Source organism: Paenibacillus sp. B1-35, from assembly GCF_050474385.1.
Classification (GTDB): Bacteria; Bacillota; Bacilli; order Paenibacillales; family Paenibacillaceae; genus Paenibacillus_B; species Paenibacillus_B alvei.
Genome location: NZ_JBCHVJ010000008.1, coordinates 115343 through 281977, shown reverse-complemented (window position 1 = coordinate 281977; position 166635 = coordinate 115343). Strand labels below are relative to the sequence as shown.

Annotated in this window: 144 protein-coding genes, 1 rRNA gene, 4 pseudogenes and 1 riboswitch (1 of these 150 running past the window's edge); of the genes and pseudogenes, 40 read left to right on the top strand and 109 right to left on the bottom strand. The window is 46.4% G+C overall.

Annotation, left to right across the window (positions count from 1 at the left end):
- Both ACQ5BJ_RS23830 and ACQ5BJ_RS23825 read right to left on the bottom strand, forming a co-directional pair.
- A 16S ribosomal RNA gene (locus ACQ5BJ_RS23830) occupies positions 1 to 82 on the bottom strand; the annotation flags it as partial.
- A gap of 377 nt (positions 83 to 459) precedes the next feature.
- Positions 460 to 1350, bottom strand: a complete 891-nt coding sequence (locus ACQ5BJ_RS23825; RefSeq protein ID WP_005551222.1) for a hypothetical protein — start codon at positions 1348 to 1350, stop codon at positions 460 to 462.
- 120 nt (positions 1351 to 1470) lie between these two features.
- Here ACQ5BJ_RS23825 and ACQ5BJ_RS23820 point away from each other — a divergent pair, with 120 nt between their 5' ends.
- Positions 1471 to 1869, top strand: a complete 399-nt coding sequence (locus ACQ5BJ_RS23820; RefSeq protein WP_005551223.1) for a DUF2614 family zinc ribbon-containing protein — start codon at positions 1471 to 1473, stop codon at positions 1867 to 1869.
- Positions 1870 to 2066: 197 nt separating this feature from the next.
- Here ACQ5BJ_RS23820 and ACQ5BJ_RS23815 read toward each other — a convergent pair whose 3' ends face one another.
- The 16 genes and pseudogenes from ACQ5BJ_RS23815 to ACQ5BJ_RS23740 form a co-directional block, all read right to left on the bottom strand.
- Positions 2067 to 3830, bottom strand: a complete 1764-nt coding sequence (locus tag ACQ5BJ_RS23815) for a glycosyl hydrolase family 18 protein (RefSeq protein ID WP_430112668.1) — start codon at positions 3828 to 3830, stop codon at positions 2067 to 2069.
- Between the two features lie 119 nt (positions 3831 to 3949).
- Complete coding sequence (gene perR / locus ACQ5BJ_RS23810) at positions 3950 to 4390, bottom strand: peroxide-responsive transcriptional repressor PerR (RefSeq protein ID WP_005551225.1); 441 nt, start codon at positions 4388 to 4390, stop codon at positions 3950 to 3952.
- A 146-nt stretch (positions 4391 to 4536) separates the two neighbouring features.
- Entirely contained in the window at positions 4537 to 5733 is a 1197-nt protein-coding gene (locus ACQ5BJ_RS23805) for a DUF4097 family beta strand repeat-containing protein (protein WP_268620041.1), read from the bottom strand.
- 26 nt (positions 5734 to 5759) lie between these two features.
- Positions 5760 to 6461 carry a DUF6677 family protein gene (locus ACQ5BJ_RS23800; protein WP_005551227.1) on the bottom strand — a complete coding sequence of 234 codons (702 nt, stop codon included), beginning with the start codon at positions 6459 to 6461 and terminating at the stop codon, positions 5760 to 5762.
- Between the two features lie 12 nt (positions 6462 to 6473).
- On the bottom strand, positions 6474 to 7064 hold the full coding sequence (locus ACQ5BJ_RS23795; protein WP_171415415.1) for an RNA polymerase sigma factor: 591 nt from the start codon (positions 7062 to 7064) through the stop codon (positions 6474 to 6476).
- A 418-nt stretch (positions 7065 to 7482) separates the two neighbouring features.
- Positions 7483 to 7950 (bottom strand): annotated as a pseudogene (locus ACQ5BJ_RS23790) (MgtC/SapB family protein); the annotation flags it as partial.
- A 7-nt stretch (positions 7951 to 7957) separates the two neighbouring features.
- Positions 7958 to 8416: a GNAT family N-acetyltransferase gene (locus ACQ5BJ_RS23785; RefSeq protein ID WP_157267304.1), complete on the bottom strand. Its 459-nt coding sequence runs from the start codon at positions 8414 to 8416 to the stop codon at positions 7958 to 7960.
- Positions 8417 to 8572: 156 nt separating this feature from the next.
- The gene (gene gatB / locus ACQ5BJ_RS23780) at positions 8573 to 10015 is read right to left on the bottom strand and encodes an Asp-tRNA(Asn)/Glu-tRNA(Gln) amidotransferase subunit GatB (RefSeq protein ID WP_005551233.1); all 1443 of its coding nucleotides are present in this window, start codon (positions 10013 to 10015) and stop codon (positions 8573 to 8575) included.
- A gap of 17 nt (positions 10016 to 10032) precedes the next feature.
- A complete protein-coding gene (gene gatA, locus ACQ5BJ_RS23775; RefSeq protein WP_157267316.1) occupies positions 10033 to 11472 on the bottom strand; it encodes an Asp-tRNA(Asn)/Glu-tRNA(Gln) amidotransferase subunit GatA in 1440 nt (479 codons plus the stop codon).
- A 39-nt stretch (positions 11473 to 11511) separates the two neighbouring features.
- Positions 11512 to 11799 carry an Asp-tRNA(Asn)/Glu-tRNA(Gln) amidotransferase subunit GatC gene (gatC, locus tag ACQ5BJ_RS23770; protein WP_005551236.1) on the bottom strand — a complete coding sequence of 96 codons (288 nt, stop codon included), beginning with the start codon at positions 11797 to 11799 and terminating at the stop codon, positions 11512 to 11514.
- Positions 11800 to 11970: 171 nt separating this feature from the next.
- Positions 11971 to 12351 (bottom strand): hypothetical protein, encoded by a 381-nt coding sequence (locus tag ACQ5BJ_RS23765; RefSeq protein ID WP_005551237.1) that lies wholly within the window; start codon positions 12349 to 12351, stop codon positions 11971 to 11973.
- A 151-nt stretch (positions 12352 to 12502) separates the two neighbouring features.
- Positions 12503 to 13732 (bottom strand): M24 family metallopeptidase, encoded by a 1230-nt coding sequence (locus tag ACQ5BJ_RS23760; protein ID WP_268620043.1) that lies wholly within the window; start codon positions 13730 to 13732, stop codon positions 12503 to 12505.
- Between the two features lie 325 nt (positions 13733 to 14057).
- Positions 14058 to 15734, bottom strand: a complete 1677-nt coding sequence (locus ACQ5BJ_RS23755) for a hydrogenase maturation protein (RefSeq protein WP_430112664.1) — start codon at positions 15732 to 15734, stop codon at positions 14058 to 14060.
- A 225-nt stretch (positions 15735 to 15959) separates the two neighbouring features.
- Entirely contained in the window at positions 15960 to 16583 is a 624-nt protein-coding gene (locus tag ACQ5BJ_RS23750) for an MBL fold metallo-hydrolase (protein ID WP_005551243.1), read from the bottom strand.
- 23 nt (positions 16584 to 16606) lie between these two features.
- Positions 16607 to 17173 (bottom strand): thioredoxin family protein, encoded by a 567-nt coding sequence (locus ACQ5BJ_RS23745; protein WP_171415407.1) that lies wholly within the window; start codon positions 17171 to 17173, stop codon positions 16607 to 16609.
- Positions 17170 to 17787 (bottom strand): DedA family protein, encoded by a 618-nt coding sequence (locus ACQ5BJ_RS23740; protein WP_268620044.1) that lies wholly within the window; start codon positions 17785 to 17787, stop codon positions 17170 to 17172. Before ACQ5BJ_RS23740 ends, ACQ5BJ_RS23745 begins: the two co-directional genes overlap by 4 nt.
- Positions 17788 to 18054: 267 nt before the next feature.
- Between ACQ5BJ_RS23740 and ACQ5BJ_RS23735 the strand changes: the two genes are divergently transcribed.
- The 3 genes from ACQ5BJ_RS23735 (at position 18055) to ACQ5BJ_RS23725 (ending at position 19992) form a co-directional block, all read left to right on the top strand.
- The gene (locus tag ACQ5BJ_RS23735; protein ID WP_005542771.1) at positions 18055 to 18513 is read left to right on the top strand and encodes a cupredoxin domain-containing protein; all 459 of its coding nucleotides are present in this window, start codon (positions 18055 to 18057) and stop codon (positions 18511 to 18513) included.
- Positions 18514 to 18586: 73 nt separating this feature from the next.
- Positions 18587 to 18898 carry a dehydrogenase gene (locus ACQ5BJ_RS23730; protein WP_430112661.1) on the top strand — a complete coding sequence of 104 codons (312 nt, stop codon included), beginning with the start codon at positions 18587 to 18589 and terminating at the stop codon, positions 18896 to 18898.
- Between the two features lie 140 nt (positions 18899 to 19038).
- On the top strand, positions 19039 to 19992 hold the full coding sequence (locus ACQ5BJ_RS23725; RefSeq protein ID WP_005542775.1) for a D-2-hydroxyacid dehydrogenase: 954 nt from the start codon (positions 19039 to 19041) through the stop codon (positions 19990 to 19992).
- A 547-nt stretch (positions 19993 to 20539) separates the two neighbouring features.
- On the opposite strand, the gene ACQ5BJ_RS23720 is transcribed toward ACQ5BJ_RS23725, so the two are convergent.
- The 9 genes from ACQ5BJ_RS23720 to yyaC form a co-directional block, all read right to left on the bottom strand.
- Positions 20540 to 22639 (bottom strand): O-antigen ligase family protein, encoded by a 2100-nt coding sequence (locus ACQ5BJ_RS23720; protein ID WP_430112658.1) that lies wholly within the window; start codon positions 22637 to 22639, stop codon positions 20540 to 20542.
- A 103-nt stretch (positions 22640 to 22742) separates the two neighbouring features.
- Positions 22743 to 24179 carry a hypothetical protein gene (locus ACQ5BJ_RS23715; RefSeq protein WP_430112656.1) on the bottom strand — a complete coding sequence of 479 codons (1437 nt, stop codon included), beginning with the start codon at positions 24177 to 24179 and terminating at the stop codon, positions 22743 to 22745.
- 72 nt (positions 24180 to 24251) lie between these two features.
- Positions 24252 to 24929 (bottom strand): PilZ domain-containing protein, encoded by a 678-nt coding sequence (locus ACQ5BJ_RS23710; protein ID WP_005542778.1) that lies wholly within the window; start codon positions 24927 to 24929, stop codon positions 24252 to 24254.
- 407 nt (positions 24930 to 25336) lie between these two features.
- Positions 25337 to 26539, bottom strand: coding sequence for a class I SAM-dependent methyltransferase (locus ACQ5BJ_RS23705; RefSeq protein WP_005542779.1), 1203 nt, complete (start codon positions 26537 to 26539; stop codon positions 25337 to 25339).
- 11 nt (positions 26540 to 26550) lie between these two features.
- Positions 26551 to 27318: a DUF6483 family protein gene (locus ACQ5BJ_RS23700; protein WP_268600085.1), complete on the bottom strand. Its 768-nt coding sequence runs from the start codon at positions 27316 to 27318 to the stop codon at positions 26551 to 26553.
- Between the two features lie 5 nt (positions 27319 to 27323).
- Positions 27324 to 27995, bottom strand: coding sequence for an SdpI family protein (locus tag ACQ5BJ_RS23695; RefSeq protein WP_268600084.1), 672 nt, complete (start codon positions 27993 to 27995; stop codon positions 27324 to 27326).
- Positions 27992 to 28276 carry an autorepressor SdpR family transcription factor gene (locus tag ACQ5BJ_RS23690; RefSeq protein ID WP_005542789.1) on the bottom strand — a complete coding sequence of 95 codons (285 nt, stop codon included), beginning with the start codon at positions 28274 to 28276 and terminating at the stop codon, positions 27992 to 27994. The genes ACQ5BJ_RS23695 and ACQ5BJ_RS23690 overlap by 4 nt, the downstream gene beginning before the upstream one ends.
- 152 nt (positions 28277 to 28428) lie before the next feature.
- Entirely contained in the window at positions 28429 to 29223 is a 795-nt protein-coding gene (locus tag ACQ5BJ_RS23685) for an alpha/beta fold hydrolase (protein WP_268620048.1), read from the bottom strand.
- A gap of 458 nt (positions 29224 to 29681) precedes the next feature.
- Positions 29682 to 30254 (bottom strand): spore protease YyaC, encoded by a 573-nt coding sequence (gene yyaC, locus ACQ5BJ_RS23680; protein ID WP_268600082.1) that lies wholly within the window; start codon positions 30252 to 30254, stop codon positions 29682 to 29684.
- Positions 30255 to 30472: 218 nt separating this feature from the next.
- Between yyaC and ACQ5BJ_RS23675 the strand changes: the two genes are divergently transcribed.
- A complete protein-coding gene (locus ACQ5BJ_RS23675) occupies positions 30473 to 30697 on the top strand; it encodes a DUF1128 family protein (protein ID WP_005542806.1) in 225 nt (74 codons plus the stop codon).
- 97 nt (positions 30698 to 30794) lie between these two features.
- Here the strand turns inward: ACQ5BJ_RS23675 and ACQ5BJ_RS23670 are convergent, their stop codons facing one another.
- Positions 30795 to 31496 carry a copper homeostasis protein CutC gene (locus ACQ5BJ_RS23670; RefSeq protein WP_268620049.1) on the bottom strand — a complete coding sequence of 234 codons (702 nt, stop codon included), beginning with the start codon at positions 31494 to 31496 and terminating at the stop codon, positions 30795 to 30797.
- A gap of 52 nt (positions 31497 to 31548) precedes the next feature.
- The gene (locus ACQ5BJ_RS23665; protein ID WP_268600080.1) at positions 31549 to 32556 is read right to left on the bottom strand and encodes an asparaginase; all 1008 of its coding nucleotides are present in this window, start codon (positions 32554 to 32556) and stop codon (positions 31549 to 31551) included.
- A gap of 154 nt (positions 32557 to 32710) precedes the next feature.
- Between ACQ5BJ_RS23665 and ACQ5BJ_RS23660 the strand changes: the two genes are divergently transcribed.
- Both ACQ5BJ_RS23660 and ACQ5BJ_RS23655 read left to right on the top strand, forming a co-directional pair.
- On the top strand, positions 32711 to 33388 hold the full coding sequence (locus tag ACQ5BJ_RS23660) for a phosphatase PAP2 family protein (RefSeq protein WP_430112652.1): 678 nt from the start codon (positions 32711 to 32713) through the stop codon (positions 33386 to 33388).
- Between the two features lie 92 nt (positions 33389 to 33480).
- Positions 33481 to 33867: a YtxH domain-containing protein gene (locus ACQ5BJ_RS23655; protein WP_268600079.1), complete on the top strand. Its 387-nt coding sequence runs from the start codon at positions 33481 to 33483 to the stop codon at positions 33865 to 33867.
- Positions 33868 to 33956: 89 nt separating this feature from the next.
- Here ACQ5BJ_RS23655 and ACQ5BJ_RS23650 read toward each other — a convergent pair whose 3' ends face one another.
- The 8 genes and pseudogenes from ACQ5BJ_RS23650 to ACQ5BJ_RS23615 all read right to left on the bottom strand — a co-directional run bounded on the left by ACQ5BJ_RS23650 (position 33957) and on the right by ACQ5BJ_RS23615 (position 43111).
- On the bottom strand, positions 33957 to 34727 hold the full coding sequence (locus ACQ5BJ_RS23650) for a sigma-70 family RNA polymerase sigma factor (RefSeq protein WP_163976704.1): 771 nt from the start codon (positions 34725 to 34727) through the stop codon (positions 33957 to 33959).
- Complete coding sequence (gene rsbW / locus ACQ5BJ_RS23645; RefSeq protein WP_005542814.1) at positions 34724 to 35182, bottom strand: anti-sigma B factor RsbW; 459 nt, start codon at positions 35180 to 35182, stop codon at positions 34724 to 34726. Before rsbW ends, ACQ5BJ_RS23650 begins: the two co-directional genes overlap by 4 nt.
- Positions 35183 to 35216: 34 nt before the next feature.
- Positions 35217 to 35537, bottom strand: coding sequence for an STAS domain-containing protein (locus ACQ5BJ_RS23640; protein ID WP_289354758.1), 321 nt, complete (start codon positions 35535 to 35537; stop codon positions 35217 to 35219).
- Positions 35538 to 35655: 118 nt separating this feature from the next.
- Positions 35656 to 36846: pseudogene (locus ACQ5BJ_RS23635) on the bottom strand (ATP-binding protein); the annotation flags it as partial.
- 11 nt (positions 36847 to 36857) lie between these two features.
- The gene (locus ACQ5BJ_RS23630) at positions 36858 to 37724 is read right to left on the bottom strand and encodes a CheR family methyltransferase (RefSeq protein ID WP_005542818.1); all 867 of its coding nucleotides are present in this window, start codon (positions 37722 to 37724) and stop codon (positions 36858 to 36860) included.
- 46 nt (positions 37725 to 37770) lie between these two features.
- A complete protein-coding gene (locus ACQ5BJ_RS23625; RefSeq protein WP_289354757.1) occupies positions 37771 to 41166 on the bottom strand; it encodes a response regulator in 3396 nt (1131 codons plus the stop codon).
- Between the two features lie 20 nt (positions 41167 to 41186).
- Positions 41187 to 42329 carry a fused response regulator/phosphatase gene (locus tag ACQ5BJ_RS23620; RefSeq protein WP_268600091.1) on the bottom strand — a complete coding sequence of 381 codons (1143 nt, stop codon included), beginning with the start codon at positions 42327 to 42329 and terminating at the stop codon, positions 41187 to 41189.
- 176 nt (positions 42330 to 42505) lie between these two features.
- Positions 42506 to 43111, bottom strand: coding sequence for a DUF948 domain-containing protein (locus ACQ5BJ_RS23615; protein ID WP_268600075.1), 606 nt, complete (start codon positions 43109 to 43111; stop codon positions 42506 to 42508).
- A 213-nt stretch (positions 43112 to 43324) separates the two neighbouring features.
- Between ACQ5BJ_RS23615 and ACQ5BJ_RS23610 the strand changes: the two genes are divergently transcribed.
- Positions 43325 to 43486 carry a DUF1328 family protein gene (locus ACQ5BJ_RS23610; protein ID WP_268620052.1) on the top strand — a complete coding sequence of 54 codons (162 nt, stop codon included), beginning with the start codon at positions 43325 to 43327 and terminating at the stop codon, positions 43484 to 43486.
- Positions 43487 to 43587: 101 nt separating this feature from the next.
- Here ACQ5BJ_RS23610 and ACQ5BJ_RS23605 read toward each other — a convergent pair whose 3' ends face one another.
- The 3 genes from ACQ5BJ_RS23605 to ACQ5BJ_RS23595 all read right to left on the bottom strand — a co-directional run bounded on the left by ACQ5BJ_RS23605 (position 43588) and on the right by ACQ5BJ_RS23595 (position 46228).
- Positions 43588 to 44991, bottom strand: coding sequence for an L-cystine transporter (locus tag ACQ5BJ_RS23605; RefSeq protein WP_268600073.1), 1404 nt, complete (start codon positions 44989 to 44991; stop codon positions 43588 to 43590).
- A gap of 73 nt (positions 44992 to 45064) precedes the next feature.
- Positions 45065 to 45520 carry a MarR family winged helix-turn-helix transcriptional regulator gene (locus ACQ5BJ_RS23600; RefSeq protein WP_241734665.1) on the bottom strand — a complete coding sequence of 152 codons (456 nt, stop codon included), beginning with the start codon at positions 45518 to 45520 and terminating at the stop codon, positions 45065 to 45067.
- Between the two features lie 129 nt (positions 45521 to 45649).
- Positions 45650 to 46228: a hypothetical protein gene (locus ACQ5BJ_RS23595; RefSeq protein WP_430112646.1), complete on the bottom strand. Its 579-nt coding sequence runs from the start codon at positions 46226 to 46228 to the stop codon at positions 45650 to 45652.
- Positions 46229 to 46460: 232 nt separating this feature from the next.
- On the opposite strand from ACQ5BJ_RS23595, the gene ACQ5BJ_RS23590 reads away from it, so the two are divergent.
- The 4 genes from ACQ5BJ_RS23590 to ACQ5BJ_RS23575 all read left to right on the top strand — a co-directional run bounded on the left by ACQ5BJ_RS23590 (position 46461) and on the right by ACQ5BJ_RS23575 (position 50701).
- A complete protein-coding gene (locus ACQ5BJ_RS23590; RefSeq protein WP_430112644.1) occupies positions 46461 to 47108 on the top strand; it encodes a hypothetical protein in 648 nt (215 codons plus the stop codon).
- 208 nt (positions 47109 to 47316) lie between these two features.
- Positions 47317 to 48714 carry an MFS transporter gene (locus tag ACQ5BJ_RS23585; protein WP_268600090.1) on the top strand — a complete coding sequence of 466 codons (1398 nt, stop codon included), beginning with the start codon at positions 47317 to 47319 and terminating at the stop codon, positions 48712 to 48714.
- Positions 48715 to 48885: 171 nt separating this feature from the next.
- On the top strand, positions 48886 to 50127 hold the full coding sequence (locus ACQ5BJ_RS23580) for a macrolide family glycosyltransferase (protein ID WP_430112642.1): 1242 nt from the start codon (positions 48886 to 48888) through the stop codon (positions 50125 to 50127).
- A gap of 148 nt (positions 50128 to 50275) precedes the next feature.
- A complete protein-coding gene (locus tag ACQ5BJ_RS23575) occupies positions 50276 to 50701 on the top strand; it encodes a MarR family winged helix-turn-helix transcriptional regulator (RefSeq protein WP_040734834.1) in 426 nt (141 codons plus the stop codon).
- A 96-nt stretch (positions 50702 to 50797) separates the two neighbouring features.
- On the opposite strand, the gene ACQ5BJ_RS23570 is transcribed toward ACQ5BJ_RS23575, so the two are convergent.
- The 5 genes from ACQ5BJ_RS23570 to ACQ5BJ_RS23550 form a co-directional block, all read right to left on the bottom strand.
- Entirely contained in the window at positions 50798 to 52216 is a 1419-nt protein-coding gene (locus ACQ5BJ_RS23570) for a hypothetical protein (RefSeq protein WP_430112639.1), read from the bottom strand.
- 62 nt (positions 52217 to 52278) lie between these two features.
- Positions 52279 to 52806 carry a GtrA family protein gene (locus ACQ5BJ_RS23565; RefSeq protein ID WP_373568833.1) on the bottom strand — a complete coding sequence of 176 codons (528 nt, stop codon included), beginning with the start codon at positions 52804 to 52806 and terminating at the stop codon, positions 52279 to 52281.
- Complete coding sequence (locus ACQ5BJ_RS23560; RefSeq protein WP_430112637.1) at positions 52794 to 53816, bottom strand: glycosyltransferase family 2 protein; 1023 nt, start codon at positions 53814 to 53816, stop codon at positions 52794 to 52796. Before ACQ5BJ_RS23560 ends, ACQ5BJ_RS23565 begins: the two co-directional genes overlap by 13 nt.
- 223 nt (positions 53817 to 54039) lie before the next feature.
- A complete protein-coding gene (locus ACQ5BJ_RS23555) occupies positions 54040 to 55140 on the bottom strand; it encodes a serine hydrolase domain-containing protein (RefSeq protein ID WP_430112634.1) in 1101 nt (366 codons plus the stop codon).
- 121 nt (positions 55141 to 55261) lie between these two features.
- The gene (locus ACQ5BJ_RS23550; protein ID WP_430112631.1) at positions 55262 to 56452 is read right to left on the bottom strand and encodes an anhydro-N-acetylmuramic acid kinase; all 1191 of its coding nucleotides are present in this window, start codon (positions 56450 to 56452) and stop codon (positions 55262 to 55264) included.
- Between the two features lie 376 nt (positions 56453 to 56828).
- On the opposite strand from ACQ5BJ_RS23550, the gene ACQ5BJ_RS23545 reads away from it, so the two are divergent.
- On the top strand, positions 56829 to 57266 hold the full coding sequence (locus ACQ5BJ_RS23545; RefSeq protein WP_005542840.1) for a hypothetical protein: 438 nt from the start codon (positions 56829 to 56831) through the stop codon (positions 57264 to 57266).
- 79 nt (positions 57267 to 57345) lie between these two features.
- Here ACQ5BJ_RS23545 and ACQ5BJ_RS23540 read toward each other — a convergent pair whose 3' ends face one another.
- The 7 genes and pseudogenes from ACQ5BJ_RS23540 to ACQ5BJ_RS23510 form a co-directional block, all read right to left on the bottom strand.
- Positions 57346 to 58533 (bottom strand): trans-sulfuration enzyme family protein, encoded by a 1188-nt coding sequence (locus ACQ5BJ_RS23540; RefSeq protein ID WP_430112628.1) that lies wholly within the window; start codon positions 58531 to 58533, stop codon positions 57346 to 57348.
- A gap of 127 nt (positions 58534 to 58660) precedes the next feature.
- The gene (locus ACQ5BJ_RS23535) at positions 58661 to 59338 is read right to left on the bottom strand and encodes a serine/threonine protein kinase (RefSeq protein ID WP_005542844.1); all 678 of its coding nucleotides are present in this window, start codon (positions 59336 to 59338) and stop codon (positions 58661 to 58663) included.
- 170 nt (positions 59339 to 59508) lie between these two features.
- The gene (locus tag ACQ5BJ_RS23530; RefSeq protein WP_005542846.1) at positions 59509 to 59781 is read right to left on the bottom strand and encodes a transcriptional repressor; all 273 of its coding nucleotides are present in this window, start codon (positions 59779 to 59781) and stop codon (positions 59509 to 59511) included.
- A gap of 48 nt (positions 59782 to 59829) precedes the next feature.
- Positions 59830 to 61299, bottom strand: coding sequence for a catalase (locus ACQ5BJ_RS23525; RefSeq protein ID WP_430112625.1), 1470 nt, complete (start codon positions 61297 to 61299; stop codon positions 59830 to 59832).
- A 296-nt stretch (positions 61300 to 61595) separates the two neighbouring features.
- Positions 61596 to 63446: pseudogene (locus ACQ5BJ_RS23520) on the bottom strand (ABC transporter ATP-binding protein).
- Positions 63439 to 65184 (bottom strand): ABC transporter ATP-binding protein, encoded by a 1746-nt coding sequence (locus ACQ5BJ_RS23515; protein ID WP_430112623.1) that lies wholly within the window; start codon positions 65182 to 65184, stop codon positions 63439 to 63441. Before ACQ5BJ_RS23515 ends, ACQ5BJ_RS23520 begins: the two are co-directional and overlap by 8 nt.
- A gap of 487 nt (positions 65185 to 65671) precedes the next feature.
- Positions 65672 to 66376 carry a class I SAM-dependent methyltransferase gene (locus tag ACQ5BJ_RS23510; protein ID WP_430112622.1) on the bottom strand — a complete coding sequence of 235 codons (705 nt, stop codon included), beginning with the start codon at positions 66374 to 66376 and terminating at the stop codon, positions 65672 to 65674.
- A 163-nt stretch (positions 66377 to 66539) separates the two neighbouring features.
- On the opposite strand from ACQ5BJ_RS23510, the gene ACQ5BJ_RS23505 reads away from it, so the two are divergent.
- Entirely contained in the window at positions 66540 to 67796 is a 1257-nt protein-coding gene (locus ACQ5BJ_RS23505; RefSeq protein ID WP_430112620.1) for a DUF438 domain-containing protein, read from the top strand.
- Between the two features lie 145 nt (positions 67797 to 67941).
- On the opposite strand, the gene ACQ5BJ_RS23500 is transcribed toward ACQ5BJ_RS23505, so the two are convergent.
- Positions 67942 to 68790: an EcsC family protein gene (locus tag ACQ5BJ_RS23500; protein ID WP_005542856.1), complete on the bottom strand. Its 849-nt coding sequence runs from the start codon at positions 68788 to 68790 to the stop codon at positions 67942 to 67944.
- Between the two features lie 335 nt (positions 68791 to 69125).
- On the opposite strand from ACQ5BJ_RS23500, the gene ACQ5BJ_RS23495 reads away from it, so the two are divergent.
- Together ACQ5BJ_RS23495 and ACQ5BJ_RS23490 are read left to right on the top strand one after the other, a co-directional pair.
- A complete protein-coding gene (locus ACQ5BJ_RS23495; RefSeq protein ID WP_005542857.1) occupies positions 69126 to 70064 on the top strand; it encodes a hypothetical protein in 939 nt (312 codons plus the stop codon).
- A gap of 68 nt (positions 70065 to 70132) precedes the next feature.
- Positions 70133 to 70375, top strand: coding sequence for an NHLP leader peptide family RiPP precursor (locus ACQ5BJ_RS23490; protein ID WP_163976750.1), 243 nt, complete (start codon positions 70133 to 70135; stop codon positions 70373 to 70375).
- Positions 70376 to 70456: 81 nt separating this feature from the next.
- On the opposite strand, the gene ACQ5BJ_RS23485 is transcribed toward ACQ5BJ_RS23490, so the two are convergent.
- Positions 70457 to 71527, bottom strand: a complete 1071-nt coding sequence (locus ACQ5BJ_RS23485) for a sensor histidine kinase (RefSeq protein WP_262866349.1) — start codon at positions 71525 to 71527, stop codon at positions 70457 to 70459.
- A 1258-nt stretch (positions 71528 to 72785) separates the two neighbouring features.
- Here ACQ5BJ_RS23485 and ACQ5BJ_RS23480 point away from each other — a divergent pair.
- Positions 72786 to 73391, top strand: coding sequence for a pentapeptide repeat-containing protein (locus ACQ5BJ_RS23480; RefSeq protein WP_005542863.1), 606 nt, complete (start codon positions 72786 to 72788; stop codon positions 73389 to 73391).
- A gap of 61 nt (positions 73392 to 73452) precedes the next feature.
- On the opposite strand, the gene ACQ5BJ_RS23475 is transcribed toward ACQ5BJ_RS23480, so the two are convergent.
- Entirely contained in the window at positions 73453 to 74592 is a 1140-nt protein-coding gene (locus tag ACQ5BJ_RS23475) for a phosphodiester glycosidase family protein (protein ID WP_268598272.1), read from the bottom strand.
- Between the two features lie 199 nt (positions 74593 to 74791).
- A complete protein-coding gene (locus tag ACQ5BJ_RS23470) occupies positions 74792 to 75547 on the bottom strand; it encodes an acyl-[acyl-carrier-protein] thioesterase (RefSeq protein ID WP_005542867.1) in 756 nt (251 codons plus the stop codon).
- A 359-nt stretch (positions 75548 to 75906) separates the two neighbouring features.
- On the opposite strand from ACQ5BJ_RS23470, the gene ACQ5BJ_RS23465 reads away from it, so the two are divergent.
- The 3 genes from ACQ5BJ_RS23465 (at position 75907) to ACQ5BJ_RS23455 (ending at position 79078) form a co-directional block, all read left to right on the top strand.
- The gene (locus ACQ5BJ_RS23465; RefSeq protein WP_430112695.1) at positions 75907 to 76614 is read left to right on the top strand and encodes a futalosine hydrolase; all 708 of its coding nucleotides are present in this window, start codon (positions 75907 to 75909) and stop codon (positions 76612 to 76614) included.
- 2 nt (positions 76615 to 76616) lie between these two features.
- Complete coding sequence (locus ACQ5BJ_RS23460; RefSeq protein ID WP_005542870.1) at positions 76617 to 77459, top strand: 1,4-dihydroxy-6-naphthoate synthase; 843 nt, start codon at positions 76617 to 76619, stop codon at positions 77457 to 77459.
- A 407-nt stretch (positions 77460 to 77866) separates the two neighbouring features.
- Entirely contained in the window at positions 77867 to 79078 is a 1212-nt protein-coding gene (locus ACQ5BJ_RS23455) for an MFS transporter (protein WP_005542872.1), read from the top strand.
- A gap of 352 nt (positions 79079 to 79430) precedes the next feature.
- Here the strand turns inward: ACQ5BJ_RS23455 and ACQ5BJ_RS23450 are convergent, their stop codons facing one another.
- From ACQ5BJ_RS23450 to ACQ5BJ_RS23405, 10 genes are all read right to left on the bottom strand, one after another.
- Positions 79431 to 80342, bottom strand: coding sequence for an ABC transporter permease (locus tag ACQ5BJ_RS23450; protein ID WP_430112615.1), 912 nt, complete (start codon positions 80340 to 80342; stop codon positions 79431 to 79433).
- A 4-nt stretch (positions 80343 to 80346) separates the two neighbouring features.
- A complete protein-coding gene (locus ACQ5BJ_RS23445; RefSeq protein ID WP_005542876.1) occupies positions 80347 to 81258 on the bottom strand; it encodes an ABC transporter permease in 912 nt (303 codons plus the stop codon).
- 212 nt (positions 81259 to 81470) lie between these two features.
- Positions 81471 to 82049, bottom strand: coding sequence for a class I SAM-dependent methyltransferase (locus ACQ5BJ_RS23440; protein WP_005542878.1), 579 nt, complete (start codon positions 82047 to 82049; stop codon positions 81471 to 81473).
- Positions 82050 to 82315: 266 nt separating this feature from the next.
- Positions 82316 to 83077 carry a restriction endonuclease gene (locus ACQ5BJ_RS23435; protein ID WP_005542879.1) on the bottom strand — a complete coding sequence of 254 codons (762 nt, stop codon included), beginning with the start codon at positions 83075 to 83077 and terminating at the stop codon, positions 82316 to 82318.
- Between the two features lie 270 nt (positions 83078 to 83347).
- Positions 83348 to 84223, bottom strand: a complete 876-nt coding sequence (locus ACQ5BJ_RS23430) for a radical SAM/SPASM domain-containing protein (RefSeq protein ID WP_005542881.1) — start codon at positions 84221 to 84223, stop codon at positions 83348 to 83350.
- Between the two features lie 305 nt (positions 84224 to 84528).
- Positions 84529 to 85167 carry a DUF1349 domain-containing protein gene (locus tag ACQ5BJ_RS23425; protein WP_289354740.1) on the bottom strand — a complete coding sequence of 213 codons (639 nt, stop codon included), beginning with the start codon at positions 85165 to 85167 and terminating at the stop codon, positions 84529 to 84531.
- 92 nt (positions 85168 to 85259) lie between these two features.
- The gene (locus tag ACQ5BJ_RS23420; RefSeq protein ID WP_430112611.1) at positions 85260 to 85724 is read right to left on the bottom strand and encodes an OsmC family protein; all 465 of its coding nucleotides are present in this window, start codon (positions 85722 to 85724) and stop codon (positions 85260 to 85262) included.
- Between the two features lie 153 nt (positions 85725 to 85877).
- Positions 85878 to 87401 (bottom strand): ABC-F family ATP-binding cassette domain-containing protein, encoded by a 1524-nt coding sequence (locus ACQ5BJ_RS23415; RefSeq protein ID WP_430112609.1) that lies wholly within the window; start codon positions 87399 to 87401, stop codon positions 85878 to 85880.
- A gap of 476 nt (positions 87402 to 87877) precedes the next feature.
- Positions 87878 to 88651: a DUF6612 family protein gene (locus ACQ5BJ_RS23410; protein WP_005542889.1), complete on the bottom strand. Its 774-nt coding sequence runs from the start codon at positions 88649 to 88651 to the stop codon at positions 87878 to 87880.
- Positions 88652 to 88819: 168 nt separating this feature from the next.
- Positions 88820 to 89680: a DUF6612 family protein gene (locus ACQ5BJ_RS23405; RefSeq protein WP_163976778.1), complete on the bottom strand. Its 861-nt coding sequence runs from the start codon at positions 89678 to 89680 to the stop codon at positions 88820 to 88822.
- A gap of 207 nt (positions 89681 to 89887) precedes the next feature.
- Between ACQ5BJ_RS23405 and ACQ5BJ_RS23400 the strand changes: the two genes are divergently transcribed.
- Positions 89888 to 90448, top strand: a complete 561-nt coding sequence (locus tag ACQ5BJ_RS23400; RefSeq protein WP_005542891.1) for a DUF1273 domain-containing protein — start codon at positions 89888 to 89890, stop codon at positions 90446 to 90448.
- A 170-nt stretch (positions 90449 to 90618) separates the two neighbouring features.
- On the opposite strand, the gene ACQ5BJ_RS23395 is transcribed toward ACQ5BJ_RS23400, so the two are convergent.
- The 12 genes from ACQ5BJ_RS23395 to ACQ5BJ_RS23340 form a co-directional block, all read right to left on the bottom strand.
- Positions 90619 to 91056 (bottom strand): SRPBCC family protein, encoded by a 438-nt coding sequence (locus ACQ5BJ_RS23395; protein WP_289354737.1) that lies wholly within the window; start codon positions 91054 to 91056, stop codon positions 90619 to 90621.
- 50 nt (positions 91057 to 91106) lie between these two features.
- On the bottom strand, positions 91107 to 91694 hold the full coding sequence (locus ACQ5BJ_RS23390; RefSeq protein WP_430112605.1) for a TetR/AcrR family transcriptional regulator: 588 nt from the start codon (positions 91692 to 91694) through the stop codon (positions 91107 to 91109).
- Positions 91695 to 92118: 424 nt separating this feature from the next.
- On the bottom strand, positions 92119 to 92547 hold the full coding sequence (locus ACQ5BJ_RS23385; RefSeq protein ID WP_430112603.1) for an NUDIX domain-containing protein: 429 nt from the start codon (positions 92545 to 92547) through the stop codon (positions 92119 to 92121).
- Positions 92548 to 92662: 115 nt separating this feature from the next.
- A complete protein-coding gene (locus ACQ5BJ_RS23380) occupies positions 92663 to 93262 on the bottom strand; it encodes a response regulator transcription factor (protein WP_005542897.1) in 600 nt (199 codons plus the stop codon).
- Positions 93259 to 94389, bottom strand: coding sequence for a sensor histidine kinase (locus tag ACQ5BJ_RS23375; RefSeq protein WP_430053917.1), 1131 nt, complete (start codon positions 94387 to 94389; stop codon positions 93259 to 93261). The genes ACQ5BJ_RS23380 and ACQ5BJ_RS23375 overlap by 4 nt, the downstream gene beginning before the upstream one ends.
- A 69-nt stretch (positions 94390 to 94458) precedes the next feature.
- Positions 94459 to 95520: a fatty acid desaturase gene (locus ACQ5BJ_RS23370; protein WP_430112600.1), complete on the bottom strand. Its 1062-nt coding sequence runs from the start codon at positions 95518 to 95520 to the stop codon at positions 94459 to 94461.
- A 234-nt stretch (positions 95521 to 95754) separates the two neighbouring features.
- Positions 95755 to 96576, bottom strand: coding sequence for an alpha/beta hydrolase (locus ACQ5BJ_RS23365; RefSeq protein ID WP_005542902.1), 822 nt, complete (start codon positions 96574 to 96576; stop codon positions 95755 to 95757).
- A gap of 78 nt (positions 96577 to 96654) precedes the next feature.
- On the bottom strand, positions 96655 to 97623 hold the full coding sequence (locus tag ACQ5BJ_RS23360; protein WP_157266613.1) for a FecCD family ABC transporter permease: 969 nt from the start codon (positions 97621 to 97623) through the stop codon (positions 96655 to 96657).
- Positions 97624 to 97669: 46 nt separating this feature from the next.
- On the bottom strand, positions 97670 to 98677 hold the full coding sequence (locus tag ACQ5BJ_RS23355) for a FecCD family ABC transporter permease (RefSeq protein WP_005542905.1): 1008 nt from the start codon (positions 98675 to 98677) through the stop codon (positions 97670 to 97672).
- Positions 98678 to 98715: 38 nt separating this feature from the next.
- Positions 98716 to 99741 (bottom strand): ABC transporter substrate-binding protein, encoded by a 1026-nt coding sequence (locus ACQ5BJ_RS23350; RefSeq protein ID WP_262866351.1) that lies wholly within the window; start codon positions 99739 to 99741, stop codon positions 98716 to 98718.
- Positions 99742 to 99843: 102 nt separating this feature from the next.
- Positions 99844 to 101487 (bottom strand): AraC family transcriptional regulator, encoded by a 1644-nt coding sequence (locus tag ACQ5BJ_RS23345; RefSeq protein ID WP_430112597.1) that lies wholly within the window; start codon positions 101485 to 101487, stop codon positions 99844 to 99846.
- 168 nt (positions 101488 to 101655) lie between these two features.
- Positions 101656 to 101949, bottom strand: a complete 294-nt coding sequence (locus ACQ5BJ_RS23340) for a hypothetical protein (RefSeq protein WP_005542909.1) — start codon at positions 101947 to 101949, stop codon at positions 101656 to 101658.
- 164 nt (positions 101950 to 102113) lie between these two features.
- On the opposite strand from ACQ5BJ_RS23340, the gene ACQ5BJ_RS23335 reads away from it, so the two are divergent.
- Entirely contained in the window at positions 102114 to 102500 is a 387-nt protein-coding gene (locus ACQ5BJ_RS23335) for a helix-turn-helix domain-containing protein (RefSeq protein ID WP_163976814.1), read from the top strand.
- A gap of 315 nt (positions 102501 to 102815) precedes the next feature.
- On the opposite strand, the gene ACQ5BJ_RS23330 is transcribed toward ACQ5BJ_RS23335, so the two are convergent.
- The 4 genes from ACQ5BJ_RS23330 to ACQ5BJ_RS23315 all read right to left on the bottom strand — a co-directional run bounded on the left by ACQ5BJ_RS23330 (position 102816) and on the right by ACQ5BJ_RS23315 (position 107602).
- The gene (locus tag ACQ5BJ_RS23330; RefSeq protein WP_430112595.1) at positions 102816 to 104444 is read right to left on the bottom strand and encodes an extracellular solute-binding protein; all 1629 of its coding nucleotides are present in this window, start codon (positions 104442 to 104444) and stop codon (positions 102816 to 102818) included.
- A gap of 56 nt (positions 104445 to 104500) precedes the next feature.
- On the bottom strand, positions 104501 to 105385 hold the full coding sequence (locus ACQ5BJ_RS23325) for a carbohydrate ABC transporter permease (RefSeq protein ID WP_430112692.1): 885 nt from the start codon (positions 105383 to 105385) through the stop codon (positions 104501 to 104503).
- A gap of 13 nt (positions 105386 to 105398) precedes the next feature.
- On the bottom strand, positions 105399 to 106304 hold the full coding sequence (locus tag ACQ5BJ_RS23320; RefSeq protein ID WP_430112690.1) for an ABC transporter permease: 906 nt from the start codon (positions 106302 to 106304) through the stop codon (positions 105399 to 105401).
- A gap of 119 nt (positions 106305 to 106423) precedes the next feature.
- A complete protein-coding gene (locus tag ACQ5BJ_RS23315) occupies positions 106424 to 107602 on the bottom strand; it encodes a Gfo/Idh/MocA family protein (protein WP_268620073.1) in 1179 nt (392 codons plus the stop codon).
- Positions 107603 to 108335: 733 nt separating this feature from the next.
- On the opposite strand from ACQ5BJ_RS23315, the gene ACQ5BJ_RS23310 reads away from it, so the two are divergent.
- Together ACQ5BJ_RS23310 and ACQ5BJ_RS23305 are read left to right on the top strand one after the other, a co-directional pair.
- The gene (locus ACQ5BJ_RS23310) at positions 108336 to 108731 is read left to right on the top strand and encodes a hypothetical protein (protein WP_005542919.1); all 396 of its coding nucleotides are present in this window, start codon (positions 108336 to 108338) and stop codon (positions 108729 to 108731) included.
- Between the two features lie 375 nt (positions 108732 to 109106).
- On the top strand, positions 109107 to 110015 hold the full coding sequence (locus ACQ5BJ_RS23305) for an NAD-dependent epimerase/dehydratase family protein (RefSeq protein ID WP_367668622.1): 909 nt from the start codon (positions 109107 to 109109) through the stop codon (positions 110013 to 110015).
- A 50-nt stretch (positions 110016 to 110065) separates the two neighbouring features.
- On the opposite strand, the gene ACQ5BJ_RS23300 is transcribed toward ACQ5BJ_RS23305, so the two are convergent.
- Positions 110066 to 111115, bottom strand: a complete 1050-nt coding sequence (locus ACQ5BJ_RS23300) for a LacI family DNA-binding transcriptional regulator (protein ID WP_005542922.1) — start codon at positions 111113 to 111115, stop codon at positions 110066 to 110068.
- Positions 111116 to 111388: 273 nt separating this feature from the next.
- On the opposite strand from ACQ5BJ_RS23300, the gene ACQ5BJ_RS23295 reads away from it, so the two are divergent.
- Positions 111389 to 112075: a glycosyltransferase family 2 protein gene (locus tag ACQ5BJ_RS23295; protein ID WP_005542925.1), complete on the top strand. Its 687-nt coding sequence runs from the start codon at positions 111389 to 111391 to the stop codon at positions 112073 to 112075.
- A 74-nt stretch (positions 112076 to 112149) separates the two neighbouring features.
- Positions 112150 to 112968, top strand: a complete 819-nt coding sequence (locus ACQ5BJ_RS23290; protein WP_430112591.1) for a WcbI family polysaccharide biosynthesis putative acetyltransferase — start codon at positions 112150 to 112152, stop codon at positions 112966 to 112968.
- A gap of 71 nt (positions 112969 to 113039) precedes the next feature.
- On the opposite strand, the gene ACQ5BJ_RS23285 is transcribed toward ACQ5BJ_RS23290, so the two are convergent.
- The 4 genes from ACQ5BJ_RS23285 to ACQ5BJ_RS23270 all read right to left on the bottom strand — a co-directional run bounded on the left by ACQ5BJ_RS23285 (position 113040) and on the right by ACQ5BJ_RS23270 (position 117203).
- The gene (locus ACQ5BJ_RS23285) at positions 113040 to 114107 is read right to left on the bottom strand and encodes a hypothetical protein (protein WP_268599328.1); all 1068 of its coding nucleotides are present in this window, start codon (positions 114105 to 114107) and stop codon (positions 113040 to 113042) included.
- Positions 114108 to 114205: 98 nt separating this feature from the next.
- Positions 114206 to 115198, bottom strand: coding sequence for a hypothetical protein (locus tag ACQ5BJ_RS23280; protein WP_268599329.1), 993 nt, complete (start codon positions 115196 to 115198; stop codon positions 114206 to 114208).
- A gap of 51 nt (positions 115199 to 115249) precedes the next feature.
- A complete protein-coding gene (locus tag ACQ5BJ_RS23275; protein WP_268599330.1) occupies positions 115250 to 116674 on the bottom strand; it encodes a DUF4179 domain-containing protein in 1425 nt (474 codons plus the stop codon).
- Complete coding sequence (locus tag ACQ5BJ_RS23270) at positions 116661 to 117203, bottom strand: sigma-70 family RNA polymerase sigma factor (RefSeq protein ID WP_430112588.1); 543 nt, start codon at positions 117201 to 117203, stop codon at positions 116661 to 116663. Before ACQ5BJ_RS23270 ends, ACQ5BJ_RS23275 begins: the two co-directional genes overlap by 14 nt.
- 216 nt (positions 117204 to 117419) lie before the next feature.
- Here ACQ5BJ_RS23270 and ACQ5BJ_RS23265 point away from each other — a divergent pair, with 216 nt between their 5' ends.
- Together ACQ5BJ_RS23265 and ACQ5BJ_RS23260 are read left to right on the top strand one after the other, a co-directional pair.
- Positions 117420 to 117989, top strand: a complete 570-nt coding sequence (locus ACQ5BJ_RS23265) for a TetR/AcrR family transcriptional regulator (RefSeq protein WP_268599331.1) — start codon at positions 117420 to 117422, stop codon at positions 117987 to 117989.
- Positions 117986 to 119071 carry a serine hydrolase domain-containing protein gene (locus ACQ5BJ_RS23260; protein ID WP_005542939.1) on the top strand — a complete coding sequence of 362 codons (1086 nt, stop codon included), beginning with the start codon at positions 117986 to 117988 and terminating at the stop codon, positions 119069 to 119071. Before ACQ5BJ_RS23265 ends, ACQ5BJ_RS23260 begins: the two co-directional genes overlap by 4 nt.
- An 86-nt stretch (positions 119072 to 119157) precedes the next feature.
- On the opposite strand, the gene htpG is transcribed toward ACQ5BJ_RS23260, so the two are convergent.
- Positions 119158 to 121035, bottom strand: a complete 1878-nt coding sequence (htpG, locus tag ACQ5BJ_RS23255) for a molecular chaperone HtpG (protein ID WP_005542941.1) — start codon at positions 121033 to 121035, stop codon at positions 119158 to 119160.
- A gap of 327 nt (positions 121036 to 121362) precedes the next feature.
- Here htpG and ACQ5BJ_RS23250 point away from each other — a divergent pair, with 327 nt between their 5' ends.
- From ACQ5BJ_RS23250 to ACQ5BJ_RS23240, 3 genes are all read left to right on the top strand, one after another.
- Positions 121363 to 122820 carry an esterase-like activity of phytase family protein gene (locus ACQ5BJ_RS23250; protein ID WP_430112585.1) on the top strand — a complete coding sequence of 486 codons (1458 nt, stop codon included), beginning with the start codon at positions 121363 to 121365 and terminating at the stop codon, positions 122818 to 122820.
- 175 nt (positions 122821 to 122995) lie between these two features.
- Positions 122996 to 125335 carry a S9 family peptidase gene (locus tag ACQ5BJ_RS23245; protein ID WP_268599333.1) on the top strand — a complete coding sequence of 780 codons (2340 nt, stop codon included), beginning with the start codon at positions 122996 to 122998 and terminating at the stop codon, positions 125333 to 125335.
- 180 nt (positions 125336 to 125515) lie between these two features.
- Positions 125516 to 127846, top strand: coding sequence for a S9 family peptidase (locus ACQ5BJ_RS23240; protein ID WP_268620077.1), 2331 nt, complete (start codon positions 125516 to 125518; stop codon positions 127844 to 127846).
- A 259-nt stretch (positions 127847 to 128105) separates the two neighbouring features.
- On the opposite strand, the gene ACQ5BJ_RS23235 is transcribed toward ACQ5BJ_RS23240, so the two are convergent.
- The 5 genes from ACQ5BJ_RS23235 to ACQ5BJ_RS23215 all read right to left on the bottom strand — a co-directional run bounded on the left by ACQ5BJ_RS23235 (position 128106) and on the right by ACQ5BJ_RS23215 (position 134633).
- Positions 128106 to 129056: a helix-turn-helix domain-containing protein gene (locus ACQ5BJ_RS23235; RefSeq protein ID WP_005542947.1), complete on the bottom strand. Its 951-nt coding sequence runs from the start codon at positions 129054 to 129056 to the stop codon at positions 128106 to 128108.
- Between the two features lie 202 nt (positions 129057 to 129258).
- Positions 129259 to 130674 carry an erythromycin esterase family protein gene (locus ACQ5BJ_RS23230; RefSeq protein WP_430112582.1) on the bottom strand — a complete coding sequence of 472 codons (1416 nt, stop codon included), beginning with the start codon at positions 130672 to 130674 and terminating at the stop codon, positions 129259 to 129261.
- Positions 130675 to 130782: 108 nt separating this feature from the next.
- The gene (locus ACQ5BJ_RS23225) at positions 130783 to 132273 is read right to left on the bottom strand and encodes a glycosyltransferase family 39 protein (protein ID WP_268620153.1); all 1491 of its coding nucleotides are present in this window, start codon (positions 132271 to 132273) and stop codon (positions 130783 to 130785) included.
- Between the two features lie 303 nt (positions 132274 to 132576).
- The gene (locus ACQ5BJ_RS23220) at positions 132577 to 133323 is read right to left on the bottom strand and encodes a hypothetical protein (protein ID WP_268620079.1); all 747 of its coding nucleotides are present in this window, start codon (positions 133321 to 133323) and stop codon (positions 132577 to 132579) included.
- On the bottom strand, positions 133320 to 134633 hold the full coding sequence (locus ACQ5BJ_RS23215) for an SPFH domain-containing protein (RefSeq protein ID WP_005542953.1): 1314 nt from the start codon (positions 134631 to 134633) through the stop codon (positions 133320 to 133322). The genes ACQ5BJ_RS23220 and ACQ5BJ_RS23215 overlap by 4 nt, the downstream gene beginning before the upstream one ends.
- Before the next feature lie 743 nt (positions 134634 to 135376).
- Here ACQ5BJ_RS23215 and ACQ5BJ_RS23210 point away from each other — a divergent pair.
- Positions 135377 to 137461 carry a glycosyl hydrolase family 18 protein gene (locus tag ACQ5BJ_RS23210; protein WP_430112579.1) on the top strand — a complete coding sequence of 695 codons (2085 nt, stop codon included), beginning with the start codon at positions 135377 to 135379 and terminating at the stop codon, positions 137459 to 137461.
- A 231-nt stretch (positions 137462 to 137692) separates the two neighbouring features.
- On the opposite strand, the gene ACQ5BJ_RS23205 is transcribed toward ACQ5BJ_RS23210, so the two are convergent.
- Positions 137693 to 140365 carry a CAP-associated domain-containing protein gene (locus ACQ5BJ_RS23205; protein ID WP_430112577.1) on the bottom strand — a complete coding sequence of 891 codons (2673 nt, stop codon included), beginning with the start codon at positions 140363 to 140365 and terminating at the stop codon, positions 137693 to 137695.
- A 128-nt stretch (positions 140366 to 140493) separates the two neighbouring features.
- Positions 140494 to 140583, bottom strand: a riboswitch (cyclic di-GMP riboswitch).
- 326 nt (positions 140584 to 140909) lie between these two features.
- On the opposite strand from ACQ5BJ_RS23205, the gene ACQ5BJ_RS23200 reads away from it, so the two are divergent.
- Positions 140910 to 141035, top strand: coding sequence for a hypothetical protein (locus tag ACQ5BJ_RS23200; RefSeq protein WP_262866354.1), 126 nt, complete (start codon positions 140910 to 140912; stop codon positions 141033 to 141035).
- A 72-nt stretch (positions 141036 to 141107) separates the two neighbouring features.
- A pseudogene (locus tag ACQ5BJ_RS23195) lies at positions 141108 to 141368 on the top strand (endonuclease V); the annotation flags it as partial.
- Between the two features lie 151 nt (positions 141369 to 141519).
- On the opposite strand, the gene ACQ5BJ_RS23190 reads toward ACQ5BJ_RS23195, so the two are convergent.
- Positions 141520 to 142431, bottom strand: coding sequence for a serine/threonine protein kinase (locus tag ACQ5BJ_RS23190; RefSeq protein ID WP_430112575.1), 912 nt, complete (start codon positions 142429 to 142431; stop codon positions 141520 to 141522).
- Positions 142432 to 142820: 389 nt separating this feature from the next.
- Between ACQ5BJ_RS23190 and ACQ5BJ_RS23185 the strand changes: the two genes are divergently transcribed.
- Positions 142821 to 143573: a class I SAM-dependent methyltransferase gene (locus ACQ5BJ_RS23185; RefSeq protein ID WP_430112573.1), complete on the top strand. Its 753-nt coding sequence runs from the start codon at positions 142821 to 142823 to the stop codon at positions 143571 to 143573.
- An 82-nt stretch (positions 143574 to 143655) separates the two neighbouring features.
- Here the strand turns inward: ACQ5BJ_RS23185 and ACQ5BJ_RS23180 are convergent, their stop codons facing one another.
- Positions 143656 to 144363, bottom strand: a complete 708-nt coding sequence (locus ACQ5BJ_RS23180) for a hypothetical protein (RefSeq protein WP_005542961.1) — start codon at positions 144361 to 144363, stop codon at positions 143656 to 143658.
- Between the two features lie 326 nt (positions 144364 to 144689).
- Here ACQ5BJ_RS23180 and ACQ5BJ_RS23175 point away from each other — a divergent pair, with 326 nt between their 5' ends.
- Together ACQ5BJ_RS23175 and ACQ5BJ_RS23170 are read left to right on the top strand one after the other, a co-directional pair.
- On the top strand, positions 144690 to 144923 hold the full coding sequence (locus ACQ5BJ_RS23175; protein ID WP_430112571.1) for a hypothetical protein: 234 nt from the start codon (positions 144690 to 144692) through the stop codon (positions 144921 to 144923).
- On the top strand, positions 144920 to 145384 hold the full coding sequence (locus ACQ5BJ_RS23170) for a hypothetical protein (protein WP_430112569.1): 465 nt from the start codon (positions 144920 to 144922) through the stop codon (positions 145382 to 145384). The genes ACQ5BJ_RS23175 and ACQ5BJ_RS23170 overlap by 4 nt, the downstream gene beginning before the upstream one ends.
- Before the next feature lie 298 nt (positions 145385 to 145682).
- Here ACQ5BJ_RS23170 and ACQ5BJ_RS23165 read toward each other — a convergent pair whose 3' ends face one another.
- The 8 genes from ACQ5BJ_RS23165 to ACQ5BJ_RS23130 form a co-directional block, all read right to left on the bottom strand.
- The gene (locus ACQ5BJ_RS23165) at positions 145683 to 147422 is read right to left on the bottom strand and encodes a response regulator transcription factor (protein WP_268620084.1); all 1740 of its coding nucleotides are present in this window, start codon (positions 147420 to 147422) and stop codon (positions 145683 to 145685) included.
- A 14-nt stretch (positions 147423 to 147436) separates the two neighbouring features.
- Complete coding sequence (locus ACQ5BJ_RS23160) at positions 147437 to 149167, bottom strand: sensor histidine kinase (RefSeq protein WP_289354714.1); 1731 nt, start codon at positions 149165 to 149167, stop codon at positions 147437 to 147439.
- 38 nt (positions 149168 to 149205) lie between these two features.
- The gene (locus ACQ5BJ_RS23155; protein WP_005542969.1) at positions 149206 to 150084 is read right to left on the bottom strand and encodes a carbohydrate ABC transporter permease; all 879 of its coding nucleotides are present in this window, start codon (positions 150082 to 150084) and stop codon (positions 149206 to 149208) included.
- 19 nt (positions 150085 to 150103) lie between these two features.
- On the bottom strand, positions 150104 to 151009 hold the full coding sequence (locus tag ACQ5BJ_RS23150) for an ABC transporter permease (protein WP_289354713.1): 906 nt from the start codon (positions 151007 to 151009) through the stop codon (positions 150104 to 150106).
- Between the two features lie 204 nt (positions 151010 to 151213).
- A complete protein-coding gene (locus ACQ5BJ_RS23145; RefSeq protein ID WP_430112566.1) occupies positions 151214 to 152893 on the bottom strand; it encodes an extracellular solute-binding protein in 1680 nt (559 codons plus the stop codon).
- Positions 152894 to 153033: 140 nt separating this feature from the next.
- On the bottom strand, positions 153034 to 153513 hold the full coding sequence (locus ACQ5BJ_RS23140) for a GNAT family N-acetyltransferase (RefSeq protein WP_005542974.1): 480 nt from the start codon (positions 153511 to 153513) through the stop codon (positions 153034 to 153036).
- A gap of 185 nt (positions 153514 to 153698) precedes the next feature.
- Complete coding sequence (locus tag ACQ5BJ_RS23135; RefSeq protein ID WP_005542975.1) at positions 153699 to 155081, bottom strand: S41 family peptidase; 1383 nt, start codon at positions 155079 to 155081, stop codon at positions 153699 to 153701.
- Between the two features lie 421 nt (positions 155082 to 155502).
- Positions 155503 to 157146 (bottom strand): glycoside hydrolase family 19 protein, encoded by a 1644-nt coding sequence (locus ACQ5BJ_RS23130; RefSeq protein ID WP_268620088.1) that lies wholly within the window; start codon positions 157144 to 157146, stop codon positions 155503 to 155505.
- A gap of 207 nt (positions 157147 to 157353) precedes the next feature.
- Between ACQ5BJ_RS23130 and ACQ5BJ_RS23125 the strand changes: the two genes are divergently transcribed.
- Positions 157354 to 158634, top strand: a complete 1281-nt coding sequence (locus ACQ5BJ_RS23125) for a hypothetical protein (protein ID WP_289354709.1) — start codon at positions 157354 to 157356, stop codon at positions 158632 to 158634.
- A 157-nt stretch (positions 158635 to 158791) separates the two neighbouring features.
- On the top strand, positions 158792 to 160186 hold the full coding sequence (locus ACQ5BJ_RS23120) for a tryptophanase (RefSeq protein ID WP_289354708.1): 1395 nt from the start codon (positions 158792 to 158794) through the stop codon (positions 160184 to 160186).
- A 240-nt stretch (positions 160187 to 160426) separates the two neighbouring features.
- Here the strand turns inward: ACQ5BJ_RS23120 and ACQ5BJ_RS23115 are convergent, their stop codons facing one another.
- The 5 genes from ACQ5BJ_RS23115 to ACQ5BJ_RS23095 all read right to left on the bottom strand — a co-directional run bounded on the left by ACQ5BJ_RS23115 (position 160427) and on the right by ACQ5BJ_RS23095 (position 165891).
- A complete protein-coding gene (locus tag ACQ5BJ_RS23115) occupies positions 160427 to 161812 on the bottom strand; it encodes an amino acid permease (RefSeq protein WP_430112563.1) in 1386 nt (461 codons plus the stop codon).
- 569 nt (positions 161813 to 162381) lie between these two features.
- Positions 162382 to 163236, bottom strand: coding sequence for a hypothetical protein (locus ACQ5BJ_RS23110; RefSeq protein ID WP_171415270.1), 855 nt, complete (start codon positions 163234 to 163236; stop codon positions 162382 to 162384).
- 119 nt (positions 163237 to 163355) lie between these two features.
- A complete protein-coding gene (locus tag ACQ5BJ_RS23105; RefSeq protein WP_430112687.1) occupies positions 163356 to 163952 on the bottom strand; it encodes a GNAT family N-acetyltransferase in 597 nt (198 codons plus the stop codon).
- 95 nt (positions 163953 to 164047) lie between these two features.
- Positions 164048 to 164929 carry a phosphotransferase family protein gene (locus ACQ5BJ_RS23100; RefSeq protein ID WP_289354707.1) on the bottom strand — a complete coding sequence of 294 codons (882 nt, stop codon included), beginning with the start codon at positions 164927 to 164929 and terminating at the stop codon, positions 164048 to 164050.
- Positions 164926 to 165891: an AraC family transcriptional regulator gene (locus ACQ5BJ_RS23095; protein ID WP_430112559.1), complete on the bottom strand. Its 966-nt coding sequence runs from the start codon at positions 165889 to 165891 to the stop codon at positions 164926 to 164928. Before ACQ5BJ_RS23095 ends, ACQ5BJ_RS23100 begins: the two co-directional genes overlap by 4 nt.
- A gap of 353 nt (positions 165892 to 166244) precedes the next feature.
- On the opposite strand from ACQ5BJ_RS23095, the gene ACQ5BJ_RS23090 reads away from it, so the two are divergent.
- Positions 166245 to 166635, top strand: the start of a protein-coding gene (locus tag ACQ5BJ_RS23090; RefSeq protein WP_268620094.1) for a helix-turn-helix domain-containing protein. The gene runs 965 nt beyond the window's last position; the window shows 391 of its 1356 coding nt (coding positions 1–391); it begins with the start codon at positions 166245 to 166247; the stop codon falls past the right edge of the window.

The window sequence follows — 166635 nt, the reverse complement described above, 5'->3', positions numbered from 1 at the left end:
CACTCCATCAAGTCCGCTCGACTTGCATGTATTAGGCACGCCGCCAGCGTTCGTCCTGAGCCAGGATCAAACTCTCCGTTAAAGTTAAGTTTGAACTGCTCATATCTTTTGACGAGGTATTGCTACCCCATTCACAAACGTTGCTCGTTGTTCAGTTTTCAAAGAACAATTTCAGTCTGTAACCAATCTCTTAGTTACTTTCTTTTTCTCACCGCTTTGTCAGCGGCGACTCTTATAATATATCATGTTTGCCTTTTGGAGTCAAGCACTTTTTTTAAATCTTTTTTTCAACCTTTCGAATGATTGCTTTGTTCAGCTTTCGTTCGAAGTGCTTCTCTCGAAGAGGCGAGTATTAATGTATCATACATCTCAGGCCGAAGTCAACACTTATTTCAAAAAAGTTAAAACGCTGCATGAACAGCCATGCAGCGACCTGTCTTAATCTCTATTGCATTGCTGTTAACCAACCCACTCATATGCACGCGTACTTCCTAGTTTGCCGTACGGACTGGCATGGTCAATCAATTGTTCCTTTACACAACCACGGTGTGCGAGCTTGCTTAATAGTGCAGGCATATATCCAGCCATCCACTTGAATTCGTGATGTTGCATAATATCTGATATAGGTACTGGCCCTTTCGCCTGCTTCAGCCAGTTCAATAACGGGGCACAGCATTCCGCACTCTTCGTTGCCAGTGAGAACTCACAGGCAAGCATGGCAAGCTCAATTCGTTGCGATACGGTTTCTGAGCTCGTCGTAAATTCCTCATACATTTTATAGACACCTAGATTTAATCTCTTTACTTGCTGCCAGAGTGCTTGTCTTGGCATTTCCCCTTGCTCCATAATCGCAAGTGAAGCCAAATGATAAAATGCAAAATCCACGCATCGATAGGCATCAAGCATATATTCCAGCTTGCGTAAATGCTTCGCTTGATTACATGCCTCCAGGAACAGCGCATATGTCTTCATATACTGCATTTGATTCGGCGTCTTCTCTTCCTGAATCAACTGCTCCTGCCATAATGCCAGCATCCCATCGCGATCCACTCGAATATTGCCACGCCCGAAAAATGGAAGCAGTGATCTTGCCTCATCCGAAACGCTCCATTCCTCCCACCTGTCTGGGTGAATGCATATCCAGCGCGCAACAGAGCTGTCGTCAGCCGACACTTCCATCGACTCATAAGGATGAGACGGACACTCTTCATCAACAACCAGCACATAGCGATCCCATTCAATATATTGGTGCATATCAGCATCCAATTGGTTGCGCTCCAATATATAAAGACCGCTAACTGTAGCTGCACCAATTAATTGATCAATGGAGTTATCCAATACATGTTTCATTCTCGACCCCACGCTTTTTTGGCTTTCTTTTACATCAAATGATAGTTTATAATTCTACATAGAAACTCTCTTTCCTTCTTCCTTCGAAAACATTTTCAATCTTGAAATGGAGAGGCTGCGATGAAACAACGTCTTTTTAAAACGAGTAAAATCAATGAATTTCGCTTGTGGGGACTTGTACTTACTTTAGCTGGAATGGGAATGATGGTGCTTGGTACATCCGGCATCCTCATGTGGGGCACACAAGGACGTGTCTTCGCTGGAGTGTTCATGGTTCTGGGAATGATTCTGCTTTTAGGAAGCGTTGCAATCTACTTTTGGGCCGGAATGCTGTCGACCAGTGCAGTAGTGCTAGAGTGCCCAGAGTGTGCAAGGCAAACCAAAATTCTTGGAAAAACTGATCGTTGCATGTTCTGCAGAACCATACTGACACTTGATCCTAATAAAGCTACTGCAGAAAGTGGAGCTGTAGAAAGCAACGCAGAGCAAGACAAGAAAAATGATATTACAATATCATAGCGATGGAAGCATGCTTGAAAAGAGATTTCCTGCAAGAAAACTCGTTGAACCCTACAACAGCATGAATATACATCTCTGATTTCACGAGCTCGCTCCTAGTGAGTGAACAAATCAATTTCTAGCAATAAGAAAGACCCTCTCTCTCTATTCAGAAAGATAGGGTCTTTTATTTCATTTCAATCATTGTAAAATTCTAATTATGAGTTCCGATATTTCAGTACATTCCATATTCCGTCATCCGCGAAGCTCCGGGCCCATACTGCTACTCCGCCAAGTTTGAGACGTTCCGCCAACTGAATCCGGGACTGAATGGAATGCTTGTCTTCAATCCATATTTTCTGAGTCAATCCTTCTTCCTCGTACTCGATGTAGTGTTGACCAGTGCTCTCTGAAAATAAAGGCTTTAACTTACGTTCCTGAATCAAATCTTGAACTTTTTGCATACCAACTGCTTTAGAGGATACCTTTACTTCTCCTCCTTCTGCCTTTTCCGTCCATATGCGTGTATACAACGGCATCCCGAGCACAAGCTTCTCCGAAGGCACATTGTCTTCGTCCATAATTCGCTTCATCGCATTTTCCACCCACGGCAAGGATGCGACAGAACCTGCCGTCGGACTGGTCGCCCAATGCTCATCATAGGCCATAACCATCATGAAATCGACTGAACGGGCAAGTTGTTCACGATCTAGAAATTGAGACCATCTGTCGCTCCCTGACTTGGCCGTTACATCAATGGATACAACAAGGCCTTTCGCATGCAAACGAGGAGTAAGCTCTCGGACAAACTGCGTTAATTTATCGCGATCTTCTACATTTACATTCTCATAGTCAATATTGATGCCATCTACACTGTATTTATCCGCCAACTTAACCAACTGCTCGATCGTTCGATTTCGCTTGTCAAAGGTCGCGAGCGAAGCAGTCGTTCGATCTGGATCAAAGCTGTTGCTATATAATGCCCATACCTGTTTGTCATTCTGATGGGCCCATTGTACAAGGCGAGGTTCTGCCTTTTCATCTACATTTCCCTCATTATCAGCCAAACTGAACCATGTCGGGCTAATAACATTCGTTCCAGGCATGGAAGGCAACTTAGCAGGATCCGGGTTGCGCGAATAAACAGCTTCCCAAGCCAAACTTACAGGCCGCTTCTCCTTCACGAACTTCGGTACGGGCGCCGGAGAAGCCAGCGGAACTGTGATCCTTTCCTTACGTTGAATCTCATCTTTCGCTGCGTAACCGATGTTGCCGCCTTCTGCCTCAACTCGGAGCCATTCCCCTTCCTCTTTCCAAATGGTTACCTTCGTTCCGCCCGCAAGTTTTTCTACAATCGCAGCTTGGTTATCCGGGCTTTGCCGCAAAACTATTTCCTTATCCTCCTGTTGCTGTGCAACGATACCAAGCTGAAGAGATTGACCCGGTGTACTAATCTGAACTGCACCATTTGTGTCGTATTGCTTAGCATTTAAACCGTATATGTCTTGTAAAGCGGTCATCGGAACATATATTTCACCGCCAATTCGTTCAGCGGCAGCCGACCATTTCTTTTCTTGACCATTCAAACTTCCAGTAGAACTTCCAAGCGGCAAAGAGGCAACATCCTTCGAACTTGTCATAATCACCGCATCGGAACTCTCCTCATATACAACAGGGAGCTTATCAGACAAAGCCTGAACGGGGATAAGCAGTTGCTTTCCTTTCCCCTTCGTTCCATATCCACTCCAAGTACCGTCCCATATTAATGGCTGTTCTACGCGAGACATTTCAGAATCAGCCATATTATAACCCGGGAGCCAATCCCTGATGCCATCCCAGCCCTTCCATATGCTTGCACCTAAAATAGCCAAGCCAATTATGATAAAGAGACAACCGCCTCCCCTACCTTTTTTGCGCTTCCTTCTGCCTCCTTGTGAAGCGCGGTAATGCGGGGCGCCTCTCCCCATCCCATTGTTTCTCATCTAAAGTCACTCCCACTCTAAGACTGCATACATGTATTCATTTCAAATAAAAAAGCGCGCTAGCATTAATTTGCCGCGCGCATTTACATTTGTGCATTATATTGAATATCGACCATCATTTATTGCTCCTTAGCCGATTCCGCACAGGATTGACATACACCATAAACTTCCATCCGATGTCCCCGTACGATAAACCCAGTTGCCTCCGAAGCCGATTTCTCCACCGATTCCATTAATTCTGGAATGGCGAAATCAACAATCTTGCCGCACCGCTCGCAAATGGCATGATAGTGATCCGTTACGTTGGCATCAAATCGGCTAGAACTGTCCCCATATGTCAATTCACGAACGAGCCCCGCTTCAATAAACAGCTTCAAGTTATTGTATACGGTAGCAACGCTCATACTCGGAAAATCCGGTTCGAGTGCTCGATATATTTCATCTGCTGTCGGATGATTCATCGCATCCATCAGGTAAGCCAATATCGCATGTCTCTGTGGCGTGATGCGTACTCCGGACATTTTCAGATGCCCTAATGCATGTTGAACCCGCGTTTTCATCTTGTCCACCGCCTTCTACGCTCACATTAGTTCTATACGGGTTACCCAATCAAATCGTAGATTGTAACGATTCTCAGAAAATAATTTCTATATGTCCATTGTACGTGGAAGTTTTTTATTTTGTCAATCCTTAATACGACGCGCTGTTACCGTTTTTGTATGCTTATGTCACCATTTGTGTCCAAATTTACTTGATACATGGCATTTCCTATTGTACCCTCTACTTTATTCTTTACAATTCGGAATGGCAAATCCGAATCCACATTGATGTCGCCAAAGCTATTTGTCGCGTGAATCGCAATATCTGCCCATTCTGGAATGCCGATGGTCGTATCACCTGCCATGTTCTGTAATTTCCAATTTCCACCGATATCCTGAGACTCGATAAGCATGTCTCCACTTAAGGTTTCAGCCTGTACGGCACCTGCCGATTCATGAATGTCAATGTCTCCAGATTTCGTTTCCGCCGTTGTCTTTCCACGAACGTCATATATGGTAATATCCCCATGCATAGTTGATGCTTTGGCATCTCCATGGATATTTTGTACAAACAGATTACCATTCATCGTCTCTCCCTGAACTGATCCTTCGATGTTAAGCAGCTTAACGTCTCCATTATTGCTTCTTGCCACCGATTCGGCCTTCATATCATGGATAGCAATGTCGCCGTTACTGGCTTTCACATCCGTCGACCATGCGAGATGAAGCGGAATGGTGATGATCATGTCAATCTTGATTCGTTGCTGTGAACCTGCGTATTTCGCGCCATCTGCCGATATTGTCACCATGTGATTTTCAGAATTATCCGTAATGTTCACTCCAGATTGATGAGCCAACGATTGTGCAGTATCTCTATCTACCCCGATCGCAATCGCGCTCAGCTCTACATCAATCTTCTGCACATTTCCTGTTTGAACCGTTACCGATCCGTTGTCATTGCGCACAACCAGCTTTGACACCGATTCAGGAATGAGGTGCTCGACTTTAGGAAGCTGGATTGCCATTCCCTTATCACCAGTCATCTCCTTCATCATCGAGAAGTCAAATTGGATGCTCCTTACCCAGTCGCGGAAAAGGGATGGTTGAGCAATCATAAATACGGATACTGCGACGAACACCGAAACAAATATGCCTAAAAAATCTAAACGGAGCCGTCTAGTATCTCCTTTTTTACTATGATACACGCCAGTCCATATATACTCGATGCCCCAAATAATAAATATCAAGGGCCACCATGTCAGTAACAATTGTAAGGTATGGAATCCAAACAACTGATCGCACAGCAACATAATTCCGACAGTGACAAGAAGCAATGATGCAGTTATTCTTCCTACCTTAACCACTGAAGACCATCTCCTCCTGTTGTCCGTCAGCGTCTCTTGCGTGATTCCTTAATAAGCAAAAAGATACCGCCGCCAATGAGGAGCGCAGCTCCCGCATAGGATCCCGCATACGTAAAGAACCATCGTAGCCAGACTGGATCAACGGTTAGCAGTAGCATTGCAACACCGCAAAACAAAAGAAGCAGCCCTAAGAGCGGCCCCTGTCGCACTGGCTCAAATCCCCCATACATCGCTTGATGATTTACTCGTTCCGTATACTGCAGCGCATCAAACAGATTGAAGAAGTAGATAACTGGGAGCATTAATCCAAGCAACACAACAAGCGGCACATTAACCTTAGCATCTATAGCTGTAAAGTATACAATCGCTACGATATCCAACGCCAGCATCATCATAATAAGCAGCCCGCGCTGCATTAATCCCAAGTAAAAGTGACCCGCTCCAGGGAAGATAAAGGATAGAAACAAGGAAACAAATTTACTTTTCTTCGGAGGCATCGTTCCATACATCGGATGCGGCGGGGGCGGTACAGGCGCTCCCGGGCCTGGGGAAAACCCACGATGATCCTCATGAGCGCGAGACATGCGGCCTCTACGTTCGAGCTGCTCCAGACGCTTACGAAGGAATTGTTCATCCTGTTCTTTATTTGTTGCTTGCTCCTTTGTCGTATACTCCCTGTCTATTTCTCTATTCAAATCATGAAACGGTTCGTCGTTTCGTTCAGCCACGTTATCCCCTCCTTACATAGCCCCTATTCCAGCACGTTCTTGCCATGCTCGCTTAAACAACATTTTAGCGCGATATAATCTTGTTTCAACCGTTCGAACCGGCATTTCCAACACCTGTGCAATTTCTGCATAGCTTCGCTGCCGCATATGGTACAGCTCCATCACCATGCGATACTTTTCAGGCAGTGCTCGAAGTGCGCGCCGCACTTCTTCACATCTTTCTTTCTTGATGATAAGTTCATCTGGCATGTCTGTAACGTCATGAAGTTGGATGGACGCAATATGATACGGTTCTAGTCGTTCTACATGGCTTTCCTTGCGTTTTTTGCGCAATATATCAATCATTTGATTCTTCGTAAGCCGATAAAGCCATGTCGTGAATTTCGAATCTCCACGGAATGAATGAATATGGCGATAAGCCTTCACGAATACATCTTGTGCGATGTCCTCTGCTAAATAGCGGTCTTGTACCGTCTGACAAATACACGTTATCACAAACGGACGGTATCTTTCCACTAAAATACGCATCGCTTCCTCATTACCTTGCTGTACTTGACTCACGATAAGTTCATCCGAAAATTGCGTTAACTTACGATACACCATAATCTCTTCCCTTCTCCACTCAGCAACATTCTTGCGTGAATTTGCTTTGCCGTACGAAATAAGCTTACGTTTATTGTACGTTGGAAAGAGAAATGAAAGAAACCTTCCCGAGTCTAGGAAGGTTTCACCGACTTTAGTCTAGGATGACTTTGGACTTATTCCATAGTAACCGTCCGGACACCGTTTATTCGTTCAAGCTGCCCAACAAATAAAAACATGTCAAACTGCTTCGGAATACCGAGAATAAGATGTAATTCTGCCCGCTTTCCTGTCATCGGATCATCGGGTTGGTTCAATAACCGTTAGAACGTCATCTTCTTCACGATAACATCATGTGATTCCATGAACACATGGAGCTCATGAAGAAACTCAGAAGTAGAGTCCGCATCCAGAGTCAAAACGCGAATACGCTTCCCACTGAAAAATCGCTGTTCCACCTTATTAAACCCAAACAAAATAACAATAACAAGGATCGTCGTTACCACAGCCGCGTATTGAAAGCCAGCACCTACAGCCAATCCAATCGCCGCAACAACCCATAACGAAGCAGCCGTTGTAAGGCCTGCGATTGACTTGCCTGTAAAAATAATCGTTCCTGCGCCAAGAAAACCAATCCTGTAATAACCGCAGTGGCAAGACGAGCAGGATCTACACGTACATTTCCTTCATATACGAAGCTTGAAAATCCATAAATAGACAACAGCATAATCAGTGCAGAACCAATACAAACCAAAATAGGTGTACGCAGCCCCGCCGGGTGATTCGCCTGTTCCCTTTCCAATCCAATCAAGCTACCGAGAAGCATCGCAAGCAGTAATCGGAGGGTCAACGAAAAGTCATCAATTACCCACGGACTCGTTGCAGGTATCTCCGCGAGCAATTCCATATGAACCCTACCCCTTTCTTTCCAAATGGCGAAGCCACACGCCTGGTGCAATTTCTTCGTCGCGCACATATTGAAAACCTTCGCGCTCATACAACGTCAATGCAGGTATATTGCGAACTCCTGTTGCAATTCGGTGCGTATGCACGTCCGGCATATGCAGCACATGGCTTAATAGACCAGCTCCAATACCTCTACGAAAATAGTCCGGTCGTACCATAAGCCTGCATATATCCATAACGACCGGTCCGATCATCTCAATAGATACGGCTCCAGCCAACTGCTGCCCCTCCCACCAGCCAAAAAATATTTCACTAGTTCTGCGCAGATCGTCTACCGTTTCTAACAAGGGCGGTATCTTGTCAAAACCGATCATATCCGCTTCTATTCGATATGCGGCCTGTTGCAGATTCCACAGTTGATCCAAGGTTGCATCATCACTCATTTGCAGCTGACGTATCACGAACATCCCCACCTTATCGGAATCACACATTACAATCCTTATGAAAATCATATAAAGCTACAAGAAAAGCGGAGATTCACTCCGCTTTTCTGCATTGCTCTGTATTTTCTAATGCTTTCCGCATTCCTTTTCTAAATTCGGTGCCAGATTCGATTGAATATCTTACAGCTCGCCCAAGCATTGAACCAGTAATTGATTTACAAGACCAGGGTTAGCCTTCCCCTTCGTTTCCTTCATGACTTGTCCCACGAGGAAGCCAATCGCCTTCTGCTTGCCCGCACGGTAATCCTCAACTGATTGCGGGTTGCTCGCAATTACTTGCTCAACGACAGTCTTAATTGCACCTTCATCGCTAATCTGTACAAGCCCCTTCTCTTCAACAATAGCTTGAGGAGCCTTTCCAGTCTCCAGCATCTCCTTGAAGACGGTCTTAGCGATTTTGGAACTGATCGTGCCCTTTTCAATCAAGCCGATCATTTCGCCCAAGCCCTGACCGGTAACTTTTGAAGCATCCGCTTCAAGGCCATTCGCGTTCAAGTACCCGAGTAGGTCGCCCATAATCCAGTTTGCTACTGCTTTCGCGTCCTTCGTATATTGAAGGCTCTCCTCGAACAAATCAGCCAGCTTCTTCGATGCCGTAATAACTTCTGCATCGTAGCTTGTTAAGCCATATTCGCTCGTATAACGAGCCTTGCGCGCATCCGGCAATTCCGGAATGGATTGACGTACACGTTCTCTCCACTCCTCATCGATAATAAGTGTGACCAGATCAGGATCCGGGAAGTAGCGATAATCGTGGGCTTCTTCCTTACTGCGCATCGTAAGTGTACGTCCCTGCGCTTCGTCCCAGCGGCGTGTCTCTTGTACCACTTTGCCGCCATCATCGAGGATATCCGCTTGACGCTCTTCTTCATATTCAAGACCGCGCTGAACGCCGCGGAAGGAGTTCATATTTTTCAGTTCCGCCTTGGTGCCCAGTTCTTTCTGACCAATCGGGCGTAAGCTGATGTTCGCATCGCAACGCAGAGAGCCTTCCTCCATCTTCACGTCAGATACGTCACAATATTGCATAATCGCCTTCAGCTTTTCTAAATATGCCTTCGCTTCTTCTGGTGAATGAAGCTCAGGTTCAGATACGATCTCTACGAGCGGTGTGCCTACACGGTTGAAATCAACGAGGGAAGCATAGCCGCCATCAACGTGAGTCAGCTTGCCTGCATCTTCTTCCAAGTGCAGTCGGTTAATGCCGATCCGCTTCGTTTCCCCGTTCACTTCAATATCTATCCAGCCATTTTGACCGATCGGTTGATCATATTGAGAAATTTGATATGCTTTCGGGGAGTCAGGATAGAAATAATTTTTCCGATCGAACTTGCTAATCGGCGCAATTTCGCAGTTCAACGCCATAGCAGCCTTCATTGCATATTCGACCGCTTGGCGGTTCAACACCGGCAATACACCGGGATGACCTAAGCAAATCGGACAAGTATGGGTATTAGGCGGAGCTCCGAATTCGGTGGAGCAGCCACAAAAGATTTTCGAGTTGGTGTGCAGCTCAACGTGCACTTCCAAGCCGATGACCGTTTCATATTTCGTACTTGGCATGTCGTAAGCCTCCTCAATTACAACTGCGGACGCAGCTTATGGAACTCCGTGCGTTGTTCGAACGCATGGGCCGCCCGAAGCACTGTAGCTTCGTCGAACGCCTTACCAATCAACTGCAAACCGACAGGCATTCCATCAGCAAGCCCACACGGGATACTAATTGCTGGAACGCCAGCCAAGCTGACCGGGATCGTCAATATATCATTCAAGTACATTGCTAGTGGATCATTAATTTGCTCACCGATGCGGAACGCCGTAGTCGGTGCTGTAGGTCCAAGCAAAATATCGAACTTGTTAAACGCTTCGTCAAAGTCGCGCTTAATCAAGGTGCGGACTTTTTGCGCCTTCAAGTAATAGGCATCATAATAGCCGGAGCTGAGTGCATAAGTGCCCAGCATAATGCGGCGCTTCACTTCCTGTCCGAATCCTTCACTGCGGGAACGATGGTATAGATCAAGCAGATTGTCAGGGTTGTCCGCGCGTACTCCATAGCGAACACCGTCAAAACGAGCCAGGTTGGACGAAGCCTCCGAGGAAGCAAGCAGGTAGTAAGTCGCCACCGCGTATTCGGTATGCGGCATCGATACTTCTTCCCAAGTTGCTCCCATATCCTCAAATACTTTCAAGGCAGCAAGTACCGCTTCCTTCACCTTCGGATCGACGCCTTGTCCAATATATTCAGAAGGCACTCCAATTCGCAGACCTGCCACATTTCCTGTCAACTGGCCCGCATAATCTGGGATATCTACCTCCGCTGAAGTCGAGTCCATCTTGTCATAGCCAGCAATCGCTTGGAGCACTAGGGCTGCATCTTCTACGTTTCTCGTAATTGGACCGATTTGATCCAATGAGGATGCGAAAGCAACCAAACCAAAGCGAGATACGAGGCCATATGTCGGCTTCAAGCCAACAACGCCACAATAGGATGCCGGCTGGCGAATCGAACCGCCTGTATCAGAACCTAATGAAAATGCAACTTGTCCCGCAGCTACGGAAGCGGCAGAACCACCGCTGGAACCGCCCGGAACACGTTCCAAATCCCAAGGGTTGCGTGTCGTACGATAAGCAGAATTCTCATTCGAACCGCCCATTGCAAATTCGTCCATGTTCAGCTTACCGATTGTAATTGCTCCCGCTTCCTTCAGCTTGCGGGATACTGTTCCGTCATACACGGGTACAAAGTTATCAAGGAACTTACTTGCACAGGTTGTGCGAATTCCCTCTGTTACGATATTGTCCTTCACCCCTGCAGGGATACCGGCCAAGAAGCCGAGCTCTTCCCCTGCTGCGATGCGCTTGTCGATTGCAGCCGCCTCGGTACGGGCACCTTCATTCATCGTAAGAAATGCTTGCACCTGCTCGTCCGTGCTGGCAATGCGTCGGAATGACGCGTCCACCAATTCAGAGACGGAGAGCTTGCGCTCCAATATTGCTTGTCTTGCTTCCGTTAATGACATCTCAAGTGGCGTCAATGCGGGCATCCTCCTTTATTTCGCTTATTCCAGAACGGCCGGTACTTTGAATTGTCCTTCTTCTTCCTCCGGCGCGTTAGCCATTACCTTTTCTATCGGCAGCGAAGGACGCGCTTCATCCTCACGCATGACATTCCGAATCGGCAGAACATGGGTCGTCGGTGTAACGTCATCCGTATTTAACTCATTTAATTTTTCTGCATATTTTAGAATCGCGTTCAGTTGTTCCGTGTAACGCTCTTTCTCTTCATTGCTCAAGTCGAGTCTTGCCAACTTAGCAACGTGCTCGACGTCTTTTGCGTGAATGCTCATCGGCAGCCAGTTCCTCCTTGCGCCATCATGGCCAAATTCATCCCCTTATTATAGCTTAGAAGCGTAATCAACTCAACGCGTCATTCTACATAAGGACGGTGTAATCTTCACTTCAATCCAAAATGCAAAAAAACACCGAAGCACCGGAATATCCGGTGATCGGTGTCTTCTTTAAATCCAAGCTCTTAAATTCACTTGGCGAATGAACTCTTCTTGTGACATTGCGCCGTCCTGTTCGCTCTCTTCACTCTCAGGTTCTGCGCCTCCGTTCATAATTCGACGGAATAACGATTCATTATGAGTCGCCAGTGCATAATCGATAAGTGCTTCCCGTTCGATGCGGTCCGCTTCCTGCTGCAGCAGCCGTTCCTCTTGATCGACGTCGGATGCTGGCACAAAAAAGTTGCGGTTTGCTCTCGGAACTCGGATGACATAGTCGAATGCGTTGTCTGCATTGCGGTCATAGGCAATAATATAGCCGTATTCCCCGATAGGCAAATGTTGTTCGAAACGGTCGGCAACAATGACTACTTTCTCTCCCAAAGGCAGCATTGTCCATGCCTCCCATCCGTTAGATGTAGTTTATATGGTACTAGAATTTATGGCTCCTGTAAATGTATACGTACGAGTATATCAATTGGTCACAAAAGCAGTCTCTATAATTACTTACGGCTATAGCTTCAAATCTGACCCTCGCTTGTGCCTATGCATACGAAGAAATGATCCGCAATCCTTCTTCAGCTGTCGTTAACGTTTCATATCCATCTGCAGTAATCAGGTATGTATTCTCAATTCCTACTACACCACGACCTGGAAAGGTGAATTTGGGCTCGATCGCGATAACCATTCCTTCTTGCAGCGGCTGCTTAAATCCGCGAGCAAGAACAGGCCATTCATCAATTTCCATGCCAATGCCATGTCCGAGAAATTTAACTTGATCCTCGCCATATCCCATAAAGTGATCTTGCAGCCCGAACGATTCCGCCATTGCAAGTGCGTCTACATACAGCGACTCGCACACCGTACCCGGCTTCAATCGCTTCTCCGTCGCACGCAATATCGCTTCCGACGCGTCGTATGCGCGCTGCAGTTCCTCCTCCAGTTGGCCCATGACGAGTGTGCGTGTCTGATCAATAACGTATCCGTCGATGCAGCACCCGATATCAACAAGAACAGGCTCATTCACTTCTATTGACTTCCGACTGGAACCTTGCGGACTCGCAGGCGTCAGCCCAAGCCCACCAGCTGGTCCATCGAAATAGGAAGGCTCTGCAGCTGCACTTCCCGAGGCCACCATCCCCGTAACAAGCTCCTGATTATAGCCATGCATCCGAATTAAACCAACATGCCCTTTAAGCCGGAATTCACGTTCAATATACGCAATGAGCTCCAGCTCTGTCATGCCTGGTCGAATATAATCTGCTGCGGCATCAAGCACTTGATGGGCCGCTGAGGCTGCCGTCCGAATGCGATCCAGCTCATAGGCGGATTTAAGCATTCTCAGCTCGCGGAACAGGGTAGAGCCATCCGTCCAACTCGTTCCAGGAATGACCGCCTTCAATCGTTCATACTGCTGAACAGGCAGCACATCGAACTCTGTTGCAATGACGACAGATCCTTCCCCTTGGAACAACGCTTCATAGTAAGATCGGATCGTCTCACCAAGCTGACGGAATGAACCAAGCGGAGCTGTGCGAATGATCGACTCCTTTTGCGCGCGCGGATAGCTGCGCTTCACGAAATAGACGGCTTCGCCGCATTTTGGCACAAGTACATAGCCGGTCTGCATCGAGCCTGTTAAGTAATATATATCCAGGTTGTGTGTAACTAAGTACAAATCGATCCCTGCAATCTCCATCTTGTGCTGAAGACGGGCAATTCGACCATGGTGCTCTGCTTTGATTATTTCATCCTTTGACTGTTCGGTATTCATAGGCTGTCTCCTCCCTATGTTACGTGATTATGCTTCACTTGCACAGATTGTGTTCCGTTTTGTGAAAAGGGACTGTCCAGAACCGTATGCAGACAGCCCATCGATGCTGTGTGCCTTCCTTCCTGAGCATACCATGAATAAGAAGAAGCTAGCAAAATTGAAACCTCTTCTTTTCAGCAAGCCAAAAAAGATAAAGAAAAAAAGCATTAAGCACCCTTGTATATCAGGAATACTTAACGCTTTTTTACTAGCCCATCAATACTTGTTTCTGCTTTTTAAACTTTGCAACAGAACCGAGAATGATAAACTGAATCACCTTTCTCTCTTAACTTAGAGTACAGTTTAATGTACTACTTGTACAAGGAATTTTATATACAAAATTATGTCGCGCGATATGATAGCTCTTATCTAGACCATAGAAATTATTCCACATATGCTTTAACTCTTCTTCTCGATATTGATTTAGTGCTTTGCTTGCTTCATCATTTTTTCTTTTTTCATTTTTTTTCGAAATAAACTGTTGAAAATCCAAAGAATTTGCTATTGTTTCCGCACGAAAAACGATTTGCTCTACAAACTCTACTGCAGTTTGACCAAATACATCATCTAATAACCCTATAGATTTTGCAGTTGCAGTACTAATTGGCAAGCATTTCTCTGTTAATTCGTACGCTTTCTTGTCCCCTACACGTTTTGGAAGAAGATATGTCCAATACTCTGATCCAAATAAACCACCCATTTTTTTATAATGAGGATTTAAAACCACACCATCTCGAGCATATATATAATCAGCTGCAAGTGCTAAAATTACTCCACCAGCTCCAGCGTTTCCTTGTAGAGCTGATATAACCAGTTTAGAGTTCATAGATATAATCTCCAAAATTAAATCATTCATAGCATTAATGTTTCTCCATGATTCATCCGCAGGGTTTTCACTGTGCTCAATCGTATTTAAATGAATACCATTTGACCAAAAATCATGTCCTCCCATTAATACAAGTACAGTTATCTCTCTTTTTTTTATATCAATCAACGTTTCTTGCAGACGTATACATTGTTCTGTACTCATCGCTCCATTATAGAAATTGAAATATAAATATCCCACTTTATTTTTTTCTTCATAAAAAATCTCTCTATATGAGTCTCCTGTATATATTTCAAAAGGCGTTAAAGAATACTCTGGTATATGATCTAACTTATTCTTTAACGCGAGTGCAGCAGGAATTTTAAAATATCCCTTAGGTTTCAAATGTGTGATCCAGATTGCTCCATCACCGGTAGCACGACAAATCGCCCCATCACGTTTTCCAATAATTTCACCCGGTGCTCCTCTGAGTTTACTTTCTTTGTGAGCCCCATACAAATAGTATTCTTCTTCAAAAATTGTATCAAGAACTCCCGGGTTACTGTCTGCTGCACAAATCTTTTTAAAAATCACTTCTGTAGAATCATTCCAATCAATCTTCCGATGTATTTGTTTCATTGTAATATGGAGCCGCCCTTTTACTTCTGAATTTTCATAATTAAGGGGGATAGGAGAAAATCGATTACTCTGAAATTTCTTTATTACATCTAATAAACATTTTACCCCTGCTTGTGTAACTTCGTGGCGATATAATGCACTCTTCGTTTTACTGCTCATCACAAAATTGTCTGTAGACCATATATCCCCTGCATCCATCTCATGATTTGCTTGTAGGAAAGTGACACCCCACTCCGGCAGATTATTAGTGATTGCCCAATCTAATGAAGAAGGGCCGCGATCTCCCACAATCCCTGGATGAACAATGATACACACGTAATTTTTCCAAATTTCTTCTGGAATTGCTGTTTTTAAAAACGGGCATATAATTAAATCTGGATTCTGATTTTGAACAGTTTTAATCATGTCACATTTAGTTGTTGTAATGTGAATTTCCACCTTGTAACCTCGATCTGTTAGTTCTACAAACATTCTTTGACTCATGCTATTATGAGCAGTTGTGATAAATAAAATTTTCATACCTGCTTATTCCCTTCGTATAATCTTCAATCTTTAAAAATGGAGTACTTGCAGACAGCCCATCGATGCTGCGTGCTTCCTTTCCTAAGTATACCATAAACAAGAAGAATATGGAAAAGATTGAAACCTCTTCTTTTCAGCAATCCAAAAAAAATAAAGAAAAAAGCATTAAGCACCCTTGTATATCAGGAATACTTAACGCTTTTTTACTAGTCCAGCCTCATATTAAGTAAACGGGTTATGGCTCTTCTCATAGCCAATTGTCGTTGTCGGGCCATGCCCTGGATAGACCGTTACTTCGTCACTCAGTGTGTACAGCTTTTTATGAATCGAATTCAACAATGTCTTCATACTGCCGTCTCTCAGATCCGTTCTCCCCACACTTTCGCGGAATAGAACGTCACCAGCGAACAAGTGCTTGTCATGGAGGAAGCTCACACTGCCTGGCGAATGCCCCGGCGTATGCATCACGTAGAAGGAATGACCGATAAGCTCCAGCGTATCCCCATCTTGCAGCAAATGTTCGGCTGGCTTCATAGACATTGGCGGCGTTACTTGCTGCCACATTGTCGAGCCATTAAGCTCTGGTGTTGTAAGCCATTCTGCTTCAAGCTCATGAATGTACACCGGGCATGGGTGTGCCTTGCGTACGAGATCCACACCGCCAATATGATCGAAATGCGCATGTGTGAGCAATATTGCCTTCACACTCAGCCCATCGAGCGCCTGCAGCAATCGATCTGGATTCATACCGGGATCAATAACGACCGCTTCCTTCGTCTCTGCGTTCGTCAACAGGTAAGCGTTCGTTTGGACAGGACCTAGGTTGAAACTTTGAATCGTAAACAATATCTTGTCAGCTCCTTGCTATATTAAAATCCTGACAGCAGTTCTCTCAACTCGCGCGTAATTCGGGCTTGATAGCCCGTTCCCTCGCCATATTGCTCCAGAATCCGCTGTCTGGCTATTTTTAAATTATCTTGATAATCTGGTGCTTCACGATCCGGATTCTCTTGCTTGAATCGAATCATGTGAGCCTGAACATCGCTTGGACGCGGTCCCCATTGACCAAGAACAAAACCGCCCGTATCTGCAAAAATAACGATTGGAACGGATCGTCCGCCCATTGTCAGGAATTGATCCATAATCTCGGGGAACCGCTCCATAATCAATACCTCAGTACTGATACCTGCTGCTTCCATAGCGCGGAATACAACAGGTACATTGCGAACTACATCGCCACACCAATCTGCCGCCAAGATAAGACAGCGGATATCATCACGATATTGGAGTGACTCGAAAAACTCCTTTTCCTCTTCACTTGACCAAGCAAACTGATCATACCAGGAAATGAAGGCTTCCTTGTTTTTTTGCATAGAGTCGATAAATGCTTGCGGTGAAATTCCTTGACCCAATATATTCGCTACATGTTTGCTCATTTCGGGTTCTCCTCTTTCCGCTTGGATTTCATATATTTTATAACAAAATATATCGTGAGACCGGCAAGTGCAATCAAAATAAATGGCTGTACATAAGGTGCCGCCTTCTCATTAATATGTTCCCACTGGTCTCCAAGCGCGTATCCCAAGTATACGAAAAGGATAGTCCACGGGATTACAGCCAGTGTTGTCAGGAACGTAAATCTTCCTACCGGCATCTTGGATATCCCTGCTGGTATGGAAATCGCGTGACGAACAACCGGTACGAAGCGTGCAGAAAAGATAACGCCTGTTCCGTACTTTTCGAACCACTCTTCTGACTTCTCGATATGATGCTTGCGGATCAGGATGTACTTCCCGAACTTCTCCAAAAAAGGACGTCCGCCATATCTGCCGATCGCATATACAATCAGCTGCGCCAGCACCCCGCCAATTGTACCGAAAATGACAGCGCCAATGAAGCTCACCTTACCAATCGAAACTAGATACCCACCGTAGGCTAACACGATTTCGCTCGGTATGACTTCAATCATGAGCCCCAGCATTATTCCCCATTCCCCTAGCTGCTGCACCCAGTGAAGCAGCGAACTTACCACATCATGTATCCATGCCATAGCTCGTCTCTCTCCTTTTTAATTCCCAGCTTATTCTATCATACGGTTCATCATGACTCCAATCGTCGACTTTGGCTTTTTCGATCTTGGTGTTCCTTTTACCCGGAACAAACCAAGTCATGCGCCAATCTAATCATGCATACACATAGACTAAGCTTAAGCTTGTACTCTCAATCATTTTCAATAGTCATAAATGCTCCCCCAATATAACTGCCCGAGCAAGCACTAATATGTGATACTCATTTAGTTAAAAGGAGGTTTCAAAAATTGACACGCTTTTGGATCGTTTCTCGCAAGCAATTGCGAATTGGTGCAATTGTATTCTCTGCCATACTGGTCGCCGCAGCGTTCTGGCGATATGAATCCGTTCGTTCGGAGCAGGCCGTAGAAGCCGATCCCCAATCGACCCGAATTGTTTACATGGTGACCGGAGAAGTGAAATCCAAGCTGGAAAATGGCAGTGAAATCGAAATGTACCAATTCATACCCGGAACGGTTCATGCTAAAGCCGGTGAGCGTGTAGAACTGCGCATACGAGGGGGTAACGGCATAAAACATGATTTCGAAATCGAAAGCATGAATCTAAAAGGAAGCATCGAGAAGGACAAGGAAACCGTAATCACCTTCACTGCAAAGGAAGGCGTCCATCGCATCGTCTGCCTAACCCATCCGGATATGAAGCATGAGGGCCCGATGGTAGGCTATATCGTAGTAGATTCCAAATAGCGTGTAACAAGGCACCTAGGTCGGAGACCTGCATATGATGAACATAAATATGCAGGAAAGGAGTCGTCATCGATTGAAAGCCCCGAAGGAGCGCCATGCAAGGCCTCTTCCTACCGCCAGAAGAATCCGCCGTGCCTGCAATAATGAATTGTATCGAACCATTAAGCGAATGAACGTCTGGATTCCCGAGGATCTTGTCCAGCAAGGAGAACAATTATATTACCGCAAGGTAATCGAGAATTTGATCTGGATTCATGAGAATGGAGCCAACCGCAAGAAGCTGTCCGATTGGTGGGACGAGAATGTATCCGCCGAGTTAGCTGCGCTGTGGAATGTGGAGCAGGCCAAATTATCCGCAAGCTTCCGGAAATCATTCGGAGGCTAGCTTTTTCTAATTTACCCAAACTGTCGGCTGCCCTCCGTGCAGCCTATTTCTATTGTCTTTGTTCCACCGGAGCTCTCGTAGACGTGCCAATTGGATTCAGTATATGATGATAAGAAATAGACGCTAAGGAGGACTTCATCTTGAGAAATATCGTATGTGCACTAGATTTGCCGCCTGAACTTCTGGAGCACGTTCGGATCACTGCACCAGGCTTCAATATCATTGCTGGACGAGCTAAAGAACTGGATCGTGACGTGTTCCGCCAAGCTGAGGTCATATTCGGATGGTCACCCGCCGTCAAGGAAGAATGTTTCTATGATGATTCCCCGCTTCGCTGGATTCAGCTATGGACTGCCGGGGCGGATTATGTACCGATGGACGCGCTTCGCAAACACGATATCACACTCACAACTGCTGGAGGCGTGCACCCGATTCCGATGATGGAGACGGTATTCGCTATGCTGCTTGGCTTTACACGTAATCTTCCGCAAGCGATTCGCAATCAAGCTCGCCATAACTGGGACACGAAAGGAAAGTTTACGGAGCTGCACGGCAAGACGATGGGGATTATCGGTGTCGGTCAAATCGGTACAGAGGTTGCACGAATCGCCCAAGCTTTCGGTATGCGTGTCCTAGGTGTCCGCCGCTCTATTCGGTCGACTGATCATGTAGATAGCCTGTATACAATTGAGCAGTTGAATGAAGTCCTGCCTGATTGCGACGTAGTTGTAAATATATTGCCGAAAACCTCACAGACGGTGAACTTGTATGATGAAGCTGCGTTTGCCGCCATGAAGCAAGGAGCGCTGTTCATTAACGTTGGCCGCGGGGCATCCGTGAAGACAAGCGCACTTACCGACGCTTTGAAAAATGGCCATCTTGCAGGTGCAGGCCTTGATGTGTTCGACATCGAACCGCTGCCGGAGGATCATCCATTATGGTCCATGGATAATGTTATCATCACCCCTCATATCGGGGGCAATACCGATCAACTGAAGGAACGTGCTGTAAGGCTGTTCCTTGAAAATTTGAAGGCCTATGTTGAACATGGACAGCCTGCCCGCAGTATTGTCGATTACGATAAGGAATACTAAGAATAAGTGAAATCAAGCTTCTCACGAACAAAGACCGATCCAAGAGCGGTAATGGCTCAAGGATCGGTCTTTGGGCTATGTTAGGGAGATTAGCCGATAACGGGAAATGCTTCGACACCTGCCGGTACGCTGCGCATTCGGAACAATATTCCTCATAGTCGAAGATTTGTATCCGAAGCCTGCATTCGTTAAGGTTTACATTTTGTTAAAAGCGAACGACTCCAAATCTGTCGAAGGGACTTGTTTCGAGCACCCTGCCGTTCACAAAGACACGGGCAAAAAATCCATTCGTTCTGAAAGGAACTCCATGAGACTGAACCTACAATACCGTGAAACAATGTAAAATCGGCCCAAGTATTCGCGTCCTGTTGACATACTTTACGCGCCTAGACAAGCGTGTTGTCGAGCGTTTTGGATCCTTCTGCGGCGGTTGGATTCACGGTAGCTTCTTCATCATCGTCTCCTCTTTCGTCCATGAGTTACTTCCCTAGTAACGTATGTTCGCAGAGAGGTGTGCGTGTGGGCATGTATGTCAGCCGCCTATAAACTACTGAATCATCCTGTATGAAGCAATGGAGCCATATGCACGCTTCGCTTCCTCTGTCAGCGCAAAGCGTTTATCGTTGGCAGGCTTGTGCATTCGCTGAACCAGCAGCACTTCCGATTCGTAGCGGCGATACAGTCTGCTCGCCGCGGTCGCATATAAAGCTGCTTGTTCGCGATTCGCATCGAGATGCGCCGCGAGAGCCAGCTTCTCAACCGCTTCGGTCTGCAGCGTGCGATCGAAGCGGTCGCTGCTTACCGCCGCCTCCCACCAAGCGGCGGCGTCATTAGCGCGGCCCAGGCGCATGCTTGCCAGGGCGAGCGCACGATAGAGCCCCTTGCCGTCGCGTTCATAGCGCAGCCCTTCCTCCAGAAGGGCAAGCGCTTCCCGCGGAGGCAAGGTGCGGCTCACGGCGATGCGAAGCGCCGTGTTCGCAGGCGCCCAGCGCAGCGCGGCCTCTTGCTGCGCATGCGCACGGGCTAGGCCGGCAGCGCCGGTGGCCCTGTCGGCAGCAGCGCTGGCTGCCGCGGCGAGCTGTTGTGCCACAAGGTGGCACGAGGCGAGCACAACTGCGGCTGCCAATGGCACGGCGAGCAGCAGTGCAACGAACTGCTTGCTGCGATTCGTGTCCGTATGCCGAGCCATAAAGCATAGTCTTACCGCTTTGCTGTTCATGTTCGCTGCGTCGTCATACATGCCAAGCGTTAGAAATGCAGCGAGCAGCAGTCCGACAAGCCCATAAGCCATGTCAAAATCAAGCAGACTATGTGCCAGCACCATTGCTGCTGCCATTCCCCACCCAGCATGCCGACGCCATACCATAATCCATGCTGCAATCAATAGACTGACGACAGCCAGAGTCCATACCAGCCCGACATCAAGCAGCATATCCAGGAGGCTGCTATGCACTTCCTTCCCCACATATGGCTGGCTCTGTATGCGGCTGAACTGCTGCCGCCATGCATCCCCCCCTGACCCGAACCATGGATGTTCCCTCCACAGCACTAGCGCATCTTTGTAGAACATCGTGCGTGCACCAGCAGTGGCATAATGATCCGTAATCCGGCTGCTTGCCCCTGTAGGCAGCAAGTAGCTACTGCATAGGAGCAACAGCAGCATGATCGCTGCAAATAATCCGCTTTGCAGCCAGCGAATCCGACTCCGATACAGCAACACCCCTCCAAACAACATAATCGAGGCAATCCAAGCAACCAATAGAGGAAGCGGCAGCCAGCCTTTTCCGCTTTGCCATATGGAAGCACTCCAGGAGGCAGCCGCGAATGACCATGCCCCAAACCAGAGAAATGTCAGCACATAGGCAATGCGATGCCCTTGCGCCCTCCATATTCCGACTGCCCATACTATACTGAACACGATCCAAGATCCTCTCGATTCACTAAGACCAAGGACGGCTAGATGAGGAACAAGCGGGACAGCTATGATCAGCCATTGCTTGAAAGAACGACGTGTCAGCCCGTTCACCGATGCTCGAGCTTGAAGCGCTATGTATGCCGTTTCGTTCAGATGATATAGTGCAAATGCCCCCGCAAGCACGCCAAGTGTATTCGGATATTGGACGATCCCGCCTAAACGAAATCCCAACGCCGATAATTCCGAATTTCCACTCACCATCACACCGGATTCATTCGGCACCCATCCGTACAGCATGCTAAGCGCGCTGATACTGATCAGAAATCCGACAAACAGCAATATACCTGTAATATTCCTTTTGGCCTGATTCCCCCCTCTGTTCAGTACAATGGCCAGCAGCACAATCCATGCCAACAACATGGCGTTTCGAATAAATTGCATCTGCGTGCCATATACGGTCGCAGGCCCTAGGGCCCAGTTTACGGAATATCCAATCATGAGGAGAAGCGGATACATGAGCGGAAGTGGAAGTGCCGCTTCCCAATTCGATTTCCATTTGACAAGCATGCCTGCCGATACCGCACATAGAAGGAGCGACAACACAAGCACATCGCGATCATAGAACAAGCCCTGCCGCCACAACGCAACAAGCAGTACAGCAAATAGGATTCCGATTCCTATATACAAGATAACTAAATTGCTGTCTCCGTCTCGTTGAAAGCCCGCCTTCATCAACACCCTCCCTCCTTTCTCGATTCTACCAATTCTATATCTATTATGATGGACAATCAAAAAGAAGGCCAACCCTATAGTTGACCTTCTGTCTATAACACTTCTAATTCGTCAGCAGTGCCATTACAATCTTGGCACGGACGAAATTATTATCACCCTTCGTGAACAGCCATTGCTGAGCGTCCACTATATTATAGTTCGATTCCCCTCTAGCAGCAGCCAGCTCCTTCAGTTCCCGAATGACCTTTTCTTTTCCTGTCAGTTCAATGGCATGTTCCAGCTTTACCGTGGATCCATCATATTGATAGAGACCGTATTTGCCCGCTTTAAGCTCCTTAGATTGACCACCTTGTTGATCAATAACGAACTTTAGGCTGCCCGCATTTGTAAGCTCCGCCTTCCGTGCGTCCCCCACAGTCACTTGCTGTTCAAGCTCTGCTTGCGTAGGGAGATATGTGGTGAATGGCGCCATATAATATTCCCCGTTATTAGCTGGCATCATTTCAACTTGGTTATCCACTTCAGGATATGTACCGGCAATCCCTACAGCAAGCGGCTTGCTGATATGTAGTGCAAGTTTGCCATGAACGGTGCCTCCCCGTTTATCATCAGCCTCTATGATGAGTTCGTCTTCTCCCTCTGCGGAAAGCATTGGGCTAATCAAGATCTGATCACCGCCCAGCAGACTAACTTGCACCTTGCCATTTTTAGACCGTATGGAATAGAATAGCTCATCATTATCCGGATCAGTAAATAGATGCTCTATTGAAATATTTGTCTCTACACCTTGCAAAAGCTGCAATGGAGCCTTGGGATCCGGTGTAAATGCAGGTTCTTGGTTCACTTTAAAATCTTTATAATAGGTCGCTGTTACGGACTCAGTACCGACCTTTGTTGTCAACTTGAATACCCATCTCTCATCCCCAGCCTTCATAGCTATAGCTGAAAATGGACTGCCCGGTTTACTTGTATCTTCACTTACTGGACTAAAGACACCGTTGTTAGACGCGTATTGAATCTGTCGATCGTTGGTTTGGCTCCAATCAGCATCAAATAAATCTCTAAAACTAATGATCTCAGCAGAATAAAGCTGCTTATAGCTATCTTTATAGTCATATTCATTAATAAATTTGACCGTTGGAATCTGGATCGGTATTGCCGGATCCGTTACCGTTACCGTAAATTTATGATAGATATCTTTCCCATTGGGCTGAGTCCATTTGTATTCGACTGTGGTTGTACCTGCCTTGTGAGGATGAATGACATACTGCTGCTGCGGCAAATCAACATCAACAAGCGCAATCCCGGGATCAATATTCGTAACTTGCTGATACGTAACTCCTACAACAGTTGCCGGAATGTCCCTTCTATCCTCTTTATCCTTCACCAATGGCTGGTACGGAATTTTTTGAATCACTTTATCCGGAAAACGATTATTTACCCTCGCCGCAGAAGTTACTGATGGAAAGGCGCTTACTAGGAGCGCGATGCCGATACACCAGGCTAATATAATTCGTAAATGACGAGAAGCAAGCTTCAAGCATCTCCATCTCCTTTCTCTCCTACCATTTCATATCTATGTACCTGAGAAAGTATACACTATTCTGGCACGTTATGGGCGAGCTATTTTTGAATTATTTGATTTACGATCAATATGAAGCTTGATCTGTTCCCGCATAATAAATGCACGCAGCGAACGGAACGCAGAATCACTGGTCACCTGCAACTTAGCGCCATAGAAAGTATCCTCTTCGCGCATCATCGTGCGAATAATTTTCAATCGGCAAGGCACAGCAAAGCCAAGCTGCAATTCAGCTTCTGCTTCGCTCCCCTCCTCTAATGGAAATGCTCCTGTCATATAAAATCCGACGCCATTCAGGCTAATATCTTCAATTTGAATCGGTATCGGCGTCGGCGTAATTGCTATCCCCTCTGTCGGTCGTGGCGGCAATACATATCCATGCTTCCGTACCTCAATCCGCGGATACAGGCGTTGATCTGTAAATTTACGCTGCTGATGCGGCGGATGAATAAGCAGCAAAGAGCCTTCATGCCGCGCTACCGCCTGGGTATGAAAATTGAAGATGCCCACCGCTGAATAAATGGTCACCTTCAGTGATTCTCCAAGTTCAAACCGCTCGAACTCAGGCAGTTCTACCTCCATGACATCACCTTCTAAATAAGACAATACTCCCGTAGCAATACAATTATCTCCCTCAAGCACTGTACGACTGTGCAAAAGCGACATTAGCAAGTACTCCGGAGTATCTGTGACATAAGCTCCCGTCATTGACTGTCAACCTCCTAGGTTTTTCGTTTGCAGTACAGCCTATTGTTCCGCTTTGTCCCCGCTCTGTTCGTCCATCCTGCTCATGCTGTTCGGATCGAGCGGACATAGGCGTCCTGCATATTCTATTGCGACAACGTAATCTGCCCTGATCGATTACCGATGTATTTCCCTATGACGGGCATTGACATGTTATGTTGCCTAATCCAATTCTCCTATTCCTCTATATCGTCCAATTTCAATGGAATTTGAAGAGAAACATGTTGTTAGTTGTCCCAGGAGACGCCTTAAGTACGCAAGTGTGAACCTGTCTTCCTTTCCCTTACACCACTGCCCGCTCCATGTAAAATGGAAATGAAAAAGAACCCTCTAGAAGACTAGAAGGTTCTTTGGATTTGAATGATCGATATTTACATCGTTCGCTGACAGCCTCGTACTGCGAGCAGATCTTCCAGCGCATGCTCTAAATAAGGATCTGCCTTTAAAAACTGTCTGAACGTCTCATATTCACGCCACATCTGTGGATCGGTCTTTGACTCTTGCCCATCAGATTCTTCTGTACGAACAGCACGAATAAGAATATTTTTTGGTGTATGCTCCATGTCTATGAACTCGAGCAGTTGCGTGCGGTAGCCAATACAATCAAGCAACTTAGCCCGCAGCCCATCTGTCGCGAGTGCACTGAACCGCTCCTTTAAAATACCGTGTCTTAACAAAGGCTCCAATACACTCTGCTCAACCTGACGGTTCAGTTCATGCTGACAGCAAGGCACGGATAGAATCACCCGCGCTCCCCAGCGGACGGCCTTGTTCAGCGCTGCATCTGTTGCCGTGTCGCATGCATGCAGTGTAACCACCATATCGACCTCATCGGTTCCTTCATATTGGGCAATATCACCCATCAGGAAGGATAGTCCTTCATAGCCTAGACGTCTTGCAAGCGCCTCGCACCGTTCAATAACGTCCCGCTTCAGATCCAATCCGACAATGTGAACGGGAAGCTTGGATTCTACATGCAAAAAATGATACAACGCGAATGTCAAATATGATTTACCACAGCCAAAATCAATAATGCGCACTGTGCGGTTACGCGGAAGATGCGGCAACACATCTGCCACCATTTCTAAGAAGCGATTAATCTGCCGGAACTTATCGTATTTCGCTGCGATAACATTGCCTTCCTTGCCCATAATGCCCAGTTCCACCAAGAAGGGAACCGGAACACCCTCATTCAGTACATATTGCTTCTTCCGGTTATGCGACACATCTACCTTGCGCACAACTGCAGCTTGCTTGCGAATCGTAACCTTGAATTTCTTGCTGATCAATACCTGGTAGTCGCCCTCTGTTGTCCGCAGCAGCCCCTGCTTGAATGTGGTCTCAAACAAAGACATCATCTTTACAGCCGCTTCTGTTAATGGTACATTATCGTGCGTTACCTTGTTAGCATAATGGTATTCGAATTGAATCTGAATTTGCCCGCGCAGCCGCACTGGTTTGACCAACACCTTGGTGTAACCTTCTTCCGGCTTGCGCCGCAGCTGGCTGAGCACCGCACTGCTCAATATTTGTTCCTGTACCACTCGTTCGACTAGCTTTGTTAATTGTTCCATTTTGTTAACCCCTACCGTTCCATATGCAATGCTGTAATCTTGCTAATATCCTCTATGCCAGTATGAATCTCCTCCCGGCTTAAACCGCCCTCTAGCAGCAATTCATCTGACATTGCATCCAGCCGTTCGTAAAATTGCAAGGCTTGTGCACAGCGATTTACTACCTGTTCTGGTTGATGCATCTCTGCACGACGCAGCCATATGAACAGAGAGTCCTCCGCGTCAGCCAAACGCCCTTCCCGTTCGAACCAGCGCCACATCTTTTCTCGCAGACGATCATCGATATGATAGCCCTTGATTGCCTGATAAATCGAATCCATCGCCTCCTGTACGGGAAGCAGCCTTCGATCACTGCCATGTGCAGTTGCCTCTATCAGCAGCTCGTAAGACTTCATCAATCTTCTTATATATAACGTCTCTTCCGTCCCAGCTTCCAACGTACTTTCTCCATACCGCGGCACTTCGGTAGCCCCATACGGCAATGCTGCTTCATTATTTCTGCTGCGTTCCCACTCCAGCTTAGCCCGCTCATACAGCACGATTGCCAAGGCTTGTATCTCATCCGCATGCAGGCGTTCTCCTGTCCGGAACAGCCGCATAATGTCCTCTGCCTGGAGCTTATCAGCAAGTTCTCCGCTCATACGGAAACGGCGCTGCAGCAATTCATCCCACTCGACAATCAGTTGTTCACGCTTTTTCTTCTCCCTAAGTCCAAGCGTTTGGCCAATCATGCGAGTCATCTCTTCAATTAATCGGAGCAAATAATCCCTTTGGTGCATGACAGTCACCTCGGTTGTGAATTAGATCGAAAGACAATATAGGAATAAATCGTCGGGACGAAAACCGATGTCGCTACTGCTAGTAAACCAATATATCCGTCCCAACGAACAGGCATCAGCCAGGCCCCTGTACATGCAAGTAAGCCTGATAAAAACCAGACCTTTCCTGCCAGCCGATGCGTACTGCGCCATACCTGCTCGTTGGCAAGCGTCCACGGTGTACGGATACCAAAAAAATAGTTGAAGCGAACGCGCCCAAGCATATTGCCAAGGAACATCCACAGCAATCCAAGCGCAGTCAAAATCAGGGATTGGACTGGAATATCGCTAACAAAATAATAGCCGATCATGATGCCAAATATGGCCTGCAGAAATACAGACAATGCCCACCCGAACCATATGTATGTCGATTCGAATTTCTTGTAATTGTGCTGCTGCGGATCTGCTCGTCGAAGTAGCGGCATAAGTACGGGGACAAGAATTAAGATGGCAGAGAAGATCGTAAACGCTATCGTCTTCTCCGTTGTGCCGTCAGGCTCGCCATGGAAGTTGAAATGGGATACGACCCTGTCCGGAAGCTTTGGATATGCCAACCACATCAATCCAGTTACGATCACATTGTACACTAACAATACAAGGAATGCCTTTCTCTCCGGATTTTGATTAGGCAGCTTCATTGGTCATCACTCCCTCTTTTATCCTGATATGAAATAATATCAAGAAACCAGCCAAGAGCCTCCTGCAATACGGTTGTGTTGAGCGAGTACCATATATGCTGGCCCCGCCGCTCATCGATAATGAGTTTAGCCTGCTTCAGCCCATTCAAATGATGAGACACGCTTGGCTTCGTCATACTGAAGTGTTCAGCGATATCGCCTGCCGTCATGTCCTTATCCTTCAGCAGGGTTATAATCTTCCGCCTCGTCGGATCCGCAAGTGCTTTAAACGCCTCATTCATGCCAAAGCCTCGCTTCATGTCAATATTTTCGTGAATGCAACATCCAAAAAGTAAGTCAAGTATAGCGAAAAAGGGCATCTTCCTCAAGTGAAGATGCCCTTAACGCCTTATCGCCCATTTATTCTGCATCTACTGGTACATTTTCCGATCGATTAACGAAATACCTTCGTCAAATACGTATGCAGCGCATCCGCTAGCGCCATCGGTGTCTCCATCATGCTCATATGGCCCGCCTTCTCCAGTGTGACTTGAGAGATATGTTCACCGCTGGCCGTAAATGCTTTCTCTTGCGTTACAACTTGATCATTCTCCCCTGCTAATAATAGTACAGGAATACGGGAAGCCTCCAGTACTGCAGTCCGGTCAGGGCGTTCTCTCATCGCCAGTGCTGCCCCAGCAGCCCCTTGCGGTGGAGTGCCATAACCAATTTCCTTCGCCTTGTTCACTTGTATCGCATACTCATCGAAATGCTGCGGTGCGAACAGCTTCGGAACCAGCCCATCTACAACAGGAACAATGCCTTGTGATTGCAATGTCTCAACAACAGACAAGCGGTTCTTCTTTCCTTCTTCGGTATCAGGCAAGCTAGTGGAATGAACGAGCCCAAATCCCTTTAATCGGTTGCTAAAGCGCTGAGCGAATGACAACGCAATATATCCGCCAAGGGAATGGCCAAGCAGCACAAATTCTGTAAGCTCAAGCTTATCGGCAAGTGCAAGCACATCATCTGCCATTTGCTCAATCGTATATGCACCTACTGGTGAATCTGACTTGCCATGCCCCCGCAAATCAGGTGCAATGACGCGATAGCTCGTCGCCAGCATCGGCATAAGTTCTTCCCAGTATTGCGAACTTCCGCAATAGCCGTGAAGCAAAATGACAGCAGGCCCTTCTCCTTGCTGCTCCACATTCATCGTAAAATTAGGATCTACCTGAATTCTTGCCATGTCTCATCCCTCTTTCATATAGGCGCACTCACTAAAAACGCAAATTTCCATTTTACGCAGAGCACACCGAATTATGCGCCTTTTATTACCATTACATAAAATTTTCAAAAAAGCTTGTCCAAAGCATTCTTTCATTCCAAAAACATCCATACATATATAGTATATTACACTACCCATATATACCCGAATCAGCAGCCAGTTCAAAGCATCGCTCATACCAGTAATCTGCGACTTCATACAGATGGGGGGTGAACGATATGCAAGGGTTCGAAATTTTCTTCGCCACGAGTGCATTTATTCTCGGGTTAGTTCAGCTCATTATCAAGCTGACGGACCGGGAAACCAAAAAATGATCCGTTCCCCTAGAACGGATCGGTACAGCATCTAAACATACATGCATATGAACCACATGATGGAGGCGGCGGGTGATCCGGCTCCATCTTTTTTTGCCCACGACATCATTTGTATGGAAGATGATTCGGATTTATGCTTGGCTGTGGAAGAAATGATTCGATGATCGCCCCCGCTACATCGTCTGCCATCTTCATAACGTGATGCAAGGATGTGGTCTGTAGGGTCCAGTATGGCTTCGGTCCGTTCACATTCACGACACAGGCTATGCTGTACTGCCCTACTGCCGGCATATCCGCACCTACCGATTCTGCTGGCTGCAGGGAGGAATACCTGACTAGATATTGTCCAACAGAACCCGGATGCCCCAGACAAGCGTCGATTGCAATCGTCACTTCCTCCTTACGCAAAGAAGAAATACGGAATTCCAGATTGGTGGCATCGCATGGCTCCTCCATGGTTCCAATCACCTTCAAGCCGCTTTGTGCAAGGCGCGATCCAACCAAGGGTCCGAGCGCATCACCTGTAGACCGATCTGTACCGATACAGATGAACACAACTTCCTCTCCTTGATGCTCGCTGGCAACCTGGCGCAGCCATTCACGAAGCCGTTCAATGGTGCAGCGAATTTTTTGCCCGCTCTGTTCATATACCTTATTCATCTTTCCATTGACTTGCATGGGCAAAAGCTCCTTCTGATCATTGTACTTAATGATTCATTCTACTGTATATTTCCACTGATGCCAAGCGGTGTGCGAACACAAGAAAAAAGCAAGCGCATCAAGAGAAACCGCATTGAAAAAAGCAAGAACATGCATTTTGTTTCCTCTTCTTTCGTGATACAATACGGACATGTTGAATAGGACGTTATCGAGCATAGCGTCTAAGGAGGAGAACCATGATTACCAATGAAAGAACGCAAGCCAATGTAGAGATGATGATTGATGTGATCAAGGATAAATTAAAGATGGCTACAGCAGCAGCCATGCAGTCCTCTGCGTTCTCCGTGGAGCAATATGATGACATTAAGGACATTTACGATATCATTATGAGCAAGCCTGCCTTCAGCATAAGTGAAGTTGAGGCGATTGTGTCCGAGCTTGGCAAATTGCGCCGCTCTTAATCCACTAACCTGATCGCACCACCGATTATCGGATGAATGTAAAAATAGCTCCCAGCTCGCACTGCTTAGCAGAGCGGATTGGGAGCTATTTCTTATTTTACACCGTTATCGTATTAAGAGACGATCGCAATGCACGCAAGCGCTCAGGATCGATTGGCGCTAAGGAATGACCGCCAATGCGTACATTCGAGCCGAAGTGAACCTGCTTCACTCCAGCCTTTCTTACAAAATCAACTACCGTCTCTGCTGTAAGGCCGCTTCCGGCCAATATTTCAAGCGATGAACCGGCTGCTTGGATCATTGCCTGGATACATGCAAGTCCTTGCAGCGCACTTGGCTCGCCACCGGAGGTCAGCACGGTTGTTACTTGCGGATAAGCCAGCAGCACATTCAAGGCTTGAAGCAGGTCGCTGGATTGGTCGATCGCACGATGGAAGGTCAGCGGTATCTCGCCGGCTGCATCCAATACCCGTTCTAGCAGTTCAGCGTCTACTTTGCCCTCTGGTGTCAATGCGCCAAACACGATGGCATTCGCTCCCGTCTTACGTATTAAGCGAATATCACGCAAAATCGTTGCTTGATCATCCTTATCATATACGAATGAGCGGCTGTGAGGTCGCACCATCACATTAACCGGAATGCTGACAGAGGCGACCGCCTCTTCAATAAGCCCAAGACTGGGGGTCAATCCCCCTTCTGAAAATGCAGTTATCAGCTCAATGCGATCCGCTCCATGCAGTGCTGCTTCCTTCACTTCTTGCACAGTTGTTCCGATAACCTCTAACAGTATGGAATTCATAAGCTCACCTCTTCTGCAATGTCATGCTGCAACCGATTGCGCGTCATCTCGATCACTTTAATGCTTGGAGCTGGAATACCGCCTTCTGCTCACCGACTATTCGACCGTTGTCGTTCAGAATTGTACCTGGGAACACTTGACGGATACGCTCTATCGTTGACTTTTCTTGATACCCGATCTGCTCAAGTATGGAACCGACAATAAGTGACCATTCCTCATCTGATCCATCCGCAACCTTGAACGCGAATCCTAATCCCTCATTGCGCAGTCCGAAAGCGAATATTCCTTTGAAGCCGCCTTTGGCAACGATATTCTTATCCTCCATAAGCAGCGAGTCAATTCGATTCGTACCGCCAACTAATAATGGATGCTCCTGCATCGCGTTTCGAATCCGCTCAGCAGCCGTACGAGTCGCTTTATCCGCAATGAGCTCAGGACAGGCCATCTTCATATATGCGGTTGCCAACCCTTGAAGTGGAAGTGCATATACGGGGAAGCCGCAGCCATCGGTACCTGCATGCATCTGTTCAGGAGCAATGCCAGCCATCTCACTAATTGTACGCGTAATTTCCTGCTGTGCCGGATGGCTTGGCTCCGCATACGTATTCAGATCCCAGCCCATCATATGGCTCCATGCAAGTACGCCAAAATGCTTCCCGGCACAATTATGGTACGCTCTTCGGCGCTCTCCGCCATTGCGCAAATACTGCTCTTTCACTTCTTCGTTCAGTGGATAAGAGGGGGAGCAAATCAGATGCTTCTCTTCAAGCCCTGCACATTGCATAATGTGCTCCATCGTATCAATATGAATGGATTCTCCCCGATGAGAAGCCGTCATGAGTGCCAAATCCCGAGACGCCAAACCATAATGCTCGAGTGTTCCGCTTCGCACAACAGGGATAGCCTGCAACGGCTTTCCTGCTGAACGCAGGAACATCGGTGTATGTATATCCCCAAGCGCATATTGAGGCTGCATTTGGCGATCAACACCACAAATTGCTCCGCGATGCTCACACTCCAACCAGCCGTTTCGTGTTTCCTCCACTAAACGTTCATTCATGGTCGTCTTCCTTTCATTCTTCCAGTTGCAACAAAGCATGGAAATATGTTATTGATATTACATATTTACCTTTTGTCCCTATTTCGTACATTAAGAAAGATTATCGGACATCTTGTAATGTAAACATACACCCAAAGGAGAAGTGTTGACAACTGTGAATCAACAATATCGAGGCATTACGCCAGAAGCAAAGCGCAAGTTTGCGCTAAATCTTCTTGGGGGAGCAGCCGCGACGCTTATCTTGGCTATCGTTTTCTTTTTTATAACTAGAAGTGTGCTTCTGAATCAAACGACTGATTTCGACCGTTACGTAACCGAAACGGTTCGCCAAGCAGCCTCCCCGACGTTAACTTTTATCGTTACCTGGATTACCCATATAGGCTCCAGCCGTGTCGTTGTGCCATTGGCTGGCATACTCATTATACTCCTTGCCTTTGTGTTCAAGCGCAGATGGGATGCCATGAGCCTGCTGACTGCCTCGCTCGGAGGCGCTTTAGTCAATGAAGGATTGAAGCTCTGCTTCCGGCGGGCAAGACCAGACTGGGAGCATTGGGTTGTTGAGCATGGGTACAGCTTCCCAAGCGGGCACTCCATGGTCAGTACCGCCTTTTTCGGCATGATTGGATATTTGATATGGGTGCATCTGAAAGAACAAGGAAAGCCTGCCGGATATGTTCTTGTGCTTACCGCTCTACTTATTATATGCATCGGGCTTAGCCGCATTTATCTAGGCGTTCATTATGTCACAGATGTGCTGGGCGGCTTCACGGCTGGTGCTATCTGGCTTCTATTCACGATCATGGCGATGCAATGGTTGAGGGATCGCAAATAAGGAATACGATAAGCGGCACCTCTGTTTCAAACTTCCCAAATATGTGTAATCCACTAGTAAGACAATGGACTACGCGTAAAGGAGAGGTTATCATGAGCCAAAATGCAGAATGCAACAACGCACAAACAAATTGCAGTACATTCGTAAAGGGGCTTCTAATCGGGAGCGCTATAGGTGCTGCTGCCGCTCTGCTTCTAGCACCGAAATCTGGACGTGAGCTACGCGCGGATATTGGAGATAAGGCACAGCAAGTAGGGGGTAAAACAAAAGAACTGGCAACAGATCTTGGATCCCGTACAGCCGAAACGGTAAAAAACGTCGGTTCAAAAGCAGGAGCCGTCGTGAGCAGCGTAAAAGAAGCATCTAAGGAATTCGCTGCAACAGTTAAGGAAGCAACAGCAGGCACTGCGGATCAATTGAAAGAAGCAACAGCAGATGTAGCTGAGGAAGTTGCAGAAGAACTGAAGAAGGAAGAATAGAAGGAAATCCTTCATTAAATGGAGTTCAAGAAATTGAATATCACACAAAATGAAGATGCTGTCTATATAGACAAGCATCTTCATCTATTCTACGAAGCGTCATTCGCAGTCAATATTTTTTTAAGCTTTTCCGTTGCACGACGCTGAATGCGAGATACGCTCATCTGAGAAATGCCAAGGCGATCCGCTGCGGTGCGTTGTGATAATCCTTCATTATAAATAAGTGCCAACACATTTTGTTCTTCCGGTTTGAGCTCTTTTATGGCTTCCATAAGATCCATCTTGCGTTCCACTGACTCGAAATCATCGGCCTCAGACCGAATCAGCTCCCCTAATGTAGCAGCACTCTCATCCTGAGATAGAGGCGTATCTAGGGAGACATAATGATAGCATTCGCGTCCTGCCAACACCTCGACAGTTTCCTCGACGGACAATTCCAGCTTCTCCGCAATCTCATTTACATTCGGCGATCGTTCGAGCTTCATCGTCAGTTCGTCAATGGTTTGCTGCACGAGCGCGCCTTTTTCCTTAATGCGGCGGGGTACTTGGATATACCATGATTTGTCACGCAAAAAATTCTTCATATGGCCGATCATGCTTTTCATTGCATAAGCTTCGAAAGGAACGCCTAATGAACTGTCAAACTGCTTCAATAAGCGTATTAATGCCATATTGCCAACTTGCATCAAGTCTTCATACAAATCTGGTCGGTTGCGCGATATCTTGCCAGCAGCCATTTTTACCATTGGATCATACTTCTGAATGAGGATAGTAGCGATCTCATTATCATTTGTTGCTTGGTATTCGTGGATAAGCCGGATTGCTTTATCGGATGAATGATGTTGAGGGGCAGCACTCATAGAAGTTCCCCGCTTTGTTGCAGCCGCTTCTTCATCTTCACTACGGTGCCATGACCATCGACACTTTTCACTTCAACCTCATCCATCAACGCCTGCATTAAATAGAATCCAAGTCCACCGGCCTGAATATCTTCGAGCTGCTTATCGTGCAAAGCTTCCAACCCATTGGTCTTGCTTGCTGCGTCAAAGCTCGCTCCCTCATCCTGCACGATGATCTCAATCTCATCCTCAGCAACCTCAAACAATACTTCAACGACTCCACCATGCGAATCATACGCATACAGCACCGCATTGTTACAAGCCTCCGAAATCGCTACCTTCATATCCTCAATATCTTCATAGGAAAATCCGATACGGCTTGCGATACCGTACAACGTTAATCGTGCCAACTCCACATATTCGGCCTGTGCCGGCAATGATAATTTAACGCGCTTCAGCTCTCTTGCGTGTTCCATAATTCTGATTCATTCCCTTTCATCGTTCATTTGTTTAGGCTTGCGGGGTCAGAAATTTCGAAATGCCAGTCATATCAAAAAGTTTTTGGACATGTGTCGGTACATTCGTAATACGGAAAGCAGACTTCTGCTCATGACGCATCTTCAAAATCGAGATCAAAATTCCAATCCCTGTACTATCTATATACGTCAATTCATTCAAATCTAATGTAAGCTCTGTCTTCGCATCGTTCACAATCGGTTCCATCGTGGAACGGAACTCCTTGGCTGCTGCCAAGTCCAAATCTCCACAAGGTTGAACAATTACTTGCCCCTCTTGCTGGATTATCTTCACTGCAAACTTCTTTCCGCTCATAACTTTCCTCTCCTAACACAGGTAAACTAGTAAAGTGTACTTTAATTGGTAAATAACCTTCATTCACTGAATCGAAACAAATGGGAAAAGAATGTGGCAATTACTCGCCACATTCCTTAAGCCATACGTCAAATGTAAATAATGCTCCCTCCGGAACCGGAGTAGCACGAATATCTCCATTCATCAGTTGCACGAGCGACTTGCATATCGCAAGCCCCAATCCACTTCCGCCATATTTGCGGTTCATAGACGAATCCAGCTGTGCAAATGGCTGGAACAGCCCTTCCATTTTATCTACCGGAATACCGATGCCCGTATCTCGCACATCGAATTGAACGTGGAACTGCTTCCCTTGTTCAGTCTGCTTCGTGTCGATAATAGACACATGGATACCGACATTTCCGTTATTTGTAAATTTAACCGCATTCCCTACGAGATTAATGAGAATTTGTCTTACACGCAGCATATCTCCATACAATAATGCAGGCACATCCTCATCCATCGAATAGGATAAGGTCAAATCTCTTTTATTCGCCTCGACCATGAACAGCTCGTACACTTCTGTAATGAGCGAGTTCGTATCAAACGGAAATTCTTCCAGCTCCAGCTTCCCCGATTCCATCTTGGTGAAATCGAGAATATTGTTAATGGTGCGGATGAGCGTATCAGCGCTCTTACGGATCAGTTCCGCATAGTTCAATTGATCGCTGTTCAGCTCTGTATCGAGCAACAGATCAACCATGCCGAGCACTCCATTCATCGGCGTGCGAATCTCATGGCTCATCATCGCTAAAAATTGCGTTCTGGCCAGCGCGGCACGTTCTGCAGCTTCCTTGGCTGCGGCCAGCTCACTATTCATCCGCTCCAGTTCTTTCGTCTTCTGATGAAGAAGCATTTTCTGCGCTTGCAGCCGTTTCTGTGCCTGAAATATGCCTACAAAGCTGTGAATCTTTGATTTCAAAATATGAGGAACGAACGGCTTCACCATATAATCAACCCCGCCGGCTGAATAACCAGCGAATAAATGCTCGGTTTCTTTATAATTAGCAGACACGAATATAATCGGGATATTTTTAGTCTTTTCTCGCGCCTTAATCCATTTTGCCGTCTCAATCCCATCCATGCCCGGCATTTGCACATCAAGCACAATAACGGCAAATTCCTCTTTCATCAAGTGGCGCAAAGCTTCCTCTCCAGAAGTAGCCTTGACCAAGCGATAGCTTTCCTCGGACAATACGGCTTCAAGCGCAAGTAAGTTCTCGTGCCTGTCATCAACGAGCAAAATATTGATTGGTTCCAAGGTGTTCACAATCGTGCCTCCTATCGTATTTTACGATAAATCTTCTCGTTACGATCAATCTCCTCGTATTGAGATTCTCTCCCTGTAAAATGCAAGGACTCCTTGCCTCCGACAATAAGCACACCTAGTGGCGCCAAGCTCTCATAGAAAAGATCATGAACCCGGTTGCGCAGCGGCTCATTAAAATAAATCATGACATTTCGGCATAAGATGACGTTAAATTCATTAAAGGATCGATCCGTTGCCAAGTTATGCTCCGCAAAAATGACATTTTTACGCAAGTACGGATGAATGACGACTCCCTCTCCAGAAGCTGTATAATATTCGGAGAAGGAGCTCGTTCCACCCGCATCCAAATAATTTTTCGTATACGTACGCATCTTGTCCATCGGGCAGACGCCTTCTTTGGCTTTCTGCAGCGATTGCGGATTCATATCGGTTGCATACAGCCTCGTCTTCTCATACAGCCCTTCCTCGTGCAGCAAAATCGCCATGGAGTAGACTTCCTCACCAGTTGAGCAGCCCGCATGCCATATCCGAATATATGGATAAGTACGCAGCATAGGGACGACCTGAGTACGAAAGGCCAAGAACATCGACGGATCGCGGAACATCTCTGTAACGGGGATCGACAAGCTGCGGACAAACCGCTGCAAGCAATCTCGGTTATAGAGCACTCGGCTCTGCAGCTCCGATATTGTTGCCACATTCTCGGCATGTACCTGATGCCAGATGCGCCGTTTGAGCGAAGGATATGCATAGTCCCGGAAATCGTAGCCGTAAACTCGAAAAACACCTTCAAGCAGCAATTCTATTTCAATGCGTTCTCGGTCCGCATCCTGGGGTCTTCTTCTCTCATCATGTAAACCGAGTCCGTTTCCGTTCATGTCTCATCCTTGCTCCTTCATTCATCGTCTCAACATTGATTCTCTGTTATTTATATAACCATACTCGCATCAATGAAAGCAGCTGCTCTGTTTGGAACGGCTTGCTGACATAATCAGACGCTCCTGCTTCAATGCACTTATTGCGATCTTCCTTCATAGCCTTTGCCGTCAGCGCAATGATCGGCAGCTTCTCAAACTGCGGCTGCTCGCGAATTCGCCGCATCGCTTCGTAGCCATCCATCTCCGGCATCATCATATCCATGAGAATAAGATCGAAATTCGTTTCCTTATCCAATGCTTCTAGCGCTTCACGACCATTTTCGGCGTACACGATGTTCATGTCATATTGTTCAAGCACACTGGATAGTGCAAATACATTGCGGACATCATCATCTACAAGCAGCACGCGCTTGCCTGACAGCAGCAAATCACTTGGCCCTCGGCTTTCCTCTTCAGCGCCTGACTGAGATTCCTCCGAGCGCTTCAAAAGAATCATCGTTTCCTGCAGCAGACGTTCAGGAGATTTCACATCTTTTATAATGATACTCTGCGCCCGCTTCTTTAGCTCCGTCTCTTCCTTTGCGTCCAACAGCTTGCCTGTATAGACGATAATTGGAATGCGGCGTAGACGAGAATGATTGCTAATCTTGTCCATTAATTCGAATCCCGTCATGTCAGGAAGCAGCAGATCGAGAACCATACCGTCGAACTTTTCTTCCCCTAGTACCTTGAGTGCTTCCGTTCCCGTCGAAACAGCCGTAACTGCTACATCTGCTCCTTCGATCAAAGCAATCAAGGATTGGCGCTGCGGCCCGTCATCTTCGACGATGAGCAGCTTCCTCTGTCCAAACGGCCACCCATGTCCTTCCTCTTCTTCACCAGCAGCAACTTCTTTAAGCAACGTTTCTTCCCATTCTGTAAGTGCAATTGCCTCATTAGTCATAGATGTTAATGGCATATGCGGCTTGCCAAGCTTACTATTCTCCAGTTCTGCATGCTCATGCTCCTTCTCTCCAGATAGAGAGGCTTGAGCTTCAGCAATTGCCTTTTCATACAGGGCAACCGAGGAATTGACCGGAATAGAAGACGGCTCAATTGCCTTCATAGGAAGGAAGAAAGTAAAGGTGCTTCCTTCATTCTCTTGGCTCACTAATTGCAGCTTGCCGCCTAGCAGCCTTGCCAGCTCGCGGCTGATGGACAGTCCGAGTCCTGCACCGCCATAGTTGCGGCTTGTTGTCCCATCCAGCTGCTGGAACGCTTCAAAGATCAATTCCTGCTTATTTCGCGGAATTCCAATTCCTGTATCTATCACATGTATAGCCAAATATGATTCTTGACTTTCCTGAAGTGAAGAAGGAAGTTGATCCGGTTTCGCCTTCGTGATTTGCAGGGTGACCGAGCCTTTCGTTGTGAACTTGAACGCATTGCCAAGCAAATTGCGAACGACCTGCTTCACCCGATGTCCATCTGTGACAAGGGAATCTGGCAAATCGGGTTCCATTTCTACATGGAACTTTAAGCCTTTTTGTGCCGCAATCGTCTCAAAGCTGTCGCGCATAAAGGATGCCAGTTCACTCAAGTAGATCTTTTCAAAATTCAATTGCATCTTTCCTGCATCTATCTTGGACAAATCCAGAATTTCATCGATCATCTTCAGCAAATCAGAGCCAGACATATTAATGGTGCGCGCATATTCGACCTGCTTCTGTTCCAAGTTGCCTTCCTTATTTTCCGCTAGCAGTTGGGACAGTACGAGCAGACTGTTCAGTGGAGTGCGCAGCTCATGGGACATATTAGCCAAAAACTCCGATTTATACTTCGACGCCAAGGCCAATTGCAGCGTCTGGCGCTCTAATATCGTCCGTGCACCCTCAAGCTCTTCATTCTTCTCTTGAGTTGCCAACATCTGCTCTTCCAGCGCACGCGTCTTGGCGATCAGTTCGGTATTAAAATGCTCCAGCTCCTCCTGCTGACGCTGAAGCATTTCCTCTGAACGCTTCAAGGCCTCGGTATGAGATTCCAAATGTTCATTCGAACGCTTCAATTCTTCTTGCTGTGTCAACAGCTCTTCAGACTGGGCCTGCAGTTCCTCAGTAAGCGCCTGTGATTCACGCAACAATTCTTCTACACGCAAGCGTCCTGAGATGGTATGCACGATTACGCCAAGCTTCTGTGCGAGCTGCTCGAGCAGTTGATGCTGAACAGGAGACATCTTGGTCAGCGATGCCATCTCCAGCACAGCAATTACTCGTTGTTCGAATGTTATTGGGAACAAGATCAGCTCAATCGCTTGAGATTGGCATACGCCTGATTCAATGCGAATGGAGCAATCCTTCATGTCGCTTATTATGATTGGCTTCTCATCAGCCACGCATTGCCCAAGCAAGCCTTGGCCAACAACCATTTTGTTCTGGGCCTTCAGCTCTTCTGTCGCCGCATACGTGCCGAACAATTCAAACTCATCCGGATGGTTTGCATCATTTCGAATGTACAAAGCTCCATACTGCGCACCAAGAGTAGGCACAAACTCACTGATGAACATCTGCCCTACTTGATTCAGAGTGGCTGCTCCGTTGAGCAACTCCGTAACGCGCGCAGCGTTGCCGTCAATCCATGCTTGCTCCTCTTGGGCCTTGCGATATAATTCCTCATTCTTCTTGCGCGCTTCCAAATCTTCAGCCATGCGCTTGAATACTTGAATGACTTCCCCGATCTCGTCGTTCGTATGCGGTTCAAGCTTGCGTACAATTCGAAGCCGGCCACGCGCTAGGCTGCGCATCATGATCGACATTGTGTTCAAGTTGCGTGTAACGCTAGGAATAACCCACATCATAATTGCAAATGAAAGAACAAGACCAGTAGCCATAATTCCTGCAGTCCAAGTAATCGATTGATCATAATGCTTTCTCGCATCCAGCACTTGATTGTCAATGCTCATTTCATGATAATTCGCGAGGTCATTCATGCTGTTTAGCAAATTTTGTTGATAGTCCAAGCCTTCGCTGTTGCGCAGCTTGTTGGCTTCCTCATAATTATTCTTATCAGCTAATCCCACTGTCTTCTGAACGTAATTATCGTACTTCACCCAATCGCGCTTCGCTTGATCGATAAGCCTCTGCTCTTGAGCCGTCGAATAGTCTTCTGTAAGCTCTTGAAATGCGGTAATGATGTTCTCATGATACATCTTCCCCTTTTTCATTAGCTCATGACCACTATTCACACCAACTGTCGGGTTTAGCATTTCTGTTACTAGTTCACGCGAAATGTTATTCATATTGTCACGGATCATAAAGGACAATTCTACTTTGCGGAAGCTTTTCGAATAGATTTCATCCAGATCCTGCTGCAAGCTGCTCATGCGATCATAAGACACCCAGCCAAGTCCGGATATGATAAGCATGAACAGAACGAAGCCAGCAATCAATTTCGTGCGTAACTTCACTGTCTGCTCCTCCTTCTATATCAATGAACGTCCACCCAAATCAGACACTTGTCATCTTCGCTGTCCTCTTCAGATCCATGGGCAAACAACTCATCCCACGCGCTTTTATCCAGCGTCTCCTCTTGACGGAGAATATTGGCGATGCGCTCCATCGCTTCCTCCACGCTGCCCCCTGCTGACTCCATCAGACCATCGGTATACATCGCAATTCGAGCACGCGAATGGCACTGTACCTCTTTGGTTTCTACCTCTAGATCCGGGAACATGCCTACCGGATATCCGGTAGATTCCAAAGATACAAGTTTACCGTCCTCCATCAATACAACGCCTGGCGGATGCCCTGCATTCGCATACTGAATGCAGCCCTTGTCCGTATCTACAACAACGTATAATGCAGTCATATAATAGAGCATTAAATTCCCGTTCATATGAAGCTGATGAAACTTCGTATTCAACCTCTTCAGTACAAGATCCGGCTGTTCAATCTGCATCACGGCATCCCGAAGGACAGATGCAATGAACATGCAAAGCAGGGCAGAGGATACACCATGGCCCATGACATCGATAATAATAATTCCGTATCTTCCCTTCCCTAATGGGAACCAGGCATATAGATCTCCGGCAAGCTCCTCAGAAGGCTGATACAGTGCATTGATCGCAATATGCTCATCCTGATAAGGCTCTGTCAGTACAGAGTTCTGCACCTTCGCTGCTAAGCTTAACTCATCGCGAATATGGCGATCCCGCTCCTTATGCCAATCCTTCTCCCGCTTCAGTCGAAGCGCCAACCGAATGCGAGCCAACAACTCTACCCGGTTGATCGGCTTCGTTACATAATCAACTGCACCTGCATCCAGCGCTTCAGCGAGCATATTAGAATCCCCAATCGCTGTTACGATAATGATCGGAATATCTCGAAGCTCGGAGTATTGCTGGATTGTGCGACAGGCTTCCAAGCCATCAATCTCCGGCATCATCATATCCAATAAAATAAGATCAATATCGGGTACATACATCGGTCCAAGCGGTCCATCCATTCCAAGCACTTCATACATTTCATGGGCTGACGAAGCCGTCTGCACTCCGTCGTAGCCGGCTTTACGAAGGATTTCCCGAATGAGCATGACATTCGTCGGATTGTCATCAACGACGAGAACGTTCATCATACTCTCCTCCCCTCATCGATTATGATATATAGTTCGTTTCTATTCGACATAGTCCCCCATAATTCCCAACTACCACTATACCGGAAAAAGTTAAATAAGATCATCTTTTTTGTTACTTGCTTGTGAAAAAAAGTGAAAGCCGGCTAACTATACTGTTAACCGGCTTGGCTGCGCTAACCGCGCTGTCTCCATAATTGCCACAGCTTCGTTCCGACATCAATCCATTCCTTCCAATCCTGCCGATGGGCAGCTGATGCATGAGCTTGACCCTGTCCCTGTGGCAGTTGTTCCCGCAATTGATTATCCTCAATTGTACAAGGTATCTCCTTCGTTGCTGCAGCAACCTCTGGCTGCCTCTGCGTCGCTGCCGGAGCTGGCGCTGATACAGATGTTGCCCGGTTCATCTTAGGTTCCCGTTTATCTATATCTGGCTTGCGTTCAAATCGGCCTGCTGCTCGGCGTACTCCCTTAACTAATCCGACCGAAACTTGCTTCGCAGCGATTGAGATTTCGTTCAATGCTTCACCTGCATGTTGAACGGAATCCATAACCGGCTCCATTTTCTTCAATTGCTCAGATAGATCCTGAGAGAGCTCATTTGCATTTTTGGCGACACCCTGCAAGTCTCCGCTCAATAAGCTCACGGTTTGCTGCACTTGTTCAAGCGTATCTGCAGCCCGCTCTAGGGAGCGCTTAGCTGACAACAACGTTTGAATCAAATAGAACACCAGCACTGCGAACGCTATTGCAGCAAGTAATGCACTAATCTCCAATATCATAGGTGAATACCGCCTTTCTCCGTGTTCCCAAGCATAACACATTTTTCCGCATAGCAATTATGAATTAATACCCTGAAGAAGGGGCTTTGAAACAGAATTAGCCAATTGTTTGGTAATCCTAAGCTGTGGTTAATCAACATGCAAACACGAAAATTAGGCATCTGAAATCATTATTTCGAAATCAAAATGATCACAATGAAGGAGGAACACCTTATGCTTAAATGGTCAGCCGTATTTTTGCTTATTGCCATCATCGCAGGTGTGTTTGGTTTTTTTGGTATCGTCGCAGCGGCAGCTTCTATAGCCAAAGCGCTGTTCTTTGTATTCCTTGTTCTCTTCGTTATCTCTCTAGTGACAGGAAAGCGTACATCCTAACTGTTATATATACGTTACATGCAACCAACTGAAAAGAAAGAAAAAAGGCTCGTCTGCATGACGGGCCTTTTTGGCTGCAATTCATTTCAATATGGCATTTTCTAAGACTCATCCTCGGTTGGGTGTTTATTTCCGCGCATGAAAGATTCTTTATCCCACTGTCCAAGCCAGCGCGAAGACAACACCCCTGCGAGCATTGAACCATTCACATTCAATGCCGTGCGTCCCATATCAATGAGCGGCTCTACAGAAATGAGCAGTCCCGCCAGACCGACGGGCAGGTTCATCGAGGACAACACAATAAGCGCTGCAAATGTAGCACCTCCGCCAACGCCAGCTACACCAAAGGAACTGATTGCAACAACAGCAATGAGCTGAAGAATGAATCCCGCGCTTAACGGGTTCATCCCTACGGTAGGTGCAATCATAACGGCAAGCATGGCGGGGTAAATGCCGGCACATCCATTCTGGCCCATTGAAGCGCCAAACGAGGCGCTAAAATTTGCAAAGCTCTCCGGTACCCCCAGCTTATCCCGCTGCGTATCCACATTGATCGGGATCGAACCAGCACTTGTTCGCGATGTAAATGCGAAAACTAACGCAGGCGTTGCCATCTTCAAATAACGGGCAGGCGAGATGCCCGACAATCCAAGCAGCAGAAGATGAATCAGGAACATGACAATGAGCGCTACATAGGAGGCTATCACGAACCGACCTAGCTTCCATATCTCCGCTGGTGCTGTCGTAGACACGACGCGGATCATAAGTGCCAGCACCCCATAGGGCGTCAATCTCAATACCAAAGTCACCATCCGCATAACAACGGCATGAAGCGCATCAATAATGGAGGTGAACATGCGCCCATGCTCTGGCTTTTTCCTTGCAACACCTAATGCCGCAATACCGACAAAAGCGGAGAAAATGACAACTGCAATCGTAGATGTTCTTCTTGCCTCCGTCATATCAAGAAAGGGATTCGTTGGTATAAATTCCAGTACCTGCTGCGGAATGGTCATGTCGCGCACTTCACCGACCTTCTCATTCAAATCCCGTCCGCGTTCGGTCTCTTGCTGCCCTGCCTCCATGTTCACGGCCGACAAGTCAAAAGCCAGTGCAGATCCGATGCCCACAGCAGCTGCCACAGCAGTTGTCGCAATGAGAATGCTAATAATCACTACACTCATCTTGCCTACACCGGTCTTCGTCGTCACATGCAAAATCGCGGATATGATCGATACGATAATAAGTGGAATGACGACCATATGCAGCAGACTCACATAGCCGCCACCCACAATGTAGATCCAATCATTGAGCACGTGCACGGTGTCATGCTCAACCCCGTATAGCTGCTGAAGTAGCGCTCCATACACAATGCCTATACCGAGTCCGGCAAATACCCGCTTTGTAAAGGATACATGTTTCTTCTGCATCCTATAAAGCAAGTAAAGAAGTCCGATTATTACAACAGCATGAACCATCAACCACCAACCGTTACTCACGGCCATTTCACTCCTTGGTCGCAGGAGGCGCGGACATTCTGATGTCCATGATTCCATCCAGCATCATGTGATGCTTTTATTACTCCCCAACTTCTGAGATTTCATCCAGATTGAGGTTCACTTGCTGGCAAATGTGCAGAAAATGCAGCAAATCTTCATCCGGTATCCCTTCAAAGTAACGGGCGAATACAAACTCACGTTGTATTTCCACTGCCTTGACCTTCTGCCGCCCTGCTTCCGTAAGCTCCAAATAATTGATACGGCGGTCAAGTTCATCGCGATTGCGCGCAACATAATCCATTTGAGTAAGTTTGTCGGTAATGCCCGTCACTGCGCCAGGTGTCAAACGAAGCTCCTTTGCAACATCGGTTACTTTCATCGAGCCATTCCGGAATAGTAAGTCCAGTACGGCAAATTGAGTCATATTTACATTCAAATTCTGCAGCTCCAAATGCCGTTCCCATTGCGTGCGCATCCCGCGCAGCATAGAGCGGAAGTTCATCTGAAGTTGGAGCAGCTGTTCACGATTAGGCAAACCGTCACATCCTCTTCTATCATCCGTATTCTTCAAGGTACAAGTCCTTGACGCGTACGTCACTTATATACTCCTGTCCAGCAAGGCCCGTAAACTCATTACTGCGTACGAAAAATGTACGGAGCAAAGTTACAGCTTCAATCCGAAGCGAAGCTTCCACCCATCTTCTAGGAATTTCACTTCCTTGACCTTAACCCATTCAGGGAGCTGTGAAGATAACGAGAATTCCATCGGTTTTAGCGAGAACCACGAGAGCGGAAGTGAAATGTTCTTCACGCGGGCATCAACGGGCACTGCACGAATGGATTGACCGCTGTCGCTCCATTCCAATTCATATTTAATCTTTACTTCAGCCTGCACATGAGAGATGGGCTCCATTTGAATGGTCGCTTCCATTTCTCGATTTGCAAGCCTTGTCTTCATCCCAGTAATGTTCCACTTTTCCTTCAACGAACGATAAGGCTCAGTTTCCTGCATATGCTGAGAGCCCCATCCATTAATTTCTTCCTCGCTAATTTGTATCGTAAGTGAACGATTGTGTACCATTTGCTCCAAACGATCAGCCAAGGACACTTCAACTTGAGGAGGCCAGCCTATCGCAGTAGAAGGCTGAATGTAAAAATACGCCGCTCCAGCAAGCAAAATAAACAATATGATGACCGTCAACAATCCACGGCACAGCCACTTCCACAATGTCTTCACCCTCATCATCCTTTCCAAATTATTGTTTCACTACCATGTAAACGGGTTACATACTGAACAAGGCAGGGAACATTCCTCATATCACTCCTATAATTCGACCTTCATGACCTCATCACGAAAATATACACCTAAGAAAAGGCTATACCATGCTGACTTATTCAGCAAGCCCAGCAATTGGAATGTTCATCTTAGTAGTAAACCATACCATTGTATAACCATGAGAGAGGAGAATTCAATAATGAAGAAATTAGTGGCAGTGATGGCTTTGACTTTGGCGTTCAGTACGGTTGCTGCAACAGGCGCATTTGCTGAGCAAGCAGCGAATACAACTGGTGCCGTGACGAAAGAAACTGTATTCGTAGACCTGGAACAAAACACTACGCTCTATGATTCAGTTGGCGGCAAAAAAGTAGGACTCTTAGGCCCCCAAGTGATTTATGTGGAGGCAGCATCGAAGGATGAAAACAATATTACCTGGTACCGGGTATTTACATGGATAGGCACAGTGTGGATGAAGGATCCGAATGCTTACAACAAGCTTGTTACACTAAGCTCCAATACACCGATATATAACAGTCCAAACGGCAAACAAGTCGGCAATCTTAGCGCACAAATCGCCCCAATCATTAATGAGCAAATCGATAATTCCGGATTGATTTGGTATCAGATTAATAGTTATAAAGGAAAAGCATGGGTAAGGAATCCAGAGCAAAGCCAGCTTGTGAAGCTGACCAAAGCGACAGCAATATACCAATCCCTTAACGGCAAAAAGGCAGGCGAATTAAAACCTCAGACGGTAACTGTACTTGCAGTTAAATTTGATAAAAAAGGACAGCGATGGGCCAACATTCCGACCTGGAAGGGCAATCTGTGGATGAAATGGTAATAACCTTTTCAAGCGAAAAGGATTGATTTACAGGTATTGACATAAATAATTGCCGTGCATATAATAGTCATAGCAACTAATAATGATAACGAAGAGGCATAACCATTGTATAGGATCCATACACGTCGGTTATGCCTCTCTTATCACTAAATAGTTGCTACGACCAATATCGTCAAAGCAATCTTTTTTCGGAAGGAGGTGTGTTGGTATCCCCCCCACTAACACTGGAATCTTTCAAGTCCCGTACCGTGCATTAACGATTGGCATCATACTTATTTTAACAACTGTCGCCTTCGAAGGCCTCGCCATTACGACAATTGCTCCCGCACTTGCACAAAGCCTGGAAGGCATCCATTTATACGGTTGGATATTCAGCACATTTTTATTGTTTCAAATTATCGGCTCAATGGTTGTAGGACAACAAATCGACAAACATGGTTTAATTGCATCCATTCTAATTTCGTTCTCTATCTTTGTAGCTGGCATCGTCATTGCCGCACTTTCCTTTCATATGTATATGCTTATAGCAGGAAGGGCCCTGCAAGGGTTCGGCGCCGGTGCGCTTGTCACCTGTGTGTACTACATTGTAACTGTCCGTTATCCTGACTCATTGCGCACCGCCATATTGGCTGCCTTCTCTGCCGCCTATGTGCTTCCCGCACTAATTGGACCCTACATTGCCGGCCTAATTGCCGTTTATGTATCGTGGCGATTCGTGTTTTGGCTTGTGCTCCCCTTTATTGCGATCGCACTTATCATGACGCTGCCTTCCTTCCGGAGCATAACGAAGTCAGGTAGCTCTCGTGCACAAGATAGACGCAAGGAAGCGTATTCCGTATTGCTCGCTGTCGGAACAGGGCTTCTACTGACGGGATTAGGTCGAATCGACGATTGGTTGGGCATTGCACTTACTGTGATTGGATTAGTCGTCATGGTATTACCGCTCCAAAAGTTGCTCCCGCATGGAACGTTTACTGTAGAACGCGGCTTACCCGCAATTATCGTATCAAGAGCCCTGTATATTTCCTGTTATTTCGCGACTGAAAGCTATGTGGTTCTCGGATTGACAAAGGTAAAAGGCATATCAGAAGCGAATGCAGGGCTACTCGTAGCGGCAGGAGCATTAAGCTGGTCAACCGCTGCATGGCTGCAAGCAAAACTGGACAGGCGCGACCAAGGAACTGGCCGAAAAAGGAGAATCACGCTCGGTTTATGTATTATGATCGTGGGAATTGGGCTCGTCATTACATCCATGCTGTTACCGGGCAGCAACATCGCGATGACACTGTTGTCGCAAATCATTACCGGTTTCGGTGTTGGGCTGGCTACTCCAACGATCGGTGCCATAGCCCTGCAGCAGGCAGAAGAAGGCAAGGAAGGCGAAGTGTCGGCCACACTCCAATTCGTTGATTCATTCAGCATAGCCGTAAACATTGGCATTTGTGGGGCAATTGTAGCCTTAAGCGAAAGTTTTCACTGGGGAATTTACGCAGGTGTCATGATTGCATTATCTTTGCAGATTTGCTTTGTCTTATTAAGTCTGATTGCCTCTTCCCGCATTGCGAAGAAGTCAGTCCGCATCGCTCAGTCATCAATCACCCCTTAAGGCTTGTTATTTGGATTTTAACGGAACCTCATTAGAAATAAAGCCGAAAGGTCGGCTCTGCGCCCAAAACTTGCTACTCCTGTGCTATGCTGACCTTTTCCAACCTGTACGCAATAGAGAAATGTCATGAGGAAACAATCTTATTCATATTCATTATCGGAGGTGGACGATTTGGCACGAGCATTAGTTGTTATTACCCCTGCTGAGGGGCATGTTAACCCATCATTAGGCTTGGTGCAGCAGCTTGTGAAACAAGGCGAGGAAGTCACTTATGTATGTACGGAAGAATACCGCGAGCGGATTGAGGCAACAGGTGCGAAAGTGTTGACTTATACGTATGCCATGGGATCCTTTGCCGAGGATCCTGTATTGAAGCCTATTATTTACAAACATCCTTATCAATTTATCCAGTTCATCCTGCGCGGCATGATCAAGCCGATCATCCCAGAGGTTCTTGCACTGACTGAGCAGAACACATATGACTATTTGATTTACGATTATTTATTGGGCTGGGGCGGGCAAATGATTGCCGAACGGCTTGGCATTCCAGCAGTATGCTCCATCACTTCATTCGTGTTCACAAAACCACTTGGCTCGGAACAAAAAATGACCGAGCAGGAGGAGCGAGAGATGCAGGCGATTTATGATTCCTCGATGGAAATCGCCAAGCAATTAGCTGACCGTTATCAATTGTCTGTCCCTGCAATTTCAGATATCTTTAAGGCTTATGGGGAGCTAAAGGTCGTGCATCTCAGCCGTGATTTGCAGCCGGACGCAGAGCAACTGGATGACAGCTATGTGTTCACTGGCTCGTCCATCGTACCTCGCATGGATGCACCAACTTTTACGTTGGATCGCAGCAAGCTTTCTTACACGCAGACGGTCTATATATCGCTAGGGAGCATTTTGAATAACAACCTTGAATTTTACAAGCTGTGTTTCGCAGCATTTCGAGATGAGCCAATTCAATTCATTTTATCATCCGGCAAAGAAACCAATATGGAGCCAATTGCTGACCTGATTCCAGATAATTTCATCATCAAACCGTATTTGCCTCAATTAGAGGTTCTGCAACAAGTAGATGCCTTTATTACACACGCTGGCATGAACAGCACCAGTGAAGCCCTATATTACAATGTTCCGCTCGTTATGATTCCATTAACATCCGATCAGCCTATGGTCGCTCAGCAAGTACAAAAGCGAGGCGCTGGTGTTATCGTCGATCATCAAAGTCTTACGCCGGAAGTGCTGCGAAATGCGCTATTGGAAGTATTAAATCACCCTACCTACAAGGAGAATGCCCGCTCCATCGGCAAATCTCTGCGCGAAGCAGGAGGGTATGAACGTGCCGCCGAGATGGTTATGAAGGTTGTCGGCAAAACGGCTTCACAGCCCCTGTCGACACAGAAGTAACCCGATTTGCATTGCAGCCGATCACCAACCAGTTTCATTGACACGTTATTTGTCCTTACCTATAATGGTCATAACAACTATAGGGGTTGTTCAAAGCAAGCGCTTTGAGCAATATAATAACGATGTGAATGAACCTGGGGGTCCACATTTGGAATTAGAAAAGTATATCGGAGTCATTGTTCATCGGGCGGATCTGAAGCTTAATAATTATTATCAGAAGGTCGTAAACCCTTTCGACATCACCGTAGACCAATGGGAAATCCTAGTGGTGTTGTGGGAACAGGAAGGAATTACACAGAAGGAACTTGCAGAGCGACTTCATAAAGACCAGACGAATGTAGCCCGCATGCTTTTCAAGCTAGAAAAGAAGGGCTTCATTTATCGGGTAACGCATGAATCGGATCGACGATCACTTCGTGTATTCTTAACCGTCAAAGGCCGAGAGATCAAAGAGGAAATACTAGCCCCATCAATCGAGGCTTATCGGAAAACAATCGAAGGATTGACGGAGGAAGAAGTAGAAACATTCCGCAGAATCTTAGCCGTCATGCACGACAATGTGAAGGATTTATAAGAAAGAGGCCGTCCCTATGTGGCGGCCTCTTTGTCATGAATCTTCCAAAACAGAAGACGGACACAGGTACAACCATTCCACCTGTTCTGCCATCTGTTACAATTCCGGTGAACGATCAAATATGCGGCGTACCTGAGATACTAGCCAAATGACCGTGAATACGATCATAATATCAAAGCTCACATTGAACAAAAACAAATGCTTGCCCAAATCCGCTTCTCCATCGCCGACTAGCGGCACCGCGACAGAAATGATAGCAACCAACGCTACAATGATCGTAACATCAAGTACATGCCGCTTATATTTATTGCGGATATATTCCTTTAATATAACGCCAAAGTAAAGCAAAAAGAAGATAAAGAAGAAGATGAAGTTCTTAGGAATCAAATTCTTTTTGCCCTCACTCCAAGTGCTGTAGGTGTACGCTATTGCACCGCGAGGCTGACCCAGTTCCTTCTCATAGCTCCCTAAGTAATAAGGACGAATGAATGTTGCCTGTGCAGATGCAGCCTCAAGCTTGTCGATGATTCGACTAGGATGGCGCAAATAGTAACCGACAATGTCCATATGTCCAAGCCTAGAGTATACATGCTCCGTCAGTTCAGGCGCATCCTGCTTGATCGGCACATCGGTCTGAAAATAATTTGTTCCAGCAAGTACGGCATATTTCTGAGGGATGCCCAACGCATCCAAGTCCTCTGAGACGTGAGGAGAATCCTTTAAGATACCGAAAAATATCGTCTGGTACAAATTAATCTGCTTCAATTCCTTCGGTGCGAAAACATAGATGAGCCCCGTCGTCGCGATCATGAAGGCGACCCCACCGGCAATTACCCGTTTCCAAGATTGGTCTGACCGCTTTCTATACAATCGAAGCCCGTACAAAGCGAATACCAATCCAACCGGTGCATTCTGAATTTTGGAAGCCGCCAGTATAAACGCACAAACAAACAACAGTACGAGCCAGGTAATCGAAGGTTGCTGCTGCCTTGCTAGAATGACGGAAATTGCTGTGGATAGCAGTAAAAACAGGAGTGAGACTGATTCTCCGAAAAAAGAATGAAAATAGGCAACATAGCCAATATCGAAAAAGACGAGCAGTACACACAGTGCTGCAGTTATCTGCAGCCAGCGCTTGCCAGCGCATGCGTAACGAATAATGACGAATAATGTACTTAGCAGCAGCAACGAATATACGATGCCCATTGCCTGCATCGGAAAATAAGATGAATTCAGCACTCTCCCAAGCAGACCTGCAATGAAGACAAACAGCACTTGCGAGGAGGCATAATTGATCGCAAATGAACCATACTCATATTTGGAATGGCTATATCCGAAATATTTGTCATCATAAGTAAATGTATCGGGCAGAGGCGATATTCCCCCACTGCGTACAATCCGGTCAAAGTCCCCGTTATCCGCGACTCCGATATATGGCGATGTAAACAGGATGCTGATTAAAATGATAGCTCCAATGAATACGGATCCCCAAGCTACCCAATCTTTTCGTCTCATGCAAAAATCACTCTCCTCATAAGAAAAACGGCACTTCCCCAAAGAGGAAGTGCATCATCCCATTATTGGCGTTCTGCTCTACGGTAATTGTCATAGTCTTCTCTGAGGTGTTCATCATTCGCTTGCCTCGAACGGGCAGTATTGTCTGATACAGATGATGATGCAGCGAAGGTAATTAGACGATGAAGAACGAACGAAGTCACTGTATATGCTCCCGCTTCACCTAGCACAATCAGCGATTGCTGCCATGACAGCGGCAATGAGCCAAATAATGACGTAACCAACGCTGAAAATGCAGGATGGAGCAGCACGTATGCTGCTGCATAGCACAAAAGGGAAATCACAAGGAAGCGTATGAAGCTGCGCAACTGCGCCCCCTCATACTGAAACGTAAAGCGCCGATTCAGGATGTAACTGCACAGCACCCCAATGGTATTCCCGACAAATGTCGCTTCGAAGTGAGCCCAGCCTGCTAGATGCATCAATGCGTAGATTAATCCCAAACCGATGCACGTATTGATCACGCCTACAATGGCGTAACGGCTGAACAGTCCAAGCCAGCCTGCTTGCTTCTGGCTCAATGGGACCACCCCTGTGCATCTGATTTGGCACCTGGCCAAGACGGCTTGACTTCGTCTTTCGACACGTTTTTGTCCGACAATACAGTCTCCACAATATATGGCGGTCTGCGTTTTACTTCATTATATATCTTCCCAATATATTCACCGATAACGCCCAACGCCAGCAATTGAATGCTGCCGATGAACCAGACCGAGAACATCAACGAAGCCCAGCCAGATACGGTATGACCCGTCAGTTTCGACACAAGTGTGTATCCTCCTGCAGCAATACTCGCTCCTAAGCTGATGAAACCGAGTGTCGTAACTAGCCGCATCGGCTTAATGCTGAACGACGTAATGCCATCCCAGGCAAATGACAGCATCTTGCGAAGCGGGTATTTGGATTCGCCGGCAACGCGCTCCATGCGGTCATAGGACACCGTGGTGGAACGAAATCCAATCAAGGGAACTATCCCCCGCAAGAACAAGTTCACTTCCTGGAATTCACCTAAATGCTCAACCGCACGTCGGCTCATCAATCGATAGTCCGCATGGTTATAGACCAAAGGAATCCCCATCTTATGCATCAGCTTATAGAAAGATTCAGCACTCCAGCGCTTGAACCAGGTGTCTGTCGCTCGGCTGTTGCGAACGCCATACACCACTTCATAGCCTTCATGGAACTTGAGAACAAACTCTCGAATCGCCCCTGTATCATCTTGAAGATCAGCATCAAGCGACACGATGCAGTCTGCATGCTCCTTCGCATACATCAACCCAGCAAGCAGCGCCTTTTGATGACCTGCATTGCGAGCAAGCTTCAATCCGCAGATGGCAGGATGAGCGGCGCGAGCCTTCTCGATCTGCTGCCACGTGCCGTCGCGGCTTCCGTCATCAACAAGCACAATTCGACTGTCGGCGGATACCAGCTTGTCCCGTTCAAGTCCTTCAAGCAGCTCTACCAGCACCGGTGTCGTAATCGGCAAGGCCTCCTCCTCGTTATAGCAAGGAATGACCATATAAAGAATTGGTAATGTCATCAAAATGCTCCTTTAATAATGAAAATGCGACATGTTTCCACAACACAGATGATTTCCATTATATCCTATTACATGCAAATATGCATAACCAAAAATAACAATTCGGCTCATCTATTATACCGAAAGACAAAAACGCCTGCTGTTCACTCATGGCGAATAACAAGCGTAAATGGATGGAAATCATGAAAAAGAAGTCACTATACCTCAATATAAAGCTGTAAAATCAGCTTTTTCTGTCTATTGCTTCAAAAACCGCTTCGTGAAATTGTTGGCGAAGCTCTACTACACTCTTCTCTCGGCCAAAGTGTACACGGTTTGTCAACAAGACAATGCTTGTATCCCATTCGGGATCAATCCATATACTTGTACCTGTGAAACCCGTATGACCAAAGCCGCGTAACGACCAGCCCTTCCCTGCAAAATCAGCAATATCGCCGCGCAGCACCCAGCCAAGCCCCCGCTTTGCACCCGGAATGGCAGTTGTCTGACAGCCAAGTGCATCTTGCATGATGCTGTCTGACAGCAATTGTGCCCCGTATCTATGCTCCGCTCTTCTTAGCCAGAGACTCGCATAGCGTGCAAGGTCACGCGCTGTGGTGAACAACCCCGCATTTCCCGCGATTCCGCCTAATGCAGCCGCGTTCTCATCGTGAACCCGTCCCCAGCAATACGCCCCCAGCCTCGCATCATATTCGGTTGCTGCAATCCGCAACCGCTTCTCTTGCGGCGGATTATAGCAGCTATCTGTCATGCCGAGCGGCTTTAACAGCATTTGTTCCACTGCATGAGCGAGCGACTGGCCGCATACATGCTCAATGATTCGCCCAAGGACAATATAACCGAGACAGCTGTATTGACACCCTTCACCCGGTCGATACTCCAATTTCATTCGATTAAGTGCTTGCGCGATTTTATCTTGTGACCATCCCTGTGAATACAAGTCTCGATGTGCAGGGAGTCCTGACGTGTGCGCAAGCAAATGGCGAATTGTAATCATTTCCTTTCCATAGTCATGGAATTCAGGGATATGTGAAGCTACAAGATCATCCAACCTAAGATCCCCAGCTTCTACCAGCATCAGTGTTAGCGGAAGCGTAGCTACGACCTTCGTCAAGGATGCGCAATCGTATAAAGTATCGATCGTAACGGGGAGCATATCGATATCTGTCACAATTGCATTTCCACTGGCATACTCGAACGAACGGCCACCACACCGAATATGCACTACTGCTCCAGGAATAAGTTCGTTCGTAATCGCATTATCAATAAGAGCGAACGCGTTATGCAATCGTATACTGTCCATCTCGACATGCTTCTCCAACATCGTCCATTCCCTCCACATTACAGTGATGAATCAAAGATCATAGAGTGCAAACGAAAAGCATGTATCTAGAAATAAGCCTCCGCTTCCATTTGAGTGTTGACACAGCTGTCATGATTGCATTTTACGGCATGGCCAGCTTGCCCATAACCGTCGGCCGTGCGGCTCCCGTAACACGAGGCAAATTATTCGGCAGCCCATGTATAAAATCATTTGCTAACAAAGCAAATGCGATTGCTTCTTTCGCATCTCCAGGCAAGCCCATTTCATCGGATGCCACAACCATCTGCTCTGGCAGCTCCTCTGCCAGCCACCGCATCAGCGTAGCATTTCGCGCTCCCCCTCCGCTTACAATGACATCGCGGACGGAATGATGAGGGAATACGAACTGTCGATATGCATCTGCGATCGTGCGTACTGTCAAAGCGGTGAACGTAGCTACAATGTCCTCTGCTTCTAGCCCACGCGCTCTCCCTTTTTCCAGCCATTCCAGAGCATAGTCCTCGCCGAACATTTCACGTCCAGTCGTTTTCATAGGAGGTTGATCATAGTAAGGATGAGTAAGCAGTTCATCCAGCAGTTCATGGTTCAATTGGCCGCGTGATGCCCATTCTCCATTGCGATCATAGGTCAGAGCACCGCCGGACAATTGATAAATCGCTTGATCTATTAACATATTGCCTGGGCCTGTATCAAAAGCAGACACCGAGTCCCGATCTCCACCAGCCGGAAGAATCGTACAATTGCCTATGCCGCCAATGTTCTGTGCAATTCTGCCCACCTTCGAATCCCGCAGCAATAAATAGTCCGCGTAAGGAGTTAATGGTGCTCCTTGTCCGCCAATCGCCATATCCGCCGGTCGATAATCTCCGATGACGGGAATTCCCGTATGCTTGGCAATGACCGATATATCCCCAATTTGCAAAGTAGAAGGAACTGCACAGCGATCTGCCAAATCCACCACAGGCTGGTGCCATATCGTCTGGCCATGGGAGCTGATAAAATCGATATCCTCCATAGCAACTCCAGCACTGCTTGCCGCCTCCTGTGCCGCCAATGCGAACAATTCTCCCATATATGCATTCATGATGCATATTTCTTCTGTGCTCGTTCCTCCTCTTGTACACAGTTTCTTCAGCCGCTCTCGAAGTTCATCGTCATATTCCTTGCAATGGAAAGCAAGCATATTCGCCTTAGACGATAGGCCAGCTCCCTCAATATGAACGATTGCCGCATCTACTCCATCTAGCGATGTACCTGACATTAGGCCGATGATAATATGCTCCGATTTCACAGCTAATGATCGTGTGCGCAATATGTTTCCTCCTTAGAACCTTTGTGATATCTATCTTTCATGCCTTCCATGTAAACGCATTCAAATACAGCAAGGATGCAGGTATCTTTCTTACGACGGTATGTCCTTCTCACATTCTATTTTTTATTATACCCTTCTGAAATATTATTTCAATTTATGATATAATTAAATAATTATTATTTTCTATTTGATAGCTTAAAAGGAAAATGGAAGCTTATTTTAAAGAATGATGGCAGCACGACTTTTACTTCCTTTCATTTTCAAATTACGCGAACTGGCCCTCGTAACAAAATTGACACATTGTATTTCTTTATCTGACAGATTATAATCTATCCAAATCAATCCAGAGATTTCATTCCACTAAGGAGCTGATTGTATGAACTTCCCTTCTCTTCAGGACATTGAGTCCCTTGAGAGAGACGAACAAATTGAAACCATTAAGAAGCTTCGTCTTACAAATCGTATTCATGAGATGGCAGAGGGCTTCGGGTTCAAAAGCTCTTCGATGTATTACAATTGGTTGAAAAAACTGCAAATCTATGAGGACCTGTGCGGGAAAAAGAGTGTCTTTAATCCAGTTGTGCCGCGTCCATCCAGTGACATGATGCATGCAGGCTCAAGTTATGCACTTCGAGATGAAATGGGCAGCTTTCCACAGTCATCTCAACAAATCGTTCTATCCCAGGACGAGATGAAATTCAAATATGAATTAACTGCTTCAGGATCACAGACTGCTGCCTTGCTTCGTAAAATTGCGGCCTATATTGAAGATGAAGAAAGCGATTTCAAAATCTCGCTATGTATTGAAAAATAATGAGCTGTAATCCAAACCAAAAGGGCTGCACAAATTTGATTTGTGCAGCCCTTTGCCATTCAAGCCAAATATGATGGTTCTACGACAGCCCCAACTGCTCGAAGGAACGATGCATATCCTCAATGAGCAAATTAGGATCCTCAAGCCCAGCATACAGCCGTACAAGCACAAGACTTTCGTTCTTTGAACCCGCTTGGGGACGAACGACCTGTACTAGGCTTTCATAACCACCCCAGCTTACGCCGATACGGAACATTTGCAGTCGATCCGCCCAATCCAGCACCTGCTCAAGCGGCAGATCCGTTTCGAATGAGAACAAGCTGCCATACCCGCTCATTTGCTGCTTTGCCAGTTCATGCTGCGGATAAGAAGCAAGTCCCGGATGATTGACTCGAGTAATATATGGATGCTCGTCCAAATAAGCAGCAATGGCCAGACCATTCTGCTGCAGTCGTTCCATACGCAGCGGAAGTGTCCGCAGCCCGCGCATGGCCATACATGCCGTTTGCGGCGTCATAATTCCCCCATACAATAGGAATTCTTGGCGGCCGATTTCTTTTAGTCGCTCTTGTGAGCCGATAATCGCTCCTGCCATAATGTCGCTGTGTCCACCTACATATTTGGTTAAGGAGTGGACAACCAGGTCGATACCCAAAGCAAGCGGATTTTGAAATATCGGAGTTGCCCATGTATTATCAATAATCGTTGTGGCTCCAATCCGCTTGGCCAGTTCAGCGCAGGCGCGCAGATGCTGCAATCTGATCGTCATGCTTGTCGGGCTTTCCAGGTACAACAGCGATGTATTTGGCCGAACCGCAGCTTCTATACACTCTATTGATTGCCCATCTACGAATGTCGTCTCGATCCCGAAGCGATGCAGGTAATTCCCAAGCATCTCACGAGTTGGCCCGTATACATGCTCCACACATATGACGTGATCGCCGCTCTTAACGGCCGACATGATTGCTGCGGAAATAGCCGCCATTCCAGAAGCAAAGCAGCGAGCGGCCTCTCCGCCTTCCAGCATAGCCAACCGCCGCTCCAATTCATTCACGCTAGGATTGTTGCCTCGCGAATACAGATGGTGCTCAAGTGGGGAATCCAACGCCTCATAGAATTCCTTATGACAAGAAAATGTAAACAAACTATTCTGATACATGGGCATCGTAACTGCGCCAAAATGCCGTTCGTCGTGGCAATCATGCACGACTAATGTTTGCTTGTCCCACTTCTTGTCTGAAGCCGGGCTTTGTTTCTCGGTTGACATAATCCTATCGTTCCTTTCACAGCAGTAATCACTTCAATTATCATACACGAACTGCGGCCTGCAACCTCCATCTATCCTATGCCGGTGTATAATCGTTGAGGTTTATCTCATGCTCTCATTTCCGCCTTTAATCCCTTGGATTTGTAGATACAGCCGCTCGTCTGCGATAGATCTGATAGCCTTTGCGCAGCAGCTCTAGCAGCCACTCTGGAACTGGAACTCCCCACTTCAGACCAAGCGGCTTATACAGTAGCTTGTAGGCACGCTTGAAATCTTTCCACATTCGATCCGGCTGCGGGATAAGAAAGTCAGACACGTCCACAACATAGCCTCTGCTGCCATCGTACATGACATTTTTCCCATGAATGTCCCTTGGTGTCAACCCCCTCATGGATGCATACATCAGCGCCTCATCAATATCGTCTAATACAGACTGCGGTATTGAAATTCCTTGCCGAAAGCAATGATACAGCGTCACCCCAGGAAGACGTTTCATTACCAAATAGCCTCTTCCCACGCAGTAGCATTCAGAATAGGCAGGGTGCTTGCCAAGCCGCCGATATACTTCAGCTTCGTCCTCCAGCCCTTTTCGACCTGTCGCATATACTTTTACGGCTAGATTGGCATATTGCTTGTGGCTAAATACGACAGCATAATTTCCTGCACCAATCACATCCCAGCCGGCCGGGATGTTGGACACTTGAACGGGATTATCTCCATTCAAGCTCCGAATATCTGCTTCAGGCAGCAGGACAAGTTCAATCTGCTCACACAGCGATTGAAGCTGTTCTGGATTCGGCTTCAATAGACATTTCTCCTAACCCTCGTTACAACATGTATAACCGATTCGTAGCGTTCACTACTCCCTTAATATACCATAATCATCCCATATCAGCTGCAATCATCGCCTGCTCATTTATAAAAAAAGAACACCTCTCCCTCTCGGAGAAGTGCTCTTATCATTCATCATTTTATTTACTTCGCAATACATTCATAGCGTTTCGAAGTATGGTCTTCATTCAATTCGCGCACGATACCGTTCTTCACAAAATATTTTAAGCTGCAATACACCGTAGAGAGCGAAATACGTCTTGTATTGGCACGCATCCCGATATAAATTTCAATCGCGGTAGCGGGGGATTCCGCTTGGTTCACGAACGATAAGACCGCTTCTCTCTGCTGTGTCAAATGTACGGATTCTCGCTTATTGTCAGGTTGTACGAATGAGTTCATCGAATGGCGATTCATATGGGTCCCTTCCCTTCTTATCGTTGTTTTTGTAATGTGAAATGCTTGTTATTGGTTCATATGCTGCATATGTGCACTTACATCAATTCCTAAACCTGCTGCAACCCGAGCACCATAGCCTGCGTCTGCCCGGAAGAAGTTGCACAATGCGCGCATTTGAACCTCCGGTCTCACCTGCTTTAGATCACTGACCAAATTCGCAATCAATCGTGTTTGCTCCTCTGGCGTCAGGCTGCGGTACTTATCGCCTGCTTGCCCGAAATCATTTGTCTTGCTAATCGTCCGTCTCATCGTCGTACCGTCAAGCAGCATTTCACTTTCTGCGTATTGTGCCCCAGCTTCAACATATGCACCTGGATGGCTGTTCGGTTCATAGTTAATCGGCGACGGATCCTGATTTACATTCATTGCACCGTCACGCTGGTGATTGCGAACCTGAGCAAATGGACAGTTCACCGGAATTTGCAAGTAGTTCGCGCCCAGACGATAGCGCTGTGTATCCGGATAGGAGAACAAGCGTCCTTGCAGCAGCTTATCTTCGGATGGCTCGATGCCCGGCACCAATACACTAGGAGAAAATGCAGACTGCTCAACGCTGGCGAAGAAGTTCGCCGGATTCTCATTCAAGGTCATTCGACCTATCTTTATCATCGGCACAAGTTCTTCTGGCCATACCTTCGTAGGATCAAGCGGATCGAAATCAAAATCATCGCTTTGTGCTGGATCGATCATTTGTACATGTAAATCCCACTCAGGAAATTCGCCTGCCTCAATCGATTCATACAAATCACGGGTAGCATGGTTGAAGTCCTTCGCTTGAATTTGCTCGGCCTCTTCTGCAGTCAAGCTGCGCACGCCTTGAAGCGACTTCCATGTATATTTTACATAGATAAATTTGCCATCGGCGTTCACCCATTTGAAGGCGTGCACGCTGAATCCGTCCATTTCACGATAATTCGCTGGAATACCCAAATCGGAGAACAGCCATGTCAACATGTTCGTTGATTCAGGTGACAGCGACATGAAATCCCAATAATGATCTGGAGTTTGGATATTGGTGTGCGGCGCTGGCTTCAAAGCGTGCACCATATCCGGGAACTTAAACGCATCGCGGATAAAGAATATAGGGAGGTTGTTGCCTACCAGGTCATAATTGCCTTCTGTCGTATAGAACTTTACGGCAAATCCGCGCGGGTCGCGAAGCGTCTCAGGTGACGTTCCTCCGTGAATAACTGTGGAGAAGCGTACGAATACCTTCGTTTCCACCGAAGGATCCTGCAAAAAGGCTGCCTTCGTATATTTAGCCATACTTTGATAAGGACGAAACACACCAAATGCGCCTGCACCGCGCGCATGTACGACTCGTTCAGGAATACGTTCTCTATCGAAATGCGCCAGCTTTTCAATCAGATGGTAGTCCTCCAGCAGCACTGGACCGTTTTGCCCTGCTGTTTTCGAATTTTGATTATTGGCTACGGGGGCGCCTTGGTTCGTTGTCAGTCTCGTCGGCTTGCTCAATACTATCGCCTCCACAGTATTTATTTTATCTTTTACATGATAATTATTATTATTAAGCGTGTTATTAATTTAGCACACTGCGGAGTTATTATCAATAATAATTATAATTTAATATTTATTTTTAGTTAAAACATCAGACCAATCCTGTATCCATTATGAGTCAACCCATCATAGGGAATTCGAATTATAGGGCTCAGAAATGTAGAGAGGAAAAGCCCCTTATTCCCTGCGCAAATCAACTATCAGATTACAGGAGATAAGGAGCTTCTGGTATTGAGTGATATATGCAGATGGTGTTAGGCTCTTCGTTGATTGGAACGAGAATGATGAATCAGTTCGGCATAGTATCCGTCCTGTGCTAACAGCGATTCATGTGTCCCCTGCTCTGTCACGCGGCCATGCCGCATCACGATAATACGATCCGCATGCTGAATTGTAGATAAGCGATGAGCAATAATGAGCGTTGTCCGTCCCTCGGATACAACTTGCAGTGCTTGTTGAATAAGCTGCTCTGTATGAGAATCCAGGTGCGCCGTCGCCTCATCCAAAATAAGAATGCGAGGCTGAAACACATGAATGCGCGCGAAGGAGATAAGCTGTCTCTCCCCTGCCGACAAACCACTTCCGCGTTCTGACAGCCTTGTATCATAACCCTTCTTCAAGCGTTTGATAAGACCGTCCGCGCCGACAGCCTTGCATGCCCAGACCACTTCTTCACGAGTTATCGTATTTTGAAATAATCGGACATTATCGAGGATTGAGCCGGAATAGAGAAACGGATCCTGCTGTACAAGTCCTACAATTTGATGCAGCGTATGTTGCGGCAGCTTGCGGATATCGACCCCGTCAATTTCCACGCTTCCCCGCTTGACATCATAAAATCGGGCTAGAAGGTTCACAAGTGAACTCTAACCTGCCCCCGTAGTACCCACGATGCCTATAAATTCGCCTGGTCTAATATGCAGATCCAGATCGTGCAGCACGTCTCGGTCATCGACATAGGCGAAGCGAATATGGTTGAAGTCAATCTTCCCTTGGACATCAGAGGCTGCCACTTTATGGGTATCTTCCGGTTTTGGATCGGTCACTTCCGGCTGCACACGGAAAATGCGCCATAAGCGATCCATAGATACGCTCGTCGACTGAAGCGTATTCCACTGCTGAGTAATATGGTTGATCGGCTGGAAAAATTGCCGAATGTAGTTGATAAAAGCATATAAAACACCGAATGCCAAAGAAGTATCCAATACCGCATAACCGCCAAGCCACACGATGAATGCAATGGATACGTTGCCCAATATATCGAAGGAGCGGTTGAACATGATGCTTGTTCGCACCTCGCGCAGGTTTTCACGCAAATACTTTCGATTCTGCTCAGTAAAGCGTTCCGTCTGCTCCTGTTCCTGATGAAATGTCTGAATCAGACTCATGCCTGACAGATTCTCCGCCAAGAAACCTATGAGTCTGGATAGTTCTCCGCGCGCGCGTTGATAGGCAGATCGCAAGGCCTTGCGAAAGGCGACCGCAATCGCAAAAATAATCGGAAATAAAATTAAGCTGTACAACGCAAGCTTCGCGTCAAGCGAGAACATAAAGGCCACAACCAATATAAGCGACAATCCATCCCTTACTGCACTTAGTAACACCTGGGTAAAGAACCGATTAATCGTTTCGGTGTCGCTCGACACGTTCGTCACAAGACTGCCCATCGAATGGCGATCGAAGAACGACATTGATTGCTTCGTAATATGCTCGAACAAGTCTTTCCGAAGCTGTCCGACAATCCCTTGCCCTACCTTCTGCAGCAGATTGGCCTGGATGTACGTGAACAATAAGCTGAGCAGCGCCAGCAGCAAATAACCGCCGCCAAGCATAAACAGCGTCTCCACTCCATGCTTGCCAGCTAGTACATGATCGTCAATTGCTATCTTTACAAGGTAAGGCTGCAGCAGATCCGCACCAATTGCGAAAAAGGTACATAAAAAAATCGCGAGAAACGTAAGGCGGTACGGCTTTGCATACGCAAGCATGGCGCGAAACGATTGCCTGCGATCGTCTGGAGATCTATCTGCAAGGCGTGGGCCGGAATTCTTAGGCTGGATCCGAGGGTTATTCCTACTGTTCTCATTCATTATCGGCTCAGGCATTTCTCATCCCCTCCTCTTGAATCATATAGAGCGAGGCATAGTAGCCGCCTGTCCGGACAAGCTCTTCATGCGTTCCGCGTTCCGCAATGCATCCATTTTCAAGCACAACTATTTCATCGGCGTGACGAACAGCACTAATGCGATGCGCAATAATGATAGTGGTCTTGCCCTTCCTTACTGCTCGCAAGTTGTTCAATATCGTCGTCTCTGTCACAACATCGACTGCACTTACACTATCGTCCAATATGAGAATGGGGGCATTCTTAATAATCCCCCGCGCTAGGCTTGTGCGCTGGCGCTGGCCCCCGGACAAGGTAAGACCCCGTTCACCAAGCTTCGTACGGAATTGATCCGGGAATCCCATAATATTGTCCCATACATCCGCATGCTTTGCTGCATCCTCAACGGCTTCGTCTGCTGCATTCCGGTCGTAGAAAGCAATATTATCGCGAATCGTGGTACTGAACAGGAATCCATCCTGCGGTACATAGGCAATTTGCGTCCGTAAGCTCTCCAGCGTTCCTTGGCAAATGTCCTTGCCCCCAATCCATATCGTCCCTTCCGGTGGATCGTACACGCGTAGCAGAAGCTTCACCAGTGTCGACTTGCCGCTTCCCGTCTTGCCGACAATCCCCAGCGTCTTCCCGGTCGGAACATGAATACTCACGTCAGATAAGGATGCGCCGGTACCCTCAGGATAAGTAAATGATAAATGTTTGATTTCAATTGCCGCTTTCTCTGCCGAAATAGGCATCGCATCATCCAGTTCGCGGATGTCCGGTTCTTCAGTTAGCAGTCGGTTCAAGCGGTCAAGCGAGGCTCTGGAGCGCAGCATCACATTAATTACGTTGCCGATTTGCTGGAGGGGCGTCATAATCATGCGCAAATATAGGGTCAATGTAACGAAGCTGCCAAGAGACAACTGTCCCTGAATGGACAGAATGCCTCCGTACGTGATCGCAATAACGAGCGAAAGTGCGCCTGCGAACGGAATGAGCGCCTGAAACAAAGAAGTCATACGAACAAGCCCCAATTGATTGTCACGAATTTCATCGACTGTAGCTCCAAAGCGTTCCTCTGCCACATGCTCCACTGCGAACGTCTTCGTCACCTTCATGCCTCTGAATTGCTCTTCTGCAGATTCGGTCATTGCCGCCAGTGATTCCTGCACCGCTCGCGAGCGAGTTCGAATGCGCGGCCCGAAATAGATGACGATCAGCGGTATCGTTAGCAGTGGAAGCACACATACGAATACCAAGTACAACGGAATACCGCTTATGCCCATCATGATGATGACAGACAAGAGCAGGATCGTAGCATTCGTTGTCTGGTTCACACCGTTGGCGATCGTTTCTCGGACTGAGGTCACGTCATTCATGAAGTAGCTTAACAGCTTGCCTACACCATGATTCGAATAATAGTGCTCGCTCAGCTTGGTGAATTGGACGAACAGCTTCTGCCTCGTATTGAATTCGAACTCGCGTCCAAGGCGGTGATTCACGTATTGTCCGATACCGAACAAGAGACCGTAGCCTATTGCCACTCCCAGCAGCCATAAGCTGTAATGAATCACCGCTTCCTTCGTCAGCCCCTTCATCTGCAAATCATCTGTGAACCGCCCTAGCAAGGTCGGGAATAGAGAATAAATGATATTGGCTAATGCCATGCAGCCCACAGCTGTCACATACAGCGGCAGATGAGCCCGGACATGACTAAGCAGCAGCGTCTTTCCCTTCATGGATAGCACCACATCCTGTCTCTTATTCTTTTGTTATTGTCGCTGCTTCACCATACAGCATCGGCTGACTCGTTATCAGCCGCATGCGGGTGCAGCGTGTCCATTGCATTTTTTGAAAGTTATTTTGTCACTGCATTTTCTTTATCGCACTGTGTATATCTGTACATAAATAGTAATGGAAATGTCCACCACACACAAACCATATTTTTACATACAGACATACAAGCAGCCATACTTTACTTTACAAAATATTCATCCCTTCCTTCTTAAATATAAGGTGTTCACCCCATCCAAATAGGCCGTACGGTTCATGAGTAGGTATAGAAGAAATGAAGTCGGCAAAAGTATTGCGTTAGAGATAATGCGGACAACGTTATTGCACAGGGAAACAGAAAAGCCGCTTGCCTCGATCTGAGGAAGCGGCTTGAAACTGCAAATAACGTCATCTACGTGCGACTTATGAAATTGTTCGGAAACAAGCTACAAGCTAATTATGGGCAGCTAAAATCAATGCCGAGGCATCTGATGCATAAGGCGCCTTTTCAAAATTACTGTAAGCTTCGATATGATCAAATCCGCATTGTTCAAGCATCTGCACTAGCTGATTGTACGTAACCGGGATCAAGGGGATGGAGCTGCTCACCGACTGACCATTAGCCGTCAACGTCGTCGTAAACAGCACCTTATCTTCAACAAGCTCGTAGCTTCTTTCAAAAGCAACATGCTCATTGCGAATGACCGGGAACGTAAAATTGCTTCCGGCAAGTACGTTATCATAGTTCACAACTTGAATGAGCAGTGTTCCGTGTGCCCGCAAACTCCTGTACGACTGCTGCAGAAATTGATGAATCTCCTTCCTGTCCTGAAGGTGTGCAAGCGTATTGCCCACACAGTATATGCCATCATAGTGATCGGTGAGCTGCTCCAACTCCAGCATAGAGGTTGAGATGGCCGTAAGCCGCCCGCATTGCTTCGCTTTCGCTCGGATGCGAGCACACATCGCCACCTCAGGTTCGGCCGCAGTAACGTTGTAGCCCGCTTCCGCAAGCGCGTAAGCAATATTGCCTGTGCCCGCTCCCATATCAAGCAGAGAGCTTCCTTCTGCATAATAGGATGAAATATATCGCAGCTGCTTTTCATTTGCCGGAAAGAGAACATCATAATACGGAGTTAAAGCGCGATAGAACGTCATGTGAAAGATCTCCTCTGTTAAGCCTTTATTAGCATATAATCGGATTTAACTATATCGTAAAAACTTGATGCAAAATGTGATCTCAATCAAATCATCCAGAGTCTTTCTTTGCTATCATAACCATGCATTGATAATGAATCTCAATTGCAAAGGAGAGCTTAAAATGAGTGAACTTATTAATAATCGCGAGAACCGTACCTTACATCATACAGAACGTCAACAGCTTCTTAAACAAATCATAAAGGATCTTCATAACGGACAATCAGAAGGTGCTGTGCGCGAACGATTCAAGCAAGCGATCGGCAATGTTACCGTACAAGAAATATCGCAGTTGGAAGAAGCCTTGATGAGGGAGGATGGCATTCCTGTTCAAGAGGTGCAGCGTCTTTGCTCTGTGCACGCTTCCGTCTTCGAAGGATCGATTGAGGATATCCATCGTTCGGATCGCGCCGAAGATCAACCAGGACATCCCGTTCATACGTTCAAGCTGGAAAATAAAGCGATCGATCAGCTCGTCAATTTCAAAATGAAACTTCATAGCGAACAATATGCCAAAAATGATACAGAGCAGAATCGATACAAGCTCTTAAATGACCTGAACTTGTTGTTAGACGTCGATAAACATTACAGCCGTAAAGAAAATCTGCTATTCCCTTATCTTGAGAAATATGGAATTTTCGGTCCAACAAAGGTAATGTGGGGCGTTAATGATCAGATTCGGGTTTCCATTAAAGAGGCGAAGCGTCAATTAATGGAGCACGCACCTAATCAGCAGGAAATCCTGAATCTGCTTCAGATCGTCATACATGAAGCGACTGCCATGATATCGAAGGAAGAGAATATTTTGTTCCCGATGGCATTGAACGCCTTAACGGAAGACGAATGGCTCAAAATCGCGCATGAGAGCGAAACGATCGGCTATTGCTTGGTAGAGCCTGCTGGAACGTGGATCCCAGCGCGCCATCACATTAAAGACTTCCCCGAACAGAATGATTCGACTGATGAGGAATCACTTGACGGTTACGTTCGCTTTGAGACTGGAATCTTGTCCGTCAAGCAACTGGAAATGATCATGAACCATCTTCCCGTCGATCTTACCTTCATCGATCAAGATGACGTGGTTCGGTTCTTCTCTCATGGCAAGGATCGAATCTTCGCGCGCACGAAAGCCGTAATCGGACGGACGGTTCAGAACTGCCATCCGCCACAGAGCGTCCATGTCGTGAATGAGCTGTTGGCGGACTTTAAGGCAGGCAAGAAAGATGTCGAAGATTTTTGGATACCATTCAAGGATAAGTTTGTATATATACGCTATTTCGCGGTTCGGGATGAATCGGGGCAATATATGGGGACATTGGAATTTACGCAAAATGTAAGCGAGATACGAGCATTAGAGGGACAAAAGCGCATCATGTCCTAGATAACTCTGTTCTCCAACACTGGCTCACCGGTTTACGCGAAATGTACCGTAGGCCGCACAATCAGCCCAACTGCTGCTTGCAAGCCGCTTTCCATTTCATTCAAGGGAGCGGCTTGAAGCAATAAGCACTGTCTGCAACTAACGCTTAGCAACTTGCATCCGGCACCTTCATGCGTTCCAGTACCGCCCGCTTGCGATATAGCATCTGCGCCGTCTCCGCCATGTCATGAATCATGGAGCGGTTCATGAACGAACCGAACACCATTCCGATGACCGGCACGGATTGGAACAGCTTCTTCCAGCCAAAATTATCAGTAAAGGACACCATCGTTTCCCGCCAGCCCTGTACTTCAGACAGGGAGTCACGAAGCCTATTCGGGTTGTCATAGTCGCCAATATCCTGCAGCACTGCCTGCTTGCCTACAATGTCCGACATCGTAAGCTGCATGCACTTTACAATAAAGAGCCTCTCTCTTGGATCATCCGGATCAAAGCCGTAGCATATCGCCGTCTCCTGAAGCACTTTCAAAGCAATCCCTAGAACCGCGGGGATATCAACCGCCAACGTAAATATGCCGCCAAATCCGGTCGTCGCTCCTTGCGCAAATGCTACTGTTTTATTGGATTCCTTTACCGAATCCGCAACAGCATTGCTCAGGGCCAGCGGCATCTGCCTCACACCTGACAAATCCAGAGGACTCCCCTGTGCAGTGAAGGCCGCGAACGAGTCAGGCTCTTCTTCTTTCCACTTGTTGCAGAGCTTCTGCAATATGCTTTTTTTCTGGACTAAATAGCTTCCGCCTGTATGGAGATAGCCCCCCAGCTCATCCAGCAATTCAGCCATTTTGTTTTGTATCCCTTTGGGAGTAAAGCGATCCAGCAGCGTGAACGGCAGCCGTCCTACTTTTTCAAAAATGGATAAATCCTTCTGCTCGCGTTCCCATACTTCAATCGCTTGCAGCATCTGTTCAAGTTCAAGTCTCGATTCTCCCATCGTTCTTTATCTCTCCGTCCCCGCATTAGAATAAACAATTATTTCTATACCATACGGAATGACTTCATGTAGGTTGCGTCTCCTTTTCTCCCAAATGCTCTGCAGTTCGCCAATACAATCGGAAACACAGCAGGGATATAGATGCCAGCGAAAAGTTGGAAGAGATTCATACCGAAGGGTCAGCAATTTTCTTGTCGTTTTGTCCAATCTTCCTCTATACTTGGTGGTAATTAAATAAATTTTTATATTTTCATATATTTATGTTCCTGCAACTTAATCTTTTATCTATCTTCATTGATGTCTTCATGTTCGTTCCATAGAAAGAAGGGATAACTATGCATTGGTATGAACCGTTCCAGTCTGAGATTGAACAAGTCTTTCATGAGGCCGAATGTATCATCGGAGCATTCCCAGCCCCTTTGAATGCGGCAGGATTACGTTATTTGGAGAAGTTCAACCCTGGCAATGATCGAAGCACGGACAATTATATATGTTATTGTCTGCCTTATTGGATGCAGGACATGACTGGACTCACGACAACGCATTGCCGCCGCTTGGCTCTGGCAGGAATATTCGTCATGCTCTATTACTTCATTCAGGATGATGTCATGGACAACGATTGCGGTAATCCAACCGAGCAGCTTGCCTTAGGAAATCTATGCTACATCGAGCTGCTTGACATCTATAGACAGCTATTCCCTCCCCAGTCCCCATTCTGGGACAGCTTCAGGCAGTACACATTAGAATGGGTCCATGGCGTCACAAGCGAGCGTATTCAGGATGTATTCATGACGAATCGCCTTAAGGTCGCTTATAAGGCTGCACCTGTCAAGCTGGCAAGCAGCGGAGCTCTATACTTAACAGACATGGAGGACAGGCTCCCGCAAGTATCCGAGGCCATTAATACTGCGCTTATCTGTTTGCAAATGAATGACGATTGGGCAGATTGGCAGACAGATCTGCAAGATGGAAGCTATAATTGCCTGCTGGCCTGGATTCGTTCTATAAATCAAATTCCGACAAATGAACCACTTACTGAGCAGTTCGTTCGACATGCCATTACCGTATCGGATGTCCTTTATTCCTTTGGTCAAGAAGCGTTGACACTGCAAGCCAAGCTGGATGCCATGCCGGAATCAGCCCCTCATATCATTGAATTCAGCCGCTCATTAGTAGAAAATCTGTTTGAAGAAGCCGACCGGATTCGACAACATCGGGAAGCTCTGATGATGGGCGGATTGTCATATTGGTTGTCGAATTCGGTAACAAAGTAGTAGTTTGCGGAATACGCAGAATGATACATTGGAAGCGCAAGATATCCCATTCTAAAGGAGGGGTACACATGGTTTCTGCGGATCAACTACTTAAAAACCAAATCATTCACAAAGCTTGGGAAGATCCCTCATTTAAGGAACGATTGCTGTCTAATCCGAAAGCAGCTATTAAAGAACTACTGGGCATTTCAATTCCTGACCATGTTGAATTGACGACTCAGGAAGAAACAAAAGATCACTTCATCCTCGTCATTCCTCCAAACCCGGCAGAAATACTTCCTACCGACAATGTTCGGCGTTTTTTCTGGTAATCCATTTTTCCTTCCTCGAAAATGGGCTTCCCTATCATTCTCATGACTTGTGGGATGCCCTTTCTCTCTAATTAATCTATTTTATGCCCCACTATGTAACGATAGAGGCGGCTCCTCAAATGCTGCGGGGAAGCGCACAACTGCTTCCGTCCCCTTCCATTTTTCGCTATAAAAATGAATACTTCCTTTCATAACTTCTATAATTCGGAAGGTAACCATTAGACCTAACCCTGTCCCCTTTGTCTTGTTTGAGAAGTAAGGTTCACCTAATCTAGCAATCTCCTGATTATCCATACCAATGCCAGTGTCCTTGACGCAAATGATAATATTCCCCTCTGCTGCATACCCCTCAATTCGAATTGCTCCTCCATCCTGCAGTGCTTCGATGCTATTCTTGATCAGATTGATAAAGACTTGCTTGAACTTAGAAGAGTTTCCGTAAATAAACAGATCTAGTTCTACGTCCAGATCTATGACTCCACCCTGCATATTTGCAAGCGGAGTCAGTATCCCTTCTATTTGCCTGAGCTCATCCCCAACATCCAGAATCACAACATCCTCCAGCTCCGGCTTCGCGAAAGTTAGAAAATCAGTTATTATTCCTGAAGCCCGATCAAGCTCAGTTAAGGCTAGCTTCACGTATTCCTTTTCCTTGTCATCGGAATGATTTCGCAGAAGTTGAAGGAATCCTCGGGTCACTTGGAGCGGATTACGTACTTCATGGGCTACAGAAGCCGCAAGTTCACTGATGATGTGCATCTTTTCGGAGTGCTGCAGCTTACCGTTGTACATTTCTAGCTCTTTGGAATACTCAATTACTTGTTCATGGTTGGCAACAATTCGTCTGCCCATAATCATAATAAAGGCAATAACAAAAGCCACAACGCCCCATTTCCAAATGGTAAGTTCATATTGACCAGATCGAACCAAAAACCAAACTAATTCTCCTAATGTCACTACAGCAAAAACAATAAAGCCAATCGCAAACAATATTGCATCCACATTTTTTCGAACAGCATATACAATCGATAGACCAACTAGCAAACACAACTGCAGGACAATAATAATGGCATACACAGTAACTGTAAGAAAATAAAAGACGCCGTAAAATTGATTGTTCATAGGGGATATGAAAATCACGCCCAAAAGCATAAGGATTCCATATCCTATTTGAAACTTTCGGATTTTAGAGGTTAGAGAATACGGTCCAGGACCGGTAATTTGTTCAAAATAATAGGTTAACGCAGGAAAGAGAAATTGCATGGCTATATCGAATAAGCGAACAGTATACCTTCCATATTCTCCGAAAAAAATATAAATAAATTTTGAATGCGTGATCATAATAATACCCGCACACAATATAACAATATTCAGAGACAACCAGCTCGGTAAGTCAATGTTGCGAAGACATAGGACACAGATGAACATCACGAGGGCGACAAATATCAAGGAGCTTCCTAGTAGGATATCAATAAGCCCTTGGCTCGCATAATCTTGTATAATGTCTTGATAATCGCCAATAATAACTGGTTTTTGAATCCCTATTCGTTCAACTGTTGAAAATGCGTGAATGTAGATGTGCTGCCCGCTTGAAGAGGGTTTTATCGGTACTAAGACCTGAAAAACATCAGATCCATAATCGCGTGCAGAATGGTATAGTCTTCTTCCTTCCTCCGAATATACATCTACACTAAATCCGTATAACATACTTATGTATAATCCGGGTTGCTCCCAATGGACAGAGGGAATTGATATTCGATACCAAGCAGATTGGTTTCCTTGGGGCTTCAACGGAATGTTAGTTTGAATATCAACAGGCTTCCATCCCTCTACTCTGCTTTTAATGTCCTTCCATGCGCTTTGCCGCTGCTCCCATATTACATCCCATTGGGTAAGCGTGATTTTTGAGGGTTCTGGTTGTGTGGATAATAGAGAAGGGAATGTTATTGCTCCAATAACCAATAGAATGAGGCCAATGAAAATACCTCGCGTGATCCAGTTTCTAAATCCCATTTCACACCTCTGCATGTATTCAAGGATCATTCCATATCCGATAAGGGCAATACTTCAACAAAAATATGTAAAATCCTTCTTATAATCTGGAAATCGAACCAATTCTGATACGCGTCTCCAAAAAATATAATGAAGTACAGGGATCTTGTTGAAAATGCCCGCTCATGCCACTTATGTGTCGATCAATGTGAGGGAGAAGACATAGTGATAGTATATACGAAACAATTGCGAGATGACTGTCGAAAAAAGAATGTCGAATGGATTTTTTCATAATCGTATCCTTTGTTGGGTTCGTTCCTAACAGATGCATTGCAAGCAGGCAGATTTCCTTGTTACGATGAATACATAAATAGATGATATACATCGTACGTAATGTAATCTACAAAGGAGTAACCCTATGACAACTTATATAGAAGAACATTATAACGGCAACGATTTCAGCTATGTGAATTGGAGCGAGTCTGAGCTTCGCAACTGCACGTTTACCTCCTGCCGTTTTCGAGGCGCTCAACTGGCCGGAGCATTGACAACAGGCTGCCAATTTATTGACTGTGACTTCACTGGAGCTATACTTAATGGCTCTATCCATACGCGAAGCGCGTTTACGAATTGCCGATTTACAGGAGTTAATTTATTCGCAGCAAAATTTGAAGAATGTAAAATGGTAGGGACTGATTTCACCAATGTATTATGGGACGGCATTACGATCAACGGAGGAGATTGGTCGTATACAAATTTGCGCCATGCGAATTTTACGAGGCAGGATTTGCGCAGTGTTCGTTTCATGGAAGCGGATCTAACAGAAAGCAAGCTGGAGAAAGCTGACCTGCGGGATGCCGACTTAACCCGCACAAATCTTACCAAAACTAAGCTTACAGGTGCAGATCTGCGAGGGGCTGATATGAGCGGAGTGAATTTCAAAGCGCTGGATCTTGCTAAAGTCCGAATTGATATGTTCCAAGCCGTTGCATTTGCTAAGGCATATGGAGCCAAGGTAGATTAGTATATAGTAACAGCCGTAATCTGCTAATATAGCAAATTGCGGCTGTCATTCATCATGCTTTTTATTTGAAAATAAGCAGCGCATTGCTAATGCTGCGCCCAGGGTATGTCATATATCTTCCATTGTAATAAAGGCCACTGGATGCCCCGCCATCCAAATTCATAGCCTGATAAGCGCCAGCCTGCTTCATCACTCTAGCAAGCTCTGGAATCGTAGCACTAGATGTAGTCAAGATAATTAGCTTGTAATCCTTCGTTAGACCAACCGCACTGCGTATACTGCTGTGCTTCAATATTTTAGGGTCTTTAAATCCCTCGCCTTTCAGATTGACGGTGATCTTGCCATCTGTAAGAAGACGCGGCCCTACCTGCAGCGCTCCTTGCACATCTCCTTCATTAAATCGCTCCAAGAACGATTCTCCCGGGATCATCTCTACCTGATTCCCCTTCGTAAACACAAGCACACTCCGTTTATCACCAGAGCCATTATGTATCATTCTTCCATTTCTAACTACATAGCCATACGGGACTCTCACCTTAGTCTTAGAGTAGGCATCAAAATAGCCCCCATTTATCGCAGCTACGGCATAATTACGCTGTGCCATATGCTTGAGGTTATCGACCGAGCCCTCTCCTCCGTAACCAACTCCTACGCCGAGACGAATACGAGGATGCAGCAGATTTATGGTCAGCATCGAGGCATACACCCGCTTGCTTCCAACCTTGAATGCTCGCTTACTCTTCTCAATCGATGATGCTTGGCTGCTCCGCTGCTTCGAAACGACAGGCAGGCGAACATGACTGTCTCCACTCCAAAAATGGACAACCGATCCGTTCTTGTCCCATTCCATGTTCAGACTCATCGCTTCGCTGACGATTCGTACCGGAACATAAGTCGTCCCCCCTGATCGGAAGGGGGCTGCATCCAGCTCCGTATCAACCCCATTGACATATGCCTGCGTCGTACCTAATGTCATCTCCAGATAATTATCGTCGCTTACCACCTCTATGCGCTTGCTCACAGGCTCCCATGTCACTTGATAATGAAGTTTATCGCTCAAATAGCGTATTGGAACGTAAGTGCGGTACGCCTTCGTATCCATAAGCCCATATGAACTCGCATCTGCATTAGCTTGCCCCTGCGGTATAACAACTGTAAAAGTTAAGGCTAGCCCTAGAACTGCTGTGATTATTTTTTTCAATTTTGGCACTCTCCCCAAGGTGTAAATCCAAATTCAGGAATATAGTATCATATCATCATTTTGATGACGGTGTCTTTTTTCGACAACAATATCAATTTGCCGACGTGATCTGAGGAATCTGACGATTGATGTCGTGGTCAATGAGAAGAGGAGCGCAACGTCAGCGCTCCCCAATATCCGGCACCATCTTATCCAGTAACTAACCTTCTCGATAAATAACTTCCGCATCGAACAGCGTACTGCCATCTGAAGCTTGTCCGCGAATAAAGCAGCGGCTATCTTCTGCATGCAGCGTTTCAGCAGTAGATCGATATATATCTACCTGATCCCCGAGAATGATTTCCTTATGGTACGTAATTCGAAAGCGCGACACACCTCGCTCCAATTCCTCTTGCGTCATCGCATCCAAGCATATATCAGCAAATCTGGCATTGTTCAAATGGCCGTTCATATCAATGCTGCTCTGTCTAACGTATAGCGTGTACGACAATTCAAGATGAGTCTCATCCGGTATCACGACTTTCTCCGGCATGTCTCCTACAGAATCCTTATCATTCACCGGAACGTCATAAGGAAACGCTGAGGCTCGCAAGATGCGCCGCTTGTTCAGATCGACAAGCGCCCATGTGGTGCGGGACTGTGCCACTAACTGCCGCTCTGCATCATACGCAACATAATCACGCAGCCATTGTACACCCTTGGCCCCCTTATGCCATGTATCCAATTGAAGCACATCACCGTACTTCGGCGTGCGCATCAGTTCAAGGTCAACTGTCAGCAACATCCATGCCATACCGCTGCTCACCAACTCATCCATCGATACTTGATGTGCTGCGAGGTGGGAATCCCCTGCCCGCTGCATCCATTCCATCAAGGTCGATAAGCGGCAATCCCGCTTATAATCACAGTTATCGGATGATACTTCATGCTGCTCACTCCAACGCCGAGTGTCCACTTGTACCCCCCACTCCTTCCGAACCAACGGCCGTCTACATCTGACTCGCCTATCGTTTTATTCCTTGTTTATCATAACCGATAATCACTTCGAATGGCGTTATTCATCTGACCAAACCTGTTATTTTTACCGACATTTCATCTCTTCATCAATCTCCGTATAATATGTTAGTATAAACATAATGTATGAATCAAGCTAAAAATCAAGCTGAGCTTGTACGAATTCAGCAAGTAATTCCGCTCTTTACAGAAATTCATGAACAAGATACTTTGAATGAAGTATATCAATTTTAAATAATCATGGATGCAATAAACGGCGAACGAAGCGTTTGTCTTGCATGGGTAAGGAGTAAACACATGATGAAGGAAATGAAAGCCGCCTCAACATGTACCGATGAGGCGATTGCACAAGATGCGGGCGGACGCGTACTTATTGTGACCTCAGTAGCGCCCGAACGGGATGCTGTATTGCGTGGTCTTCAACAGCATCCGCAATTTGACGTTATCATCGGCGGAGTAGGTGTCGCATCTGCCGCTGCTCGGACGGCACGGGCGCTGACGCTCGCGAATTCATCGCATTATCGGCTCGTCATATGCGCAGGTATCGGCGGAGGATTTCCAGAGCAAGCTGAAATTGGCTCATTAGTCGTCGCAAGCGACATCATTGCTGCCGATCTTGGCGCAGAGACGCCGGAGGGCTTCATCAGTCTGGACGAGCTTGGATTCGGCTCCACACGCATCCCTGTCGATGCTGAGCTTGTTGCTCGCGCAACGGCAGCACTGCAAGCAGCGAATCTGCCAGCACGCTCCGGCCCTGTGCTAACAGTTGCAACTGTCACAGGCTCGGCAGCAACAGCGGCACACATGGCAGTACGTATTCCCGGTGCTGCCGTTGAAGCGATGGAAGGCTATGGCGTAGCTACCGCAGCACATGAATTTGGCTTGCCGGTGCTGGAGCTTCGTTCCATATCGAACGCCGTCGGCCCGCGCGATCGTGCTGCTTGGCGTATTCAAGAAGCGCTGGAATCACTGGAAGCTGCCAGCGCTGTATTAACGGAGGTGCTGTAAACATGAAGATTGCCTATTCCCCTTGTCCAAATGATACATTTGTATTCCATGCCTGGGCGCATGGTCTTATACCGGGTGCCCCGGAATTAGAAGTCACGTATGCAGATATCGACATCACGAACCATCTCGCTGCTAGCGGCAATGGATTGGATGTACTCAAAATATCGTATGCTGCGCTGCCATGGGTGCTGTCCGAATATGCGCTTCTGCCTTGTGGCGGTGCGCTTGGCCGCGGCTGCGGGCCGCTTGTCCTAACGAAGGAAGGGACTTCGTCCCAAGCCAGCCCATCCAGCTTGTCCGGCCGCCGTGTAGCAGTTCCAAGTGAACGCTCCACAGCCTACTTGTTGTTCCGTCTATGGGCAGCGCAGAACGTGCCTGGCGGTGTTGGGGAAATTGTCGTGATGCCGTTCCATCAGATCATGCCTGCCGTTCGCGATGGCCACATTGATGCCGGACTCGTTATTCATGAAGCTCGGTTCACTTATCCATCCTACGGTCTTACCATGCTCGCCGACCTAGGCAACTGGTGGGAGGCTGATACAGGATTGCCGATTCCGCTCGGCGCCATAATCGCCCGCCGCACACTTGATGTGGATGCACTTGCTGGCTGGGCTCGCGCATCCGTCGAATATGCATGGGCACATCCGGAAGCATCGCGTGAATACGTGTTGGCTCATGCACAGGAGATGTCCCCAGAAGTAACAGATGCCCATATTAACCTGTACGTCAATGAATTTACGAGAGATTTAGGAGAAGACGGCTATGCCGCGGTCGAGGCTTTGCTTGGCCGCGCGGCGAAGGAAGGTCTTGTTCCTGCCTTCGATCTTGCAGCACTTCGCTTGTAGTCTGCCGTATGATTCGCGAACGCTAGAGGTGTACCAAAAAATAGAGCGCCCGCGAGGAACGAGGGCGCTCTATTTTTTTCGCAGTCTAGCTATCGTCATAGTGATGCCAGAGCCGACTCTCGAATTGGGTTGCAGCACACAAAATGAGTGATAACTGCTATAGAGAGTCATATGCACTGTCTCTATTGGGATCGCCCATTCTTACTAAGTTGCAGTCCATTCGACATTTCCCAGCATACGCTACAACGAGAAATAAGATGCAAATGCTGCCGACGTAAGCTTTTCATAGATGGGTCGTGTATAATAGTTTCGTGCTAAAGGAAGTAGGCAAATAGAAACGAGATTCTAGGAAAACACTCCGAAGGATTCGCTCTCTTGCTGAAAACAACTACAGGAGTGAAAGTCCAATGGAAACATGGAAGAAAAATTTATGGATTCTATGGTTTGGTACATTCATTGTTTCATCAAGCTTTTCCATGGTTGTCCCGTTCCTGCCGCTCTTTTTGATTCAGATTGGTGTAAAGGATCATATTGAGCTGTGGTCGGGTATCTTATTCAGCAGCGTATTTCTAGCTGGTGCCATCTCCTCTCCGTTCTGGGGGGCAATTGGTGATAAATACGGTCGCAAGCCGATGATCATCCGAGCCGGAATTGTGCTATTTGTGACGTACATCATGCTGGCCTTTGTTACAAATCAGCACCAGCTGCTGGTGATTCGCATCTTGCAAGGTCTACTGACAGGCTTTATCCCGGGATCAATTGCGCTCGTCGGTACGAGTACGCCGGAAAAGAAGGTCGGTTATGCCTTATCGATGATGGCGACCGCCACCGCGACCGGGACCATTATGGGCCCGCTCCTTGGCGGCATCCTATCGAAGCTATTCGACAGCCGACTGACATTCGCATGTGCAGGTGTCTTGTGCTTGATCGCAACACTGCTCGTAATTTTCTGGGTGAAAGAGGAGAACTTCGTTCCTACCAAGGATAGCGGCTCGATCGTCAATACCATTCGGATCGCATCTGTCAATCGTCCATTTATGATTGTACTTCTGCTGTCTCTGTTGACTCAATTCTCGGTCATGACGATTGAACCCGTTCTGCCTCTCTATATTGTGGAGATCGGACATTCGGCGAAGGACGCCTCCCTAGTTGCAGGATTTGTGTTCTCGCTTGTTGGTATTGCAAGTATTCTATTCGCAGCAAGATGGGGGAAGCTTGCCGACCGTATCGGCTTCCAGAAGGTTCTTCTGATCGGCCTGCTTGCGGGTGGTATCGGTACACTCGCTCAAATTCCGTTCCAAAATATATGGTGGTTCTCGATTATTCGCTTTACATATGGCATCTTCTTCTGTGCTGTGTTCCCAGCATTAAATGGACTCGTAGTGCGGACAACAGATAGTGATTTCCGCGGACGCGCTTTTAGTTTGAACCAGACCGCGAATCAATTTGGCGGAATGCTCGGCCCGCTCGTCGGGGGAGCAATTAGCGGTATCTTCTCGATTCATATGGTATTCTGGGTCACCGGTATACTGCTGCTCGCTACGATGGGTCTGGCCTTCTGGACGCAGCGCACCGCTCCCGTACCCGTAAGTGCTTCTGGTATCAACAAAAAGGGATAATGTTATAAAGCACTAATCACTGCAAAATTTTCATAGTAATCATAAGGGGCTATCGTCGCTGCAACATGGGTTGCGAGTGATGAGCCCCTTTTCCATTCCCCAATAGAAGGTTGAGATTCTCCTTACCGAGTTGGTTCTTAATTTCTCCAATAGGTCGATAATATTGTCCGCCTATCGCCTACATACGCTTACTTCATCAGCGTTCACAATGTTCATTTCATATCCGTCCGCAAACATAATTGTGATTTGTCATCTCCATTTCATTAAAAAAGATGCTCCCTCAATGAAGGGAACATCTTTTTGTTCGTCTTAATCTGGTTCGTTTACACAAGACTACTTACCCGGGTCACTTTTATAAATACGATCCCATTCTGCGGTTAAAATGACGTCTTAGGCCCTCTCCCAATAGATTGAAGGTAAGCACCGTCAGCAGGATCGCGAGCGCTGGGTAAAAGACAAAGGTAAATTTGCTTGCATAAATATCTCTGCGTGTCTCCGCCAGCAAAGACACCCAGTTCATGCTCGTATTCAGGAACTTCATAGTGAAGTAATTAACCTCCACCCAGTTATGCGTCAAGAAAATACTCAATACGCCTAATTGTCCAATAAGCAGCATAACCTTGCCTACATCAATACAGAAGTTTATGATGATTTCCGGAACGAGCGACGGCATATAATAATTGCGAACCATGCGCCATCTGCTTAATCCCAGCGACTCCCCTGCCTCCACGAACAGTTCATGCGAGATATGGTTCGCTTGCTGCTGCACGATATATGCTACCCGTCCAACTTCAAGCAGAGCCAAGATCGGAATCACCCACATGATGCGATTGCTCGAGTATTGAATGAAAGGCATACTAAGCAATAAAATAGCCGAGAAAATAACAGGCAAAAACGTAAAGATTTGATTGAAACTTGTCAGTATCCAATGGGCAATCCCCTTCTGCTTATAGGCAAACAGACCTAAAGGCACTGCTATCATATAGCGCAGCAGAGCGATGCAAAATACAATATAAATCGTTTCCTTCGTCCCCACGACAAGCTTGCTCAAGTTGTCGACACCATTCTTATCGGAGCCGAGCCAATTCAAATCCGAAGGTTGGAACGGAGGCAGCATGAGCTTGCCCTGCTCTGACCATCTATGTTTTTCAGGCGACAGCGACTTGTCTATGAACGGCAATTCCGGACCGAGGAACATGACAAAGAGAATGACGGCCAGCATCGCCCCACCGATCCATAGGGTATAGTTTTTCAATGAGGACACTCCTTTATCTCGATCTCGGTGTAACGGAACGCTTCGCAATGAAGGAAATCCACTGGACGAGCACAATCATAATCATGAAGCAGCAGGCGATTCCAATGATAACGCCCGGCTCATAATTCTCACCAGATCCAAAGCTTGTATCATAATCAATCGCTTGGAACAAACGGTAGGCTGCACCCGGATAACTCATTAAATATTCGACCATTAGTAAATTAGACAGCAAGTATCCGAACAAGGAAGGCAAGTGGGACAATATCGTCCCCAAGCTGTTGCGGCCCACATGCTTGTACAAAATCATTCGCTCCGCCACGCCCTTCGCTTTCGCGACCTGAATATACATCTGGCCTTCTTGTCCTGCAATGGCGGCACTCGTAATTCTAGCAATATACATAGCCGGATATATGGAAACAAGTACAGATGGAATAAGAAAAGCATACCACTCTTTTTGCTCAAAAAAATGAATAAACGGCATATACCGAATTACAAACCATTGAATAAGCAGTACAACCATAAAGTCAGGCACGGACTGAAACAGCCACGTCGTTCCGTTCCCAATCGCATTCCATTTTGATTTGGATAGCTTATAGTCTGCAAGCCCCTTCATGACACCAAGTATCGAGCTTAGTAAAAAGCCGATCACGATAATCGTCAAGCTTTTCCCGATCGCTGTCTGTACTACAGCACCTATGGGCTCCTCATAACGCGTTACTCCTAAGGTATGATCTACAAAGACACCGTGCAGGAAGCCTGTAATGTTGTCGGCATACTGCGACCAACTGAAATGATAGCTTGCCGACATCTTATAACCTTGCAGGCCAATATCGAGCTTGCGTGGAAATAACACGATAAGCACAACTACAAGTAATGCAAAAATGCTTAGGCATAGTGATTTCAACATATGCAGTACTAGATTCATAATTTCCTCCTGCGCACCCTCTCCAGATCCTTATGATAGTGATACCATATCATTCCTGCATTGTGAAGACTATGAAATACTGATTTGGATATTTAATCCATAAGGTGGATAGTTATTCGTCCCCCTACGCAAAAAAGCCGTCCATTCCCAATCCAAATTGAAAATGCACAGCCGTCGCGATTTTCTTTTTCTATGCTCCCGGATTACCGAATCTACGAATCTGCATCGCCCTTCTGACATACATATACAAAGGCTGGGGGGACATTCAAGAGTACAAAGTGGATGTTTTGAATATCGAAATAACGGGATAACTGCGGCTTCATCTGCTGGGAATATTGAAAGGCGATGAATAATCCCCCTGGCTTAAGTGAAGCATGAATTTGCCCAATGAGGTGTTCTCTTAGCTGCTGTGGGAAGTTGTAGAAGGGAAGGCCACTCAGCACGCAATCCAGCTGCTTTATGTTTTCTCGATCCAATACTTTGTCAAGCTCGCCAGCATCGGGATAACAAGCGTAGTCTGGAAAACTGTTCGTCAATCGGGCAAGTAGTATTGGATCTTTTTCAAATAAAAGAACTTTTGCCGCATCCGGCTTCACCGCATCAATGAATGTGGTAATTGCTCCTGTGCCCGCACCTAATTCAGCTACATGTTGTATCTCTTGCCATGCTACAGAGCCCAACATGCGCTGTGCAAGGAACTTAGAGCTAGGTATAATGCTCCCAATCTGTCGAGGTGATCGAATGAATGTTTTCAAAAATAAAAACTTTTCCTGAATGGTGTTCGTACTCATATGACTTCTCCCCTTCGTACTTCTTCCTGGATGTTCTTATCATATCCAACATGTCTTGGGATCATAGGGGAATTGTTCTGAAGAAGTAATAAATGAGTTCGTAAAGATTTCTGAATGGAATGGACAACTTCCATATCTATGCTTAATAGTAACACGGTAATTCTAAAAAACGTATAGAGGATATAAAAAAATCGCCCGCATCGAGTTGATCCGGGCAATCAGTAAGTTAGAAATGTATTCTGTTCCTGAAGCTTCCTAGCGTATCATCATATAGATTGCGTATGTCTGCATTTCGGATAGGTTGAGCATCCCCAAAATGCTTGTCCTTGCTTACTTTTTCTTCTCACCATTGGGGAGCCGCAAGTACAAGTCTTTGACGCAGTTGCTGCACTTTCCTTACTACCTTTCTTCCACTCTGCTTTTGCAGTTTCTATTTCCTGACGGCTTTTCTTCGAAGTTCTTTTGCCGGGATTCCACTTCCCCCATGAACGAAGCTTTTGTTCAATTAGTGCACCATGCCAATAATCCACTTTGAATTGCTCAGCTTCTTTCTTAGCTGGCCCAGTCAAATCTGAAGTCGTAACCAATAAGGACAGAATACAATCATGATTTCGCTTAGCTCCAACGAGTTCACGAACTGTCTGCACAGGAACCTTATGGTGACTTGCATAGCATTTCGCTTGAACAGCAGTCTTCTCTCCTCGTCGATCCGTAATCACAAGGTCCACGCCTCCGTCGCTTCCGCCGACCCCGACCTCTGTGACCCCATAGCCTTGATCTCGGAAATAAAGGGCCAACAGACGCTCAAACTCAACCCCAGTCAAATCCTCTAACTTACTTGATAAAATTGCTTCATCTTCTCGACAACGTGTTGAGGCTCTATTTATAGTCCCTCTCTTTGTCCGATTTTGGGACGCTCTCCCGTTCTTCTTCGGTGACTTCTTACCTTGAAGCGCAGCCATGATCGAGATCCCAAGCAAAATTGCGATTACAACAACCGCGATCAACATCCATTCATTGTTTCCCATGATAAATCTCTCTCCTGTTGTTCGTATATCAACATTTTACAACTTGGAAACATTTTGATAAACCCTTGAAATGTCTGCCTCCTACAGTTCCCCTCAATCAAGCAGCGAATAAAAAAATAAGCAATCCTTAAACAAGCAGCCAAAACCAAAGAAGCCCTTATCCACCTTGTACGGTTGGTAAGGGCTTCTTGCAATATTTGTAATGCTCGAACCAAAAAGAACTTTTCCTCTCCTCGATCCTCTATTCGTTTCGATCGCCAATCCATCGTCCTATGTGCCGAAGCGTTTGCGATATCCGCATTTGCGGCACAGCTCTTCCACAGCTTCTCTGCGAGAGAATCCATAGAACAGGTTGTTGGCTCGCTCACTTTCGACGATCTCTGAGAATGAGTCCTGATTCACGTTACCGAGGTTAATGACACCTTCCCCATCCAGGCAGCAAGGCACGACTGTACCATCGACCAATATCGCAGCTTGTGTGCGAAGCGCATGACAGAAGCCTTTGCCTTCATCTTCAGGAGCATTCAAGCTCGGCCATTCAAATTCATGGTCTTGATTCAAATAGACACGATCCGCAATTTTGACACCGCTGCCCGGAACGATCTTCTCTTCAATTCGGAAGTCCAAATTGAATTCTTTTTCGATAATTTCAAGCGTCTCGCGGTTGCGATTCCGCTCCATGTTTGTTTTATTATCTTGCGTCAAATTCCACAGCCGGAACGAGAAAATGACCTTATGCTCTTCAGCCTCACGCACGAACTCCAAAATATCGGCAAGATATTTGTCACGGTTCTCCGAGCCAATATGGCCATCGAAGCTGTGGAGCGAGAAGTTCATCTGGCGCAGCGCTGGCTTGCCAAGCAGCTTATGCTTGTTCTTGCGTATGAGCGTCCCATTTGTCGTAATATTGACCTTAAATCCCTTCTCATGGGCTGCGTCCAATATTTCATCAATCTTCGGATGGAGCAGGGGCTCCCCTTTGACATGCAAATAAATGTGCTTCGTATGCGGCTTAATCTCATCTAGAATATGATGGAATGCATCCAGCTTCATGAAGTTCGCCTTGCGCTCCGTCGGCGGGCAGAACGTACAAGCCAGGTTGCATACGCTGGTCAGCTCTATATATACTTTTTTGAACGTTTTCAAGATTGATCCCCATTCTATTGTAGTAGTTCCGAACTTTCCTCATCCTCTACTATGCACGAAAACGCCCCTGCATTCAACTTATTCCAAGCGGAACATTCAGGCATTAACACGAAAGAGCATAATGCAGTCTACTGGAAATCCACGACTGGAAAATCAGAGGGGATACCGTCATTAGATTCGAACATCACATTCTTTTCCTTTTCCTTTTCCTTTTCCTGTACAGAAAAAAAGACCCTTATCAGGAAGGGTCTCTCTGGATACCATTTCGCTTATAAACGTGAAAAACAGTCTCGTGCAAGAACAAGTTACGCATATACTTGCGTGCGATCATCAGAAAGTTCTTCAATCGTTATGTAATCAAAATGCGCCTCATATCCTTCGCCCTGCGGACTGCAGGCATAGATGCCCACTTGAATTGGTTTGGACTCCTGCTCGAACAAATGTGTCATGCGGAGCTGCTTCCAGGCAGAACCGTCAAGCGAGTAATCGACATAAAAATCATTGCTGATTCGTGAAATACGGAAATAAAGCGGAGCCTCGCCGTTATCGACTTCTTGGGTCGACCAATCCGAATAGCCGTGGTTAGTCACAACCGCGCCGAGCTTGTTGCTGGCATCCGGGATATACTCTACAGATGTTTTGAGCCAAGTGTCTGGCGAATAGCGAACCATTAATCCTGCCTGGTCATAACGGTGTACAGGATACGAGCAGACCTTCGTCGTCAATCTGAAGTTCCCTTCCAGCTCCCTATATAGAAAATGTCCATTATCGACCTGAAAGCCATAATGCGTCTTTTGCCAGTAGTCGGTTTCTTTGGCAGTACGAACAATGAGTCTTGCTGTTTCTTTATTGATTTCCCAATCCCGGGGCGGCGAGTACCACTTCAAACTGTTGTCCAATTGCCCATTGCTGAAATCTTCATTCAGCCGAATTGAATTGCTCATCTGAATTGCCTCCATGTCGTAGTCTCTCTTCATCATAGGAGGAATCAGCCGCATTGTACAGAGCAAAGCCCAAGGTTAAGGGAAACCATAATTTATGAAATGACCTGTGGAGTATCCTGCTCCAAAATAATGTCATTCAATACAAGACGAACAGGTGCGCTGATCGTATCTCCTACCGGACAGGTGCGCTCAATGAACTGCACGAATTGTTCGACTTGCTCATAGGAAGCACTGGTCTTGACATGAATGTTGTAGCGAATTTCGGAGTAGCCTCGGCGGACGTCCGACTTGTTCATAAAGCCGTCCGTATCCAAATCCCCCTCGAGCTCAACAAAAAATTGCTCCAAATCAATATTGAACTTGCGGGCGTATGCTCTCGCCACAATGGACTGGCAAGCGCCTAATGCACACAACACTACTTCTACCGGGTTCATTGCCGTGTCCGTACCGCCTAAAGATTTGGGCTCATCAATCGTTATCTCGAAATTTCTCGATCTGGCCTTTACAACCATACCCTTTTGCAAATGTGCAGTAGCAGTAAATGTCTCAAGTGGCATTCACACGACCTCGCCTTCCTAATTTTAACCAATATTATATCACGGTTATAAAATATGAATAGTATAATTTTGCATAACGCGATGAAAGGAAGAAAAGGAGACTGCAGCATTCTGCAATCTCCCCCTGTTGATCGAGCTGTAAACCAGCAGCCCTTATTTCAACGACCACACCTGTGTAACCCAATCTGCATAAAAGTCAGGCTCATGAGATACCAGCAGCACTGAACCGTTGTAGCTGCGAAGCGCCTCAATGAGCGCCTCCTTCGCCCGCACATCCAAGTGATTCGTAGGTTCATCCAGTACGAGTACGTTGCTATCTGTCAGCATCAATTCACATAACCGCACCTTAGCCTGTTCCCCACCGCTTAACGAACTGAGCGGCTGCCGAATATGCTCCTCCGTTAGCCCAGTCATCGCAAGCAGCTTGCGAATTTGCTGCTGCGTCAGATCAGTACGGAACGCACATAGTTGATCGAGGGCTGTATCATCGGATACGAACACTTCTTGAGCAAAATAGGCAACCTTTACTCGTTCCCCTTGGTGCACGGTACCGTGTAATGGTGATAATTCTCCAAGCAAGGTTTTGAGCAAAGTCGTCTTGCCGACGCCATTATGACCGATAATCGCGATCTTCTCCCCTCGCTTCATGGACAGATTCAAAGGCCTGCACAACGGCTTGGCATAACCAACCTGCAATCGCTCTGCCTTGATAATTGTCCCCTCTGGCTCCATATTAACTTGGAATTCAAATCGCGGCTTCAAGCCTGATATCGGGCGGTCAATCGGTTCCATACGCTCCAGCATCTTCTCCCGGCTCTTAGCCTGCTTCGCCTTGCGAATCTTATTTTTCTGGACAAAATCTTCGAGTCTGGCGATTTCCTTCTGTTGTCTACTGTACGCTTCGTGCTGCTGGAGTTTATTAAGCTCGTATACGCTGCGGAATGCCTCATAGTTGCCGACATAACGCTTAATGTTCTGGTGTTCGACATGGAAGATCGATGTGGCAATCTCATTCAAGAAGGAATTATCATGAGAGATAACTAAGAAGGCTTCCTTATACCCCTTCAAATAGCCCTTCAGCCAATCAATGTGCACCTCATCCAAATAGTTCGTCGGTTCATCCAGCAGGAGAACATGCGGCTCTTCCAGCAGCAATCTCCCTAGAAGCAGCTTTGTCCGCTGACCTCCGCTCAGCTTCTCGACATCTCGATCCAGACCAATATCAAGCAGCCCTAGGCCTGCGGCGATCTGTTCCAGCTTCACTTCAATATCGTAAAACCCTGAGTGCTCAAGACGATGCTGAAGCTCTCCGTACTTGGCAAGCCACATATCGAGATTTTCGGCATCCTCTGACATCTTGTGCGCAAGCTCCATTAAGCTCTGCTCCATGGCATACAAATGCCCGAATGCCCCCCGTAAATAACCTAACACTGTCGTGCCGGGCTGTAGGTCAATATGCTGCTGCAGATAGCCTACCTTTACATGAGGAAGCCATTCGACAGTGCCCTTATCGGGCAATAGCTCCCCAGATAGGATCCGCAGCAAGGTTGATTTTCCAGCTCCATTGCTGCCAACAACTCCAGCATGCTCGCCTGGTAGCAGGCGGAAACTAATATCGAGAAAAATTCGCTTATCCCCATGGTAATGGGTTACTTGTTCTACAGATAACATACTCATTTCATTCTCTCCTTTAACGTGTGCATAATCATGCTCAACGCCAAGCGAGAGAACAGCCTAATAAAGAGTTATTCAATTCGGTATGCAAAATAGGGCAAGGCGAACAAACGCCTTGCCCTATACAAATATCCCTATATAGATTCATCCAAAAAGCTTCAGGTTACGTCGCACTGCAGCTGTTCTGCATAGTGATCGTGCGCCTAAGCTTCTTAGAGACATACTTGTATATGAAAAAGGAATCGGTTCTTTATCTACTGTTCTTCGATTTGGCGTTAAGCTAAAAATGGGCAGACTTCTCCCGTCTTAAGCCAATTTCCGTTGAAGAACAGTTGACAATACCGCCATCCCCTTTCTAATCCTTATCCTCATAAAATGGTATTACGAGGAAAATGATACATGATCTACGCTAGTCCTGTCAAGAATATGCAAAAAACCGCTGAATCCGATGGATCCAGCGGTATGTATTCGTACGATGATTAAGCCGCGTTATCTACTACTTCCTTCGGCACCTTAATTTCGGCCACTTCATTGTGCTTAGAAATGGTGCTTGTCATTTTCATACTGATTGAAATCTTCTGTCCGTTCTCTTCCCCTTCGAGCACGAGTGTAAAGTCACTCTTCGTAGGGAAGAAATTATCCTTGTTCACACCATATGCCATCGTAAGCGTCTTGACGTTCATCTTGCCTAGCGCCTCTGCTGCTTCTGCGCCAGATGACTCGGACAACAACGTCTTCGCCAGCTCCTTGCCCTTATCGCCGGACACATCCGTAGTCATCATATACTCATTGCCTTCAAGAGTGATTTTCGCTTCCTTCTCCAGTGACTTGAATTTGTCCAAATTTTGCGTCAAGCTTGTTTGGCTTTTGATGTTCGCTTCCCATTGGCTCTTCAACTCATCTGGAACCTTGGCCCATTCGCCATTAACCTGAGAGTATACCCCTTCTTTGGCGAAATATTGTTTAATTGTTTGGTTTGTTTGGTCAGACACAATAGACGTATCTTGATAGAAGCCAAGCGGCTCCTTTGTGAAGTCGGTTTTGATTTTGATATCCGATTTTTGTTCCTGACTGCTATCGCCTTGAACTGCATTTACTTGCTCGACATGAACATCCAATGAATAGCTTTTCAATGTCTTATCTGCCTCAGTTGCCTTTTGAATCAACTCTTCCGCCGTAGGCGTTGATTTGCCGCAAGCGGTTAATCCTAGAACTACCACGATCCCAACTAGTACTGCCTTCCACTTTTTCAAAATCGTCTGCCTCCCAAAATAGAATCCTTTCTCATCTTAACGAATCTATAACAGCAGACAAAGTGAGCATAGCCCTAATCCGATACAGTAACTAGTAGGATAGGACTATTCATCAAATAAAAAACCGCCGAATCCATAGATTCGACGGTTTTGGATATGCACTTGCAATTATTTTACGCTGTCCAATACTTCTTTCGGCACCTTAATTTCGCCAATCTCATTATGCTTGGAGAACGTGCTGTTCATAACCATATGAATTTCAACTTTTTGGCCTTGCTCCTCTACGTCCATCGTCATATCAACATCAGATTTCGTAGGGAGATGCGTATCCTTGTTCACACCATATGTCATTTTAATGCTTTTAATATTCATTTGATCCAACATCGCTGCCATTTGCGGGTTGCTATTCGAACCAGATTGGCTCATTAACGACTTCGCCAGTTCCTTCATCCCGTCACCGGACAAATCTGCAGTCAAGATATAGTCATTTCCTGCTTCGGATACTTTCGTATCTTTCGCAATCGATTTGAATTGTTCCAAGGACTGCTCCGGGCTTGCCCCTTTTTCGGCACCTTCCAGTACTTGCGCCTTCATATCATCCGGCATCTTCGTCCATTGCCCGTTCATTTGCGAATAAATGCCATCCTTCGAAATATACTGAACAATCTTTTGCTCGCCTTGTCCCGTTACGGTCATTGTCATTTCTTGATACAGGTTGAACGGCTCTTTCGTTATGTCGCTTTTCAGCTTCATTTCTGTATTTTGCTCTTGCTTCTGCTCCCCTTGGCTAATCGTAAGATCCGTCTTAATTTGGGCTTCCATAGCGAAATTCTTGAGCGATTTGCTTGCATCAATTGATTTTTGAATAAGTTCATCGACAGATGGAAGCGAAGCTTCTTTTTTCTCCGTATCAGTTGTCGTCTGTGCTGTAGAAGAGCTGTTTGTTCCGGCAGCGTCTTTTTTATCTCCACAAGCCGTCATGCTTACTACTAATATTGCCCCCAATAATAGTGCAACCCATTTTTTCAAAATTTTTACCCCCTAAATGTTAGTACACTTACTCATATTAACCAATGCATACGTCTCTGCAACAGGGATTTTAGAACTAAAACATGTGTCAAAACCGTAGAGGAAACTAGATATTTAGACCTAGTTAACGTAAAATTTATTCATTTCTGGCTGTACAGTCTATAATCATCCTATACAGACATATACGTTCTTCGGAGGATTCATGCATTGAAAAATCTACTTGTCACCGGCTACCGAGCACATGAGCTTGGTATTTATAGCAACAAGCATCAAGGCATTCCTTATATACGCAAGGCTATTGAATCTCGGCTAATCCCCCTTCTGGAGGAAGGGCTGGAATGGGTCATTACTCCTGGACAATACGGAGTCGACTTATGGGCTTGCGAGACTGCCATTTCGCTGAAGAGTCAGTATCCTCAATTGAAGTGCTCAATCATAACGGCGTATGCCAACCCAGAAGCACAGTGGAGCGAGGAGAAGCAGGCCTATTTTGAAGAAATTATGCGCGGCATTGATTATTATGGAACGGTAAGCAATGCGCCCTATAGCGGCAAGTGGCAGTTCATTGCAAGGGATGACTTGCTCTTTCGCAAATCAGATGGCATTCTGCTCGTCTATGATGAGGATGCTGGGGAGGCAAGTCCGAAGTTCACGAAGGAGCGTGCCTTGAAGAAGCAGGAGGAAGAAGGCTATATCTATATCAGTATCGGAGCAGAAGAGATTCAGGCTATCGCCGATGAGGAAAGAAGCAATATGTTCTTCGAATGAGGAATATACGGAATGAAAGATCCTGAAAAAAGAAAAAAGAACCTGCTTATGCGATTGACGGGCGGGTTCTTCTGCTTGCGCAAAATTAGTTCAACCGATCCAGCATCTTGTACTTGTTGCCGCAAGGGTCTTTGAAATAAACCGCGTATTAGGTCGGACTGATCGGCATATTAGGATTGGGAAGTTTGCTCCCGAATTGCAGCCAATACGTCTTCCCAGTGCAGCTTCATCTGCTCACGCGTAACCGGGTGATCCAAATTTTCCTGGTGGAAACTGATCGTTGTTTTGTCTGGTTGATTGGACAGCAGCCGAATTTGCAGCGTGGACGGCTCCACCCACTCCTTCTTCGACCATCGTAAACGGAGCTGCTGGTACGGTTTGACGACCCGGAATTGGCCGGAAATGCCTTCTGCGGATCGAAAGGTCTCCCCCACGCTAAAGGACAGGGGCGATACGGTTCCAATCCATAGCTTCAAGCCTTCGGCAGAGGTTAGGTACGCCCATGCTCGTTCTGGCGAGATCAACAGCGTTCTTCGAACCCCTACCTGATAGCCCATCGAAGCCGTTAGACCGACAATCTTGTTCGATGTGGATCTTTTACTTATCATCGTATCCCTTCTCTCATTTTTATTGTCCGTACTTACAACGCACAAAACTATCAGGGACTCACCCCCCTAACGAACAACTCAATGCTCGACTCTATAAATGCCTGATGGGATACTTTCGTAATCGTCGTCGCCCCAAATAGCTGTGTCATAAATGCTCCGTAATTCATCCACATAAACGTGATCGCCTGCGTTTCTGCGTCTATCTGAATCATTCGATTTCTACTCTGCATGTCGGTAAAATATTGCGTCAGCAGTTCCAGCAATTTGCGCGGATGCTTCTGAGCCTTCTCACGGATTTCGATCAATTCGTCGTCCCTTAAGACGATGAGGAACAATTTGCGATTACGGTCCATGATCTCATGATACATCTGGCTAATCCCAAGCAGATCCTTCCTCAGATCCCAAGTCACTGTCTCGTTAAAGATCCGGGTCATTTCAACCGAATAATGATAACGGTCAACCGCATTCTCCAGCAAATTGAGTTTGCTCCCGAAATTGCGGAACAAGGTCATCTCACTGACGCCCGCTGCTGATGCGATTTCCTTGGTCGATACACCCTTGTAGCCTTTCTCAGCCATTAAGTCGATGGCAGCGAGCATCAGCCTGCTTTTGCTGTCCAAGGTCTGCTTGTCTTTCACATGATCACCTTCCTGGTACTCTTCGAACGATACAATAGATAGTTAGTGCTCACTAACATTTAATATGTTAATATTATCCTTATCTATCCTGAGTGTCAATGACCTTTTTTGCGGTATTGCATGCAAACAACCGATTGATGCCGTATAAATAAGAGCTGTTTATTTCCATGGGTTTTGTTCTACATGAGAAGAGTTCAGCTTTTTCAACAGTTTGATCGGTATTTGCGCTCTGCAGTATTTAAAATTTTTCTGCCCGTTAGCGTAACAATTGTTCCTCGATAAATAACAACAGTAACAGGATACAAGAATTCTGTTGCTGATAGCAGTTTTGTTCTGTTTTGTCGCTCCACCACATTATTTCCCGGAAAATGTTGCGCCCAACATATTTTCACTCGTTCCACTTAAACGAAACTAGATTCAAGTCTTATACTTTTCCTAGTAATCTATCTATTGCCGGCTTCGTGAAGCATGCCAATTGATCGGGCAGCTCGTTCAGGGAGAACCAGCGCATATCCCCGATTGCTCCGTCTGCCTCATTATTTCGCGCTTCGCCTCCCTGTACCGTCGTATCGAAGATAAGTGACACCCAGTGCTCTTCATTTTCGGGACGGATCGTTTCCGCTGTGCAAAGCAATTGGGTTACGGTAATGTCGAGGTTAACTTCCTCTTTCACCTCACGGATAACGCATGCCTCTAACGATTCGTACATATCCAACTTGCCTCCAGGAATGCTCCATGTCCCTTTTTCCGGATTCCGATTGCGCTTGACCAGCAGAATTTCGCCTTGGTGATTGCGAATTACCGCTCCTACACCTAATTTCGGAATTGCTGTTATCTGATTTGAAATCGTCATTATCAATCACCTCGTATCGAATATTCACTCATTAGACTGTTCAGATTCTGCTATGGTTTCATAAAAAAAGGAGTCGCACATTGAGCGCACTCCTCTATTGATATAGATATCCGGCTTACTTGAACCAGCCCTTCTCCTTAAAGCGCGTAATCGCCTCAATACGATTACCCACATTCAGCTTGTCGAGAATAACAGAAATATAGTTGCGCACGGTTCCTGTCGTGATATACAGCTCAGAGGCAATTTCCTTCGTGTTCTTTCCGTCTGCAATCAGGCTGAGCACTTCCTTCTCTCGTTCCGTCAGCGGATTTTCCTCTGCATAAGCCTCATCAACCAATTCCGAAGCATAGATGCGTCTGCCCGCCATAATATTGCGGATCGAGTCTGCCAGTTCCTCGCTCGGGCTGTCCTTGAGCAAATATCCATTCGCGCCAGCTTTTACAGCTCTCTCAAAATACCCCGGACGGGCAAAGGTTGTCAGAATGACGACCTTGCAATCGGAGCCCTTCAATTCCTCGGCCGCATCAAGCCCACTTTTTCCCGGCATCTCAATATCCATCAGGCAAATATCCGGATTGTGCTGATGAACGAGCTTCACAGCCTCATCTCCATTACTTGCTCGTCCGACAACACTCATATCCTCTTCCAAATCCAGCAGAGACGCTAGCGCTCCAAGCAGCATCCGCTGATCTTCCGCAATAACAATTCGTATCACGTCCCTACCTCCTTAAGCGGTTGTTTCGTTATGATCGGCACTTGAATAATAATGGTTGTCCCTTGATCACATACAATGTCCATACTTGCGTTAATAAACTCAAGCCTTTCCTTCATTCCCAGCAAGCCATTCCCTGTTGATTGAATGCTGCTGTCTATTCCGATCCCATTATCCTTTACCTTAACAGTATGCTCAGTCGGAGAGGTCTCAAGCTGAATCGAGCAGACCGTTGCATTGCTATGCTTCACGATGTTCGTTACGGCTTCCTTCAAGCACATACTGAGTACATTTTCATGCAAGAGAGAGATATTCGTAAACTTATCGCCTTCCAGCCTGAACTCAATTTGAGCTGCCTTCAAAATTTGCTGGATGCGGAACAGTTCATCCTCCAGACGCGTCCCCCGCATTTGCGTCACCAGTTCCCGCACTTCCTTCAATGCCGTTCTCGCGGTCTGCCGCACATCATTGATTTCCGCTTGTGCTCGCCCGGGATGTTTATGAATAAGCTTGCCTGCAAGGTCGCTCTTCAGCCCGATTAATGACAGCTTCTGACCGAGTGTATCATGCAAATCACGAGCAATGCGATGACGCTCCTGCAGCTTAACGAGCTCGGCAATCCGCTTGTTGGCATCCTCCAGCTCCCCCTGCAGCTTATCCCGCTTATTGCGGTTATAGGTTGTTACAGGCAGGAGGATGACTCCTATCATACTGACTAGGACAAACGGGAGCTGCGTAATAAGCACAGGGTTCTTCGTTACAAACCCATAATTAATTGTCACAATGGTACTTATAAGGTGAATCGTATACAGCGTAATAAACCCGATCTTATGTTGAATGTTCCCAATAAAAAACGCTAAGAACAGTGAAAAATAAACATACCCAAACAGCACGGTCATTGTAATCGAAATGATCACTTGGAAGGCAGTCCAAAAGTAAACCCACCAGCCTTTTGATACAAACGACAGCACATAACAGCCGAAGAACGCTAGGATCATAACGATTCCGATAACAACTTCATACGGTGAAGAGGCCCGAAAAATAAAATAAAAAGGAAGGATATAAAAGACCACCCATACATACGGGCTCAATCCCGTACTCCTGTGAAATATATGGTACCATTTCTGCATGGTTGTCCCCTCCTTCCCTTACGCCATATTTAATTGTATCTTACCATAAATGATGCCAGGCAGTGCTTATTATTCCCCTTGCATGCCTGCTCTTGGAGCCGGCTTGATAGAACTTCTAATGCGGCCTGATTTCTGCAGCAGCAACTGCTTGTGTTCCTTGAAGCTAACGAATACCTTTCTCTCTTCATCCCATAGTCGGAATCGGAACGATTTCAAGCTCGTACGCAAGGTGATCGTCGTTGCCTTCTGCAGCGGGATGGACGCATCATGCGCCTTCTCCAAATTGTAGTTCGGCACCTTCGGGCTCAGATGATGCACATGGTGGAAGCCGATGTTGCCGGTTATCCATTGAAGCAGCTTCGGCAGCTTGTAATAGGAGCTTCCTTCTACGGCCGCCTTCACATAGCTCCATTCATCCTCATGCTCGAAGTACGTCTCCTCGAATTGGTGCTGCACATAGAACAGCCAGATGCCGAGCATGCCCGACAAGAAGAAGATTGGCCCTTGGATCATTAGAAATGCCTGCCAACCAATGGCCCAACACAGCAATGTATATAACACTACAATTGCAATATTCGTAATGTACGTATTCACTCGCTCCTTACGCTTCGCACCTTTACTATTGAAGCGATACGCAATAAGGAAGATGGCAATCGGCCCGATGCAGAGCATAACCAGCGGATTGCGGTATACACGATACACAAAACGCGTCCACCAGGGAGCCTCCTCGTACTCCTCAACCGTCAGCACCCACATGTCGCCAATTCCCCGTTTATCTAGGTTGCTGCTTGTGGCATGATGGATAGAGTGACTGTGCTTCCATTGCTGGTACGGAACAAGGGTGATCACCCCTGTAATCGTCCCAAGTATATCGTTTGCCTTCCGGCTCTTAAAAAATGATTGATGACAGCAGTCATGAAATATAATGAATGTCCGAATGACAAAGCCGGACGCAATTACGACGAACACGAGCGATAACCAGTAAGATACCGCAAGGCTTGCATAGGCGGCATACCATAGAGCCAAAAGCGGCAAAATCGTATTGCATATTTGTCGAATGCTCGATCGCATATCGATCTGTTCATACGGCGCAACTTCCTTCTTCAAGCTAGTAAGCTTCGAATCGGCCATCGTGTCAGTTCCCCCTAAATTGTTAACGAACATAGGTGATATCGCGTAATTCCTTAACTTAATAACCTTAAGTATAAAGAATCCGACAAGCACGCAGTAGTCACAAACGTCAGTTGGAGGACATGATAAATGTCATATAGGACAGTGTGTCGCAGTTAGTCCAAATACTACTGTTTTCCAAAGCCAATGTTAGAACAAAACAGCCTGCTCTATGAGCAGACTGCTAGATCAACCTTATTTATGAAGCGCAAATCGAACCGCTCTACCAATCAAGCCGGGTAATACCGATAAATGTCCTTCACCGGGAAAAACGTGAAAATCAACGGATAAGCCGTTCTCCTCCAGCTTCTTCAAGCGCTGGTGCATCTCTTCCGCATTATGTAACATCCGGTTCGGATGCGAGGCCTCCTCTTCCCCGACGGTCATGAGCAGCCGCACAGGGGATGGATCAGACTCCACAGCACGGATCGACGTAAAGGTCTTCTCCGCCTCCAACACGCAGCGATTGCTCCACCAGATGGAGGGGCTGCCCGCAATATAAGTCTGGAACAGGTCAGGCTTCGTGAACATCGTATTCAGCGTGAACAAGCCCCCAAGCGAATGACCGAATAGCGCTTGCTTGGATCGATCTATCGGATAAGCCTCTTCTATTTTCGGCTTCAGTTCCTCCTCTATATAGCGAAGGAAGTTGTCGCCGCCGCCTGTAGGCGGCCATTCCTCCCCGCCCGGTCTTGGCGGCAAGGATGCGCGATCCGTTGGAGGCGTTAGTTCATAGAAGCGATCCGCAGGAAAGTCCCCTTCCGTCAAATAACCAATCCCCACAACAAGCAGCGGACCGAAGCCGCGAATGCCTCGCCCCTTCAACACGCGTGCCGACTCCGCGCAAAGAGGAAATAACGCGTTGCCATCGAGCACATACAGAACCGGGTATCCCTCCGAAGGAGCTTCGCCCTCGGGAACACTGACACTAATTCGGTAGTCTCGGTTCGTATGCGTAGACACCATATTATATACCGTAGAACGCGGCAGCGTAATCGGTTGTTCTGCTATTTTCATGCTGGTTCCTCCCCTATTGATGCGGAATGAATTCCGATGACTCTGTCGAGGCCAATATTATGCCTTTCTAGCATTGAGCTATTTCGGAGCTCGATACAGCAAATAAATAAAATACGGAACGCCGAGCAGCGCAACAACGATACCTGCCGGTAGTGAAATCGGCGCAAAAATCGTTCTGCCGATATAGTCCGAAACCACAACGATAACCATCCCGATAATCCCGCAAACGGGCAGCATACGATGATGGCTCACACCGACCAGCTTCCGCGCTATATGCGGTGCAATCAAGCCGACAAAGCCAATGCTGCCGGATACGGATACACAAGCACTGACAAGACCAATGCTGGCTATCAACAGCACATTCGTCTCCCGATTGACCGCCACGCCAAGACTCATCGCACTGTCGCGCTCGAATTGCAGCAAGTCTAATTTCCGTGACTTAAACCAGATGAAAGGGACGCAAATGATAAGCCATGGCAATGCGGCTACAACGTAATGCCAGTTTGCATTCCACACACTTCCTGACATCCACACCGTTGCCATCTCAAAGTCCTGCGGGTTCATCTTCAACGAAATGTACATGGACAAAGCGCCGAGACCTGATGCTACCGCAATACCGACAAGAATCAAGCGCTGCGGATCCAATCTGCCTCGATGCCATGAAAATGCAAAAATAAAGATGGCTGCCAGCAGTCCACCGATAAGTCCGAACAAAGGCATCGCCATCACAGCAAACCAATCTGTGCCGACGATTTTCCCTTGGAAGAAAAACATAAATAGTACGACTGCTGCACCGGCACCGGAGTTTATGCCCAAAATGCCTGGATCAGCAAGGCCGTTTCGCGTAATGCCTTGTATGACAGCGCCTGCTGTGCCCAAGCCGAGGCCCACTATAGCAGACAGCACAATGCGCGGCAATCTGAACTCGAAAATGACAAGATCATGATCCGGCTGCGGGTTAATACGCAGTAGCGTATCGACGACCTCTTTCACAGTCATGTCAAAGACACCGTTCGTCGTGCTAACATAGACAGCGGTTAAGAACATAGCAATTCCTACGCCAAATACAATCCACCAACGAAGCAATGAATCTCTATGCACGTTCTCCCCCTCCTTTTTTGCGAATGAGATAGAGGAAGAATGGAACACCGATTAAGGCTGTCACTACACCAACCGGAGTTTCGAATGGATAGTTGATGAATCTGCTGAGCACATCAGCGAGGCCAAGGAACAATGCCCCCAGCAAGCCTGCACAAGGCACCGTCCATCGGTAATCGAGTCCAACCAGCATGCGTGCAATATGGGGAACAATTAAGCCAACAAAGCCAATTTTACCTGCCAGCGCTACCGAAATACCGGTCAAAATGACGACTGAAGCGGTTGCAAGCAGCTTCACGAAAAATGTCTTCTGCCCTAAGCCAGCCGCAACATCCTCGCCGAGCGAAAGTGTCGTAATTGATCTGGTGACGGACATCGCTAAAATAAATCCAACAATGGCAAATGGAATAACAAGCTTAATTAATTGGGGATCCAATTGATGAAGCCTTGCATTATACCAGAAGCTGATGTTTTGTGAAATTTGAAAATAAACTGCAATCGCAGATGAAATGCTGCTGAGCAGCGTTCCAATAACCGTTCCGACAATCGCCATCTTCACTGGTGACAACCCTCCTGGAATCGTGGAGGCCAACCCCCACACGACGGCGACGCCAAACAATGAACCTAATAACGAAAAGAAAATCATTTCAATGGATGATGCAGAAGGAACCAAAATCGTGCACAACGTAATGACGAAGGCCGAACCATCAGATACCCCCATAATAGAAGGGGATGCAAGATAGTTTCTTGTCATCCCCTGCATCATGGCCCCTGATATGGCTAGAAACGCTCCGATCAAGAGCGCTCCTATTACCCTTGGCATGCGCGAGTGCATAATAATTTGATGATCTACATTGTCCGGATTGAAATGGAATACGGCATTCCATACGGTATTCGCATCAATGTTCTTAGCTCCATATAGCACGGATAATACGATGACCGCCACCATGGCAATTGGTGACAAGATCATAATTGCAATCGCCAATGCCTTCTTATTATGCATATCGTACCAACCTGTTGTTTATTATTTGAACAGCCGAATTATTGGGACAGCTTATCTACTGCTGCTTCAAGGAACAAGAATTTGCTAAGCGCCGTACCGCCTTGCGCAAGCGGATCTACAACATTGACGAACACTTTCCCATTCTTAACCGCATTAATGCTCTTCCAGATCGGATTGTTCTCCAATTCTTCCAGTGCTTTCGGTGTGTCCTTATTCTCATCTGGAGAAAACTGAACGAACAGATAGTCAGGATTGATTTCCGAGAATTTCTCAAGCGAAATCAATTCTTGCGCTTTCGCTGCTTTCACTTCTGCTGGAGCGGTAAAGCCCAAATCTTTATAAAGGGAAGCATTAAAGAATACGCCCTCAGGGTAAATCGCCAGATCTCCCTTACGTACGCGAACGGCCAAAACCTTCTTATCCTTCAGTTTATCGCCAAGCTTCGCCTTAGCCGCATCCAGATCGGCTTTATACTTGTTCAAAGCTTCTTCCGCTTCTTTTTCCTTGCCTGTCAATTCCGCCAAAAGCTTTAAATTAGCTTCCCAATTCGTCGAAACGTGGGATACCGGAACTGTAGTCGTAATTTTTTTGAACTTCTCGATAGCCTCTGGTTTGAATTTCGTAGAAGCAAGGATAATGTCAGGCTTCAGCTTTAAGATGCCTTCGTAGTCTGGCTCCATCTTCTCTCCAACCGATACCGCTTCCGTTGTCGCTTTCTTGAACAAGTCTGGGAACTGACCGCTCACACTGATTGCGCCAACTGGCTTCGCGTCAAGCACAACTGCATCTTCCATGGATTCCATAGAACCTGAAATCACAATGCGCAAATCCTTTTTAGCAGGAACTGTATATGTCTGATCCAAATATGTAATCGTTCTTGTTTCTCCGGACGGTGCAGCCTCTTTATCTTTATTTTCCGTGTTAGACGCTGGTGCAGTCGTTTCCGCAGCAGAGCCGCTCTTTGTGTCAGCTCCCTCTTGCGTCTTGCCGCCACCAGCACCGCACGCTGTCAAAGCTAGTGAAAGTGAAAGCAATAATAACCCCTTAGCCATCCATTTGTTCATTTATTTCTGAACTCCCTTCGAATTCTATCAATTGATAATGATTATCACTATTAAATGATAGAACGTTTGTCTCAAATCTCCAATGGATAATTTCCTGAATTGTTATGGACATTTTCCGGATAAAAGCTCGAGCATGGTTTCCATCATACGTTCCATTGCAATAGGTGAATACTCTACCCATGGATCCGTATGTATCATGTGCATGCGCTGATGGCGAACAGCCTCCAGCTGCTGCCATCGCCAGCTCTCTTGAAGCTGCTGCCACGAGGCCAATGTTTCACTCTCTTGGCAGACATTGACGAGCAGGCGATCCGGATTGATTTGGGCGAGCTGCTCCAATGACATTTCTACGTTATATATAGGCTCCTTCCATTGGAATGCGGGCTTCAACTGCAAGCTGCCGAACATGACCTCGGCAATTCCGCGATTGCAATATGCGAAAATTTGCTGCCTCAGAATTCTGACGAAGAGAAGCGACTCATTCCTCACACGCAACGGAAGCTGTTCCCTTATCCAATTCACTCTGCGGTCGTACCGTTTCAACCAATTTTCAGCATCACTGTCCTCCCCCAGCAGCTTCGCCGTATGCTTCAATTGATCGCGCCAATTCATTGCGCTAGGAATCGAGCAAATGTTGCCCATCTGCTCGAGCTGCTCCTGCTCTTCCCTAATCAGATCGTCCATTGTCACGATGATATCCGGCGACACTTCTTGAAGCTTTTCAATGTTGGCAGCCCAATGTTCGTTCACACGGTATGCACTGAGATGAACCGGAATGTCATAGCGATATTGATCATAATAGTATTTCGTCCATTTCGGGTGCAGCGGTGCGGCATACGGAATGATATTGAGTGCAAGGAGATAGCCTGCAACGCCCGTTCCGTACGCTGCAATTTTCCTTTTGCGGCTTCTCATATATACCGAAGGCGAGACTCCAACCACTTGCTTGAACTTGCGGCTGAAATAGAATTCATCCTGATAGCCGACCTGATGCGCAATATCGCGCAGCTTCACGCCGGATCGGTTGAGAAATTCCTTCGCCTTGTTCATCCGCAGCTCTGTCAAATAATCATGGGAGCTCATGCCATACGTCTTTTTGAACAGATCGACAAAGTATTTGGGACTTACACCTGCAATAGCACCGAGCTGCTCGATCGACAGGCTGTCGTTGTAATGAAGATCCATGTAAGCCTTCGCGCGTTCAATTGCTGGGCTGCTTTGCTCGCTCATCGCCAGCGGCGTATGGTTCAATAGCGTATACAGAAGCTCCTGAAAGGCGAATTGGGCGCGGAATCGCTCCTGTGCATGCACACTGCCATGCATGCGAACGACCGCATCACAATGCAGGGCAAGCTCCCCTACGGAGGATACTGCAATACTCTCGTGCTGCTCCAGCTCCTCCTCACGTCGAAGGGGCTGAAGCTGCGCTTCCCCCTCTACTTCTTTATACATATCAAAATAAAAGAGATAGGCCTCTATTCCATCTTCTGCGTCAGACCGCAGGCCAAATGTATGCTCGGGAACGAACCAATACGCACAATCGCGGGACAAGGAATACTCCCGGTTATCGAGCTGCAGGGTTCCATGCCCCTGAGTCGTAATGAAAAGCAGATGCGTGCTTGTCCATTGCTGGGCAGATTGATAGCCCTGGATCTGCTTGTAATATTCAGCCCCGCGAAGCCTGTATGTTGCTTCACTCCAGGTGATACGGCTGCCAGCCTGATTTACTTGCTTAATCGTTTTCATGCTGCCTCCTATTTATATAGAAGAAATCGGTGAGCTTGCACAGCTCTTCTAACCATCATAATGATAATGATTCTCATCGTCAACATTTGCTTTGCATGCCTGCAAATTAAATAGGCCCAACAGTTAAAACCGTTGGGCCTCATGGCAATCTTTATGCTAGTTCGTGTTCTAGCTATCGCTCTTGGTCAACTCCTCTTCTGACTTGTGCAAAAAGATGAGCATCTTTAGGCCATCCTGTACGCCCTTTGCATAAATCCATCCCATTTGCATGGAAGCAATCTCGTTCTGCACCTCTATCCACTCCTTGAGCAATCTTCGGCCATTGCGTTCCAGCTTGCGCTGTATCGCGCTTTCCAATTCATCTAGCTTATTCTGCAGCTGTATAATATCCGGCAGTCTATCGACTTGTGTTCTTAGAAGTTCCAATCGTTGATGCAAGGTATCCGTTACCCAATCCGACATGATTCTTCCTCCACCTCGATTACTAAACTAACTGCAATTATCCACTATACATCTAAATTTCCATATACTAGTTCCATTATAGTATAACATTTATTTTATTGTTATGTTATAGTGATATCTCATTTTCTTCTGTGATTCACTAACCTCTAACTGAGGTGACCATCATGTCAGATTTGCTTAAGCTTGTTGGCGAACAGCTAAGGATGATTCGAATCGCAAAGGGATTAAGTCAGGAGCAAGTTGCCGAAAGAACCGGGAAAGAAGGCATGGGCAAGTCACGCATATCCGATATTGAATCCGGTAAAGTCAATGTAACTCTGAAGACATTGGAATCCCTTATGCACGCGCTGGATATTGTACCTAGTGAACTGTTTGACTTTCAGAAGCTCAACGTCGCGGACGGCATCGAGGATAAACGAATGCTTCTTGATCTACATAGAATTACGCTCATGGAAAGATCAATTGATGAGGTTAAGTATGTGGTTCGGACTACGAAGGATTTCCTCAACACGATAGATGCACACAGCTCGAAAGGAAATAAGCGTTCCTAAGCACAGCAACCGATAATCACGGCCAAAACATCAAAATACGAAAAGCCCGCCATCTTAATCCAGCGGGTTTTTCGTATTGCAAAATGGCGAACGTCCCTGGAATATGGTGTGGCTGAGACACTTGCTAGATCGTCATTGCTCAATACCTTTCATGCGTTTCATTCGAAATCGAGTGACCCCATTATCCGAAATTTCATAGTAATGGCTTATGAAAACGGTGTCAATATTTTTTCTAAGCCCTTTCATGCATAAAAAAGTGACCCGCAATGCAGCACTTTTCCAAGTGTACACTGCGAGCCACATTATCGATTATAGTTATTTTCCGCCCTTATAACGCTCATAAGCAGCTTCATAAATTTCCAAGTAACGCTTCACGTTCATTTGCTCCAACTGCTTCACGTACGCATCCCACTGATCGGAGCCTGCTGCTCCAGAGGCGAACTTGTCGCGCATCTCGTCGATATATGTCTGAATGTCCGTCTGGATCGTCGTCAATTCTTCCTGTTCCTCTGGCGTGAAGTTGAAGGATGGCCACACATCCTCCATTTTCACCGAGAATGGCTCTGCATCCTGCGCATTTTTTATAGAAGAAGGATAGCCCTCTGCACCCTTGAAGAACTTCTGCTTCACGATGCCCGGATAGTAGCCGCCCGGCCACGTTAGGTATTGGCTGATGGCTTGATCCAGATTCAAACCATCCTTGTTGTTCTTAATCGCATCTAAATATTCATAGTCACCCTTGTCGTTCACCTGATAAGTAACGCCTTCAAAGCCCATGAAGAACATCTTCGCGCCTTCATCGCCATAGAAATGATCAATCCAGCGTATTGCGGCTTCTGGATTCTTCGCTTTGTCCGTCAAGACGAACATGCCGAGGTTGCCGAGCGGCGAACCGATATTCGTCAGCAGCTTCTCCCCGTTCACCCCTTGAATGACCGGCATCCCCACATAGCCGTCCTGATTGTACACGGCCTTCGGATCAACACCGTCCAAGAATCCATATAAGCCGGCGCTCGCTTTCGACGTAATGTCCGTATCCTTCATCGTGAAGGTTTCCTTATCCAGCAGTCCATCCTTGTACAGCTTAGCGACATATTGCATCAATTGCTTATATTCATCAGTTGACTGAACAAAGCGAAGCTTGCCCGTCGCCGGATCGAGATCTACATTCGGGTTGGCTATCCCATTCTTGCTCAAGCCGAAGGGACCGCGCAAAACGTTGATCATAATGCTGACGCCCCGAGATCCCCACGGAATCTCATCCTGCTTGCCGTTCTTGTTCGGATCCTTTTCCTTAAACGCTTTCAACACCTGAACCAATTCATCCAGATTCGTTGGCGCCTTCATCCCTACGTTATCGAGCCATTCTTGTTTCACCCACGGGGTGCCATAAAACAGCGATTTGAACTCCGGATCGAATATCGTTGGGAAGCCGTAAATGCTGCCATCCGGCATTGTAATCCCCTTTTTCACAATCGGGTACTGCTCCACTATCCTCTTGAAGTTCGGCGCATATTGATCAATGAGGTCGTTCAGTCTTAGAAATGTTCCTTGGCTACCGTATTTGATTAAATCCGTCTTCGGCAGTGCAGAGGCGAAAAACATCTCCGGATAATCGCCGCCCGCCAGCTTAATGTTACGCTTCTCCTTCAGACTGTCGACCTGCACTGTCTCCCACTCGATATGGATGTTGCTCATTTTCTCGTATTCCTGCCAGAGCATCAGCTTGCTCCAGTCGGCAGAAGCGAAGAACTTTCCGGCAAAGGCCGTCATCGTCATTTTGTCCTTCGCGATCGGCATGCCTTCCTTGTTCATCAGCGCCACACGCTCATCGCGATTGCCTTCGTTCGCTGCACCACCGCCGCCTCCGCCGCACGCCGTTACGAGCAATGAAAAGCTTAGCACCACACTAAGCGTCAATGTGAACCATTTTCTTGAACGCATCACATGTCCCCCTTGATTATTCAATATTAGAATATCGATGGCAGCGCCAGTGCGAGCTACCCCTTCAATGCGCCAATCATGATGCCCTTTACGAAGTATCGCTGCAAGAACGGATACAACATCAACATTGGCAAATTCGCTACGACGAGCACAGCGTACTTTAACCCTTCCACGCTCATCTTCATCCGTACCGCTGATTCAGAAGTCAGCTTCACGAACTCGCCGGAATCGCTTTGAATCAAAATTTCACGCAGGATAAGCTGCAAGGGGAATTTCTCCTTCGTCGCCAAGTAAATCAAGGCATTGAAGTACGAGTTCCAATGACCTACTGCATAGAAAAGCACCATAACAGCAATAATCGGCATGGACAGCGGCAGTACGATACGAAGCAGCGTTTGAATGTGGGTGCATCCATCAATCATCGCGGATTCCTGAAGCTCACCGGGAATCGACTGCTGGAAGAACGTGCGCATAATGATGATATTCCACACGGATACGGCATTCGGGATAATCATGACCCACAGCGTATCGAGCATGTTCAAGTTTTTAATCAATAAATAAGTAGGAATCAATCCGCCCCCAAAGAACATCGTGAATACGATAAGCCCGGTTACTAGTCCCCGCCCCGCCAGATCACGGCGAGATAATGGATATGCGGCACATATGGTCATCACGACATTAAGCGCCGTTCCGATAACCGTATATAGAACGGTGTTGCTGTAGCCGAGCAGAATGTCCTTGTTTTGAAAAATTTTCGCATAGGCATCAAGGTTGAAGCCCTTCGGAATGAGCCACATATCTCCGCGCAGCACGTGTTCCGGATTGCTGATAGAAGCACTCAATACGAATACGAGCGGGTATAAAACGATGAGAGTAAGCAAAGTAAGCAGCGTGTAATTGATTAGGTTAAATAGGCGGTCGCCAAACGAACGGTCAATCATCATCTGTCCCCCTTTACCATAGGCTCGTCTCGTTGACACGCCGCGCAATGTAGTTCACAAGAATCAAGAGCGCAAAATTGACAACGGAATTGAACAATCCAACGGCAGCAGAGAAGCTGTACTGCGCGTCCAGAATACCGGTGCGATACACATAGGTGGAGATGATATCTGAGCTGCTCATATTGAGTGAATTTTGCATGAGAAATACTTTCTCGAAGCCGACTGACATGATGCTGCCCAGATTCAAAATGAGCAGAATGATAATTGTCGGCGCTATCGTAGGCAGATTAATATGCCAGATGCGCTGTATACGCGTTGCACCATCAATGGTAGCTGCTTCATGCAGCTGGTGGTCGACACCGGAAAGCGCAGCCAAGTAGATAATGGAGCTCCACCCCATCGTCTGCCATACATCGGACAGCACATACAGCGTTTTGAACCAGCCCGGTGAGGTCATAAAGGTGATCGGCTCGCCGCCCATCGCCACAATCAGATGATTGATAATGCCTGTGCTCGGATTCAGAAAAATAAACAGCATACCCACAACGACGACAACCGACAAGAAGTGTGGGGCGTATGTGATGGTCTGTACGATTTTCTTGAACCGCTCGGCCTTCACTTCGTTCAGCATCAGCGCAAGCAGGATCGGGACTGGGAAGCTTATCGCCAAGGAATACAGACTGATGAGCACCGTGTTCGTCAGCAAGCGTTCGAAGTAGAAGCTGTTGAAGAAGCGTTCGAAATGCTTGATGCCCACCCACGGGCTGTCCCATATCCCCTTATTCGCCATGAAGTCCTTGAAGGCAATCTGAATGCCATACATCGGCAAGTAGTGAAAGATGATATAGTACAGCACGACCGGAAGCAGGAGCAGATACAGCTGCCAATTTTTCACCATTCCCTTGCGGATTCGCTCCATTCTGCTGTTGCGTCCAAGTGCAAGCTCACCGGAACGCTGCATTGCAAGATTTGTTGCCTTCATCGCCTCTTCCTCCTCGGTGCATCGTCCAAGTTCAAGCTATCCGGCTGCTTCATGGATTAGCCCTCCGATAGTATGGCGGCAGCGTCCAAATTCGGTACTGGCGAGACAGAGACAACACCGCCGCCTTGGCGAATGGATTGGGTTGCCGCACAACCTACAGCCACGCTCATACGGCCCGAAAGAGGAGTTGCTATCGGCTCCTTGCCATCCAGAATCATATCGACGAAGTCCTTGCAAATATTTGGATCCGCTCCGCCATGCGATCCCTTCGCCTCCTTAATCTGATACACGCGGTCTGCAAGCTCGCGCTCTGTATTGGATTTGCGCGTCCATACGTATACTTTGTCTTCCATCTCGTTATTTTCCATCCGGCCTTCCGTGCCGATAAAGGTATAGTTCCGCTGATAATCAGGTGTAAAGTGGCATTGTAAGTAGGAGGCCTTAATCCCGCCTTCCAGCTCCATAATGACCATGTTGTTGTCCTCTACATTCACCTCTTCACGGTATGCGCATTCGATCAGTCTCCCTGGACTCGCTTCCGTACACGTAGTCCGCTCGTCACAGGTTGGACAGGTTAAATCATTCGGCTTATCCCCGCCATAAAAGTCCAAGCTGCCAAATGCGCTCACTTTCGTCGCATAGCTCCCTGTAATCCAATGAATGATATCGATATCATGCGATCCCTTCTGGAGCAGCAATCCAGTACTGTTCTTGGAGTTCGCATGCCAATCGTGGAAATAGAAATACCCGCCCCAGCCTACAAAATGTCTTACCCATACGGCCTTGATCTCGCCAATTACACCAGAATCCACAATTTCCTTCATCGTGCGGTACATATTCATGTAGCGCATATTGAAGCCGACCATCAGATGCTTGCCGGATTCCTTCCATGCGTTCAAAATGTTGTCGCAGCCTTCCACCGTAATCGCCAGCGGCTTCTCGCAAAATACATGCTTGCCAGCCCTCAGCGCAGCTACCGCATGCTCCTCATGACAGAAATCAGGCGAGGTCACCGCGATCGCATCGATATCTTCGCGTGCAAGGAGTTCCCGATAGTCTGTCGTGACGAACGCTTCCGGGTTAACATCATCCTTGAATTCCTGAAGGCGCTCTGGATAAATATCAGCTGCCCCCACTACAATGGATCTCCCGTCCGGCTGATGCCAATATTTTGCGATAGTCCCTCTCCCTCGTGCACCAATCATGCCAATTCGAACTTGCTTCTCTGTCTTCATTTCCTCATTCTCCTCTCGATTACGCTTGCAAGCTTTGTCCATAAGCGGCCGCTTGCAGCAGCACATCGCCTTCTATAATAAAGCGCTTACAATACGCGATGCCGAAACGAAACTCTTTCTTCACTGCTAACATAGACTCATATAAGGGAAACGAAATACAAGCAAATAAAGCACGAATCGAATCGTTATGCTTTCTGTCGGCTTGATTATGAATGAGGTGAATTTGTAAGACGCTATTCATGTCATACAGCAATAATTGATGGGCGGATGCTCTCTTGCTTATTTTTTAACCTGTTGTGGATTCTTGGGCTTGCGGAAATAGTAATGAGGTTTGCCCAAGGTGTATTGGAATTTGGGCGGTTATCACTTTGCACAAATAACAAAGATATTTGGGGTGAAATTTGAAGTTTGGATAGGAATCAAAACTATATCCCAATTGGTAATTATTACACTTATAGACTTGTCGTCATTATATTATGCGCAACTTTATACCGTCAATAAGATTTTGGATAAAATTTCGAAAAGCCAAATTTAAATAAATTTGGGGCAAATTCAACGTTGCTCAACCATGCGCGTTAACGCGCGATTGTTTAGGATCTTTCTCGCTGCTGTTTACACTATAAGTAAAATTACCACCTGAAACAGTCATAACTCTCCACTAACACAAAAATGGTAAATACTATAAGATTTGTTTGAGAATACGAAGCACACAATTTCGAGGAGGGAAAACGATTTGAAGAAGACATTACTGGCTTTCTCTGTGATTGCCATGCTAAGCACATCATTCGTACTAACTTTCAACACGCCAACAGTTGGGGCCATCCCGGCAAAAGAATGCAAAGCATCTAACTTCGGCAAGGATACTGAACCTCGCAGACTGAAGGTGGACGACTGGGGTTCAACCATCTTCTATTGCGGCAATAGCCGCCATCCTGACGATCAGATTAATTTGGAGCGGGAGAATGGAGAAATCGATCATGAGTACGACACCTCCGTTGTTGATGATGTAAGCATCGATGGCTCTGTACTGGAATATAGAGCGGTCGGGCCAGGCACAACGAGGATTAGTGTATGGCTGCCTAAGGCGAAAAAATTTGCAAGTGTAAAGGTTACAGTTGAGGACGAATAACTCCTCCAACCATTGTCAGTTTTCTTTCTCAAAGTAAAATAGTAGATCACCTATGTAGTTTTACTAAATTGTACTACCTGTGAAACAAACGTTACCTTCAGAAAAGGTGGAGTTAGGGGGGTTATATTTGAACCCGAACTCGACCTTTTTTCTTCATTGTGCTGCAAATGTCTGCTTCCAAGTCCGTTGGAATATAAAGTAAATACATGTTATATTGAATGTACAAAGAAACTGATCTTTTCGTATTTGGTGGGTCGCACTTCCTTTTACTAAAGAACGGTTTCTTTTCTATATGACAAAAGAGGGAATACTCCAAGTCATTCTAGACTTCGAGCCCCCCTGTCACCTTATGAAACAATAAGGGAGGAGTTTGGCATGAGTAAAGTGTTGGTTTTAGGCGGAACTCGCTTCTTCGGAAAAAAGCTTGTTCACTTGCTTATTCAAGAAGGAGCTGATGTGACCGTAGCTACACGAGGACATACGGTCGATTCATTTGGCGACCAAGTGAAGCGGCTTCAGCTTGACCGAACCGATCCGGAGCAATTGCGCGCAGCCGTTGCCGATACCGAGTGGGATGTCGTATACGATAATATCTGCTATCATCCGCAGGAGGCATTCCAAGCTTGCGAGATATTCGTAGGCAAGGTCAAGCGATATATTTTTACGTCTACCTTATCCGTCTATCCCTTCGGCCAAACTGAAAAATATACAGAAGGAGCATTTTCCCCTTATACATACGCAATTCCAGCGGATGTACCTAAAGACATTGCATATGGAGAAGGCAAAAGACTTGCCGAGGCTGTTCTGTTCCAGAACGCCTCCTTCCCCGTATGCGCCGTTCGATTTCCCATTGTGCTCGGTATGGATGACTATACGAAGCGGCTCCATTTCCATATCGAGCATATTCAGCGAGGTCAGCCGATTGGACTTCCGAATCCGCAGGCCAGCATAAGCTTCATCACCTCAGACGAAGCTGCCCGCTTCCTATTCTGGCTAAAGAACCAGCATTTCGAGGGGCCGGTCAATGCCTGCTCGGACGGTGCCTTGTCCATTAGCGAGATCATCAGGCTCATTGAAGAAAAAGTCGCCAAGCAGGCAGTTATCGTGGATACCTCTGATTCCGAGCAGGATGCAGCCCTTGATGATGCACACCGTTCTCCCTTCGGTATACCAGACGATTGGGGAATGGACACAAGCAAGGCAGCCAAGCACGGATTCAAATTTGACTCGATTCACGATTGGTACCCTAAGCTTCTTGAACAAATCATCCATTCAAATGAGTGAGGTTGAGAAAGCAAGCGAAACCTCTCCACAACGGTAAGGAGCATTTCAAGCTAGGATGCTCCTTGACTATTCGTTGACTCGCGCACAACCAGTTCAAAGGGAAGCAGCATGCGAAACGGTGTTGGATAAGGAGCGGTAAGCCCATCCAACAGCGCCTTCGCTGCTGCGTACCCCATTTCATACTTCGGAATATGAATGGACGACAACGGCGGGGAGCTATATTTTGCAAATTCGATATCATCTACGCCGATAAATGCGATGTCGCTGGGAATAGACATGCCTTCCTCCGCCACTGCGCGCATCGCTGCAATCGCCATCATATCACTCGCACAGAACATTGCTGTGGGGCGATCCTCAAGCTTGACCAGTTGCTTCATTCCATCATAGCTGCGATCCGCATCCCATTCTGCATCGACGACCCAATTTGGATTCAGCTCACAGCCTGCTTCCTCCAGAGCAATTCGATACCCACGATACCTCTTCTCCCGCTCCAGTTGACCGAGAAGTCCCTTTCCGCCAATAAATCCGATTTTACGGTGACCATTCTGAATAAGGTGACCAACCGCAACTCTCGCCGCATTCATTCGGTCATAGGAAATGACCGGTACGGTAGGATCCGCTACGTCGATACCTACAATATTGGGCACTCTTTCCTTTAGCCACTTATATAGCGCAGGTTTCATTCCTTCCACACAAATGATTCCGCTAAGCTGATAAGACTGGAGTAAAGATTCAAATAGTACGGGGCTTTTTAGTTCGGCCTGGGTATGCAAAAATGCAAGTGAAGCTCCTGCCTCGAGCAGCTTAGCCTCTATTCCTTGTATGATTGGAGAAAAGTAAGGATGATTGTACTTGTTGTCGGGAAGTGAAAGGATGCAGCCAATCGCATGAGTGGACACTGGAGTTGAGTGGTTCCGCGTGCGGGTACGCGCTTTGGAATTGGCTGTGGATGTCGCATGATAATTGAGTGATTTGGCGGCTTGCCATATTTTCTGCTTCGTCTCTTCACTGATTCTCCTACTGTCATCGTGATTGATGACTCGTGATACGGTCGAAATCGATACGCCGACCTTCTCTGCAATATCTTTCAGTCTGACCATGCTTCCTCCCTGGCAGTATGACATTATCTTCTCGACATCATGTAAGCAGCCTTGTTGTAAATCACAGCATACCACAGGGATCATACACTTGAAAGCATGAAGTAAGCATATTATTGTGCTGCTCTCCATCTGAATAATCCGTCTTTATACTGTATATTTTTTTGCAAATAGGGACATTTTGTCCCTGACCAACGGCAATTGTTCTGCATTATATATACAAACATAAGATCATCCAATCCGCTATGTGTCGGAGCTTTGTGGAGGGACTTTCAGATGAATTATATTCTTGGCATTTTTTATGTCAACCGGCTCGATTTATTAGTTCAGGCACTTGCGAGCATTCAGCCTTGTTGGCCGCATACAGTCGTTATCGACAACTCCAGCAGCCGCGATCTCCGCCGGGAAACCTCCCTTTCTTCCATCGTGTCTATTTATGAGCCTCCTATCCCTTTTTCACATAGCCAATCCCAAAATATGCTGCAGAAATGGGGCGCAGAGAGGAACTGCGATGCCGTGCTGTATATGCATTCTGATGCAGAAGCACTTAAAGGGGTTCCAGAAGCATTATTATCGACAATTGCAGCTTGGCAGCAAGTAGGTTACAAATGGGGAATTGCCTTCACGAATCTGGATACACTCGCTGCTTTTCAGATGGAGGCGATAAAGACTGCCGGCCCGTGGGATACGCTGCTGCCGATGTACTTTTCCGATCAAGATTGGTATCGGAGAGTAGTATTGTCAGGCTACCCGATCATTCATACTGGGCTTCAAGTGACTCATCATAATACCGGGGCGTCAACGGTGAAGTCTGATCCGCTCCTATCCCACCTCCATCAAGTTACCTATCCCTTATATCAGCGATACTACGAAATCAAATGGGGCGGTTCATTGGGGCAAGAGACATACCAACTCCCTTTCAATCATTTTCCTCTTAATCCCGTAGATCACTATCTCCTGTAGCTTGATCCCGAATACGAACCGCAAGCATGGATTGACATTCTGCCTGCATAGGCAAGACAAAGGGGGTTCAGTCGATGAAAAAATGTATTGTATTCGGGAATTGCCACGTGTTTCCGATACGCAGGTATTTGATGTCTTCACACACATTCCGTTATAGTTATAAACTGCTTGAGATACTTCCTATTCAAGGTTGCAATCAAGAAATTGGCGTAGGCGATGATCTTCTGGGCGAATGCGATCTGTTCATTTACATGAGAACGAGCGACGCTTATGGTCCGTATTTGTCCAGCGAGTATTTGTTAAGCAAGCTCCCAGAGCGATGCGTAAAAATCAGCATAGGCAATGCCTACTTTAAGACCTATTACCCGCAATTTACTTTCGATAACAAGGATACCCTTTACGGATACGAGGATCAGAATGTTATCCGATTGTTAAAGAAAGGAGAAAGCAAAGAACGAATCGTCGCGCTGCTGTCTGATGAGCAATTTTATTCAGCCCAGCAATTGCACATAATCCATACTGACTTCATGAACAACCTCCGCCAACGGGAGATCGGCATCGATATTCCGCTTGCGAATTTCATCGAGCAGCATTATCAGAAGGAGCATCTGTTTTGCACGGTCTGCCATCCTCGATACCATATTATCCGTTACTTAGCGATGAACATTTTGCAGAGAATCGGAATTTCCCCGCTCGAAATTGCGAACGCCTTTTATGATGTCGATTTTATTGATTTGATTCATCCTATTTATCCAAGCGTCATCAAGCATTTGAACCTAAAATTTCTGCAGCCGGGTGCCCGTATCTATTCGCTGGGAGACGAGAAATTCTCCTTTCAGGAATATATTGCGCGGTACGTGGATATTCACAGCAAGGAGCTGCAACTGGTGTAGGGTTCGCATAATCTCGTCGGAAGAGACTCTGATCAGATGTAAAAAAATCAGAGAGCAACCAGCTCTCTGATTTATTCTGCTGAAAGAGCGCCTAAAGCCTCTGATTTCGCAACAAGTTCTCTGTTTAGTACGAAGACCTTTCCTTTTTCATTTATAGCTGCCAAAATGCTTGGACTGCCCTCTTTCAAAAACGTATAGTTGTTATCCTCTACCTTTACTTGGTATCCTGTCACGTCGATGCCGAATATTTTCTTAATCATCGGATTCATTGTTTTTATGGCTTCCGCAGCAGTATACTTTGGCTTGGCGAACTTCTTCTTCAACTCTTCCCTGGAGCTATAAACTGGTCTTTCTGCCCCCAAAGAAATATTCTGTACCTTACTCGTTTCCGCCTCAACCCTTACGTTTATTGACTGCTCGTTATTTTGAGTGAATAAATAAAGGTCAGCCCCTTCCCCTACAAAGCGTTGGACGGAATCGAACGCTATCTTCTTTCCGCCGGTTAATGCTCCTGCTGCCTGTTGAGCAGCTTGGACAGCCCTCTGATCAACCTTAGACTTCGGCACATTATAAATTGCCATCTGCACTTTGCCGCTTTTCGCGTCGATGGCAAGATGGTAAGGACCTAACGTACTGATTTCGCCGCTTGCTCCATGAATGTTCAATTTTGTAATATCGTCATACGAGAGACTCTTCTCTGTTTCTGTGATGGCTGCCTTGATCTTTGTCCGGATGCCCTCGTCCAAGGAAGAGAGTTGAGGATCGAGTCTGATTTGATAGATTTCGCCGGTTTGTGCTTTGATCGTAACCTCGGCAGCAAATATTTTCTCCTCTCCCTTTACGGGATACGTTACGGTTCGATAGGCTTTCGAATAAAGAGTAGGCTCTTTTTTCCCATCGATTTTATACGAATACCGAACGCCCTCAAAATCGATTTCTCCATTTACGAACGGCTTCAAAGCTTCCTTCGCCTTCTCCACCAACTCCTTGTCCAAATCCTTAACGGTCTGTGTGAATCCCGGCTCGCCTTGTTGTTTGGAGTTGGCCGCTGCTGCCGCAGCGGATGTCGGTGCCGGAATAGAGGCCATAAACAGCGCCGCCGCGGTTACGGATAAAAGAAATACGTTCCATCGTTTCATGAATAAATCCTCCTATATCAACTTCCTAAATTAGTTTCACCCAAAATTTTATTCGGCGCTTTACCTTGAGCCTATATCCGGAGCTTTTCCGGCTTCCATTAGTTCCTCTTGCCATTCTCAGGTAACAGACTGATGCCGAAGCAATTCCCTTTCAAGTCCACTCTTGCTTCTATCGCAGGACTGCCTTTTTTCGTAAAGGAAAATTTATTTCCGTATTTCGACTCCTGCTTCACCCCGTACCCACTCAAGCTTATATTGAATAAAGACTTTGATTTGGCTTCTACCGCAGCTTTCACCTTCTTGATGTCTAAATCCGCATATGCTTTGTCTTTGTCAGGAACATCTATTTTCTTTAAGAGAACATCATAGATTTTGCCCGTAACAGCACCGATCTCCAGACCTACCCACTGCTCTTCATTGCCGCCGTCAATTCGCCATACGTAGGAATTCTCTTTCATTTTCGGATCTTTGTTCACGAACTTGTGCAGTTGAGCTTTCGTTAATACTGGATTTCCGCCATTCGAAAACTTCTTCAAGGCTGCTTCTGCATTTTTCCGTATCGAAGCATCTATGTTCTTATAGGCGTAGTCAATATAAGCGGTATGATCCTGATCCGTCATGGACGCGGCAAAATCCTCACCCAGCATCGAAATACGGGTTTGACCCGAGGACTTATGTATATCTACCTGTTTCGGTGCATACTTCCGTTTATGATTCAATTCATTAAGCAAGCCCAACATCTTGTTCTGCTTGGTCTTATCTAATTGAGCGAAGGTGAGGCGCAGGTTCAAAAATATAATTTCCTTCGTGTTCTTGCTCATCATCATATTCCCTAAATTGTCTTTGAAAGTAATCGTCAAGTTCGATCCTTCCATGATCACATCGGCCTCAGCGATAGACAAGCCTGACAAATCACGAACCTCTTTTTTAATTTTCTCTTGGATTTCCTTACCCAAATCTTTTAGCTTTATCGTTTTTTGCTCACTTGCCTGTGTGACCTTCTTCGCCGCATAGGATTCCGTTGCCGGTAAGGCTGTCAGCACAAGCGCTGCTGCCGCCATGCACATCCATACTTTATTCCATGATTTCATTTGAAATTGCTCCCTTCGCATTGTCTGTTTGCGTTCAGCTATTTTGTGTACCTATTCCGTAACAGGGATTGTCATTTCCAAGTCCTTGATATAATCCACGAGTGGAATATCCTCCGTCACGAATGTCAGCTTCTGATCGGGCGATACTTGGTCAAATTCCGCGACAAAGCCATAATTCTCGGGATCGACCACCCGAATTTGCTTTTTGTTGAGCAAATGCCCTTGCTCGTCTTCCACATGTAAATAACGACCGTTACCAAACGGATTGTCGCCAACCTTGTTGTAATAGACAAATAATCTGTCGCCCTTCCATTTCATGCGCGTCACTTCCAAACTTCCGGCCGCTCCTTGGCTGAGAATCAGTGGCTTATCTTCGCTTGGCATCTCGGTAACCGTAGTTTTATTCTGAGACAATGGATTCTTGGAGATTCTTATGAAATATGGCTTTACCGTAATTGATTTCGGTAGATGTTGAAACGGTGCGAAATTGAAATCCAACGTGCTGTGCATAACCTCATTAATCAGCGTCCCCGTCCCTCCGCCTCCATTAACAAGTTCAAGCTCAATTCCACGATCATCTATAACGGCAACGTGAGACTCGATGTACATCAACGACTCCTCCTTCATGAAGTGTTGTGGATATGTATATTTCAATATCACTTGAGTTGAAGCTTCCGACATCACGATTTTGTCTACTTTCATCGTCGTCTCTCCGTACTTTTTTACCATGTCCGATGTGATGGTTCGCGAAGGGACTTTTTTCACAGGAAAGCTGAATTCAAATCGCTCCTGCTCCATTCCCTCCAAGAACACAAACAGCTTCAATTCAAACTCATCGGGCAGGTTCCAGTTAGGCCTAAAATTAATGACACTGTTTACCGTCTTGCCGTCTTCCGACAGGATGCGATCCCGTAAACTGCTCGCAAAATGATCGAGTTCTCCGTCAATCGCCAGCTTTACTTGTTCAATTTTTCGCCCTGGCGCCGGCTGAACAAAGCCCACGGATAATCTCGTCCCATCGTAGATGACCTTGGATACTTTCAGCGTTTCTCCGTTAAGCGTCATGCTTTGATTGACATTTTCGACGAGCCCCTTTTCATCCGCTGCCTGCAATCCTAAATCTCCAGCAATCGTGAACACGGTATTCAGAAGCGGAATCTTCTTCAATGTCTGCGCCATCACCGGCGATACGAATCCAGAGCCGATAATGCCCATGCCGATAAAAGACACCGCTGCCGTAATGATGGCGACTTGGCGCATGCGTCTCTTTTTTCGGCTTGCAGCATTCGATCGCAGTGCTTGAACGGACTGCTCTACACTCTGCTTTACAACATCAGGCACAGCGTCCTTCTTAGCTGCAAGCTCTCGAAGCTTCGCATAGGTAGCGTCGTATTGCTGCCGCACCACACCTGGGACCTCACGAGGCTTATTGGCAGCCGCCTGCTTGAGCACATGCTCCATATCAACATGTTTCATAGTCGCCCTTCCTTTCAAAAGGATTGTCCATCACCTTCGCCAACGTTGCACGGGCCCAATGCAAGCGCGACTTAATCGTTCCTTCCGACGTATCAAGCAGCTCCGCTATATCTTTCACAGACATGTCCTCAAAATAATGCAGCGAAATAACGATACGATGATTATCCTCCAACCGATCAATCTCCGCGATCAGATCCAAATACTCGATATGCTCATCATCCGCAGCAGTTGCCGACTTCATTGGAAGATCAGCCATAACGACAACCCGCTTCTGCTTGTTGACTAATTGGTGACATTCATTCATCAAAATACGAAACATCCATGTCTGGAAGTAAGCAGGCTCTCGCAAGGTATGTATCGCGCGAAACGCCTTGAATATCGCCTCTTGAATCACGTCGGCGCAATCCTCATCCCGCTTCAAGATGGAACGTGCTACCCGATATAAACTGCGCTCCATCCCAGTAATAAGCCGAATAAATGCTTCGCAATCTCCCTGCTGTGCCAGCCTTACTTCGTCTACCGTTAGCACATTTATAATCCTCCTCTAGATTTGAATAAGCTTATTCTATTTCGTTAGATTGGCTATGAAGGAAGTTGGTTCCATCTACACGATATTTAATTTTGGAATCTCATATTTTTCTGAGTAATGGAAAATTCACCTGCCACATATATACTGAATATATAAATATCAATTGATATGTATCAGACGATATTTCATTGGATACCCACTGGGGAGGAACGAGCTATGCCGCCTAAGACTAAATTTTCGCGGGATACGATCATTGATGCCGCCTTCAACATTGCCATGCGAGAAGGAATTTACAGCATTACAATCCGCAAGGTCGCGGAATATCTGGGAAGCTCAATTGCGCCTATTTATGTCAACTTCACAGATGTCGGAGAGCTCATTCAAGAGGTCGTAAAGCGTATTTTTGCTTTCAGCGACGAATATCTTCTCAGTCAGGATACGGGACAGCCTTTCCACGACATTGGTGTTGCCACTCTCCGCTTCGCTCGCGAATACCCGCTGCTGTTCCGCGATATGGTCATGAGACCGAACCCCTATTTGCAGCATGAGCCTAACGAAATGAATGGATTTATCGACAGAATGAAAACCGATCCGGAGCTTACCGATTTCACAGATGAAGAGCTTATACCTATCCTGCTTAAAATGCGAATATTCACGTTAGGTCTGTCCGTCATGACCGCAAATGGCCTGCTGCCGGAAGGCTTCAACGACATTGAGGTCATGGACAGTACATCCGCCGATATCATCGCTGCCGCCCGCATGCGGCAGAAAGGGGAACGAATATGAATCGTCAGGAAGCAATGAAACAAATTGAGCGGCAGTTTAGAGGCGTTATACAACGCAATCGCAAGCTTCACAATGCCTATTTCCTCGTGCATTGCGAGCCCTTGGGCATTCATTTGAACATTGCGGAAGGCAAGACACGAGACCAGTCAGCCCTTCCACAGCAACGCTATTATATTGCCAGCATAAGCAAGCTGTTTACCTCAGTACTTATCGCGATGCTCGCAGAAGAAGGCAAGCTCTCCTACGAAGACCCTATCCATCGTTACCTTCCCCCTGATCTGATGCACAAGCTGCATATTTACAAGGGAACTGATTACTCCAATCAAATCCAAATCAAGCATCTGCTCAGTCATACCTCCGGATTACATGATTACTTCGAGGATCGACCTAAGCAAGGCCCACGAATGCTCGATCTGTTCACCTCGGAGCCTTCGCGCCAATGGACGCCGCAAGAGGTCATCCAATGGTCCAAGGAGCATTTAAAGTCGCATTTCCCTCCCGGTCAGGGAATTCATTATTCGGACACCGGATACCACTTATTAGGCCTACTCATTGAAAGCATTACATCCACTCCGCTCCATGAGGCGTTTCGGCATTACCTCTTTGAACCGCTGCAGCTCCATCATACGCATATGGCTTTTTATTCAATGCCGGCTGAAGAAGATCCTTACCCCATAGCCGACTTATACGCCGATCAGACCGTTATCACCGATTACAAAAGCATCAGTATGGAGTACGCAGGCGGTGCCTTGATTTCGACCTCCGATAATTTGCTGACATTTATGAAGGCCCTTACGGGCGGAAAACTGATATCCGCGGACAGCTTCCAGCGGATGCAAGTATGGACGAAGTTCAGACCGGGTGTGGACTATGGCTACGGCATTGTCCGTTTTCGGACTGTCCCACTCTTTCTCCCTGCAAAGTATAATGTGTGGGGCGCATGGGGCTATTCCGGAACCTTTATGTTCTACCACCCTGCTCTTGATGCCTATCTGATTGGCAGCTTAAATCAACTGCGATCCACCGCCAAGGCAGTTCGCATCATGTTCAAAGCCATCGACGTCCTTCTGAGATGCAAATAACAAACGCAAAAACCCGCTGCCAGCGTTAAGGCCGACAGCGGGTTATCATCCATCATGTTTCATTGTTATCGAAGAAGACCTCTTCGTTACACCATAATTTTGCACATATCGTTCGTGAATTCTACCGGATCCTGCAGCGGCAAGCCTTCAATCAAGAGCGCTTGGCTGTACAGCAGGTTCGTATACAGACTCAGCTTCTCTTGATCGGATGCATGAGCGTTCTTCAGGGATTGGAATACCTCATGGTTGACGTTGATTTCGAGCACCTTGTCGGCTTTCACCGCTTGGTTGTTCGGCATTGCGTTCAACACTTTTTCCATCTCGATGGAGACTTCCCCTTCCGCAGACAGGCATACTGGATGGGACTTCAAGCGCTTGGAAGCTTTAACGCTCTTCACCTTGTCCTTCAAGATGTCCTTCATCGCCTCGAACAGTTCCTTGTTCTCGTCTTGTTCGTCAGCAGACTTGTCATCGCCATCGGACTCGATACCGAGATCGCCGCTCGATACGTTCTTGAATTCTTTCTCCTTGTACTTCATGAGCATCTTAATTGCGAACTCATCAATGTCGTCTGTGAAGTACAGAATCTCATAGCCCTTATCCAACACAAGCTCAGTTTGCGGCAGCTTCTCGATGCGTTCGATTGATTCGCCAACTGCGTAGTAAATGTATTTCTGATCTTCTGGCATTCTTGCTACGTACTCATCAAGCGATACCAGCTTCTTCTCCTTGGAGGAGTAGAACATGATCAGGTCTTGCAGCACATCCTTGTTCATGCCATACTCGCTGTACACACCATACTTTAACTGTCTGCCGAACGATTGGAAGAACTGTTCATACTTCTCTCTTTCGTCCTTCATTAAGGATTGCAACTGGCTCTTGATCTTGTTCTTGATGTTCTTCGCGATCAAGCTCAATTGACGATCATGCTGGAGCATTTCGCGCGAGATGTTCAAGGACAAATCTTCGGAGTCGACCATCCCTTTCACGAAGCTGAAATAGTCAGGAAGCAGCTCCGCACATTTGTTCATAATCAAGACACCGTTTGAGTATAGCTCCAGCCCTTTTTCATACTCCTTCGTGTAATAGTCGAATGGTGTATTTTCTGGAATGTACAAGATCGCGTTATATACAACAGCGCCGTCTGCGCTGATATGAATGTGCTTGAGCGGCTTGTCGAAGCCGTAGCGTTTCTCATTATAAAAATTCTCATAGTCCTCTGTCGTCAGTTCGTTCTTGTTTTTGCGCCAGATTGGAACCATGCTGTTGATCGTTTCTTCTTCCTGATACTCCTCAAGCTCCTTGTCATCGTCTTCCTTCGGACGATGCTTCTTCACGTCCATCTTAATCGGATAACGGATGAAGTCCGAATATTTCTTAATGATCGATCTCAGACGATATTCTTCCAAATATTCGTCGTACTGATCTTCCTCCGTGTTAGGCTTGATTTTCAAAATGATGACGGTACCCGGCTCATCCTTTTCGCTCGGCGTAATCGTGTATCCGTCCACGCCCTTCGATTCCCATTTAAACGCCTCATCGCTGCCGAACGCCTTACTAATAACGGTTACGACATCAGCAACCATGAATGCGGAATAGAAGCCTACACCGAATTGACCGATAATGTTATGGCCGTCCTTCGCTTCGTTCTCCGTCTTAAAGGCAAGGGAACCGCTCTTCGCGATGATACCAAGGTTGTTCTCCAGCTCTTCCTTCGTCATCCCGATCCCTGTATCGGCTATTGTCAACGTACGACTCTCTTTATCTACCGATACTTTGATGAAGTAATCTTCTTTATTGAATACCACACTGTCATCGGACAAGGCCTTATAGTACATTTTGTCGATCGCGTCGCTTGCGTTGGAGATAAGCTCTCTAAGGAAGATTTCGCGCTGCGTGTAGATCGAGTTAATCATCATTTCCAACAAACGCTTGGATTCTGCTTTGAATTGCTTCTTAGCCATGAATAAAAATCTCCTCTCGTATTTTCATTTCTTTGCATATTAGGCATTTGTCATAGTAGGTTATGAATTAGCACTCCACCACATAGAGTGCTAACAATATATTTAGTGTACCTAGTCTATTTTTTGCTGTCAACTATATTACGAACATAATTGGGAAATTCTGATTTCAACTTTCAATACCTATCTATTTCATTTACAAACTCTCAACTTTTTTCTTACATGTCCTTAACTCTTCCATTACATATCCTTAACAAGCGGTTGCTATAATCCAGGTGAATATGATAGGAACGCACATATTATAGATTCGCCTTATGGAGGGACATACAAATGAAAAACAAAGCAATAATTGCGCTAGCTGCAGCAGCGCTCATATTGACCACTAGCACAGGAATTTCCTCTGTCCATGCAGCTGACAGTGTAATGCCGGCCAATCATATTACATACACGAACAACGGCAAGATTGTAACTCCTGCCTCGCCTGCCGTCGAAGTCGACTCTCGCTTATATATGCCTCTACGCGCACTTGGTGAAGTCACTGGAAAATATGTAGATTGGGATGAATTCAGAGGCAGTGTTGCCTTGACGGAAAAGCCTGAACTGACTGGAAAATATAAGCTCAATGCAGCGAACTTGGCTGAAGGCATTAAGATGGGCATTGGCTCTTCCTTGACGCATGTGCCCGGCGATCCTGACAATGTGTTCTACTCCACTGCCGACCGTGGACCGAACGGTCAAGTCGAAGCAGGCGGCAAAACTCGCCGGACGTTCCCGTTAGCAAGCTATACGCCGAGCTTATACAAGATTCAAATCGATCAAAGTGAAATTAAAATTTTGGAGCAAATCCCGCTCAAGGTGAATGGCAAAAATCCGACGACCGGAAATGCGCATGTTACAGGACTCCCCAATATTAAAGGTCGTGATGAAGCCCCATTCGATGCAAAAGGGGAAAAAGGCCTCGCTTATGATCCTTACGGACTCGATATCGAGGGACTCGCCTATAATGCCAAGGATGACACGTTCTGGATTTCAGATGAATACGGTCCATCGATCGTGCATGTAAAGCGTGACGGTACGATTATTGAGCGCATTGTCCCGAAGGGATGGGCGGCTCAAGTATCTGCGCCGCTCGTTCCAGCTAGAGAAGTGCTGCCTGCTGTGTACAATAAGCTTCGTCAAAATCGCGGTGCTGAAGGTGTTGGCATCACGCCAGACGGCAAATATATGTTCATGTCGATGCAGAGCCCGCTTCGCAATCCAGACAAGTCTGCAGACAACTCGCGTCAACTGCGCATCATCAAGCTAGACCTAGCTACGTTACAGCCTGTTGCTGAGTATGTATACATGACGGAGGATGCCAAGCAGTTCACTGGCCTAGAGCAAGCGGACATTGTAATCTCCGACTTGGTAGCTGTCAACGAGAATACACTGTTGATTGATGAGCGTGACAAAAATGCAGGCGATAAAGCTCAATTGAAGCGCATCTATGCCGTCGATCTCACTACGGCTACAAACATTCTGGGCAAGTATGACGACGAGAAGGCTGGCGAAACGCTGGAGCAAATGTCTCTTGCCGATTTGAAGTTAAGCAATATTTTACCGCTGGCCAAGCGTACCGTGCTGGATGCTGTTGAACATAGGTACCCTTATGAAAAAATCGAAGGCGTGTCCCTTGTCAATGGAAATACGCTGGTCATCGTCAACGACAATGACTTCGGTGTAGACAGCCCAACAGCCGATAATGGTACGGAGCTGTGGACGTTCAAGCTTCCTTATACCATTCGATAATATTTCCACCAATTGCAGCACCTCGGAACCGACACTTTCGTCGATCCGGGGTGTTAATGTATATTTCACACGATTCCAAGTAAGCTACCTCTTATATGCAAATGATCCAATACTAAACAGGTAACTCTAACATATACATATATGGGTCTGTACATATAAGGAGGTTATTCAAGCAATGAGAAAGCAAATCCTATCCGCCACGCTTGCTGCACTGCTCGCTGCATCATTCCCGCTCACCGTTATCGCACAAGAGAAAGCCGCTGCTGCAACATGGTACACAGAAGGGATCCAATCCCTCATCTCCAAAGACATCCTTTCCGATCAGGCAAAGCCAACATCCACCGTCCCGGTTAAGGATTTCATACGCTACGCTGCACTATCGTTCACCTACCAGCATGGAATTGATCCGCTGAAGGCAGCTGAGAATGAAGGCTGGATCACAGCTGATGAGTTCACATCCCCCGATGCTCCGATTACACGCGGAGAGCTCGCCCGTATCCTCGTGCGCGCCTATGATTCCGAGGAACGGGAACACAGCGAAAAAACATTGGCCGAGTATACGCAGCGTGCGAAAGCTCTAGGCTTGCTTATCGGGTATCCGGATGGCAGCCTGCACGAAAATAAAAATGCAACGATTGGCGAGGCCGCCTCAGCACTAAGCAATCTGCGTAAGCTCCGGCTAGCTCAAATCGACAACAAGGGTGTGCCGCTCATTTCTGTTGAGGATTTCATGCGCAACCCAGGCAATTTCTCGTATCAGTTGTCCACAGACGGCAACCATATCTCCTACGCAGCGCCATGGGAGAGCCGGATGAATGTATTTGTGAAGAAGATGGATGGCTCCAGCGAGCCTACTCGTGTCACAAGCTCCAAAGACCGCGATATTGCCGGCTTCTTCTGGAAGGGCGATCACATTCTTTATTTGAAGGATAAGGGCGGAGATGAGAACTACCATTTATATTCGGCAGCCTTCAATGGCAATGCGGAAAAGGATCTGACACCATTCAATAAGGTTCGAGTCGGCATAGTCAACATACTTTCCAATGTGAAGGACGAAATTCTGATTACGATGAACAAGGATAATGCGAAAGCATTCGATGTATATAAGCTGAACGTGAAGACAGGGGCAACCAAGCTTGTAGCGAAGAACCCTGGCAACATTCAAGCCTGGATTGCCGATCATAATGGCGCCATCCGTATGGCGATAGCTTCTGACGGACTTGAAGGAGCCATACTGTATCGCGATTCTGAGGATGCTGAATTTAAACCGTTTATCAAAATCGATTCAGGGGATACGGTCAATCCGCTTGGCTTCACGAAAGACAATAAACACATTTATGCGATTACGAATAAGGGGCGCGATAAAACTGCGCTCGTCCAATACGACCTGCAAGGCAAGGAACAGCTTATCTATTCCCATCCTGAGGTTGATCTGGATCGTGCGGTGTATGACGACAAGCAGGATAAGCTGCTCATGGCTTCTTATGTGACAGACAAGACGCATCTTAACTTCTTCGATGCCGGTTTCGAAGCTCTGCACCACAAGCTCCAAACCAAATTACATGCATCGGAAAGCGAAGTTCATATTACGGATTACAACGAGGACAGAACGAAATTTATCGTCGCTGTATCCACTGACAAGGTTCAAGGCAAATACTATTACTACAATTCGACAACCGATCAACTGACCTTGCTTACGACATTAAGCGACTGGCTGAAGCCTAACAATCTGGCCGACATGTACCCAATCTCCTATAAGAGCAGAGATGGCTTAACCATTCATGGCTATTTGACATTGCCTAAAAATAAACGCCCTGAGAATCTGCCGCTGATCGTCAATCCACACGGAGGACCTTGGGCACGTGACAAGTGGGGCTTCAATCCGGAAGTCCAACTGCTCGCGAACCGGGGCTATGCCGTGCTTCAGATGAATTTCCGTTCGTCCACCGGCTACGGGAAAGCATTTATCGACGCAGGTGATAAGCAATGGGGACGCGATATTCAAAATGACATTACAGACGGCGTCAAATGGGCAATCAAGCAAGGCATTGCAGATCCAAACCGCGTCGGCATTTACGGCGCGTCATTCGGCGGATACGCTACACTTGCCGGCATTACCTTCACGCCTAACCTCTATGCAGCAGCCGTCGATTATGTGGGGGTGTCCAACATCTTCACTCTACTGAATACGCTGCCCCCTTATTGGGAAGCGAACCGCAATATGTTCTATGCACGGATCGGGCATCCTGAAAAGGATAAGGAGCTGCTTAAGGCTGCATCTCCTGTATTCCATGCAGATAAGATCATTACACCGCTCTTCGTCGCACAAGGAGCAAATGATCCGCGCGTGAATAAAGCTGAATCCGATCAGATTGTAGACGCACTCAAGAAAAGAGGCATCGATGTGCAGTACATGGTGAAAGACAATGAAGGCCACGGCTTCCAGAATGAAGAGAACCGCATCGACTTTTACAATGCCATGATCAAGTTCTTGGATACCCATTTAAAAAAATAGTCCCCATTCATAAAAGGGCTCTTTCCCATAAGAAAGGGCCTTTTTATGAATAAATGACGATGAATAAAAACAATATCTCCTTTCTAACTGTTATATTTTACATGAATCCTGCAATCCCAATATTTACGTATATATTTGGAGTAGTTTAAATTATGAACATATACAAAGGGGTTCAGGTCATTGAAAAAGAAATGGATTGCTGCCTCACTTGCAGCTGTGCTTGCTGCATCACTGCCGGCGTCTGTCATGGCGCAGAAGCCAACCGAAGCTACAATTTGGTACCAAAATGGGATTCATGCGCTTACGTCCAAAGGAATTTTGGATGAACATGCAAAGCTGACGTCTACGGTCTCCGTAGACGAATTTGTCCGCCTTGCCGTCTTGACGCTCACGTACCAACACGGCATCGAGCCGATGAAGGCTGCTAAAAATGCAGGTTTGGTAGCTGACGGGGATTTCACATCTCTTGATGCGCCGATTAAGCGCGGCGAGATTGCCCGCATTCTCGTTCGTGCGCTTGGCAAGGAGCAAGACGAGAAGAGCTTGACCGATTACGCGGAACGCGCCAAGACGCTGGGCTTACTCAAGGGATTCCCTGATGGGAAACTGCATGAGAATAACGCTGCAACGCTGCGCGAGGCTGCATCCGCACTTGAGAACGTTGTAAAGCTGAGCCGATCCGGTATCGACAATAAGGGGGTGCCGCAAATTTCCGTCGAGGATTTCATGCGCAACCCTGGAAGCTTTTCCTATCAGCTTTCTCCGGACGGCAATTATATTTCCTATGCAGCGGCGTGGGAAAATCGCGCGAATGTCTTCGTACAGAAGATGGACGGTTCCAGTGAACCGGTACGCGTAACGAGCTCCAAGGATCGCGATATTTCCGGCTTCTTCTGGAAAGGCGATCATATCCTCTACTTGAAGGATAAGGGCGGAGACGAGAACTTCCACCTGTACTCGGCGGCGTTCAACGGCAATGAAGAAAAGGATTTAACGCCATTCGATAAAGTTCGTGTCGGCGTAGTCAGCACACTGTCCGGCGTTAAGGACGAGATTCTCGTCTCTATGAACAAGGAAAACGCCAAGGCATTTGACGTGTACAAGCTGAACATCAAGACAGGCGAAACGAAGCTTGTCGCGAAAAATCCGGGCGACATTCAAGAATGGATTGCCGACCATGACGGCAAAATTCGTCTTGCCGTTGCTTCAGACGGCATCGAAGGTGTCGTATTGTACCGGGCTACAGAGGAAGAAGAATTCAAGCCATTCATTACGACATCAGGCGGCGACACCGTTAGCCCGCTCGGCTTCACCAAGGACGACAAAACGATCTATGCCGTTTCGAATAAAGGACGCGACAAATCCGCGCTCGTCAAGTACGATCTTCAGGGCAACGAGCAGTTGATCTATTCCCATCCGGACGTCGATTTGGCAGGAGCGGTGTATGACCATAAGCAGGATAAACTGCTCATGACTGCCTATATAACGGATAAAGTACATGCGAAATTCTTTGATGAATCATTCGAGGCTTTGCATAAAAAGCTGCAGCACAAGCTGCAAGCAACAGAAAGCGAAATCGGCATCAACGACTACAACGAAGACAAAACAAAGCTCATCGTCAGCCTATCCAATGATAAGGTGCAGGGCAAATACTATTACTATGATTCTACAACGGATCAATTGACGCTGCTCGCCAACCTGAGTGACTGGCTCAATCCAGAACAGATGGCGGACATGCACCCGATCTCCTATAAGAGCAGAGACGGCTTGACGATTCATGGCTACTTAACATTGCCGAAGAATAAGACGCCGGAGAATCTCCCTCTGATCGTGAATCCGCATGGCGGTCCATGGACCCGCGACATGTGGGGCTTCAATACGGAGGCTCAGCTGCTGGCTAATCGCGGATATGCCGTTCTGCAAGTCAATTTCCGCTCCTCTACGGGTTACGGAAAAGCATTCATCGACGCCGGCAACAAGCAGTGGGGCCGCAACATTCAAAATGACATCACGGATGGCGTACAATGGGCAATCAAGCAAGGCATCGCCGATCCGAAGCACGTCGGCATTTACGGTGCATCATTCGGCGGATATGCGACATTAGCCGGCATCACGTTTACGCCAGACATGTATGCAGCCGCCGTCGATTATGTCGGGGTATCCAACATCTTCACTCTGCTTGATACATTGCCGCCTTATTGGGAAGCGAACCGCAACATGTTCTATGAGCGCATCGGTCATCCGGAGAAGGACAAAGACATGCTGAAGGCCGCATCTCCTGTATTCCATGCGGACAAAATCGTGACACCGCTCTTTGTTGCGCAGGGCGCCAATGATCCGCGCGTGAACAAAGCAGAGTCCGATCAAATCGTCGAGGCCCTCAAGAAGAGAGGCGTAGACGTTGAATATATGGTGAAGGACAACGAAGGCCACGGCTTCAACAATGAAGAAAATCGCATCGAATTCTACAATGCCATGGTGAAGTTTTTGAATACACATCTGAAACCTTGATTCGTATCACCTGGACGTATTTGCCATCAATAATGTAAAAAAGATCGGGTTTCAGCAGTCAGATGTCTCTGATGCGCTGAACCCGATCTTTCTTATTTTCACTATCCATATCTCTCCATACGATGCAGCTATAGCTGCTCACTACTTACTAGGAGCTATTCCCTCCCTATTTGCTGCTCATCTATCTACTGAGGGCAAGGGTTCACAATTTTTTCTATCATTTCACATGGCATCATACACACTCTGGGTCTGAGTTCATCTACGTATGCTGCCACACAGACAAAGCGTTCTTTTTGAAATGACTCGGTGTGACTCCTGTCTTGCGCTTAAAAACTCGGGAAAAATACGGAACGTCATTAAAACCCACTTGGAAACATATATCCGTTACCGACATATCGGTATCGAGCAGCATGGCGGCCGCCTTGTGAATCCGAAAATCGACCAAATAATCATTATATGTTTTGCCAGTGAAGCGCTTAAATAAATCACAGAAGTACGTCTTCGAAATATTAAATCTGCGGCATATCAGTTCCAAGCGAAGCTCCTCATTATAATGCTCATGAATATAATGAATCGCTGCCGTCATTAATTCCTTAAATTTGCCCAACCGGTCATCTGCATCATCGGAATGGCGCTGTCGATCCATCTCTCGTACTAGCAGTGTCATCAGCTTCAGCAAGTCCGCCTTGAGCACCAGTTCATAATAACGGTTGCCCTGTTGATACTCGTCCAGCATATCATGTAAAATCTTCGATACTTCCATATCGGTTGCGCCAGACAGCGCCACCTTCGGGGTCACATGCTCCTCATCCAGCATGAACTGCTCCAGATAGGAGTAGTCGAACTTGCCCCTGCTGCCATTGTGCGGCTGGTACTGCTCATCAATGAAATGCGGGAGGAACTCAAGACCGATAATATCAATTCCCTGACCAGGCACCAATGTCACACGATGAACAGCATAAGGAGGAATAACAAAAATATTGCCCTTCACCATTCGGTACGTACGATTATTAATCGTATGCATGAACTCGCCCTTCACCACATACCAAATTTGAAAATAGTCATGCGTATGATCACGTATGCTGCCGCCAGCTTGGTTCCATCGATAAATTTTAAAAGGCAGCGGTGTTCCGATCTCGCTCTCAGCACGATAAAATTGGACTTTCTGTGGCATGGGCTTCTGCATCAACTCACGACGCTCGAGCATCATCGGTTCCCCCTCCTTCCTCAGCCTCTGCTTCATGTCCTTCCCATCCAAGTCAGACTGGAAAAGAATACTCTCCTATCATATCATGATTGGCTGAACAGGAGATAACGTAAGTGGAATGCGAGGGGAAATAGCAGGAAAATCCCCTTTCTCAGATATGCAAAAAAAAGAGCTGCATCCCCTATGCAGCCCCTCATTTCCAGCCTTATTTCGCTATTCGCTGTGACGGGTGAATCGTATCAACGAATAATATACCGTCATATTGCTCACGAACGATCATCGTTTCTTCAAGCATGCCCCACGCCTTGGCAATACGAGGGGTGAACATCCATGATGTACGCGGGTCAAGCTTAACTTGCATGAGATCAAGGAACTGATAGGCATGACCTCCCGCCTTCAGCAGCTCTTCTATACTTCCTTCATTGTGAGGTTGTGAAATTCGCTCGGTTTCCTTGCTGTTCTTGCTGGAGCTTCCCTGATAAGCATACAGACCGATCACATAATTGTCCTTCCGCAGCGAGAACGGCAGCATCTCTCCCATCGTTGGATAAGGATTATTGTCGAAGCCGAAGCCATTATGCTCAGTCACCATCGTCGAGTTATGCTTCCGTACATGATAATTGTGTCCCCATACGATGATCTTCTTATCTGGATACAGTTGCTCCGCAAGCCATGCCGCATTGCTCGCCATCTGCTGATCCCGTATATAACTTGCTTCTTTCATTTGGCGCTCAGGTTCAATACCGGCGAACAGTTTCACCATTCGTCCACAGTACATTTCCAGCATATCGATCCGGTTCTGCAACACACGTTCCGTGACTGTCACCAGCTCTGGATGCTCTGGATACACAGCCTGCAGCTTCACTTTGTTTTCCCTTAGAAACATCTGAAACAGGCGATACTTCGCAATCAGTTGAGGTTGTTCTCGATTGAAGCGATCCATGTCGTTATAAGTATGTACTTTCAAATACCAACGTTCCGTTTGCACAAACGATACCGCTTTACTCTTGTCTGCATGCGCGAACCATTTCTCCATGAAGGTAATAAACGGCTCTGTAGTACCTTGCACATCAATCCCCGTCAATATGAGCGGTCGTGTTGTCTTGCTTTGCTCTACGATATATTCAAAGAGCGGCAAGTTCTCCTCGACCTGCCATACGCCAAAAATGGAGTTCTTCATCATTTCAGCAGGTGTATGATTGCGGGCTTGTACAAATGCGGCAGTCGCCTCGCCCAGATTCGATTCAAAAGCGAGGACATCGTACCCAAGCTGCTCATGCAAAAATTGAACCAGCCGAACCTTCACCGAATTATATTCCGCTGCACCATGCGATGCTTCTCCTAAGCTGATCAGGCGTTTATGCTGCAATAGCGGCTTCAGAAATTGTAAATCCTTGAATCGTTCAGCAGCCTTCCGATCTTTATCAAAGTTTACAACGCCCCCTGCAATCGGCTTCACATGTTCCTTCACCCACTGCTTCCATTGTGCGATTGCGATTGCACTTGCCATTCCTGCTTCTTCCGTGTCCGCACTGCTGGCTGCTGCATTGCTGCTTATAGAGGCGCCAGCAATTATGCAAGCTGCTGCTCCGATTGCGAACACTCGCTTCCATCCTATCATTCGCTCCACCTTCCGGTTAGGTCTAGTTGTTCTCACATGGACAGCATATCTCGGGAAGGTTAAATTCATGGATGGATCTCGTTTAATTCTTGTTTAAAGGAAGAAATGTTACGCTTCCTCCGCCATATTTGCTCGTGCTTCCTTCGTTCGCATCCGCAGCAGCCTATGGATTGGATAGCGTTTTTTCCAACTGGACATCACGGTAGCCAGCATATAGGCTCCATAGCCTTCAATCAGAATCATAGACGGCATAATAAAATACCGATATCGCTGCTGAACCTCAATCAGCAAATGAACTCCCATATAACCCAATATCAATATTATAAAGAACAAATATTTCTGATCCATATCCTGACGGGAGATGATAAGAAGATCGACTGAGATGAATAGGATCAACATGATTACAAAATATGTGATGTATGAATACGTATGAATCATACTGAACAGATGGCTAACACTGGCCGTATTTAAGCTCCAATACAGCGCATCGACTTCGCTCCACATGAGCCTGATCTTACTTAGAAATAGACCTGATAATTTTCCAAGATCGGATAGACGCTCCTGCACCATTTCCTTTTCAATTCGGGTTCGTTCTTCCCCAAGCGGATATTGGGTAACCTTCTTAAAGTCTTCCTCCGAGAAGGCTCCCTCTGTATCATGATTGAAGCCCAATACGAATTTCCACATCGGATCATGATTCACTAATGGAGCATGAGAGATGCCCGTGCTAACCGCCAGAAGGCTGACGAAATAGAATACCGCAAAATAGGTGGTGAAGAAAATAACGACGAACCCGATCCCTTTTTTGATGGATTGCTTCTTCAGGACGATCAAATAGATCACGACATACAGTAGGATGCTTAAAAGAATGACTGCGCCCAGCGGTCTGATCAGATTGCCGAGTGAGACGAGTACCGCCGTACAAATACTCACCTTCCAGCCCGGAGTAAGATTTTTGAGCAAATAGTAAAACGCAAGATAAAACAGAAAAGTGGCCAAATGTTGATTGGTGAGCACCGAGCTCATCACAATGCTTGGCACGAAGAAGCAGTACGTAATACTGGCGAATTTAGCCGCGAATTCATTGAAGATCATTCGCCCGATTTTATATACAAGCACCGTGATGCCCGTGCACCAAAGTACGTTTAGGATTTTCAATGGCAGCAAGCTTGTGCCGAATAATTTAATCATAAGCGCCTGATACATGGTGAAGCCCAATTGATATGTCCATGCCTGAAAATAATCGCTGTCGTTATAAGAGAAATCCCCCACCGACATTTTCACCGCCGCATCATACATAATATGAAAGTCCGACACCGGATTCGTATCAACTAGTAACACCCACATAAACCGTATACCGAATGCTATACATGCGATAAAGAAGACAAATGCCTGTTCCTCTTGCAAATGCCGATAGGCAAAATAGGCGAGCATAAATACAAAACATGTGTAGCCTGCCATGATAAACGGTACCTGAATAAGCATATCGGGACTGTATCCCATGAAGATGCCAATCATAAAAAAGAGAATGATGCACAAAAAAGAAAGCAAAATAAAAAGCAACGGTTTCTTGCAAATCCGCGCTTTACGTAACGACATCTCCAAGGATATCCCACCTGTTTCATTCAAATTGACAAAATCCATTGTACCATCATTTTTTCAAAATGATAGACCATCCATAATGTGACAACCACCACAACCAGTGCCGTGGACAGTCACCCTATACATAACAAAGCTGCACCTTAAGAAACGTATGCTTCCATTGCGCAGCTATGTCCTATTTTATTTATATATATGGAGTCGTAGACCCTCAATATTCGCAGGTTGCCGTTAAATAAGGAGATACTTTACTCTGGGCATCGCAATTCGAGCGAGTCCTACAACAAGTAGTAATACGACACTCTATTTCAAATTTGCCAACTGTTCATTGCGAAGCTTAATTCCATTCGACAACTTGCGAATCATGTCACGCAGCTCATCTGCGGAATATACCGTATTGCGTTCACGTACGACTGACTGTACGCCAGCTTCCAGACGATCCGCCTGTTCCATGAGCTGCCCTTCCTCTAACACCATAGCGGGAACAGACATCGGGTCGCTATACTTTACCTGCTCCTCCAGCTTGCGCATCAACTCTACAAGCCCATCGCGCTCAGCATCTTTCCAGCCTTCCAGCTCCAGGCGTGCTCCTTGCACGACAAGAAGTAGCCGCTTCATTGCCTGCACCCGATAGCTTTCCTCCCTCTGCAAGCGTCCGACAGATACTCGGGTAAGGCCAATTAAAAGGGCTAAAATAAACGCCGCTGCAAAGGTAATAATATGGATCCACATATACATCTTCTCCGGCACGTCCATCACAAGCCAAAAGAGTACGATATGAATCAGAACAGCGATATTATACATGAAAGCAATTGCCATTATGGATAAATTCAGCGGAACCTCATCCTTATGCTTCGAGAGATGGAATAATACATTCATGCAAAATAAGTAGCTGATCAAACCCGCCAGCATCAGTGAAGCAAGAGATAGCCACCATGAGAAGCCTCGGGAATCCGCCTCGCTAAGTCCAAAAAACAGGCCGGCTGTAACTGCTGCTAGGATGAAAAAGATCGCAGTCGTTATCCACTTCAATTGTAATACCCGCTTCATGATGATCCCTCCTGCACCAGCTTATTGCCGCATTCTACGCAAAATTTTTGGCCAGGCCTAACCTCAGATCCGCACTCCTTGCAAGTAAGTGCTGTCTCCTCGCCACAGTGCGGACAGAACTTGACCTTGCTCGTCACAGGCTTGCCGCAATGGCGACAAGGAACAGGCAGCGCTTGTCCGCATTCGATACAAGCACCTTGATCCGGCGGATTGTCTGCACCGCATTCTGGGCAGGGATGATACGGATCCCCGCAGTTCGGGCAGAACTTGGTCGTACGCGGCATCTGTTCCCCGCACGCCGAGCACTTCACCAGGATTGGCTTCTCTGCTCCGCCTGATGCAGCAAGCGATGTACCGCAGCCTGTGCAGAAGGATGCATCATGCTGATTGCTCCGATGACATTTCGGGCATACCATGTCCTGCCCATCAACTCGAAGCTCGCCTGCCAGTTGAGTCATAACGCCACCCACAGCTCCGCCGACGCCATATCCCATGCCAAGCCCCATTCCAGCCCCCATCAGATCCGACTTGACGCTGCTATCATTCTTCGCCACTTGTCCAAGCGTATCGAAGGTGCGCTCCTGCTGATAGGTGAAGCCGATAATGTTCATTTCAGCGCGCTTCGCAAGTGCTTCGCGCAGCCGCAGCGTTGCTGGATCATCCTCCGGTGTATTGACGGAGTCCACATAGAAATTAAGCAGTCGAATGCCGTATTCCTCGAACACCGGTGCAACCAACTCTTGAATATGCTTGGAAATATCCGATATGTAAGCATTAATTTCTAAAATACTAATCTTGCGATGAACAAAATAGGAAGAGATCAACTGATGGATATTCATCATCAATACGCCGCGGAAATATTCGGATAACGTCTCTTGATTGAACACCGGCAGCGTGCCGACAAGCTTGCCCACAAACTTGCGCGCATCTTCGATTTGAATGCCGAACTGACCGAAGGAGCGCACCTTCACGAACAGCTGGTATTTCGGATCCTGCAGCTGAAGCGGCGTTCTTGTTCCCCATTTCACATTGAGAGAATGCACCTTATTCACATACCAGACTTCTGCCGTGAAGGGAGAATCTCCACCGAACGGTAAGTTTACAATATGATTCAAGATCGGAATATTTGCGGTACTAAGCGTATATCTGCCTGCTGTGAAGCTGTCTAGTACCTGACCGCCTTTAAACAGGATCGCTTCCTGCGATTCATTTACAATTAGCTGCGACCATGTCGCAAGCTCCTGATTTGGAAATTTCCATGCAAATACATCCGGTGAACCGTCATATTTAATAACATCAATAATTGCCATCCCGTTGTAGTACCTCCGTATATCAAGTATGGAATTCTGCCACTGCCTTTAATAATGGAGCTTATACGCCCCTCTATCCATAAACTATGAAATAAGCGCTACATTACGAGTACGAAAAAGCTCGCATAATGTATCGTTAATGAAGTCCCCATTCCTAATCTTTCTTCTATCTGCTCCCGTTTCTATTATATAAGCCAGCCGCGTGGGACACCATCCTAATGATGGAAATCCAAAAGGACCTTCCCCTGATTCATGCTTGTCGAAATTATAAAGTTCATACACCTTTCTCATTGTGCATATATTTATTTTCGTGTTAAAATGTTTAGTGTTAAAACGTTTATCTTGCTGATCGATCATTTCAATTTCCCTCAACTCAACCCAGTATTGATTACCATATTTCAAGCACAGCATTAAACGATAATTGCAAATTTGTTAAAGCGATTCGCTTTTATTCTGCCTCTCTCCTCATCTCATTCATACATGGATTCATAGGATACAACGCCTTCTTCGTTCACATGCTTCACCACACACAAAACTACTATGCCGTACCTAGTGTTTCTTCAATATATAGCCTATTTGAGCTTTACAACCCTGCCTAGCTTGTAATTTCGCATTCTGCGCCACATTGTGTCCATCTATCATTCTCAGAGGTATGAATGCGGTTACATAGATTTGTTCGTGAAAGGAGATGTTTCCCTATTCCTCAGGTTCGATGAACTAATCCAATATGAAGCGGAGTGTGATTGAAATTGAAAAGGGCCAAAAAAGTTTGTACAATCTTGCTTTTTGTCTTTATTATGGTATTCACAGCCGTACCCTTGACTTCTGCCTTCGGCGCTTCACCTTGGGCACCTAATACTGCCTATCAAGCAGGTGATCTCGTCACCTATGGAACCGATACCTACCAATGTGTACAAGGACATACCTCTATTGTTGGATGGGAACCGCCAAACGTTCCGGCACTGTGGATCAAACAAACAGCTTCTCCCGATACGGAGCCGCCATCTGTCCCAACAAATGTTACAGCCGGCAATATAACAACTGAATCCGTAACCCTTGGTTGGACGGCATCTACCGACAATGCCGGTGTTACAGGCTATGACGTCTATAATGGAACGACACTCGCGGGTTCGACTGCGACGACTACGTTCGCCGTTTCAGGCTTAACGCCAAATACAACCTATACTTTCACCGTTAAAGCAAAAGACGCTGCTGGCAACCTTTCCCCAGCCAGCTCGCCTGTAAGCGCAACAACATTGGCCGTTATTCCGGATACCCAACCTCCTACAGCACCTGCTAATGTAACCGCTGCCAACGTGACCAGCAGCTCCGTTACATTAACTTGGACCGCTTCAACAGATAATGTGGGTGTTACAGGTTATGATGTATACAATGGTTCCACACTTGCCGGTTCTTCGAATACAACTTCCTACACCGTTACAGGCTTAACTGCGAACACCGCTTACACGTTTACGGCGAAAGCAAAAGATGCAGCGGGCAATGTGTCAGCCGCTAGTAATGCAATCACCGTTACTACAAATCCCCAACCTTCATCACAATACGAAATTATTGGCTACTTCCCAAGCTGGGCTGCATACGATACACCGTCCTTTACCCCTGCCAATATTGACCCGAAAAAAGTAACGGTCATCAACTATGCATTCCTTGATATTTGCTGGAACGGCAAACATGGCAATCCTTCCAAGAGCCCCGATAATCCCAATCCAAACACATGGACCTGTCAAAACGGCGATGGCACTCCAAATCAAGCACCGAACGGCTCTATCGTGATTGGAGATTCATTTACCGACGGTACAGCCGATGGCGGATACAACCAATTGGTTACGATCAGACAGCTTAAGAACACCAATCCGAATCTTAAATTATTCGCCTCTGTCGGAGGATGGACGTGGTCCAACCAGTTCTCCAACACCGCGAATGACCCTGTAACAAGAGGCAACTTCGCCACTTCCGCCGTCAATTTCTTGCGTCAATATCAATTCGATGGTATCGACATCGATTGGGAATATCCGAACAGCATTGGCGTACCTTGCGCATCAGGCCAAACCTGTCAGCGTACAGCCGACAAAGCAAACTACATCCTGCTTCTGCAAACACTTCGCCAAGCCCTTGATAAAGCCGGACAACAAGACGGCAAGCACTACTACATTACGATCGCTTCCAGCGCAAACTCCAGCTTTCTTGCCGATGCAGGCGGCACCAGCAACTGGTTGTCCAACGCAGCTCAGTATTTGGACTGGATCAACATCATGACCTACGACTACTACGGTCCATGGGATGCCACAAGCGGCATCGTATCGCCATTGTATAACGACCCAGCCAACACAAACGGCAGCAGTCAATTCAACATCAACTCCACCGTAACCAACTATTTGAATAAAGGCATTCCTGCCAATAAAATAACCATAGGCGAACCATTCTATGGATATGGTTGGAAAGGATGTAACGCAGGTCCAAATAACAACGGATTGTATCAAAGCTGTACCGGAGAATCTGCTGGCGGTTCGAGCGGCTCGACGTATGACTTTGCCCACATGCAAAACACAGGCCTGCTGTCTGCTGATTCCACAGGTAAATATACAGTTGCCGGCCAAGGTTATACCCGCTACTGGAACAGTGCGACGCAAACTCCGTTCCTCTACAATCCGTCTACGAAAATCTTTATTTCGTATGATGACGAGCAGTCCATTCATTTGAAAAATGAGTTTATCAAAAACAAAGGATTACGCGGCGCGATGTTCTGGGAATTAAACGCGGACAGAAACCGCACCCTGCAATCCGTCGTATCCAATGACTTGCCGCATTAATCCGATCAAGATGATACTTTAGCGATGAGGATGTAAAAGGTAAGAAGTTTCACGCAATTCAAATTAGAGCTTCCCGAAAGCAGAATCTCTGCTTTTTGAGGAAACAACAATCGTAACCCTTATCCGACGGCATTACCGCTATCACGCGGTACACCCCGTAAAAGGAAAAAAAGAAGCAGAGACCCTATGTAATAATCTAGGATCTCTGCTTTTTGTGCCATGATGAATATCTTATTGCTCGTTTATCACGCGGTACAAAACGATTGCCGCCTGCGCTCGAGTGAGTGTTCCCGCCGGATCAAATTTGTTATCGGTGGTTCCTTTGATAAGTCCTTTGCTCACCGCGTACACAACGGCTGTCTTTGCATCCTGTGAGATGAGTGCTTCATCCTTAAATCCAAGCGATGCGCTTGAATGGGACAGATCAGCTTTCAATGCCCGCGTAAGCATCACGACCATTTTTTCGCGAGTAATCGGTTTACGTGCCCCAGGCTCTGCAATCCGCTGTTCCCAAGTCTTGCCGTTATTCGTCAAGCGATCAAGCAAGGTAGCGAACTCCGCTTGGGTAATAGCGTCGTTCGGCTTGAATGTGTGTATGCTGTCTTTGCCGCGCAGCAGTCCGTGAGCTGCAATGACTTCAATTTCATCCTTTGCCCAATGTGCAGTAAGATCATTGAAGGATATTGCATGCTCTGCAATCGTGTAGGTGCCGAACTGCGTGACCTGGAAGGAAATATGCTTCTTATCAGATGCCTTCATTCCGGCCAGTTTATAGCTCCAGGCATTTGTTGTTACGCCTTGAGTTTGTGCGTACACGCCTGCCTTACGAATATCTTTTGTAGCTCCCGTCAGCTTCAAGGAGATTTCCAACAGGATATTCTTTGCTTCTTGCGGCCCACGGATCGTGATCATCGGAGACGTAAAGGTCGTCTCGCCATGATGATTGCTAAATCCTTTGTCCTTATGCTCTGCAAGAGACACCACAAGCTCGAGTCCGCTCGTTCCGATAAGTTCCACAATAGATTTATTCGGAATGGTAATATCGAATTCGGCTGCAGACAGAAGCAAATCCTTGCCTGATTCCTGCAGCAGCTTGGCGACCGATTTGTCCAGCGTAAAGGAGACTTTATTGTAATCCTTCATGCTTACATCGCTAATATCGGATTGAACCTGCTTGGCATTTTTATCCTGCAACTGTTCTTTCACGGTATTCGCATTTATCTTGAACTCCGCATTCACTGCATGATCCTTCTTCGTCTCTGCCAGTAATCCTGCCTTCATCGTCTTACCGGCTGGAATTGCTTCTACAGAAGTCGAAGATGAAGAACTACTGGATCCTCTGGAGCCTCCAGATGAGGAAGACGAAATTGGCAGCTCTGGCTTCGGATTCGGAACAGACGGCTTGATGACTTCTACGGTAGACGAGTGAATGTAACCGATTCGGATCCGGTCATTATTTGCATTGAATAGATTCGTATTTGCAAGATTGAAGGTATATTTTCCTTCTTGGTCGCTCAAGAAAGTGATGGTTGCTATGTCGCCGTCTCCTTCATAGGCGCCTCCGTTGAGATTTACGGAGTAATTCAATTGCTTCTGGCCATCAGGTAAATCGGTTATGTTCTTTGTCGTGATAAGTGGGACACCCGGATAGTTCAACTCTTGATAGGTTGCCATCGTAACGCTTGGCTTTATATCTAAAAGAGTTAAGCGGCTGTCGTAAGTAAGACTGAATGAAGCTGAATATACTGCCTCCGACACGGAATATTCGACCTTTACATCTAATGGATCTCCTGTCAAAACCTTAGGTTTGCTGAGGCTAGGAGATACAACATCGGACTTTTTATCGTCGACGAAGTTCGGCGTGACGAAGTTCTGTGTGTAATATACATTTGATTTCCCCCCGAAGTACACACCAACCCCTAGATGAGAAAAGTCCCCCAAAATATTCGAACGATGTCCTTTCGAGTTCATCCAGTTCTCGTGAACGAAGATGGCACTCGACTGTCCAGCAGCAATGTTTTCCCCTGCCTTTTGGTATACGATTCCGTCCGCCTTCAGTCGATCGAACGGGGATTTGCCGTCCGGATTGTTATGATCGAAGAAGCTTCTCAGCCCCATATCGTCGCTATGCTTGCGAGCAGTTCCCGCAGCCTTTTCATTCCACTTCAATGGCTTCATGCCCTCGCGGACACGCACAGCATTAGCCAAATCGAGGATTTGTTGCTCAAAGCTTGTCTGCAATCGTTTGCTAGGCGTGCCAAAGTACCCCTTGAACGCCAGTTCAACATCCTGGGCAATAAACTGGACAGCCGTCACCGTATTCCGTTGATGGAGATCATAGAACACGGTTGCATACATGTCGCCGACCTTGTACAGGCTATATTGTCCGCTGTTGTCCATATTGTAAATCGTATTGCCTTTCCTAATTTGACTGAGGGAAGATCCGAAGGCTGCCTCTACCTCCTGCTTGGTTGAACCGAATCCAATGCTGCCATAAGAATCCTTCGCATTCGTATAGAGTGCAACGACCTTGTGGTCCTGAACACCAACTTGTAAGTAATGTTTATAATCCTGATTGTAAATATACCACTCGAAGCCATATTCACTTAGATCCTTGCGAACCGGCTGTCCGATTTTTTGGAATAGTTGAGCCTCGCTCATTCCTATGGTGATGCCTTGCAGTTGGTCTGCCCCTGCCTGCGGAGCATTGTTCGTTTTCGTGACAGCAATCTTGCTACCGACCAGCTTGTCCGCTGCATAAAGGGTCGGCTGATGGATAAGCATCCCGGCCAACAGCGCAGCGCTAGCTGTAATCGTCATGCGCCGCATTCTGCCTGCTTTAATGTGTTTATGCTGTTCTTGGTATATTGCGTTGTTGGTTTCTGTACAACGTGTCCGCATCATTACATCTCCTATTCTTTTACATTCTGTGATCAAATTAGATGGACACCAGGGACGCTTTACAATAGCACAAAAAAAGCGCCGCCCTAATGGCAGCGCAGCACTAAAAAAGACACACGTAATGTCGCAATTAGGGCAACCCGGCTGTCATCGCATCGTGAAATGCATTAGACCCGTGGCTTTGCGTCCCCTGCTTTCGCTAGGGTTTGCCATTATCCAAATGTTACACAGGTTATATGTCATCTATAGTAACATGTAAATGAACAGCTTGTATACAATTGTGCCTATAGGTACGTAAAATTCATCGAGTCCCCGTTCTATCAACCCAGTACGATATTTATGTTCGTCATGCACTTCTTCCATGAAGCTGCCCCATTTAAAAAAAAGATCATGAAAGTGATCGATCTACTACTCTCTTATTCAGGCTACCAGCAATATCTATGCACGAAAAGACCTCGCAATGGGATTGATCTGCTTGCTCCGGGAATTCATATGTAATGTACGAGTTATCGACCACAGTACTACTTCCAAATAGAAGGATTGCATCTTGTCACAGATTCAGATCAGTCCGAAGGTAGAAGGGTTCCTGCAGAGCACAAAGAAGCTGTTCATCAATGGCGAATGGGTGGATTCCGTACATAGAAATGTCTTCTCCTGCAGAACAAGTCGCTGAGATTTATAAAAACCGCTGGCAGATCGAGCTTATCTGGTTAATCAACAGGCGTGCAGTAAAATATCTATTACAATAGTCTGTGATGGACAAGGGGTCGCTCATCCGAGACGATTCGGATTAGCAAGTCATTTGGGAGTATTGTTTAACATTCCAGCAATAGGATGCGGTAAAACCAAGTTAATTGGAGATTCCAATGAACCTAGTCAAAAGAGTGGGGAATATGCAACTCTATTTGATCAATCTGACAAAATTGATGTCGTATTAAGAACCCAGGATCATATAAATCCTATTTATGTCTCCGTAGGACACCGAATCTCATTACCTACGGTATGCCAACCAGCTCTTGTAGACCGCCAGAACTTGCTATATGACGCGCACTTGTATACACCTTGCCCAGCAGCCACTTTCTATAAATAGGCATCCTTGGCTTTCTCGTGCTCGTATTGACTGATGAGTCCTTGCATGAACAAACCGGCCAGATATTTTAGCGGATGCAGCCCACCTTTTGCGCCTCCACCTCCAGCATGACTCGTCCCTGTACTGCGACAGCAGCACTTGCCAGTAGACTCGTACTCACAGCCGCTCCGACAAATCCGCCTAATGCTGCTCCCATTGCTACTCCTACTACTGCTCCAGCTACTGCTCCTATCATCGGAATAGCGCCTTGAAACAAGCGCCTCGTCACATCATTTGGCGTGCGTCCGCTCAGGCAAAAATACATCGTAGCTGCAAAGCTGTATATGTCAGACGTGACTCCCTGCCGTGATTTTTCGGAGTAAAATTCAAGCGGCGAATATTCCGTGCTCGTAAAAATTCGATGTCCCGTCTTCTCATAGTATACGGCAGAACCGAAATCGAGCAGCTTCGGCTGGCCATCCTCTCCAATGATAATGTTCGCCGGCTTGATATCACGATGAATGATGCCACGCCCGTGAACATATTCAAGTGCAGATGCGAGCGGCAGTATCGTGTCACGCAGAAAATCGGCCACGGAAACAAGCCTTCCTTCTTCAATGAAGCGTTCAAGCGAAATACCCTTGCAATACTCCATTATCATATAATGCGTTCCGTTTTCCTGGAAATGATCCACAAGGCTAACGATATTCGGATGGCTCAATTTCTGAAGTATCTGTGTTTCCGTCAGGAAAGCTTCCTGCAGCCCATCATATTGCCGTTGAACGGAGGGCCCGCGGCACAGGACGGTTCGCTTGTCGAGGTCGCGAAGAGCTACCTGCCTCGGGTAGAACTCTTTCACGATGACCGCTGTTTCATCTTCTAGTTTCTGTCCCGCATATACAATGTCCAGCTCGCTGCAAGCGATTACTTTCTTTACTTTATAGGATTGATGAAGCACAAAATTTCGTTTCAAACAAATATCAGCATAATCCGGTTTCACGGTCTCCTCCAGAGGATCTGGCCTGAACGGGGACGAGGAAAATGCAATGTCCGGCATCAGACGCGTACTATCTATTATTGTAACACGCAACCCAATATTTTCTATTCAGGATTTTTATGATATCAACATGCGATGAGACAACGATTTGAAGAGATCATGCTTTGACCTTCAATCTTTTTCCATGATATAATCTTGCCATTCTTTCCAATGAGGTGAAATGGATGTCTTTCCGCAACGTTCGAGGTATGTAGGTTCCGGGCTGGATCAAAACGCGTACCAGCTATCAAGGGGATAGTCTGCCCTTTTGAGTCCAACGGAACCTAGGAGCCACGCAGCGTAATGGAGATACATGCTCACATTTCATATACTTGGGAAGGTGGATATACAAGATGAAAGCTTTTGATTACAAACAATTTTACGATCGGGTTGGCAAGCAGAACGGTTGGGATTTCAGCCAAGTGAAATCTATTACAGAAGGATTGAATTGGGAGTTATTCACGGAGGTTCGCGGGCTGTGCACTAAATCTGACATGCTGCTCGACATCGGCACTGGCGGCGGTGAATCTGTTCTCCCTATTGCCGATAACGTCTTGCAGCTCATCAGTATCGATGCTTCTGCAAGCATGATCCGTACGGCACGAGCGAATCTGGAAGCAGCTCAGAAGCCCAATGTGCGCTTTATACAAATGAACGCAGAGCTGCTCAAGTTCCCTGATCGTCACTTCGACATCATCACTTGCCGACATTCCGAATTCAGTGCCGCGGAAGTAGCCCGGGTGTTGACGGACGATGGCGTGTTCCTCACCCAACAAATCAGTGAGGGAAACAAGCTTAACCTGAAGCAAGCATTCGGCAGAGGCCAAGCTTATGGCGTTGAATCTGGCACCCTGCTGCGTCAATATATAGCTGAACTGCATGAAGCTGGATTTACCCATATTCAATCTGTGCTGGTTCAACTAACCCAATACTATCAGACTTCAGATGATCTGCTGTTTATTCTTACGCACACGCCGACAATACCGGACTTTGGACAATACGAACATGATATGCGCAGCTTCAATCAATTCGTTGCCGACAATATGACGAACAAAGGCATTCGAACGAATGAAGAACGTTTTGCTATCCTTGCTAGAAAGCATTAGATTGCGCAAAAAATAAAACAGGCTGTACCTGTCAGCAGACGTTCTGACATGGTGCAGCCTGTTGTTCATGACATAGCATCATTTACATATAGGTTACGGTAGAGCCGCAATATTCACATTTGGTTGCAGAATTTGGAGAGACACTATTTTTTGCACCGCAGCTGGAACAGGTAATCATTTTCGGAAGCTGTGGTGGAATAGAACTGACGGATGTTGCCACTTCGGCTTCAGCTACAGCATATCGAATCGGCTGTTCGGGTACCATTTCCACTCTCTCAACAGTCTCAATATTCAACGGCATATCACGAGGCAATGGTTCCTGTTCAAAATATTCGGGATACTTCATTCGAAAGCGTTCCTGCGACTTTTTTTCCAATGCGGATGCCGCCCACCATAGCAGTACCCCAGGCGTAAAGAAAAGGAGGGCAAAGAGAATTGCTAATATGAGCTTGTCTTTTTGAGTCGTCCAGTTTACGATCATACTAAAGCATACGACTGCGTATAAAAGGATTAAACATCCCCCAATAAACCGCATGAATGAATAGAGAACCATGCTTGGCGGATTAAGCCCTAGCTGCCGAAAATATTCGCGCTCCTTTGCTTTTTTCTTAATCTTACCCCCAAATCTGAACAGGATAAGACCAGGAATAAGAAATACAAAGAAACATACTCCAATAAAATCCACTCTGAACATAGACCTTTCCAACATGATTCCAATCATTCCAATTCCAAAGGCAAACAAGAATAGGCCGCCAAAAAAGCTTAAAATAGAGCCGAACCGTGCCCTCATCTCTCAACTCCCCCAATCTTTATCTATCAATCTTTATCTATCAATCTCTATCTATCAATCTTTATCTACCAACCTTTAAGTGTCAATCCTTATGTATTCATCTTTACATACCAATCTTTATTTCAATTCTTATGTGCCAATGGGCCCGTATTATTATCGCCAGGAAAGCGACGAATTCATTACCAGAGTTAATCCCAATGGATCCACGACCAAAATCATGCACGATGAGAATGGCCTAGGAAATGAAATAAAAAAAGAAAATTTTCGTGTGCTATAATACATATAACGCGAAGTGGAATATAATGCCATGAAAGGATGCGTGACAATTGAGAAAAACATCTTTGCTTCTTTTGACTGCATTACTAAGCGCTTCCTTTATATTTAGTAATGTTGCTCCTGCTGCAGCCGCTAATCTCTCTAGTACAAGCTCAACAACATTCGCACCATTGGTTAGGCAATCAAGTAATGTCGATGTAGAAAGCTCACAAATTACTAGACTGAGTCGAGATGAATTTTATGCTCGTTACGCTGAACTTACTGGAAAAGTATTAATCAAGTGAGAGCGGAGTTTTCCAAATCTGAGCAAAACACTCCTAAATTACTTGCAGGTGATCCGTACGAGACATTTGATGCAGAATATTCATCAAATGTTGATATTGGTGCAGGGGTTAAGGTTAAAGTTGGAGTACTTGTTCAAGTAGAGCAGTTTAGGTTTGGGAATTCCTATGGTCATCGTTTTAAAAAGGTATATGACGATACAGGGTATATAGCTCCTTATTCTGGAAGCTTTACTGTTGTTAAAAACTTTGCTAAAGGATCAATACAAGCGTCAGGTAGTCTTCAATTATCTTATAGTGGATATGCAGAAGCAAAGGTTGACACAACTACAAGTAAGTCAATGGAACTTGGTTTATCCCTTTATGAAAGGGTACAGGTAGGTTGGTCATTTAGTGAAACAAAAAGTGGTACAGATTACTATAGAAAGCACTTCAATGGATCTAAAACAGTAGCTAAGCCGTAATTAAGTGAGCCCAGAGCCCAGAAATTATTTCTGGGCTTTTTATTTTCCCTTTCGAAGTCATCCGGTTAAAATAAAAATCCCCGTGGTGTGCAGACCAACAGAGATATTATATCTTTCAGCATGTGAAACTTATTATAAATAACAATCAGAGAAGAAACCAACCTTAATAGGGGAAAATGAGTGTTCAACATTCAACACCATGCAAAAATAGACCTGCGCCAACCCTCAACGGCACAGGTCTTTCTAACAATCGTCGTTCAAATGATACGAGCCAGGAAGCCGCTATGCGGCCCTCTATTCATTGCGATAGTTCCTCTCTTGCATCATTGGTCTGCAGCTTCATTCGATACTCCAGCGGTGTCATCTGATTCTGCTTCTTAAAGAAGCGAATAAAGGCAAGCGCAGAATTATATCCAAGTGCAGATGCGATCTCATTGACCTTCTTCGAGCTATTGAGCAGCCATTCCTTGGCCTGTAAGTTGCGATAATCGTTAATGTAATCTGAGATGCCAATACCTGTCATCTGCTTATATAATCGGGATAAATACGAGGGATTCAATCCCACCTCGTTCGCTATGGCGATCAGCGATATATCCCGCGTAAGATTATTCGCAATATACCGGTGTACTCTCTTGATCAGTTCTCCTGGAACCTGTTCGTCTCGCCCTTCTTGCCGCTCGAACAAATATTCAGCCAGTTCCCAGAAATGCTTCTTCATCTCAAGCCAAGAGAGCGTTTCCCGCTTCTGGTACAAGAAACCGAGGTCGAATTTCGCGCCGGCCTCCTGCTTCAACTTGTGACTATTCCCTAAGTAGGACAAGAACAAGGCCGACAAGGAATGGTACAATGCCATCTTGCGCGCATAGCTATTCTCGTCTTCACTGTTCCAATCCTTCGTAATATGCAGGAACAATTCATAAAATTCTTTCCGATGATTGTTCTCCATACATTTCTGCAGCAGTTGAATACGATTATGCTGGAAGTAGTCCTGTGTATCGGTTCCATCGTCGCACTCTTGCATACGTAAAATATCGGAATCCGTAAGAATGACCTCATTCGGAAGTTGATAACCAGATACGAAGCAATACTTCAGCATTTGGAAGCGTTCCGCCACATTCGGCCAATCCGCCCATGTGCTGCTTAGCGCAAAAGATACCGTTACTTGCAGAAGACGCTGGCAGGTTTGCTGAATCATACCTATGACTCCGCCCAAGCGTGCCTGTGACGACCTCCATACTTCCGATTCCGTAAGCGATTCTTCATAAGAATCGTACTCGGGATAGGGGTGTATATGATGCCCATTTTGCGTCATACGCGGTTGAAGCAGCCATACTAGCTTGGAATGCTCGAACGTACAGGAGAAGCATTCCATATAGGGAGTGACATACTCCTCGACAATATTCTGAACACCGTATAACAGAAGTGATTTATCAAGTGAACTGAAGGAGTTTTTCCACGAATCCACCTTGCCAACAAGAAGGATTACAGGCTGATCCGCACGCAGAGGAATATCATATTCTTGAAAATTCCGTTCCAGCCCGCCTATCATCTCCTGCTTTCCCTCAAGAAGCTCCCATACGTACTCCTTCTGCAGCAGCGGCAGTGCCTGCCGCATTCGATAATGCGCTTGTTCCAGCCTGCGCATCTGCTCGCTTTCCTTGGCAAGCTGAGCAATAGCCCGTTCCACGGCGGCAATAATTTTATCATCGCTCTCAATTTTCAAAATATAATCGAACCCTCCAAGAACCATAGCACTCTGTACATATTGGAAGTCATTATATCCCGTTAAGAAGATCACTTTACAGTTCGGCCAATGGGACTTAATATTCTGCAACAATTCGATCCCTTCTAAGCCTGGCATCTTGATATCAGAGATTACAATATCGATCGGAAAGGCAGATCCGTGCATCATTTCGAGTGCTTCTTCACCGGAATACGCTTTCAAGATTTCGAGTTCTAGGTGCTCCATGCCCTGGAACAATTCCAGCAATCCATCTACAATAATGGGTAGATCGTCCACGATAAGCATTCGTCGCATGTCGCTCTCCTCCTTTATTCAAGCCCAAGATGTATACGTACCTTCAGTCCTCCAAGTTCAGAACGCGACAATTCCAATCCATATTCCTCTCCATAACGGAGCTGAATACGCCTGTGCACATTTATTAAGCCAGTTGTCTCATCAATATGATTAGCACAATAGACAAGGCGGCTGCAAAGCTCACTCAGCTTCCCATCGTCCAAGCTATCGCCATTGTCTTCTACACTGATGATAACGCCACCATCAACCTGTTCGCTGTGCACCCATAGTTCTCCTTCTCCGCGCATGTTGCCGAAGGCATACTTATATGCATTTTCGATAATCGGCTGCAGTACAAGACGTGGTACTCGAATAGGCAAACTCTCAATGTCAAGGTATACATGAATGCGATCCCCATAGCAAATAGATTGCATGTCTACATAGGTCGAGGAATGCTTCACTTCCATCTCTAGCGGAATTTCATCATCATCGTTCCGGGTAATGAAATGAAAATACTCGCCGATATACAAGCAGAATTGGTATGCCTTCTCTTTGTCTTCCGACTTAATTAGCCGGCACAGCACGAAAAAGCAATTGTATAGGAAATGCGGATTAATTTGCGATTGAAGCCGTTTCAACTCTGAGCGCTGTGTACGAATTTGCTGTTCATAATTTTGCTCAATAAGCGTTTTAAGCGACTGCACGGTATCATTAAAAGCTTGGTATAAATAGCCGAACTCGTCATGACCGCGATCAATTGGGACAGGAGCCAGATTCAGTTGCTTCACTCTTCTGAAGGCTTGAATCAGCTTCATTAGCGGACGATACATCAGCTTCATTAAAGAATAGGAGAAAAATAACGCCGCCGCTACGGCCAACCCGCATGCCCACCAGAACCACTGCCGATACTTCTGGATCGGCCCCAGAACGGTTGATTCCGGTATGCAAGTTACAGAGTATGAGCTCCATACGGGAGAATATTTGTACACCGTCAAATATCGCTCGCCATCATACTGCACAATATCATAGCCTTCATATTGTTCTTTCTTCCACTTCTCCTGAATAAACGCTTTCATTGACTCTTGCAGCGTCGACTGCTCATTGCTTCGAATATCCCATCCATGCTCCACATTCAGCAGCATCGTTTCTCCATTCAAGGAGCCTGCGATCTGATCGAGCGATTCCTTAATCTTGCTCGTAGACAGCTCCACACCTACCATATAGACAGGGTCTTTGAATGTATTTGTAGGATATTGCAGCGTTATGAACAAGCGATTGTTCCAGTATATGAACGGCTTGCTGTAAAAAGGACTGCCATGCTGCATCGCAGCAAATTCCTCTCGATTCAGGAATGTATTGAATTGCTGGCTTAACAGCGTACGATCAATTTTCGGTACATATGCCCTTGCTTCACGAATGAAGGAACTTGTATTTTTCATCAGTTCAAGACGCTTTTGAATCATCGTTATGTTGTTAGCCCGTTCATAATCGGTTAAGTCGGTTCCCAGTGCAGCCAATTCTAACAAATCATTGTCTGTTACATAGTTGGGCAAATACCGATTGATTCGTTCCACTTCCTTATCGAGTGAATCTAAATAGAAGCTGGTCGTATTCAAGGTGGAACGCGATATTTCCCGCTGAATGCTATTAGCTCCCCGCTCATTGATGAATAACGTAATCATCATGAGGGGGAGCAGCACGATTAGAAATACAGCCATGATCTTCATGAAGATGGAAGAGTCTTTTAAGCGGAATAATAGTCTCATCGTATGTTCTCCCTACATTTGGAGGATTCGGCTACTATCTATTCTTTGACACTCCCCATCACAATTCCTTTAATGAAGAATCGCTGTAAAAATGGATATATAATTAAGATTGGGAATGCTGCAACAAAGATTTGCGCAGCCTTACTCGTGCGGTCCGACAGCTTCTGCATAAGTTCAATTTCCTCTGGCTTCAGGTAACGCAAATCCATCTTAATGATGATGGACTGCAAGAACGTTTGCAGCGGATATTTCTCGGGATGGCTCATTAGCAGCATGCCGTCGAACCAGCTATTCCAATGCCAGACAACCGTAAAGAGTCCTGTCGTTGCCAGTGCCGGAATAGATAAGGGCGCATATATTTTCCACAAGGTTGTGAAATGTCCCGCTCCGTCAATCTTCGAAGATTCCTCCAATTCCTTCGGCAAGTTGCGATAGAAGTTAAGCAGCAAAATAATATTGAATACTTGAACTGCATTCGGCAGTATCAAGGCCCAAATCGTGTCCACAATCCCGACCGCTTTCACAGTCATGTACCATGGAATCAAGCCGCCATTGAATAGAATCGTGAATACGAATATCCATACATATACGGTTCGCATACGGAATTGCGATGTCTCTTTCGATAACGGGTATGCGGTCATGATCGTCAAAAACATGCTGAAGGCTGTACCCAGTACGGAGCGCTCAATTGTAACCCAGAAGGCGCGCAAGTATTCTGGCTTGCCGAATACGTTCTGATACGCTGCAGTCGTGAATTCCACCGGCCAGAGCATGACCTTGCCTGCAGAAGCCGCTGACCCTGAACTGAAGGACACGGCTAATATATGAACAAGCGGCAGCAGACATAATACCGAAATGAAAGTTAGAAATACATAGTTGCAGCCTAAGAAGATTCGTCGGCCTAACGACTTTTTCATAACAATTCGTCCTCCTTGACTAGAATATGCGGTAATTGGCAAAGCGATAGGCCATCACATACGATACAGATATTAAGATGAAGGATACGGCTGACTTCAGCAGTCCAACGGCTGTAGCGAAGCCATATTGCGACTCTACGACACCCATTCGATATACGAATGTATCAATAATATCTCCGCTCTCGTATACTTGCGGGTTGTACAGGTTGAAGATCTGATCGAATCCGGCATTCAGCACGTTCCCGATGCTGAGCGTAAGCATCAGCACGATAATCGGCAGCATGCCCGGCAAGGTTACATTCAGAGTTTGCTTCCAGCGTCCGGCCCCGTCAATTTCCGCAGCTTCATACAGCACTGGATTAATGCCTGTAAGCGCCGCCAAATAAATGATTGTACCGAAGCCGAATTCCTTCCATACGTCCGTAGCGACCATGACATATGGGAACCAACTGTTGTCTCCGAGGAAGAAGATAGGCTTCACCCCGAATAAGCCGAGAAAATGATTCACAATTCCTGTTGAAGGAGAGAGCACATCAATAACGATGCCGCTGAGCAGAACCCAAGATAAAAAGTGCGGCAAGTAAACCATTGTTTGGAATGTACGCTTTACCCACTCTTTGCGCAATTCATTCAATAGGATAGCAATCGTAATCGGCACGACCAATCCGGCAAGAATCTTCATGACCGCGATGTAAACCGTATTGAAGAAGATACGGCCGATATCCGGGTAATCCAGCAGGAACTTAAAGTTCTTCCAGCCCACGAACGGAGATCCCAGCAGTCCCTTCGTCGGGATATACTTCTGGAACGCCATTAGGATGCCTACCATCGGAATATAGCTGAATACAATAATGAAAATCAGTGCGGGAACGAGCATTACATGCAGCGGCCATTCGCGCTTCCACATCCGAGACAATCGATTCATTTCTGCTCCACCTACTTGTAGTAAATTTAAAAAGAAGGGCATGCCCTATATATGAATAAAGAACTACTTTCATTGTAGATATAGATCTAACACCATTCCATATACTGGTCTTTACTTCTATATACAACTGTTGAGCTTCGAATCTCTTTCCTTTGCGGATTAACGAAAAAAAGGAGACCGGAACAAGTCCCGATCCCCTGATCATCATTTATTCGCTACGTACCACTCGTTTACTTCCTTCGTCATATCATCTCCGCCAAGCTTCTTCCAATCTTCCACAAATTTGTCGAATTCGTCGATAGGTGCTTGGTTCATAATGATCTTCATAAAGACTTCGTCACGCTTGCGCAGCAAGAGCTCTTGCCTTTCGACCATCGTAGGCGTTGGAGCGCCGTAGAATTTGTTCCGATGGAACAAGTTATGCTCTTTTAAATATGGCACGTTAGATACTGCTCCATTTGGACCGGAAATCAGCATTTCCCACCACATCGAAATATCTTCGCCTTTCACATATTTCATTGCGCGGGCATAGCGCGTTTTTTGATCTTTTGTCTTCAGCAGACTCTCATCCTTCGTCTCAATTGCTTTAGGCAATACAGAGCCGTTGTCGTTCGCTTGATTGAAGGCCATAACCGGGCTGAGCTGCCAATAGTTATTGCCGCTCTCTTTCATGCTCTTGCCGTATTCATATACCTTCTGCTCTTCCGTTGGATGGTTATCAACTGCGATCCATTGGTTCAACAGCTTAATCATTGCCTCCGGATGCTTCGCTTTCTTCGAGACAACGTTATATTTTTCTGTACCCAGCTCAATTTGCGTGGACGCTTCTGTACCGTCAATGGAAGGAAGACGATATACTTTCCAGTCCTGAACAATCTTGCCGTCCTTGATCGCACCTTGAGCCAAATGAGCCGGAGTCCATTCTGCACCATAGAGTACGCCAATTTGGTTATTGAAGATCATTTCAGAAGCCTTCATCATATCCTTAACTGCAAATTCTGGATCGATCAGACCCTTCTTGAACATATCCTGCAGTGAGCGAAGTGCTTCCTTCATTTCCGGCTGGATATCACTGTACATTAAACCGCCTTTGCCGTCATCAATCCATTGCTTCAAGTAGGCATGGTATCCATTCAGGAAGCCGATGAGACCAAGAGCGCCATCATCAAATTTCTTATTTAATGCAAGGCCATAGGATTTGCCGGTACCGCCGGGATCCTTTTCTGCAAACGTTTCCATAATTTTAATCAGGTCTTGCATCGTTTTCGGCTCAGGCAGGTTCAGCTTCTTCAGCCAGTCCGCACGCACCCATACGAATTGCGGAACAAAAGCACTTCCCGACTCTGGAATCCCCATCAGCTTGCCATCGAATGTTCCGGACTTCATCTGAAGACCGCCATCGCGCATCAAAAATTCTTTTGTTTCATCTGTTGCGTATTTATCATACACTTCAGTCAAATCTTGAATCATATCTGCCTCTATGAGTTGCTGCAGTTGGGCTGGTGTAGCTGGGAAGAAGTCAGGCAGATCGTCAGTCGCAATCGCCATCTTGAGCTTCTCTTGGAACTGCGGGCCGCTTACGACTCCGTCAACAACCCATTTATTCGTAATTTTAACGCCAACATCTTTCTCATATGCATCGTATACAGCATTCTTATCGTACGTTTCTCCTGCGTCAAACTTCAAATAGGGATCCTTTGCACGAACAGTGGATGCTTCAATAACTGTATGTTCTGGTGATTCCGCTGATTTCTCTGCTGTTGTGTTCTCTGCTGGCTTATCTGATGCAGGTTGTGGTGTTTCTGCGGGCTTGCTTGTGCAAGCCGTTGCGACGAGACTCAAGATGAGCGTAAGCACCAATAACATATTCCGCACTCTTTTCACGTCTGACCCTCCTAATATGTGTAATGAAGACCCACTTCTAATTGTAGATATCGTTCAAAAGGCATTCTATATACTGGTCTTTACTTCTATATACAACTGTTGTGGTGAATCCCCATGGTCACGTGCTGTTAGTGCTGTGCTTACATTTCCTGCGCAGGGCTTTCCAGTCTGATTTCCAATAAGGGCAGTTGTCGGCCCGGGAATACTGTAGACGCGATTTCGCCAATTCTTCTTGCCCCCATCCGCATATAAAAAAGCTCCGCATTCGGATCGCTATGTACAAGCAGCGTCTGTATCCCAAGCTTCTGTGCCGCAGCGATCATGTGGTGCCACAGTGCTTGTCCATACCCTTGGCCTATTGCATTCGGATGAATGAACAAGTCGGTTACCAAGCCCTTGTCCTGTTGAAGCGCATTCTGTTCCAAGCCAATGAATCCTTGAATATGCCCCGCTTCCTCAATGACGAAAAAATGAGCGGAAGCAAGCTGCTCCTCTGTAATCGTCAAATCTTCTCGACAAGCTTCCATGAACGCTTCGCTATAGCCCCAATATGCCTTCGATTCATAGGCTAGCTCGCTTAGTTGATGTACTTCCTGCACCACGGCTGGACGTATATTCATGATCAATCCTCCCCCCTTAGATAGTAAATGCTGCTAATTCCATAATTCACTTATTGTACCTGACAGGATCAATAGGCGGAAGCACGAATCTACTAGTAACGGTTATTTACTTCTTGACTCTCTGCGACCGTTGCCGCCTAATCAAAATCCCCAGACGGCTGAAGCGCTGGGGACAGGTATACGCATTATTTCTTGTTCACGAGTTGTTCGACAAAGGCGAGCTGCTCATCCACATGTTTTGTTTTGTTGAAGGTTGAAGGTACCACATAATCAGGGATAAGTGCTGCTCCTTTGGAAGAATCCGGTCTCTCGAGTTGTTTACTTGACAAGTACATTGAATATTTACTGTTTGGCAGATCGAATTTTACGGAAGCAACGTATGCATTCGCATTTCCTCCAGGCATTTCTCCAATCACTTGTCCAATCTTATTGTCTTGCAAAATCGCCGTCATCAATGATGCTCCGCCATTTGTATATTTAGAAGTAAGTACATATAGTTTCCCTTCAAATACTAGCTCATTATGAGCATTATTGTTCTTTGTTGTTGAACGTATTCTTTCTGCCATTCCTTCTTTTTCCCCTCTACTGACCGCCTCTTTCGAGTTACGCGTTTCTGCAAAGGATTGATAGTGCCGCACATTCATATATTGGAGCAGTTTCTCGACGATAGCACTCACATTCTCACCACCGAAATTATAACGGAGGTCTAGCACGACATTGTCAATTTGATTGTGCTTAGCCGAAGAGAAGAACTTTTTTAATTCAGCGTCATACACATCATCTGACTTCAACACATTCATTTTAAATAGAGCTATGTTTTTGTCCTTATCTATGTGTTGGGAATAATTTGAGGGATATCCCACTGATATAGGCTTCACCTGTAACTTAACCGTCTGCTGCAGCTTTTCCCCATCTCTCACAATGGTATATACAACATAATCTTTATTTTCAATTAAACCTAACTTCTCCAAATACACTTCTTCAGCCAATATGCTTGACATCTCCAACTTAGCGAGCAAAAACATCTTATTATCACTAGAGATATATTTGCTAAGGTCTTGAGCCAACTCTTCGATTGTCCTGTTGCCAATAGCAATAATCTCATCTCCAGCCTTCAAATCTCCCTCATTACTATAGTATATATACACCCCATTCTCATACCATTTATATAAAATGGGAATCTTTCGCTTTCGAAAGCTTGAACTGACTGCAAGACCTGAATTTGCATCATGCAGATGAGCAATAACGGATTGCCCCCAGAAGTAAATATCTCTGCGATATATCTGATCTTTCTTTTCTTTAATTTCCTTCAATACTTGTTCGTACTGGGCCTTCAGTTCCTCAGATACTCCATTCACGGCGGCAGGATGGGTGTCCGCAATTTTGTTATACAAAAATTCGATATCTTTTATCGCTGTTTGCTGTTCCTTCGTTAGAACCGCAGATTCGTGAAGTTGCTTCTTACTAATCGCTTTTTCAGTAACTCTATCATTCCACGTTAGTGCCGTAACAATGACAATCCCGATAATGAAAATAAATAACAGAAACCCTACTAATCGAATTTTCATTTGATATCGTTCCCCTTGCATTCGTCTATTAACGAGTTATTCATTATATGCAGTTGCTTGTCCGCACCCACTCTTTATCTGGTTATATAAGGAAAACACAATAACAACAATATAGCATACAAGCGGATTTTTTATTTGTATTATTTGGGATTTATCTGAAATACAAGCCATCGTAACGACAAAAATAGCCCAAGCATACGCTTGAGCCGTGAACTTGATACAGCCATACTATCATTTCTAATTATTCAATTTCGCATTTTTTATTTCACGTATGCCCTCGAATCCCTCGACAAGAACCGCTCCATACAACTCAACCTCTTCTGCAGATTCCTTATTATAATGTGGAGACCTGCTAGAAACCTCTTTCGAATCGAACCCGTTGGACAAAATTCTCGTAAGCAAGGCTTTCTATTACGCAAGGTTAAAACGGCTGCATGCCCGCTGTATCCAGCTTCTCGCCATCAATATTCGCTCCCATGCGTGTCGTCAAGTCACGGTAATGCGCTACACGGCGGCGTACCGGGTCGGCCGTTTCCGGCAAATTCGCTTCTTGACCGCCGTTGATCACCATAATGGTCGCACCAAAGCCCGGAACGAGGCCCTTCGCCAGCTGTTCTGCCGTAGGCGTCCACTGCCCCGTCATAATGTCATGATTGGAAGGCTTCGGATCCTGTGGTGTCATCCAGAAGAGCAGTGCTGTAATAAAGCCCAGCTTCCCGTCAGCCGTAATTTTGTCCGGATCGTTCAATAGAACACTAGGATCACGGTATACGATGCTACTAATTAATCCATAGTTATAGTTCCAACTGAGCTGAATCGGGCCGCGTCCATGATAGGATTTGCCCGGAACCGGCTTCCAGAACAGATTGTTCTCATCTACATAGCCGATCTTATCCGTATTCACGAAGCCCAGCTCTTCATTGAAAAACAGTGCCCAGCGCAGCTCGCCGCCCGGTGCCGTAGCCCATCCTCCGCCTGTCTCATGAGCAATGTTCGCTAGGAACCCGGCAAGCTCACGCTTGCGATTATTGTCGCTTCCTTCATTCAGGAAGCTGCCGAAATCAACGATCCGCGTCAGCTTCGGTAAGCTGGCATGGCTTGTATCATTGAAATCAGGAGCTTGAAAGAGCAGCGTTTCCGTCTTGGCCTGCTTGTCCAAGCGATAAATTTGCTTCACATTCGGATAGCCCTCGCGCATGACTTCCTTATATTTGATGTTGGCAATCTCGCGTACAGCGGATAGGAGATTATCATAGGAATAATAGTCGGTTTGATTTGGCTTATAGTAGTGGTTTCCTTTTGCTTTGGCATCCCATTCCGGCGTACCGTATCGCAACGGGAACGTAGACTCATACTCCGCCTTAGGAAGTGCTGCTTGAACTGAAGCTGCAGCCGCATCCGGCAGAAAGGACGGATTTATGCCATTCCACAGCTGATTGATCTGGGCATCGGTCAGCACTCGACTTTCTCCTACACCAATATCAGTGGCTGGGCCGCCCTTCGTTGTTGCGCTTATCGCAGAACTGTCTGTATAGTTGCCCGATGTATCCACGGCGCGTATGACGTATTGATAGCCTGTATCCGCTTCCAATTCATAGTCTGAAAATATTCTAGCAATTGTACTGCCAACTTTAACGCCATTGCGGAGAACATCATAATGGGAAATGCCTGCATTGTCAGTTGAAGCTGTCCAAGTAAGTGTGATAAAGGTGGAGGATTGCTCAGTTGATTCGAGATTCGTTGGAGCAGTTGGAGGTGTAGTATCTTCGGTGTTGTCTCTGAATAATTTCCATGGCGTATCCCATTCATTCGTCGCTTTCGCATCAGGTCTGTTATTGTAGGACCACCACTTTGCTTCATAAATCTTGCCCTGATAAGATACAATATCTCCGGCAGAGTAGGCCTTGTTGGTCTGCCATGCTTGTGCCTGAGAGGAATTCGTGTTGTTTGCCGCATGAACTGTAGACAAGGTACCCATTGGCACAGACGCAACAATGGCTGCACCAAGAACAACGCTTAAACTTTTGAGCAAAAGCTTGTGCGAGAACGGAAAGTTGCGATTCATTATACGCCTCCTATTCAGTTACTGGTAACGATTCTAGTATAGGAAATTGCATCTCCCGCGCTCAATAGGTACAGCGAACCAATCCTATGTCGAATCTTGATTATATTGCACGCCTATAGCGCTATCTCCCTATCGAATACTCGATCTGCCATGCTGGAAATGATACGATAAAAGCAATGAAAAACTCTTCATGGAGGAACCAACCATATGGATGAGATTAATATTCAGGAGATCATAGATGCAACGCAGCACACCTTCGGATTAGAGGATTACCAATTACATACTCACGAGTTGTATCGGGAAGTCAATCTATTCTATGAGACGGTTTACAGCCTCAGCATGGAATGGTATCCGCCGCTACAGATGATGGGGTCCGTAGAAGAAGGATTGAATCCCGAGGGTACGGCCGTCATTCAATACGACCTTGCTTCCCGGCAGTATACGAGCGTCATCTTCGTACAAGGGAAATCCTATGCGAACAGCCCGACTTACCCGAACATCGGCTTGGACGAGGTCATTAAGTGGATCGAACGGGATACCGGACTTGTGTACGACAAGCAGTTCCGGCTCACTCAGAAACAGAATAACCAATATCGATTTCACGAGTGCGTGAACGGGGGTCCGGTATCCCCCTCCGGGCAAATCGAGATTCACTTTGATGAAGACGGAAGGCTCGTACAGTATTCGAGGTATGGACTATACGCCTCCAAGTCAACCATTCAGAAAGAGGCTTTCACATTATCCCTTGAACAAGTCGATCCCCTAGCCAAGCAGCAACTGAAGCTGCTCGAATATCCAGTGCATGAAGAACAGCGACTTATTCCGCTCTACGGGATCGAAGAGGTCTATATGACGAACGACGGAGCCACTATTATTCCGTTTGAATTCATTATCCATCCGGGTTCGAAGCTGAATATGGATAAGGTTATCGAGTGGGAACAAACAAGCACGCATCCTTATGAAAAAGCGGACATCGAGTGGCAGGAAACGGTCACCCTTGAACAAGCGATTGCGCGTGAACCGCATCCCGATTCTTTTCCAATTACGGAAGTTGAACAAGAGAAATCGATCGCGGCGGTTATTGCAGGAATGAGCCAATTATACCCGAACGACTCCGGCCAATGGGTGCTTAAGACGCTGCAACGCCACAGGGGATATATTCAAGCGGTATTGCGGGTTAAGAAACCGAATAAGTGCGTGTTCCAACGCAAGCTGGTTCTGTTCATTGATACGCAGCGTCATGTAGTTGTAAATGCAGTCGACAATCTGCCTTTTCTCCACATGTTCGACGAGTTCCAGGGGGCTGGTAAGGTCCTCATCAGTCGAGATGAGGCCTATGAAATGCTGAAGGAAAAGAGCCTCATCGAATTAACGCCAGTATATGTGTATCATCCTGAACAGAAGAAATATATATTATGCGGAAAATTAGACTGTGCTTACGCTGTGAATGCTGCAAATGGTGAGATTATGGAGTTAAACAGCATATAATCAGCGAAACTCTGCCCGAATCGTGCCGTTCCTATTGATTGAAACCGTTAAATTTTCCCAGTATAATGAAATTGATTTCAAAATATTGGATATATGGGGAGACTTTCAAGCTGTACCTTTGAATGAAAATTTTTCAATGAATAACGGGGGTGTTGGAATGGCGCGATTCGCAGAGCCTTTTAAAATCAAAATGGTGGAGCCGTTGAGCATGATCTCACGGGAAGAACGGGAAAAGGCGCTTGAACGGGCGGGTTATAATCCATTTCTGCTGCGCGGGGATGAAGTGTACATCGATCTGTTGACCGACAGCGGCACAAGCGCGATGAGCGACAACCAATGGGCGGGCCTGATGCTGGGCGACGAGTCGTACGCGGGCAGCCGCAACTATTATCATCTGTGCGATGCAGTGCAACAGATTACAGGCTATCAGCATGTAATTCCCATGCATCAGGGGCGGGGCGCCGAGAAGGTGCTGTTTCCGCTGCTTATTCAAAAAGGGCAGTATGTCCTGAGCAATTGGCATTTCGATACAACGCGTGCGCATGTCGATCTGGCCGGGGGGATTGCAGTTGATCTTGTTACCGAACAAGCCTATGATACGACGACGCCTTACCCGTTCAAAGGAAACTTCGATGTGGATAAGCTGCGCCATACGCTCGTCGAAAAAGGAACAGAAAATATTGCATTTATTCTTATTACCGTGACGAACAACAGTGCCGGCGGCCAGCCCGTATCCATGGAAAATATCCGTGAGGTATCCGCCATTGCAAAGCAGAATGGGATTCGCGTTTTTTTTGATGCCGCGCGCTATGCCGAAAATGCATACTTTATTAAGAAGCGCGAGCAAGGCTATGAAGATAAAGATATTATTGATATCGTCCGTGAAATGTTCTCTTATGGCGAAGGGTTCACGATGAGCGCTAAGAAGGATGGGCTTGTTAATATCGGCGGCTTGCTGGCCTTTAAAGAGGATGAGACGTTATTTACGCAAGCGCGTTCGATGACGGTGCCGATGGAGGGCTTTCCGACCTACGGCGGCTTGACAGGCCGTGATATGGAAGCTCTTGCCCGCGGGCTGCGTGAAGGCATAGACGAGCAATATCTTGCTTATCGCATCGGCCAAATCGAATATCTCGGCAGTCGCCTTGAGGAAGGCGGAATCCCGTACCAGACGCCAACGGGTGGCCATGCCGTCTTCGTAGATGCGAAGAAGATGCTGCCGCATATTCCTGCGGCGCAATTCCCGGCCCAGGTGTTGGCGAATGAGCTATACCTTGAAGCAGGAATACGGGGGGTCGAGATCGGTTCTTTTCTGCTGGGACGTGACGCTGCGACCGGTGAGCAGTTGGAGAGCAAGCTTGAATTGCTGCGCTTGACGATTCCGCGCCGTGTCTATACGAATAACCATATGGATGTCATTGCGGATGCCTTGATTGCAATCAAGGATCGGGCAAGAACACTGACAGGGTTAGAATTCACATACGAACCGCCGATATTGCGACATTTCACTGCGCGCCTTCGACCAGTCAAGATCGGTGCTCCGTCCCGCTGACATATGTCGTCCAACCTGAACAGGGACGGTGACATCGAAATATGCCACCATCTGTCAAACGGGTCGCCGTCTGCCTTACGTCATGTACGCTGCTGTGAGACAGGATGAGGAGCGCGAACCCTCTCGTCCGGAGGGTTCAGCAGCTATTCTACCTGGATATCGGTAATGAAGCAGGGGGTGTCCCAAAAGTCTAAAAAGACTTGGGACACCCCCTTGTTTTCAAATATACAAAAGAACATTTTATTGATTCAGGTTACTGCGTTTGCGTGAATACATAAAGTATATAATTGTGCCGAAGCCAATCCATATCGCAAAGGAGATCCATGTCATGTACGGCAAGCTGACTGCAAGGTAAAGACAAAGCATCGCACTAATGACTGGAAGCACGGGCACAAACGGAACGCGGAATGAAGCCTGTAATTCAGGAAACTTCTTGCGCAAGACGATAATTGCGACGGAGATTAACGTAAACGCAGCCAATGTCCCCATATTCACTAAATGCGCAAGCGTGGTTAGATCAATAAAGCCTGCAATGCCTGCGGCAACAAATCCGGTTAACCATGTGTTGCCGATTGGCGTTTTGGTCTTGGCATTCACTTGCGAGAACATTTTCGGCAACAAGCCGTCACGGCTCATGGCGTACGATAAGCGGACTTGTGCATAAATCATGGCAAGGATTACGGTCGTAATGCCAAATACCGCCCCGATTGATATAATCCCCGCTATCGAGTTCTGCCCTACGGATTCCAATGCTAATGCAACCGGCGCACCGACATTAAGCTTGGTAAATGGAATCATCCCGGTCAACACCCCGGATACCGTAATATATAAAATCGTACAAATGAGCAGAGATGCGATGATCCCGATTGGCAACGCTCTTTTTGGGTTTTTCACTTCTTCCGATGCCGTAGCAATGATATCAAACCCAATATAGGCGAAAAACACGGTAGCCGCCCCCGTCATCACACCACTAAATCCAAAAGGCATGAACGGCGTCCAGTTATCAGGCTTTACATACCATATCCCGACAAAGATAAACAGCAAAATAATAGCTAATTTTACGAACACCATGACCGTGTTGAACTTAATGCTTTCCTTAACGCCTTTACTGACAAGCGCCGTGATCGCCAAAATGATGAGAACCGCCGGCAAATCAATAAGGCCTCCTTTTCCCATACTCGGAGCAGAGGATATAATGTCTGGAATCGGCAGGTTAAAGCCCCCAAGCAGAGATTGAAAGTATGCAGACCATCCCGTAGCGACTGCGGAAACCGCAATTACATATTCGAGCATGAGATCCCAACCAATAAGGAAAGCTAGCAATTCTCCCAATGTTGCATACGTAAATGTATATACGCTTCCCGAGACTGGCACTGCCGAGGAGAACTCCGCATAGCAAAATGCTGCAAGCGCGCAAGCAATACCTGCGATAACAAATGACAGCATGATCGCCGGTCCCGAAGATTCTGCCGCTACGACGCCCGTAACGACGAAAATCCCCGTCCCAATCACGCAGCCTACGCCAAGAAAAATCAAATCGATCAAAGACATCGCCCGTGCCAACTCTTTTTTCTCGCTCTGCGCAAGCATGAGGCTCAATGACTTTTTTCGGAAAAGCTTATTCAATATTATTCCCCCTATGCTTGGTACGCAAAAGCAAACGCAATCAGCCCGCAATTGATAACATTTACATCCCATACCAATTTCTATGCTATCTTTGTTTAGGTTAAGAACGATTTTAACACGTCTATCGAACACCAAGGTATAGGTAATTTTTGCTAACTTAACCAATAGATCTTCCCTGAAAAGCAACGATGCGATTTTGTACTGCAGGAGAGGAAACCAAGGCTTCATGTATTCCCTAGCAGAACAAACTTGTTAATCAATATCCAATATTATCAATTTTTATGCATTCATTACCTTTGATACCTATTACATAGTGATATAGTTTCATTTAGTTCTTAAGACCTATATAATGTTTTGGAATGGGTGGGGATTTTGTGGAGCCCCTACACAATGTCTCACAACCACAAAATATGTCGTAGGCTGAATGGGTGAATATTTGAAGGAAGAACAGGAGGAAAAACCACTTACATCACACGGCATGTTTCTGGTAACCACAAATATTTTAAGGGTTCGAGTGCTGAGACTCGAACCCTTTTGTTTCGTAACGATATTCAATTGTACGCAGAACATTACCTGAAGCTGTATCCGATATTATCGTGGACATAGCCACTCGCAAGCTCTGACCAATGAAATATTTTCCCATCCGTGCTCATGGAGTCGAAGCCTTCAAATTTCACAATCGCGGAACTATTATATTGGGTCATGCTCACCCAGCTTCCGGACGTCGTCACAAGGGAAGCGTCCAAAAACTTTGCGTTATATGCATACGAGCCATTGTTCTTGTATTGATCGGGGTGATGAGCAGTCGTCACCATATTGAATTGCCGATTGAATCTTGCTCCCTTGGTTTCGGCTCCGTCTTTAAATCCCTGCTCGATCGGGATGACGGCCTGGGCCAACAAGCTGTTCGAGGCATTATAGATATCAACCTGCACGCCCGCTCCTGCATTGGCGCCATACAGTGTCACGAAATTGACGTCCAAGCGGATCGTTTGACCAGGCTGATAGCTTAGCACAGTCGGACTATGACCGTATGTAGTGCTAGCGCAAGGACTGCCGATCGGGCAAGAATTCGAGCCATATGAGCTTGACCAAGTATTGAAGGCTGTGCCAGATCGTGCTACGCCGCCTTGGGAAGCTCCCCCGAAGTATTGAAATCTCCAGCCTCCGTTCGCATATTGCAATCCGAAATCCAAGTTATAATAAGTCCCATTCGGTGCGACCGTATCGAATGTCCAAAATACCGACGGGTAGGTATCTGGTGCAACATACATGGAATCTGGCATCTTGAACCACGTTTGTGCGGCTTTATAGCCGGCACTGTTCGTAATTCTCTCCACCATCGCACCTGATGCGAATGCCGTAATCGGAACAGCGGCGAACACCAAAAACGCGAGAAATACCGTGAACATTTTCTTTTTCATACCCAATCCCTCCATTACATGAATGTTTTTCATGAAAACAAAATGGAGTTTATCAAGCTCTCTTATGTTAGTTTTATCCATTTCAATGAAATCATAGATCAAACCTAAAACTTTGTAAATTACTTATTTTCAATAAAATTGTAAATTATTGGTGCTTGCTCTTCTTTTAACAAACCGTATATCTCTAAATCTACTATCCCTTTTCCCGACCAGAGCGATGCTTGCCGCAGCGTCCCTTCCTTGATGAAGCCATTTTTAAGCAGCACCCGCTTCGAACGTTCATTTGCAGGCATGACCTCGGCTTGAATTCGGTTTACACCCACTTCTTCGAGCAAGAATTTCACAACGATGCGCGTCGCTTCCGCAGCAATGCCTTGTCCCCACTCCGATTCCGCTAAAAAGTACCCGATTGTCACCATATTCACCTTCTGATTGAAATCGAACGCTTCCATGATGCCTACCAATCGTTCGCTGTCCTCATTGGGGAAAATCCCCCATTTGATGCGCGACCTCTTCTTGAAGTCTCTCTCAAAGTGCCCGATCATGCTTTTGACGGTCGCTCGGTTATGCTTCGGGATAATGCCGCAATATGCAAAGACGGTATCATTGCTGTAAATCTCATAGATCCCATCCAGATGATTCTCTTCAATCTTCTTCAAGATAAGCATATCTGACTTCAGCATCGGAAATTGCCCAAACACTGTGTCCAGGTTCATCGTATCACCGCTCCATATTTTCAGCTTAAGCGCATTAGTCGCATGATCGTAATACATCGCTGCTTTGACCACCCTATTCCAATCTTTTCAGCCTTTTAGAAGGTTACCCCATGCAGATGTGGATTGCTTGTCAGCAACCGCTGCACCCTCTCTAGGGTATCTGGCTCCACTGGAACGCCCCCATTGCGATATAGAAGCATCCATCTTAGGCAAGCCAGCGCTTGGAATACCTCAAGTTCCTCTTGTTGAATTTCATTCATAGCTGCATAAGTATCACGGAACACTTCCGCAAAATGCTCTGGAATATAAAATTGCTGCAGCGTAAGCGACCATGCAAAATCATATCTCGGATCCCCTAGCTGCACATTGGTCCAGTCAATGACCGTTAATCGACCCTGCTGCTCTACGATATTTCCAAGATGGAAATCACCGTGGATGATCCTTTTATGCGTAGGCGAGGCCAGCTCCACCAATTGCTCTAGTAGAGGATACAAATCTGGGTACTCATGCATACCTGGGAAAAAATAATCGCGAAAATTGTATCGTGGAAGCCGTGTATGCATATCTATTTCTTCTAGAGAAATGCGATGTATGTGGTCTAATAAATTCGCAATCTCCCTCATGGTCTGAGCGTTGCCATCTCGCAGCGGATCGCCGTCAAAGGTAGTCAAGAGCACACTGTGTCCGCTTGCGTTGATCCCCCATCCAATCGGCTTCGATACGGAGATACCTCGTTCATGAAGCATGTTTATCACCTGGTACTGCAATCGTATATCCGGTTTGGAATCTCTGCTCCATATTTTCAACACATATCGGTCTGCATCGGTTGCAACCTTAACTGCCTCTGCTTCCATGCCTTGCATCAAGGGAGTTATCGCAATCGTACCCGCCTGTTGCAAAATGCGTTCAAGAAGCTCATGCTTATCCTGCCACGCTATTGCTGCAATATCGTGCTCGTATAGCTTGTTTTCCATCATACCGCTCCTTCCGCATATGCCGCCTCTTCCCTTTTTCGAATCGGGATATGCAAATCTACTCTACACTTGCCTTCCTCATCCTGCTTAGGATCGTTCAAGCAAAATTCGAGACAAGGCCGGTCATCGGCCTCATAACCGCTGCTTGGCAGCCAGAGTCGGAACATCGTTTCGTAAGCGAGAACGAAATTAGCAACGGTATCGTAGTACGGATAGACTGCATACATGCCTCCAGGCAGGGCTCCATATAAGATGTCTTTATGTTCCTGCTTGGCGAATCCCAGTGGCAGCGTCACGCATGCATCATAACGGCAGGCGCACTCCTCGACTTCATTTCCATCGTCTAACGATACACCAATGAACGACCGTTCGCTTGCGACAAGCCCCTGCTCTTGTACCCAACTGCCTAGCTTGTCCCATGCACCGCGAGTATCCACATAACTCCCGACATGCCGTACATACGCCACTTCAACGTCTGGGAGCTCCTTGATCGCAATCATGTTATCCCACGCTTTCCGCAGTAATGGATGTCTGCGCTTTCTATTGTAGTCAAAGGTGGTAGATAACTCTTCGCGCTTCTTGCTATGTTCTGCCGATAAATTGCGATTTTCCCGGATTGGTTGCTGAAGCGTATTTCGCAGTTGGCTCCTAACCGCGCTCGGCGTGCTTCCATAGTACTTTTTGAAGACAGCATTGAAGGTGGATATCGACTCGAAGCCGCACATGTTAGATATGTCCAGTACCGTGTGATCCGTTTCGGCCAATAAGTGTGCCGCCTTCTGCAAGCGCTCCCGATTCACAAATGCCATAGGCGTTATGCCGACATGTGCCGCAAAGATTCTCGCAAAATGATATTTGGAAAAGCTCGCAACCCCAGCAAGCTGATCGAGACTAAGCTTCTGGTGGCTGTTTTCTTGGATGTAGGAAATGACTTTCTCGATTCTAGTTTGATAGTCATTGTGCATGGGAATGGGTTCCTTTATCTAAAAAGTAGTTTTGCTTACTAATAGGACATCTATTTTCAGTAGACTTTTTACCGGTAAATCATATAGAAGGCTAACTTGATTGTCCCCTGGAGAATGAAGATTTATCTTAGATTGAATTATAACGCCTAATTTCTGTGACTCCAACGTCTCCTCTTACATGTCGCAACTTTTTCAAAATTCGACAAAAAAAGTATCCGAATTCAACCGGATGTCAATTCGCCATTTTCCTCATCTTCGCCTATACTAAAAAACAACAAGAAATGTAAATTTTCTGTCAATTCAGGAAGGATTTCGGATTGTTGTGCTGAATTACTATATAAGGAGGACACGACATGACAAATAATCTTCATGTAGCTCCGATGGAACTCCGCCACAGGTTACAAGATGAATTGAACATAAGGGGGTGGAAACAGAAGGAGTTAGCAGAGGCATCCGGCATAGACAGTTCAACCATCAGTTATATTTTCAACAACAAGCAGTCTCTTATGCTGCCTCAACTCCATGCCATCAATCAAGCATTTGGTTTACCGGCACATGCCTACTATGAAGAATTCATAGGGGAATGCTGCAACGAACTGGGCCGATTGCGGCCAGATAAGACAAGCGATTTTATCCTCCATTGTATTGAAGTTGAAAAGTATGACCTAGTCAAACAACTGGTACAACTCCTCTATGAAGAAACCAATCGTTCCAAACTGATCGACGTCGCCTTCAAAATCGCCG

Excerpts from the sequence above, each read along its gene's own strand:
- ACQ5BJ_RS23610 (WP_268620052.1), top strand. The coding sequence starts at position 43,325 with ATGCTTAAATGGTCAGCCGTATTTTTGCTTATTGCCATCATCGCAGGT.
- ACQ5BJ_RS23180 (WP_005542961.1), bottom strand. The coding sequence starts at position 144,363 with ATGAGGGCACGGTTCGGCTCTATTTTAAGCTTTTTTGGCGGCCTATTC.
- ACQ5BJ_RS23220 (WP_268620079.1), bottom strand. The coding sequence starts at position 133,323 with ATGAAGCGGGTATTACAATTGAAGTGGATAACGACTGCGATCTTTTTC.
- ACQ5BJ_RS23755 (WP_430112664.1), bottom strand. The coding sequence starts at position 15,734 with ATGAAAATTTTATTTATCACAACTGCTCATAATAGCATGAGTCAAAGA.
- ACQ5BJ_RS23285 (WP_268599328.1), bottom strand. The coding sequence starts at position 114,107 with ATGAAACGATGGAACGTATTTCTTTTATCCGTAACCGCGGCGGCGCTG.
- ACQ5BJ_RS23205 (WP_430112577.1), bottom strand. The coding sequence starts at position 140,365 with ATGATGCGGACACGTTGTACAGAAACCAACAACGCAATATACCAAGAA.
- ACQ5BJ_RS23365 (WP_005542902.1), bottom strand. The coding sequence starts at position 96,576 with ATGAAAATAGCAGAACAACCGATTACGCTGCCGCGTTCTACGGTATAT.
- ACQ5BJ_RS23325 (WP_430112692.1), bottom strand. The coding sequence starts at position 105,385 with ATGATTGACCGTTCGTTTGGCGACCGCCTATTTAACCTAATCAATTAC.
- ACQ5BJ_RS23540 (WP_430112628.1), bottom strand. The coding sequence starts at position 58,533 with ATGTCAACCGAGAAACAAAGCCCGGCTTCAGACAAGAAGTGGGACAAG.
- ACQ5BJ_RS23155 (WP_005542969.1), bottom strand. The coding sequence starts at position 150,084 with ATGAAAAAGTCGTTAGGCCGACGAATCTTCTTAGGCTGCAACTATGTA.
- ACQ5BJ_RS23710 (WP_005542778.1), bottom strand. The coding sequence starts at position 24,929 with ATGACGGGAGCTTATGTCACAGATACTCCGGAGTACTTGCTAATGTCG.
- ACQ5BJ_RS23570 (WP_430112639.1), bottom strand. The coding sequence starts at position 52,216 with ATGAGACGAAAAGATTGGGTAGCTTGGGGATCCGTATTCATTGGAGCT.
- ACQ5BJ_RS23160 (WP_289354714.1), bottom strand. The coding sequence starts at position 149,167 with ATGAGACTATTATTCCGCTTAAAAGACTCTTCCATCTTCATGAAGATC.
- gatB (WP_005551233.1), bottom strand. The coding sequence starts at position 10,015 with ATGCCAAGTACGAAATATGAAACGGTCATCGGCTTGGAAGTGCACGTT.
- rsbW (WP_005542814.1), bottom strand. The coding sequence starts at position 35,182 with ATGGAACACGCAAGAGAGCTGAAGCGCGTTAAATTATCATTGCCGGCA.
- ACQ5BJ_RS23465 (WP_430112695.1), top strand. The coding sequence starts at position 75,907 with ATGAAGGAAATGAAAGCCGCCTCAACATGTACCGATGAGGCGATTGCA.
- ACQ5BJ_RS23280 (WP_268599329.1), bottom strand. The coding sequence starts at position 115,198 with ATGAAATCATGGAATAAAGTATGGATGTGCATGGCGGCAGCAGCGCTT.
- ACQ5BJ_RS23620 (WP_268600091.1), bottom strand. The coding sequence starts at position 42,329 with ATGAACGTTCTCGTCGTTGATGACAATCCGACGAATGTCATGCTCATT.
- ACQ5BJ_RS23690 (WP_005542789.1), bottom strand. The coding sequence starts at position 28,276 with ATGAATGAGGCGTTTAAAGCACTTGCGGATCCGACGAGGCGGAAGATT.
- ACQ5BJ_RS23480 (WP_005542863.1), top strand. The coding sequence starts at position 72,786 with ATGACAACTTATATAGAAGAACATTATAACGGCAACGATTTCAGCTAT.
- ACQ5BJ_RS23490 (WP_163976750.1), top strand. The coding sequence starts at position 70,133 with ATGGTTTCTGCGGATCAACTACTTAAAAACCAAATCATTCACAAAGCT.
- ACQ5BJ_RS23230 (WP_430112582.1), bottom strand. The coding sequence starts at position 130,674 with ATGATAGGATGGAAGCGAGTGTTCGCAATCGGAGCAGCAGCTTGCATA.
- ACQ5BJ_RS23650 (WP_163976704.1), bottom strand. The coding sequence starts at position 34,727 with ATGAGTGCTGCCCCTCAACATCATTCATCCGATAAAGCAATCCGGCTT.
- ACQ5BJ_RS23640 (WP_289354758.1), bottom strand. The coding sequence starts at position 35,537 with ATGAGCGGAAAGAAGTTTGCAGTGAAGATAATCCAGCAAGAGGGGCAA.
- ACQ5BJ_RS23485 (WP_262866349.1), bottom strand. The coding sequence starts at position 71,527 with ATGCTTTTGGGCGTGATTTTCATATCCCCTATGAACAATCAATTTTAC.
- ACQ5BJ_RS23700 (WP_268600085.1), bottom strand. The coding sequence starts at position 27,318 with ATGCACCAAAGGGATTATTTGCTCCGATTAATTGAAGAGATGACTCGC.
- ACQ5BJ_RS23435 (WP_005542879.1), bottom strand. The coding sequence starts at position 83,077 with ATGGGAAACAATGAATGGATGTTGATCGCGGTTGTTGTAATCGCAATT.
- ACQ5BJ_RS23095 (WP_430112559.1), bottom strand. The coding sequence starts at position 165,891 with ATGCACAATGACTATCAAACTAGAATCGAGAAAGTCATTTCCTACATC.
- ACQ5BJ_RS23425 (WP_289354740.1), bottom strand. The coding sequence starts at position 85,167 with ATGAGCAATTCAATTCGGCTGAATGAAGATTTCAGCAATGGGCAATTG.
- ACQ5BJ_RS23150 (WP_289354713.1), bottom strand. The coding sequence starts at position 151,009 with ATGAATCGATTGTCTCGGATGTGGAAGCGCGAATGGCCGCTGCATGTA.
- ACQ5BJ_RS23720 (WP_430112658.1), bottom strand. The coding sequence starts at position 22,639 with ATGAAGGCGGGCTTTCAACGAGACGGAGACAGCAATTTAGTTATCTTG.
- ACQ5BJ_RS23675 (WP_005542806.1), top strand. The coding sequence starts at position 30,473 with ATGATTACCAATGAAAGAACGCAAGCCAATGTAGAGATGATGATTGAT.
- ACQ5BJ_RS23185 (WP_430112573.1), top strand. The coding sequence starts at position 142,821 with ATGAAAGCTTTTGATTACAAACAATTTTACGATCGGGTTGGCAAGCAG.
- ACQ5BJ_RS23105 (WP_430112687.1), bottom strand. The coding sequence starts at position 163,952 with ATGAACCTGGACACAGTGTTTGGGCAATTTCCGATGCTGAAGTCAGAT.
- ACQ5BJ_RS23745 (WP_171415407.1), bottom strand. The coding sequence starts at position 17,173 with ATGAGCAAACATGTAGCGAATATATTGGGTCAAGGAATTTCACCGCAA.
- ACQ5BJ_RS23665 (WP_268600080.1), bottom strand. The coding sequence starts at position 32,556 with ATGAATGAACGTTTAGTGGAGGAAACACGAAACGGCTGGTTGGAGTGT.
- ACQ5BJ_RS23420 (WP_430112611.1), bottom strand. The coding sequence starts at position 85,724 with ATGCCACTTGAGACATTTACTGCTACTGCACATTTGCAAAAGGGTATG.
- ACQ5BJ_RS23515 (WP_430112623.1), bottom strand. The coding sequence starts at position 65,184 with ATGAAGGGAAAGACGCTGCTGCTTAGTCATGTCCGGGCTCATCTGCCG.
- ACQ5BJ_RS23795 (WP_171415415.1), bottom strand. The coding sequence starts at position 7,064 with ATGGTGTATCGTAAGTTAACGCAATTTTCGGATGAACTTATCGTGAGT.
- ACQ5BJ_RS23415 (WP_430112609.1), bottom strand. The coding sequence starts at position 87,401 with ATGAGTATGTTATCTGTAGAACAAGTAACCCATTACCATGGGGATAAG.
- ACQ5BJ_RS23125 (WP_289354709.1), top strand. The coding sequence starts at position 157,354 with ATGGATGAGATTAATATTCAGGAGATCATAGATGCAACGCAGCACACC.
- ACQ5BJ_RS23100 (WP_289354707.1), bottom strand. The coding sequence starts at position 164,929 with ATGATGGAAAACAAGCTATACGAGCACGATATTGCAGCAATAGCGTGG.
- ACQ5BJ_RS23295 (WP_005542925.1), top strand. The coding sequence starts at position 111,389 with ATGAATTATATTCTTGGCATTTTTTATGTCAACCGGCTCGATTTATTA.
- htpG (WP_005542941.1), bottom strand. The coding sequence starts at position 121,035 with ATGGCTAAGAAGCAATTCAAAGCAGAATCCAAGCGTTTGTTGGAAATG.
- ACQ5BJ_RS23765 (WP_005551237.1), bottom strand. The coding sequence starts at position 12,351 with ATGCTGCCTTTGGGAGAGAAAGTAGTCATTGTTGCCGACCGTTTCGAA.
- perR (WP_005551225.1), bottom strand. The coding sequence starts at position 4,390 with ATGAAAACGCGGGTTCAACATGCATTAGGGCATCTGAAAATGTCCGGA.
- ACQ5BJ_RS23555 (WP_430112634.1), bottom strand. The coding sequence starts at position 55,140 with ATGTTGGAGAAGCATGTCGAGATGGACAGTATACGATTGCATAACGCG.
- ACQ5BJ_RS23260 (WP_005542939.1), top strand. The coding sequence starts at position 117,986 with ATGAATCGTCAGGAAGCAATGAAACAAATTGAGCGGCAGTTTAGAGGC.
- ACQ5BJ_RS23300 (WP_005542922.1), bottom strand. The coding sequence starts at position 111,115 with ATGGTCAGACTGAAAGATATTGCAGAGAAGGTCGGCGTATCGATTTCG.
- ACQ5BJ_RS23685 (WP_268620048.1), bottom strand. The coding sequence starts at position 29,223 with ATGGCAAGAATTCAGGTAGATCCTAATTTTACGATGAATGTGGAGCAG.
- ACQ5BJ_RS23315 (WP_268620073.1), bottom strand. The coding sequence starts at position 107,602 with ATGAAGACAGAGAAGCAAGTTCGAATTGGCATGATTGGTGCACGAGGG.
- ACQ5BJ_RS23165 (WP_268620084.1), bottom strand. The coding sequence starts at position 147,422 with ATGCGACGAATGCTTATCGTGGACGATCTACCCATTATTGTAGATGGA.
- ACQ5BJ_RS23215 (WP_005542953.1), bottom strand. The coding sequence starts at position 134,633 with ATGGCAATTATTGATGTTATTAAATATGACGGTTCACCGGATGTATTT.
- ACQ5BJ_RS23250 (WP_430112585.1), top strand. The coding sequence starts at position 121,363 with ATGAAAAACAAAGCAATAATTGCGCTAGCTGCAGCAGCGCTCATATTG.
- ACQ5BJ_RS23495 (WP_005542857.1), top strand. The coding sequence starts at position 69,126 with ATGCATTGGTATGAACCGTTCCAGTCTGAGATTGAACAAGTCTTTCAT.
- ACQ5BJ_RS23505 (WP_430112620.1), top strand. The coding sequence starts at position 66,540 with ATGAGTGAACTTATTAATAATCGCGAGAACCGTACCTTACATCATACA.
- ACQ5BJ_RS23825 (WP_005551222.1), bottom strand. The coding sequence starts at position 1,350 with ATGAAACATGTATTGGATAACTCCATTGATCAATTAATTGGTGCAGCT.
- ACQ5BJ_RS23655 (WP_268600079.1), top strand. The coding sequence starts at position 33,481 with ATGAGCCAAAATGCAGAATGCAACAACGCACAAACAAATTGCAGTACA.
- ACQ5BJ_RS23440 (WP_005542878.1), bottom strand. The coding sequence starts at position 82,049 with ATGAGTACGAACACCATTCAGGAAAAGTTTTTATTTTTGAAAACATTC.
- ACQ5BJ_RS23530 (WP_005542846.1), bottom strand. The coding sequence starts at position 59,781 with ATGAATCGCCATTCGATGAACTCATTCGTACAACCTGACAATAAGCGA.
- ACQ5BJ_RS23355 (WP_005542905.1), bottom strand. The coding sequence starts at position 98,677 with ATGCATAATAAGAAGGCATTGGCGATTGCAATTATGATCTTGTCACCA.
- ACQ5BJ_RS23370 (WP_430112600.1), bottom strand. The coding sequence starts at position 95,520 with ATGGCCGATTCGAAGCTTACTAGCTTGAAGAAGGAAGTTGCGCCGTAT.
- ACQ5BJ_RS23605 (WP_268600073.1), bottom strand. The coding sequence starts at position 44,991 with ATGGCCGTGAGTAACGGTTGGTGGTTGATGGTTCATGCTGTTGTAATA.
- ACQ5BJ_RS23345 (WP_430112597.1), bottom strand. The coding sequence starts at position 101,487 with ATGAAAACGATTAAGCAAGTAAATCAGGCTGGCAGCCGTATCACCTGG.
- ACQ5BJ_RS23245 (WP_268599333.1), top strand. The coding sequence starts at position 122,996 with ATGAGAAAGCAAATCCTATCCGCCACGCTTGCTGCACTGCTCGCTGCA.
- ACQ5BJ_RS23120 (WP_289354708.1), top strand. The coding sequence starts at position 158,792 with ATGGCGCGATTCGCAGAGCCTTTTAAAATCAAAATGGTGGAGCCGTTG.
- ACQ5BJ_RS23225 (WP_268620153.1), bottom strand. The coding sequence starts at position 132,273 with ATGTCGTTACGTAAAGCGCGGATTTGCAAGAAACCGTTGCTTTTTATT.
- ACQ5BJ_RS23820 (WP_005551223.1), top strand. The coding sequence starts at position 1,471 with ATGAAACAACGTCTTTTTAAAACGAGTAAAATCAATGAATTTCGCTTG.
- ACQ5BJ_RS23510 (WP_430112622.1), bottom strand. The coding sequence starts at position 66,376 with ATGACGTTCTATCGCGCTTTAACTCCGTATTATGATGTTCTCTTTCCG.
- ACQ5BJ_RS23705 (WP_005542779.1), bottom strand. The coding sequence starts at position 26,539 with ATGGAACAATTAACAAAGCTAGTCGAACGAGTGGTACAGGAACAAATA.
- ACQ5BJ_RS23340 (WP_005542909.1), bottom strand. The coding sequence starts at position 101,949 with ATGTCGGATTGGGTAACGGATACCTTGCATCAACGATTGGAACTTCTA.
- ACQ5BJ_RS23360 (WP_157266613.1), bottom strand. The coding sequence starts at position 97,623 with ATGTTCTTAACCGCTGTCTATGTTAGCACGACGAACGGTGTCTTTGAC.
- ACQ5BJ_RS23460 (WP_005542870.1), top strand. The coding sequence starts at position 76,617 with ATGAAGATTGCCTATTCCCCTTGTCCAAATGATACATTTGTATTCCAT.
- ACQ5BJ_RS23265 (WP_268599331.1), top strand. The coding sequence starts at position 117,420 with ATGCCGCCTAAGACTAAATTTTCGCGGGATACGATCATTGATGCCGCC.
- gatC (WP_005551236.1), bottom strand. The coding sequence starts at position 11,799 with ATGAGCATTCACGCAAAAGACGTCGAGCACGTTGCTAAGTTGGCAAGA.
- ACQ5BJ_RS23545 (WP_005542840.1), top strand. The coding sequence starts at position 56,829 with ATGAACTTCCCTTCTCTTCAGGACATTGAGTCCCTTGAGAGAGACGAA.
- ACQ5BJ_RS23375 (WP_430053917.1), bottom strand. The coding sequence starts at position 94,389 with ATGCAGAAATGGTACCATATATTTCACAGGAGTACGGGATTGAGCCCG.
- ACQ5BJ_RS23135 (WP_005542975.1), bottom strand. The coding sequence starts at position 155,081 with ATGAAAATTCGATTAGTAGGGTTTCTGTTATTTATTTTCATTATCGGG.
- ACQ5BJ_RS23395 (WP_289354737.1), bottom strand. The coding sequence starts at position 91,056 with ATGATAAGTAAAAGATCCACATCGAACAAGATTGTCGGTCTAACGGCT.
- ACQ5BJ_RS23130 (WP_268620088.1), bottom strand. The coding sequence starts at position 157,146 with ATGAATCGCAACTTTCCGTTCTCGCACAAGCTTTTGCTCAAAAGTTTA.
- ACQ5BJ_RS23740 (WP_268620044.1), bottom strand. The coding sequence starts at position 17,787 with ATGGCATGGATACATGATGTGGTAAGTTCGCTGCTTCACTGGGTGCAG.
- ACQ5BJ_RS23500 (WP_005542856.1), bottom strand. The coding sequence starts at position 68,790 with ATGGGAGAATCGAGACTTGAACTTGAACAGATGCTGCAAGCGATTGAA.
- ACQ5BJ_RS23385 (WP_430112603.1), bottom strand. The coding sequence starts at position 92,547 with ATGACGATTTCAAATCAGATAACAGCAATTCCGAAATTAGGTGTAGGA.
- ACQ5BJ_RS23330 (WP_430112595.1), bottom strand. The coding sequence starts at position 104,444 with ATGCGTTCAAGAAAATGGTTCACATTGACGCTTAGTGTGGTGCTAAGC.
- ACQ5BJ_RS23235 (WP_005542947.1), bottom strand. The coding sequence starts at position 129,056 with ATGATGCTCGAGCGTCGTGAGTTGATGCAGAAGCCCATGCCACAGAAA.
- ACQ5BJ_RS23615 (WP_268600075.1), bottom strand. The coding sequence starts at position 43,111 with ATGATATTGGAGATTAGTGCATTACTTGCTGCAATAGCGTTCGCAGTG.
- ACQ5BJ_RS23275 (WP_268599330.1), bottom strand. The coding sequence starts at position 116,674 with ATGAAACATGTTGATATGGAGCATGTGCTCAAGCAGGCGGCTGCCAAT.
- ACQ5BJ_RS23760 (WP_268620043.1), bottom strand. The coding sequence starts at position 13,732 with ATGAATACCGAACAGTCAAAGGATGAAATAATCAAAGCAGAGCACCAT.
- ACQ5BJ_RS23670 (WP_268620049.1), bottom strand. The coding sequence starts at position 31,496 with ATGAATTCCATACTGTTAGAGGTTATCGGAACAACTGTGCAAGAAGTG.
- ACQ5BJ_RS23695 (WP_268600084.1), bottom strand. The coding sequence starts at position 27,995 with ATGAAGCTGCCTAATCAAAATCCGGAGAGAAAGGCATTCCTTGTATTG.
- ACQ5BJ_RS23560 (WP_430112637.1), bottom strand. The coding sequence starts at position 53,816 with ATGACATTACCAATTCTTTATATGGTCATTCCTTGCTATAACGAGGAG.
- ACQ5BJ_RS23290 (WP_430112591.1), top strand. The coding sequence starts at position 112,150 with ATGAAAAAATGTATTGTATTCGGGAATTGCCACGTGTTTCCGATACGC.
- ACQ5BJ_RS23445 (WP_005542876.1), bottom strand. The coding sequence starts at position 81,258 with ATGAATCTAGTACTGCATATGTTGAAATCACTATGCCTAAGCATTTTT.
- ACQ5BJ_RS23630 (WP_005542818.1), bottom strand. The coding sequence starts at position 37,724 with ATGAACGGAAACGGACTCGGTTTACATGATGAGAGAAGAAGACCCCAG.
- ACQ5BJ_RS23110 (WP_171415270.1), bottom strand. The coding sequence starts at position 163,236 with ATGAAAAAGAAAATGTTCACGGTATTTCTCGCGTTTTTGGTGTTCGCC.
- ACQ5BJ_RS23140 (WP_005542974.1), bottom strand. The coding sequence starts at position 153,513 with ATGAATATACGTCCAGCCGTGGTGCAGGAAGTACATCAACTAAGCGAG.
- gatA (WP_157267316.1), bottom strand. The coding sequence starts at position 11,472 with ATGTCATTAACGGAAGCAAGACAAGCAATATTGGAGCGCAAGCTCTCC.
- ACQ5BJ_RS23455 (WP_005542872.1), top strand. The coding sequence starts at position 77,867 with ATGGAAACATGGAAGAAAAATTTATGGATTCTATGGTTTGGTACATTC.
- ACQ5BJ_RS23350 (WP_262866351.1), bottom strand. The coding sequence starts at position 99,741 with ATGAACAAATGGATGGCTAAGGGGTTATTATTGCTTTCACTTTCACTA.
- ACQ5BJ_RS23590 (WP_430112644.1), top strand. The coding sequence starts at position 46,461 with ATGAAGAAATTAGTGGCAGTGATGGCTTTGACTTTGGCGTTCAGTACG.
- ACQ5BJ_RS23320 (WP_430112690.1), bottom strand. The coding sequence starts at position 106,304 with ATGGAGCGAATCCGCAAGGGAATGGTGAAAAATTGGCAGCTGTATCTG.
- ACQ5BJ_RS23815 (WP_430112668.1), bottom strand. The coding sequence starts at position 3,830 with ATGAGAAACAATGGGATGGGGAGAGGCGCCCCGCATTACCGCGCTTCA.
- ACQ5BJ_RS23785 (WP_157267304.1), bottom strand. The coding sequence starts at position 8,416 with ATGTTCGTGATACGTCAGCTGCAAATGAGTGATGATGCAACCTTGGAT.
- ACQ5BJ_RS23595 (WP_430112646.1), bottom strand. The coding sequence starts at position 46,228 with ATGAGGGTGAAGACATTGTGGAAGTGGCTGTGCCGTGGATTGTTGACG.
- ACQ5BJ_RS23305 (WP_367668622.1), top strand. The coding sequence starts at position 109,107 with ATGAGTAAAGTGTTGGTTTTAGGCGGAACTCGCTTCTTCGGAAAAAAG.
- ACQ5BJ_RS23335 (WP_163976814.1), top strand. The coding sequence starts at position 102,114 with ATGTCAGATTTGCTTAAGCTTGTTGGCGAACAGCTAAGGATGATTCGA.
- yyaC (WP_268600082.1), bottom strand. The coding sequence starts at position 30,254 with ATGCAAGTCAATGGAAAGATGAATAAGGTATATGAACAGAGCGGGCAA.